The organism is Paraburkholderia sp. GAS33 (assembly GCF_050436645.1).
In the GTDB taxonomy this organism is placed as follows: Bacteria; Pseudomonadota; Gammaproteobacteria; order Burkholderiales; family Burkholderiaceae; genus Paraburkholderia; species Paraburkholderia phenazinium_B.
This window is the reverse complement of sequence record NZ_JBNDMP010000006.1, coordinates 56,653-287,338: the sequence shown is the minus strand read 5'-3', so window position 1 is coordinate 287,338 and position 230,686 is coordinate 56,653. Positions and strand designations below refer to the sequence as shown.

General features: G+C 61.6%; 201 protein-coding genes, 1 tRNA gene, 2 pseudogenes and 2 riboswitches (2 of these 206 running past the window's edge). Of the genes and pseudogenes, 83 read left to right on the top strand and 121 right to left on the bottom strand.

Annotation, left to right across the window (positions count from 1 at the left end; all coding sequences use genetic code 11):
- The 3 genes in view from P3T24_RS20735 to cobW are tightly spaced (at most 6 nt apart) and all read right to left on the bottom strand, a layout consistent with a single transcriptional unit that may run on beyond the window.
- Nucleotides 1–577, bottom strand: partial view of an ATP-binding protein gene (locus tag P3T24_RS20735; RefSeq protein WP_429437318.1) — the 5' portion only. Its footprint begins 545 nt before the window's first position; 577 of the gene's 1,122 nt are visible here — the first part of the coding sequence; its start codon is at nucleotides 575–577; its stop codon lies beyond the left edge, outside the window.
- On the bottom strand, nucleotides 574–4,395 hold the full coding sequence (gene cobN, locus P3T24_RS20730; RefSeq protein ID WP_429437316.1) for a cobaltochelatase subunit CobN: 3,822 nt from the start codon (nucleotides 4,393–4,395) through the stop codon (nucleotides 574–576). Before cobN ends, P3T24_RS20735 begins: the two co-directional genes overlap by 4 nt.
- A gap of 6 nt (nucleotides 4,396–4,401) precedes the next feature.
- On the bottom strand, nucleotides 4,402–5,481 hold the full coding sequence (gene cobW / locus P3T24_RS20725; protein ID WP_429437313.1) for a cobalamin biosynthesis protein CobW: 1,080 nt from the start codon (nucleotides 5,479–5,481) through the stop codon (nucleotides 4,402–4,404).
- Between the two features lie 177 nt (nucleotides 5,482–5,658).
- Nucleotides 5,659–5,921: riboswitch (cobalamin riboswitch) on the bottom strand.
- A gap of 130 nt (nucleotides 5,922–6,051) precedes the next feature.
- Here cobW and P3T24_RS20720 point away from each other — a divergent pair.
- The 4 genes from P3T24_RS20720 to P3T24_RS20705 all read left to right on the top strand — a co-directional run bounded on the left by P3T24_RS20720 (nucleotide 6,052) and on the right by P3T24_RS20705 (nucleotide 9,841).
- A complete protein-coding gene (locus tag P3T24_RS20720; RefSeq protein ID WP_429437310.1) occupies nucleotides 6,052–6,504 on the top strand; it encodes a cobalamin biosynthesis protein in 453 nt (150 codons plus the stop codon).
- A gap of 4 nt (nucleotides 6,505–6,508) precedes the next feature.
- Entirely contained in the window at nucleotides 6,509–7,111 is a 603-nt protein-coding gene (cobO, locus tag P3T24_RS20715; protein ID WP_429287925.1) for a cob(I)yrinic acid a,c-diamide adenosyltransferase, read from the top strand.
- Nucleotides 7,112–7,114: 3 nt separating this feature from the next.
- A complete protein-coding gene (locus P3T24_RS20710) occupies nucleotides 7,115–8,413 on the top strand; it encodes a cobyrinate a,c-diamide synthase (protein WP_429437307.1) in 1,299 nt (432 codons plus the stop codon).
- A gap of 80 nt (nucleotides 8,414–8,493) precedes the next feature.
- Nucleotides 8,494–8,688: riboswitch (cobalamin riboswitch) on the top strand.
- 94 nt (nucleotides 8,689–8,782) lie between these two features.
- A complete protein-coding gene (locus P3T24_RS20705) occupies nucleotides 8,783–9,841 on the top strand; it encodes a HoxN/HupN/NixA family nickel/cobalt transporter (protein WP_429437304.1) in 1,059 nt (352 codons plus the stop codon).
- A 28-nt stretch (nucleotides 9,842–9,869) separates the two neighbouring features.
- Here P3T24_RS20705 and P3T24_RS20700 read toward each other — a convergent pair whose 3' ends face one another.
- A complete protein-coding gene (locus P3T24_RS20700) occupies nucleotides 9,870–11,408 on the bottom strand; it encodes a cobyric acid synthase (protein ID WP_429437302.1) in 1,539 nt (512 codons plus the stop codon).
- Nucleotides 11,409–11,542: 134 nt separating this feature from the next.
- On the opposite strand from P3T24_RS20700, the gene cobD reads away from it, so the two are divergent.
- The 3 genes from cobD to P3T24_RS20685 are packed head-to-tail and all read left to right on the top strand — an operon-like array spanning nucleotide 11,543 to nucleotide 13,913.
- Nucleotides 11,543–12,631 carry a threonine-phosphate decarboxylase CobD gene (gene cobD, locus P3T24_RS20695; protein ID WP_429437300.1) on the top strand — a complete coding sequence of 363 codons (1,089 nt, stop codon included), beginning with the start codon at nucleotides 11,543–11,545 and terminating at the stop codon, nucleotides 12,629–12,631.
- Nucleotides 12,607–13,077, top strand: a complete 471-nt coding sequence (locus P3T24_RS20690; RefSeq protein ID WP_429437297.1) for a BON domain-containing protein — start codon at nucleotides 12,607–12,609, stop codon at nucleotides 13,075–13,077. Before cobD ends, P3T24_RS20690 begins: the two co-directional genes overlap by 25 nt.
- Nucleotides 13,002–13,913, top strand: coding sequence for a LysR family transcriptional regulator (locus P3T24_RS20685; protein WP_429437294.1), 912 nt, complete (start codon nucleotides 13,002–13,004; stop codon nucleotides 13,911–13,913). The genes P3T24_RS20690 and P3T24_RS20685 overlap by 76 nt, the downstream gene beginning before the upstream one ends.
- Nucleotides 13,914–13,952: 39 nt before the next feature.
- Here P3T24_RS20685 and P3T24_RS20680 read toward each other — a convergent pair whose 3' ends face one another.
- The 9 genes from P3T24_RS20680 to P3T24_RS20640 form a co-directional block, all read right to left on the bottom strand.
- Nucleotides 13,953–15,344: an MFS transporter gene (locus P3T24_RS20680; protein ID WP_429437292.1), complete on the bottom strand. Its 1,392-nt coding sequence runs from the start codon at nucleotides 15,342–15,344 to the stop codon at nucleotides 13,953–13,955.
- 93 nt (nucleotides 15,345–15,437) lie between these two features.
- A complete protein-coding gene (locus P3T24_RS20675; protein ID WP_429437289.1) occupies nucleotides 15,438–17,171 on the bottom strand; it encodes a GMC family oxidoreductase in 1,734 nt (577 codons plus the stop codon).
- Between the two features lie 39 nt (nucleotides 17,172–17,210).
- The gene (locus P3T24_RS20670; protein WP_429437287.1) at nucleotides 17,211–18,017 is read right to left on the bottom strand and encodes an enoyl-CoA hydratase/isomerase family protein; all 807 of its coding nucleotides are present in this window, start codon (nucleotides 18,015–18,017) and stop codon (nucleotides 17,211–17,213) included.
- Nucleotides 18,014–19,588: an AMP-binding protein gene (locus P3T24_RS20665; RefSeq protein ID WP_429437284.1), complete on the bottom strand. Its 1,575-nt coding sequence runs from the start codon at nucleotides 19,586–19,588 to the stop codon at nucleotides 18,014–18,016. Before P3T24_RS20665 ends, P3T24_RS20670 begins: the two co-directional genes overlap by 4 nt.
- Nucleotides 19,581–20,117, bottom strand: a complete 537-nt coding sequence (locus P3T24_RS20660; RefSeq protein ID WP_429437282.1) for a (2Fe-2S)-binding protein — start codon at nucleotides 20,115–20,117, stop codon at nucleotides 19,581–19,583. Before P3T24_RS20660 ends, P3T24_RS20665 begins: the two co-directional genes overlap by 8 nt.
- The gene (locus P3T24_RS20655) at nucleotides 20,114–20,935 is read right to left on the bottom strand and encodes an FAD binding domain-containing protein (protein ID WP_429437280.1); all 822 of its coding nucleotides are present in this window, start codon (nucleotides 20,933–20,935) and stop codon (nucleotides 20,114–20,116) included. Before P3T24_RS20655 ends, P3T24_RS20660 begins: the two co-directional genes overlap by 4 nt.
- Entirely contained in the window at nucleotides 20,932–23,979 is a 3,048-nt protein-coding gene (locus P3T24_RS20650) for a xanthine dehydrogenase family protein molybdopterin-binding subunit (RefSeq protein ID WP_429437278.1), read from the bottom strand. Before P3T24_RS20650 ends, P3T24_RS20655 begins: the two co-directional genes overlap by 4 nt.
- Nucleotides 23,976–24,596: a UbiX family flavin prenyltransferase gene (locus P3T24_RS20645; RefSeq protein ID WP_074267785.1), complete on the bottom strand. Its 621-nt coding sequence runs from the start codon at nucleotides 24,594–24,596 to the stop codon at nucleotides 23,976–23,978. Before P3T24_RS20645 ends, P3T24_RS20650 begins: the two co-directional genes overlap by 4 nt.
- Nucleotides 24,589–26,085 carry a UbiD family decarboxylase gene (locus tag P3T24_RS20640; protein ID WP_429437275.1) on the bottom strand — a complete coding sequence of 499 codons (1,497 nt, stop codon included), beginning with the start codon at nucleotides 26,083–26,085 and terminating at the stop codon, nucleotides 24,589–24,591. The genes P3T24_RS20645 and P3T24_RS20640 overlap by 8 nt, the downstream gene beginning before the upstream one ends.
- A gap of 326 nt (nucleotides 26,086–26,411) precedes the next feature.
- On the opposite strand from P3T24_RS20640, the gene P3T24_RS20635 reads away from it, so the two are divergent.
- Nucleotides 26,412–27,338, top strand: coding sequence for a LysR family transcriptional regulator (locus P3T24_RS20635; RefSeq protein ID WP_429287960.1), 927 nt, complete (start codon nucleotides 26,412–26,414; stop codon nucleotides 27,336–27,338).
- A gap of 35 nt (nucleotides 27,339–27,373) precedes the next feature.
- On the opposite strand, the gene P3T24_RS20630 is transcribed toward P3T24_RS20635, so the two are convergent.
- Together P3T24_RS20630 and P3T24_RS20625 are read right to left on the bottom strand one after the other, a co-directional pair.
- Complete coding sequence (locus tag P3T24_RS20630) at nucleotides 27,374–27,751, bottom strand: EAL domain-containing protein (protein WP_429437272.1); 378 nt, start codon at nucleotides 27,749–27,751, stop codon at nucleotides 27,374–27,376.
- A gap of 227 nt (nucleotides 27,752–27,978) precedes the next feature.
- Complete coding sequence (locus tag P3T24_RS20625; protein ID WP_429437270.1) at nucleotides 27,979–28,950, bottom strand: LysR family transcriptional regulator; 972 nt, start codon at nucleotides 28,948–28,950, stop codon at nucleotides 27,979–27,981.
- A 169-nt stretch (nucleotides 28,951–29,119) separates the two neighbouring features.
- On the opposite strand from P3T24_RS20625, the gene P3T24_RS20620 reads away from it, so the two are divergent.
- Nucleotides 29,120–30,103: an aldo/keto reductase gene (locus P3T24_RS20620; protein WP_429437267.1), complete on the top strand. Its 984-nt coding sequence runs from the start codon at nucleotides 29,120–29,122 to the stop codon at nucleotides 30,101–30,103.
- A gap of 138 nt (nucleotides 30,104–30,241) precedes the next feature.
- Here P3T24_RS20620 and P3T24_RS20615 read toward each other — a convergent pair.
- Together P3T24_RS20615 and P3T24_RS20610 are read right to left on the bottom strand one after the other, a co-directional pair.
- Nucleotides 30,242–30,457 (bottom strand): annotated as a pseudogene (locus P3T24_RS20615) (alpha/beta fold hydrolase); the annotation flags it as partial.
- 267 nt (nucleotides 30,458–30,724) lie between these two features.
- Nucleotides 30,725–31,210 (bottom strand): GNAT family N-acetyltransferase, encoded by a 486-nt coding sequence (locus tag P3T24_RS20610; protein WP_429437265.1) that lies wholly within the window; start codon nucleotides 31,208–31,210, stop codon nucleotides 30,725–30,727.
- Between the two features lie 287 nt (nucleotides 31,211–31,497).
- On the opposite strand from P3T24_RS20610, the gene P3T24_RS20605 reads away from it, so the two are divergent.
- Complete coding sequence (locus P3T24_RS20605; RefSeq protein WP_429437263.1) at nucleotides 31,498–31,905, top strand: NUDIX domain-containing protein; 408 nt, start codon at nucleotides 31,498–31,500, stop codon at nucleotides 31,903–31,905.
- Nucleotides 31,906–32,100: 195 nt separating this feature from the next.
- Here the strand turns inward: P3T24_RS20605 and P3T24_RS20600 are convergent, their stop codons facing one another.
- From P3T24_RS20600 to P3T24_RS20590, 3 genes are all read right to left on the bottom strand, one after another.
- Complete coding sequence (locus P3T24_RS20600; RefSeq protein WP_429437261.1) at nucleotides 32,101–32,793, bottom strand: M24 family metallopeptidase; 693 nt, start codon at nucleotides 32,791–32,793, stop codon at nucleotides 32,101–32,103.
- A gap of 248 nt (nucleotides 32,794–33,041) precedes the next feature.
- Nucleotides 33,042–33,488 carry an NUDIX hydrolase gene (locus P3T24_RS20595; protein ID WP_429437258.1) on the bottom strand — a complete coding sequence of 149 codons (447 nt, stop codon included), beginning with the start codon at nucleotides 33,486–33,488 and terminating at the stop codon, nucleotides 33,042–33,044.
- 170 nt (nucleotides 33,489–33,658) lie between these two features.
- Nucleotides 33,659–34,153, bottom strand: coding sequence for an AAA family ATPase (locus tag P3T24_RS20590; RefSeq protein WP_429437255.1), 495 nt, complete (start codon nucleotides 34,151–34,153; stop codon nucleotides 33,659–33,661).
- A gap of 242 nt (nucleotides 34,154–34,395) precedes the next feature.
- Here P3T24_RS20590 and P3T24_RS20585 point away from each other — a divergent pair, with 242 nt between their 5' ends.
- Nucleotides 34,396–34,971 (top strand): hypothetical protein, encoded by a 576-nt coding sequence (locus tag P3T24_RS20585; RefSeq protein ID WP_429437253.1) that lies wholly within the window; start codon nucleotides 34,396–34,398, stop codon nucleotides 34,969–34,971.
- 486 nt (nucleotides 34,972–35,457) lie between these two features.
- Here P3T24_RS20585 and P3T24_RS20580 read toward each other — a convergent pair whose 3' ends face one another.
- Entirely contained in the window at nucleotides 35,458–36,000 is a 543-nt protein-coding gene (locus P3T24_RS20580) for a GNAT family N-acetyltransferase (protein WP_429437250.1), read from the bottom strand.
- A 359-nt stretch (nucleotides 36,001–36,359) separates the two neighbouring features.
- Between P3T24_RS20580 and P3T24_RS20575 the strand changes: the two genes are divergently transcribed.
- The 4 genes from P3T24_RS20575 (at nucleotide 36,360) to P3T24_RS20560 (ending at nucleotide 40,163) form a co-directional block, all read left to right on the top strand.
- Nucleotides 36,360–37,034 carry a peroxiredoxin-like family protein gene (locus P3T24_RS20575; protein WP_429408979.1) on the top strand — a complete coding sequence of 225 codons (675 nt, stop codon included), beginning with the start codon at nucleotides 36,360–36,362 and terminating at the stop codon, nucleotides 37,032–37,034.
- Nucleotides 37,035–37,113: 79 nt separating this feature from the next.
- Complete coding sequence (locus P3T24_RS20570) at nucleotides 37,114–37,836, top strand: SDR family oxidoreductase (RefSeq protein WP_429437248.1); 723 nt, start codon at nucleotides 37,114–37,116, stop codon at nucleotides 37,834–37,836.
- 219 nt (nucleotides 37,837–38,055) lie between these two features.
- On the top strand, nucleotides 38,056–39,159 hold the full coding sequence (locus tag P3T24_RS20565) for an alkene reductase (RefSeq protein ID WP_429437245.1): 1,104 nt from the start codon (nucleotides 38,056–38,058) through the stop codon (nucleotides 39,157–39,159).
- A 170-nt stretch (nucleotides 39,160–39,329) separates the two neighbouring features.
- Nucleotides 39,330–40,163 carry a hypothetical protein gene (locus P3T24_RS20560; protein WP_429437243.1) on the top strand — a complete coding sequence of 278 codons (834 nt, stop codon included), beginning with the start codon at nucleotides 39,330–39,332 and terminating at the stop codon, nucleotides 40,161–40,163.
- A gap of 343 nt (nucleotides 40,164–40,506) precedes the next feature.
- Here the strand turns inward: P3T24_RS20560 and P3T24_RS20555 are convergent, their stop codons facing one another.
- Nucleotides 40,507–41,046 (bottom strand): cytochrome b, encoded by a 540-nt coding sequence (locus tag P3T24_RS20555; protein ID WP_429408985.1) that lies wholly within the window; start codon nucleotides 41,044–41,046, stop codon nucleotides 40,507–40,509.
- 641 nt (nucleotides 41,047–41,687) lie between these two features.
- Here P3T24_RS20555 and P3T24_RS20550 point away from each other — a divergent pair.
- Genes P3T24_RS20550 through chrA form a run of 3 tightly spaced genes read left to right on the top strand, consistent with a single transcriptional unit; the run spans nucleotide 41,688 to nucleotide 45,025 of the window.
- Nucleotides 41,688–42,347, top strand: a complete 660-nt coding sequence (locus P3T24_RS20550) for a response regulator transcription factor (protein ID WP_074267775.1) — start codon at nucleotides 41,688–41,690, stop codon at nucleotides 42,345–42,347.
- Complete coding sequence (locus tag P3T24_RS20545) at nucleotides 42,344–43,762, top strand: ATP-binding protein (RefSeq protein WP_429437240.1); 1,419 nt, start codon at nucleotides 42,344–42,346, stop codon at nucleotides 43,760–43,762. Before P3T24_RS20550 ends, P3T24_RS20545 begins: the two co-directional genes overlap by 4 nt.
- A 27-nt stretch (nucleotides 43,763–43,789) precedes the next feature.
- Nucleotides 43,790–45,025: a chromate efflux transporter gene (gene chrA / locus P3T24_RS20540; RefSeq protein ID WP_429437239.1), complete on the top strand. Its 1,236-nt coding sequence runs from the start codon at nucleotides 43,790–43,792 to the stop codon at nucleotides 45,023–45,025.
- A gap of 137 nt (nucleotides 45,026–45,162) precedes the next feature.
- Here the strand turns inward: chrA and P3T24_RS20535 are convergent, their stop codons facing one another.
- Nucleotides 45,163–45,897, bottom strand: coding sequence for an SDR family NAD(P)-dependent oxidoreductase (locus P3T24_RS20535; protein ID WP_429437568.1), 735 nt, complete (start codon nucleotides 45,895–45,897; stop codon nucleotides 45,163–45,165).
- Between the two features lie 109 nt (nucleotides 45,898–46,006).
- Here P3T24_RS20535 and P3T24_RS20530 point away from each other — a divergent pair, with 109 nt between their 5' ends.
- The 4 genes from P3T24_RS20530 to P3T24_RS20515 all read left to right on the top strand — a co-directional run bounded on the left by P3T24_RS20530 (nucleotide 46,007) and on the right by P3T24_RS20515 (nucleotide 50,228).
- Nucleotides 46,007–46,375, top strand: coding sequence for a winged helix-turn-helix transcriptional regulator (locus tag P3T24_RS20530; RefSeq protein WP_074267772.1), 369 nt, complete (start codon nucleotides 46,007–46,009; stop codon nucleotides 46,373–46,375).
- A gap of 506 nt (nucleotides 46,376–46,881) precedes the next feature.
- Nucleotides 46,882–47,748: a glucose 1-dehydrogenase gene (locus P3T24_RS20525; protein WP_429437236.1), complete on the top strand. Its 867-nt coding sequence runs from the start codon at nucleotides 46,882–46,884 to the stop codon at nucleotides 47,746–47,748.
- Nucleotides 47,749–47,830: 82 nt separating this feature from the next.
- Nucleotides 47,831–49,627: a thiamine pyrophosphate-requiring protein gene (locus tag P3T24_RS20520; RefSeq protein WP_429437233.1), complete on the top strand. Its 1,797-nt coding sequence runs from the start codon at nucleotides 47,831–47,833 to the stop codon at nucleotides 49,625–49,627.
- A gap of 418 nt (nucleotides 49,628–50,045) precedes the next feature.
- On the top strand, nucleotides 50,046–50,228 hold the full coding sequence (locus P3T24_RS20515) for a hypothetical protein (protein ID WP_429437230.1): 183 nt from the start codon (nucleotides 50,046–50,048) through the stop codon (nucleotides 50,226–50,228).
- Nucleotides 50,229–50,375: 147 nt separating this feature from the next.
- Here the strand turns inward: P3T24_RS20515 and P3T24_RS20510 are convergent, their stop codons facing one another.
- Genes P3T24_RS20510 through P3T24_RS20500 form a run of 3 tightly spaced genes read right to left on the bottom strand, consistent with a single transcriptional unit; the run spans nucleotide 50,376 to nucleotide 54,219 of the window.
- Entirely contained in the window at nucleotides 50,376–52,610 is a 2,235-nt protein-coding gene (locus P3T24_RS20510) for a xanthine dehydrogenase family protein molybdopterin-binding subunit (RefSeq protein ID WP_429437227.1), read from the bottom strand.
- Nucleotides 52,611–52,640: 30 nt separating this feature from the next.
- Nucleotides 52,641–53,645: an FAD binding domain-containing protein gene (locus P3T24_RS20505; RefSeq protein WP_429437225.1), complete on the bottom strand. Its 1,005-nt coding sequence runs from the start codon at nucleotides 53,643–53,645 to the stop codon at nucleotides 52,641–52,643.
- 10 nt (nucleotides 53,646–53,655) lie between these two features.
- Nucleotides 53,656–54,219 carry a (2Fe-2S)-binding protein gene (locus P3T24_RS20500; RefSeq protein ID WP_429437222.1) on the bottom strand — a complete coding sequence of 188 codons (564 nt, stop codon included), beginning with the start codon at nucleotides 54,217–54,219 and terminating at the stop codon, nucleotides 53,656–53,658.
- Nucleotides 54,220–55,123: 904 nt separating this feature from the next.
- Here P3T24_RS20500 and P3T24_RS20495 point away from each other — a divergent pair.
- The 3 genes from P3T24_RS20495 (at nucleotide 55,124) to P3T24_RS20485 (ending at nucleotide 56,993) form a co-directional block, all read left to right on the top strand.
- A complete protein-coding gene (locus P3T24_RS20495; protein WP_429408993.1) occupies nucleotides 55,124–55,375 on the top strand; it encodes a pentapeptide MXKDX repeat protein in 252 nt (83 codons plus the stop codon).
- 199 nt (nucleotides 55,376–55,574) lie between these two features.
- A complete protein-coding gene (locus tag P3T24_RS20490; RefSeq protein ID WP_074267767.1) occupies nucleotides 55,575–56,201 on the top strand; it encodes a cytochrome b/b6 domain-containing protein in 627 nt (208 codons plus the stop codon).
- Nucleotides 56,202–56,216: 15 nt separating this feature from the next.
- The gene (locus P3T24_RS20485) at nucleotides 56,217–56,993 is read left to right on the top strand and encodes a molybdopterin-dependent oxidoreductase (RefSeq protein WP_429437219.1); all 777 of its coding nucleotides are present in this window, start codon (nucleotides 56,217–56,219) and stop codon (nucleotides 56,991–56,993) included.
- Nucleotides 56,994–57,148: 155 nt separating this feature from the next.
- On the opposite strand, the gene P3T24_RS20480 is transcribed toward P3T24_RS20485, so the two are convergent.
- Together P3T24_RS20480 and P3T24_RS20475 are read right to left on the bottom strand one after the other, a co-directional pair.
- A complete protein-coding gene (locus P3T24_RS20480; protein ID WP_429437217.1) occupies nucleotides 57,149–57,877 on the bottom strand; it encodes a cytochrome c biogenesis CcdA family protein in 729 nt (242 codons plus the stop codon).
- A complete protein-coding gene (locus P3T24_RS20475; protein WP_429437214.1) occupies nucleotides 57,877–58,266 on the bottom strand; it encodes a thioredoxin family protein in 390 nt (129 codons plus the stop codon). Before P3T24_RS20475 ends, P3T24_RS20480 begins: the two co-directional genes overlap by 1 nt.
- 286 nt (nucleotides 58,267–58,552) lie before the next feature.
- Here P3T24_RS20475 and P3T24_RS20470 point away from each other — a divergent pair, with 286 nt between their 5' ends.
- A complete protein-coding gene (locus tag P3T24_RS20470; RefSeq protein ID WP_429437211.1) occupies nucleotides 58,553–59,323 on the top strand; it encodes a YkgJ family cysteine cluster protein in 771 nt (256 codons plus the stop codon).
- 373 nt (nucleotides 59,324–59,696) lie between these two features.
- The gene (locus tag P3T24_RS20465; protein ID WP_074267763.1) at nucleotides 59,697–59,999 is read left to right on the top strand and encodes a putative quinol monooxygenase; all 303 of its coding nucleotides are present in this window, start codon (nucleotides 59,697–59,699) and stop codon (nucleotides 59,997–59,999) included.
- Nucleotides 60,000–60,117: 118 nt separating this feature from the next.
- On the opposite strand, the gene P3T24_RS20460 is transcribed toward P3T24_RS20465, so the two are convergent.
- Nucleotides 60,118–60,267, bottom strand: coding sequence for a hypothetical protein (locus P3T24_RS20460; protein WP_429408998.1), 150 nt, complete (start codon nucleotides 60,265–60,267; stop codon nucleotides 60,118–60,120).
- Between the two features lie 280 nt (nucleotides 60,268–60,547).
- Between P3T24_RS20460 and P3T24_RS20455 the strand changes: the two genes are divergently transcribed.
- Nucleotides 60,548–60,979: a MarR family winged helix-turn-helix transcriptional regulator gene (locus P3T24_RS20455; protein ID WP_429437209.1), complete on the top strand. Its 432-nt coding sequence runs from the start codon at nucleotides 60,548–60,550 to the stop codon at nucleotides 60,977–60,979.
- A gap of 36 nt (nucleotides 60,980–61,015) precedes the next feature.
- Here P3T24_RS20455 and P3T24_RS20450 read toward each other — a convergent pair whose 3' ends face one another.
- Nucleotides 61,016–61,231, bottom strand: coding sequence for a hypothetical protein (locus P3T24_RS20450; RefSeq protein ID WP_429437206.1), 216 nt, complete (start codon nucleotides 61,229–61,231; stop codon nucleotides 61,016–61,018).
- Between the two features lie 472 nt (nucleotides 61,232–61,703).
- On the opposite strand from P3T24_RS20450, the gene P3T24_RS20445 reads away from it, so the two are divergent.
- A complete protein-coding gene (locus P3T24_RS20445; protein ID WP_429437204.1) occupies nucleotides 61,704–61,988 on the top strand; it encodes a hypothetical protein in 285 nt (94 codons plus the stop codon).
- A 112-nt stretch (nucleotides 61,989–62,100) separates the two neighbouring features.
- A complete protein-coding gene (locus P3T24_RS20440; protein ID WP_429437566.1) occupies nucleotides 62,101–62,535 on the top strand; it encodes a universal stress protein in 435 nt (144 codons plus the stop codon).
- A gap of 167 nt (nucleotides 62,536–62,702) precedes the next feature.
- Here P3T24_RS20440 and P3T24_RS20435 read toward each other — a convergent pair whose 3' ends face one another.
- The 3 genes from P3T24_RS20435 to P3T24_RS20425 form a co-directional block, all read right to left on the bottom strand.
- Nucleotides 62,703–63,593, bottom strand: a complete 891-nt coding sequence (locus tag P3T24_RS20435; RefSeq protein ID WP_429437201.1) for a sensor histidine kinase — start codon at nucleotides 63,591–63,593, stop codon at nucleotides 62,703–62,705.
- Between the two features lie 719 nt (nucleotides 63,594–64,312).
- The gene (gene pal, locus P3T24_RS20430; protein WP_429437198.1) at nucleotides 64,313–64,816 is read right to left on the bottom strand and encodes a peptidoglycan-associated lipoprotein Pal; all 504 of its coding nucleotides are present in this window, start codon (nucleotides 64,814–64,816) and stop codon (nucleotides 64,313–64,315) included.
- A 197-nt stretch (nucleotides 64,817–65,013) separates the two neighbouring features.
- Nucleotides 65,014–66,423, bottom strand: coding sequence for a chloride channel protein (locus P3T24_RS20425; RefSeq protein ID WP_429437196.1), 1,410 nt, complete (start codon nucleotides 66,421–66,423; stop codon nucleotides 65,014–65,016).
- Nucleotides 66,424–66,764: 341 nt separating this feature from the next.
- On the opposite strand from P3T24_RS20425, the gene P3T24_RS20420 reads away from it, so the two are divergent.
- Complete coding sequence (locus P3T24_RS20420) at nucleotides 66,765–67,421, top strand: TetR family transcriptional regulator (RefSeq protein WP_429437194.1); 657 nt, start codon at nucleotides 66,765–66,767, stop codon at nucleotides 67,419–67,421.
- A gap of 119 nt (nucleotides 67,422–67,540) precedes the next feature.
- On the opposite strand, the gene P3T24_RS20415 is transcribed toward P3T24_RS20420, so the two are convergent.
- The 3 genes from P3T24_RS20415 to P3T24_RS20405 are packed head-to-tail and all read right to left on the bottom strand — an operon-like array spanning nucleotide 67,541 to nucleotide 73,425.
- A complete protein-coding gene (locus P3T24_RS20415; protein ID WP_429437191.1) occupies nucleotides 67,541–68,959 on the bottom strand; it encodes an efflux transporter outer membrane subunit in 1,419 nt (472 codons plus the stop codon).
- The gene (locus P3T24_RS20410; RefSeq protein ID WP_429437188.1) at nucleotides 68,956–72,162 is read right to left on the bottom strand and encodes an efflux RND transporter permease subunit; all 3,207 of its coding nucleotides are present in this window, start codon (nucleotides 72,160–72,162) and stop codon (nucleotides 68,956–68,958) included. Before P3T24_RS20410 ends, P3T24_RS20415 begins: the two co-directional genes overlap by 4 nt.
- 12 nt (nucleotides 72,163–72,174) lie before the next feature.
- A complete protein-coding gene (locus tag P3T24_RS20405) occupies nucleotides 72,175–73,425 on the bottom strand; it encodes an efflux RND transporter periplasmic adaptor subunit (protein WP_429437186.1) in 1,251 nt (416 codons plus the stop codon).
- A 469-nt stretch (nucleotides 73,426–73,894) separates the two neighbouring features.
- Here P3T24_RS20405 and P3T24_RS20400 point away from each other — a divergent pair, with 469 nt between their 5' ends.
- Nucleotides 73,895–74,629 (top strand): response regulator, encoded by a 735-nt coding sequence (locus P3T24_RS20400; protein ID WP_429437183.1) that lies wholly within the window; start codon nucleotides 73,895–73,897, stop codon nucleotides 74,627–74,629.
- Complete coding sequence (locus P3T24_RS20395; RefSeq protein WP_074267751.1) at nucleotides 74,613–75,887, top strand: ATP-binding protein; 1,275 nt, start codon at nucleotides 74,613–74,615, stop codon at nucleotides 75,885–75,887. Before P3T24_RS20400 ends, P3T24_RS20395 begins: the two co-directional genes overlap by 17 nt.
- Nucleotides 75,888–76,406: 519 nt before the next feature.
- Here P3T24_RS20395 and P3T24_RS20390 read toward each other — a convergent pair.
- From P3T24_RS20390 to fdnG, 7 genes are all read right to left on the bottom strand, one after another.
- A tRNA-Sec gene (locus tag P3T24_RS20390) sits at nucleotides 76,407–76,499 on the bottom strand.
- A 47-nt stretch (nucleotides 76,500–76,546) separates the two neighbouring features.
- A complete protein-coding gene (gene selB / locus P3T24_RS20385; RefSeq protein ID WP_429437179.1) occupies nucleotides 76,547–78,469 on the bottom strand; it encodes a selenocysteine-specific translation elongation factor in 1,923 nt (640 codons plus the stop codon).
- Nucleotides 78,466–79,983 carry an L-seryl-tRNA(Sec) selenium transferase gene (gene selA, locus P3T24_RS20380; RefSeq protein ID WP_429437177.1) on the bottom strand — a complete coding sequence of 506 codons (1,518 nt, stop codon included), beginning with the start codon at nucleotides 79,981–79,983 and terminating at the stop codon, nucleotides 78,466–78,468. Before selA ends, selB begins: the two co-directional genes overlap by 4 nt.
- Before the next feature lie 16 nt (nucleotides 79,984–79,999).
- Complete coding sequence (fdhE, locus tag P3T24_RS20375) at nucleotides 80,000–80,932, bottom strand: formate dehydrogenase accessory protein FdhE (protein ID WP_429437174.1); 933 nt, start codon at nucleotides 80,930–80,932, stop codon at nucleotides 80,000–80,002.
- A gap of 76 nt (nucleotides 80,933–81,008) precedes the next feature.
- A complete protein-coding gene (locus P3T24_RS20370) occupies nucleotides 81,009–81,635 on the bottom strand; it encodes a formate dehydrogenase subunit gamma (protein ID WP_429437171.1) in 627 nt (208 codons plus the stop codon).
- A complete protein-coding gene (gene fdxH, locus P3T24_RS20365; RefSeq protein WP_429288020.1) occupies nucleotides 81,622–82,557 on the bottom strand; it encodes a formate dehydrogenase subunit beta in 936 nt (311 codons plus the stop codon). Before fdxH ends, P3T24_RS20370 begins: the two co-directional genes overlap by 14 nt.
- A 15-nt stretch (nucleotides 82,558–82,572) precedes the next feature.
- Nucleotides 82,573–85,644, bottom strand: a complete 3,072-nt coding sequence (fdnG, locus tag P3T24_RS20360) for a formate dehydrogenase-N subunit alpha (protein WP_143787671.1) — start codon at nucleotides 85,642–85,644, stop codon at nucleotides 82,573–82,575.
- A gap of 220 nt (nucleotides 85,645–85,864) precedes the next feature.
- On the opposite strand from fdnG, the gene P3T24_RS20355 reads away from it, so the two are divergent.
- Complete coding sequence (locus P3T24_RS20355; RefSeq protein WP_429437169.1) at nucleotides 85,865–87,238, top strand: YhjD/YihY/BrkB family envelope integrity protein; 1,374 nt, start codon at nucleotides 85,865–85,867, stop codon at nucleotides 87,236–87,238.
- A 383-nt stretch (nucleotides 87,239–87,621) separates the two neighbouring features.
- On the top strand, nucleotides 87,622–88,770 hold the full coding sequence (locus P3T24_RS20350; RefSeq protein ID WP_429437166.1) for a porin: 1,149 nt from the start codon (nucleotides 87,622–87,624) through the stop codon (nucleotides 88,768–88,770).
- Nucleotides 88,771–88,908: 138 nt separating this feature from the next.
- On the opposite strand, the gene P3T24_RS20345 is transcribed toward P3T24_RS20350, so the two are convergent.
- The 6 genes from P3T24_RS20345 to P3T24_RS20320 form a co-directional block, all read right to left on the bottom strand.
- Nucleotides 88,909–89,787, bottom strand: a complete 879-nt coding sequence (locus tag P3T24_RS20345) for a peptidase (protein ID WP_429437163.1) — start codon at nucleotides 89,785–89,787, stop codon at nucleotides 88,909–88,911.
- A 73-nt stretch (nucleotides 89,788–89,860) separates the two neighbouring features.
- On the bottom strand, nucleotides 89,861–90,658 hold the full coding sequence (locus tag P3T24_RS20340) for a transglutaminase family protein (RefSeq protein ID WP_429288023.1): 798 nt from the start codon (nucleotides 90,656–90,658) through the stop codon (nucleotides 89,861–89,863).
- A gap of 13 nt (nucleotides 90,659–90,671) precedes the next feature.
- Complete coding sequence (locus P3T24_RS20335) at nucleotides 90,672–91,622, bottom strand: alpha-E domain-containing protein (RefSeq protein WP_074267739.1); 951 nt, start codon at nucleotides 91,620–91,622, stop codon at nucleotides 90,672–90,674.
- A gap of 160 nt (nucleotides 91,623–91,782) precedes the next feature.
- A complete protein-coding gene (locus P3T24_RS20330) occupies nucleotides 91,783–93,192 on the bottom strand; it encodes a circularly permuted type 2 ATP-grasp protein (RefSeq protein ID WP_074269340.1) in 1,410 nt (469 codons plus the stop codon).
- 398 nt (nucleotides 93,193–93,590) lie between these two features.
- Nucleotides 93,591–94,043 carry an HU family DNA-binding protein gene (locus tag P3T24_RS20325; protein WP_074267738.1) on the bottom strand — a complete coding sequence of 151 codons (453 nt, stop codon included), beginning with the start codon at nucleotides 94,041–94,043 and terminating at the stop codon, nucleotides 93,591–93,593.
- Nucleotides 94,044–94,256: 213 nt separating this feature from the next.
- Nucleotides 94,257–95,729, bottom strand: coding sequence for a PLP-dependent aminotransferase family protein (locus tag P3T24_RS20320; RefSeq protein ID WP_429437160.1), 1,473 nt, complete (start codon nucleotides 95,727–95,729; stop codon nucleotides 94,257–94,259).
- Between the two features lie 111 nt (nucleotides 95,730–95,840).
- Between P3T24_RS20320 and P3T24_RS20315 the strand changes: the two genes are divergently transcribed.
- Nucleotides 95,841–96,278 (top strand): carboxymuconolactone decarboxylase family protein, encoded by a 438-nt coding sequence (locus tag P3T24_RS20315; protein WP_429437157.1) that lies wholly within the window; start codon nucleotides 95,841–95,843, stop codon nucleotides 96,276–96,278.
- Between the two features lie 128 nt (nucleotides 96,279–96,406).
- Here P3T24_RS20315 and P3T24_RS20310 read toward each other — a convergent pair whose 3' ends face one another.
- Nucleotides 96,407–97,930, bottom strand: coding sequence for a peptide MFS transporter (locus tag P3T24_RS20310; RefSeq protein ID WP_429288026.1), 1,524 nt, complete (start codon nucleotides 97,928–97,930; stop codon nucleotides 96,407–96,409).
- 503 nt (nucleotides 97,931–98,433) lie between these two features.
- On the opposite strand from P3T24_RS20310, the gene P3T24_RS20305 reads away from it, so the two are divergent.
- On the top strand, nucleotides 98,434–99,006 hold the full coding sequence (locus P3T24_RS20305) for a helix-turn-helix domain-containing protein (RefSeq protein ID WP_074267734.1): 573 nt from the start codon (nucleotides 98,434–98,436) through the stop codon (nucleotides 99,004–99,006).
- Nucleotides 99,007–99,029: 23 nt separating this feature from the next.
- On the opposite strand, the gene P3T24_RS20300 is transcribed toward P3T24_RS20305, so the two are convergent.
- A complete protein-coding gene (locus P3T24_RS20300) occupies nucleotides 99,030–99,908 on the bottom strand; it encodes an IclR family transcriptional regulator (protein ID WP_429409069.1) in 879 nt (292 codons plus the stop codon).
- Between the two features lie 302 nt (nucleotides 99,909–100,210).
- Between P3T24_RS20300 and P3T24_RS20295 the strand changes: the two genes are divergently transcribed.
- The 7 genes and pseudogenes from P3T24_RS20295 to P3T24_RS20265 all read left to right on the top strand — a co-directional run bounded on the left by P3T24_RS20295 (nucleotide 100,211) and on the right by P3T24_RS20265 (nucleotide 107,203).
- The gene (locus P3T24_RS20295; RefSeq protein ID WP_429437154.1) at nucleotides 100,211–101,302 is read left to right on the top strand and encodes an ABC transporter ATP-binding protein; all 1,092 of its coding nucleotides are present in this window, start codon (nucleotides 100,211–100,213) and stop codon (nucleotides 101,300–101,302) included.
- The gene (locus P3T24_RS20290; protein ID WP_429437152.1) at nucleotides 101,295–102,272 is read left to right on the top strand and encodes an ABC transporter permease; all 978 of its coding nucleotides are present in this window, start codon (nucleotides 101,295–101,297) and stop codon (nucleotides 102,270–102,272) included. Before P3T24_RS20295 ends, P3T24_RS20290 begins: the two co-directional genes overlap by 8 nt.
- Nucleotides 102,273–102,294: 22 nt before the next feature.
- Nucleotides 102,295–103,089 (top strand): ABC transporter permease, encoded by a 795-nt coding sequence (locus tag P3T24_RS20285; protein ID WP_429437150.1) that lies wholly within the window; start codon nucleotides 102,295–102,297, stop codon nucleotides 103,087–103,089.
- Between the two features lie 23 nt (nucleotides 103,090–103,112).
- A pseudogene (locus P3T24_RS20280) lies at nucleotides 103,113–103,490 on the top strand ((2Fe-2S)-binding protein); the annotation flags it as partial.
- Nucleotides 103,491–103,582: 92 nt separating this feature from the next.
- A complete protein-coding gene (locus P3T24_RS20275) occupies nucleotides 103,583–105,016 on the top strand; it encodes an FAD-dependent oxidoreductase (RefSeq protein WP_429437148.1) in 1,434 nt (477 codons plus the stop codon).
- Complete coding sequence (locus P3T24_RS20270) at nucleotides 105,009–106,136, top strand: NAD(P)/FAD-dependent oxidoreductase (RefSeq protein WP_429409074.1); 1,128 nt, start codon at nucleotides 105,009–105,011, stop codon at nucleotides 106,134–106,136. Before P3T24_RS20275 ends, P3T24_RS20270 begins: the two co-directional genes overlap by 8 nt.
- 20 nt (nucleotides 106,137–106,156) lie before the next feature.
- Nucleotides 106,157–107,203: an ABC transporter substrate-binding protein gene (locus P3T24_RS20265; protein ID WP_074267727.1), complete on the top strand. Its 1,047-nt coding sequence runs from the start codon at nucleotides 106,157–106,159 to the stop codon at nucleotides 107,201–107,203.
- Nucleotides 107,204–107,256: 53 nt separating this feature from the next.
- Here the strand turns inward: P3T24_RS20265 and P3T24_RS20260 are convergent, their stop codons facing one another.
- The 8 genes from P3T24_RS20260 to P3T24_RS20225 form a co-directional block, all read right to left on the bottom strand.
- Nucleotides 107,257–107,562 carry a hypothetical protein gene (locus tag P3T24_RS20260; RefSeq protein WP_074267726.1) on the bottom strand — a complete coding sequence of 102 codons (306 nt, stop codon included), beginning with the start codon at nucleotides 107,560–107,562 and terminating at the stop codon, nucleotides 107,257–107,259.
- A gap of 141 nt (nucleotides 107,563–107,703) precedes the next feature.
- Nucleotides 107,704–108,642, bottom strand: a complete 939-nt coding sequence (gene panE / locus P3T24_RS20255; protein ID WP_429288034.1) for a 2-dehydropantoate 2-reductase — start codon at nucleotides 108,640–108,642, stop codon at nucleotides 107,704–107,706.
- 198 nt (nucleotides 108,643–108,840) lie between these two features.
- Nucleotides 108,841–110,025: a thiolase family protein gene (locus tag P3T24_RS20250; protein WP_429409076.1), complete on the bottom strand. Its 1,185-nt coding sequence runs from the start codon at nucleotides 110,023–110,025 to the stop codon at nucleotides 108,841–108,843.
- A gap of 61 nt (nucleotides 110,026–110,086) precedes the next feature.
- A complete protein-coding gene (locus tag P3T24_RS20245; RefSeq protein WP_429409077.1) occupies nucleotides 110,087–111,508 on the bottom strand; it encodes an efflux transporter outer membrane subunit in 1,422 nt (473 codons plus the stop codon).
- 20 nt (nucleotides 111,509–111,528) lie between these two features.
- The gene (locus P3T24_RS20240; protein WP_429437146.1) at nucleotides 111,529–113,097 is read right to left on the bottom strand and encodes a DHA2 family efflux MFS transporter permease subunit; all 1,569 of its coding nucleotides are present in this window, start codon (nucleotides 113,095–113,097) and stop codon (nucleotides 111,529–111,531) included.
- 61 nt (nucleotides 113,098–113,158) lie between these two features.
- Nucleotides 113,159–114,262 carry an HlyD family secretion protein gene (locus P3T24_RS20235; RefSeq protein WP_174567549.1) on the bottom strand — a complete coding sequence of 368 codons (1,104 nt, stop codon included), beginning with the start codon at nucleotides 114,260–114,262 and terminating at the stop codon, nucleotides 113,159–113,161.
- A gap of 74 nt (nucleotides 114,263–114,336) precedes the next feature.
- The gene (locus P3T24_RS20230) at nucleotides 114,337–114,753 is read right to left on the bottom strand and encodes a MarR family winged helix-turn-helix transcriptional regulator (RefSeq protein WP_429409079.1); all 417 of its coding nucleotides are present in this window, start codon (nucleotides 114,751–114,753) and stop codon (nucleotides 114,337–114,339) included.
- Nucleotides 114,754–114,854: 101 nt separating this feature from the next.
- Nucleotides 114,855–115,280: a MarR family winged helix-turn-helix transcriptional regulator gene (locus P3T24_RS20225; protein WP_429437143.1), complete on the bottom strand. Its 426-nt coding sequence runs from the start codon at nucleotides 115,278–115,280 to the stop codon at nucleotides 114,855–114,857.
- Nucleotides 115,281–115,475: 195 nt separating this feature from the next.
- Here P3T24_RS20225 and fliD point away from each other — a divergent pair, with 195 nt between their 5' ends.
- Nucleotides 115,476–116,963: a flagellar filament capping protein FliD gene (gene fliD, locus P3T24_RS20220; protein WP_429437140.1), complete on the top strand. Its 1,488-nt coding sequence runs from the start codon at nucleotides 115,476–115,478 to the stop codon at nucleotides 116,961–116,963.
- A gap of 17 nt (nucleotides 116,964–116,980) precedes the next feature.
- Here the strand turns inward: fliD and P3T24_RS20215 are convergent, their stop codons facing one another.
- The 6 genes from P3T24_RS20215 to P3T24_RS20190 form a co-directional block, all read right to left on the bottom strand.
- Nucleotides 116,981–117,748 (bottom strand): amino acid ABC transporter ATP-binding protein, encoded by a 768-nt coding sequence (locus P3T24_RS20215; RefSeq protein WP_429437138.1) that lies wholly within the window; start codon nucleotides 117,746–117,748, stop codon nucleotides 116,981–116,983.
- A complete protein-coding gene (locus P3T24_RS20210; RefSeq protein WP_074267717.1) occupies nucleotides 117,745–118,413 on the bottom strand; it encodes an amino acid ABC transporter permease in 669 nt (222 codons plus the stop codon). Before P3T24_RS20210 ends, P3T24_RS20215 begins: the two co-directional genes overlap by 4 nt.
- 17 nt (nucleotides 118,414–118,430) lie before the next feature.
- Nucleotides 118,431–119,186, bottom strand: coding sequence for a transporter substrate-binding domain-containing protein (locus P3T24_RS20205; RefSeq protein WP_429437136.1), 756 nt, complete (start codon nucleotides 119,184–119,186; stop codon nucleotides 118,431–118,433).
- Nucleotides 119,187–119,247: 61 nt separating this feature from the next.
- On the bottom strand, nucleotides 119,248–120,141 hold the full coding sequence (locus tag P3T24_RS20200) for a transglutaminase family protein (RefSeq protein ID WP_429437133.1): 894 nt from the start codon (nucleotides 120,139–120,141) through the stop codon (nucleotides 119,248–119,250).
- Nucleotides 120,138–122,771, bottom strand: coding sequence for a circularly permuted type 2 ATP-grasp protein (locus P3T24_RS20195; RefSeq protein WP_429437132.1), 2,634 nt, complete (start codon nucleotides 122,769–122,771; stop codon nucleotides 120,138–120,140). Before P3T24_RS20195 ends, P3T24_RS20200 begins: the two co-directional genes overlap by 4 nt.
- 27 nt (nucleotides 122,772–122,798) lie before the next feature.
- A complete protein-coding gene (locus tag P3T24_RS20190) occupies nucleotides 122,799–126,344 on the bottom strand; it encodes a DUF2126 domain-containing protein (protein WP_429437130.1) in 3,546 nt (1,181 codons plus the stop codon).
- Between the two features lie 362 nt (nucleotides 126,345–126,706).
- On the opposite strand from P3T24_RS20190, the gene P3T24_RS20185 reads away from it, so the two are divergent.
- Nucleotides 126,707–127,981, top strand: coding sequence for a zinc-binding metallopeptidase family protein (locus tag P3T24_RS20185; protein ID WP_429437127.1), 1,275 nt, complete (start codon nucleotides 126,707–126,709; stop codon nucleotides 127,979–127,981).
- 133 nt (nucleotides 127,982–128,114) lie between these two features.
- Nucleotides 128,115–130,487 carry a tetratricopeptide repeat protein gene (locus tag P3T24_RS20180; protein WP_429437124.1) on the top strand — a complete coding sequence of 791 codons (2,373 nt, stop codon included), beginning with the start codon at nucleotides 128,115–128,117 and terminating at the stop codon, nucleotides 130,485–130,487.
- Here P3T24_RS20180 and P3T24_RS20175 read toward each other — a convergent pair.
- Nucleotides 130,484–131,752, bottom strand: a complete 1,269-nt coding sequence (locus tag P3T24_RS20175) for a DUF3443 domain-containing protein (protein WP_429437122.1) — start codon at nucleotides 131,750–131,752, stop codon at nucleotides 130,484–130,486. The two genes, P3T24_RS20180 and P3T24_RS20175, sit on opposite strands and share 4 nt — an antisense overlap.
- A 10-nt stretch (nucleotides 131,753–131,762) precedes the next feature.
- Entirely contained in the window at nucleotides 131,763–132,212 is a 450-nt protein-coding gene (locus tag P3T24_RS20170) for a DUF2844 domain-containing protein (protein WP_429437563.1), read from the bottom strand.
- Between P3T24_RS20170 and P3T24_RS20165 the strand changes: the two genes are divergently transcribed.
- On the top strand, nucleotides 132,204–132,683 hold the full coding sequence (locus tag P3T24_RS20165; protein WP_429288048.1) for a hypothetical protein: 480 nt from the start codon (nucleotides 132,204–132,206) through the stop codon (nucleotides 132,681–132,683). The genes P3T24_RS20170 and P3T24_RS20165 overlap by 9 nt on opposite strands.
- Nucleotides 132,684–132,836: 153 nt before the next feature.
- Here P3T24_RS20165 and phaP read toward each other — a convergent pair whose 3' ends face one another.
- Nucleotides 132,837–133,256, bottom strand: a complete 420-nt coding sequence (gene phaP / locus P3T24_RS20160; protein ID WP_074267708.1) for a phasin family protein — start codon at nucleotides 133,254–133,256, stop codon at nucleotides 132,837–132,839.
- A 412-nt stretch (nucleotides 133,257–133,668) separates the two neighbouring features.
- Between phaP and P3T24_RS20155 the strand changes: the two genes are divergently transcribed.
- The 7 genes from P3T24_RS20155 (at nucleotide 133,669) to P3T24_RS20125 (ending at nucleotide 140,929) form a co-directional block, all read left to right on the top strand.
- Nucleotides 133,669–135,378: a methyl-accepting chemotaxis protein gene (locus P3T24_RS20155; RefSeq protein ID WP_429437119.1), complete on the top strand. Its 1,710-nt coding sequence runs from the start codon at nucleotides 133,669–133,671 to the stop codon at nucleotides 135,376–135,378.
- A 317-nt stretch (nucleotides 135,379–135,695) separates the two neighbouring features.
- Nucleotides 135,696–136,151 (top strand): hypothetical protein, encoded by a 456-nt coding sequence (locus P3T24_RS20150; protein ID WP_074267706.1) that lies wholly within the window; start codon nucleotides 135,696–135,698, stop codon nucleotides 136,149–136,151.
- A gap of 141 nt (nucleotides 136,152–136,292) precedes the next feature.
- Nucleotides 136,293–137,885, top strand: a complete 1,593-nt coding sequence (locus tag P3T24_RS20145) for an SH3 domain-containing protein (protein WP_429437117.1) — start codon at nucleotides 136,293–136,295, stop codon at nucleotides 137,883–137,885.
- Between the two features lie 113 nt (nucleotides 137,886–137,998).
- Nucleotides 137,999–138,154: a DUF3309 family protein gene (locus tag P3T24_RS20140; protein WP_074267705.1), complete on the top strand. Its 156-nt coding sequence runs from the start codon at nucleotides 137,999–138,001 to the stop codon at nucleotides 138,152–138,154.
- A 378-nt stretch (nucleotides 138,155–138,532) separates the two neighbouring features.
- Nucleotides 138,533–138,913, top strand: coding sequence for a hypothetical protein (locus P3T24_RS20135; protein ID WP_074267704.1), 381 nt, complete (start codon nucleotides 138,533–138,535; stop codon nucleotides 138,911–138,913).
- Between the two features lie 151 nt (nucleotides 138,914–139,064).
- Nucleotides 139,065–140,621, top strand: a complete 1,557-nt coding sequence (locus tag P3T24_RS20130) for an FAD-dependent oxidoreductase (RefSeq protein ID WP_429437114.1) — start codon at nucleotides 139,065–139,067, stop codon at nucleotides 140,619–140,621.
- A gap of 44 nt (nucleotides 140,622–140,665) precedes the next feature.
- On the top strand, nucleotides 140,666–140,929 hold the full coding sequence (locus P3T24_RS20125) for a hypothetical protein (RefSeq protein WP_074267702.1): 264 nt from the start codon (nucleotides 140,666–140,668) through the stop codon (nucleotides 140,927–140,929).
- 14 nt (nucleotides 140,930–140,943) lie between these two features.
- On the opposite strand, the gene P3T24_RS20120 is transcribed toward P3T24_RS20125, so the two are convergent.
- Nucleotides 140,944–141,831 (bottom strand): glycosyltransferase family 9 protein, encoded by an 888-nt coding sequence (locus P3T24_RS20120; RefSeq protein WP_429437113.1) that lies wholly within the window; start codon nucleotides 141,829–141,831, stop codon nucleotides 140,944–140,946.
- Nucleotides 141,832–141,870: 39 nt separating this feature from the next.
- Complete coding sequence (locus tag P3T24_RS20115; protein ID WP_429437111.1) at nucleotides 141,871–142,830, bottom strand: glycosyltransferase family 9 protein; 960 nt, start codon at nucleotides 142,828–142,830, stop codon at nucleotides 141,871–141,873.
- Between the two features lie 443 nt (nucleotides 142,831–143,273).
- On the opposite strand from P3T24_RS20115, the gene P3T24_RS20110 reads away from it, so the two are divergent.
- The 3 genes from P3T24_RS20110 to P3T24_RS20100 all read left to right on the top strand — a co-directional run bounded on the left by P3T24_RS20110 (nucleotide 143,274) and on the right by P3T24_RS20100 (nucleotide 145,039).
- Nucleotides 143,274–144,146, top strand: coding sequence for a hypothetical protein (locus P3T24_RS20110; RefSeq protein ID WP_429437108.1), 873 nt, complete (start codon nucleotides 143,274–143,276; stop codon nucleotides 144,144–144,146).
- 90 nt (nucleotides 144,147–144,236) lie between these two features.
- Nucleotides 144,237–144,653 (top strand): MarR family winged helix-turn-helix transcriptional regulator, encoded by a 417-nt coding sequence (locus P3T24_RS20105; protein ID WP_074267699.1) that lies wholly within the window; start codon nucleotides 144,237–144,239, stop codon nucleotides 144,651–144,653.
- 101 nt (nucleotides 144,654–144,754) lie between these two features.
- On the top strand, nucleotides 144,755–145,039 hold the full coding sequence (locus tag P3T24_RS20100; protein ID WP_429437105.1) for a hypothetical protein: 285 nt from the start codon (nucleotides 144,755–144,757) through the stop codon (nucleotides 145,037–145,039).
- 110 nt (nucleotides 145,040–145,149) lie between these two features.
- Here the strand turns inward: P3T24_RS20100 and P3T24_RS20095 are convergent, their stop codons facing one another.
- Nucleotides 145,150–146,694 carry an MFS transporter gene (locus tag P3T24_RS20095; protein WP_429437103.1) on the bottom strand — a complete coding sequence of 515 codons (1,545 nt, stop codon included), beginning with the start codon at nucleotides 146,692–146,694 and terminating at the stop codon, nucleotides 145,150–145,152.
- A gap of 124 nt (nucleotides 146,695–146,818) precedes the next feature.
- On the opposite strand from P3T24_RS20095, the gene P3T24_RS20090 reads away from it, so the two are divergent.
- Complete coding sequence (locus tag P3T24_RS20090; RefSeq protein ID WP_074267696.1) at nucleotides 146,819–147,724, top strand: LysR family transcriptional regulator; 906 nt, start codon at nucleotides 146,819–146,821, stop codon at nucleotides 147,722–147,724.
- 4 nt (nucleotides 147,725–147,728) lie between these two features.
- Here P3T24_RS20090 and dhaK read toward each other — a convergent pair whose 3' ends face one another.
- Entirely contained in the window at nucleotides 147,729–149,435 is a 1,707-nt protein-coding gene (gene dhaK / locus P3T24_RS20085; RefSeq protein ID WP_429437100.1) for a dihydroxyacetone kinase subunit DhaK, read from the bottom strand.
- Between the two features lie 216 nt (nucleotides 149,436–149,651).
- A complete protein-coding gene (locus tag P3T24_RS20080) occupies nucleotides 149,652–150,776 on the bottom strand; it encodes a branched-chain amino acid ABC transporter substrate-binding protein (RefSeq protein ID WP_074269337.1) in 1,125 nt (374 codons plus the stop codon).
- A 334-nt stretch (nucleotides 150,777–151,110) separates the two neighbouring features.
- Between P3T24_RS20080 and P3T24_RS20075 the strand changes: the two genes are divergently transcribed.
- Both P3T24_RS20075 and P3T24_RS20070 read left to right on the top strand, forming a co-directional pair.
- Nucleotides 151,111–152,205, top strand: coding sequence for a GlxA family transcriptional regulator (locus P3T24_RS20075; protein WP_429437098.1), 1,095 nt, complete (start codon nucleotides 151,111–151,113; stop codon nucleotides 152,203–152,205).
- Between the two features lie 88 nt (nucleotides 152,206–152,293).
- A complete protein-coding gene (locus tag P3T24_RS20070) occupies nucleotides 152,294–153,289 on the top strand; it encodes an asparaginase (RefSeq protein ID WP_429437095.1) in 996 nt (331 codons plus the stop codon).
- A gap of 37 nt (nucleotides 153,290–153,326) precedes the next feature.
- On the opposite strand, the gene P3T24_RS20065 is transcribed toward P3T24_RS20070, so the two are convergent.
- On the bottom strand, nucleotides 153,327–154,319 hold the full coding sequence (locus P3T24_RS20065; protein WP_429437092.1) for a hypothetical protein: 993 nt from the start codon (nucleotides 154,317–154,319) through the stop codon (nucleotides 153,327–153,329).
- A 387-nt stretch (nucleotides 154,320–154,706) separates the two neighbouring features.
- On the opposite strand from P3T24_RS20065, the gene P3T24_RS20060 reads away from it, so the two are divergent.
- On the top strand, nucleotides 154,707–155,369 hold the full coding sequence (locus P3T24_RS20060; RefSeq protein ID WP_429437089.1) for a hypothetical protein: 663 nt from the start codon (nucleotides 154,707–154,709) through the stop codon (nucleotides 155,367–155,369).
- 10 nt (nucleotides 155,370–155,379) lie between these two features.
- Here P3T24_RS20060 and P3T24_RS20055 read toward each other — a convergent pair whose 3' ends face one another.
- A complete protein-coding gene (locus P3T24_RS20055) occupies nucleotides 155,380–157,185 on the bottom strand; it encodes an ABC transporter transmembrane domain-containing protein (protein ID WP_074269335.1) in 1,806 nt (601 codons plus the stop codon).
- 180 nt (nucleotides 157,186–157,365) lie between these two features.
- Here P3T24_RS20055 and P3T24_RS20050 point away from each other — a divergent pair, with 180 nt between their 5' ends.
- A complete protein-coding gene (locus P3T24_RS20050) occupies nucleotides 157,366–157,581 on the top strand; it encodes a hypothetical protein (protein WP_074267691.1) in 216 nt (71 codons plus the stop codon).
- Between the two features lie 118 nt (nucleotides 157,582–157,699).
- On the opposite strand, the gene P3T24_RS20045 is transcribed toward P3T24_RS20050, so the two are convergent.
- The 3 genes from P3T24_RS20045 to P3T24_RS20035 form a co-directional block, all read right to left on the bottom strand.
- Nucleotides 157,700–158,890 (bottom strand): porin, encoded by a 1,191-nt coding sequence (locus P3T24_RS20045; RefSeq protein ID WP_429437560.1) that lies wholly within the window; start codon nucleotides 158,888–158,890, stop codon nucleotides 157,700–157,702.
- 406 nt (nucleotides 158,891–159,296) lie between these two features.
- A complete protein-coding gene (locus P3T24_RS20040; RefSeq protein ID WP_429437086.1) occupies nucleotides 159,297–160,622 on the bottom strand; it encodes a dicarboxylate/amino acid:cation symporter in 1,326 nt (441 codons plus the stop codon).
- Between the two features lie 78 nt (nucleotides 160,623–160,700).
- Nucleotides 160,701–161,867, bottom strand: a complete 1,167-nt coding sequence (locus P3T24_RS20035; RefSeq protein ID WP_074267689.1) for a mandelate racemase/muconate lactonizing enzyme family protein — start codon at nucleotides 161,865–161,867, stop codon at nucleotides 160,701–160,703.
- A 115-nt stretch (nucleotides 161,868–161,982) separates the two neighbouring features.
- Between P3T24_RS20035 and P3T24_RS20030 the strand changes: the two genes are divergently transcribed.
- Complete coding sequence (locus tag P3T24_RS20030; protein WP_429409102.1) at nucleotides 161,983–162,894, top strand: LysR substrate-binding domain-containing protein; 912 nt, start codon at nucleotides 161,983–161,985, stop codon at nucleotides 162,892–162,894.
- 213 nt (nucleotides 162,895–163,107) lie between these two features.
- The gene (locus P3T24_RS20025; protein ID WP_074267687.1) at nucleotides 163,108–164,205 is read left to right on the top strand and encodes a hybrid sensor histidine kinase/response regulator; all 1,098 of its coding nucleotides are present in this window, start codon (nucleotides 163,108–163,110) and stop codon (nucleotides 164,203–164,205) included.
- A 122-nt stretch (nucleotides 164,206–164,327) separates the two neighbouring features.
- On the opposite strand, the gene P3T24_RS20020 is transcribed toward P3T24_RS20025, so the two are convergent.
- From P3T24_RS20020 to P3T24_RS20010, 3 genes are all read right to left on the bottom strand, one after another.
- The gene (locus P3T24_RS20020) at nucleotides 164,328–164,582 is read right to left on the bottom strand and encodes a hypothetical protein (protein ID WP_074267686.1); all 255 of its coding nucleotides are present in this window, start codon (nucleotides 164,580–164,582) and stop codon (nucleotides 164,328–164,330) included.
- Between the two features lie 497 nt (nucleotides 164,583–165,079).
- On the bottom strand, nucleotides 165,080–165,991 hold the full coding sequence (locus P3T24_RS20015; protein ID WP_429437083.1) for an amidohydrolase family protein: 912 nt from the start codon (nucleotides 165,989–165,991) through the stop codon (nucleotides 165,080–165,082).
- A gap of 94 nt (nucleotides 165,992–166,085) precedes the next feature.
- Entirely contained in the window at nucleotides 166,086–167,384 is a 1,299-nt protein-coding gene (locus P3T24_RS20010) for an MFS transporter (RefSeq protein ID WP_429437080.1), read from the bottom strand.
- Between the two features lie 290 nt (nucleotides 167,385–167,674).
- Between P3T24_RS20010 and P3T24_RS20005 the strand changes: the two genes are divergently transcribed.
- Nucleotides 167,675–168,529 carry an SDR family NAD(P)-dependent oxidoreductase gene (locus tag P3T24_RS20005; protein ID WP_074267684.1) on the top strand — a complete coding sequence of 285 codons (855 nt, stop codon included), beginning with the start codon at nucleotides 167,675–167,677 and terminating at the stop codon, nucleotides 168,527–168,529.
- A gap of 55 nt (nucleotides 168,530–168,584) precedes the next feature.
- Here the strand turns inward: P3T24_RS20005 and P3T24_RS20000 are convergent, their stop codons facing one another.
- On the bottom strand, nucleotides 168,585–168,809 hold the full coding sequence (locus tag P3T24_RS20000) for a hypothetical protein (RefSeq protein ID WP_429437077.1): 225 nt from the start codon (nucleotides 168,807–168,809) through the stop codon (nucleotides 168,585–168,587).
- 291 nt (nucleotides 168,810–169,100) lie between these two features.
- On the opposite strand from P3T24_RS20000, the gene P3T24_RS19995 reads away from it, so the two are divergent.
- The gene (locus P3T24_RS19995; protein ID WP_083611642.1) at nucleotides 169,101–170,006 is read left to right on the top strand and encodes a DMT family transporter; all 906 of its coding nucleotides are present in this window, start codon (nucleotides 169,101–169,103) and stop codon (nucleotides 170,004–170,006) included.
- 8 nt (nucleotides 170,007–170,014) lie between these two features.
- On the opposite strand, the gene P3T24_RS19990 is transcribed toward P3T24_RS19995, so the two are convergent.
- Nucleotides 170,015–170,797: an alpha/beta hydrolase gene (locus tag P3T24_RS19990; RefSeq protein WP_074267682.1), complete on the bottom strand. Its 783-nt coding sequence runs from the start codon at nucleotides 170,795–170,797 to the stop codon at nucleotides 170,015–170,017.
- 318 nt (nucleotides 170,798–171,115) lie between these two features.
- Here P3T24_RS19990 and P3T24_RS19985 point away from each other — a divergent pair, with 318 nt between their 5' ends.
- Nucleotides 171,116–171,994: a LysR family transcriptional regulator gene (locus P3T24_RS19985; protein ID WP_429437074.1), complete on the top strand. Its 879-nt coding sequence runs from the start codon at nucleotides 171,116–171,118 to the stop codon at nucleotides 171,992–171,994.
- 81 nt (nucleotides 171,995–172,075) lie between these two features.
- Here P3T24_RS19985 and P3T24_RS19980 read toward each other — a convergent pair whose 3' ends face one another.
- Complete coding sequence (locus P3T24_RS19980; protein ID WP_429437071.1) at nucleotides 172,076–172,864, bottom strand: phytanoyl-CoA dioxygenase family protein; 789 nt, start codon at nucleotides 172,862–172,864, stop codon at nucleotides 172,076–172,078.
- 226 nt (nucleotides 172,865–173,090) lie between these two features.
- Here P3T24_RS19980 and P3T24_RS19975 point away from each other — a divergent pair, with 226 nt between their 5' ends.
- The 3 genes from P3T24_RS19975 to P3T24_RS19965 all read left to right on the top strand — a co-directional run bounded on the left by P3T24_RS19975 (nucleotide 173,091) and on the right by P3T24_RS19965 (nucleotide 177,288).
- Nucleotides 173,091–175,535 (top strand): glucose/quinate/shikimate family membrane-bound PQQ-dependent dehydrogenase, encoded by a 2,445-nt coding sequence (locus tag P3T24_RS19975; RefSeq protein WP_429437068.1) that lies wholly within the window; start codon nucleotides 173,091–173,093, stop codon nucleotides 175,533–175,535.
- 38 nt (nucleotides 175,536–175,573) lie between these two features.
- Nucleotides 175,574–176,560 (top strand): porin, encoded by a 987-nt coding sequence (locus tag P3T24_RS19970; protein WP_429437557.1) that lies wholly within the window; start codon nucleotides 175,574–175,576, stop codon nucleotides 176,558–176,560.
- A gap of 113 nt (nucleotides 176,561–176,673) precedes the next feature.
- Nucleotides 176,674–177,288 (top strand): LysE family translocator, encoded by a 615-nt coding sequence (locus P3T24_RS19965; RefSeq protein WP_429437065.1) that lies wholly within the window; start codon nucleotides 176,674–176,676, stop codon nucleotides 177,286–177,288.
- Between the two features lie 9 nt (nucleotides 177,289–177,297).
- On the opposite strand, the gene P3T24_RS19960 is transcribed toward P3T24_RS19965, so the two are convergent.
- A complete protein-coding gene (locus P3T24_RS19960) occupies nucleotides 177,298–178,716 on the bottom strand; it encodes a PLP-dependent aminotransferase family protein (protein ID WP_429437063.1) in 1,419 nt (472 codons plus the stop codon).
- 245 nt (nucleotides 178,717–178,961) lie between these two features.
- Between P3T24_RS19960 and P3T24_RS19955 the strand changes: the two genes are divergently transcribed.
- Nucleotides 178,962–180,290 (top strand): aspartate aminotransferase family protein, encoded by a 1,329-nt coding sequence (locus P3T24_RS19955; RefSeq protein WP_429437060.1) that lies wholly within the window; start codon nucleotides 178,962–178,964, stop codon nucleotides 180,288–180,290.
- A 74-nt stretch (nucleotides 180,291–180,364) separates the two neighbouring features.
- Here P3T24_RS19955 and P3T24_RS19950 read toward each other — a convergent pair whose 3' ends face one another.
- The 5 genes from P3T24_RS19950 to P3T24_RS19930 form a co-directional block, all read right to left on the bottom strand.
- The gene (locus tag P3T24_RS19950; protein WP_429437057.1) at nucleotides 180,365–181,339 is read right to left on the bottom strand and encodes a nucleoside hydrolase; all 975 of its coding nucleotides are present in this window, start codon (nucleotides 181,337–181,339) and stop codon (nucleotides 180,365–180,367) included.
- 77 nt (nucleotides 181,340–181,416) lie between these two features.
- The gene (locus P3T24_RS19945) at nucleotides 181,417–181,833 is read right to left on the bottom strand and encodes a cytidine deaminase (protein ID WP_429409114.1); all 417 of its coding nucleotides are present in this window, start codon (nucleotides 181,831–181,833) and stop codon (nucleotides 181,417–181,419) included.
- Between the two features lie 43 nt (nucleotides 181,834–181,876).
- Nucleotides 181,877–183,196 (bottom strand): thymidine phosphorylase, encoded by a 1,320-nt coding sequence (gene deoA, locus P3T24_RS19940; RefSeq protein WP_429437054.1) that lies wholly within the window; start codon nucleotides 183,194–183,196, stop codon nucleotides 181,877–181,879.
- 54 nt (nucleotides 183,197–183,250) lie between these two features.
- Entirely contained in the window at nucleotides 183,251–184,525 is a 1,275-nt protein-coding gene (locus tag P3T24_RS19935; RefSeq protein WP_429288086.1) for a NupC/NupG family nucleoside CNT transporter, read from the bottom strand.
- A gap of 532 nt (nucleotides 184,526–185,057) precedes the next feature.
- Nucleotides 185,058–185,579 carry a DUF6496 domain-containing protein gene (locus tag P3T24_RS19930; protein ID WP_429437052.1) on the bottom strand — a complete coding sequence of 174 codons (522 nt, stop codon included), beginning with the start codon at nucleotides 185,577–185,579 and terminating at the stop codon, nucleotides 185,058–185,060.
- Between the two features lie 153 nt (nucleotides 185,580–185,732).
- Here P3T24_RS19930 and P3T24_RS19925 point away from each other — a divergent pair, with 153 nt between their 5' ends.
- Nucleotides 185,733–185,984 carry a hypothetical protein gene (locus tag P3T24_RS19925; RefSeq protein ID WP_074267669.1) on the top strand — a complete coding sequence of 84 codons (252 nt, stop codon included), beginning with the start codon at nucleotides 185,733–185,735 and terminating at the stop codon, nucleotides 185,982–185,984.
- Nucleotides 185,985–186,044: 60 nt separating this feature from the next.
- Here the strand turns inward: P3T24_RS19925 and P3T24_RS19920 are convergent, their stop codons facing one another.
- The 11 genes from P3T24_RS19920 to P3T24_RS19870 form a co-directional block, all read right to left on the bottom strand.
- The gene (locus tag P3T24_RS19920) at nucleotides 186,045–187,253 is read right to left on the bottom strand and encodes an ABC transporter substrate-binding protein (RefSeq protein WP_429437049.1); all 1,209 of its coding nucleotides are present in this window, start codon (nucleotides 187,251–187,253) and stop codon (nucleotides 186,045–186,047) included.
- Nucleotides 187,254–187,307: 54 nt separating this feature from the next.
- Nucleotides 187,308–190,928: a molybdopterin cofactor-binding domain-containing protein gene (locus P3T24_RS19915; RefSeq protein WP_429437047.1), complete on the bottom strand. Its 3,621-nt coding sequence runs from the start codon at nucleotides 190,926–190,928 to the stop codon at nucleotides 187,308–187,310.
- The gene (locus P3T24_RS19910; RefSeq protein WP_429437044.1) at nucleotides 190,925–191,440 is read right to left on the bottom strand and encodes a (2Fe-2S)-binding protein; all 516 of its coding nucleotides are present in this window, start codon (nucleotides 191,438–191,440) and stop codon (nucleotides 190,925–190,927) included. The genes P3T24_RS19915 and P3T24_RS19910 overlap by 4 nt, the downstream gene beginning before the upstream one ends.
- A gap of 31 nt (nucleotides 191,441–191,471) precedes the next feature.
- Nucleotides 191,472–192,671: an amidohydrolase family protein gene (locus tag P3T24_RS19905; protein WP_074267665.1), complete on the bottom strand. Its 1,200-nt coding sequence runs from the start codon at nucleotides 192,669–192,671 to the stop codon at nucleotides 191,472–191,474.
- Between the two features lie 79 nt (nucleotides 192,672–192,750).
- On the bottom strand, nucleotides 192,751–193,464 hold the full coding sequence (locus tag P3T24_RS19900) for an ABC transporter ATP-binding protein (RefSeq protein ID WP_429437042.1): 714 nt from the start codon (nucleotides 193,462–193,464) through the stop codon (nucleotides 192,751–192,753).
- Nucleotides 193,461–194,273, bottom strand: a complete 813-nt coding sequence (locus P3T24_RS19895; protein ID WP_074267663.1) for an ABC transporter ATP-binding protein — start codon at nucleotides 194,271–194,273, stop codon at nucleotides 193,461–193,463. The genes P3T24_RS19900 and P3T24_RS19895 overlap by 4 nt, the downstream gene beginning before the upstream one ends.
- Nucleotides 194,270–196,255: an ABC transporter permease gene (locus P3T24_RS19890; protein WP_429437039.1), complete on the bottom strand. Its 1,986-nt coding sequence runs from the start codon at nucleotides 196,253–196,255 to the stop codon at nucleotides 194,270–194,272. Before P3T24_RS19890 ends, P3T24_RS19895 begins: the two co-directional genes overlap by 4 nt.
- A gap of 84 nt (nucleotides 196,256–196,339) precedes the next feature.
- The gene (locus tag P3T24_RS19885) at nucleotides 196,340–196,924 is read right to left on the bottom strand and encodes an amino acid synthesis family protein (protein ID WP_074267661.1); all 585 of its coding nucleotides are present in this window, start codon (nucleotides 196,922–196,924) and stop codon (nucleotides 196,340–196,342) included.
- Nucleotides 196,925–197,028: 104 nt separating this feature from the next.
- Nucleotides 197,029–197,619, bottom strand: a complete 591-nt coding sequence (locus P3T24_RS19880; protein ID WP_429437036.1) for an amino acid synthesis family protein — start codon at nucleotides 197,617–197,619, stop codon at nucleotides 197,029–197,031.
- Nucleotides 197,595–198,575: a UPF0280 family protein gene (locus P3T24_RS19875; RefSeq protein ID WP_429437034.1), complete on the bottom strand. Its 981-nt coding sequence runs from the start codon at nucleotides 198,573–198,575 to the stop codon at nucleotides 197,595–197,597. Before P3T24_RS19875 ends, P3T24_RS19880 begins: the two co-directional genes overlap by 25 nt.
- Before the next feature lie 5 nt (nucleotides 198,576–198,580).
- The gene (locus P3T24_RS19870; protein WP_429437032.1) at nucleotides 198,581–200,200 is read right to left on the bottom strand and encodes a 6-hydroxynicotinate reductase; all 1,620 of its coding nucleotides are present in this window, start codon (nucleotides 200,198–200,200) and stop codon (nucleotides 198,581–198,583) included.
- 266 nt (nucleotides 200,201–200,466) lie between these two features.
- On the opposite strand from P3T24_RS19870, the gene fdxA reads away from it, so the two are divergent.
- The 3 genes from fdxA to P3T24_RS19855 all read left to right on the top strand — a co-directional run bounded on the left by fdxA (nucleotide 200,467) and on the right by P3T24_RS19855 (nucleotide 202,871).
- Complete coding sequence (gene fdxA / locus P3T24_RS19865) at nucleotides 200,467–200,790, top strand: ferredoxin FdxA (protein ID WP_429288090.1); 324 nt, start codon at nucleotides 200,467–200,469, stop codon at nucleotides 200,788–200,790.
- A gap of 177 nt (nucleotides 200,791–200,967) precedes the next feature.
- On the top strand, nucleotides 200,968–202,032 hold the full coding sequence (locus P3T24_RS19860) for an NAD(P)/FAD-dependent oxidoreductase (protein ID WP_429437554.1): 1,065 nt from the start codon (nucleotides 200,968–200,970) through the stop codon (nucleotides 202,030–202,032).
- Nucleotides 202,033–202,166: 134 nt separating this feature from the next.
- On the top strand, nucleotides 202,167–202,871 hold the full coding sequence (locus tag P3T24_RS19855) for a TetR family transcriptional regulator (RefSeq protein WP_429437030.1): 705 nt from the start codon (nucleotides 202,167–202,169) through the stop codon (nucleotides 202,869–202,871).
- 29 nt (nucleotides 202,872–202,900) lie between these two features.
- On the opposite strand, the gene pcaC is transcribed toward P3T24_RS19855, so the two are convergent.
- The 5 genes from pcaC to P3T24_RS19830 form a co-directional block, all read right to left on the bottom strand.
- Nucleotides 202,901–203,290 (bottom strand): 4-carboxymuconolactone decarboxylase, encoded by a 390-nt coding sequence (pcaC, locus tag P3T24_RS19850; RefSeq protein WP_429437028.1) that lies wholly within the window; start codon nucleotides 203,288–203,290, stop codon nucleotides 202,901–202,903.
- The gene (gene pcaD / locus P3T24_RS19845) at nucleotides 203,287–204,078 is read right to left on the bottom strand and encodes a 3-oxoadipate enol-lactonase (protein WP_429437026.1); all 792 of its coding nucleotides are present in this window, start codon (nucleotides 204,076–204,078) and stop codon (nucleotides 203,287–203,289) included. The genes pcaC and pcaD overlap by 4 nt, the downstream gene beginning before the upstream one ends.
- A gap of 4 nt (nucleotides 204,079–204,082) precedes the next feature.
- Nucleotides 204,083–205,462, bottom strand: a complete 1,380-nt coding sequence (locus P3T24_RS19840; RefSeq protein ID WP_429437552.1) for a 3-carboxy-cis,cis-muconate cycloisomerase — start codon at nucleotides 205,460–205,462, stop codon at nucleotides 204,083–204,085.
- A 132-nt stretch (nucleotides 205,463–205,594) separates the two neighbouring features.
- Nucleotides 205,595–206,254, bottom strand: coding sequence for a 3-oxoacid CoA-transferase subunit B (locus P3T24_RS19835; protein WP_074267652.1), 660 nt, complete (start codon nucleotides 206,252–206,254; stop codon nucleotides 205,595–205,597).
- Nucleotides 206,255–206,265: 11 nt separating this feature from the next.
- Nucleotides 206,266–206,970 (bottom strand): 3-oxoacid CoA-transferase subunit A, encoded by a 705-nt coding sequence (locus tag P3T24_RS19830; protein ID WP_074267651.1) that lies wholly within the window; start codon nucleotides 206,968–206,970, stop codon nucleotides 206,266–206,268.
- Between the two features lie 503 nt (nucleotides 206,971–207,473).
- Here P3T24_RS19830 and P3T24_RS19825 point away from each other — a divergent pair.
- From P3T24_RS19825 to folE, 3 genes are all read left to right on the top strand, one after another.
- Nucleotides 207,474–209,330: a tetratricopeptide repeat protein gene (locus P3T24_RS19825; RefSeq protein ID WP_429437023.1), complete on the top strand. Its 1,857-nt coding sequence runs from the start codon at nucleotides 207,474–207,476 to the stop codon at nucleotides 209,328–209,330.
- 46 nt (nucleotides 209,331–209,376) lie between these two features.
- Entirely contained in the window at nucleotides 209,377–210,300 is a 924-nt protein-coding gene (locus tag P3T24_RS19820) for a LysR family transcriptional regulator (protein ID WP_429409131.1), read from the top strand.
- A gap of 133 nt (nucleotides 210,301–210,433) precedes the next feature.
- Nucleotides 210,434–211,069: a GTP cyclohydrolase I FolE gene (gene folE, locus P3T24_RS19815; protein ID WP_074267648.1), complete on the top strand. Its 636-nt coding sequence runs from the start codon at nucleotides 210,434–210,436 to the stop codon at nucleotides 211,067–211,069.
- Nucleotides 211,070–211,151: 82 nt separating this feature from the next.
- Here the strand turns inward: folE and P3T24_RS19810 are convergent, their stop codons facing one another.
- From P3T24_RS19810 to P3T24_RS19795, 4 genes are all read right to left on the bottom strand, one after another.
- Nucleotides 211,152–212,060 (bottom strand): DMT family transporter, encoded by a 909-nt coding sequence (locus tag P3T24_RS19810; RefSeq protein WP_429437020.1) that lies wholly within the window; start codon nucleotides 212,058–212,060, stop codon nucleotides 211,152–211,154.
- Nucleotides 212,061–212,246: 186 nt separating this feature from the next.
- Nucleotides 212,247–213,059, bottom strand: a complete 813-nt coding sequence (locus tag P3T24_RS19805) for an AraC family transcriptional regulator (protein WP_429437549.1) — start codon at nucleotides 213,057–213,059, stop codon at nucleotides 212,247–212,249.
- A 55-nt stretch (nucleotides 213,060–213,114) separates the two neighbouring features.
- Nucleotides 213,115–214,041 carry a serine O-acetyltransferase EpsC gene (gene epsC, locus P3T24_RS19800; RefSeq protein WP_429437018.1) on the bottom strand — a complete coding sequence of 309 codons (927 nt, stop codon included), beginning with the start codon at nucleotides 214,039–214,041 and terminating at the stop codon, nucleotides 213,115–213,117.
- A gap of 105 nt (nucleotides 214,042–214,146) precedes the next feature.
- Nucleotides 214,147–214,380 (bottom strand): hypothetical protein, encoded by a 234-nt coding sequence (locus P3T24_RS19795; protein ID WP_074267645.1) that lies wholly within the window; start codon nucleotides 214,378–214,380, stop codon nucleotides 214,147–214,149.
- 278 nt (nucleotides 214,381–214,658) lie between these two features.
- Here P3T24_RS19795 and P3T24_RS19790 point away from each other — a divergent pair, with 278 nt between their 5' ends.
- Nucleotides 214,659–215,108 (top strand): DUF3005 domain-containing protein, encoded by a 450-nt coding sequence (locus tag P3T24_RS19790; RefSeq protein ID WP_429288098.1) that lies wholly within the window; start codon nucleotides 214,659–214,661, stop codon nucleotides 215,106–215,108.
- Between the two features lie 253 nt (nucleotides 215,109–215,361).
- On the top strand, nucleotides 215,362–215,967 hold the full coding sequence (locus P3T24_RS19785; protein WP_074267643.1) for a short chain dehydrogenase: 606 nt from the start codon (nucleotides 215,362–215,364) through the stop codon (nucleotides 215,965–215,967).
- A gap of 102 nt (nucleotides 215,968–216,069) precedes the next feature.
- On the opposite strand, the gene araD is transcribed toward P3T24_RS19785, so the two are convergent.
- From araD to P3T24_RS19745, 8 genes are all read right to left on the bottom strand, one after another.
- Complete coding sequence (gene araD / locus P3T24_RS19780; protein ID WP_429437015.1) at nucleotides 216,070–217,806, bottom strand: L-arabinonate dehydratase; 1,737 nt, start codon at nucleotides 217,804–217,806, stop codon at nucleotides 216,070–216,072.
- 100 nt (nucleotides 217,807–217,906) lie between these two features.
- On the bottom strand, nucleotides 217,907–218,866 hold the full coding sequence (locus tag P3T24_RS19775) for an ABC transporter permease (protein WP_074267641.1): 960 nt from the start codon (nucleotides 218,864–218,866) through the stop codon (nucleotides 217,907–217,909).
- On the bottom strand, nucleotides 218,866–219,744 hold the full coding sequence (locus tag P3T24_RS19770) for an ABC transporter permease (RefSeq protein ID WP_429437012.1): 879 nt from the start codon (nucleotides 219,742–219,744) through the stop codon (nucleotides 218,866–218,868). Before P3T24_RS19770 ends, P3T24_RS19775 begins: the two co-directional genes overlap by 1 nt.
- The gene (locus tag P3T24_RS19765) at nucleotides 219,741–220,820 is read right to left on the bottom strand and encodes an ABC transporter ATP-binding protein (RefSeq protein WP_429288102.1); all 1,080 of its coding nucleotides are present in this window, start codon (nucleotides 220,818–220,820) and stop codon (nucleotides 219,741–219,743) included. Before P3T24_RS19765 ends, P3T24_RS19770 begins: the two co-directional genes overlap by 4 nt.
- Nucleotides 220,821–220,874: 54 nt before the next feature.
- A complete protein-coding gene (locus tag P3T24_RS19760) occupies nucleotides 220,875–222,053 on the bottom strand; it encodes an extracellular solute-binding protein (RefSeq protein ID WP_074267638.1) in 1,179 nt (392 codons plus the stop codon).
- Nucleotides 222,054–222,220: 167 nt separating this feature from the next.
- Nucleotides 222,221–223,153: an SMP-30/gluconolactonase/LRE family protein gene (locus P3T24_RS19755; protein WP_429409136.1), complete on the bottom strand. Its 933-nt coding sequence runs from the start codon at nucleotides 223,151–223,153 to the stop codon at nucleotides 222,221–222,223.
- 100 nt (nucleotides 223,154–223,253) lie between these two features.
- A complete protein-coding gene (locus tag P3T24_RS19750) occupies nucleotides 223,254–224,834 on the bottom strand; it encodes an aldehyde dehydrogenase (NADP(+)) (protein WP_429437010.1) in 1,581 nt (526 codons plus the stop codon).
- A gap of 12 nt (nucleotides 224,835–224,846) precedes the next feature.
- Nucleotides 224,847–225,788: a dihydrodipicolinate synthase family protein gene (locus P3T24_RS19745; RefSeq protein ID WP_429288105.1), complete on the bottom strand. Its 942-nt coding sequence runs from the start codon at nucleotides 225,786–225,788 to the stop codon at nucleotides 224,847–224,849.
- A gap of 888 nt (nucleotides 225,789–226,676) precedes the next feature.
- Between P3T24_RS19745 and P3T24_RS19740 the strand changes: the two genes are divergently transcribed.
- A complete protein-coding gene (locus P3T24_RS19740) occupies nucleotides 226,677–227,381 on the top strand; it encodes a helix-turn-helix transcriptional regulator (protein WP_074267634.1) in 705 nt (234 codons plus the stop codon).
- Here the strand turns inward: P3T24_RS19740 and P3T24_RS19735 are convergent.
- The 3 genes from P3T24_RS19735 to P3T24_RS19725 all read right to left on the bottom strand — a co-directional run bounded on the left by P3T24_RS19735 (nucleotide 227,365) and on the right by P3T24_RS19725 (nucleotide 230,279).
- Nucleotides 227,365–227,697 carry a hypothetical protein gene (locus P3T24_RS19735; protein WP_074267633.1) on the bottom strand — a complete coding sequence of 111 codons (333 nt, stop codon included), beginning with the start codon at nucleotides 227,695–227,697 and terminating at the stop codon, nucleotides 227,365–227,367. The two genes, P3T24_RS19740 and P3T24_RS19735, sit on opposite strands and share 17 nt — an antisense overlap.
- Nucleotides 227,698–227,917: 220 nt before the next feature.
- A complete protein-coding gene (locus P3T24_RS19730; RefSeq protein ID WP_429288135.1) occupies nucleotides 227,918–229,432 on the bottom strand; it encodes an MFS transporter in 1,515 nt (504 codons plus the stop codon).
- Between the two features lie 157 nt (nucleotides 229,433–229,589).
- Nucleotides 229,590–230,279 carry a FadR/GntR family transcriptional regulator gene (locus tag P3T24_RS19725; protein ID WP_074269329.1) on the bottom strand — a complete coding sequence of 230 codons (690 nt, stop codon included), beginning with the start codon at nucleotides 230,277–230,279 and terminating at the stop codon, nucleotides 229,590–229,592.
- A gap of 275 nt (nucleotides 230,280–230,554) precedes the next feature.
- Between P3T24_RS19725 and P3T24_RS19720 the strand changes: the two genes are divergently transcribed.
- A protein-coding gene (locus P3T24_RS19720) for a universal stress protein (RefSeq protein ID WP_074267631.1) crosses the window boundary here: on the top strand, nucleotides 230,555–230,686 show its 5' portion. It continues 342 nt past the right edge of the window; 132 of the gene's 474 nt are visible here — the first part of the coding sequence; its start codon is at nucleotides 230,555–230,557; its stop codon lies beyond the right edge, outside the window.

The window sequence follows — 230,686 nt, the reverse complement described above, 5'->3', positions numbered from 1 at the left end:
GCAGCGCCGGCTCAAAGCAGTTTTCTAGCTCAACCATCAAACCAAACCGGTCGAGCAATTGCGGCCGCAACTCCCCTTCTTCGGGATTCATCGTGCCCAGCAGGACGAAACGCGCCTCATGGCTGTGCGAAATGCCATCGCGCTCGACCGTATTGACGCTGCTCGCTGCCACGTCGAGCAGCAGATCGACCAGTGAATCGGGCAGCAGGTTGATCTCATCCACATACAGTACGCCGCCATGCGCCTTTGCCAGCAGTCCGGGAGAAAAACGCACGGCGTTGTCGCGCAACACCGTTTCGAGATCGAGCGTGCCGACGAGGTGCTCTTCGCTTGCGCCGAGCGGCAACGTCACCAGCTGACCATCTGGCAGCAGGTCGGCAAGCGCGCGCGCAGCCGTCGATTTGGCTGTGCCGCGCGGACCACTGATGAGTACGCCGCCAATGCCCGGATCGATCGCAGCGAGCAGCAGCGCCTGTTGCAAGGGCGCCTGCCCAAGCAGCGCCGCAAACGGGAAAACCGTACGCGTGGCGCCGGGCGTACCGAAGACGAGCGTCCTGGGCGAGTCGATTTTTGTCATGAACGTCCTTCGAGATGCTGTTCCACCGCCAGCAGTTGCTGTTCGACCTGGCTTCGGTACGTGCCGGGATGCTGCCACAAGCCGCGCTGCATGGCCTCTAGCAGCCGCTCGCAGATGCCGTGCAACGCACGCGGGTTATAGCGCTGCAAAAACGCCCGCGTATCCGCGTCGTTCAGGTACGCGTCCGTGACCAGCGCGTATTGATGGTCGGCAACCACGCGTGCGGTGGCGTCGTAGCCATAGAGATAATCGACCGTCGCAGCGATTTCGGCAGCGCCTTTATAGCCGTGCCGCTTGATGCCTTCGAGCCATTTCGGATTCACCACGCGCGAGCGGATTACCCGTGCGATCTCCTCGCGTAACGGCCGGATGCGCGGCGTCTCCGGGTTGCTGTGGTCGGCATGGTAAAGCTGCGGTTGCGCGCCGCTCAGGTGCCGCACGGCTGCGGCCATGCCGCCCTGGAACTGGTAGTAGTCGTTCGAATCGAGCAGATCGTGTTCGCGGCTGTCCTGGTTCTGCAGCACCACGTCGATCGCAGCGAGGCGCATGCCGAAAGCATCGTGGGCGGCCTCGCCCGAACGTTGCTGGGTGTAGGCGTAACCGCCCCACTGCTGATACGCATGCGCAAGATCGGCGTCGCTTTGCCACTGGCTGGTGTCGATCAATTCCTGCAAGCCTGCGCCATAGGAACCAGGGCGTGCGCCGAAGATACGCCAGCCCGCGCGGCGGCGAGCCTCGCCAGCCTCCAGACCGCCGGCGATCAACTGATCGCGCTCGCGCAGCACGCGCGCGCGGATCGGATTCAGCTCAACAGGCTCGTCGTCGAGCTCGGCCACCGCCTGCACCGCCGCGTCGAACAGGTGCATGAGGTTCGGAAACGCATCGCGGAAAAATCCCGATACGCGCAGCGTGACGTCGATGCGCGGCCGATCGAACGTTGCGATCGGCAGAATCTCGAAATCGGTCACGCGATGACTGCCGGCTGCCCATTTCGGCCGTACGCCGAGCAGCGCAAGTGCCTGCGCGATATCATCGCCGCCCGTGCGCATGGTCGCCGTGCCCCACACCGACAGTCCGACCGCGCGCGGGTAATCGCCCTGCTCCTGCAAATGTCGCTCGATCAGTTGCTGTGCCGATTTGAGTCCGAGCGCCCAGGCGGCCTGGGTGGGCAGTGCGCGCGTGTCGACCGAATAGAAGTTGCGCCCCGTCGGCAGCACATCGGGGCGCCCCCGCGAGGGCGAGCCGCTCGGCCCCGGCGGCACGAAACAACCGGCCAGGCCTCGCCGCAACTGCCGCAATTCTTCGCCACCGCATGCGTCGAGGCGCGGCAGCACGTCATCGCGCAAACGCTCGAGAACCTGCTCGGCATGCGGCAGACTGCCCGGCGCCGGCAGACCGTGTGCAGGCCCAGATTCAGTATTGGCACTGGACAAACCGCACAGGTCAGCAAGCAATTCCGCGGCGAGCAGTTCGAGCCGCTCGCGCGTATCGCCCTTATGCCGCCAGGGCGCATCGCTCACCTGCTGCAACAGTGCCGGGCGAGGACCGTCCCATGGCGCCGACCAGTCGGGCGCCAGCGGATCGAACAGGCGGGCGATGTCGAGATCCCGTGCAAGCGCATCGATCAGCCCCGCGTTCGCCTCCCGCCCGTTGCCCACCGGAAAACGCGCCAGCGCCTGCAAGGTGTCGCGCCGCTGCACGCCCTGCGGCGAGTGCCCGAAGATATGCAGACCATCGCGAATCTGCGCCTCTTTCAACTCACATAGCCACGCATCGACCTGGGTCAGCAGCGCATCCTCGGCATCGGGACTGCTGGGTGCGGCCAGACTCAGTTCCTCATGCAGCCGATGCTCGACGATCGTCTTCAGGATCGTGCCGCGCAGCAACCTGGCACGCCGCGGATCGACCATCAAGGCGTCGTAGTATTCGTCGACCTGGCGTTCGAGATCCTGCAGCGGACCGTAATTCTCGGCACGCGTGAGCGGCGGCATCAGATGGTCGATGATCACGGCCTGCGCGCGCCGCTTGGCCTGGCTGCCCTCGCCCGGGTCGTTCACAATGAACGGATAAAGATGCGGCAGCGGCCCAAGAATCAGATCGGGCCAGCACTGGCCGCTCAATGCGACGCTCTTGCCCGGCAGCCATTCGAGATTGCCGTGTTTGCCGACGTGCACCACGGCATCGATTTCGAAGCGGTGCCGCAGCCAGAAATAGAACGCCAGATAGGCATGCGGCGGCACCAGTTCGGCGTCGTGATAACTCGCGTAGTCGCTGGCGTCACGGGAACGCGTGGGCTGAATCCCGACGAACACCTGGCCGCAGCGCCAGCCGGCGATCATGAAGCGCCCCTGGCGGATCGTCGGATCGAGTTCCGGCGCACCCCAACGCGCATTGAGCGCGGCTTGCACCTCGGCAGGCAGACGCTCGAAATAGCGGCGATAGTCGGCCAACGCCAGGCTTTGCAAGGCAGGACGCAAGTCGCGCACAACCGGGTCGTTGGTGACACCCTGAGTCAGCGTGCGCAGCAGGGCGTCGCCATCGGCCGGCAACGGATCGAGCCGGTAACCCTCGTCACGCAACATGGCGAGGATCGTAAGGACGGAGGCCGGCGTATCGAGTCCGACACCGTTGCCGATCCGCCCTTCGCTGACGGGGTAATTCGCGAGGATCAGCGCGAGCCGCTTGTCGGCATTCTCAAGCGTGCGCAACCGGCACCAGCGCCGGCTCAGCTCGGCCACGAACGCGATGCGCTCGAGATCGGGCTGATAGCGCACCACGTCGACCTCGGTATGCGGGCAGCGGTAGTCGAGTCCCTTGAAACTGATCGCTCGCGTAATCACGCGGCCGTCGACCTCGGGCAGCACCACATGCATCGCGATATCGCGCGCATTGAGGCCATGATTGTCCTTGAGCCACGTCTCGCGGTTCCCGCCGCTCAGGATCACCTGCAGCACCGGTGCATCGCCCGCGAGGGCAAAGGCATCCGGGGCATCGATCGAAGAGACCGCAAACGCGGTGGTATTCAGCACCAGCGCGACCCGATGCTCGACGCTCAACTGCTGCAATACAGCGAGGCTCACTCGATCCTTCAGCGAAGTCACGGCGAGCGGCAAGGGGTTCACGCCTTGCGCCTCGAGCGCCTCGATCAGCGCATCGAACACGCGCGTATTGGCCGCCTGCAAATGCGCCTTGTAGAACAGGATCAGTGCCACCGGCGCACCGGGGCGCCAGCGCGCCTGCCAGTCGGCGATGCTCGGCGTATCGTGCTTTGGATGATAAAGCGCGGCAGCGGGCAACACGCGCGGCGCGGCCGGTTCGCTGCCCCAGCCGAGCGCGCGATACGCGATGCAGCGCAGGAAGGCTTCGGCATTGAGCGGGCCGCCCTCGCGCAGATAGCGCCAGAGCTGATGGCACAAGGCGGGATCGGCGGTACTGCGCGCGAGCAGGTGCGGGTCTTCCTGAAGGTCGCCCGAGAACATCACCAGCACCTGCTTCCTGCGTTCGGCCAGTTCGACCAGCTGCTCGATACCGTAAGGCCAGTAGGCTTCGCCGCCCAGATGGTCGACGACCACCACACGCGCATGCTGGAGCACATCGTCGACGTAAAAATCGACCGATGCAGGCTGCCGCAAAAAGCTGACATTGGTGAGCCGGATCTCCGGGAAGCCGGCGCCGAGCCTCGGCACCACGCTCGCCAACAGCGCCAGCGTCGTGTCGGCCGAACTCAGCACCACGATCTCAGCCGGTCGCTGATCGATCCGGATGACGCCTTCGGTATCGTCGACAAAACCGCCCGGAACGGTGCGTAGCAGATGCATAACGGATCAGGACTGCTGGGCCTGGGCAGCCAACGCGGTGCTCAGCGCGCGCTGCAGCACAGGTTGATCGAGATCTTCGCCGATCAGCACGAACCGGTTGGCCCGTGCTTCGTCTTCGCGCCAGCGCCGGTCGAAATAGCTGTCGAAGCGCCGGCCCACGCCCTGGATCACGAGGCGCATTGGTGTGCCCGGCAGCGCTGCAAAACCCTTGACGCGGTAGATCGTGTGCTGCTCCGTCAAACCCTGCAGCGCCGCGATGATCGTTTCGCGCGATGCAGCGGGCGCTTCAACGATCACGGAATCGAATTCGTCGTGGTGATGATCGGGATCGTCGGCCGAGCCATGATGATCGTGGCGCAGATGAATCGTGGTTTCGGACGCCGCCTGCAAACCCAGCAGGCCGTGCAGATCCAGCTGCCCTCGCTGGGCGCGCACGATCTTGACCTGGGGCGGCAACTCCTCGCGAATCTCCGCTTCCACGGCAGCCTGCTGTGCCTCGTCGAGCAGGTCGGTCTTGTTCAGGATCACGAGATCGGCCGAGCCGAGCTGGTCTTCGAACAGCTCGTGCAACGGCGATTCGTGATCGAGATTGGGATCGGCTCGGCGCTGCTCATCCACGGCCTGCGGGTCGTCGGCGAACTGTCCGCTTGCTGCGGCAGGGCCGTCCACCACGGTCACCACCGCGTCGACGGTGAAGCTGTTGCGGATCGAAGGCCAATTGAACGCCTGGACCAGCGGTTTCGGCAGCGCCAGCCCCGAGGTTTCGATCAGAACGTGGTCAATTTCGCCACGGCGTTCGACCAGTTGCTCCATCACCGGGAAAAACTCTTCCTGCACGGTGCAGCACAGACAGCCGTTGGCGAGCTCATAGAGCTGGCCAGCCTGTTCGCGGCCTTCTTCGTCGCAGCCGATTCCGCAACCACGCAGAATTTCGCCGTCGATGCCGAGCTCGCCGAACTCATTGACGATGACAGCAATCCGCAAATTGTTCGCGTTTTGAAGAATATGGCGCAGCAAGGTGGTTTTGCCACTCCCAAGAAAGCCCGTGACGACAGTCACAGGGATCTTGCGCATGGGGTTCTGCATGATCACTCCGTTATTAAACAAGCAAACGAGCCAGCTCGTCGGGCACTCGCTCCAGACCAGACGCGAGCGGTAGCGTCTGGCGCAGGACGTAAACAGGACGTGGGGACGATACGGAACGTTGCGGTCGCAACAGAGGAACGCGATAAAGGCGTGGATGGCCAGCTGCATCCCCGCAGCGCCAACACCTCTTCTCTGGCCGGTATCCGGGCTGGCGAACGCACCGCTCCACCTTCCCACGCGAATCTTTCGCGCAGTGGTTGATTGCCCGCGATCCTGGTCGCGGACATGGAGCCGGCTTCGCATCGCCTAAGCGACGCTTTCGCTGAACCGTTGCGGGGGCAGCACAGGTTGGGCTCGCGCTAGTGCGGCAAGCCTCCTGTTTCCCGTTTAACTGCCGGCGCGATAACGCGTCGGCGGGCACCAGAGTGGGACGAGTTTAGGCTGGGCCGCGAGGCAGCGTCAAGAAGCGACGCTGGCGAGCGACCGCCAACGCGTGTATTGTAGCGCGCCAGATATCTGCAAACCGACACGCCATATGCCTACGGCCCGCGCGGACGGTTACGACACAACATGAAGCAATTCAGCATCGGCATTGGCTGTCGGCAGCAAGTTTCGGCCGAGGCGATCGAGGCCGTCGTGCTCGCGACGCTTGGCAAACTGGGCGTGCAAGGGGCCAAGGCGATTGAATCGATCGCCTCGATCTCGACCATCGATTCAAAGGCGCGAGAACCCGGCCTCCTGACATTCTGTGCCCGCCATGCGCTAATGTTGCATAGCTTCAGCCGTGAAGCGATCGCCGCCTGCCCGGGCGGCATGCTTCGCGCAACGGCCTCGAAAGCGGTACAGGCCCGCTTCGGCGTCGACGGCATCTGCGAACCTTGCGCGCTGCTGGGAGCGCCCGGCGGCAGCCTCGTTGCCGGCAAAACGGCTTCGCCTGGCGTCACCGTGGCAATTGCCTGCCTGGCCGAATTCTGTACGCAGGCGCCCGGGGCGCGCCGATTGAACCCAACCACCAGGACCTGACTGCATGAAAACCGATACGGAATCGCATCTGCGCATGACCCAACGCCGCCGCGAAGGACATGAAAAGAAACAGGCGCAGGCCACCATCGAAAAAGGACTGTTGATCGTCAATACGGGCACGGGCAAGGGCAAAAGCACAGCCGCTTTCGGCATGGCCGTGCGCGTGCTCGGACACGGCATGCGCCTCGGTGTCGTGCAGTTCATCAAGGGGGCACTGCATACCTCCGAGCGCGATTTCCTGGGCAGTCTGCCAAACTGCGATTTCGTCACGATGGGCGACGGCTATACCTGGAACACGCAGGACCGGGAAGCCGACATTGCGACGGCACGCAAAGGCTGGAGCGAAGCCTGCCGGATGATCGAAAGCGGCGAATATCAGATGGTGATTCTCGACGAACTCAATACCGTACTCAAGTACGAGTATCTGCCGCTCGACGAAGTGCTGGACGTCTTTAGCAAGCGTCCGGACATGCTCCATGTGGTGGTCACCGGACGGCATGCGCCTGACGGACTGATCGAGGCCGCAGACCTCGTCACCGAGATGCGCATCGTCAAACACCCATACCGCGAGCAACACGTCAAAGCGCAGCGCGGCGTCGAGTTCTAAGCCATGGCCGCCTGTCCAGCGCTGTTCATCAGCGCCCCGGCTTCGGGTCAGGGCAAGACCACCGTCACGGCAGGGTTGGCCCGCTACCACAGCCGCCTCGGACGGCGTGTGCGCGTGTTCAAGACCGGTCCGGACTTTATCGATCCAACTATCCTCGCGCACGCGAGCGGTGCGGCGGTGTTTTCGCTCGACCTCTGGATGGTCGGCGAAGCCGGCTGCCGTACACTGCTGGCCGAAGCGTCAGGCGACGCCGATCTGATGCTGGTCGAAGGGGTCATGGGGCTGTACGACGGCCGGCCCAGCAGTGCCGATCTGGCGAGCGCCTTCGGCATACCCGTATTGGCGGTGATCGCAGCGAAATCCATGGCCCAGACTTTTGGCGCATTGGCCTTCGGTCTCGCTCAATTCCAGCCGCGGGTGCCTTTTTACGGTGTGCTCGCGAACCGGGTCGGCTCGCCCTATCATGCGAAACTTCTTGAAGAGGCATTACCGGCCTCGCTGCGCTGGTGCGGCCATCTGAACAGCAACGACTCGATCGAATTGCCGGACCGGCACCTCGGCTTGCACCAGGCCGCAGAGATCGCGGATCTCGATGCACGCCTCAACCAGGTTGCCGATGCGCTCGCCACAACGCCGCTGGCCGAACTGCCGCCGGCCATCGACTTCGAGGCGCCACCGCGTAACAGCCTGCCACGCCTGCTCGACGGCAGGCTGATCGCAATTGCAAAGGACGCGGCCTTTTCCTTTATCTACCCAGCCAATCTCGCACTGCTCGAAGCACTCGGCGCCAGACTCGCGTATTTCTCGCCGCTCGCCAATGAACCGGTACCTCAGGCTGCCGACGCCCTCTATCTTCCCGGCGGTTACCCGGAACTCCATGCCCGGACCCTGACGGACCGGAAATGCAGTGCCGACTCGATTCGCGCACACGCCGCAGCCGGCAAACCGTTGATCGCCGAATGTGGCGGCATGCTCTATCTGCTAGACCGACTGATCGACGTGCACGGTGCCTCTACCCCGATGCTCGGCCTGCTGCCTGGCGAGGCCAGCATGCAGACCCGCTTCGCGGCACTGGCCATGCAACAGATCGAAGGACGACACGGCGTCATGACCGGACACACGTTCCACTATTCGAAGCTGAACACGCCGCTCGCACCGGTTACGACCGCGGTTCGGCCGCAAAGCGCAACCAGCGGGGAAGCCCTCTATCGGCACGGTGCAATCGTCGCAACCTACATGCACGCTTACTGGCCGTCGAATCCGGTATTCGCCGCCGCCTTGTTCCGCGGCGAGGCGTTCTGAACAAAAATCGTTGGAAAGGGAAAGATTCCTCCGTCCGAACCGCTATTCAAGCGGAGATTGACGCCCTCCGGCAGCCTTCTGTACTCTTGCGCCTTGATGGTTCCCCTCACCGGGATTAAACGGGAACGCAGTGAGAGCGCTCGGCTCAAGTCTGCGACTGCCCCCGCAACTGTAAGCGCCGAGTCCACACCATGCTTGACCACTGGGCAACCGGGAAGGTCGGTGCCGGATCGTGACGTGCGAGTCAGGAGACCTGCCATCGACCGAGGTCTGCTCAGCCGGATCGGACGGGGATGTCCGAGTCGCCAAGTATCCGTTTGCGCGAATGGATACCTGCTGTAAGGACAGCCCGAACCTCAGGATTCTTGCATGTCCATCACGTACTCAAGGTCAGTTCCAACTGACGCATTGCGCTATCGGCTGATTGCCATCTACAGCGTCCTCGCTTTATTCAACGTCGGCAGCTGGATCTGGGCCTTCATAGCCTTCCACGGTCACCCGCTGTTACTGGGCACCGGCCTGGTCGCCTACGGCTTCGGTTTGCGCCATGCAGTCGATGCCGATCACATCGCCGCCATCGATAACGTCACACGCAAACTGATGCAGGATGGCCGGCGGCCCGTCACGGTCGGTTTCTTCTTTGCCATCGGTCACTCGGCCGTGGTTTTGCTGGTAGCGGCAGCGGTTGCCGCTACGGCCTCTGCGCTCGAAAGCCGGTTCGAATCCTGGCAAAACGTCGGCGGCATGATCTCGACCAGCGTCTCAGCGATCTTCCTGTTTTTGATCGCGGCCATGAACCTGATCATCCTACGCGGCGTGTGGCGGGCGTTCAAGAAAGTAAAGCGTGGTGAGCCGTACGATCAGGACGATCTCGACCTCTTACTCAACAGTCGCGGCTTGCTCGCACGGATGTTCCGGCCGCTGTTCAAGCTTGTATCGAACTCATTGTGGATGTTGCCGCTCGGCTTTCTGTTCGGCCTGGGTTTCGATACCGCGACCGAAGTCAGCCTGCTCGGCATCTCGGCACACCAGGCATCTCAAGGGTTGTCGATCTGGATCGTGCTGGTGTTTCCGGTACTCTTCGCCGCAGGCATGACACTGATCGACACCACCGACGGGATCCTGATGCTTGGTGCCTATGAATGGGCGTTCGTGCGACCGATCCGCAAGCTTTACTACAACCTCACGATTACGCTGGTCTCTGTGCTCGTCGCGGTCGTGATAGGCGGTATCGAGGCGCTGGGGATGATTGCCGACCAGATCAGGCAGAAGGGCCTGTTCTGGCAGACCGTCGATACGTTGAACGAGAATTTCAACAACCTCGGCTTCGTCATCATTGGCATCTTCATCGTCTCCTGGGTCCTGTCGTTCCTGATTTACCGGATCAAGGGCTACGACAAACTCGAAGCGCATCTGCATGCGCAATAAGCGCTCAGTTGAGCTGGGTCGGCTGGAGTCAGGGTGACGCGTCCGCACGCTTGCCGATAGCGGCGAACACCCGAGCCAGGTCGAGGTGCTCCTCGAGCGTATCGGCGAGCCGGTCGAGCGACGCGTCCCGCAACGCCGGATAATCAAATGCTTGCGAACCGGCCAGCCCCGCCCACGCGAGCAAGGCACTGCAGGAGGCCGACGTGTCGAACAGCCCGTGCACATAAGTGGCGAGAATCTGCCCGTCAGCCGACATTGCACCATCGGGACGTGTACCGTTCCCGTCCGACTGATCCGCTACGAGGTACAAAGCCGGCGCAGCAAGCGCGGGGCCGTGGGTTTCGCCCATGTGAATCTCGTAGCCGCAAACGTCCGGCGAACCGTTCAACGTCAGGGCGCCCGTGACGTTCCTGAGTATCTTCTCGCGTGTGATGACGGTCTCGTAATCGAGCCAGCCGAGACCCTTCGTGGTACCCGGCTGGCCCTCCACGCCGTGCGGGTCGCTCAGCGATTGGCCGAGCATCTGCATGCCTCCGCAGATACCGATCACCCGGCCGCCATAACGCAAATGCCGACGCAGCACTTCTTCCCAACCGTTGTCGCGCAGCCAGGCCAGATCTCCACGCACATTCTTGGAGCCGGGCAAAATCACCAGATCCGCGGGCGGCGGCGGAATACCCGCAAGCGCATAGCTGAAATCGACCTGCGGGTGCGCGCGGAGCGCATCGAAATCCGTGTGATTGCTGATATGCGGCAATGCCGGCACGACCACCCGCAGAGACTGCACGGCATCGGCCGCACCGCTATGCGCCAGACGCGGCAGCATGTCTTCGGCGTCGAGCGCCAATCCGTGCAGATACGGCACCACCCCCAGTACCGGCTTGCCTGTACGTGCCTCCAGCCAGTCAAGCCCAGGCTTCAGCAGACCTGGATCGCCTCGAAACCGGTTGATGACGAAACCGCAGACCCTTGCGCGTTCGGATTCGGACAGGCATTCGAGCGTACCGAGCAGATGCGCGAACACACCGCCGCGATCGATATCGGCCACCAACAGCACCGGGCAATCGACCGCTTCAGCAAAGCCCATGTTGGCGATGTCGTTCGCACGCAGATTGATCTCCGCCGGGCTGCCCGCCCCTTCCACCAGAATCGTGTCGTACTGCTTCTGCAGGCGCGCGTAAGATTCGAGCACGGCCTTGAAGGCCAGCGGTTTATAGTCGTGATAGGCGCGCGCATCAAGATTCATTCGTGCTTTGCCATGCACGATCACCTGCGCACCACGATCGCTGGTCGGCTTGAGGAGCACCGGGTTCAGGTCAGTATGCGCGGGAATGCCGGCCGCAATCGCCTGCAGCGCCTGTGCGCGGCCAATCTCGCCCCCATCGATCGTGACTGCGCTGTTGAGCGCCATGTTCTGTGGCTTGAACGGCGCTACCCGTCCGCCGCGGCGCGACACCAGCCGGCACAGACCGGCGACCAGCGTGCTCTTGCCTGCATCGGAGGTTGTACCCTGGATCATCAGCGTGCCGCCAGGCACAGCCGGTGCGAAATCGTTCGGAACAGTCATCAGGAAACTGAGGCTCGATCAAAAATGGATGAGTTGGGGCACACAACGCAATTTGCAGAGGTGCGAGAGACATCACACGGTTTACGATTATCCCATTGCCACCGTTGCGTCACCCCTGTCGATACAATCACGACATGATTTCACCCAACCCTACACTCGTCCCCGGCGTAATCGTGCATGGTGGCAATCTGCGCGAAGCCGTGCGGCGCTACGGTATCAGTTTTGACGCGTGGCTCGATCTGTCGACCGGTATCAATCCGCACGCCTATCCGGTGCCCCCCATTCCTGCCGAGATATGGCGCCGCCTGCCCGACGATGGCGATGGCCTGCTCGCCGATGCCGCGCGGTACTATGGCGCGCCGAGTTCCGACCATATAACGTCAGTGGCGGGTAGCCAGGCAGCCATCCGGGCGCTGCCCGAACTGCTTCGGCGCGGAGTCGCCGCGGTTGCTCCGCTAACCTATGGCGAATATGCCCCTGCGTTCGAGCGCGCGGGCCACACCGTCGTGCCACTCGACATCGACGACGATGTGTTGCCCTGCGGCGTCAACCACGCGGTCGTCGTCACGCCCAACAATCCGACAACGAAGCAAGTGGACCCGCACCGTCTGTTGCAGTGGCATGCGCAACTTTCGGCGGTCGGCGGCACGCTGATCGTGGATGAAACGTTCGGTGACGCACTGCCTGCGGAGACATGCTCGTCGATGGCAGCGTATGTCGATCGCGAGGGACTCGTGGTCCTGCGCTCACCGGGAAAATTCTTCGGACTCGCCGGAGCGCGTTGCGGCTTCGCGCTGGGCCGGCCCGAGTTACTTGCAGCGCTACGCCTCCATCTCGGCGCCTGGACCGTCAACGGACCCGCCCGCCATGCAGTGGCACACGCGTTCCGCGACCATGCGTGGCAACATCAGATGCGTATGCTACTTGCGTCTGAAAGCGCACGGCTTGTAGCGTTGCTGCAGGCTCACGGCCTGGTCGCACTGAGCACTCCCCTGTTTGCCTGGTTGCCGGATCCACGTGCAGAGGCACTGCACCAGGGGCTCGCCCGGCAAGGGATCTGGACGCGCTATTTTTCGGCTATCCCCAGCGTGCGCTTCGGGCTACCCGGGTTGGAGCAAGAGTGGGCACGGCTCGAGCTGGCTCTTGCCCGGACCATGGACGAACTCTCGAAGTCAACAAACGGCCCGATCCGGAAATCGTGCGCGAGATCATTGCCGGACTGAAGGCCGAGCTGCCTTATGCGGCGGACGACATCAAGGCGGTCGTCAGGGACGGACACGTGACGCTGAAGGGTGAAGTCGAATGGGACTACCAGCGCTGCCGAACGGCCGACCACACCGAGGGATTCACGTTTGCTGTCGCGCTGATACAGCCTGCTCCACCCAGTTCGATCGCTTCAGGAAGAAAGGTTTCGCTTGCCGGGCAAACGTCGAAATTGTTGTCGCTGAATGTCGTGAGCATTGCCCAGTGGACACATCCTGCGCCGTTTGCTCGAGACACCCTGTACGTTCAATGCATCGCCTGCCACGTATCTGCGGGCACGCAAGCGATTACACTCGAAGCTTCAACCCTACACGCTGCGCTTCCTGGCTTATGGATCTCAAGCAAATCCAATATTTCATCGCCCTTTTCGAGGACGGCTCGGTCACGCGCGCGGCAAAGCGGCTGAACATGGTGCAGCCCGCGCTCAGCATGCAGATCTCGAAGATTGAAGCGGAACTGAACCAGAAGCTCTTCGAACGCGGCCCGCACGGCATGACGCCCACTGACGCGGCGCGTCTCATGTATCGCCTGTATACGCCGATCATGCGCGACATCGACCATGCACGCGAGCAATTGAGCCAGCGCGATGTGATCGTCACCGGCCGGGTCTCGCTTGGCATGGTCGCGTCCGAGGCGCAAAGCGTTTTGCCTGAATCGCTCGCGAAGTTCAACGCGCTGTTTCCGCAAGTGGAAGTCTCGGTGGCTGACGGGTTCAGCGCGCAGTTGATCGACGCCGTTGAAGCGGGCCGGCTGGATGCGGCCATCATCAACAAACCGCGCGGGCGCCTCTCACTCGATGTGGTGCCGCTGCTCGACGAAGAGATGGTGTTCGTGACGAGTGCCACGCACGGCGTCGAATTGCCCGCGGAAATCGACCTCGCCCATCTACCTGCCGTCGAACTGGTGCTGCCGACGCGGCGCAACGGCCTGCGCGGCGTGCTCGATGCGGAATTGATGGCGGCCGATATCGTCATCAAGCCGACGTTCGAAATCGACCTGTTGAGCACGATTGTGCAGTTCGTCGAGCAGAGTCAGGTGGCGACGATCCTGCCGCGTGTTGTCGTGCAGCGCGAGGTCGACGAAGGCCTGCTGCGCGCCTATCCCATCGTCTCGCCGCCGATCGTGCGGCACATCATTCGCGTGAGCCATCCGAAGCGGCCTATCGGTCCGGCAGCGCACGCGCTGATCGAAATCATCACAGACGAGATTCGCCGAGTGACGACCGGTGTGTCTGTGCGCTGACGTACTTCATGGGCGCTCGCCCAACGCCCTCAGCATGCCTTAAACCGCTTCGCGGGAAGCAGTTTTGTCGAGCTTGCCGCGCGTCTCAGGCACGACAAACGCGCCGGCGAGGAAGATCACGCTGATCACGCCCACGAAGATCGCCAGCGTCAGCGGCAACTCGCTTGCGTCTTTGGCCACAAGCGACACGGCGGTCGGCATCATGCCGCCAATGGCAAAGCCAATGTTCCAGGAGAGGCCCGTGCCGGTCGCGCGAATCGCCGTCGGAAACCGTTCGTTCAGGAAGATCAGGATCGGCGCATAGCCCGCGCTACCGAGCGCGCTCAACACTACCGCATAGACGCCGATCATCGTAATGCTCTGCGCGGTAGGCAGCAGCAGGCACAGTGCGGGCAACGCAAACAGCCGGATCAGGCCAATCCATATGAATGTGCTCTTGCGGCCGATGAAGGTGCTGAGATGTCCAGCCGCGACTGACGCAATCACGACGCCGATGCTGGAGATCATCAGGATCGCAGCCGCCGAGCCATTCGGCACGTGGCTGACCACCTTCAGCACGGTCGGCAGATAGCCTGAGGTCAGGTAGTAGCCGCTGCCACCGCCGATGGTCAGCAACAGGTTCACGAACAGGATCGAGCGATAGTCCCTGGAAAATAGCGTGCGCAGCGGCGAGCGCACAACCTCGGCGGGCGCGTTGCTGATGCCGCCGCGTGAAGCAATCGCAGCCGCTTTGGCGGCCTTCTCGGCCGCGAGTTTTTTCCACAGCGGCGACTCTTCGAGACTGTTGAAGACAAAGAGTCCGAGCATCGAACTGATGATTCCGGTGAAAAACATGCAGCGCCACCCCCACACATCGAACTGCTCACCCGGGAACAACGCCGACATCGCAAGGAAGGTGAGCGAAGCCAGCAACGCGCCTAGTCCCGCTCCGCCACCGCCAATCAGACCCGACACCGCGCCGCGATACCTCGGCGCCACGGACTCAGTGCCGATGGTATGCGTCGAGGCGACCACGCCGCCCACGAACACACCCTGCACGAGACGCAGGACGACAAACAGCAGTGGCGCAACCATCCCCACCTGGGCGACGGTCGGCAGCAGGCCGAAGGCCGCGGTCGACAGCCCGACGCCGACGACTGCAAAGATCATTGCCCCTTTGCGACCATGCCGGTCAGCGTACGAGCCGAACCACGCCGAGCCGAGCGGCCGCATGAACAGCGTCACCGCGAACGACGCATAGACCGCGGCAAGCGACAACATTGCATGTTCGGACGGAAAGAACAGTCGCCCCACGACCGGGGCCACATAGAGCAGCACGAACAGGTCGAACAAGTCGAGCGCCCATCCCAGACACGAGGCAAACACTGCGCCCATCACCTGTTTCTGGTCGACTGCGGGTAAGGCGGCTCCATTTTGTGCGGCTACGGACATCTCCATCTCCTTGAAGGTTACCGGCTTCTCTTTTGAGCGGACCGGTGTCAGGCACGCTTGATATGCGTGCTCTTGTTGCGTGAAGGAAATCAGTCAGCAAGGCGACGCCGCAGTCGGGACCGTATCCCGCTCTCCGCGCTGGCATCGCTTCATGACCATCGCGTCGGCAATCTTCTCGGCGATCATGATGGTCGGAATGTTCGTATTGGCCGACGGCAGGCGCGGCATCAGCGACGCATCGACGACGCGTAATCGTTGCGCGCCGTGTACACGGCCTTCGGTGTCGGTGACGGCGCTCCGTTCGCCGGCCTCGCCCATGCGGCAGGTGCCGCTTGCGTGCCACACGCCGAACACGTTGGCGCGAATGAAATCGTGCAGCATGTGCTCGTCGGCGAGCAGCGCGGCCATCTGCTGGCCACGGGAAAAGAAGCGTTCAATCAGCACACGGCGGATCGGTGCAGGTGTGTCGAGCAACAGGCCGGCGAGCGAGGTCAGCATGGCGTTGCTTTTGCCGACGCGGCTCAATGCCTTCACACGCGGCGAAAAAGTAGCGGGGAAAAAGTCGCGCTGATCCTGACTCAGTCCCGACGCTGCGACCACTTTCGCCAGCATGCGCACCCCCGCGGCGAGCCGTTTGAGATCGCGCTCGTCATCGAGCAGATTGAGCTCGACGTGCGGCGCGACTGCCGGATCGGGCGACACCAGTTGAACATGACCGCGCGAATGCGGACGATTGCACCACAGGAAAAACAGGCCGAGCCGGTTACCCAATGCATGCCACGCGGCACGCGTCGCGCTCGACAGATACAGGTCGGAGGCCTCGCAATCCACCACGCCCGAGGTAAAGCGGGCCGCCGTCATACTCGCCCGGCGTCTCGCGAGCGGCATGCGGAAGCCGCGCTCGAGAAAATGGCAAAAGGTCAACGACGGATGATCCTGCAGATTGCGGCCGACGCCAGGCAGATTGACCACGCATTCAATGCCGAGCGAAGCAAGCGCGCCCTGCTCGCCGATTCCGGCACGCATCAACAGCGCGGGCGATTGCAATGCCCCGGCGCACAACACAACCTCACCGGCATCGAAGCGCAGGCGTTCGCCGTTCTCTGCCACCGCGATCACTCCTTGCGCCGCTGCCCCATCCATCACGATGCGTTCGACGCGTAACTGCGCATAGATGCTCAGATTGGGCCGCTTGCGCGTTGGCGCGTCGAGATAGCCCGCCGCCGCAGACACGCGCTTGTCGTGCCGGTTCGAAAAGGCGCCCGGGAACAGTCCATCGCCGAACTCGCCGTTCTGATCCTGCAAGGTGGCGAAGCCATTGGCACGCAGGCCATCGGCAAACGCATGACAGAACGGCGGCCAATCCTCCGGCATGATGCGGCGAATCGCTATCGGACCCTCGCCGCCATGCAAGGCACTTTGCGGAAAATTCTCGTCGCATTCGAGCTTGCAGAAATACGGCAGGACGTCCCGCCAGGCCCAGCCCGGCGCACCGTTCGCAGCCCAGTCGTCGTAATCGCGCGGCAGCCCGCGGTTGGCCGATTGCACATTGATGCTCGAACCGCCGCCCATTACACGGCCCTGTTCATAGACGCGTGGCGCGGCTTGCCGGGTGGCACGCGCTTTCAGATCGGGCCAGATATACGTATCGCCGCAGAAAACCGGCATCGGATAACTGTCGAGAATCTCCGCGGGCTCGGTGCCCGGCAGCGTATCCACGCCCGCCTCGATCAACGCGACCCGAACCGACGACACGGCCGAGAGCCGATGCGCGAGCACGCATCCGGCCGAGCCGCCGCCGACGATCACGTAATCGAAACGCTCCATGCCTCGCTCCTCCGCTATGTCTTTTTTTGATCGTGGTCCTTAGCTTCCGCGAAACACCGGCTTGCGCTTGCCATGAAACGCTTCAACGCCCTCGCGGAAATCGTTGGAGGTGCGCAGACGGCTATAGCAATGCCCTTCCAGTTCGATTGCGATGGACAGCGGCGCGTCTTCGGTGTCGTTCAGGAGCTTCTTCGCGGTACGTTGTGCCAGCGGCGAGAAAGCGCGCAGCTCATCGACGAGTGCGTCGGTTGCCGCTTCGAGTTGTGCATCGGGCACGCACTCCACGGCGATACCCCACTCGTAAGCTTGCTTGCCAGGAATGCGACGCGAGCGCATCACGATGTCTTTGGTGCGGCCAATGCCGACCATCTGCTGCAGACGCGCGGAGCCACCCGAGCCCGGAATCTGGCCGAGCTTCTGCTCCGGCAGCGCGTAGAACGTCGTATCCGTGGCGATACGGAAATCGCAAGCCAGCGACAATTCGAAGCCCACACCAAAGCAGAAACCGCGGTTCGCTGCGATCACAGGTTTTGAGCACCGGGCAGGCGCTGCGATATTCCATGCCAATTTCGACACATGTTCCGGCGATGCTTCGAGAAAGCCCTTGATATCGCCGCCACTAGAGAAGTGTTCGCCAATGGCGCGTACGACGATCACCCGCACGCGCTCGTCTTCATCGAGCGCTTCGAACGCGGCGCGCAACTGGTCGCGGGCATGCATTGAAATGACGTTGAACGGCGGGCGATGCAGGATGATGTCGGCGCGCTCACGTGCGGCATCGATCTCGATCGAGAAGCCATCGAGCTCCTGAAGCAGCGTCTGGCCGCGATGGGTCAAGTCAGTCATTTCGGATACTCCTTGGTGGTATGAACAGGTTGTGCAACGGGCTCGCGGTCGTCGAGCACGTACTCGCCGGCAGAGAGCTTGCGGCGCAGAATCTTGCCTACCGGCGACTTCGGAATGTCGTCGACAAACACGTAGTCGCGCGGCCGTTTGAAATTGACCAGATCAGAGGTTCGGCAGTAGGCGTCGAGCGTTTGCGCGTCGACGTATTCGCGGCGCTTGATGAAAGCCACCACACGCTGACCCCAGCGTTCGTCCTTGATGCCGGTCACGGCGACTTCGTCGACGGCCGGATGCAGCGACAGCACCGACTCGATATCGACCGGCGAGATGTTTTCGCCGCCGCTGATGATCATGTCGTCGACGCGGCCCGTGACGAACAGCTCGCCGTCGGCGTCGAAATAGCCCGTGTCACCGGTGAAATACCAACCGTCGTGGAGCGACTTCGCGTTGGCGTCGGGGCGGTTCCAATAGCCCTCAAAGGCTTCGTCGCCGAGCAGGTCCGCGACGATCTGGCCTTCTTCGTGGACTTGCGCGAGCTGGTCCGGCGAGCGTGCGTCGAGTTTCACGACCCGCAAGCGCGTGTTGATACCGGCGCGTCCTGCGCAGCCCGGTTTCCTGGTGGCGTCCTGTTCGATGCTGAACGTGTACACCTCCGACGAGCCGTAGTGATTGACGAACAGCTCGGGCTTGAACGCCTGCTGCAGACGCTTGAGCAGGCCGTCGCTCATCGGCGCGCCAGCGAAACCGAGCTTCGTCACCGTGGACGTGCCGGTGCTGGCGAAGCCCGGATCGGCGAGCAGATCGTGATAAAGCGTCGGCACGAGATACAGACACGAGAGCCGGTACGCGGCGATCGAATCGAGCGCGAGCCGCGCGTTCCAGCGGCGCACGCAGACGAACAGGCCATCGACCAGCGCCATCGCCAGCAGCGAGCGCACGCCCATCGTGTGGTAAAGCGGCATCACGCCGAGCGTGCGTTCGCCATGCCGATAGAGGTTCTGCGCAACGTGCGCAAGCGCCGCGGCACGCTCATGCCGGTGGCGGCGCGGCACGCCTTTTGCCTTGCCGGTCGTGCCGGAGGTATAGAGGATCAGCGAGTAGTCGTCGGCGGTGGCATGGACCGCTTCGCCGGTATGTGCGCGCTCGACGAGCAGCGCGTCGAATGTGGCCGTGCAGCCGGGCACCCCGTCGAGTCCGATGCGCGGCAGCCTCTGCGCGGCGGGACTCTGGCTCACAGCGTCAGCGCATACCGGTTCGTAGACGATAGCCTTGACGCCCGCGTCGGTCACGCAGTAATCGAGTTCTTCGGGCTTGGCGCGCCAGTTCAGCGGCACGATGACGATGCCCGCGAACTGGCAGGCCCAGTGCAGCGTCGCCATTTCCCAGCGGTTTTGCAGCACCGCCAGCAAACGATCCCCACGTGCGAGACCGAACTCGCGCAAACCGTCGGCCACGTTGAGAATGACGCGATGCCACGCTGCGTACGTTAGCTCCAGTTCGCCATCCACGAGCGCCAGCGCATTCGGACTGCGTTCAACGCATTGCAGAAACGTTCGGCCGAGATCAAGCATGGACGGCCTCCGGGCTTTCGTTGCGCTGCTTGCGGCGCGCAGCTACGTCCAGCACGGCCGCGACGATCGGCGTATAGCCCGTACAGCGGCACAGATGACCTGAGAGCATCTCGCGCACCTGTTCCTCAGTCGGATCCGGCACACGTTGCAGATAGTCCGCGCACGACATCAGAATGCCCGCCGTGCAAAACCCGCACTGTAACGCGTGATGCCGCTGGAAGGCCTGCTGCAGATCGCCGAGCGTCTGATCGGGCGCGAGGCCCTCCACGGTATCGACACGCCGCCCTTGCACCTGCACGGCCAGCATCAGGCACGAACGCGCCGCGACACCGTCGATATGTACCGTACACGCGCCGCACACCCCATGTTCGCAGCCGACGTGGGTGCCGGTCGCACCCAGTTCGTGGCGGATGAAATCCGACAGCAGGTCGCGCGTCTCGCACAGACCGCTGCGTGCGCGGCCATTGAGCGTCAGCGCGACGCGCTGCGTTTCGCCCTGCCGCATGGTATTGCTTGATGCCTTGCTCACTTCGCCTCCTCGATCACGCGCCATCCGAGTTGCCGGACCAGATGCCGGCGGTATTTCGCGCTGATATGCGCGTCGTCCTGCGCGCCCAGCTTCCAGCTCAAATCGTTCAATGCGCCGCGCAGATCATCGCCCTGCAGGTGCGGCCAGCGTTCGACGACCGGCCGGTCCGCCACACCGCCCACCGCGAGGCTGATGGAGTCAGGCGTCACGACTGCTGCGCAGGCCACCATGGCGAAGTCACCGTGCCGTGCCGAGAACTCCGTAAAGCCATAGCGTTCGCCCGGCTTTTTAAGCGGGAAGCGGACCGATTCGACCAGTTCGTCCGGCGCGCGTGCCGTCATCAACATGCCCTGAAAGAAATCCTTGGCGGCCAGTACACGCTTTTTCTTCTTCGAGCGCAGCACCACCTCGCCGCCCAGCGCAGTAAGCACCAGCGGCAATTCCGCGCTCGGATCGGCGTGCGCAATCGAGCCGCAGACCGTGCCGCGGTTGCGAATCTGAAAATGCGAGATGTACGGGAAGGCCATCATCAGCAAGGGCGTTTCGTTCACCAGCCACTCGCGCCACTCGACGCTGCCCTGTGTCGCCGCCGCCCCCACCACCAGATAGCCCGCCTCGTTGTCGACGCGTACCGTGTTCAGTTCCTCGGTGCGCGAAATGTCGATCAGGAGACGCGGTTGCGCGAGCCGCATGTTGAGCACGGCCATCAGCGACTGGCCGCCTGCGAGGACGCGCGCGTCCTCGCCGGTCTCGGCCAGCGCATCGAGCGCATCCTGCGTCGTCATGGCGCGCAGATAATCGAATGGCGCCGGTTTCATGTCGTTCTCCTGAAGATCGCCAACAGGCGCGACCGCCACGATCCGCTCATTTTCAGAGGCTTGCCCGACGCCTGACGTCCAAGCGATTCGAACAATTGGCGTAACACGACCTTCGCCGCGCCCTCGAGCATGCGGCCGCCGACCGCTGCGACCTTCCCCGACACCTGCGCTTCGTAGTCGTACGAAAGCCGCGTGCCTTGCTCGGTCGCCGTCAGTTCGATCAGGCCGTTGCCGCGTGCGCTGCCTAGCGGCGAGATTCCCGCGCCGGCCAGTGTCAGCCGATGCGGCGGATCGAGATCCGATAGCCCGATTTGCGCCTCGAAGCGTGCCTTGATCATGCCCACCCCAACAGTGACATCCGCGCGGTACTGGTTGGTGTCCGTCGACTCCAGCGCATGGCAGCCCGGGATCACCTTGGCGAGCGCGTTCGGATCCATCAGCACCGCGAAGATTGCCTCGGGCGTAGCGGGTAGATCTACCGTGCCTTGCGCGGTCAGCGCCTTGCCGCCACCCGGCACGGCCGGTTTCGCGGCAGGCGCCTCACGGAGCTCCGGTCGCGATGGTTCGGGATCGTCGATGCCGATCAACGCCATCACTTTCGATGGCGTGAGCGGCAAACGGATGTCCTCCACACCGAGCGCATCGGCTACCGCGTTGGCAATGCACGGCGGCGTGCTCATGTTGTTGCCTTCGCCGAGCCCTTTCGCGCCAAGCGGCGTGAACGGCGACGGCGTTTCCAGATGCACGATGACCGGATCTGGCACCTCGCAGGTGGTTGGCATCAGATAATCGGCGAGCGTGCCCGACTGGAAGCTGCCGTCTGCACCATAACGAAACTCCTCCATCAGCGCCGCGCCCAGCCCTTGAGCGAACGCGCCGCGAATCTGGCCGTCGGCGAGCGCGGGGTTGAGCAGCTTGCCGGCGTCGTGCGCCGTCACGTAACGGTCGATGCGGATCCGGCCGGTGGCGCTATCGATTTCGACGCCGCACAAATCAAAGGCAAAACCATAGGCTGCCGAAGTATTGATGCGATCGTTTTCGTCGGGCGCGTCCATGTTTTCCGGCGTCCAGAACACGGTTTCGCGCAGTCCCGGCTCCTCGCCTTCCGGCAATAGAGCGGGCGCCCAATGCGGCGCATTGCTGGCGACACGGCCGAACGGCATCGCCTTGTCTTCGGCGCCTTTCACATAGATACGTCCGCCTTCGAAACACACTTCATCGGTCGTGCAGCCGTACTGGTTGGCGACGATCCGCGCCAGCTTGTCGCGCACCCTCACGGCAGCAAGATGAACCGTACCGGCCACCGCGCCCGCAAAACGGCTCGAATAATTGCCCGCTGCAACCGACCAGGCATCCTTGTACGTATCGAACTCGACGTTGACAACGATGTCTTGCGGCTCGATGCCGAGCACGTCCGCGACGACCTGCGCGCAGACCGTCATATGCCCTTGCCCCGCCGGAGTGGACGCCACGGTAACCACCACACCGCCCAGCAGATCGACGCTCACCGTCGCGCTCGCAATCGCGCCGCTCTTCGGCCCCGCCTTCTTGCGGGCCTCGGCGGGCATCACTGTGGTGATGTATCCCATGTTCGACACTGACGGCTCGACGATCGCCGCAAAGCCGATGCCGTAGAGGCGGCCCTCCTTGCGGGCTGCTTCACGGCGCGCAACGAGCTCGTCGTAGCCGCCCTCCGACAACGCGCGACGTAGCGCCTCCTGATAGTTGCCCGAGTCGAGCAGCGCACCGGCTGCAGCGCGATAAGGGAACGCATCCGCCGCGACAAAATTGCGCCGGTAGACCTCCAGCACATCGAGTTTCAACGTGAGCGCAATCCGTTGTATCAACCGCTCCAGCGCAAAATACACCTGCGGGCCGCCGAAGCCGCGCACGAGCCCCGTAGGTGTCTTGTTGGTTAGCACGACACGATTGCGCACCAGCAGGTTCGGGATCGCGTAGGCGCCGGTCAGGCAACCGTGCATCCGGTAGAACGTCGCGGGTTCCGGCGCGCGCAGATAGGCGCCGCAGTCTTCAAGCTGGTCGTAGGAGAGAGCGATGATCCTGCCGTCGTTTTCCACGGCGGCTTCGAGTGTCGAAAAGCGCGCCGTCGCCGAGGTGGCCGCGCTCAGATGTTCGAGCCGGTCCTCGACCCACTTCACCGGCGCGCCGGCCTTGCGCGAGGCGAGGCACATCAGGACTACATAGGGAAACACCGCCTGCTTCACGCCGAAGCTGCCGCCCGAGTCGCGCGGCGCTTTGTGACGCAGCCGGTTCGCCGGCACGTTCAGCGCCATCGCCATGACCGCGTGCAGTGAGAACGGTCCCATGAAATTCGATGTGACGTCGTAGCCTTCGTCGCCTGACAGGAACTCGGCAATCACCACACCGCATTCAATCGGCGCGCAACTGTTGCGTGGATAATGCGCCTCCAGCTTCACCCGGTGCGGCGCCTTCTCGAACGCGGCCTCGGGGTCGCCATAGCGGAAGTGGCGATCGCTGATCACATTGGTATCGACGCGCTCGTGCAGAATGGGAGCGCCGTCGCTGGCCGCCTGTTCGATTGACGTCACCGGATCGAGCAGCGTGTAGTCGACCCTGATCAGGTCGAGTGCGTCTTCCGCCAGCGCACGCGATTCCGCCAGCACGACGGCCACCGGTTCGCCGACGTAACGCACGCGGTCCATCGCCAGCGACCATTGCTCCATGGGCGACTTCACGCCGACGACGAACGGCCGCGACCATGCGCGCAGATCATCGCGGGTCAGCACAGCTCGCACGCCCGGGTGCTTCAATGCGTCTTCGGTGCGGATTGCAGCAAGTTCGGCATGCGCATGCGGCGAACGCAAGATCGCGGCATGCAGGGTGCCAGGCTTCACGCCGATGTCGTCGCCATAACGGCCGCGGCCTGTCAGGATCGCGGGGTCCTCGAGGCGCTGCATCGGGCGGCCGACGTGCCGCCGTGGTGCTGCGCCCGGAGCCGCTTCTTTCGCTTCGGCCGGAGTCCGCGGCTTGATTTCGGCGAACGCCGTATCGCGCTGGTTCATCGGTCTGTGCCCTCATCGCGGCCTGCAAATTCGTCGGCGAGGCCGCTCCAGCGGTGTGCGATCTCACGATGCTCGATGCCGAACAGATCCAGAATCCGCCCCACCGTGTGATCGACCACATCATCGATAGTCTGCGGGTGCGCGTAGAACGCCGGGACCGGCGGCATCACGATCGCGCCCATCTCGGTGGCGAGTGTCATGTTGCGCAGATGGGCCAGGTTCAACGGCGTTTCCCGCGCCACCAGCACGAGGCGGCGGCGTTCCTTGAGCATGACATCGGCGGCACGCGTCAGCAGGTTGTCGGCGAAGCCGTTCGCGACGCTCGCGAGCGTTTTCATCGAACACGGTGCAATCACCATGCCGGAGGTGAGGAACGAACCGCTCGCAACCGAGGCGCCAATATCGCGCACGTTATGGACCACGTCGGCCATGCCGTCGAGGTCGCTACGGCTGAGACCTAACTCCTGCGCGGCCGTCACCGCGCCCGAGGCCGACACGATGAGATGGGTCTCATGCGTGCCAAGCCGGCGCAGCGCGGCGAGCAAGCGCACGCCGATGACCGCGCCGCTGGCCCCGGAGAGGCCAACGACAATGCGCTCGCGCTGACGCTCAGTCATGGTGCTTGCCCACGTCAGCACCCAGATAAGCAGCGAAGCTGGCGTTGTCCGCCGCAACCAGCGCATCGAGATCGACCTTGTCCTCGCCGGGAATCCGCACGCGGGTGAACACGTGCGCCGGATACACGACCGGCCGCGTGGCGTCGAGCCCCATCTTCGCGCTCACGCCTTGCAGATGAAGCGGCGCATCCTCGGGCTGGCCGACCGTGGTGGACGGATCGAGCGGCGAGCCTTGTGCGCCCTCGATCACCACCAGATCGCGATCCGCCTGAAAACGCGTCGCCACCGCCCATTCGATTTCCGCCGGATCGTGCAGGTCCACATCGGTATCGACGACCACCACCTGCTTGATGTCGTAATGCGCGCCGAACGCGCAGAGGATCACATTCTTCGCCTCTCCTTCCCGCTTCTTGTCGAACTGGATCCACAGGTGATAGCGGCACACTCCGCCTACCGAAAGGTGCACGTCCTTCACGCCCGGATGGCTGCGCTGCAGGTGAGCGAGCAGCGTCGCCTCACGCGGAATCGCGCCGAGCAGCAGATGCTCCATTTCCGCCGGCACAATCGTATGAAAAATCGGCTTCTCGCGATGCGTGAGCGCAGTGACTTCGATCACTTCACGCGCTTCCCGTGCGCTGTAGTACTTAGGAAATTCGCCAAACGGACCTTCCGGCTCACGCACGTTGGGCAGAATGCGGCCCTCGATCACGATCTCTGCAAACGCGGGCACATGCACGCCGTTCGTCACGCATTGGACGACCGGCAACGGCATGCCGTGCAGCGCGCCGGCGATTTCCAGCTCGTCGTGATCGATCGGAGTAATTGCTTGCGAAGCGAGCATAGTCAGCGGGTCGACGCCAATGGCGACTGCCACGTCGAGCGCATCGCCCGCTTCTTCCGCGGCCTTTTGAAACGCGTACAAATGACGCGGCAGCAGCAGGATCGCCATGCGGTCCGGGCCATGCACCTGGATGCGGTTGATCGACACGTTCTGCACGCCGGTGCGCGGATTGCGCGCGATCACGAGACCCGCCGTGATATACGGGCCGTTGTCATGTTCGCTGTGCGTGGGAATGGGGAGCAACGCGCGCAGATCGATATCCTTCGTCAGCACCACCTGCTGGCACGGCGCAGCGTCGCGCGGCAAGACTTGCGACGCAACCGGCTGCCCGGCCGCTTCGCGAAATCGCGTCAGCAGTTGAGACTCAGCCACGCCCATAGCTTCAGCAATCCAGGCGCGCTTTGACATGAAGCCGCTCACGACCGGAATGTCATGGCCAGCCGGCTTCGTGAAAAACGCGGCCTGCTCGCCGTCGAGACGTTTGGCAATGGCGGCGAGTTCATGTTCGAGCGCGACGGGCTTGTCGATCGTCGCCAGACGATCCGTTCTTGCGAGATGCGCGAGCCAGTCGCGCAACGTCAGCACGCCGGATTGCGGGGCCCACGGCAAGGAAGAGGTGCCGTTCGTGACGGCATCGCGTGTGTTCATCTACGTCTCCATCAATGCCTCGCTTTGCGCCGGGGAACGGTCGCTGCGAGATATGCAATGAAGCGTAGCGAGATCGCTGTATAAGTTCTAATACTGTTTTTTGATGTTTTTAATCACTAATGCTGATATCCGTGTTAGCCCCAATGACACCCGGCTTACAAAACGATATCCATAGAACTTCCGTGTCAGGCAGGCTGGAGCGGCACCATCCGGAACATCCATTGGTGCGCTTTTCGGCGCAGACCTGATAATGTGGACGGAGCTCATTAGCTACGTTGATGGTCCCCGGATTGACGCACCCGGGTTGATGTCCCATTCAGATCGCTATGGACCTCAAGCAAATCCAGTATTTCATCGCGCTGTTCGAAGACGGTTCCGTCACGCGTGCCGCAAAGCGCCTGAACATCGTGCAGCCCGCATTGAGCATGCAGATTGCCAGGCTCGAAGACGAACTGCACCAGCAACTCTTCGAACGCGGTGCGCACGGCATGGCCCCGACCGCGGCGGGGCGGCTGATGTACCGCCTGTTCCTGCCGATCGTGCGCGATCTCGCCCATGCCCGGCAGCAACTCGTGCAGCGCGACGAAGTTGTGACCGGTCACGTCGCGATTGGACTGATCGCCTCGGTGACGGAGAGCGTCCTCGCGGATTCGCTGTCGCGCTTTCATACGCGTTATCCGCACGTCGAAGTGACCGTGGCGGACGGTTATAGCGCCACTTTCATCGATTGGGTGGCGGGCGGCCAGCTCGACGCTGCGCTGATCAACAAGCCCCGCTCGCGGCTGTCGCTCGACGCGCAGCCGCTTCTCGATGAGGAGATGGTGCTGGTCACCAGCGCCACCCACGGCCCCGATCTGCCGCACGCGATCGAACTGGCGCAGTTGCCCGAACTGGAGCTCGTGTTGCCGACCAAACGTCATGGTCTGCGCGGCGTGCTCGATACAGCCGCGCAGCATGAAGACATCCTGCTTGCGCCGCGCTTCGAAATCGATGTGCTCTCCACCATCGTCAAGCTCGTGGAGAGCACGCGTTTTGCCACGATCCTGCCGCGCATCGCCGTCGAACGTGCCGTGCGGCAAGGCACGTTGCGCGCCTATCCGATCCTCGCGCCGCGCATCGTGCGCCATATCGTCTGTGTGAGCCACCCGCGCCGGCCGCTGAGTGCGGCGGCTGACGCGTTGATCTCGATCATCGCTGACGAACTGCGTCAAGTGTCGATTGGGCCGGATATGAACGCCCCCGCTGCCACATGAGCGGACCTCGATGGTTCGCCGCCCATCGTCCTGATTCAAGTGGTCGTCGCGCCAGTGGGCTGATGTAGCGTCGTCATAAACCAGCAAACCTGTACCGGATGCTGACGCAACGCCTCCGCTAACGCGCCGAGCACGGTTGCAGCTCCCGCCGGCTTTGAGGAAGGGGCATTGGCGGTCTGGAGAAATGCTTTCAGCTGGCTGGCACCGAGCGTACGGCTATAGAAGAAACCTTGACCGAATTCGGCCCGGCTTGCCCGCGCGACGTTGTGATGCGCCGCGGTCTCAATTCCTTCGACCACGACCACGGCGCCCATCTCATGGCCCATGCTTGTCAACGCACTGATCGTTCTGGAGCGCTCATCGGGCTCCATTCCCAGCACGTCCCTGTCGATCTTCACCATCTCAAAGGTCATGTCTGCCGGCAGTTCAAATCCGACGTCAGCGGGACGCACGCCAACGACAGGTTGATACTCAACATGGAACCGGCGCCCACTCGAACAACTGCAGATGGCCGAGACCGGGCCGATGGCGACCGCACCAAGTCGACTTCGCTCGACGCCGGCGGATGATCGCTTCGCAGCCGAATTCGGTCGATCAGTCGGTAGGTGAACGATCCGAACCGAACCGCGTGCTGGGTGCGCTACCGCGCCCGGATGGCTCGCCTCAATCGCGAATTGAACTGCGCTAGCTCTTTGTCAGCGAGCACGTAGTCGCCGCAATCGTGCAAGCGGGCAATGGCGAGATCCAGGAACGCTCGGACTCTCTTGGGTTGAGCAGTTCGGCTTCCGTAGTAAACGTGCAAACTAAAGTACGTGCTCATATGCGGCAAGAGAACGGGAACCAGTCGTCCCGCGCGGATATGGCACGCAGCCGAGAGACTCGAGAGCTGCCCCATGACTTGCCCCGCGAGCACTGCTTGCACTTCCAGCTCTGAATCGTCCGTCGCGAACGCAGGGGACACCTGCCGATGTTCGAGCTTGCCATCCACCGTCAAGTACCAGGGCGCTACCTTGCCGGTGTCCGGATGCCGGAATACGCTGCAGCGGTGCGCCGCCAGGTCATCGACTGTCGATGGCGCTCCGTGCGCCTTGAGATAGTCGGGCGCAGCGCATACGATCATCTGGATCGGGAAAAGCTGCCGACCGATCACGCCCTCACCGGCCGACGCCCCGATCCTGAAACCGACATCGACGCGATCCAGTACCCAATTGCCGATACCGTCATCGAGCTGGACGTCCGGCTGGATACCGGGGTGCGCGCGGCAGAACTCGTCGAGCAGTGGCATGAGGAGCGCGGCGAACGACGATTTCGGTCCAACGATGCGCAGCGGGCCCGCGATTTCATCCTTGGACTCCCGTGCTTGGGCCACGGCCCTGTCCAATGCCGCCAGAGCGGGCTGGGTATTTTCCAGAAATCGTTGGCCCTCCTCGGTCAGAGCGAGGCTACGCGTCGTCCGATGCAACAGACGAACTCCCAGATGCAGTTCCAGTTGTGCGATGGTCTGACTGGCTGCCTGGGGTGTGACGCCTTGAGCCAGTGCAGCCTGCCGGATGCTGCCGAGTTCCACGGCTTTGGCGAACATCGCGATGGCCTTAAAGTCATTGACAGACATGGTCAATTCTTCTGATGGAGGGCGAATAGAATGGTCTGACACAGCGCCCAGTATCAAGCTGAAGTTGATACTGATACAAGATTTATTCTACTAGTCACTTGAAACCGAGACTTCTAAAGTTGAGGACATCGGGCCACTTGCCCACGTCGTCAACTGCAAGGAGCGCATCATGGATAAGCGGCAACTCGGCCGTTCTGGACTTGAGGTTTCAGCGCTTGGCCTTGGGTGCATGGGGTTGAGCTTCGGTTTCGGCCCGGCCATCAGTCGATCAAAGGCTGTGGAGTTAATCCGGGCCGCCTTCGATCGGGGCGTGACCTTTTTCGATACCGCCGAGGTCTATGGGCCGTATCTCAACGAAGAGGTCGTTGGCGAAGCACTGGCGCCCGTCCGCGATCACGTAGTCATCGCGACCAAGTTCGGCTTCACCTTCGGCGATGACGGAAAACAGCAAGTTTTGAGCAGCCGGCCGGACCATATCCGGTCGGCGGTCGAAGGGATGCTCAAGCGTCTCAAAACCGACGTCATCGACCTGCTTTACCAGCACCGCGTGGACCCAGAGGTGCCTATCGAGGACGTCGCCGGCACGGTGAAGGAACTCATCCAGGCAGGCAAGGTAAAGCACTTCGGCCTCTCAGAGGCTGGAGAGCAGACCATCCGGCGCGCGCATGCTGTGCAGCCCCTGGCGGCGCTTCAGAGTGAGTATTCAATGTGGTGGCGCGAGCCCGAGGAAAGGATCCTGCCTACGCTGGAGGAACTCGGCATCGGCTTCGTGCCGTTCAGCCCCCTCGGCAAGGGTTTTCTCACGGGCGCAATCGCCCAAAACGCGGTCTTTGGCAGCGACGACTTTCGAAGCAAGGTACCGCGCTTCACGCCCGAGGCACTTCAGGCAAATCAGCCACTTGTTGACGCGCTCGGGGCCATAGCCAGGAGCAAAGGTGCGACGCTAGCTCAGGTTGCACTCGCATGGCTGCTCGCCCAGAAGCCCTGGATCGTACCGATTCCCGGCACGACGAAGTTGCATCGCCTGGAGGAAAACCTTGGGTCGGCTGAAGTGGAACTGACCGGGACCGAGCTTCAGCACATCGACCAGGCGCTCGCGAACGTCGAGATTCACGGCGATCGTTACCCGGCCGCCCTGAAGGCTACCGCCTGATTCGACGAGCTGTCTGATGATGACATGATGGTCGTCGCAACGCTGGAGACGGGCACCAGCAGCTGCTTCTCGCATCGCGATCCGGGCGATCGTGAAGTGGATGACAATACCTTGTATGTCGGGATGCGCTCTTGCATAAAGAGTGGCGATGGTACCGCCTAGTGAGTGCCCGACGATAATCGCGTCCTTTGCATCAAAGTGTGTCAGCACTGCCTCTACATCATCCAGTACTGCGTCCCAATTCCAAGACCCTGAGCCAGAGTGCCCATGATTTCGAAGATCCATGCAAATGACTTCATGGGACTTTGAGAGATGGGGAATAACTGTTGCCCACGTTAGCAGTGTTCCGCCCATCCCGTGAAGCAATAGCAAAGGGTGGCCCGGCGTCAAGGACTGGGCTTGTGTGATGTGGAGTTCGCTCGTCGATTTTCAGCGATCTAGCGAGAAGTGTCCAACGTCTCGAACTGGCCGTGCCCGGTCCGACGCAGACCTCAATCGAACGCTTATCGCAGCAGATATGGGAAAGGCATAACCCTGAACGGTCAGATGCCTCTCCCAAAAGCCGCCACTCGGGTGCTGCAACACGCCTCCCGTTAAGGTTAAGCATGCGGCTAGTACGACTTACCTGGGACACGATGTCACTCTGACAGCTGCGCGTCGAACTGCTGGCTTCGTGGTCAATTCACGTATTCCAATCAAAAACTCGAACGCTTTGTCGTTCTCACGCGTCACTTGAAATCCGAGCTTGCGATGGAAAGCGATAGACAATCGGTTGGTCTTGTAGACATGACTTTTAAGCTCACCGATCCCTCGTTCACTCGCCAGCGTCGCCATCTTCGCAAGCAACTCAGTTATAACGGCGTACGTTCGATGCAAAGGATGTGTACCAAATGCGCCAACGAACCAGCAGGCCCCTGATTCCGGTCTAAGCGTCGCGTAGGCAACGAGTTTGCCTTCCCGTCGCACTGAGCACACCTCGTTGACCTCCAGGGACTTTCGCAACTGTACTCGGTGCTCTTCTACGTCGAAGGCGTCACCAGCCCGCTCCGTGTGTTCGCGTAAGGTCAGCGCATCAAGCGCGAGGAGTTCCTCGACAGACGGCAGCATATCAGGGGATCAGGACGATATAGAGACAATCCGCAAGGGTACTTCGAATCAGAATTTTCGCCAATTCACATCGCCGCACTGGCTGCCCGTTCTTGGCCCGCGCGCCTTCAGATGCGGTTGGCATACTTTTGCCCCACCGTTCCCGTGGACAGCCAACGGAAAGCGATTCACGCAGATTGCTTATTTTTTCCAAAGCGGTGTGTCAGCCGCTGGGGCCTAGTAACATTGGCTCGCGACGACTGATTTGCTGACCATCGCCATGCGTCATCATCTTTAACGGGAGTGGCATGAAATACGTGAGTGTCGTGTTGGGTTTGATCACCCACGGTGACTACATCCTTGTTGGCAAGAAAGTAGATCGCGATCATCCTGCAGGTCTCGGCGGCCTTTGGGTATTGCCCGGTGGTCGAGTCGAGGAAGGCGAGTCTCTTGAACAGGCCCTTGTGCGCGAGATATATGAGGAGACCGGCCTCGCGGTCCGTATTGTGCAGAAGTTGGGCGAGTATCTGCAGCGCCTCGCCGATACGACCGTAACTCTGAACTACTTTCGTTGCCACGCGACTTCGAACGTCGCGCGGCCGGGGGATGACCTGGAATTGGTCTCATGGCTAAAAGCGCCTGAGGCATACGCGCGCCTCGCTCCGCCCGTCAGGGAAGCCTTTTCCTCAGAACTGGTCAAGTGGTTTCGCGACTAAGCGTCTATCACTGGGGGAACATCGCATCCGCGACGTTCATAAAAGCAATGCCTCAACAGATGGTCGACGATCTACACAGCTGTCCCGGCCGTCCGAACCGGGACGACCATGGTCCGACACGCTCCTCATTCAACCGACCGCGATGCTCGGAACGCCATCAGGAATATATCGACGGCCGATTCGCCCGCGAGCATTTTAGAGTTCTATCACAGCGCCCGAATTATCGAAGTAGTAGATGTTTTCGTGCTTGAAACCCCAGCGGCCACCGTGCTGGCTTATGTGAGGTTCAAAGGTGAAGCATGCTACCTCGCCGAGATGGCAATGATTCCCAGCCTCGATATACTGCCGATCGTCTCTATGTTGGCAGATGCTGTGGCCAACGTTACCTCGAAGGTCGAGGTTTTCAAATCCTTCCTCACTGATCTGCGAATTGGCGAACTCATACAGATCGTGGAAAGAAGTATCGGGGCGAACGAACGCACGCATCTTCTGATGCAGACGGCTTTCCGCCTCATATCCGGACACGAACTCCGGAGTGGTCGGCTCTATGCGTGCAACGCCTTCTTCGATGTAGAACGACCGCGCACAGTCGCCCCAGATATCTCCACTTCGCGGACTAAGATCTACCGTCACAAGGTTTCTCAAGCCGACAGGTTCCGTACTTGGCTGGTACATCCGCCCCGACAATGCAGCCTTACTGCGAGAACCCAGTAAAACAAACGCCGGACAGTTGTAGTACCACGTGTCTGGATAACCGCGTTCAGCAAGCATAGCCGCCGCTGCGGTCGCGATCGAAGTCTCCGTGGACTCGGGTGTTATATGTCCAACCAACCGTTGCAATACATCTTTGGCCGCAGTCTGAACGATTTTATTCAATGGGATCGGCAAGACGAGCTCCGTGGTTTCGACGTATGTATTCGCGCAGGTTCGACCATCGATTGTCGGCGATCTAAGTCTCCGTGTCGAAGGTCCGTTCCTGGCCGATCACTGTCTTATGCGCGCGGCATGGACTGGCTGAATCTCACACGGCCGCGATCGACAGCACGCGACCCACTACAGACCTTCAGCTCGACACAAAGCGGACGCTCGGGGGTCGCGGACCCGTGACGTCACCCAAAGTGGCCGTCAACCAACCTTCACGGCCAGCCGTAGCTTGAGTAGGTGACTCCATCTCGAATGCAGCTTATGGCTTGGCGGACATAAGGGATCGTATTGATTGGCAGATTCGATTTATCTTTCCATGCCAGTAAATCATGTTTATCGGTCTCGATCAGTACGGGTTCGCCTTCTGGCTTGCATGTCGCGAAGAAGAAACCGAGCCATTCAGCCCCGTCAGGATTGCGAACGTGAATGGTGTGGACAAGTTGGAACGATTCCGGTGAAACAGTAAGGCCGGTCTCCTCCGCGAGTTCCCGAGCGGCCGCCACTTCCAGTCGCTCTTTGCCGTCCAGCGCACCTGCCGGAAGGCTGAAATCGCCGTCGTGCCACCCGGTATTCGAGCGACGTAGCATTAACACCGCGTTATCGAATTCGACGTAAGCAAAAACGCTAGCGCTGAGCGCGAACCGTTCGCGACTACCCATATGATTCGTTCCTCACGAGATTCCCCTCCGAACAAGCTCGATGAGGAAGCCGAGATTCTAATATCTGTCGGACCGTGGAATAAAGTTAACCGCTGCGGGCGTGAGCGGTTGCTTTGAGGTGCATACGTCGGGCTTCGCCTTTTGGCCGCACTGAGCCCATGACCACCACCTCAGGATCGCTTGGAGGCGTCAACGGGTGAGGCCGCACCCACGTCCTCGCCCACGACAATCACTTCTTGAAATCCTTCGCGAAGCGTTGGCGGCTCGAAGATTCTGAACACGTTTTCCACAGCGTCATCAGGAACGACTTCATCGGCAGGACGTCCCCTGTTCCGGTGCAGCGCGGTCTCTAATGAAACCTTCACCCACACCGCGGAAACCTCAACTCCAGCTGTTTTCGCAATCTCAATGACCCGTGAGCGGCGAGTCACGGTTGCGAACGTCGAATCAACATAGATGGCATCGCCGGGCTCCGACGTCCATTTCCTGGTCCAGGTGGATTTCCCTGCCCCTTGGACCCCAACGACCATCACGACACGTCGCGGGCGCTCCTTGAGTTCCGTGGACAAATCCGCATACAGCCGCGCCCAAGCTGCGGCGTTACGTTCGGCCGTGAAAATTCGACCGGCATCGGTCTGCATGTAGTTATCTGGATTGAGATGCATACGCTAAGCCCTAAGCGATGCTCCATTGTTAGCTATCGATGCGCGGATGTCGAATCTCTCAAATTGGCCGCGCACTGCTTCATGCAAACCCATATCGGCGGCCCGCCCCCCTTCGGTGCCGATCGACAAAGCAAGACCCTGAAGAGACGGTCGCGGAAACCCAATGCGGACATTCGCGTGGATCATCGACCGCCGGTCCACGTATGACACAATCGACGTATTTGGGCTGACGGCGACACCGTATGACAAACACGCAAGCTGCGGGCAGCGCTGTTCAAACCAGCCCATTGGCGGCGGCCTTTCCTGCAGAGCTTCGCTCCGAAGTGACCGTCGTCGCGGATTTGATTCGACCCAACACGGCGACTCATCCCGGATCGTCAGTCGTTGTTCGAGGCGAATCACTCAATATTCCGTATCGAATTCACCATGATTGCGACGACATGCTATTCCCTCGGCTGAACGAGGTTCAGGCGGCGATCTATGCGTGTGTGCTGACTAGGCACCACGACGGACACGTACGCCAACGCCATATCGAGCGGCTGATTACTTCGTCCGAACCTTGGGTTGCGCCGTTCGTCGTGCACCTCTGCGGTGAGTACGTCGTCGAAATTCTCGCCGTGATCGAAGCGAACTTGTCGTCAATGGATCAGTGCGTCTACGGGGTGTTCTTCCGGGAAAACGCGACGTTCTTGAAACGGACACACGATCGGATGGTGAGTTATTGGGACTGCTATTATCGCTGGCTATACAAGCGAAAACTCGACTACGTTGGATTTCGAATATTTGAGCGATTCCGCGAATGGCGTGCTTCCGCCTAACGGGCGCGATCGCCCTGGCCGCGCGTCTCACGCAAGAAGCATAAGTCGCGTCCGAATGGGCCGGTGAAAACTTGCCGCGTAGCACCCGACATACACTATCAATTCCCATGAAAAAAACGGTTTGGCTTCTTCTCGTGCTCGCCATACTCTCGTGGGGGATTTGCTATGCGTACGTATCCAGCTCCATTCACTTTGGCTGGTTTGGAACCTTCCTCGCATCAGTCGCAGGAATACTCGCGACAAAATCTGCTTACCAGACAGAAGAGAAGGCACATACTCGCGGCGGCGTAGTATACAAGTCCGAATCGCCCATCCAGTTTCTCCTCGCGCACCTCTTGCTGGGTTTGTTCCTGACGGCAATTGCGCTCTTTAGCGTAGTGGGTTGCCTTGGATACGCGCATGGCTCGTAGGAATCTACATGCCTAAATTGTTACCGATCGGTGGGCGCTGTCGACCGGCCGTTGTTGGCCGAAGCTCGCCGCAACACTACATCTTTCGCTCCTGGTCGAGCGCTGATTGGTTAGGTATTTGGTAGATCACGGACGTGTATTTCGGTGTCCCGCGCCGCTCCACGATGACACCGCCAAGAGATTCGGCGATGCGGCGGCTCGAATAGTTTTGTTCGGCTACCGGGTAAGTGAAGCTCTCGACGCCAAGCGCCAAGCTTGCCCACCTCGCAACAAGACCTACAGCTTCACGACCAAAGCGTTGCTTGTGAAAGTCTTCCCGAATCCAAATGCCCAATTCCGCGCTCGCGTTCCGAACACGATGGAGTCCGGCCAATCCAAGGAAATTCCCATCATCCCGTTGACGGATTGCAAACACAAAGTCCGTCCCCTCGGCTATTGTCGGCAACCAACTCAGCCAGATGCGATCGAAGTCGTCTCTGTTGGCGGGTGGCTCCCACGACATGAAACGAGTTAGTGAAGGCGTAATGCAGCGAAAGCTGGCATCAGCATCGTCAGCCGAGAACGGCCGAATCGAAAGCCGCTCTGATTCAATGTGGATTTCTTCCGAACGTAGCGGCATTTTTTCCCCTGTGTGCCTGCCGGTGTCGTCGGATTGTCGACGATCTACGTCTCTCTGTCGAATGTCCCTTCCTGGCCGCACTGGGCCCAATCGTGATTGGCTCACCTCGACCCGAGCGGCCGATAGCATCTCAAGGTCCAATGTCTGCTGATACCCGCAGACCGGACGTCGCCCAGGTCACGCGCGTTGACGAGCGCCGCGCGGCCACTTGCCCACGCCGCCGCTCTGTTCTTTTGGTCATCCCCCATGCCCAGCAGGAATGACAGTTATGCATGCATGCTGTCTTCTCCGCGGGTTTGCATTGACTGACCATTCCTACCACGCAATGTGCGTTAAACCTCATCAGGAAAGGAATTGTCATGTCACTTCAAGCCAGGCTCGACGCATTCAAGACCGATTTCAAAGGCGGAAAGGCCCCGTACTTTGCACCGCCGGAAATCCATCCGATCATGGAACGTGCGACAGCCGAACTCGCGGCGTCCGGTCAGGCTGCACGCGCTCTGAAAGCAGGCGACGTCGCGCCGGAATTTACCCTCAATGATCCGGATGGCAAACCCGTGTCGTCTGTCGAACTGCTGAAGCAGGGACCGATCGTGATCAGTTTCTACCGTGGCGTATGGTGCCCATATTGCAATCTTGAACTGACGGCCCTTGAAGAAGCGCTACCATCATTCAAGGCCGAAGGCGCCAGCCTGATCGCGATCTCGCCGCAGAATGCCGTGAACAGCCGCAAGTCCATCCGTACCAACAAGCTGAGCTTCCCGATCCTGAGCGACACGCACAACGATGTGGCAGCCGCATTCGGCATCCGCTTTGCTTTGCCCGACTATCTCGTGGATCTGTACAAGAATCTCAAGAACGATCTACCGGCGTTCAACGGCGACGATAGTTGGACGTTGCCAATGCCGGCGCGCTACGTGGTCGGGCAAGACGGAACGATCGTGTACTCCGAAGTCAACCCGGACTATACGCGCCGTCCGGAGCCTCAGGATATGTTGCCGGTTCTCCGCAAGAAGCTTGATTCGGTATCCTGAATCGGTCCTGCTTCGTTCCCGGCCGTAAGCCGCCGGGAACGATTGAACAGGCAAACCGTTACATCAACATCGAGGCAAGATGAAATCACGCACTTTTCTTGTAACCGGTGCCAGCAAAGGCATCGGCAGAGCCGTCGCAGCGCGGCTGAACGCAGACGGGCACCGGGTAGTGGGACTGGCGCGTCAGGCAGACGACCCTGCCTTCCCAGGAACACTCGTGTCTGTCGACCTCTCCGACCGCGTGAAAACGCAGGATGTGCTCGATAGTCTTGTGGCGAAATACAAGTTCGACGGCCTGGTCAATAACGTTGGCCTCGTCAAACCGCAGAGGCTGGGCGCCATCGATCTGCACACGCTTGACTCCGTCATGTCGCTCAATCTGCATCCAGCTATACAGGCGGCGCAAGCTCTGCTGCCCCATATGAGCGCCCAAGGCTGGGGCCGAATCGTCAACATAACGAGCCTCACTGTCCTTGGCATCGTGGAACGTACGGCTTATGCGGCCGCCAAGTCCGCCCTGGTTAGTTTTGCGCGCTCCTGGGCGCTTGAGCTGGCGACCACCGGCATCACGGTCAATTCCGTCGCACCCGGCCCCACGGAAACCGAACTGTTTAGAGCCAACAACGCGCCAGGAAGCGAAGGAGAGCAGCGGTATCTTGCTGCCGTCCCAATGAAACGCTTCGGCAAGCCAGACGAGATTGCCGCAGCCATCACTTTTTTGCTGTCCGACGATGCTGCTTTCATTACGGGTCAAACGTTGTTTGTCGACGGCGGCGCCTCGATCGGCAAGGCCTCAATCTGAGGGCCGAATATCTCCTCGGTCCAGGCGACGAAAGCGCGCACCTTTGCACTGACCATGCACCCACTGGGCAAAACCGCTGTCTGGCGAACCGCTACCAGGAGAGGTCTGACCGACAGCAAATCGCCATTGTGGCTCGCTGCCGCAGTTGCAAGAGCCATCGAACGTGTTACCGCACTCGTGCCGCAAGCCGGTGCTAACTGATCCGCAAGGAGTAACTTCATGAGCAAGTTGTTTTCAGCCGTCAAAGTAGGTCCTTACACGCTTTCCCATCGCGTCGCGATGGCGCCATTGACACGCATGCGTTCGGAGCCCGGCGATGTGCCAGGCGATCTGATGGTTGAGTACTACACGCAGCGCGCAACCGAAGGTGGTCTCATCGTCACGGAGGCAACCCCCGTTTCGGTTCAAGGCTACGGCTACGCAATGGCCCCGGGAATCTACTCCGACGATCAGATTGCAGGGTGGCGCCGCATCACGGATGCCGTGCACGCCAAAGGCGCGCGCATCTTCCTCCAGTTGTGGCACGTAGGCCGTCAGTCTCACCCCGATCTTCAGCCAGGTGGCGCGTCGCCCGTTGCTCCGTCCGCGCTGAAAGCCGAAGGCCATGCGTATTCGGTGAACGGCGAAGTCGAATTCGCGATGCCCCGCGCGCTTGAATTGAACGAAATCCCCGCCATTGTCGAGGACTTCCGCAGGGGTGCCGAGCGGGCACTGCGCGCGGGCTTCGACGGTGTGGAACTGCACGGCGCAAACGGCTACCTGCCGGACCAGTTTCTCCAGGACGGTTCGAATACACGCACCGACGAGTACGGCGGACCGATTGAAAATCGCGCCCGTTTCCTCCTCGAAGTGACGGACGCACTGATTTCGGTGTGGGGAGCGGATCGGGTTGGCGTGCGCATTGCACCAAGTGGCACCTATGGTTCGATGCATGACAGCGACCCAGAAACCACCTTCGGTTACGTGACGGAGCAGTTGGACAAGCGCGGCATCGGCTATCTCCACGTGGTCGAGCCACGTATCAAGGGCACGGAAACGATCGGCGAAGTTCACGATCCGGTCGCGGCGCGCCATCTGCGCCCGAAGTTCACCGGCACGCTAATCGCTGCAGGCGGCTTCACGAAAGAGACTGCGGACGCGATCATCGAAGCGGGCCACGCAGACATCGTCGCGTTTGGCCGCCAATTCATCGCCAATCCCGATCTGCCCGAGCGCCTGCGGTTGAATCTGCCGCTCAACCGGTACGACCGGAGTACTTTTTATGGCGGAAACGCACGCGGTTACACCGACTACCCGTTCCATGCTGAAACGCAGGCGGCGTAATTCTGCACCCCGCCATCCAGACCCGGAAGAGCGGATTCCGGTGCTTGACTCCCGTCACATAAGCACGCCCTGAACGACGCAGCGACCTGCGCCAACGTAGCGCCAGTCGTTGCATTGGCCACTACGGCACGGCAGGGCGAGAGTTTCCCACCTGTCTCGCAGGACTCGATATGAGCATTCTGGTTACCAGCGCTTCTGGTTCGAACGGCGATGGATACGGGGCGCTCCTGTCGTTCCGACTCGACGGTACTTTCATTGGTTCGTTCAGCGACGACCCTCGCATCGTCGATCCTCGCGGCATGAGCGTCAGTCCGGATCGGCAGCATCTTTATGTCAATAGCGGAAACGACCGCATCCTTACACTCGACACCAAAGGGACGGTGGTACGCGACACAGGTGCCGTTCCAGGACTGAATGCCGGAGGTGGCCACCTAGGACCCGATGGCCGCTATTACGTTGGACTGCGTAGCGCGCGGACAATTGCCGCGTTCCCCCCCTATCTCGACGGCGCCGCGCAATCCGTACTGCCCGCCGGTGTGGTTCCGTACCCTCGCGGATTCGCCTTCGGCACGGATGGCAAGCTTTTCCTTGCGTCCGGCATCGGTCCGGACGGTGAGGGTGAAAACAACATCGTCGTGTTTGATCAGGACGGTGAACTGCATGCTTCCCGCTTCATTACGGACGACGCAGTGAGTCCACTGGATCTCACGATCGGGCCGAACGGAAACGTGCTTGTGTCCAGCGAGTTTCCCTTCGGAAAACCGGACGCGGTATGTACCGTCCGCGAGTACGACAGTTCAACCGGTAGCCTTGTCCGCGTGTTCCGGGTGGATCGGAAGACGAACTTTCATCGTCCTCGGGGTCTGCGCTTCGACTCCGAGGGATATTTGTTTTGCGTCGCTCAGGACACCGTCATTGCGTTCGACTTCGCCGACGGGCGCTGCCTGGGTCCGATTGTCGATAAGCCAAAGTTGAACGGCCAGGCGATCGCTTTCTTTGCTTGACACACCGATTCGACACGGACGCTATTCATATTCACCGATGTGGCTTTTCGATCACGAACTGGCGAGCGGCGAGGTTCATTAACTCCTGCCGGACTGGACGCCGCCCGCCATCCCCATCGTTCTCTCCCTCGCTGGCTTGGACGGTTTGTGGCCGCAATGAGCCCGGCGGCGATCGACTCAGAACGACCCACAGGGGATGGTTGACCGAAATTCACGAGTCGCGATCGCGGCGGCCGGATTCGGAGTTATGTATTCGGGCCTGTACGATGTATCGGCTGCATCGGGCCAAACGCTGAGCCCTATTGGCCAAGGCATTTTTCCGATTGCGCCGGAATTGCTAACATTACGGCAACATCCGATGCATGACCTGATCGCGAAGCACAAAGCGGTGAAACAACGCCGCAGCAACATGTACCGCGATCAGTGCAAACAGCACCCACGCCAGGACTCCATGGACGTCCCCCATCGCGTGTCCGAATGCGGAACCTGTCGGGGTCAAGCCGGGGAATGGCACGACGCCTAAAAAATTTACGGTCCAGCCACGTGAAGATGCGTTGATCCATCCCAACACCGGCACGATAATCAGCGCGGCGTAGAGAAGCAGATGGGTGATCCGGGAAGCGGCACTCAATATTGGCGACAATGCGTCGGGCGGAGGCCGATGCGTGAGTCGCCAGATGATTCTTAGCGCCATAGCGGCAACCAGCGTCGCACCGACGCCGAGATGCCACGCGATCAGTCCAACCGGCTTTGTATCGTGATGAACATCAGGCATCGTCCAGCCAATCACGAACTGAATGGTGATCAACACTACGATTGACCAGTGAAGGAGACGCGCTACGCCGTCATAACGTGCTTCAGCCGATCGTCGAAAATCCGCCATGGAGTGGTCGCCTGGTTTGATTGCGTTCATTGCTCGCCCGTGGATTCAACGGAACCCGCGAACATCAGTTTCGAAGATGCTACCGCTAACACCCGGCCGACTCGAAAGCTTTGCGATTGAACCGGAGATGAAGAACCACAGGCATCCGGACAGAACCGAAGCAATCGCGGGCGCGCAAGTCGTCTTGTGACCAGCGGCATGCACGCAATCGCCACCTCCGTTGCTGCGCGAAAGGTCATCGATGTAAGCACGTCTTCGGAAACACGGAACGGGCCGATAGCCAGAAGTGCCGCGGCCTCTATCGCGGTGGCAGCAGTTAACGCTGTCAGGAGACAGGCTCGTAGCATGTCGATCGTGGATGATGTCATGGCGCAACTCGCCGATGCGGATGAACGTAGATATCGAAGGCACTTTCATTTTCCTTGTAGCGATCGATCAACCGATGGACCTCGGCTGGTTCCAGGTGACAACTGTGCATCCATGCGCGGTTAGCTGATACTAATGGCCGAACCTGAAGGAAATCTTAAGCAGGTCGGCATCATGCGCTTTCATTGCCCCAACGTGGTTACACTGGCAAATATGGCCAGGCGCGTTGCCGCGTCGATGACAGTTTTGTCGAATGCTTCTCTGGGCGCACTTGTATGCGAATACTTCTTGTCGAAGATGACGATCTGATTGGTAGTGGTGTCGAAGCAGGACTTCGTCACGCAAATTTTGCGGTCGACTGGACGCAGGACGGTCGCAACGCGCAACTGGCTCTCGAAACCACCGACTATGCGCTGGTCGTGCTCGATCTCGGACTGCCCCGAATGTCGGGCCTCGAACTCCTGGGATGGTTGCGGGGCTGTGGGAAGAATGTGCCAGTGCTTGTGCTCACCGCAAAAGGGACGGTTGCCGACAAGGTGGGCGGCCTCGAGGCGGGTGCGGACGACTACCTCGGCAAGCCTTTTGACCTGACGGAACTCATTGCACGCTGTCGTGCGCTTTTAAGGCGCTCGCAGGGGCGCGGCGTCGAAGTCCTCCGATATCGCGCTCTGACTGTCGATCCGGCCGCCAAGACCGTGTTGCGCGACGATGTCCGCATTCCGCTGACTGCTCGCGAATGGGCCGTGCTGCATCAGTTGCTGACGCACCAGGGCGTGCCGCAATCCAAATCTCGTCTTGAAGAAAGCTTGTACGGATGGCACGAAGAAGTCGAAAGCAACACGATTGAAGTACATATATCCAACTTGCGTAAAAAGCTTGGGGCGGATTTGATCAAAACCGTCCGGGGTATCGGGTACGTGATGGAGCAGGCATGATGCCAGGATCGATACGCGGTCGACTCGCGCTGCTAGTGCTCGCGAGCATTATCCTGGTGTGGGCTATCGCCCTCGGCTGGAGTTACCGTGAGGCGACGCGCGAGGTGGGAGAATGGGACGACGCGCGCCTTGTTCAACTCGCGCAGTTCATCGTTCTGCTCGATCAGAACGACCTCTCGGTCCTGTCCAGGACGCGTATCGACGCGCGTACCGAATACGGCCGCGGTCCCGGCCACACAAACGGCAACGATGGCGACAAGTCGCCGCGCGAAGCGCTCTTCCAGGTGCGCGATGCGCAGGGACGCGTCCTGGCCAGCAGCGCGCAGCTCGAGTCCCTGGATGCGTTCGAGGTACCAGCCGACGCCACAGCAAGCGCGCGAAGGGTAACACTTGGCGGCCAGCCGTGGCATACCTATATGCTTCACGATGGTGTGTCAGGTCGTACGGTACGAGTGCTAGAGTCAACCAATCAGCGCAGTGACCTGACCACCGGGGTAGCACTTCGTATTGCGAAGCCGATCGCTCTGGCGTTGCCAGTTCTCGCATTGCTGGTCTGGATCAGTATTGGTCACAGTCTGGCGCCTCTTGAGGCGCTCTCGAAGGCGATCCGGACAAGAGATGCCAGCAAACTCGAGCCGATCAGGATCGGGCCGACGCCGGTCGAAGTCCGTCCACTTGTCGATGCAATCAATCAACTGTTGTCACGACTAGGACTTTCAATCAACCGCGAACGAGCATTCACCGCTGACGCCGCGCACGAGCTGAAGACACCGCTGGCCGCGATCAAGGTTCAGGCACAAGTTGCGCTCGCGGCACAGGACGCCGCCCAGCAACAACTTGCCATGCAGCGGGTCGTACAGGGCGTGGATCGCAGCGCCCATCTTGCCGAACAGTTGCTTCTGCTGGCCCGGCTCGACGAACATCGCAAGGTACCTGCGCAACCTGTTGCACTTGCTGCGCTCGTCAAGGATGCCATTGCCACCAACGAGCCAGACGCTCGACGAAAAGGCATGACCGTCGCTCTGGTCGGCGACGCTAACTACATGGTCATGGCAGAGCCGGTTTTGATGGACATTGTGCTCGACAACCTGATTGACAATGCGATCAAGTATTGCGATGAGGGCGGCCGAGTCGAGGTCTCTATCAGGCGCGACGCCGATGCGGTCGTGCTGACAGTCGGAGATAACGGCCCCGGCGTGGATACGGAGGACATCACGCGTCTGACCGATCGCTTCTTTCGCGTGACTGGCAATGGTGCGAACGGCAGCGGACTCGGCCTGTCAATCGTCGCCCGCATTGCGGAGTACTTTGGAGCAAGGTTGGACTTTGATACTGGCATCGGCGGCCGGGGGCTCGCAGTCCATGTTTCATTTCCCGGCGCCGATGCCAATCGCAATCTCAACGAGCCAAGATGACGGCGCGGTGGCACTTCACACCCACGTATGAAAACTGATATCGCATCACCGCACTCGAGTCGAGGAGGTGCCGTCGTGGAAGTTCTCGCGGTCTTCCTCAAGCTTGGACTGACGTGCTTCGGCGGTCCGATTGCTCATCTGGGATATTTTCGCCGCGAATTCGTCGAGCGGCTTCGCTGGCTTGATGACGAAACGTTCACAGATCTGGTCGGACTTTGTCAGTTCCTTCCAGGACCGTCCAGTAGCCAGGTGGGATTTTCGATCGGCCTTCTGCGAGCAGGGTGGCTCGGAGGACTCGCTGCCTGGTGTGGCTTCACGCTACCCTCGGTCCTGCTGTTACTCTGCTTCGCTGCCATCGCCCCGAACCTGGGTGGCCCGGTCGGTAGCGGCTTGATACACGGTCTGAAGCTTGTCGCTGTCGCCGTCGTCGCTCAGGCAGTTTGGGACATGGCGCGTCGCCTTTGTCCCGATCACCGCAGAGCGGCCATCGCGCTCATCGCTATAGCGGTGCTCAGCATTCTGACGACCGCTTATGCACAGCTCATCGTTATCGGCCTCGGTGCTGTGCTCGGATCTGCGTTGTGCCACACGACGGCATCGTCAGACGGCTGCCATGTACCACGACACACACACGAATTCCCTGTTTCCCGCACGGTGGGCGCCGCCGCGCTGATCCTGTTCTGTGTCTTGCTGTTCGGGCTTCCTGTCCTTGATGGACTTCGCGCGGGTCAGGCATTCAAGGTCTTCGAGGCATTCTATCGTTCCGGTGCCCTGGTGTTTGGCGGCGGTCACGTCGTGCTGCCGCTTCTGCAACAGCAAACTGTCGCAACCGGCTGGGTCACTTCGAACGATTTTCTGGCAGGCTACGGCGCCGCGCAGGCGGTCCCGGGCCCCTTGTTTACATTCGCGGCATTTCTTGGATGGATGATGATCAAAGCGCCGAATCACTGGACCGGCGCGTTGTTCGCTACAGTGGGAATATTTCTGCCAGGCCTTCTACTTGTGCTTGCAGCGCTACCTTATTGGCGAGCGCTGCGCGCTCGCCAATCGATGGCGGCAGTTCTTGCAGGAGTGAATGCTGCGGTCGTTGGACTCCTGGCCACCGCGCTGTACTCGCCGATCTGGACCAGTGCGATTCGCTCGGAACTCGACTTTGCCGTCGCGGCCATCGGCTTTTTCCTGCTGACGCGCTGGAAGATTCCACCGCTCGCCGTCGTTGTGGTCTGCGCGCTGGCCGGCATTGCCGAGGCGACCCTGCACTGAATCGACGATGCCCGCAGAAGCCCAGAGAGCATCCAGGGAGGAACTCGACGCTCACAGTGGACTACATCAATGCATGTCGCCTTGACCGCGATGGATAGCTCACGGCGCATCGAGTTGCTATACGTATATGCCTGGTGTCACAGTTGCGCCAGACCACCGTCGACGGCGACCTCGCTAGCGGTCATGAAGCTGCTGTCCTGCGACGCGAGAAAGGCCGCCACCGCTCCGATCTCCGCCGGATCGGCCATGCGTTGAAGTGGCGTCATCGAGGCATAGGCCTTCTGTCCTTCCTCGCCCAGCGCCTCCTTCGCGAGTTCCGTGGCCGTCGCGCCTGGCGACAGCACATTTACCCGGATGCCAGTGCCCTTGAGATCTTGCGCCCAGGTCCGCGCGAGGTTGCGCACGGCCGCCTTGCTCGCGCTATACGCGCTCATTCCTGGCGCGCCCGTGGTGCCCGCGCTCGATCCGGTCAGGATGATCGAACCGCCCTCGCTCATCAGCGGCAGCGCCCTCTGGATTGTGAAGATCGTACCCTTCACATTGGTGTCGAAGGTTTCGTCAATGTGCTCGGCGGTGATCTTGCCAAGCGGAAGCATGCTTCCCGCCCCGGCATTGGCAAAGACGATGTCGAGTGTTCCGCGCTCGGCTTGCACCGCCGCGTAGAGTCGGTCGAGGTCGGCCTCATCGGAGACCGAGCCTTTCACCGCGCGGACATTGGGCCCAAGTTCGGCGACAGCGGCGTCGAGCGCCCCCTGCCGGCGGCCGAAGATGAAAACGAAGGCACCTTCCTCGATGAAGCGTTTTGCTGCGGCCCGGCCGATGCCGGTAGCCCCACCGGTGATCACAGCGGTCTTTCCATTCAGTCTGGTCATCATGTGCATCCTTCCTTGGCGTGATTGGGAAGCAGCGAACTGCTTACTTGAGACCAGTATGCAGTTCTGATAACCTCAGTACAAGTATGCACCTTTTGGTAACTGTCAAATGAATGACTGCTCTGAAAAATGCGGTGGCCGGTACTCCTACGGGCTCGCCGCCACCCTCAGCATCATCGCGGGCAAGTGGAAACCGTTGATCCTTTACTTCCTGCTCGACGGCCCGAAGCGCTACGGCGAACTCAAACGCAATGTCCACGGTGTCAGCGCCAAGGTGCTGATCCAGCAATTGAAGGAACTGGAGGCCGATCGTGTGCTGGCGCGGACCGACTATAAGGAGGTGCCGCCACGCGTGGACTACGCGTTAACTCCGCTCGGTCGTAGTCTGGCCGATAAAATCGTCCCGCTATGCACTTGGGGAACCGAGAACATGGCAGAGATGGTGAACACTCTTGCCGAGCGCGACCGTTCGCTTTAGCAGAATATTCTGGAGAACCGCATGCGCCCCTTCGCGTTCCTGGGAAGGCGCCTGCGCGTCAGCGCCGCGAACGGACTCCAGATAGAGGTCGAAGTCGTGAGTTCTGATGCCATTCAAAGAGGACACATTCAGCTCGCTTGGAGAGAGATTCAGTTATCAAGGAGTGCTGCAACCAGGCTCGCCGTCGCCTTGGCCGATTGCGAATTCTGACCGGTCACGAGTACCGGAATATCGGGCGTAATGCACTCTTTTCAATCCGGTCGCAGAATTTTCATACGCGACATAGCGGTCCCCACTGGTTGATCGCTTCACTATCTATGCGGTGTGACGGTCATCTTTAGCGCAACACGGGACTCCGCCGCGGTTGCCGCAAAATTCTCTCCTCGACGATCGCATCGAATCGTACTGGTTGCATGCACTATCGGGATCGCCTCTTGCTGCGACCGATTGAGGACGCAGCACGTGACTTCACGTGGCTCGCGATGTTGAATTCGACGGAGAATGTCATGTCCCACGCCAATCGTCCCGCCCCTCCCTTTCCGGCACAGCAGCAAAGCGACGTGCCAGGCCATACCGCTCCGATGAATCCCGCACCGGATCACGGTGAGGAATCGTACAAAGGCTCAGGACGGCTCGCCGGCAAGGCGGCGATCGTGACCGGCGGCGACAGCGGCATTGGCCGTGCCGTGGCGATTGCCTTCGCGCGCGAAGGTGCCGATGTGCTGATCGCCTATCTCGACGAAGACGACGATGCCCACGAAACCGCGCGCTGGATCGAAAAAGCTGGCCAGCGGGCCATATTGTCACGTGGCGATGTGACGGAAGCTCACCATTGCAACGCCATCGTGCAGCAAGCGGTCGATGCCTTCGGCAAGCTCGACGTACTGGTCAACAACGCCGCATACCAGATGACGCATGCCTCGCTTGACGAGATCACCGACGAAGAGTGGCATCGTACTGTCGATACCAATATCGGCGCCATGTTCAGGATCACACGGGCTGCGGTACGGCATATGAAACCGGGCGCGTCGATCGTCAACACGGCGTCGATTAACGCCGATCATCCGAATCCGGCCTTGCTCGTCTACGCGACGACGAAAGGTGCGATCCAGAACTTCACGGGGGGACTTGCGCAACTGCTTGCCGGGAAAGGCATCCGTGAGAACTGCGTCGCGCCGGGACCGATCTGGACACCGTTGATTCCGGCAACGATGCCACCGGATAAGGTCGAAAAATTTGGCGCGCAGGTACCGATGAAGCGGCCCGGCCAGCCTGCCGAGCTGGCACCCGCGTACGTCATGCTGGCCTCCGACGAAGCGAGCTACATCTCCGGCGCGACCATCGCAGTGACGGGCGGCGCGCCCATCCTCTAGGCTTTCCAAAATCAGGTTCCTGCCACCCAGGCATGCGCCGGTGGCCGAGCCGTCGTCGTCATCTGTTTATTGGGAGATCGCAATGAGCCAGACCGTTGGTGACTTCATCGTCGAACGACTGCATGCCTGGGGCGTAAGGCGTATCTACGGCTACCCGGGAGACGGCATCAACGGCGTATTTGGCGCCCTCAACCGGGCGAAAGGAAAAATCGAGTTCGTGCAGGTGCGCCATGAGGAAATGGCGGCTTTCATGGCATCGGCCCATGCGAAGTTCACCGGCGAACTGGGTGTGTGCATCGCCACCTCGGGACCGGGTGCGTCGCACCTGGTCACGGGTCTGTACGACGCCCGCATGGATCACATGCCTGTGCTGGCCATCGCCGGCCAGCAAGCGCGGGCAGCAATGGGCGGCCACTATCAGCAGGAGCTCGATCTGGTCTCGATGTTCAAGGACGTCGCCGGCGCCTTCGTCGAACAGGCGAGCGTGCCTTCGCAGGTACGCCATCTCGTCGACCGCGCGGTGCGAACCGCACTCTCCGAGCGCAAAGTCACGGCGATCGTGCTTCCAAACGACCTGCAGGACCTGCCCTACGAAGCGCCGGGCCGCAAACACGGCACACTGCATTCGGGTATTGGTTACCGCGCACCGCGGGTCACGCCCTACCCGGATGACCTGCAACAGGCAGCGGACGTGCTCAATGCCGGCAAAAAAGTGGCCATCCTGGTCGGTGCCGGCGCACTGCACGCGACGGACGAAGTGATTGCTGTCGCAGAAAAACTCGGCGCGGGTGTCGCGAAGGCCCTGCTCGGTAAAGCGGTCTTGCCTGACGATCTCCCCTGGGTCACCGGGTCGATCGGCCTGCTCGGCACCAGGCCAAGCTACGACCTGATGACCGGGTGCGACACGCTGCTGATGATCGGCTCAGGGTTTCCGTATGCGGAGTTTTTACCGAAAGAAGGCGCTGCACGCGGTGTGCAGATCGATACGAAGGCCGACATGCTGAGCCTGCGCTATCCGATGGAAGTCAATCTCGTCGGCGACAGCGCGGAGACGCTGCGCGCGTTGCTGCCCTTGCTCGAACAGAAAGAGGACCGCGCGTGGCGCAAGAAAATCGAAGGCTGGACTGCTGACTGGTGGAATACGCTCGACAAACGCGCTCATGAACCCGGCAAAGACGGCATCAATCCACAGCGCAGCGTCTGGGAGCTGTCCCCGCGCGTGCCTTCCAATGCCATCGTCACGAGCGACTCTGGTTCGTGCGCGAACTGGTATGCGCGTGACCTCAAAGTGCAGCGCGGCATGATGTGCTCCCTGTCTGGCGGACTCGCGTCGATGGGTGCCGCGGTGCCCTATGCAATCGCGGCCAAATTCGCCTATCCGGAGCGTCCCGTGATTGCACTGGTCGGCGACGGCGCGATGCAGATGAATAACATGGCAGAACTGATTACCGTCGCAAAGTACTGGAAACAGTGGGCCAATCCACGCTGGATCTGCATGGTACTGAACAACAGCGACCTGAATCAGGTGACATGGGAACAACGCGCAATGGAGGGCGACCCGAAGTTCGAGGCATCACAGGATATCCCGTCGGTACCCTACCACCGCTTCGCTGAACTGATCGGGCTGCGAGGTATTTACGTGGACGACGCCGAGCGCATGGGCGCCGCCTGGGACGAGGCGCTCGCCGCCGACCGTCCAGTCGTGCTCGAAGTGAAAGCCGATCCGAACATCCCGCCGCTACCGCCGCACATCACGCTGGCGCAGGCCAAGGCTTTTGCGTCCACATTGATCCGGCGCGACCCGAACGAGGGCAACGTGATCGTCGAGACAGCGAAGCAGGTACTGGATGCGGTAATTCCCGGGCATCGCGACAAATGACGGCGACCGCGTTAGCCAGCAGATATCTTGCGCAAAGGCCGGATACTCTCCATTCAATCCATTCCTCGTGGCCGCTGCGGCATCATCGTAGTTCTGGGCAAGGTTTGCGTAACTGAGGGCGTCGCAGGTATTCAGGTTCACCGAGCCCGCGTACAGCTCTGGTGGAATGCCCTCCTTTGGAGAGCTTGCGCCGCTTTGGACAAAAGTGATGTTAAAGACCGTTAGCTTGCCCCGCCCGTTGCCGTCCTCAACAATCCGAAGGCTCGCATCGAAAGCGACCGTCCCTCTGTAAAACCATGACGTATCCGGGCGTATCGGGACGCTCGAACGGCTCACTACGCAACATTTAGTTATACCGAACAAATAGATATTTATAAAAGCATCGATATTTCGATGCGGATAAAAATGGAGATGCCGCATGAAAAGGTTGATTACTTTCGCATCCGGCCTAGTCTTGTCCTGCGTGTCCACCGCCACCGGCTTTATCCAGAACAGGAATCAGGCGGCCTACACGCTGGCCGGCACGGCATATTCGGGCCTGGCGATCACTCCCGGCACCGACACGCGCGGCATCGGGGTCGGCCTCGTACACAAATTCTGAGCCCACAGCAGAATTCCCGCCCGGCCCACTCGCAGCCGTTTAAAAAAATGCTTCAAGCGACAACCAATCGGGGCCGAAGCTGAAGCACGACCTCGACCTCGATCTGCAAGAGGTCCCAGCGCGGCGCCCGTTCGGGATGCGACACTCTCATCTCGCCGCAAGCAGATCCTCGATCATCACCGGCAGCTTGCGCACCCGCACGCCCGTTGCGTGGTACACCGCGCTTGTGATTGCTGGTGCGATCCCGGCGAGCCCGATTTCCGCGATACCCCGGGCGCCAAGCTCATTGAAGATCGTGTCGGGGTGGTGGAGGAAAGTGACGTCGAGTTCAGGCGTGTCGGCGTTCGTCGCGATGATGTAGTCGGCCAGATTGCTGTTGATCGGCGCGCCTGACTGCGAGTCGTAGCTCGTGTGCTCGAAGAGCGCCATGCCTACGCCCATCACCACGGCACCCTCGATCTGGTTGCGCCCCGCCTTCAAGTTAAGGATGCGGCCGGCATCGATCACTGTCACCACACGCGACACGCGCAGTTGCGCGATCTCCGGCTGCCACGTCACTTCAGCAAAGTGCGCACCATATGAGTGGAGCGAATATTTCTTCTTGAGCGGGTCGTCGAAACCGCCTTTCGCGCTGCCGCTACCGGAGGCCGAACGCATCTTCGCTGCGCACAGGATCTGCTGGTACGGCACGCCTTTCTCCGCCGGCTCGTGCTTGCGGTGTACTCGGCCATCGCTCATGCGCAGTTCGTCGGGGTTCATACCGGCAAAGGGAGAGTCGCTTAGCGTTCCGGCGCGCGTCAGCAAAACCTTTACCGCGGCGCGCGCTGCATCCGACACCGCCGGCACGAGTGACGCCGTTGCGGCCGAGCCTCCCGAGATCGGGCCAAGCGGCAATGCCGTATCGCCAAGACCGACTTCGATCCGGTCGAGCGGCAGGCCCGTCTGGGCAGCGACCAGCTGCGCGAGAATGGTATACGTGCCCGTGCCGATGTCTTGCGTACCCGAGACCACGCGAGCCGTACCATCGTCGCGCAAGTCCACAGTCGCCTCCGCCGAAAAGCGCAGGGCGGGCCAGCTGCACGCGCCCACGCCCCAGCCAATTACGACTCCGTCGTCGCGTTTCATCGAGCCGACGCCGGGCGTGCGTTGAGCCCAGCCGAACTTCTCGGCGCCGGTCCGAAGGCATTCGACGAGGTGCCGGGACGAAAAGGGCAAGCCGCTTGATTCATCCACCTCCGGCTCGTTGCGGATGCGCAGCTCAACTGGATCGATGCCGAGCTTGACCGCCAGTTCGTCCATGGCTGACTCAATGGCGAACAATCCTGGCACTGCGCCGGGCCCGCGCATGGCGGTGGGCGAGCCCACATTGCGCTTCACTGTCGTCGATGCAACCCGCAGGTTCGGTACGCTATAGAGGCCGGGAGTGAGTTCACCGCAGGTTTCGGCGTAGACATCGGCGATTGCTGTGTGATTCAGGTACTCATGCGCGAGCGAGCTCAGCTTCCCATCCTGGGACGCCGATAACCGCACGCGCTGCTGCGTGAGCGGCCGGTGACCGACGTTCTGAAACATCATCTTGCGGCTGACAACGAGCTTCACGGGGCGGCCCGTATGGCGTGCCGCAGCTGCGGCCAGTAGCGAATGTGGCCACATCCAGAGTTTGCCGCCAAAGCCAGAGCCGAGATAGCGCGACACTACGCGCACTTTTTCCTTCGGAAGGCCTAGCATTTGCATGAGCGTCCCTTGATGATTCGAGACAGCCTGCGACGTCTCATAGAAGGTGTACGCGTCTCCGTCCAGGCGCGCGACGGTTGCGTGCAGCTCGATCGGGTTGTGCGTCTCGACGGGCGTCACGTAGGTTTCGTCGAGGGTAACCAGCGCGCTGGCAAAGGCCGCGTCCGCGTCCCCGCGCTCGCTTTCCACCGTCAGTTCCTCGTCGGTGGAGAGCGCCGTGCTCACGTCGTGCGGCGCCGGTTCATAACTTACATGGACGGCCGCCGCGGCTGCGCTGGCCGCCTCGAAGGTCTCGGCGATAACGAGCGCCACGTACTGGCCGTAGTAGCGGATCACGTCGTCCTCAAAAGGCGGCCGCGCTTCGTCTACAAAGCCCGTATCCATGGAGTTGCCGGAAATGCGATAGAACTGGCCGATGTTGCCGCGATGCAGCACCGCATGCACCCCAGGCATCGCTTCGGCGGCGGCGAAATCGAGAGAGACGATTTTGCCCGCGGCTATCGCGCTGCAGACCGGCACGGCATGCAGCATGTCGGGGAAATGGATGTCGGAGGTATAGGTGGCTTCGCCGCTTACCTTCACGGGACCGTCGATGCGCGAATGCGCGCGGCCGATGACTTCGTGTACGGAATGGAGAACGTCGGACATGGTTGCTTCCTGTTTGGAGGACGGGCGGGATCAGGCCGGCGTCGTGACGAGCGTCAGCGCGTGCACGAGGCAGCGTTGCGTAAGCTCGACCTTGAAGCCGTTCTCCGATTGCGGCTGCGCATCAGCGAGGGCATCGGCTGCGGCGCGCTGGAACGCCTCCGCGCCCGGAGCGGCCCCTGTGAGCGCGGCTTCCGCCTCTCGTGAGCGCCATGGCTTCGTGCCCACGCCGCCTAGCGCCACACGCGCATGGCTTACCTTCCCGTCTACCACGGTGACTATTACCGCGGCGGAGGCGAGCGCGAACTCGTAAGACGCCCTGTCGCGCAGCTTGAGGTACAAGGAACGGCCGCCTGGCGCTGGCGGCGGCAGCGTTACGTGTGTGATCAGGTCACCGGGTTCGAGTACTGTCTCGCGTTCGGGAGTATCGCCCGGCAGCAGAAAAAACTCGTCAATGGGCACGCTGCGTTCGCCGCGCGCACCCTGGATGTGCACGGACGCCTCGAGAGCCATCAGCGCTACGTTCATATCCGATGGATTCGACGCAATGCAAGCATCGCTCACGCCGAGGATGGCCTGTGTACGGTTAAAGCCCGTCTTCGCGGCGCAACCCGAACCGGGGTTACGCTTATTGCACGGCATGGCCGTATCGCGGAAATAGACGCAGCGCGTGCGCTGCAGGAGATTGCCACCGGTCGTCGCCATGTTGCGCAACTGGGCGGAGGCACCCGAAAGCAGCGCTTGGGAGAGCACCGGATAGGCTCCACGGATCAGCGGATGATTGGCGAGATCGGCATTGCGCACGGTTGCGCCAATCTCCACGCCTCCAGCGGCCGTCGCTTCGATGGCGCCCAGCGGGAGGCGGCTGATGTCGATCACGCGGCCAGGCTTTTCGACATTGAGCTTCATCAGGTCGAGCAGCGTCGTGCCGCCCGCGAGGAAGCGCACTTCGGCGCCCTGTTGTGCGGTATGGGAGGTCGCGCCGACGCGGATGGCATCTTCGACATTGGAGGCGCGGGACAGTTGAAAGAGTTCCATGGCACGCTCCTCAGGCCTTGCCGCGCACGATCTGGATCGCGGCGACGATGTTCTGGTAGGCGCCGCAGCGGCACAGGTTGCCACTCATGGCTTCACGCACGTCGGCGTTGCTCGGGCCGACGGGCTCATCGAGCAACGCGACCGCCGACATGATCTGGCCCGAAGTGCAATATCCGCACTGATAGCCGTCGCATTCGACGAACGCGGCCTGCATGGCATGTAGCGACTGCGAATTGCCGATGCCTTCGATCGTCGTAATCTCGTCGCCTTCGTGATTTGCCGCGAAACACAGGCACGCGTTCACGCGTCGCCCATTGACGTGCACGGTGCATGCACCGCACTGGCCGTGGTCGCAGCCTTTCTTCGTGCCGGTAAGTAGCACGTGCTCGCGCAGCGCATCGAGCAGCGTGGTGCGCGGGTCGAGCGCGAGTTGGTACTGCTTGCCGTTTATCTTCAATTCAACGGGCATGGTCACCGGCTCGGTGGCACGCGTATGGCTTTGCGCCTGCGGGACCTCGGCCTTCGGCCCAACGGTCGGGTCGACGATACGGATGGGAGCGGACTGCTCGGTCATGACGGAACTCCTGACGGTTGGGACAAATCGCCCTGCTCGACGGCTGCCTCGAGGTAAGAACTTTGAGGTTTCTGCAAGCCAGTTGCCAAGCAAACCTCATTCCCGTGAGCGCTCATATTGGCGTGCACGGCTGGAATCCGCTTGGGATGCGCGCACGGCGCAGAAACTTACGCCTATTCCCGCCCGAAAAAACGTGCAAATTCGCTTCTGATTGCTCCTGACGTGCCGGCGCCGCGTCGCGGCGCTTTCATTCAGCCCGTTGTCGCAAACGGGACAGGCGTTCTGATTGGTGTCACGGGCACTCCCGAATAGTTGAAACTGCGACCTTGGCGGAGGCGGTGGAGATGGTAGCGAACACGCCTTGGGCTGTCGCACACGACGTTGTCGAGGTGTTGCCGGTCAAGCCGACACAATAGGTCCACTCACACACGGGCCACGTTCTCGCGCGTTATTGGCCCGCGCGTGTCGAATAAGAGGCTAATGGCCTATCGGCGTTGCGGGACGGGAAACATGATCCGGACGTCAGACGGAAGAGTAAGCACGTCGTTACCCACAAAGCGCTTTGAAATCAGCGACCTGGATGACGTCTACCGAAGATATTGGAATGCACGGAAAGCCCGAACTGGCGGAAGGCAGCCGATTCCAACGGTTGCCCGCAAAGCGCCGCCAGGTTTGACTCCCGCTCTGCCTTAACACGGACGCGCCGCGCGTCCCATTTTGATCCGCGTAAGAAAAAAATTTTTTGCCTGCTGTAACCGTATCGGGCCACGTGACGAACTACCTTACAGATGCGCGAGGATAACGCATCGGTAGTTGCTGGACAGCAGGTTCACCCGATACACACATGGGCCGCATACGCCGCATTGGCCGCACCGGCCCGGTCAACAACATCCAAGGAGTCGTCATGAAAAGTATTGCAATCGCAGCATTCGCCGCAGCGTTGCTCGTCAGCGGTGGTTCGGCGTTCGCACAGGCGAGCGGCGCCATGTCCAATGATTCGATGTCGAAAGACGCGATGAGCAAAGACTCGATGGCCAAAGGTTCGATGTCCAAAGACTCAATGGGCAAGGACGCAATGGCCAAAGATTCGATGAGCAAGGACGGCAGCACGATGAAACCCGACGCGATGAAGAAAGACGACGCGATGAGCAAATAAGTGCCCAAGGCGTTCCCGGCATGCCGGGAACGCACCGCCGGATACTCATACCGCTTCGCTTATCCAGCGGGAGTCAGTCATGCGGGTAACATCATTTCTGTCTGTCGCCGCGGCGTTGATTTCAGGGAACTCCCAGCGTGCACCATCATGAAGCAAACGAAGTTTTCTCCCGCGTCGACGCCAATCCCGGAGATTCGACATGAATGCAATCCTTAAGCCCCGTGCATCGCACGACGCGGCGCGCACGATTCAACCCGCGTGGGTACGGATCACGCACTGGCTCAACGCGCTGGCTGCGGTGCTAATGATGCTGTCGGGCTGGCGAATCTACGACGCGTCGCCCGTGTTTCAGAACTTTATGATTCCGCCCGGCATCACGCTCGGCGGCTGGCTTGGAGGTGCGCTGCAATGGCACTTCGCGGCGATGTGGCTGCTGTTCTTCAATGCCCTCTTCTATCTGGCCATGAACCTCGTCACCGGACGGTTCATGTCGAAGTTTTTCCCGCTTTCGCCTCGCGCGATCTTGCACGACCTCGGCGAAGCGCTGAAAGGTCGTCTGTCGCACGCCGACCCGAGCCATTACAACGCGGTGCAGAAGTTCGCGTACCTGTTCGTGATGCTCGACATCGCCGTCTTGATCGTATCCGGTCTCGCGATCTGGAAATCGGTGCAGTTTCCGTTGCTACGCGAATTGATGGGCGGATATGACCGCGCGCGCGTCGTTCACTTCTGCGCGATGTCACTGCTGGCCGGTTTTATCGTCGTCCATCTGACAATGGTCGCTCTTGTGCCGCGTTCGCTGCTTACGATGATTCGTGGCCACTAGCCGAGGTATTCCATTATGAAGCTATTCAAACCTTCCTCCTGGAGCGTCGATCACGAGTCGCTCAGTATCGACGTGCGTCGTAACCTCGATATGCCGTCACGGCGACTGTTCGGCAAGCGCATTATCACGCTCGGCGGCCTTGCGATGCTGACCGGATGCAGCCTGTCGGACGACAAGTCGGTTGAGACGTTTTTATCGCGCGTGTCGAGAATGAACGATAGCGTGCAGGGCTGGCTGTTTGATCCGAGCCGTCTCGCGCCGACCTACACCGAAGCACAGATCACACGCCCGTTCCCGTTCAATGCGTTCTATGGCATCGACGATGTGCCGCAGGTCGATGGCAGCGATTTCCGCCTGAAAGTGAGCGGTCTCGTGCAGGACAGGCGGGACTGGACTCTTGCCGATCTTTACGCACTGCCGAAGGCCGACCAGATCACGCGGCATATCTGCGTCGAAGGGTGGAGCGCCATCGGCCGATGGGGCGGCACGCCGTTCTCGGAATTTCTCAAGCGCGTCGGTGCGGACACATCGGCGAAATACATCGGCTTCAAATGCGCTGACGATTACTACGAAAGCATCGATATGCCAACGGCGCTTCATCCGCAGACGCTGTTGACCTTTACGTATGACGGTCAGCAATTGCCTGCAAAATACGGTTATCCGATGAAACTCAGAATGCCCACGAAACTCGGCTACAAGAATCCCAAGCACATCATGGAGATATTCGTAACCAACACGTTTCCGGGCGGCTATTGGGTCGATCAAGGCTATAACTGGTTTGGTGGATCGTGAGCCTCGCAAGCCCGCACGAAGACGGCCGTCCGCGCCGAGCAGCACGCGGCGGTGTTTCACCTGCAATGGCGATCAGGCTGCCAGCGTCAGATGCGATGACACCCTTAAGCGCCAGCTGAGTCTGCGTCCGCCTGCCGCCGATGCTGCCAACCCGATCATATCGATGTTGTCAGCGCGGTTAGCCACGCCGGACTGGCGGACAGGAGAAGGGTTTCCAGTTGACGGTCCAAGCCAGTGATGACGATCATCCCCATCACCACGAAGAGCGTACCGAGCGTCCAGCGGACCGTACTACCCCACGTGGCGAGTGCGCCTCGCATCTTCATAAGCGAAACTCTCGAGATCGTTCCGAGCAAAACCAGCGGCAATGCCGCACCCAAGCCAAACAGCGCCATCAGGATAGCGATGTGTCCGAGGTCCTGGCCTTGTGCCGCCAGCGAAGTCGCCGCACCCAGAGTTGGCCCGACACAGGGGGTCCAAACGACTCCGAGCAGCAATCCCACCATCATCTGCCCGAGCAGTCCGTTTCCTTTCACATCGTCGAGCGCCTGCTGGCCCTTCACACCGATGACGGCGCTCAGCCGGGAGAAAGCCCTTTGAAGGGTGCCCGATAACATGACGAGGCCGAAAAACACCATCACGCCCGCTGCGCCGCGTCGAAGAACCTCAGGGTCCAGCCCGGCTGACGCTCCTAGCGTGGCGAGAAATATGCCAACACCCGCAAACGAAATAGCCAGCCCCCCTGCTAACGCGACGATGCCGAAGCGGTGTTTAGCCAATGCTGACGTCGCGAGTATTGGCAGTAGCGGGAGCACACAGGGGGACAGTACCGATGCCGCCCCCGCGACGAAACCCAATCCGTACGTTGCGACGGCGAATTGCATCACAGCGCCTTTTCAAACACGGCCCGGATTGCAGCCTCCTGGGTTTGCCCTGTCGAACGCGCCACTTCGTGGCCGTTCTTGAAGACGACGAAGGTCGACTGCTGAGTCACCTTCAGTATTCTTTTCAGTTTAGTTTCCGAATCGAAGTCAGCTATGAAAACCGTCACCGCCTTCAGCTTGGGGTCGACAGAAAGACGGTCGACGATCGGCTTTTGAACCCGGCAAGTGGGACACCAACTCGCATGCAGGTACACGACGGCAGGCAGGCCCGCTGAGACTGTCTGATCGAAGCTTGCCTGAGTAAAGGCCACCTCGCCCGCGAATGCAGTGGCTGATACGGCCAGGAGCGCTGCGCCCACGATATGTTTAACGAATGGCAACCGGTTCATGATTAGGCCCCTTTGGTGGTTGGGAAGGAGGGAAAAAGTCGGTACCCCATCCTAGTTCGGATATTTGGCAACATCGGTTACAGCGCGGCTCAAATCTGTTGCCCCTGTTCGTAGATCTCGACGAACCCAGAAGCGTCCGGTGAAGCGGAGGCTATTTTCACGTTCGGATGTAACCGAAACGGGTTTCAGATCGAACTAGCAAAGGATCGATTGCAACCGCGGTTGGGCTGTCTTTCGTTTCCCTTTGTGTGTACCTGTACTTCGCGTTCTGAACCCCGAGATCGATATGGCCATGGATATAAGTTTCGCATGCACGATGTGCGGCGATTGTTGTCATAACCTTCGTCTGCCCCTCAGCGTTCACGAAGCCATACGCTGGCTAGAACGAGGGGGAGACGTCCAGGTGTTTTGCGAAGCGATGCCTTGGCCCGTTGAGCCATCGACGGATGATGGTCAGGTGAAACACAGGCGAATCCGCTCTTTTGCCGCCGAAAGCGGTGAACTTGCAATCCGCGTGCTGGTGACAGTCGTTGCCGCCTTCGATGGCGCCTGCCCGCACCTGCAACCGGATATGCGATGCGGCGGATACGAGGCAAGGCCAAATGTGTGCAGAATCTATCCGGCTGAAATCAATCCTTTCATTGAACTGATGCCAACACACAAGGCTTGCCCGCCGGAGGCCTGGGCCGCCGACAAGCCCTCATTTATCAAAGGCGGTCAAATTGTGGATTCCATCACGGCGGACCTGATCCGGAACTCGCGTGACGTAGCCATCCACGATGTTCCTGTGAAAGAGCGTCTGTGTGGCAACGCTGGTTTTCATACCGCATCTTTGGCCAATGAGGGATTTGTGACGTACACGCTCCCTCCTCGTGCAATGCTCGACGAGTTATACAGAGCGTTGGATCCGGCCTCACCTACACGAGCGGTGCCATGGCGCATCCTGTCAAATCGACGCTCGACAGTCGACACCCTCAATTCGGTGGGCGCACGTTCGGAAATGCACACTGCTCTATTGCCGACTGAGGGTTACATTCCGCTCCTTGAAGCGAACTAGCATATCAGTTCCGGACTCGGGCCACGGTCTTTGAAGGCCACGCCGATGAACCAAATCCGGCGGTGTGCGCCCAGACGCTGAGCCGGAAACGCTGGCGACTTGCTTCTTGCTGCAACATCACATGGATCGTATTGTTCGGAAGTCTTTGTACCGTCAGACTCCAGGCGCCCGGACAGGCCGGCCCCGAAACTATTAACGCCTGAAGCATGACCGAAGAGAATATTTTCCCATCGATGTAATCCGTTACAGCCGACCACCGAATTCACGTATAGACTGCCTCGTATGCTGGGGCATTGACCGGTACCACATTACGCAGACGTATCGGATTCCATCGCCGCACCGACGGCGCAAACGATTGATCAGGAGCATAGCTATGACAAATGTTGCGTTATTCGTGGAAATAAAAGCCAAGCCGGGCAAAGAGGACGTAGTGGCAGCTTTTCTCGCCAGTGCGCAGGCTCTGGTGCTACAGGAGCCGGCAACAACGGCATGGTTCGCCGTGCGGTTCGATACAGATACTTTTGGAATATTCGATGCCTTCGGCGACGAGGCCGGTCGGGAAGCGCATCTTAACGGTCGTGTTGCTGAGGCGTTGTTAGGACGCGCAGACGAACTGCTGACCAATCCTCCGTCGATACGGCGAGCCGACGTGCTGGCCGACAAGCTGCCTGGGTAAGCCTTAGAAATTCTAGTGTGCTAAGGGTTTGAGAGTCGAAACGCACGGTGTAGCCAGCGACCTGTTTGAACGCTGGCATACCGGTGTCTGTTAGATACAGAGAGTGCAAACGCACCGTTCAAAGGAATGGCCGGGTAGCGCTCTGCCCTGTCCATTTGACGGCGACCCCTTCGCCCGACGGCTGGCCGATCCATTTGACCTGGGTGGGGATGGCGGTGCCCGCCGCACCCATCAGACTGGCGTGGTTCGCACTCTCACTACCATTCATTACCATACTGCTCGTCGCCACGCTCATGGTGCCCGCGACCCGAGAACGCTATCGCTTGAAACTGATGCTAAGTACAACGTATAGAGTCACCACAACGAATATAATTCTGCTCGGTGATTCACGATCTATATCTGTAAAAATACGCTGATGCCGCCGTATTGTTATCAGCCATTTCGGCGCCCAGATCGCGGGGCGGTTGAAACGCGTGTGTGCATGCGCGGGGAGATCGTGGGTATGATGTCGGATCAACCAGCCCATTCCGATTACGGGAACCTACAGAATGGCGACACACAGGAAACCAGCAGATCCACAGAGTATGCCGGATAAGGAAGACCTCGAAGCGATGTCACTTTTCCGCTATCGATTGCGTCGATTTCTTCGCTTCTCGGAGGAGGTGACACATGCCGAAGGTGTCACGCCTCTGCAGTATCAACTGATGCTGCATGTCCGCGGTTTCCCGGGACGTGACTGGGCCACGGTCGGAGAACTGGCGGAGCGGCTTCAGGCAGCGCCGAATGGTACCGTCGCGCTCGTGTCGCGATGCGAGGCCAACGGGCTTGTATTGCGTCGTGCCAGCAGGGCAGACGGGCGTCAGGTTGAAGTACACCTGACGGCCAAAGGGGCACAGTGCCTCGCACGGCTCGCGTCTAAGCACAAACCGGAGATCGAAGCATTCGGTTGGGCGTTCAACCAGACGACTGGAGAAGACTGAAGATCCGCGGATCCGCACGCCGTCAATGTTGCCAGGCTAGCCATCGTCCCTCATCGATCCAAACCGCCTGATCAGTTCCGCGCCTTCCGACGTCAGCTTGAACTCGGCGGCATCAATCGTTGTTGTGACGATTTCGACCAGACGTTCCCGCTGAAGGCCTGCCACGTCGGGGTCCGAAAGTTCGACCGCGGTTGGCGAAGTGAGTAACACAAACAGCATCGCAATCTCGTGCGGACTGAGCAGTCTCTTCATTCCATACCTCGACAACTATCGTATAGACGGAGTTTGTTCGCATCGCTGCGGGGAAGGAGGAAGTCCGATGTCGAACACTCGTAAAACTCGGAATGGACGAACGGGACGGTGACGTGGAGGTGTGATTGTCGCGACGCGTCAGGCACCGTGTCACCCAGCATAAAAAAACGGATCCGGCCTTACGTCCGGATCCTCAAAGTCAGCCCCGGTACAGGGAATAGGGCTGTCTGGCCACCTCTAGCAGTCCAGTTGCAACGAGCACGCGAGGCCGTGCTCTCAAGGTTCAGTTCCCGCCCGCAAGCATATTCGGACTTGCCGCATTCGAATATCAAGGCACATAGGCTTCTTCGGACATACTGCCAGACGACGATGCCATGAGCCGTTACCACCTGCTCGAATCTAGGATGAAGGGCTTAAGCGAAACTTAAAGACGACGTAGGGACAAACCCGCGCGGTTGAGCCGGTGCGAAAAATGAGACTCGACAGTCTGAATTTGTGCCAGATCGCTCATGGAATCTTGCATGTGTCACAGCGTGACATAGAATTGAAGGGTGGATTTTGGGAGGACATCGTGTTCATTAACAGCGACTTCGGGATCAGCTATCTGATCGTGACTTTTGCACTTCTCGGAATCATTTTCACCGACAGCCTGCTTACAGCGCTGCGTATCGAACGATGGCATCCGAAGCTGCGGAGTGCGGCGCTAGGCACGCTATTAGGCCTGGCGCTGATCGAGGCGGTTACAGTCTTCGGCTAGCTCGCCCGGCGTGGGTAGGTGGTGGTCGCGAACGTACCGGCGATACCTGTGCGGTGACAACGGATCCGCATGGGTGACGATCTCCGGCGGGTCGTTGGAGGTGATCTGGATAATGGCTCCGTTTAACCGGATTCTTCTTTGTTATGACGGCACCCCCGAAGGGAGGCTGGCGCTACGCTGCGGCTCGGCCCTTGCGCGGCAACTGCAGGCCGAAACCCATTTGCTCGCGATTCTAAGTTTCTCGTGGTGTTCAGGTGGTTATGATTTCTTTTCTACGGTGAAGCCCGACATTGACGAAGGCACGGCAAAAGAGATACTCCAAGAAGGAATCGAGAAGCTTCATGCCTGGGGTGTCACGGCGACAGGGCATTTTGCTGTTGGGAGCGTCGTTGAAGAAATCGCATGTCTCGCGAACTCACTGAAAGTTGATCTGATCGTTATTGGTCACCATCCCGAAGGCTTCTTTGCACGCTGGTGGACCGGGGAGAACCATACTTCGTTGCTCAATCGTGTGTCCTGCGGCGTTCTGTTCGAAGTGTGCGATTAGCCGGAGGCATCCATCTACTCGTTCAAGGCTGGTCCAGAACGTCGCTATGGCAAAAGCCGGAGCCTCTTTCTGAAGAGGCCTCTTGAACCGGTATGGTTCTGTTTGTTCACTGCACGCTGAAGCACAATGAAAAAACGCGCTTGCGTCACGTTCAGTCCTGGCGTGCTCTACACATCGTCTTGATCTTCGCGGTCAGGTATTGCGGGAATTTCAATTCGTACTATCATGCCAGTCGCCCGGGGCGAACGGGTCTCCAGTTCGACTGTTCCACCATAGCGCCTGGCCAGGGCCCGCGCGATTGGAAGACCAAGTCCGCTCCCGTTGCCTCGGTGCGTTTCATCGCGCTGAAATCTTTCAAACACCTGATCAATTTGCTGCGCAGTCATGCCGTGCCCGTCGTCGATGACCAGAATGACCGCAACGTTGTCTATGCACGATACTGTGATATCGACGTGTGCACCTGCACCGCTGTAACGGATCGCGTTGTCGACGACGTTTCTCAGCAGGATCCTGAGATCTGCCTCTGACGCACGGACTTTCACCTCCTGTATTCGACCCGCGCCGAGGTCCACGTCGCGTTGAATGGCGAACGGGAAAAGGTTCGCGACGACGTCATGGACAACCCGGCTCAGCGCAACGTTGGTAACAATATCGCGGGGCGCTTCCCCATCCGCGTTCGCCAGATCGAGGAGTTGTGAGGCAAGTGACGTCAATCGCTCGACGCCTTGCTGCAACTCGGCCAGGCGCTCTTCATGCTGCCCGCTCGGCGCGTTGTTCAGATTGGCAACCTGAACGCTGACGGCCGCAATCGGAGTGCGCAGCAGGTGGGCCGCATTACGCGTAAATCGCCTGTCCACTTCGCTGCGCGATGAAAGCCGCATAGCCAAACCATTGATGGTATCGACGATGGGCTTTAACTCGAGTGGCGCATCTCCCGCTTCAAGCGGTTTTGGTCGTTCAGGATCAAGCGAAGTGACCAGGTGCTGCAACTGATCCAGCGGGCGCAGACATCGGCACACTATCAGGACATTTGCGAGCGCCAGGAGCAGCAGGGACATGGCAATTGGTGCGACGCAGTCCAGCGGCAGTCCACCGCCCTTCTCATTGTTTCCACTGCTTGCGATATCTGACCCGCGTGCTGTATCTACGACCTCTCCCGCGTTCTGCGGCGCAGCAGCCGCGGCGGATTGGCTGACGCTAGTTTCGAACTTGCGAGCAACCAGGACGGTTCCGGCTATTCCCGCACAACCGACGGTGAGCAATGTGCAGAGTAGCCAAAAGCAAAGACGCCGGCTTAGAGAATTCGCAGCGAATCTTCCATACATAGCGAACTCCTGTACCGGCGGTCCCGATCTGTCTCCATCGTGTTTTGCGACTACGGTTGCGACGCCTGGGCTGCAACCGCCATCTGAGCCTGGACCACAAAACTTAGAACAGAATTAGCAGTTGCAAAGGCGCTGAATGGTGCGAGACAGCGGTGACAGGTAGTTCGACAGCAAACGTGGACGTCTCTGCGGCAGATCGACAATGCGTAACAATCAAGCTGGGGACGGGGTTGATCCATCTGCGGCTGGCCGGGTTTAAACGGAGCTGGGCGGAACGGACCTGGCGAGTTGCAGGTCACCCGTTTGTTCAATGAACATCAACCGTTGTGTGCGGCAGAGTCTCGTGTCCTCACCGAGAACAAAGTCACGCTGCTGGCCACATTGGACGGTCACTTCGAATTCGCTAGCGGCGTTGACAACGGGACATCCAGCTTTCTTCGGGCCACGCGGTCTCACCGGTAGACGAGGTCTGCGCGCCGGTTCTGTGCCCACGATGCCTCATCGTGGCCCAAAGCGAGCGGCTTTTCTTTCCCCAGGCTAACCGCTTCCAGCTGTGAGTCGGGTACGCCAAGGGTCTCCAGATCATGGAGTACGGCTTCCGAGCGTTTTTCACCCAGCGCGAGATTGTATTCGCTCGTTCCGCGCTCATCGGTGTTGCCCTGAATCAGAACATGCCGGTTCGGGTGAGCCATCAGATATTTCGCGTGGGCCTCAAGCAGCGCTTGATAGTCGCTTTTGACGATATAGCTATCGAAATCGAAATAGATGCTTCGCTTCGCGAGTGGGCTATTAGGATTGTTGAGTTCATCGGCCGTTATGGGCGCCACGTTTGCCGGCTGGCTGGCGGTGGAGCTGCCCTGGGTGGCACCGCTTTGCGGCTCCACCCTGACACCCGAATGACACGCGGCGAGCGTGATCGCAATGAGCGTGGCAGCGAAAAATCCAGTCCTGGTCATGGTAGGTCTCCTCTGACCGAAGGCGCGATCGCGCCTACTTACGATTACCGTGATCGCTCCAGAGCGGAGGGTGGTTAACCTCGCGAACAGCGATGGGCGATTAATACAAATGACGGAGAGTCATGTTTTCAAATCCATTAGGGTGGCCGCACGGAGAGCTGGGCGCGCATTTCCGTCCTCCCAACCTCGGTGACCTGTCACAGGCGTTCCGCGGCTTGTGCCGTGCGCGGATCGTCAGTCGGATCCCCCTGCGATGAACTTTCCCCGGTAGCGCTGGGTGGTACGACATCCGGCGCTACATCGAGCCTGCTGTAACGTTCAGACAACGCTTCGTAAAGTGCAGGCGCAAACAGTTTCGATATCTGGCTGGCGATCAACGCCGTGGCCATGAGGGAGATGACAAGCGCATGGCCGTTGATCATCTCGATCACGATCACGAAAGCGGTAATGGGGCTTTGGGTAACCGCTGCCAGATAGCCCACCATGCCAAGGGCGATCAGCATGGGCAACTGCATCTGGCCAAACAGCAGGTGTAACGCATTGCCGATACCAGCGCCAATTGCGAGCGACGGCGCAAACAGGCCGCCGGGCGCGCCTGGCAGATACGATCCGACCATCGAAACCATTTTGACGACCGGATAAGCAGCGCTTAGTTGCGCACGTCCTTCCAGCATCGCGCGCGCTTCGGCGTAGCCGCCGCCGAACGTGTGGCCGCCAGATGCGACACCGATCACCGCGACCACGAGGCCGCATGCCGCTCCGAATGCCACCGGCCGGTTCGCGCGCCAGGTGACCACCGACGCAGGCATCCAGCGATTGGTATTCAGTAGTAGCCAGCAAAAGATGCCACCGGCAACGCCCGATACGGCGCCAATCAATACAACCGCCACTGCCAGCAGATCGGGGAAGCGACTGCCGATATCGATCGTTCCGAAATACGTGTAGTTGCCCTGCAGGCCCAGCGAGACGACCCCAGCAAAGATAATCGCAGTAATCAGCACGCCACTCGTGCGCTGCTCAAAGCTGCGGGTCAACTCTTCGATGGCAAACACGACTCCCGCGAGCGGCGCATTGAACGCCGCCGACAGACCTGCGGCGGCACCGGCGAGAGCCAGACGCCGCTCCAGTTCGATGCCCCGGATGGCCCGGAATCGCTGCGGATAAAAGCGTCTCAGGTTGAACATGAGCGCGGCACCCACATGGATCGTCGGCCCTTCGCGGCCGATCGTGAATCCCCCGAGTATCGAGAGGAACGACACCAGAATCTTGCCGATCAGGATCCTGATGCTCAGCAGACGTGGCGCAAGATCGCCGCTGTCATGGAGTGTGGCCATAACCTGAGGGATGCCGCTGCCTTCGGCGCCAGCAAAGTAGCGTCTGGTGAGCCACACACCCAGAGCGCCGATTGCCGGGGTGACGGGAAGCGGTAGCCACCAGTACCGCGTCGCGTAGCGAAGGAAGGTGTCATAGCCGACGTCGATCAGCTTCGCGTAGAAAACGGCCACCAGCCCGGTAGCGATGGCGCCCAACCAGAAGACACCGTAGTGCAGCCATAGTCGCCGGGCGTGTTGTAGCGCACGTTTGTCGATAAGTTCTGGAATATGCATGCGGCCACCGGAAACGCTTCAGCAAGTGAAATATAGCACAGTGTGCCATATTTGCCCGCCGACGACATTTTGCAAGGCAGTTGACCATGGTCCGCGCAAACTATATCTATGGCAGCTGGGTGCCTTGGCGGAAGCAGCAAGCATGCAGTTACCCACAACCCGCTTTAAAGTCAGCGACCTGGAGGACGTCTGCGGAAGAAAAGGAATTGGAATGGCCGGGTTAGTAAGATTCACTAATCAAACGCGCGCGACATCGCCGTAAGATTGACTGGTGATTAAATCAGCCGCATCACGGGTGCGTCTTTTCGAGCGACGATGTACTGAACGAATGAGCAAAAGGTATGAGCAGGGCTAGGCAACGCGCTTTCGATACGCGGGCGAAGATCATCGCCGCAGCGGAACGTATCTTTCTTCTGCGAGGCGCGACACGTACGTCGCTCGACGACATCGCGAAGGAGGCCGGCATGACGCGCGGCACGATGCACGGCCACTTCAAGAACAAACAGTCGGTGCTTCATGCGATGCTCGAAAGCTCCAGCCTGCCGCTCGACCCGTTCTCGATCGAACCATGCAGCAGCGACGGCGATCCGCTTGGATTGTTGCGCACCGATCTGCATCGGTGTCTGCGCGACGTGTTGCAGAACGCGCGGACGCGGAGTCTGTATGGCATTGTGTTCACCGCATGCGAGAGCGCATCGGAGACAGCGCAGTTGTGCGAACGCATTCACATGGCGGGTATCCACGCCGAAGCACAGATCGAGGCTGCGTTGAGCTGTGCGGTGGCGCTCGGCCAACTGTCCGCGGATTTCGACACGAGGCAGGCGGCCGCCTTCATCCATGGGACGTTGAGCGGGTCTCTTCGCAAGTGCCTGACGATGTCCCCGCGAACGAACATCGACGCGGAAATCGATCAGATCGCGGAGGCCGCGTTCCTGTGCATTGACGTGATAGACAACCACATCAGCAAGTCAATCAGTAGTGGACATGCAGCCGGATAAGTCAATGCTGGTCGTCTACTGACGCGTGAGCGCAGAATATCCGATCTGGCGGATGAGGCCAGTCGGAATTGCCGCAACGGAATCGCGCAAATCCGAACTAATGGTCGCAGCACCATTCACTACCATCCGCCTCCGAGCACTTTGTATAACGTGACGAGATTGGACTGGCGCGACAAGCTATCCGACGCCAGTTGCTGCTGCGCGGTGTAAAGCGTGCGTTGCGCGTCGAGGAACGTGAGGAAGCTATCCGTACCCGCCTTGTAACGCCCTTGAGCCAGCGTGTAGTAGCTCTCGGATGACGCCACATACTCGCGGTCCGCCTGCACCTGATCGACATACGTCGCCCGCGCCGCAAGCGCATTCGCCACTTCCTTGAACGCCGTCTGGATAGTGCTTTCGTAATCAGCGACGTCGATATTCTTTTCGATCTTGTCGACATCGAGCGTTGCCTTGTTGCTGCCGTAGTCGAAGATCGGCACGGAGATGCTCGGCGAGAATACCCACGCGCCACTGCCTGCCTTGAACAGACTGGAAAGCGTCGAACTCGACGCCCCGGCAGTAGCTGTCAGTTCGATCTTCGGAAAGAATGCCGCGCGGGCGGCGCCGATGTTCGCGTTTGCCGCCTTCAACGTATGCTCGGCTTCCACGATGTCCGGACGACGCGTGAGCAGCATCGACGGCACACCTGCGCCGATGTCGGCGAACATCGAACCGTCGTCGAACGCATCGTCCAGTTTGGGCTCGGGCGGCAGATCGTCCGGAAGCGGCGCGCCGAGCACCGCAACCAGGTTGTTGCGATCCTGCTCCACCGCACGCCGGTAAGACGCAAGGCTTGCCTTCGCGCTCGCCAGCGTGTTCTCCGCCTGCCGCACATCCAGCAGCGAAGAATTACCCAGTTGCTGGATGCGCTTCGTCACGTCGTAGGTGGCCTGATCCGCTTTGACCGTGTCCCCGGTCACCTTCAGGAGCCGCTCGTCGGACAACCACGTCAGGTAGTCGGTTGCCACCGTTGCGATCAGGCTGATCCGTGTGCTCTCGCGCGATGCGTCGGTGGCGAGATAGTTCTCCAGTGCCTGGCGCTTGAGGCTCCTCAGGCGGCCAAAGAAATCGATCTCCCACGACGTCGTGCCGACATTCAGTTCATTGTCACCCGTCGTGACGCCTTCGACGCCCTCACGCGTCAAGCTGCTGCTCGCGCTAATGGTCGGCGCGAGCGCAGCGCGGGTGATCCGGTATTGCGCCTCATACTCGGCCACGTTCAGCGCGGCTACGCGCAGGTCACGGTTATTGTCGAGGGCGATCTGGATCAGCCGCTGCAGACGGGGATCGCGAAAAAACTGATGCCAATCGGTATCGGTTGCAAGCGGCGCGTCGGCGATCGTCTTTTGCGCCGCGGTCGTACTCTGGTAGGCGTCGCCTTGCGGATAGGCGGCCGGAACCGGAGCAGCGGGCCGTTCGTAATGCGGATCGAGCGTGCAGCCCGTAAGCGAGGCAACCGCCAGTGCCACACTGCAGGCGGCCAGTTTGAGTTTCATCATTCATTACCTTCGTTTTTCGGGGTATGGCCGTGCTCGCCGAACAGCCGCCGTACGACGACGAAGAACACCGGCACGAAAAAGATCGCGAGCAAGGTCGCGGCGATCATGCCGCCCATCACGCCGGTGCCGATCGCATGCCGGCTAGCCGATCCCGCCCCCGTACTGATGACGAGCGGCAGCACGCCGAACACGAAGGCAAGCGAGGTCATCAGGATCGGTCGCAGGCGCAGGCGCGCGGCTTCGAGCGTGGCGTCGATCAGGCTGTGGCCCTGCGCCTGCAGGTCCTTGGCGAATTCGACGATCAGGATCGCGTTCTTGGTTGAGAGTCCAATGGTCGCGAGCAGGCCGACCTTGAAATAGATATCGTCCGAGAGGCCGCGGATATGCGCGCCGAGCACCGCCCCCAGCACGCCGAGCGGCACGACCAGAATCACGGCGATCGGGATGGACCAGCTTTCGTACAGGCCCGCGAGGCACAGGAACACCACGATCACCGAAATCGCGTACAGATAGATTGCCTGTGAGCCAGCCATACGCTCCTGATACGACTGCCCGGTCCAGTCGATGCCAAAGCCGGCCGGCAGCTTCTTCACGAGCGCGTCGACGGCGGCCATAGCCTGGCCGGTGCTCGCGTGCGGGCCGGTCTGCGCGGTGATCTCCATGGCCAGCGTGCGGTTAAAGCGCTCGATCTGCGGCGGCCCGAAGGTCCACTTGCCGGTGGCGAAAGCAGAAAACGGCACCATCTCACCGTCGTAGCTGGTCGTGGTCGTGCTGCTGGAATCGCCCGAGCTGCTGGCGCTGCTCGAACTACCGGAACTGGTCGTCGTGCTGGAACTGCTCGACCTCACGTACCAGCGCCCAATGTCCGACGGCATCATCCGGTACGGCGCGTCAGCCTGAACGTAGACCTTCTGGATACGCCCCGTATCGACGTAGTTGTTGACGTACGTGGAGCCGAACGCCGTTTGCAACGTGTCATTTACGTCGGCGATCGAAAGGCCGAGTGCACTCGCTTTCTCGCGGTCGATATTCACGTTGAACTGCGGCGTATCGTCAAGACCGCCCGGGCGCATACCGGACAACGCGCTGTCGTTAGCGGCCAGGGCAATCAGTTGCTGGCGCGCCGCCATCAGCTTGTCGTGACCTTGCCCTGCTCGATCTTCCAGTTCGAAGTCGAGCCCGCTCTGCGTACCGAGCTCCTGAATGGCCGGCGGATTGAGCGCGAAAATCTGCGCGTTGCGGGTGGCCGCGAAATGCATGTTGGCGCGCTGGATAATCGCCGCCGCTGAATTCATTTCACCACGCCGTACACTCCAGTCCTTCAGTCTGACGAAGGCGAGCGCGTTGTTCTGCCCCGAACCGTTGAAGCTGAAGCCCGTGATCGAGATGATCTTGTCCACCTGCGGCAGCCCGAGGTAATACGCTTCCACCTGCTTGATAGTGTCTAGCGTGACCGAAGCCGGCGTGCCGACGGGCGCCGAGATCGACGTGATAACGATGCCCTGATCCTCATCCGGCAAATATGAGGAAGGCAGTTTCATGAAGAGCAATGCCACCACACCCGCAATCAGCGCGTAAATCACCATATAGCGCAGAGGCCTGCCGATCACGCGTGCCACCGCCGCGTCGTACCGGTGAGTGCCGCGCATCAGCACGCGGTTGAACCACCCCAAGAGACCGCGCTTCTCGTGATGCTCGACATCCGAACGTTTGAGCAAGGTCGCGCACAGCGCCGGCGTAAGCGTCAGCGCAAGGAAGACGGATAGCAGCATGGCCGCGACAATCGTGATCGAGAACTGCCGGTAAATCGCGCCAGTCGAACCCGAGAAAAACGCCATCGGAATAAATACCGCAATCAGCACGGTAGTAATGCCCACCAGCGCGCCGGTGATCTGTTTCATCGCCTTGCGCGTCGCTTCAACTGGCGAAAGCCCCTCCTCTGCGATGAGCCGCTCCACGTTTTCCACGACCACGATGGCATCGTCCACCAGCAGCCCGATGGCCAGCACCAGCCCGAACATCGACAGCACGTTGATCGAAAAGCCGACCAACGACATGACACCAAAAGTGCCGAGTAACGCAACCGGTACGACGATGGTCGGAATCAGCGTGGCACGCAGATTTTGCAGGAACACGTACATCACGACGAACACCAGCATCACCGCTTCGATCAAGGTCTTGAAGACCTCTTCGATGGAGATGCGCACAAAGGGCGTCGTGTCATACGGGTAATCGACCACCACGTTCTGTGGCAGTTGCGCGCCCAGTTCGGTCAGTTTCGCGCGCACCGACTTGGCGACATTCATCGCGTTGGCGCCGCTCGCGAGCTTGATGGCGAGCGACGCCGCCGGCTTGCCGTTCAGACGCGAATCCGTGCTGTAGTCGTCGCCGCCCACTTCGACGCGCGCCACGTCCTTGAGCTGCACTTTCGAGCCGTCGCTATTCACCCGCAACAGGATGGCGCCGAACTGCGCGGGCGTCGTGAGGAGGCTCGAGGACGAAATGGTCGCGTTGATCGCCTGAGCCGTGGTGGACGGCTTGCCGCCGATTTCCCCGACCGAGAGTTGGACGTTCTGATTGGTGATGGCTGTCGTGACGTCGCTGGTCGTCAAGCCGACGGCCTGCAACTTCACCGGGTCGAGCCAGATGCGCATGGCGTGCTGCGCACCGAAAAGCGTCACGTCGCCGACGCCGTTGATCTGCGTAAGCGGGTCCTCGATCTGCGTGGCGATGATGTTGCCAAGGTCGATCGAGTTCACACTGCCGTCGCTCGAAGACAGCGAAACGATCATCAGAAACGCGTTGGCCGCCTTCGCGACCTGCACGCCTTGATCCTGTACCGTCTGGGGTAGCGACGAGGTTGCCTGCTCCACCTTGTTCTGCACCTGCACCTGGGCGATGTCCGCGTTGGTGCCTTGCTGGAACGTCAGCGTGATGGTGGCCTGTCCGGCTGAACTGCTGGTGGACGACATATACAGCAGATGATCGATACCGCTCAGCTTCTGTTCAATCACCTGCGTGACAGTGGTCGCGACGGTTTCAGCGGAGGCACCCGGATAGGTCGCCGTGATCTGCACGGAGACAGGCGCCACGCTCGGATACTGCTCGACCGGCAGTGTCGTCATGGCAGCCCCGCCTATCATCATGATGACGATGGCGATGACCCACGCGAGGATCGGTCGATTGATAAAAAATCCAGCCATGAGAGTCTCGCTTTAGCTACCGGTTGTCGGAAGTGCGGCCAGCGCTCCGGCGGCCGGCGCGCGGGTCGCTGCAGTGGCAGCGGTGTCCGCCGTGGCGGGACTCTCCACCGGCTTGACGAGAGCGCCCGTACGCGCTTTCTGCGAACCCGCGACGATCACCCGGTCGCCGGTTTTCAGCCCGCGGGTGACGATCCAGTCGGCGCCGTTGGCGGCATCTGCGGTGACGTGTCTCTGCTCCACCTTGTTGGCGGCATCGACCGTCAGCACGCTGGCCGAGCCGTCGGAGGCGCGCGAGACCGCAAGTTGCGGCACGGTGATCGCCTGCTGGTTTACGCCCTCTTCAAGCCGCGCACGCACGAACATGCCGGGCAGCAATACGCCATCGGGATTCGGGAACACGCAACGCAAGGTGACCGAACCGGTGGTCGAATCGACGGTGATATCGGAGAACAGCAGCTTGCCGGCCTGCGCATAGGGAGAGCCGTCTTCCATCACCAGATGAACCACCGCGCCATCCTTGCCGGCCTGCTGCAACTGACCGCTGGCGAACTCTTTCTGCAACCGCAGCCAGTCCGCCGACGAGCGAGTCACATCGAGATACATCTGGTCCGTGGCCTGAACCGTGGCCAGTGCGGTGGTCTGTTCCGCCGTGACGAGCGCACCTTCTGTCACGCTGGATTTGCCGATGCGTCCGGCGATCGGCGCGACCACCTTCGTGTAGCCAAGATTGATGGCTGCCGTCTTCAACGCGGCGCGGTCGGCGACCGCATCCGCTTGCGCTTCCTGCAACGACGAGATCGCGTCGTCATAGTCCTGCTGGCTGACGCCCTGGACCTTCCACAGCGCCGTGTAGCGCGTGGCTTTGGTTTGCGCCGCGGCGGCCGTGGCCACCGCTTTCGCGAGCGTGCCAACGGCCTGATCGTAAGCGGCCTGGTAACTATCGGGATCGATCTGATAAAGCACGCTGCCCGCCGCGACCACCGCGCCTTCCGTGAAGAGGCGCTTTCTCACGATGCCCTCTACCTGCGGCCTGACTTCGGCCACACGTATGGCGGAGAGCCTGCCGGACAGTTCCGTGCTGGCGACCACAGCGTGCGGCGCGATGGTTACCACGCCGACTTCGGGGACCATTTGGGGTGGCATCTGCGGCGCCTGTTGACCGCAACCCGCGAGGGCGAAGGCGGCGATCGCCGCCACGACGGCAAGCGGGCTTACTACCGTTGCACGCGGCGAACGTGCCGGCAAAATATGAACTCGTGTCATGCTCAGGGCATCCTTCGACTGGGTTCGACAAAGGGCCGCCTGGCATGCAATGACGCATGCGTCCTTCAAACGCGTAAGGAGAACGAGGATATGTCGCCTGCGAATGCGCCTGATTTCGCGCACAACGGAGCGCGGCGCCAGAAGCGGCGCCAGGCTCGAGGGAAACCGCGCAATGCCATGCCAGCGGCTATGGATGACCCAGATTAGCGGCCAGTCGATTACGGTGGCTTAGGGGTTGATTACAACGTGTAACCCAATGCCCACCCTCTGCTTTGCCGTCGCGTAATAAACTGTAAGCGCCGCTAAGAACCAGCAACCGGCGCGGCCCGGTATTTCGCTATATTTCGGTGTGCGACCGGCCAGCAACCGGCGCGACGGAATCTTCGCCCTCGTGCGCCTCGCCATGCTCCTGTGCGGATACACACCGCCGCTTCCAGCGTCAACAGCGCTCACCTCGTCAGGCCCAACCATGTCCGACACGCCAATCCAGGTCCTGCTGGTCGACGACGACGCCGATCTGCGCGATCTGCTGAGAACGTTTTTCCAGCAACGCGGCATCGAATTTTCGGTGCTGCACGATGCGAACCAACTGATGCGCCGCCTCGAACGCGAGCGCCCCTCCATCGTCGTGCTTGACCTGATGATGCCGGGCATCGACGGACTTACCGCGCTCAGACAACTCCGCACGAGCGGCAACACCATTCCTGTGATCATGCTGACGGCGCGCGCCGACGGCGTGGACCGCGTGATCGGTCTCGAACTCGGCGCCGACGACTATCTCGGCAAGCCGTTCATGCCGCAAGAACTGCTCGCGCGCATTCACGCCGTACTGCGCCGCCACGCGCAAGCTCCGTTAGCGGTCCAGGCGGAACGGCGGGAAGCGTTTCGCTTTGGGTGCTTTCGTCTCGACTTCGCGACGCGCACCCTGTATCGCGATGACGACCCACTCAAACTCACTGGTAGCGAATACGCGCTGCTCGAAGTGTTCGCGCTGCATCCCATGGAGGCGCTCTCGCGCACGAAGCTGGTTGACCTGCTGCACGGCCCCTACGCGGAAGTGACCGAACGCGGCATCGACGTACCGGTGTGGCGCCTGCGCCGCCTGCTCGAGGACGACCCCGCCAATCCACGCCGGATCCAGACATTGCGCGGCATCGGCTACATGTTCGTACCAGGCAACAGCGACGATGAAAAACCCGCTTAACACGCTGTTCGGCCGCCTCGCGCTGATGACGGTCGGGCTGATCGTGCTGGTTCACGTCACCTTGCTGATCATCGTCGACTCGGAGCGTGGTCAGCTCGATGCGACTCATATGCAGCACGCGGTACAGCTTGCCATGCAGGCTGAGCACGACGGCTCGCTCGCCGCCTCGAGCATCGCTGCGACGCTCGGCGTGACCTACGTGCCGGCGGACAAGGCGATCCAGTACGGCTGCCCCGCGCCTTGCACGAACACGAACACGCCGTTCGACCGCGACCTGCGCAGCAAGCTGCCACCGGGCAGTCAGGTCATATTCGATCCCGACAACGGCGCCGTGTGGGTGCGTTATGCCGGCAATGCGGACTGGGCGAAACTGCAAAACGCGGCGTTGCCCGGGCGGCGTTTCCTGAGCGCATCTTTATTGATGCTCGCGCTAGCCGTAATCATCGCGCTGCTCGGCGCATGGTATTTGCAGCGGCCGCTGCACAGGCTTGCGCGAGCCTCGCGCGAATTCCGTGTCGGCCACCGCGCGCCCGTGGTGCAGCCAGGTGGTCCGCGTGAAGTGAAAGAGTTGATCGGTGACTTCAATCAGATGGTGCATGAACTCGCGCAAGCCGAACAGGAGCGCGCAGTGATGCTGGCGGGCGTTGCGCATGACCTGCGTGCCCCGATCACGCGAATGCAGGTGCGCGCCGATCTCCTCCCCGACGAAGCGAACCGCAGCGGCTTTCTGCGTGACGCCGAATCGCTGTCGCGCATCGTGACGCAGTTCCTCGACTTCGCGCGTGAGACGGCCGATACGTCCCCGCACGCGGGCGTCGACGCACATTGCCACCGTCACTACGGCGACAGTCTCGCAGACGATGCGCTGGTGCGGCTTAACCTGCACGCCGGTGATGGTTTCAATTTGCCGCTGGTCGACCTCGACCGGATTCTCGCCAACCTGATCGAAAACGCGTTGACGTACGGAGAACCGCCAGTGGACATCTCAACCTTCAGGCGCAACGGCCAGTACGTGTTGAGCGTGCGCGATCATGGCGGCGGCATCCCTGCCGGGCAACTCGAGCGTGCCTTGCAACCCTTCGTGCGGCTCGACGAAGCTCGTGGAGGTAATGCCCATTGCGGACTGGGACTTGCAATCGTCCGACGCCTCGTGCGGTATAACGGCGGGGCATTTAGCGCGGAGAATGCGCCCGATGGGGGATTTGCAGTGTCGTTGACGTTTCCTGCTGCACACGGCGGCAATCGCGGCGGCGCGTGACACCACACGCTGGCAATAGAAAACGCCCTTCGCGCGATAGAAGCCCTGCCCCCTCCGGACCAATCACGGTTGTTCGCCGCAAACTTGAGGATGTCAACGGGTGACACACGAGCTTCCGGGAAGCGAGGAGGCATTGATGAAACGCGTGTGCGGCAAGAGTGGGAAAGATTTGGACGGAACGTCCGGGACCTGCTGGAACAGCGAATGGTGGGCCGGGTGGGAGTCGAACCCGCGGCGTCCCTTCGGCGAGGATTATGAGTCCGCAGCGCGAGCGGACTCGCGTGCGGAAAAGTACGAGTCATGCGTTGAACTGTGCGTATCGACCCGATCACGACTGGACCCTGGAATTCCGCTCCATTCCTGCCCACAAAACCCATACCGCCACCCATAATTCGTACGGAAATTGTGCGGGACTCTGGCGGAAGCAGCAAGCACGTCGTTACCCATAAACCGCTTTAAAATCAGCGACCTGGAGGACATCTGCGGAAGATGCTGGAATAGCCGGGAAGCCTTGCAGGGCGGAAGGCAGCCGGAGTCGAACCGACCAGGGAGTGTCTGACACCCCCTACTGGATTTGAAGTCCAGCCGCACCACCAGATGCGAATGCCTTCCTTCTCGGGAAGATGAATACCCCGGACACGGCGACGGCACGGACACGCTCAAAGCGTCTCGAGCAAACGACTGTCGCCGCGCACGAGTCGAAGATCGCGCTGGAAACGAGTATATCCAACGCGATCGAAGAACTCCAAAATCTGGATCGCTCGCTTGCGTCCCAAACCGCTCGCATCGCGAAATGCGGACGCGCCCAGCCCACCGCCGTGCTCCTGCGCGAGCGAACCCACCAGGCGCGCCAGTTCATACACCACGTCCGGGTGATAGAAAAGATCCCGCACCACCTGGTACACCCCGCCCTGCCGCGAAAGCTTGCGCAACAGTTGCCGCACCTTCTCTTCCGGCTCATAAATCTCACTTGCCAGATCGCGCACCCAGGGCGGATCGAAACGGCCTTGCGCGATCAAGGGCAACAGCTTCGCGGCCAAAGCTTCCTCGCTCGCGTCGAGCGCGACACGATGCTCCGGCAGATGCAGCCAGGCACCGCTTCTCACCACTGTCCCTTGCATTACTAGCGCGTCAACCAGCGCGCGCCACAACCCATCCGGCAACAGCGGCGCCGCGATACGACGCAAGCGCGCGGCGTCCGGGCCCTGCTCGTCGGGCATGCGCAGATGAAACTGCTCCAATGCACTCACGACCTGCGCGCCCAACTGTTCCCAATGACGACGCAGCACAACCACCGCATCGTCCGCGGTCTTTCCGTGCAGGGGAATAGTCAGTGTGGTCTCCGGCACGCTCAGCAGGTTTGCCGGCAACCCCGTTACATGCATGAGAGTCGAACGCAGCATGCCGTGCGGAGCCTGCTCGAGCAGCGGCTCGATCGTGCGCGCGTCGATCCATGCTCGCAGCGCATCGAGCCACGCGTGACGTTCAGGAGTGCGACGCTTGCGCGCGGGACCAAACGGATCGAGCACGCGGCCGCCGCCAACGGTCTTGCTAGCCTGCGCATTACGCACGATAAAGCGATCGCCGGCCAACGCACACACGGGCAAATCAAAAACGAGTTGCACTCGCGCCGATTCGCCAGCATGCAAGGTATCGCCATCCAGCAACGCTACGTGCGCGACCCGATGCGTCGTGCCGATATGCACATGCAGCGGCGTCCAGTGCTGCAATGCAATGCCGGCATCGGCTAACAGCGTCAGTTCGACATCGAGCCGTTCCGACGGCTCGGCCAATCGCGCATCGACGATCCAGTCGCCGCGCGCGATCGCTTCCTTTTCGATACCGGCGAGATTGAGCGCGCAGCGCTGTCCGGCATGGCCCGCCTCCGCTGCGCGATTCTGCGCATGAATGCTGCGTACGCGCACCGTCGTCGCGGCCGGCGCGAGCACTACCGTATCGCTGGTGGTCACGCGTCCGGCGAAAACGGTTCCCGTCACGATCGTGCCCTGCCCGGTCAAGGTGAACGCCCGATCGATCGCCAAGCGGAATAGCCCGTCATCGCAACGCGCTCGCCATGCGAGCGCGGTTTCGTGCAGATAGGCTTTGAGTTGCGCTACCCCGGCGTCGTCTGACTGCGTCGCGTTGGTTTCGAACACCGGCGCTCCAGCAAACGACGATGCAGCAAGCCACACATCAATTTCTGCACGCACTTGCGCAAGACGCGCCGCGTCGACACGGTCGGTCTTCGTCAGCGCCACTGCGCCGTGCGATACACCGAGCAGTTGCAAGATCGCCAGATGTTCCCGCGTTTGCGGCATCACGCCGTCATCCGCGGCGATCACCAGCAATGCAAAGTCGATGCCGCATGCACCCGCCGCCATCGTGTGAACGAGCTTCTCGTGGCCGGGCACATCGATCAAGCCCAATACGTCGCCGTTTTCTAGCGGCGTATAGGCATAACCGAGTTCGATCGAGATGCCACGCGCCTTTTCTTCCTTGAGCCTATCCGTATCGACGCCCGTCAGCGCGCGCACCAGCGTCGTCTTGCCGTGATCGATATGTCCAGCAGTCCCGGCGATCATGCGTGCAACGCCTCACACTGCGAGAGGAACGTGGCTTCATCGACGGCTTCGAGGCAGCGCAGGTCGAGCCGCAATGCATCGTCGGCAATGCGGCCAATGACCGGTCGCGGCAATGCGTGAAGCGCTTTCTCGAGTTTCATCAATGCTCGGCCGCTACGCTTGCCGGATGCAAGGCGCACCACCAGTCCGTAGCTAGGCAGCTGCTCGACGGGCAACGCGCCACTACCGATCTGGCTGAACATGGGCTCGGCGCTCACGATAAAACTCTCCCCGAGTGCGTGCTGCAAAAGCGGTAACGCGCGCTCGGCAAACGCCTGCATTTCCGCGGCTGGACGTGTCAGCAGACGCAGCGTTGTCAGGCGTTCACGCAGAAATTCAGGCGCCTGATAAAGGCGCAGGACAGGCTCGAGCGCCGCAAGCGTGAGCTTGCCCACACGCAGCGCACGTTTGAGCGGATGCTTTTTGATCTTGCGGATCAGATCGGCGCGTCCGACGATCAGGCCTGCTTGAGGACCGCCAAGCAGCTTGTCGCCGCTGAAGGTCACGAGGTCGGCCCCGGCGACTACGTTCTCGCGCACGGTTGGCTCATTCGGCAATCCCCACTGCGCGAGATCGACGAGCGTGCCGCTGCCCAGATCGACTGCAACCGGCAAACCATGCCGGCGCGCAAGGGGCGCGAGTTCATCGAGCTCGACGCTTTTCGTAAAGCCGCTGATCGCATAGTTGCTGCAATGGACTTTCATCAGCATCGCAGTGCGCGGACCGATAGCCTCTTCGTAGTCCTTCAGATGCGTGCGGTTGGTCGCCCCGACCTCGCGCAGCCTTGCGCCCGCGCGCGACATGATGTCGGGAATGCGGAACGCGCCACCAATCTCAACGAGTTCGCCACGCGACACGATCACTTCCTTCTTCGACGCAAGCGCCGATAGCGTCAAGAGCACGGCCGCAGCGTTGTTGTTCACTACCGTGGCCGCTTCAGCGCCGGTCAGCTCGCAGATAATGTCGTCGATCAGATCGTCGCGGTCGCCCCGGCTACCGGTTGCGAGATCGAACTCGAGATTCATCGGACGCGTGAGCGCTTCAACAACGGCGCGCACGGCCTCGTCGGGCAGCAGCGCACGGCCGAGATTGGTGTGCAGCACCGTACCGGTAAGATTGAAAACGGCGTGCAGACGGCTCTGCGCGCGCTGCGCCAGCAGAATGGCGGCCTGACGGACGACGTGAGATTCGTTGCACGCGGCGTCAAGTGACATGCCGCCCTGCAGAACGTCCGGACCGCCGTGAGACATCGCAGACGCTGTGGCGTGTCCATCATCCTGCCGCTCGGCGGCAAGCCCAGCGCCGGCCTGCAGATTCTGCCGCAGCCTGTCGAGCGCGGCACGCACGGCGGCGAGCACCTGGGTGCGGCCGTATTCGGCGAGCAAAGGCTGCACGGCTAAGGACGACATGACTCGCTCCACGGCGGGCACACGTGCCAGCAGCGCGTTTAACGGGTTTCCCTGCACTTCGCTCACGCGACGTTTCTCCTGCTTAGGCATCCGATGGCACTTCAGGCCACAGCAACGGATTGGGGCTACTGCGCCGATAGCCTGCTTCGTTCATCAACAGATCGAGCGTGAGGCTCGCGAGGTCATCTGCGAGCGGCTCGAACTCGAAGTCTTTCTCCTGATAGCCGATCTTGCGATACGTATGACATTCATCGCAGGATTCTGCCTTGAGGGCCTCGTTACCGCCCGCGATGCCATGATAGGCGATCCCTTTGGTCGAATCGCAATTCGAGCATTTGGTGCGGACCACATGCCATTCACTGGAGCATAGACCGCATTGCAGATAACGGTAGCCCTGATACTGACCGCCGACGCGCACGATGCTGGCAACTGGCAGAGCGCCGCAGACGGGACAGACGCCTGGCGTGTCGAGATAGGGAATATCACGCGGATCGAGACGGCTCGCAAGATCGGTCCAGACCACCTGGAGGGCTGCCATGATAAACGGGGCGGAGGCGGGATCGATTTCGTTATAGCGATGGGCCAGGACCGCGTCGGCCTGGGTATCGAGTTCTTCGAGGGTCTTTAGACGCAGGGTGTCGAGAACGTTGCCGAGTGCGGGGGTGATGGCGCCGGCGGCTTCGACTTTGTCCAGCAAGCGGTGGAGGACGGCGCGCCACTGCGGGTCTCGATCCGGTGAGAAGGCCGGGATTAGAGGCATGGAGTGGTGTTGAGCCTGGGTGATCGCTTCCCGCGATGGGAGGTTTAGGGTGATGGTTGTTAGCTGCAGGTGCTGGGCCGCGGCTACTGTTGACATCAGTCTGATGTAAGCGGAGATCGGATTGCCAGCGGCGAGGTTTTTTAGTCTCGCTGCGCGGGTTTCAAATACTGTCGCCCGCTCCGGCAGGCGGATGCGCGGGATCGCTGAGGGGTCCTGGGATGCTATTTGTGACGGGTCTAGGATTTTTTGGGGCATATCAACTGCGGCTCTTTCTTTGTTTGCTGCGCACGCTTTGGGGCGGGGTGTTCTGTTGCCTTGGCTGGTGGCCTTCCTATTTAACACTCTCCCGAAACCACTTAGGATGATGCTTCCTCGCCCACCCTAGAGTGACGGTACCACGCACCATAGCGCCGACGGACCCCTTGATCCAGATGGCAGCATAGATATGCACCACAATCCCAACAATGAGAACAAACGCGGCAAAAGCATGGACAAGGGCAGCAAGCCGAATCACCTCAATCGGAAAGTAAACCGAAAAATACCGCCGCCAGATAACAACCCCACTGCAAAGCAGTAAAACCAGACACCCCACCATAGTGAAAAACAAAAGCTTCTGCCCAGCGTTATACCGCCCAATCTCCGGCAAATTCTCCTCGCGATTCGCGAGTACATCATCAATCTGCCTTAACCACTGTACATCGTCACGGTCCAGATAGTTGTGATGCCAAAATCGCACCGCGAGAATCAGGAACGACACAAACATCACCAGACCCACAAACGGATGCAGGATCCGCGTCCACTGCCCTCCGCCAAACAACGCCGTTAGCCAGAACATCGACGGATGAAACAACGCTAACCCAGACAACGCCAGCATCACAAACGAAATCGCCGTGATCCAGTGATTCGTCCGCTCGTTCGCCGTGTAACGCACAATCAGATTCGGGTCATTTGACTTCATCGTTCTGCTCCTCGCGCTCGCCACGAATGCGCCTGGCCTCATCCCGCGCCGCCAGTTCGTCGTCTTCCGTCACCTCGTTCGGGCCAATCCGCGTGTAATGGAAGAAGCCGGACAGCGCCGCCAAAGCAATCCCCGCCACCGCCAGCGGCTTCGCAATGCCCTTCCACAAACGCACCATCGGACTGATCCGCGGATGATCCGGCAAGCCGTGGTACAGCGAAGGCTGGTCCGCGTGGTGCAGCACATACATCACGTGCGTCCCGCTCACGCCCGGTGGGTCGTACAGTCCCGCGTGCTCGAAGCCGCGCTCCTTGAGATCTTCGATGCGCTCCGCCGCGTGCTGCTTCATGTCCTCCTTGGTGCCGAACACAATCGCACCGGTCGGACACGTCTTCACGCACGCCGGCTCCTGACCCACCGCGACGCGGTCGGAACATAGCGTGCATTTGTATGCCCGATGGTCCGTCTTCGAAATACGCGGAATGTTGAACGGACAGCCCGTCACGCAATAGCCGCAGCCAATGCAGTTCTCCTCATGAAAATCGACGATGCCGTTCGTGTACTGCACAATCGCGCCCGGCGACGGACACGCCTTCAGGCAGCCCGGATCCTCGCAGTGCATGCAGCCGTCCTTGCGGATCAGCCATTCGAGGTTGCCGTCCGGATTCTCGTACTCGGAGAAACGCATCACCGTCCACGAATGCTCGGTGAGATCCAGCGGGTTGTCGTACACCCCGTGGTTGATTCCCACCTCGTCGCGCAGGTCGTTCCACTCCATGCACGCCGTCTGACACGCCTTGCAGCCAATGCATTTGCTGACGTCGATCAGCTTCGCCACGGTGCCGGTCACCGGCTCCCGTACCCCCGGGGGAGGAGTCGTGGTAGCGGACAGGCGTTTGATATCCAATGATTGCAGTGCCATTTTTTATCTCGCCCCCTATGCCTTCTCGACCTTCACGAGGAACGACTTGAATTCCGGTGTCTGCGAATTCGCGTCGCCTACCACCGGCGTCAACGTGTTGGTGATGTACCCCGGCTTCGTCTGCCCCTTGAAGCCCCAATGCAGCGGGACGCCAACGGTCTGCACCTTCTTGCCGTCGATCATCAGCGGCTTGATCCGCTTGGTCACCACCGCTACGGCAATCAGATAGCCGCGATTCGACGATACTTTCACGCGGTCGCCCGCCACCACGCCCACCTCTTTCGCCAGGTCTTCGCCAATTTCGACGAACTGCTGCGGCTGAATGATCGAATTCAGCCGCGCATGCTTGGTCCAGAAATGGAAATGCTCGGTCAGCCGATAGGTGGTCGCCGTATGCGGGAAGTCCGCTGCCTTGCCGAAGGCCGCCCGGTCCTCCGGGAACACGCGCGCGGCCGGGTTGTTGGTGGCCTGCGCGTTCTGCGGATGCAGCGGGTTATAGCCAAGCGGCGTTTCAAACGGCTCGTAGTGCTCGGGGAACGGTCCTTCGTTCATCGCGTCGCGCGCGAAGAAACGCGCTACGCCTTCAGGGTTCATGATGAACGGTCCCATGCCGTTTTCCGGGGGCTCGTCCACCTTGAAGTCGGGGATGTCCGCCCCGGTCCATGCGGAACCGTTCCAACCAATCAGCTTGCGGGTGGGGTCGAACGGCTTGCCGTTCAGATCGCACGATGCGCGGTTGTAGAGAATCCGCCGGTTCACCGGCCACGCCCACGCCCAGTTGAGGGTCTGGCCGATACCGGTCGGGTCGTCGTTGTCGCGCCGCCCCATCTGGTTGCCGGCCTGGGTCCATGAGCCGCAAAAAATCCAGCAGCCGCTTGCGGTCGAACCGTCGTCCTTCAATTGCGCAAAGCCCGATAGCTGCTCGCCCTTCTTCACCAGCACCTTGGTCGGGTCCTTCGCGTCGGTCAGATCGGTGACCGCGCGACCGCTGTACTCCATCGCCAGTTCTTCCGGCGTCGGGCTTTCCGGGTTCGCGTACGGCCATGCGAGCTTGACGATTGGATCCGGGAATTTGCCGCCCTGCTCCTGATACGCCTTGCGCATGCGCAGGAAAATCCCCGACATGATCTCCAGGTCGCTCTTCGATTCGCCTGGACCCTCTACGCCCTTCCAGTGCCACTGCAGCACACGGCTCGAACTCACCAGCGAACCGCGTTCCTCCGCGAACAGTGTTGTCGGCAACCGGAAGACTTCGGTCTGGATCTTCGACGCGTCGACGTCGTTGTAGTCGCCATAATTCTTCCAGAACTCGGCGGTTTCGATGGCGAGCGGGTCCATCACCACCAGCCATTTCAGCTTGCCCAGCGCGGAAGCGGTTTTGGCCTTGTTCGGCGAGGATGCGAGCACATTGAAGCCTTGCGCGATATAGCCGTTCATCTTGCCCTGATCCATCAGTTCGATGGCTTGCAGCAAGTCGTATAGCTTGTCGAGCTTGGGCAGATAGTCGTAGCCCCAGTTGTTATCGGCTGTAGCCGCGTCGCCCCACCACGACTTCATGAAGCTCACAAAAAACGCGCCGTAGTTCTTCCAGTAGCTAAGCTGGTTGGGCCGTAACTGCTGCGTAGCGCGCTTCTTGATGTAGTCGGCGTAGTTCTGCTCGCCTTCCGTCGGCAGCGTCATATAGCCCGGCAGCATGTTCGACATCAACCCGAGGTCCGTCAGCCCCTGGATGTTCGAGTGACCGCGCAGCGCGTTCATGCCGCCGCCGGCGATGCCGATATTGCCGAGCAGCAGTTGCACCATCGCGCCGGTACGGATCATCTGCGCACCGACCGAGTGATGGGTCCAGCCAAGCGCATACAGGATCGTCCCCGCACGCCCAGGCACGGCCGTCGTGGAAAGCATTTCGCAGACCTTCAGGAATTTTTCCTTCGGTGTGCCACAGGTCTTTTCGACCATCTCGGGCGTATAGCGCGAGTAATGCTGTTTGAGCAGGTTGTAAACGCAACGCGGATCCTGCAGCGTCATGTCGACCTTCACAAAGCCGTCGTCGCCACGCTCGTAATCCCACGAATCCTTGTCCGGATACGCGTGCTTGTCGGCGTCGTAGCCGGAATAGATGCCGTCTTTGAAGGCAAAATCCTGGCGCACGATGAACGCAAAGTCCGTGTAATTCTTTACGTACTCGTGCTGGATCTTGTCGTGTGTCAGCAGATAGTTGATCACCCCACCAAGGAACACAATGTCCGTGCCGGTACGAATCGGCGCGTAATAGTCCGCCACCGATGCGGTTCGCGTAAAGCGAGGGTCGACCACGATCAGGCGTGCCTTGCGGTTCGCCTTGGCTTCCGCTACCCACTTGAAGCCACACGGGTGCGCCTCGGCCGCATTGCCGCCCATCACCAAGATCACGTCCGCGTTCTTGATGTCGACCCAATGGTTCGTCATCGCTCCACGGCCAAACGTCGGGGCAAGACCTGCCACCGTCGGGCCGTGTCAGACACGCGCCTGGTTGTCGAACGCCAACATCCCCATGCTGCGCACGGCCTTGTGCGTCAGATACCCTACTTCGTTGCTTGCGGCCGATGCAGCGAGCATCCCCGTGGTCAGCCAGCGGTTGACCTTCTTGCCATCCTCGGTGGTTTCGACGAAGTTGGCGTCGCGGTCGGCCTTCATCAGTTTCGCGATGCGGTCGAGCGCGTCATCCCACGAAATGCGCTGCCACTGATCGGAGCCGGCCGCCCGATACTCGGGATACAAGAGGCGGCTCGGGCTATGGATGAAGTCGATCAGGCTCGCGCCCTTCGGACACAGCGTGCCGCGATTGACCGGATGATCCGGGTCGCCTTCTATATGGATGATGCTGGCCGTGGCGTTCTTCGCGCCGTCACCGAGGCCATACATGAGGATCCCGCAGCCCACCGAGCAATACGGGCAGGTGTTCCGGGTTTCAGTGGTGCGCGACAGTTTGTACTGACGGACTTCGGCGAGCGCGGGGTCCGGGGAGAAGCCCATCAGGGCCAAGCTCGATCCGGCCAGCGTGGATGCCGTCACCTTCAGGAACTGACGCCGGGACATTTGCAGCATGGTCGCCCTCGGCATGGATGTTGTGTGGGTAGTAAAAAGTATAAGACGTTTACTTATATGTGTACGTGTGACTGTGCATGACCCCAGCCGGCCATACCCTGCCGCGGGATCGTCCTTGTTATAGTGACAGGCATAGTGCTTGCAATACGTAAGGTCATACCCGCCGTGCCGCATCTGCACGTGAGCAACTTCCGGCGCCACGATCCCGTCAAGAGGCCGTATGGACATCGACACGCTATCCGCCGACAAATTGCAAAGCGCAGCGCGCCAGCAAGCCTCATGGGCAATCGGTGCGTTCAGGCAGTTCGCTGAAGACCGCTGTGCTGCCATGGCGGCAGCCATTGCGTTTTATGCGGCGTTCTCGCTGGCGCCCACGCTTGTCATGGTGATCGCCGTGGCAGGATGGTTCTTCGGCGCTCAGGCCGTGCGCGGCGAACTGTTCGCTCATATCCATGGGCTGCTCGGCGACGAAGCCGCCACCGGCGTGCAAACAATTGTCCAGAATGCCCGCCACGCGGGTAGCGCAGGCGGGATCGCGGCGATCATTTCGTTCGCGCTCCTCGCGATCGGCGCGTCGGCCACGTTCTCGTCGCTCAATAGCGCGCTCAACATCGTCTGGCCGCTCTCGGGACCGCGCTCGTCGAGCGTCATCGCGCTGGTGCGGGTCCGGCTCATTTCGTTTGGGCTCGTGCTCGGCGTGGCGTTTCTGTTGATCGTCTCGCTGGTGCTCGATACGGCCATTACGTTTATCGGTCAGTGGCTGTGGGGCAACTCGCCCTACGTCGTAATCGGCAACCTGATGCAGTTGGCAGTCGGCCTGCTGGTGCTGGCCTTCGCCTTCGCCGCCCTGCTGAAATTCCTGCCCGACGCCGTGGTCCGCTGGCGCGACGCCCTTGTGGGCGGTGCGGTGGCAGCCGTGCTGTTCTCGGCAGGCAAGAAACTCTTCGCTCTCTATCTGGCCCATGCGGGCATGGCCAATTCGTTCGGCGCGGCGGGTTCGCTGGCGGTGCTGTTGATGTGGCTGTACTTCTCGGCCGCCGTGCTGCTGCTCGGCGCGGAGTTCTCGGCGGCGCGCGGACGTCTGCACGATCCGCGTGGCGCATGGGGGCAACTGGACCACGCCCCGCCGGGCAGCCGCGCGAAGATGGCCTCGGTGTTCGCTGCTTCGACGATGTCCGGACGTACCGCAGGTCTCTCGCCCGCCGCCACGCTCGCGCAGGCGATGGCGCCGACAGAACGGCCAGACAGTTCGGACGCGCAGAGCACCGCTGCTAATGGGGCTCCGGCAGGCTCCGCGGCAAGCGAGCCGGAAACACAGGCGCAGCAGATTCAGCGGAGTCAACGCGGTCAGCAATCTCCAGCCCCGCGGGCCATGGACGTCCGCGCGGCCGCCAGCATTGGGCGCAAAGTCTTTCGGGCGGAGGGCCAGGCAACTCGCGCTGCCGCCTCGACTCTGCTGGAGGCTGGGCGCAAAGCTGCGGCGGCGGACCGCTATGTCAAACGGTATCCGTGGAGATCGATACTGCTGGCCGCCGGCGCCGGGTTCCTCGTGACCGCGGTGACCGGCCGCCGCCGCGACGATAACGCCGGCTGAGACCTTTTTCGCGTCCCATACCAGGGAGAACACTCACATTCGGGCGCAACTGTCTAGCACGCAAATCAATCCAGGGTTGATTTCAATGGAATTTGACGATCTCGCGTCGCCCCGCCCAAAGATACAAAAAGTTACATCCGTCCCGCCACGGACGCTTCTGTGACACATGCCAACGCCCTGACTATGAACGAAACAACAATAATGCGGATTTCGACATTCGGTGTTGCTGTATTAGCAACAATGTCCACTTTCCTTGATATATAAGCGTTTTCGGCCGGTGTCACGTTTACGAGACACTCATTTTTTTTCAGTATTACCCTTCAGACGGCCTGCGCTATTCTCCATCCCGCAACAACTAAACCAATCATCGCGTGGAGAAATGGATGAAAAAGTTCGCACTGTCTAGCCTCTCGCTGGCACTCTTGGGCGCAGCAGGCGCCGCTCATGCTCAAAGCAGCGTGACCCTGTACGGCGTGCTCGACGATTCGATCCAGTACGTTAATAACGTTAACGTTTCGGGCAGCAACAAGAGTTCCGTCGGCCTCGCCGCCGGCAACCTGCAGGGCAACCGCTGGGGCCTGAAGGGTACGGAAGATCTGGGCGGTGGCCTGAAGGCTGTGTTCCAGTTGGAAAACGGTTTCAGCCCGAACAACGGCTCTCTGGGCCAAGGCGGCAAGATGTTCGGCCGTCAGGCATTCGTCGGTCTGGCAAGCGATCAGTTCGGTACGGTCACGCTCGGCCGCCAGTATGACCCGGTCGTCGACCTGGTCCAGGCAGTCACGGCTGACAACTACTGGGGCTCCACGTTCACGACGCCGAGCGACGTTGACAACAACGACAACAGCTCGCGTACGAACAACGCAATCAAGTACACGTCGCAAACGTACGCTGGCTTCCAGTTCGAAGCGATGTACGCATTCGGCGGCGTCGCAGGTTCGACTGGCTCGGGTCAAACCTGGTCGGGCGCAGCTACGTACGCAAACGGTCCGTTCAGCGTTGCAGCCGGCTACATCCGCATGGACAACACCGGCGAAAGCAAGGCAGCTCGCGCAGCAGCCGGCTGGTCGGCCACGTCGGACGGCACGTTCAACTCGATCAACCTGCCGTACGAAACGGCCAAGTCGATCGGTATCGCTTCTATCGGCGCGCAATACGTTATCGGCCCGGTCACCGCCGGCCTCCGTTACAGCAACGCTCAGTACAAGCCGGACGCGTACTCGGTCGCAGGCTTCACCTCGACGGAACGTTACAACGTCGGCGCAGGTTTCGTGAACTACCAACTGACGCCGGCAGCATTGCTGGGTCTGGGCTACACGTTCACGCACGGTTCGGGCAACGGCGACTCGGCATCGTACAACCAGATCTCGCTGGGCGGCGACTACAACCTCTCGAAGCGCACGGACCTCTACCTGGTTGGCGCCTATCAACGCGCAACGGGCACGGGCGCAGTGGCATCGGTTGCTGACTACGACGAATTCTCGGCTTCGAACTCGCAAGCAATCGTCAGCCTCGGTATCCGTCACAAGTTCTAATCGACTTGACGGACAGCTGAAGCAGGACGCTGTCAAAAGCCAGCCACAGGCGATAAGCCGGTGGCTGGCTTTTTTCATTGCTGCGGGAATTGTTTGCGCGACCTTTGGCAAGCGCCGCGCACCCGTTCTACGGGTCTACTAGCGTTGCGCCTTGTGCTTCTCGGCTTGCGCCAGCGTCTGAGCCGGCTTCGCTTCGACCGCCTCGTCGCCACCTACCGGCGCGCGATGCATCACCAGGGCGCGCTCGGGGCGCTGCGTCGGCACGTTGGCCGACGTCTGCCAGTCGGGATCGGGAATCTCGGAGAACACCTGACGCAGGCGCTCGCCCCACGTGCGGTGGATCATTTCAAAGTACGTGTTGTCATGATCGACCGAGACGAAGCGCGTCACGCGCAGCGCGTCCTTTTCGTACACCAGCAGATCGAGCGGCAGGCCCACGGACAGATTCGAGCGCAGCGTCGAGTCCATCGAGATCAGCGCGCACTTGGCGGCCTCGTCGAGCGGGGTGGTCGGGGTCAGCACGCGGTCGATGATCGGCTTGCCGTATTTCGACTCGCCAATCTGGAAATAGGGGTTCACCGCCGACGATTCGATGAAGTTGCCCGCGGCGTAAATCATGAACAGATGCGGCCGGCTCGCACGCGCCTTGCCGCTGGCAGCAATCTGGCCACCCAGAATAAAGCTGCAATTGAAGTCGACGCCGAATTCCTGCAGCGCCTGGGCTTCGCGCTGATGCACGTCGCGCACTGCCTGGCCGATGACGCGTGCCGCGTCCGCCATGGTCGGCGCGCTCCACAGCGTAGGGCGCTCGGGGTCGGATGGCTCGCTCAGCTCCTGCAGCACCGCCTGGGTCAGCGACAGGTTGCCGGCGCCCAGCAGCACCAGCACACGCTCGCCGGGCTGCTCGAACACCGTCATCTTGCGCGCGGTGCTGATGTGATCGACGCCGGCGTTGGTGCGAGTATCGGACAAAAAGATGAGTCCGTCGTCCACGCACATCGCCACACAGTAAGTCATAGAAAATATCCAGAAGACCAGCAGACGCCGCTATTGTAATGCGACGCCGCCGCAGCCTTTGGTGCGATCCACCTTACTGTGGTAACTGTGCACTAACCGTCACCGAGACGTTCAGCTTTTCCTCGAGTCCGCCGATGCGCCGTCCGCGGATCGGCGCGGCCGCTTCGTAATCGCGCGCCGCTGCCAGCCGGCAGTAGATTTCGCTTGCAAACGCCGCGTTTGTTACGTCGACGGAAATCCATCCAGTGCCGAGCCAGACGTCAACCCAGGCGTGGCTCGCGCCATTCGGCACGTCGCCCGGCTCGATATAGCCACTCACGTAACGCGCCGGGATGCCGCGCAACCGGCAGCAGGCCAGCATCAGGTGCGCATGGTCCTGACACACGCCGTTGCCGAGCGCGAGCGCCTCGGAGGCCGTGCTGGTCACTTCCGTGGTGCCGGGCCGGTATTTCACGCGCTGTGCGATCTCCTCGGCCAGCTTGATCAGGCCGCGCGGCGAATCGAGCGCTGCCACCGACTGTGCCAGTTCGCGCACTGCCCCGTCGGCTTCGGTCAGCCGCGTGGCACAGGTGTAGTGCTCGAGCGGAATGGGACCAACCGCGTCGCGCAGCTGGCCGTCGACCAGCGCAATCGTGTCGACCTCCCCCGAAACATGCAGGCGGATCTCGCTATGCGGCTTGTTCAGCACCAGCGTATGCAGCACGTTGCCATAGGCGTCGAAGGTGGAATCGAGCTTGCCGGGGGCGTCGATACTCCAGCGCCGCACCGTCTGCGAGGCGCCGCTGGAAGGCGTGAGGCGCAGCTGCTGGATCGAATAATGAACCGTCGATTCGTAGCGATAGGCGGTGTCGTGGCGGATGGTCAGGTACATAAAAATAACTCCGTCAGGCCACTGGCAACATCAGATAGGTACGCGCAACGAGATTGCCCAGTTCGAACACCCGAGCCAGGAATTGCGTCAGATAAGCGTGCAGGCCGGCTTCGAAAATCTGCCGGATGTCGGAGTACACCAGCTCGGCGCGCAGCTTGCCGGCAAACCGCTCGCACTGGTTGGAGCCCGTGGTACGCAGCATCGCCAGGTTGTTGCAGACGCCATCCACGGAGGCGAGCAGCGAACGCGGCATCTGCTGGTTCAGGATCATCAGCTCGACCACGCGCGCCGGCGTGACGACATCGCGATACACCTTGCGATAGATCTCCAGCGCCGACACCGAACTGAGAATCGAAGTCCAGTAGTAGAAATCTTCGAGCTGACGTGCGGCATCGCGCGAATTCGGCTCGACGTCGGCAAAGCGCACGTCGAGAATCCGCGCGGTGTTGTCGGCCCGCTCCAGATAGGTACCGAGCTGCGTGAAGAAGAACGCATCGTCCTGCAGCGCGGTGCCGATCGTCACGCCGCGCGACAGGTGCGAGCGGAACTTGACCCATTCGAACAGACCATCCGGGCTCGTGGCGAGCTGCCCCGCCGCGATCCGCTCGGTGAACTGGAGCCAGGTGTCGTTGATCGTCTCCCACCATTCGGTGGTCAACGTGCCGCGCACGGCGCGAGCGTTTTCACGCGCGGCCTGCAGGCACGAATAAATGCTGGACGGGTTGGCAGCGTCCGCCACCATGAAATCCAGCACCTTCTCGCGCGTCGGTTCGTCGTAGCGTTGCGTGAAGGCCGACTCGAGTTCGGAGATGCGCAGCACCGAACGCTGTGCGCGGGCCTCCTGCTCCGGCGTCTGCGGCAGCAGCAGCGCCTTCAGATTGATATCCAGCATGCGCGCGGTATTCTCGGCGCGCTCCATGTAACGGGCCATCCAGAAGAGGTGGTCGGCAGTGCGGCTTAGCATGACGGCTTTCCATGATTGATGACGCTGGGCATTCCTGGCCCGCGCTGGTTACCCGTTCGCGCCGGCGCTTATACGATCTGATGCGAGCATCGCGCCGGCTTTCCTTGTCAGCGGGTGTGGCTGCCGCCGCTTTGGGACGGCGGCGAGACCCGCGACCCCTTCAGTCGACCATCCAGGTATCCTTGGTCCCGCCTCCCTGCGATGAATTGACCACCAGCGACCCTTCCTGCAGCGCCACACGGGTCAGCCCGCCTGCGCACATCGTCACGGTCTTGCCCGACAGCACAAACGGCCGCAGGTCGATATGGCGCGGCGCGATGCCCGCCTCCACGAAGGTCGGACAAGCCGACAACGCGAGCGTCGGCTGCGCGATATAGCCGGCCGGGCGCGCGATCAGACGTTTGCGAAAGTCTTCGATCTCGGCCGTGGTCGAAGCCGGTCCCACCAGCATTCCATAGCCGCCTGCGCCGTGCACTTCCTTCACCACCAGCTCAGGCAGATGCGCAAGCGTATAGGCGAGATCGTCCGGCTTGCGGCACTGGAACGTCGGCACGTTGTTGAGAATCGGCTTCTCGCCGAGATAGAACTCGATCATTTCCGGCACGTACGGATAGATCGATTTGTCGTCGGCAATGCCGGTGCCCATCGCGTTGGCGAGCGCCACGCGCCCAGCCCGATAAGCGGTCAGCAGACCCGGCACGCCGAGCGCCGAATCGGTACGGAACGCAAGCGGATCGAGAAAGTCGTCGTCCACCCGGCGATAGATCACGTCGACGCGCTTGGGTCCCTGGGTGGTGCGCATGAAGACATAGTTGTCGTCGACAAACAGATCTTTGCCTTCCACCAGTTCCACGCCCATCTGCTGAGCCAGGAACGTGTGCTCGAAGTACGCCGAGTTGTACATGCCCGGCGTGAGCACCACGACGACCGGATCGTCGACGCCTTCCGGCGCGACCGAACGCAACGTATCGAGCAGCAGATCAGGATAGTGCGCCACCGGCGCAATGCGGTTCTGTACGAACAGTTCCGGAAACAACCGCATCATCATCTTGCGGTTTTCCAGCATGTAGGACACACCGGACGGCACTCGCAGATTGTCTTCGAGCACGTAGAAAGCACCGTCGTCGCCGGCCCGCACCACGTCGACGCCGGCAATATGCGCGTACACGCCGAGCGGCACATTGACGCCCTGCATCTCCGGACGATACTGCGCATTGGTATAGACCTGCTCAGCGGGAACGATGCCGGCGCGCACGATATTGCGGTCGTGATAGACGTCGTGGATAAACAGATTGAGCGCCTGCACGCGCTGCCGCAGACCCGCTTCGAGAGACTGCCATTCGCCGCGCGGAATGATCCGCGGGATCAGATCGAACGGGATGAGCCGTTCGGTGCCGGACAGGTCGCCGTTAACCGCGAAGGTGATGCCCACACGGCGAAACAACAGGTCCGCCTCCGCGCGCTTGCGCGCGATTGCCTCATTGCCCTGCTTTACGAGCCAGCGCTCGAAGCGTGCGTAATGAGGCCGCACGACTTCATCGTGATGACGCATCTCGTCATAGCATCGCATGTCACGCCCCGCTCTTGTTGTCGGATAGAAGGCGAATGCGCTGCGCATTCGGGTGTTCGACAAGCATCAAAGCAAACGCTATGCCATTGGCTTTCCGCACACAAACCGGAGAAGGATGCACACGAACAGCGCATACGGCCCGCACGGCTTCGGCATCATCGTACTGCGGCGCCCCGCAATGCGCTACTCCGGTGCATCGGGCGCATCTCCATGGCGTATTGGCAGCCTCATGCGCCCAGCCCGTGCGTCGTTGCGCAACAAACCGCTGCGCCAATAAAAATCCCCGCGGATTCGTACCCGCGGGGATTTTGCACTGCCTGAACATTCAGCACATCAGCTCGGCGTGACGCCAACCGCTGTTATCGAACCGGCCATAACCAGCGGGACGTCCTGCACGATTACGCTGCTGCTGCGTCCTTCAGCTTCTTCAGCGGACGTGCCTTGATGCGCACGCTAGCCGGCTTGGCCGGGAACCAACGCTCTTCGCCCGTGAACGGGTCTTTGCCGAAGCGCTTCTTCTTCGCCGGCACAGCTTGCACGACGATCTTCAGAAGACCCGACAGCGTGAATTCGCCAGCACCCTTCTTGTGGACTGCGCCGAGGATCGTGTCTTCGAGCGCGGCCAGCACAGCCTTGGCAGCCTTCGGCTCAACAGCAGCCAGTTCTGCGACGTGTGCAGCCAGCGAGGCCTTCGTGAAGGTGTCCTTGATCGGCGACGGGGCGCCGCCAGACGCCTTCACGGCGACCTTCTTAGCTGCGACGACTTTCTTCGCAGGAACTTTCTTCGCAGCAACCTTTTTGGTCGGTACCGTAGCAGCCTTCTTGGCCACCTTTTTTGCGGAAGTCGGCATGTTTCTCCTACCTGTTGTTGGTCAGTGAATGCAAGAAGCGCCCGCGGTATGCGCACGCTTCAAGGCCGGATTCTACAAGCGCTATGGCGTTTTGCGCGACTCTTTTGTGTATTAGCGTTACGGTTTGTTGCGTCGCGCCGACTCCGCAACACTTTTTAACCCGTATTTCAGGGGGTAAACGTGAAACGGCGCATGAAAAATGAACCCTGGCGCTCAGCGTGCGAGACGGGGCATCAGCTTCGCAAGCGCCGTTAACGCAGCATCAATCTGTTCAACCGCGATGCCGCCGTAACCGAACATCAGACCAGGCTGCGGCCTCGCTCGACGATGAAATCGAGCGATTCCGTAGAGCCCGATCGACGCCGCGCGCGCCGCTGCGATCACCTTTTCCTCGGTAATCGTCCCTTTGAGGCGCGCGGCCAGATGGATGCCGGCGGTCGGCACCACGGCGTCAAACCATGGTTCGAGGCCGCCTTGCAGATGCTCGAGCAGACACACGCGACGCGCCGCATAAACCTTGTGCATGCGCCGCAAATGCTTGGCGAACTCGCCATCCAGCATGAAAGCCGCAAGCGCGGTCTGGGTCAGCGTGCAGCCGTGCAGGTCGGCAACCTGCCGCGCCGTGCAAAGCGGCCTGAGCAATGGAGCGGGCGGCACCACGTAGCCGACTCGCAGCTCCGGGAAGATCGTTTTCGAAAACGTGCCGATATAAGCGACCAGTCCGGCGCGATCGAGACTTTTCAACGGCTCCATAGGCCGGCCTTCGAAGCGATATTCGCTGTCGTAGTCGTCCTCGATGATCACTGCGCCGCGCTTTTGCGCCCATTCCAGCAACGCAACGCGACGCTCGAGACTCATCGGCATGCCGAGCGGAAACTGGTGCGAAGGCGTGACATAGACGAGCCGCGCATTGTCCGGAAGCTTGTGAACCATGAGGCCGTCCGCATCCACCGGCACGGCAACGACCTTCGCCCCGGCCGCCGCGAAGCAGGCACGCGCGGGCGGATAGCCGGGATCTTCGAGCGCCGCCACGTCACCCGGACGCAGCATGACACGCGCCATCAGGTCGAGCGCGTGCTGCGCGCCTTGCGTGACGAGTACCTCATCCGCGTTGCACACGACCGCGCGGTTAAACCCGAGATAGCGCGAAATCGCGAGACGCAACTCCGGCTCCCCGGCGGCGTCGCGATAAATACCTGGACTGCGCGACTGCGCTTGCACAGCCTGATTGATGCAGCGGCGCCAGACGTCGAAGGGGAACAGCGATTTGTCCGTCATGCCGCCGATGAATTCGTGCTCCAACACGAGCTTCGATGCCGGCAACGACAATCCGGCAGGCATGTGTTCCCAAAGCGGCTGTGCGCGCGCTTTCGAACGGGCTTTCGTCTGTGCACGCGCCGGTTCAACTGTCCGGACGTAGCCCGCATGTTGCACGGGTAGCCGCTGCAGACCTTCGGCAACGAACGTCCCTGCCCCTGTGCGCGCGCTCAGATAGCCCTCGGCAAGCAGCCGCTCGAACACATCAAGCGTCGTCTTGCGCGACACGCCGAGTTGCACCGCGAGATCGCGCGTGGAAGGCAAACGCGTGCCGCCCGCCAAACGTCCTTCGACGATGCCCGCGCGCAATTGCCGGTAGATCTGTCCCGCCAGGTCGCGGTGTCCAACGACTACGATGTGGATGTCCATCGAAGTGGTTACCTGAAATAGTCGATAAATGGCTATTTTATACGACCACTTTAAGGCCTAAGCTGACGTTCGTGGTCCCGTCTTGCGGACATTTTCAATCAGGAGCAAATCATGCAATCCCGTCTCGACTTCTACAAAGCGAGCCCCACCGGCACCCGCGCCATGATGGCGCTGGAAAAGGCCGTCAGCGAATGCGGTCTCGAGAAGCCGCTGATGGAACTGGTGCGACTGCGTGCCTCGCAGATCAACGGCTGCGCGTTCTGCGTCGACATGCATACCAACGATGCGCGCAAAGGCGGCGAAACGGAGCGGCGTCTGGCGTCCGTCGTTGTCTGGCGCGAAGCGCCATTCTTCAGCGCACGCGAACGCGCGGCGCTCGAATGGACGGAAGCGCTCACGCTGGTTGCCCAGACTCATGTGCCGGATGCAGTGTGGGACGCAGTAAGACCGCATTTCACCGATCAGGAACTGGCCGACCTGACGATGCTGGTAGTCGCGATCAACGGTTGGAACCGGATCTCGGTCGGCTTTCGCAAGATTCCGGAATGAATGAAGCCGCACAGCGCAGTGACAGGAAACGGCCATAAAACAAGGCCGTAAACGGAACAGGGCGCGCCGCAAAGGCGCGCCCTGTTCCGTTTATCGAGCGGGAAGCGGCATCCGTTCCCGTCTGATGCTTACTTCGCTACGGCAGACAGTTGCCCTTCAGCCTGCGCGTTCTCGCGCGCTTCGTTCGAACTGCGATGATGCTCGCGGGACAGGCGGTTCATCAGCGGCAACAGCAGAACGGCCACCAGCGCACCGAGCGCTGCGAGCCAGCCGAGGCCCATGAAAAGTTTCGTATAGAGCGGCAGCGACTGCAGCGGATCGAGATCGCCGGAAGGCATCTGCGCGAAGTTCGCCACCACGCTGCCGAGGTATTGCGACACACCGCTCGCCACGAAGTACGCGCCCATCAGAAAGCCGCTCATACGCGCCGGCACGTAGCGCGCGATCATCGCGAGACCCAGGCCGCTCACCAGCAGTTCGCCGAGCGAATACAGGCCGTAGCCCCCCACCATGAACCACGACGACACCCGGCCGTCCACCGCATAACGACCGCTCACTGCGTAGACAAAGAAGCCCGCCGCGACGACCGCGAAGCCAATCGCGTACTTCACCGCCACCGACACATCGTTGCCGCTCTTCGCCGCCCGCGTGTACATCACCGCGAGAATCGGGCTCAGCAGCATGATCCAGATCGGATTGAGCGCCTGGAACTGCGCCGCGCTCCAGGTGAAGAGCGAAGTGCCGAGCACGTAGAAATGCGGATCGACATTGCGAACCGCAAACAGCGTAAGCGACGTGGACATCTGCTGATAGAACACGAAAAACAGGATCGCCTGCAGTGTGAGCACCAGCGCAGCAATCAGACCGGCGCGTTCCGACTGTTCGCATTTCGCGAGCATGTAGCCGAAGATTGCCAGAATCGCGACACCTGCCGTGTAAACGCAGGCCACGGCGATCGCCTTATGCTGCAGCACGAACATGGTTGCGAGGCCGAGCGCGGCGCCACCGATTACCACCATGCCCACGCGATCCCAGCGGATCGGTTCGGAGTCCGGTGCAGAACCCACGTGCGCCAGCGTGCGGAACATGATGAAGTAATTCACCACGGCGAGCAGCATGCCGCCGCAGCACACGGCGAAGGCCGCATGCCAGCCCCAATGGTCCTTGATCCACGGCGTGGCGAGCATCGACACTGTCGAGCCGATGTTGACGGCCATGTAGTAGATCGTGAACGCGCTGTCGATACGCGCGTCGTCGCCTTCATAGATGCGGCGCACCAGATTCGCCGCATTGGCCTTGAAGAGGCCATTGCCCACGACGATCACGCCAAGCGAGCCATACATGTAGCCGAGCTGATCGTTCGGCATCGCCAGCATCAGATACCCGCAGCACAGCACCAGTGCGCCGAACACCATGGTGCGGCGGGCGCCGAGGATCTTGTCGCCGATCCAGCCGCCTACCGACGGCGCGGCATACACGAGCGCCGTAAACGCGCCCCAGGTGAGCGTGGCATGACTGTCGGTGAAGCCGAGCTTGTCGATCATGAACAGGACCAACAGCGCGGCCATTCCGTAGTAGCCGAAACGCTCCCACAGCTCGATCAGGAAGACGGTCGAAAACGATCGAGTCTGGGATACGGTTGAATTCATCATTAATCTCGTGTTCTTGGCAACGGCGCGCTTCGGTGAGCGCGCCGCCCGTATGTCCGCGCCCAGGATCGCCGTGCGCGGGATTTCAAGGAGCAAGCGAACCGAAAGCTTATGCCGCTTCGCGAGCGCTCGCGATTCTCCTGAGTGCCAACCTCCGCGTCACTCAGGGAATTCACTGATGCAGGTAACACCACGTAAGGGCAATCGAACATTTTTCCCGCGCCTGCCGCGCGATATCATCCATTACTCCAAACGCATCGCGTAATTTAAGCGCCAGATGCATGAATGGTGCGAATTCCAAATAGACGCTGTTATCCTCTGCTGCGCCTCCGGACGGCACCTGTCACTGAGCAAACTGCCGACCAGAATGGGCTTCTGGCACTATAGAGAGTTTATTTCGAAAAAAAACGCCCCCGGGCATACTCGCGCTAGTGCGATGGCCTACAAGGCTATCAAATTTTGTTTACTTAAATCAAACATATTTTGACGGGCTGATTCATCTCGCTATGGTCACGAAAACTGAAAACAAAAATCCGGCCCTCGAGCTGGGTAGCAAGATACGCGCGCTGCGCCAGCGGCTGAAGCGCACACTCGATGACACAGCCACAGCAGCACGCATTTCAAAACCCTTCCTCTCGCAGGTGGAACGCGGCCTCGCCACGCCTTCGCTGACGTCGCTAGCGGGGATCGCCAGCGCGCTCGGCGTCACCGTGCAGTATTTCGTCGACACGCCCAGCGAAGAACGCTCGGTCAGCCGCGGCAACCAGCTGAAGTTTTTCGGTTTCGCCGACTCTGCGAACCTGTTCGCGCGCCTGACCAACCTGACAGGCGGCCGTCAACTCGAAGCGATTCTGGTGAAGATGCCCCCAGGACAGAAACGCTCCGAGGTGAACACCCATGCAGGCGAAGAATTTCTGTATGTGATCAGCGGCAAGGTCTCGTTGACACTGGAAGGCAAGACATTTGCGCTACAGGCAGGCGATAGCGCGCACTACGAGTCGACCGTGCCGCATAGCTGGGCCAATACGGCGCGCGGCGAATCGCTGGTGGTTTGGGTCGGAACACCGAGATTGTTCTGATAAGGGCGCCCCGCCACCTTCGGTCAGGCCACCCGCTCGTTCGTCATGACACGTGAGAGGCCATGCATTGGCCGGCGCAATGCCACATCGAACGGGTTGGTCTGCGGTCCGAGTGCCTGAGCCTGGCGCCGCAATAATTCGACCACCATCGGCAGACGGTCGTCGCCGAGACGCGCGGCTAGCGTTCCGACGCTGAGCGCCGCCACCGCCACGCCGGTGCGGTCGAGAATCGGCACCGCCACGCCGGCCATGCCGTCCAGCACGCCGCTATTGCGGCCTGCGTACCCGAGTTGCCGCACCCGTTCGATTTCGGTACGCAAATAGACTTCGTCGAGCACGCCGTAGCCGCGAATGCGCGGCACATTGAAGCGAATGATTTCCTCCCGCTCGGCTTCCGGAAGAAACGCCAGAATCGCGAGACTCCCCTGCCCAACGCCAAGTGCCACGCGCCCGCCAATATCGCCGGTGAACGAGCGAATCGGGAACGGCCCTTCGCAGATGTCCAGACATACCGCGTCGAAACTGCTTTTGACCAGCAGGAAAATCGTGTCGCCAAGGCTCGCGCACAATCGCAACAACGCCGGCCGGCACAGCGTGCGCATGCCGCTCGGATTGCCCGCCTGAGCCGCGAGCGCAAAGAACTCGACGCTCAGGCGATACAGCTTCGAATTCTCGTCCTGCTCGACCATTCCCTCCGCGATCAGCGCGTGCAGGATGCGGTGTACCGTGCCCTGGGTCAGCCCCACCGCTTTCGCTAGCCGGGTGACGCGCCCGCCATCGGGTTGCGCATCGGCCAAGGCGCGGATGACGGCAAACGAGCGCTGCAGCATGCCCGTGCCGGGTGCGTCGGGGGCATCGGGCGTGTCGGCATGGGGGACCCCTCGCTTTGCGGCAGCATTCATAGTTTTTCCTCAAACTTATTCCACTGTACGGAACACTATAAAGATTTTTATTCGTCAATGGAATAGCCGACCGCTCCCCTCGCGCGCGCAATTTCTCCTGAATATTAGGGATTCCTCGCGCATCACAGAGCGGAATGATGCACCGCCATTCCGAACAATTCATTCCGATCAATGGAATTTTTTCCATTCTTATACCGCCAAACGGAATTTGCATTTGACGACGCATAATTTGGCTAGCTAGAGTCGGCTCCATCAGAAGCGTTGTCGATTCAGCCGGTGCCGAGCCACCGAAAGGCCAGATCATGTCGTTCCTCACACTCACGGACGTGACGAAAACGTTCGGCGACCTGCATGCCGTCGCCGACGTCAATTTGTCGGTGGAAAAGGGCGAATTCGTTTCGCTGCTCGGTCCTTCCGGTTGCGGCAAGACCACCACGCTGCAGATGATCGCGGGCTTCGTCGAGACCACACGCGGGCGCATCGTGCTCGATGGCCGCGACATCACACATACCAGGCCTAACCAGCGTGGACTCGGCATCGTGTTCCAGAGCTACGCGCTGTTTCCGCACATGAGCGTCGCGCAGAACGTCGCTTTCGGTCTGGAAATGCGCGGCATCGGCAAAACCGAACGCGCCGAACGGGTACGTGAAGCGCTGGCACTGGTGCGGCTCGACACGCTCGCACACCGCTTTCCACGCGAACTCTCCGGCGGCCAGCGGCAACGTGTGGCGCTGGCGCGCGCCATCGTCATCGCGCCGCCCGTGCTGCTGCTCGACGAACCGATGTCGAATCTCGACGCCAAGTTGCGCGAGGACATGCAGTTCGAACTGCGCGCGATCCAGCGCAAGATCGGCACGACCACCATCATGGTCACGCACGACCAGTCGGAAGCGCTGTCGATCAGCGACCGCGTCGTCGTGATGGAAGCGGGTCGCATCACGCAGGTCGATACGCCGTATCGCGCGTATGAGCGCCCCGAAAACCACTTCGTTTCGCAGTTCATCGGCAAGGCCAACATGCTGCCGGGCAAGATCGTCGCGCGCGATGGCAACGACATCCGCATCGACCTCGGCCACGATCTCGCCGAGACCGGCAATACCTCACAACTGCCGATGCGCGAGCGCGTCGTCAACATCGGCGATGCCGTCACCCTATGCATTCGCCCCGAAAAACTACGGCTCTGCGCAGCGGGCGCGGGACGTCTGCCCGCCACCGTCACCAGCCGCTTTTTCCTGGGCAGCCAATGGCTGTACCGGGTGGACTCGAAGCTCGGCGAAGTGCTGGTGTGTTGCCAGAACGAAGGTACGGAACCTTTAGCGGAAGGCGCCACGGTCGGCGTGGACTGGAATAGCGACGCGATCCGCTTCGTGCAGCGGGAGGCACGCCATGGCTAGCGCGCCGCCTCTTTCCTCTGATAACGCGGACAACGCCGATAGCACAGGCAACGCCAACGAGAGCGGCAACGGCAGCAACGGCGATAGTGGTCACCGCGCCGGAAGCACACGCCGCGCGCCATGGCATGCCTTTGTCCCGCTATGGCTGATGTGCGCACCCGCCTTCCTGCTCTTCGCAGCGCTGGTGCTGATCCCGCTCGCGATGACGCTCGTGCTGACCTTCTACCGCTTCGATCCTGCGAGTGGTCCGATTGCTGCATTCCAGTTCGGCAACTACGCGGAAGTGTTGACGTCGAGCTACTTCCACACGATCTTCCTGCGCACTTTCGGCATTGCATTCATCACCACCTTGTTGTGCGTGGTGATCGGCACACCCGAAGCGTACGTACTGTCGCGCATGCGCGATCCGTGGCGCTCGCTGTTCCTGCTGGTGATCCTGGCGCCGTTGCTGGTGTCGGTGGTGGTGCGGGCATTTGGCTGGAGCATGCTGCTCAATCCGGGCGGCCTGGTGAATCAGGCATTCGCCCTGGTGGGTCTCGGACCATACAAGCTCGAATACACGACCTTCGCGATCGTCATCGCTCTCGTGCACGTGATGCTGCCGTTCATGGTGATCCCCGTGTGGACAGCCCTGCAGAAGCTCGACCCGCAAACCGAAAACGCCGCACTGTCGCTGATGGCCTCGCCTGCCACGACGCTGCGGCGCATCGTGTTGCCGCAACTGACGCCGGGCATCCTGTCCGGCAGCCTGATGGTGTTCGGCCTGTCCGCGAGCGCCTTTGCGATTCCGGGCCTGCTCGGTGGACGACGCCTGAAGGTGGCCGCCACGGCTGTCTACGACGAATTCCTCAGCTCGCTGAACTGGCCGCTCGGCGCCACCATCGCCGTGCTGCTGCTGATCGCGAACCTGATCGTGATGTTGACCTACTACCGGCTGCTGGAACGCAGGTACGCCCGGAGCATGGGCTAATCCACCAGACGACGAGACTACGATGAGAAAAAACGGCCCTCTCGCGCTGATCTTTCATGCGCTCGTGATCCTGTTCGTGTTGGCCCCCCTCGTGATCGTGGTACTGGTCGCCTTCACGCCCGACGAGACGCTGACGTTGCCCACGCATGGTTTCTCGCTGCGCTGGTTCCGTGCGATCCTCGACTATCCCGACTTCATCTCGGCGTTTTTCAACAGTCTCAAGCTTGCCTTCGCGTCGGCCACGCTGTCGCTGATCGTCGCGCTGCCGGCTGCACTTGCCATCGGCCGGGCGCGCTTTCCTGGGCGCGGCTTTCTGAACGGTTTGCTGCTGTCGCCGCTGGTGATTCCCGGTCTCGTGCTGGGCATTGCGTTGCTGCGCTTTTTCGCGCTGATCGGTGCAACCGGCTCGTTCGCATGGCTCGTGCTGGCCCATATGATCATCATCACGCCGTTTGTGATGCGGCTCGTACTCGCCTCGGTCAGTGGCCTCGATCGCAGCGTCGAGCATGCGGCCGCGTCGCTCGGTGCGGATGCGTGGACCACGTTTCGCCGCATCACCTTTCCGATGATCCTGCCCGGCATCACCGGTGGATGGCTGCTCGCTTTCATCAACAGCTTCGATGAACTGACGATGTCGATCTTCGTCACCTCGCCGCAAACCGTCACGCTGCCGGTGCGCATGTACATGTATGCGACCGAATCGATCGATCCGATGATGGCCTCCGTCTCTGCGCTGGTGATCTTTATCACGGCCGGCGCGATGCTGCTGCTCGACCGCGTGTATGGGCTCAATCGCATTTTGATCGGGCAGCACTGATGACTTCTTCTGCTTCGCCTACCATGTCCGGCACGCTGCACGTACCTGAATCCTCCGCTGAACACCGCCCGCAATTCGTACGCGTCGCGGAGCTGCGGCGCGCGCCGCTCGCTTTCGTGCTTGATGGCAAGCCGGTCAGTGCCTTGAACGGCGACACTGTGCTGACTGCGATTCTGACGCAGCAGCGCGAGGTCCGTCGCAGCGAATTCAGTGGCGAACCACGTGCCGGCTTTTGCCTGATCGGCGCGTGCCAGGATTGCTGGGTGCGCAGCGAAGATGGTGTTCGTCTGCGGGCATGTTCCACTTTGCTCACGGAAGGCATGCGCATTGTTACGCACAGCGCTGCGCCGGTTGGCTGCGCGGTGAATGCCGCGAGTAGCGTTGGTGCTGCTGGGGACGCTGATGCTGCTGGTACTGCCGGTACTGCTGCGGTCGCCGGTAACGCCGGTAACGCGCGAGATGCTGGCAACCCAGCCGCCGACGGAGCCACGCCATGAAGCACGAACAACGCGTGGTGATCGTAGGCGCGGGACCAGCCGGCGTACGCGCCGCTGAAACGCTCGTTGCAGCGGGCGTGCGCCCCGTGGTGCTCGATGAAAATGCGCGCTGGGGCGGACAGATCTATCGCCAGCCGCCCGCCAATGCCGCATTCGAACGCACGAAGCAAACCCTCTACGGTTTCGAAGCCCGCAAGGCCGACGCCCTGCATACGACGATGGCGGCGCTGCTGCCGCATCTGGACTACCGGCCCGACACGCTGGCGTGGTCCTGCGGGCAAGGGCGCCTCGACACATTGCACGCAGGACGCGAAACCGGCGTGCCGTTCACGCATCTGATCATCGCCAGCGGCGCCACCGACCGCGTGCTACCCATACCCGGCTGGACCCTGCCGGGCGTCTATACGCTCGGCGGCGCGCAGGTCGCGCTGAAATCGCAGGGCTGCGCGATCGGCCAGCGCGTCGTGCTCGCGGGCACCGGTCCCTTGCTGTACCTCGTCGCGTATCAGTACGTGAAAGCCGGTGCGCGGGTCGTGGCCGTGCTCGACACCAGCGCGTTCTCGCAGCAGATCGCCGCTGCGCCGAAACTTGCACGCCAGCCCGTCACATTGGCGAAGGGGCTGTACTACGTGGGCTGGTTGCAAGCGCATGGCGTGCGGATCGAGCGCAATGTGACGCTCGTCGGCATCGGCGGCGGGCACCACGTCAAATCCATCGCCTGGCACGGTGCGGGCAACGGCGCAACTGAAGAGACCCTCGCCTGCGACGCAGTGGGCCTCGGCTTCGGCCTGCGTCCGGAGACCCAACTCGCCGATCTGGCCGGCTGCCGTTTCCGCTTCGACGCGCAGAATCGTTGCTGGCTACCCGAACTCGACGCCGCTGGACGCAGCTCGGTACCAGGCATTTACCTGGCCGGCGACGGCGCGGGCATCGCCGGCGCCGATGCCGCGGAACTCGCAGGACGCCGCACCGCCCTCGCCGTCCTCGACGATCTGGGTATTGCCCATCCCCGTGGCCCCAACATGCCCGGCGCAGCATCGCTCGAGCGCCGCTTGCAGCGCATCACCGTGTTCCGCCAGGGCCTCGAAGCCGCCTTCGCGCCGCCCGCCGGCATTGCATCCCAATGGCCTGACGAGATGACCGTGTGCCGTTGCGAAGAAGTGAACGCGGGCGCGCTGCGCGGCTGCATCCGCAGCGGTGGAGCAACCGAGATCAACCGCCTGAAAGCGCTGACCCGCGTCGGCATGGGCCGCTGCCAGGGACGCATGTGTGGCGAAGCCGCGCTTGCCCTGCTGAGCGCGGAAACCGGCAAGCCGCTGGAAGCGGTCGGCCGGCTGCGCAGCCAGCCGCCGGTCAAGCCGATTCCGCTCTCTCCCGCGCTGTATGCCGACGACGTCGCCGAGATACCCGAAGAGGCCCGCGATGAATAAGCCTCTGCACTACGACGTCGCGATTGCCGGCGGCGGCCTGGTCGGCGCCTCGGCTGCGCTTGCGCTCGCCAAAAGCGGCCTGCGCGTGGGCCTCTTCGAACGGCGCTTCTGTGGCGCCCAGGCGAGTGGCGTCAATTACGGGGGCGTGCGTTGCCAGGGACGGCCGGCCGAACAGATGCCGCTTGCCATGCGGGCACGGCGCGTCTGGGACCGCTTGCCTGAACTGATCGGCATCGATGGCGAGTTTGTAGTCTCCGGCCATTTGCGGCTCGCACGCAGCGAGTCCGATCTCGCCGCGCTCGAAACGTGGGCCCGGATGGCGCGCACGCACGGTCTCGATCCGCAAGTGATCGGCGGCAACGAATTCCGGCGCCGTTACCCGTGGCTGGGCGCTGCGGCCATCGGCGGCTCGCTGTGTGCCAGCGATGGGCACGCGAACCCGCGCCTCGTCTCGCCGGCCTTCGCTCGCGCTGCGCGTGCCGCAGGTGCGGATATCCGTGAGCAGACCGAACTGACCGAAGTTAGCCACGACGGCACGCACTTCCAGTTGCGCGCGGGCGATCAGCATTTCACTGCCGACTGGTTGATCAATTCCGCCGGCGCATGGGCCGACAAGATCGCCGCATCCTTTGGCGAAAGCGTGCCAATGAAGCCGATCTACCCGAACATGTGGGTCACCGAGCCACTGCCGCTCTTCATCACGCACAACCTGGGCGTGTATGGCGGCGGCATCTACGCGCGGCAAGTTGCACGCGGCAACTGCGTGGTCGGCGGCGGCCGTGGACACGGCGACGGCGAATACGGCCAGCCCTCCACCGACACCACCCGCGCCGTCATGCGCGATGCCTGCGCATTGTTGCCTGCGCTGCGCGACGCGCTGCTGATCCGCACATGGAGCGGCGTGGAAGGCGAGACGCCGGACAGCAACCCGATAATCGGCGCGAGCCGCACCGTGCCGCGCCTGCTGCACGCGTTCGGCTTCTCGGGCGGCGGCTTTCTGCTCGCGCCCGGGGTCGGCGAAGTGCTCGCCGATCTGATTACCCGCGGCGCGACCTCTACGCCGCTAGACGCATTTGCAATCGATCGTTTCACCTCCGTCCCTACCCTGCACGCTCTCTAGTCAAACCCAGGAGATCCATCATGAAACTATTCCGGACCATGGCGGCACTCGCCGCATTGTGTGCCTTCGGTGCTGCGACGCCGGCGTGGTCGCAGACCAAAACGATCTACATCGGCATGAACGGCGGCCCGATGGAGAAGGCCTATACGAGCCAGGTGTTCCCCGACTTCGAAAAAGCCAATGACGTGAAGGTAGTCGTGGTGCCGGGGACGTCGTCCGATATCCTCGCCAAGCTGCTCGCCAACAAGGCCAATCCGCAGATTCATGTGGTGTTTCTCGACGATGGCGTGATGGCGCGCGCGGTCAGCATGGGCGTCTGCAAAAAGCTCGACGACGCACCGGTGCTCAAGGAGTTGTACCCGTTCGCGCGCATGAAAGACGATATGGGCGCAGGCGTGCAACTCGGCATGACCGGCATTGCGTACAACAAGAAGCTGTTTGCCGAAAAGGGCTGGGCGCCGCCGACCTCATGGATGGATTTCGCCGATCCGAAGTACAAGGGCAAAGTGGTGTTCCAGTCGGAGTCGAGCAGCACGTTCGGCCTGCATGGCTTCCTCGCGATCAATCGTGTGATGGGCGGCAGCGAGCAGAACGTCGAACCCGCCTTTACGAAGTGGTCCACGACCGTCGGGCCGAACGTCGCGGAGTACATCCCCAACTCGGCCAAGATCTCGGAAATGGTGCAGACAGGCGAAGCCGCCCTGTTCCCGCTCACGCCGACCGGTGTCAGCGATCTGCAGGACAAGGGCATTCCGGTGGCTTACGCGAATCCGAAGGAAGGCGCGGTGCTACTGCTGGTCGACCTGTGCGTGGTGAACAACAACCCGGACCCCGCGCTCGCCCAGAAGCTCGCGCAATTCCTGCTGTCCGCTCCTGCGCAGACCAAGGCAGCCGACGCCGGCAAGCAGATTCCGACCAACCGCCTCGCGAAGATGCCGCCCGCGATGCAGCAAAGCCTCGGCAATGTCGAGGATCTGCTGCACAAGGTGACGGTGGTGGATTGGGATGCGATCAACGCGCATCGCGCGCAGTGGGATACGCGCTGGAACCGGCAGATCGAGCAGTAAGTACCTGCGGTGCGTGGTGCGTTGCAGCGTCGCTGCAGCGCACCGCGCTGCGCTTAAGCGGACATCATGACGGAAAGCGACACCGAGAACCAGATCGCGCACACGCCAGCCAAAAACAGACGCCGGGCCACGCGAATCCCGGCGTCGTTACTCTCCGACTCGACCGGGCGGGTTGCCATCCACGGCACCAGACCGAGGCAGGCGAAACCGCCCAGCGCGCACAGGACGACCAGCGCATCGGTGAATCTCCACGGCGCGGGCTCGTGGATCCCCCAGTAGCCGAGATAGACGATACCGATCGAAAACGTCGTCGCCGACGCCGAACTCAGCGCCACCACGGATCCCGTTGGACTCGGCATCATGCCCTCCTGTTGAACGACCGCCGCTGCGTTCGCGGCCTGATCGATTCTACTGCATGGCATGTTTCGTTCTAAGGCGTGCTGTGCGCCGTGCGCCGCAAAACCTCGCCAGCGGCGCCCCGACGCCCGGCTATTGCCCGACTATTCAGCCGTGCGTGCCTGACGAGCCTCGTAGGCCTTCAAATGGCTATACGCGATGCGCAACAGCGACAGCCCTGAATCGCGCTGTTGCGCCGATCCGCCGCGCTGGATCAGATCGCCGAGAATGTGGTCCGCTTCCGTGCGGGCGTGATTTTCGACATCGCGCAGCATGGAAGCCGTCAACGGCGAAGGAGTGAAGAGTGTCTGGTTGGCACGCGCGTCGAACTTCGGCCCCATCGAGAAGCCGTTGTGCTCCGCCACGGCGCGGCATTCGCCGAGCACGCCTTCAATCACGCGACGGCCATCCGGCGCACTCAGAATATCGGCCACTGCGCCACGGAACAGGCACGTGCTCGCCGCGAGCGTTGCAAGGAACACCCACTTTTCCCACATGCCCAGCAGAATATTGTCGCTCGTCGCGACGTCGAAACCTGCGCCGGACATGACCTCGCCAATTGCGCGCACGCGCTCCGACAGGCCGCCTTCCAGTTCGCCAAAAGAGATTGCCTGAGATTCGTTCAGGTGAACGATCTCGCGCTCGCGGTTGAGTGTCGCTGCGATAAAGCATTGACCACCGAGCACACGCGCAGCGCCGAACTTCTGCGTAAGGACATCGATGTGCCGCATGCCGTTGAGCAACGGCATGATCACCGTCGACGAGCCGACGAAAGGTTCGAACGACGCGATCGCATCGTCGAGGTTGTAGGCCTTGCAGCTCAGCACGACCAGATCGAACGGCTCGGCGGTATCGCCTGTCTGCACGGTCTTGACGTCACGCAGCGTGGCGTCGCCGTGCGCGCTCTTGATGACAAGGCCGGCACGCCGCAACTCTTCTGCCCGGCCGGCTCGCACGAGGAATGTCACGTCACGGCCAGCCTGAACCAGACGGCCGCCGAAGTAGCCGCCCACCGCACCTGCACCTACAACTAGAATTCGCATCGCTTTGTCTCTCGGGAGAATGTGTTGAGCCGTTCACGGGCACTGTGCCGCCCGCCGCCTGTAGGCCGCGGGACGCGAACCGGCGCATCTGCGTGAATGTAGCAAAAATTCCCGGTCCGCATCGACGCGGTGTGCATTGGGCAGCTCGCCTCCCTGCGCGCGCGCATTGGTGGCGACGCCGCTCCGCTTTCGCAAGGCTCAGAGAATTTCGAGCGCCAGCGCGATGCCCTGGCCGCCGCCGATGCACAACGTCACGATCCCGCGCTTGAGGCCATCGCGGCGCATCGAGTGGATCAGACGAGTGGTCAGCACGGCGCCCGTTGCACCGATCGGATGACCGTGTGCGATCGCCCCACCTTCGACATTGACGAGCGCTTCGTCGACGCCGAGCCTGCGCAACACGGCAATCGGCACAGCGGCAAAGGCCTCGTTGATCTCGACCCGCTCGACGTCCTTCAACTGCCAGCCGGCGCGCGCCAGCGCCATCTGTACGGCCGGCACCGGTCCAAGCCCGAACATACCGGGCTCGACCGCCGCCACGCCGTACGCGACGAGCCGCGCAAACGGCTCGATGCCGTGCGACTCAGCAAAGCCGCGCTCCGCAACCACCATCGCTGCCGCACCGCTGTTCAGACCCGGCGCGTTACCGGCGGTAATCGTGCCGTCGGGGCGGAACGCCGGACGCAGCCTGGCCAGCGTTTCCACCGTGGTGTCCGGACGAGGTTGCTCGTCGCGTGAGAATGGCTGCGGTCCCTTGCGTCCTTCGATCTGCACGCTCACTACCTCGGCATCGAACAGGCCGCGCTCCTGCGCCGCCGCGAAACGCTGTTGCGAACGTGCGGCCCAGCGGTCCTGCGCCTCGCGCGTGATGTCCATCAGCGTCACGAGGTCTTCGGTATGCCAGCCGGAATGCTCGCCGGAAAACGCATCCAGCAAACCATCGCGCAGCATGCTGTCGTGCACCTGAGCGTTGCCCATCCGATAGCCCCAGCGGCCTCCGTCGAGCAGATACGGTGCACGGTCCATATTTTCCATGCCGCCTGCCACCGCGGCGTCGCCCAGACCCAGCCAGATTTCATTTGCCGCCGATGCGATAGCCTGCGCGCCTGAACCGCAGACACGGTTCACGGTCAACGCCGGTACCGCGACCGGCACACCGCCGCCGATTGCCGCCTGGCGCGCCGGGTTCATCCGGTTGCCGGCCTGGATCACATTACCCAGCACCACCGAGCCCAGTCGTTCTGCCGCAAGACCGCTGCGACTCAGCGTCTCGCGCACCGCAACGGCACCGAGATCCGTCGCCGGCACCTCTTTTAGCGTCCCGTTGTAAGCGCCAATCGGCGTTCTCACCGGATTGCAGATCACTACATCTCGCTTGCTCATCATCATCTCCCGCTATGAAGTACCGCACGCCTACGCCCCGCATGCGCGAGGCAAGCGTGCCTCAATTGGCGGCCACCGCCGCCGGCGCATCCCATCCGCCGCCCAACGACCGGTACAACGCCACCGCCGCCAGCGCATGCTCGCGCTTCGCCTGATTCAATGCTTCGGAGTCCCGCAGATACGCTTCCTGCGCAGCCAGCACGTCGAGGAAGCTGGAAGCGCCGTCTTTATACAGTTCGGTAGACAGCCGCAGCGCATGACCGGATGCATCGAGTGCACCGCCCAGGCGCTCCACCTGCGTGGAATCGCTGACCAGATCGCTGCGCGTGTCTTCGACTTCCTTGAGCGCCTGCAGCATCGTCTGCTGCAAGCCGAGTTGCGATTCGCGCAGCTTGCTTTGGTGCTCGTCGATATTGGCGGTGATACGGCCCGCGTTGAAAATCGGGCTGGTCGCGTTCAAGGCGGCGCTAAACAGGTTGTCGGTCAGGGTTGGCAAGCCGAGATACGACGACGCCAGCAAACCATCCGCGAGATTCAGATTGAACTGCGGATAACGTTGCGCCTTCGACTGCCCCACTTCCGCTGCGCGTTGTTCGACGCTCGCATAGGCAGTCCGCACATCGGGACGGCGCAACAATGCTTCGGAGGGCAGAACTTGCGGCACGCTTTGCGCCGGCACGGGGATATCGCGCGCCGTCGTCAGCAACAGGTCATTGACGCTTTCCGGCGTACGTCCCGAGTAAACCGCGATCAGACTCAACTGATGCTGGATCGTCGACTGCACGTGCGGAATCTGCGCCTGCAGGTCCTGCAACTGGTTCTGCGCACGGGCGACGTCGAGCTGCGTCGACAGGCCATAGTGCAGCCGTTCTTGCGTCAGCTTCAACGCCCGGCTTCGAATCTGCTCGTTGTCGTTCAGGATCTGCAGCTCCGACTGCGCCCAACGCAGATCGATGTAGGCCGACGCAGTGTTGGCCGCGAGCGCGAGGCGCAGTTCGTCGAGCGCACCCTCACGGCCCGAAACCTGAGCCTCGGCAGCCAGCACCGCGAGCCGCTCGCCGCCGAAGACGTCGGGCGTCCAGCTCGCCGCTACGCCGAACCCAGCCTGACGTACGTAGCCGAGCGGTGGCGGCGCATTCTCCCGTTGGTCCGCGGCCGTCGCCGTAGCGTCGAGTTCGGGCAGCAACGTCGAGCGTTGTTGCGTGGTGACGGCCTGTGCCTGCTTGACACGCTCCACCGCAGCCTGCACATCCAGATTGCTGTTCAGCACCGACTCGACGAGTTGATGCATCACCGGGTCACCGAAGTGCGTCCACCAGGTATTTGCGTCCACCGTATCCTGCGGTGCGTCGACGCTCCACGCGGCGGGCGCCACAGCCTGAGCCGAGTGCGGCAGATCCGCGTGCGTCTCGGGCTGTACCGCACAGGCCGCGAGTCCCAGAAGCAGCGCACTCGCCATGCTATATGCTGCGATCGATTTCATATCGCTATCCTGATCAATATCTAATGAGCGTCGGGAGGCGGAACATTCAGGCCGAACGGACGCGAAAACGCCACGCTCACCAAAGCCACCACAAAACAAAGCGCCACCGCAAGATAGGCGTCGGAGAAGGTCAGCACCAGCGCTTCGCGCATCAGAAGCGTGTGCAGCAAGTCCAGTCCCGCATGGCCAGCATTGAGCGTGTCGCCGCCGATCGCGGCGAGCCGCGCAGCCTGCTGTTGCAGTAACCCTTCGACTATCGGACGCCCGGCTGTGACGTGCTCGTCGAGCCGCTCGTAGTGCAGGTTCAGGCGGTCGTTGAGCATCGTGCTGCTCACCGCAATGCCGATAGCACCGCCCAGGTTTCGCATCAGATTGAACAGCCCGCTTGCCGAGCGCAGCCGCGATTGCGGCAGCGAACCAAGCGCCATGGTGACTATTGGCGGCACGCAGAACTGCTGGCCGATACCGCGCAACGCCTGCGGCAACAGCAATTCCTGCCAGCCCCATTGGTTAGTCAACGGTACATACAGATAGCAGCCCAGACCAAAGCACGCGAGTCCGAAGACCATCAGCCAGCGCATGTTGATCACCCGTGCGAGCCGCGAATACGCCACCAGCGCGATCAATTGAAAACACCCCACGGACAGCAGCGCGATACCAATCTGCAGCGAATCGAAACCGCGCACGCGCCCGAGGAACACAGGTGTCAGAAACACCGTGCAAAAGAGGCCAATGCCCGTGATGAACGACAGCAGGCTGCCAATGCCGAAGTTGCGGATCGCCAGCGCACGCAAATCGACGATCGGCTCTTTGGCCGTGAACGCATGCACGAGGAACAGAAACCCGCTGATGGCGGAGACCCACGTACACAGCACGATCACGTCGTCGCCGAACCAGTTCTTGCGCGGCCCTTCTTCGAGCACGTATTCGAGGCAGCCAAGAAAAAGCGACATCAGCAGCATGCCGAGGTAGTCGCCTTTTTTTATCAGCGACAGCTCGACTTTATCGATGTGCACGAACTTCGGCACCAGCACCGTGACTAATACGCCCGGCACGAGGTTCAGGTAGAACAGCCAGTGCCATGACCACTGATCGGTGATCCAGCCGCCGATCACCGGGCCGATAGTCGGCGCAAGCGAAGCGAGCGCGCCGATGGTGGTGGACGCAATCAGCCGCTGTTTGCCGGGGAAAAGCACGAACGCGGTGGTGAACACAGTGGGAATCATCGCGGCGCCGAGTGCGCCTTGCAGGCCGCGAAACAGGATCATCGAGTTGATGTCCCACGCGAGGCCGCACAGCATGCTGGTGATCGTGAAGCCGAGGGAAGAGAACGCAAACAGCCAGCGCGTCGAAAAAACGCGCGTGAGCCAGCCCGACATCGGGATCACCATGATCTCCGCGATCAGGTACGAGGTCTGCACCCACGAGAGCTCGTCCTGGCTGGCGGACAGGCCGCCGCCAATATCCCGCAGCGAAGACGCGACGATCTGGATATCCAGCGTGGCCATGAAAAAACCGAGGCACATCAGCGCGAATGCAAACGCCTTGGTGCGGGTGGGCTGGTCGGCAGGGTTCAAGGGTTGGGTCATGGTCGGCAGGTCTCAGACGGACGTGGACGCGAGCGCAGAGCCGCGCGATTCGGCGCTGCGGTCACGAATGCGCCGGCGTGCTGCCGCCGCTGCCGACATGTACCTTCACCGTCGCAGACAAGCCGGGGCGCAGCACGCCCAGCATGTCTGGAGGCACCTCGAGGTGTATCCGCACCGGCACGCGCTGCACGATCTTCGTGAAGTTGCCGGTTGCGTTTTCTGCGGGCAGGACGCTAAAGGTCGCGCCAGTAGCAGGCGCCAGACTGTCGACCACGCCGTGCAGCGACTTGCTGGAAGCGTCGAGCGACACGTCGACCGCATCGCCCACGCGCATCTTCTTCAACTGGTCTTCCTTGAAGTTCGCGTCGACCCACAAACCTGTCGAAGGCACGACCGTCAGCAGCGAAACGCCGGTATTGGCGAGCAACCCCACCTGGGCCGTGCGATTACCAATGTAGCCATCCACCGGTGAGCGGATCGTGGTGTATTCGACGTTCAGCTCCGCGACGCGCTGTGCCGCCTGCGCCGTCGCCACGCGCGCCTGCGCCGCACCGATTTGCGCGTCGAGCACGCTGATCTGGCGCTGCGCGGCCAGCAGCGCCGCGCCGCTGCGATCCACCGCGGCATGCGCCTTGGTGAGATCCGCATCGGCGCGCTCGACGATCTGGTTCGACACGGCTTCGTCCTTGACGAGTTCGCGGTAACGGGTCTCGTCCTGGGCACTACGGGTCAACTCCGCGCCCGATGCCTTCACCTCGGCCGCCTGCTCGGCGATGGTCGCCAGTTGCAGCGACTTCCTGGCCTGCAACTCGGTGACCGCTGCCTGGGCGCTCTGGACGTCGGCGGTAGCTTGCGCGAGACGCGCATCGTAATCGCGCGAATCTAGCCGGATCAGTACCTGATTCACCTGCACGTGCTGATTGTCGTGGACCAGCAGATCGGTGACGAAACCGTTCACCTTCGGCGCCATCACCGTGACGTCGCCGCCGACGTAGGCATCGTCCGTGGTCTCGACAAAGCGGCCAATCACAAACCAGTACGACAGCGCCGCGGCCAGAACCACGGCCACGGCAATCACCGCGAGCAGCATCCACGGGGTACGTCGTGCCGGTTTTGCGAGGCCGGCGGCGCTGGGCGGAGCAATAGTCGAAGGTGTAGTGGACATGATGATGGTGTGTGTGTATGCACTAAATATTGGTCAAAGCGAGCGTGAAAACCACGCCACCCCTTACCTGATAATCAAGCCTTGGTCATATCGAACAGCTCGCGCCGCAGCGATGCCGCGCGTTGAGCGCCGAAACGGCGCTCGAAGTCGTCCTGCGCCGCGTGCCAGCAAACGCGCGCGGCCGCGAGTTTCGCCTCACCGGCCTCGGTCAGGCTAAGCGCCAGTTCCCTGCCCTTCGCTGCCGCGCTGCGACTCTGCAACAGGCCATCGCGCTGCAGCGGCTGGATCGCACGCACCAGCGTGGTCCGTTCCATCACCATCTGATCCGCCAATACCTTCATCGTCATCGACGCCGCGCGACTGATCCGGCTCAGGATCGAGAACTGCGTGATCGTCAAACCAACCTCGGTGAGATGCCGGTCATAAAGCTGCGACACGTAGCGAGCGGCCTGGCGAATTGCGAAACAATCGTCATCGGGGAACACCTGCATCTCGTCGATCCTGATTCCAAGTGCATACGCACTTACAAGCATAAAAGATGATCGCCAACCTTACAGCCTTGCAGCGCTAACGTGCGTGTCTGGCGGCCGCTTCACTCAGCGGTCATACCGAACAGTTCCGCCCGCAACGCCTTCGCCCTCGCGTGGCCGAACTTTCCTTCGAACTCGGCTTGTGCGTTGTGCCATGCCGCGGCGCCCTGCGCGAAGGTCGCCTTGCCCGCTTCCGACAAGCTGAGCAGATAGGTCCGCCCATCGTGCTCCGATGCTTCGCTAACCACCAAACCATCGCGCTGCAGCGGTTTGAGCGCTCGCACCAGCGTTGTGCGGTCCATCACCATCGAATCGGCCATCTCGACCATGGTGGCCGGTGCCCGCCGCGCCAGCTTCGCCAGAATCGTGAACTGCGCAGCCGTCAGCCCCACCTCGCCGAGATGGCGCTCGTAAAGCTGCGTCACATAGCGGGCGGCTTGCCGCAGCGCGAAGCAATTGCACTCGTCGTAAGAGATAGGTCGGGTCATGAGAGCGAGTCTATATGTGCGTACACACAGAGTCAAGAAGCAAGCAAATCGAAAACTTCTTGTAATCTCCCCGAATACGTTATTACAATATCTTACAAATCGATTCACCGGGGTTAGAACGGCTTGGGCACTTGTTTGAGCGCCCGCTTACCGCCGTTTCTATGTATCAAAAAAGACGCGAGGGGCTAACACGTCATGACAACGGTAACCAGCAACACCGCTTCCAGTTCAGCGAGCGCGGCACTCCAGGAAGCCGCGCAATCGATCATCAGCGGCTCGACCAACTCGACTACTGACGTGAACGCCCTCGTCACAGCGCTCGTCAATGCGAAAGTGGCCGGCAAAACGGCCATGCTCGCCAGCCAGGCGACGCGCGACAACAATCAGTTGACCGCACTCGGCACATTGAAGTCGGTCCTCTCGCTGATGCAAAGCGCCTTGACGCCGCTCGCAAACGGCACCGCCTTCTCGAGTTTCACGGCCACCACCAGCGGCAAGGGGCTCACCGCCACTGCCGGCAAAGGCGCTGTGGCTGGAAGCTACACGGTCGACGTCGACAACATTGCCTCCTCGCAGTCCATCACCTCGGGCGCGTTCAGCAGCAAAGAGGCGCTCGGCTCTGGCTCGCTGAAGATATCGTTGGGCGGCAACAGCACCACGATCAATATCGAACCGGGCAAGAGCACGCTTGCCGATATTGCCGCGGCTATCAACTCGGCATCCGGCAATCCGGGCGTGTCGGCCACGGTCGTCAACGGCGTGGACGGTACGCATCTGTTGCTGCACTCTGCCTCCACAGGGCTGGCTAACGGCATCAACGTGCAGGTCACCTCTAGCGACGCTGAACTCAACAAGCTAAGCGTCAAAACCAGCACCTCGACCACGACGCCTGCCACCACGGTAGTAGACGATTCGGGCAACTGGAAGCAAAGCGTTGCCGGCCAGGACGCGCATTTCAGTATTTCCGGCATGGCGATCGCGAGTGCGAGCAATACCGTCACCTCGGCGATCGACGGCTTGACGCTGAACCTCTCCGACGATGCCGTAGGCAACCCGCAGACGCTGACGATCGCGCAGGACGTCACCGATCAGAAGACCGCCATTGGCGCGTTCGTCACGGCGTACAACAACTTCGTCACCGCGGCGGCTTCGTTCACGGGTTTCGATGCAACGAAGGCGGCCGGTTCCCAGGGTAGCGTGCTGCTCGGCGACTCGACGCTCAACGCGATCCGCAACACGCTCTCCGGCGCGATGAGCGGCGGCGTGAAACAGGGCAGCGGCGCGGCGAATCTCGCAGGGATCGGCATCACGTTTCAGAAAGACGGCACGCTCAAGATCGACGATGCCAGACTGACTAGCGCGTTGAGCAACGACTCGACAGCGGTCTCAGCGCTCTTCAATTCGAAGACCGGTCTGGCTGCGTCGCTGGACACGTCGCTTACGTCGTTCCTGAAGACCGGCGGTTTGCTCGATACGCACTCCGCAGCGCTCACTACTGATCTGAAATCGCTGACCACCCAGCAGGACCAGCTCACCGATTACACGGACAAGCTCACCAAGCGGTATGAGGCGCAGTTCACGGCGCTCAATCAGTTGATGGCGCAGACCAGCCACAACGCAGACTATCTGACCGCGTTGTTTGGCGGGAAGAATAGTGATGGGGCGCTGGCGAATAACAAGTAGGTCGCCAACCGCACACCTCACCCCCGCGACAAGACAGCCTGCAAAAAAGCCTGTGTCCGCGGTTGAGTCGGCGCCGAGAAAATCTCCGAGGGCGGACCGGCTTCGACAATCACGCCGCCGTCCATTACTACGACGACGTCGGCGACTTCTCTCGCGAAGCCCATTTCGTGCGTGACGACTACCATCGTCATACCTTCGCTAGCCAGCAGTTTCATCACCTGTAGCACTTCCCCAACCAGTTCCGGGTCAAGCGCCGAGGTGGGCTCATCGAACAGCATCACACGCGGCTGCATGGCGAGAGCGCGCGCAATCGCGACACGTTGCTTCTGGCCACCCGAAAGACTGGCGGGCATCGCATCGGCCTTATGTGCAAGGCCAACCTTCTCAAGCAACGCCAGCGCCGCGGCGTCAGCATCGCCTTTGCTCAAACCGCGCAACATGCGCGGCCCCACCGTAATGTTATGCAGTACGGACAGATGCGGAAACAGATTGAACGACTGAAACACCATACCCACTTCAGCACGCAACGCATTGAGCGAGCGCTCCTTGAGCATGACGCCGTGATCCACCAGACGATGTCCGCAAATATCGACGGTACCCCCCTCGGCCTGCTCGAGCCCATTGCAGCAGCGCAGAAACGTGCTCTTGCCCGAGCCGCTCGGCCCGATCACGACCACCACTTGCTGCGGCTGAATGTCGAAGTCGATGCCGTCCAACACCACATGCGAGCCAAACGATTTGGTCAGTCCGCGAATCTGAACGATAGGTTGCGATGCGTCGTTCATTGCACCATGCCCCCTGCGCGCAGATGGCGTTCGACGCGATGCAGCGCGTAATGCGTCGCCTGGGTCAACACGAGATAGACCAGCGCAATGACGAGATACACCTCGAGCGAACGATACGACACGCTGATGATCTTCTGTCCTTCATGCATGAGATCGTCGATCGTCAGCAGCGAAACCAGCGCCGAGTTCTTGATCAGCGCAATGAACTCGTTGCCGAGCGGCGGGATCATCCGCACCACGGCCTGCGGGAGAATGATGGCGCGCATCGCCTGCCCCGACGACATGCCGATCGAGCGTGCCGCCTCCATTTGCCCGCGGTCCACGGATTGAATCGCCCCGCGTACGATCTCGGACACATACGCAGCCGAATACAGCCCAAGCCCAAGCACGCCGCACACGAACGCAGGCAACAGGATGCCGAACTGCGGCAAGCCGAAGAACAGCAAAAACAGTTGCACGAGCAACGGCGTACCGCGAAAGAACGTCAGATATGCGGTGCAAAACCCATACAGCACGCGGCGTTTCGGCGTAAGCCGGCCAATGCCGATAAGAAGTCCGAGCACACAACTCAGCGCGAGCGCCGCGGCAGTCACTTCCACCGTAACGAGCGCACCGTGTGCGATGTCGCTCCAGCCTGCGACGACCGGCGAGAAATCGAGTTCCATCTGGATGGCTTAGCCGTTTACTGTGCGTCGGCGCCGAACCATTTGTGGACAATCGCCGTGTAGGTGCCGTCCGCCTTGATCTTCGCAAGCGCGGTGTTCAACGCGGTCTTCAGTTCAGGCTCGTCCTTACGGACCGCAATGCCGTATTGCTCGGTGGTGAGCTGCTGGCTGATCACGCGAAAACCGCCGCGCGCTTTCGCCAGTTGATAAGCAGCGGGCTTGCCGGTGACGGCAGCGTCGACGCGGCCAATGCCGACCAGATCGAACATCTCCTGATTCTTCTCCACCTCGACGCGCTGCACTTGTGGGTAGTTGTCACGCAGGAAGTTGACCGACTTCGTGCCCACCTGCACCGAGATCTTCTTGCCGTTCAGGTCGGTGAGTGCCTTGATGGGCGAATCGGTTTTCACCAGCGCGACGAGACCACCTGCATAGTATGGCTCGGTGAAGTCGACCACTTTGGCGCGCTCGTCCGTGATGTAGATCGCCGAAATCGCAATGTCGAAGCGGTGCGCAATCAGACCCGGAATCAGGCCTTTGAAGTCGATATCGGTCCACTGCACGGTCTTGCCCATCACCTTCGCCAGCGCATTCATGATGTCGATATCGAAGCCGGTACGCGCGCCGTTTTCGGTGAACTCCATCGGCGGGAAGGTGGCGTCGGTGGCGACCTGCAGCACGTTGGCGCCTTGCGCGGAAGCGGTCCCGGAGAAACCGGCGAACGTGACGGCGAGCGCGAAACACGTGAGAGACAACAGGCGATGCAGCTTCAAGGCGGCGCTCCTTAAGAGGATCAATCAAAGGCTCGATGCAAGGATCAATGCGACGCTCGATTCACTCAAGCGGCAGCACGCTCACCCCCACTTCAACACGATGCGCCCCGCCACCGAGAATCATCCCGCGCAACAAGGATACATCGCTGTAATCGCGGCCAATGGCCAGCGTCACGTGATCCATATCGGCCAGCACGTCATTGGTAGGATCGAGATCGATCCAGCCGCTGCCGGGGCAATGCACCGACACCCACGCATGCGACGCATCCGCGCCAATCAGGCGCGGTTGTCCGGGCGGCGGATCGTTGCGCAGATAGCCGCTGACGTAGCGCGCCGGCAACCCAAGTGAGCGCAGACAGCCGATCATCACCTGCGCAAAATCCTGGCACACGCCGCTCTTGAGTTCGAAGGCGCGCTCGGCCGGCGTATCGAACATCGTCGCCGAAGGCTTGTAGTCGAAGTCCTCGTAAATGCGATGCATCAGGTCGATCGCTCCTGCTGCGATCGGCGTGCCGGGCGCGAAGCTCGGCAGCGCATAGGCACGCAATACGGGCCGCAGCGTGATATTCGGCGAAGCAAAACAGAACTCGACTTCGGGCCGGAATTCGCCGCCCACGCGAAAACGCAGCGCTTCGGCCACCTCGTCCCAGGCCGGCGTGGTGTCCGGATCGAGTTGCGTCCAGCGCGGCGTCAGTTCCACGGTCGTTTCGCTGATCATTTGCAACCGTTCGTGCGGCGCATCGAGCGTGAAGTACAGCACATCGTTGCCGAATGCGTCGACCCGGCTATGCAGATACGACGGCTGCGGTTCGATCGTCTCCTCGTGCGAGATGACACGCTGCCACTCGCACTCCAGCGGCCGGATCGTCGCCAGATGCTGGGCGGTCTCGACGAACGTCGAATAACGATAAGTGGTGCGATGCGAAACCGACAGGATGGTCTGCGCGGTCTTCATGACGATACCTGCGAAGCGAGCGTGTTGGCGTGGCTGAAATAGCGCGCGCTGATTTCATTGGCCGCCGCGGCGGCAAAGGTGCCGAGTTCGTCGCACACCTGGATCAGTGCGACATAGGCGCCGTTTTCATCCGTTTCGCACAGGCTTTCGAGCGATGGCAGCGTGCCGGGCGGCGGCATCAGATCGACAAACGAGCGACTCCGGGCGCTGCCCGCCGCAATCGAAATCTCGTCGAGCTTGCCGCACAGGCGCTCGTAGACCCCGTATAAACCACGCGGATTGGTCGGCTCGACCACCAGCAGATCGATTAGCGCCGGAACTTCGAGACGCCCCGGATAGAGCGAGCGATACGTGAGCGTGCTGTCGAAAAGCTGCAGCAGCAGATCGAATCCGGCGGGCGTCGCAAGCTGTCCTTTGTCGGCTACCACGCGCAGGATCGACGTCATCGCCGCGACCCGCTCGATATGCCGGCCGGCGAACAACAGACGCCACGCTTCGTCGCGCGTCATGCGGTCGCCTTGCGCGCCGCTGATCGCCGAGAGCTGGGTCGCGAGGTGTTCGAGCGCATCCATCAAGGTAACGCGGTCATAACGGTCATAGCGTCCGCTGCCGGCCGACGCGGCGACGCCGTTCGCACCATTGCCGCCCGTCTGCGGCACGCTCGCCGGCATAAGCCTCTGCAACGCGTCGCGGAAATCGTTGCGAGCGGCGAGAATCGTGCGCCAATGATCATTCGACAGGCGGCCACGAATCTCGCCACTCGCCCGCGCCTGCGCCGACAGCACCTGGCCGATGCTGGCCGCGCCATTGGCCTCGTGCAGATTGGCCACCAGCGTCCGCTCGAAGGCCTGCAGCGAATCCTCGGCGCGCACGTCGCCGGATTGCACCAGGCCGCAGTACAAGGCCAGTTCGACCAGCGTCTCGAACATCGCGTCCGCGTCGGCGCTTTCGAGCGAGCCGAGAATCAGGCGCAACAGCCGCACGTTGTTTTCAGCGCGCTCGCTATAGCGGCCGGCCCAGAACAGATTCTCCGCGGCACGGCTCGACACCGTACGATGCTTGCGCGCGAGATCGGCGGGCTGCATCGGCGATGGCAACAGCGTGAATGTGGAGATCGGCTGGCTCGATAGCACCCACGTGTCGACGCTGCTGCCGCCGAACTGCATCGAGACGGTAGCCTGCCGTTCCGCCGCGAGGCGCGTGAAGCCGCCAGGCATCACATGCCAGCCGCCGTCGAAATCCGCGATGGCATACACGCGCAGCACCGACGGCCGGCGGCCAAGCGTGCCGTCCTCGAAACGAGGCGTGCACGAATACGGCAACGGAAGCTGGATCGTGAAGTTATCGGGCAGCGCTTCAATACGGCTGCGCCACGCTTCGAGATTCTGTAGACCTTGCTCCAGTCCAGGTGGACTGTCGCGCCGCGCCGCGGGCCAGGTCGGCACGAGAAAGGCTTCATCCAGCCGCCTGAAGGCGTGCTCGCGAGCCGCTTCCTCGCCGCACCACCACGTCGGCACGCCCGGCAGCAGCAGATCTTCGCCCAGCAGCGCCTCGGCGATGCCCGGCAGAAAGCCGTGCAACGCGGGCGATTCGACGAAGCCCGAGCCCGGCACGTTCGAGACGATCACGTTACCTGCCCGCATCACCTGCAACAGGCCAGGCACACCGATGCTCGAATCCGCGCGTAGCTCGACCGGATCGCAAAACGCGTCGTCGAGGCGGCGCAGCACCACGTGCACGCGCTCGAGTCCTGCGAGCGTCTTCAGATACAGCTTGTCGTCGCGCACCGTGAGGTCTTTGCCCTCGACGAGCGTCACGCCCAGGTAGCGCGCCAGAAAAACATGTTCGAAATAGGTTTCGCTGAACGGCCCTGGCGTGAGCAGTGCGATATGCGGGGAACTGTCCGCGGCGTCACCATGCATCACGGCGCGCGCCGACTCCACCAGCGTGGCGATCAGTTGCGAATAGGTCGGCGCGAGCCGGTTCACATGCAGCGAGCGGAACGGCTCGGCAAACTGGCTCGAAACGATCAGCCGGTTTTCCAGCGCGTAGCCGAGGCCCGACGGCGCCTCGGTACGATGCGACATCACGGTCCAGTTGCCGTTAGACGCACGCGCCAGATCGACGGCGACAACGTGCAGATACTGGCCGCCCGGAGGCGTAAAGCCGCGCACGGAACGCAGATAACCCGGATGGCCGAACACCAGCGCCGGTGGCAACTGCCCATTCTGCAGCAGGGTCTGTGGGCCATAAACATCGGCCACCACCGCGTTCAGCAACTGCGCACGCTGCATCACGCCCTGCTCGATTTCGGCCCACTCGGCCTCGCCAATCAGTAACGGTAAAAGATCAAGCGCCCACGGCCGTGGCTCGCCCTTGTCCGCGTAGACGTTGTAGCTGATGTCGTTATCGCGGATCTGCTGCGCGACCGAGGCGGTGTTGTTTTCAAGCCTGGCGATACCGTCTTCGCCTAGCAGATCGAAAAACTGCCGCCACGGTTCGCGCAACGCCCCGGACGAATCGAGCAACTCGTCCCAGTGCCCATCGCGGACCGGCAGCACCCGCAGGAGCGACAGCGCATCCGCGTGAGCCGCGGTTGCCTCAAAGGGAAAAGTCGATTGAAAGGCCAAGGTCGTGTCAGGTTAATTGTTTTCAGATCACCAGTAGCGTAAGTCCAGCGTGAACGGGAATTCCAGGCTGCGTTGCGGCGCTTCGGCCACGAGCGGCCCAGGTGTATGACCCATCGTGAAGAAGCGCGCGCGCCGCCGGCTTTCGGCCTCGTACGCGTTGACCGGGAAGGTCTGGTAATTGCGCCCACCCGGATGAGCCACATGATACTGGCATCCGCCTATGGATCGCCCAGTCCAATTGTCAACAAGGTCAAAAACCAGCGGTGCGTCGACGCCAATCGTCGGATGCAAGGCCGACGGTTGCGACCACGCGCGATAGCGTACGCCGGCCACGTACTCGCTGACACGGCCCGTGGGCTGCAGCGGCAACGGCACGCCGTTGACCGTCACGACGTGGCGGTTCTCGTTCAGGCCCAGTACGCGCACTTCGAGCCGCTCCACCGACGAATCGACATAACGCACCGTACCGCCGGGCGCCCCCTCCTCGCCCATCACATGCCACGGTTCGAGCGCACTGCGGATGGACAGCGTCACGCCGCTGGTGGTGGTTTCGCCCACCAGCGGGAAACGGAACTCGAAATGCGGCGCGAACCACGAGCGGTCGAACGCGTAGCCAGCCTCGGCCAGGTCCGCGAGCACGCCGTCGAAATCCATCTGCACGAACGTGCCGAGCAGGAAACGGTCGTGCAGTTCCGTGCCCCAGCGCGTGAGCCGCGCGGTGTACGGCGTCTTCCAGAAGCGCGCCACCAGTGCGCGCAGCAGCAACTGCTGGACCAGGCTCATGCGCGCATGCGGCGGCATTTCGAAACCGCGCAGTTCGAGCAGACCGAGACGGCCGGTCGGGCCATCGGGCGAATAGAGCTTGTCGACGCAGAACTCGGCGCGGTGCGTGTTGCCGGTGACGTCGATCAGGATATTGCGCAGCGAGCGGTCGATCATCCACGACGGCAGTTGCCCGCCCTCGCGGCCGCCGAGCAGGTCGATCTGCCGCTGCAGTTCCCGGAACGCGATCTCCAGTTCGTAGACCTGGTCGTTGCGCGCCTCGTCGACGCGTGGCGCCTGGCTGGTCGGTCCGATAAACAGGCCCGAGAACAGATACGACAGCGAAGGATGGTTGATCCAGTACGCCACCAGGCTAGCAAGCAGATCCGGCCGGCGCAGGAACGGACTGTCCGCCGGCGTCGCGCCGCCGAGCACGAAGTGATTGCCGCCGCCGGTGCCGGTGTGGCGGCCGTCGGTCATGAACTTCTCGGTGCTCAGATAGGTTTCGTGCGCCGACTGATAGAGGTACTCGGTGTGATCGACCAGCTGATCCCAGCTCGAAGCCGGGTGGATGTTCACTTCGATCACGCCCGGGTCCGGCGTCACCTGCAGCAACTTCAGACGCTGATCGCGCGGCGGCGGATAGCCTTCGATGACGATCTTCATGCCCAGTTCGGCGGCGGTCGCTTCGACGGCGGCCAGCAGATCCAGGTAGTCGTCGAGTTCGGTCAGCGGCGGCATGAAGACGTGCAACATCTTGCGACCGCTGCCGAAGGTTTCGGTTTCGACCTTCGGACCGGCTGCGCGGGCCGGGTCGCGCGCTTCGACACACAGTGCGGTGCGGGTGATCCAGCTTGCCGATTCACCGCGTTCGGGCACGCGCAGGGAGGCGCGTGAGGCGTCTGAAGCGTCGGCGCCAATGCCGGTGCCCGTGCCCGTGCCTGTACCGCCAAGACCGCTGCCGGCTGTGCCCAACGCCGCAGCGCCGCTAACGCCACCATGGCCCGCTGCGCCCTGGCCGTCCGCCGCGTTAGCATCTGCGCCAGAAGCACCGCCCGCACGTCCCGCCCCACCCGTGCTGCCTTCATACTGCATGCGCAACTGCGCCGCGCTGCGCAGCGGCGCAGGCGGCGCGAACGGATCGTGCGCGTGCTGGTACGGATAGTCCGTCTCCGAGACCCACGGCAGCGCATCGAGCGGCAGGCGGTAGCCCATCGGCGAATCGCCGGGGATCAGATACATCCGGTCTCCGCGGAAATACCACGGCCCGGTGACCCAACGCGGCCCTTGCAGCGGTAGATCACGTTCGCGCGACAGCGGCAGCACATAGCCCGTCACCGACGCCAGCCCGCTGTCGTACACACGTCGCAGGCGCACGCGCTCCATCTCGTCGTCCAGACGCGATTCGAACGGATCGACGTTGACCGGCAGGCGACGCTCGCGCCACAGGTAGTACCAGGTGTCCTCGTAACCAGGCTTGATGAACTGCGTATCAAGCGCGAGCTTGCCCGTCAGGTGGGTCAGGAAACGCCTTGCATCCTCGGCGGTATAGCTGCCCGGCTCGCGCTCGTCGGCGAACAGCGTGTGGTCGTGCCAGCACGGCTCGCCATCTGCACGCCAGTACAGCGACAGCGCCCAGCGCGGCAGTTGCTCGCCCGGATACCACTTGCCCTGACCAATGTGCAGGAAGCCATTCGCGCCATACCGCGCGCGCAGCTTGTCCATCAACCCGACCGCGTAGCTGCGCTTGGTCGGCCCGAGCGCGTCTGTATTCCATTCCGCGGCGTCGCGGTCGCGCACCGCGACGAAGGTCGGCTCGCCGCCCATCGTCAGGCGCACGTCCATGGCCTCCAGTTCGCGGTCCACGTGCGCGCCCATCTGCAGCACGTCGGACCACACTTCCTCGGTGTACGGCTTGGTGACGCGCGGGGTTTCCAGCACCCGCTGAATCGACATCGTGTGCTCGAACTCGACTTCCGACTCGTCGACCGCGCCCGAAATCGGCGCGGCGCTGCCCGGTTCCGGCGTACAGGCGACGGGAATGTGTCCCTCGCCCGCCAGCAGACCCGAGGTCGGGTCGAGGCCGATCCAGCCCGCGCCCGGCAAATACACTTCACACCACGCGTGCAGGTCAGTGAAGTCGATTTCGGTGCCGCTCGGGCCGTCCAGCGACTTGGTATCCGGCGCCAGTTGCAGCAGATAGCCGGACACGAAGCGCGCCGCGAGCCCCAGTTGGCGCAGTGTCTCGACCAGCAGCCAGCCCGAGTCTCGGCACGAGCCGGCAGCCGTGGTGAGGGTCTCTTCGGGCGTCTGCACGCCAGGTTCCATGCGGATCAGGTAACGAATCTCGCGCTGCAACCGCTGGTTGATCTCGACCAGAAAATCCGCCGTGACCTTGGGCGAGCGGTCGATGCTCGCCACGAATTCGGCAAAGCGCGGGGTCGGCTCACGCTTGACCAGATACGGCGCCAGCTCGGCTGCGAGGCCAGGCGCGTACTCGAACGGGAATTTCTCGGCGGACGGCTCGAGGAAAAAGTCGAACGGGTTATAGACGGCCATTTCGGCCACCAGGTCTACCGTGATCTTGAACTCGCGGGTCTTCTCGGGAAACACCAGCCGCGCCTGGTAGTTGGCGAAGGCATCCTGCTGCCAGTTGATGAAATGCTCGGCCGGTTCGACGCGCATCGAATAAGACACGATCGGGGTACGGCAATGGGGCGCCGGACGCAGCCGCACGACTTGCGGCGACAGTCCGACGAGGCGGTCATAACGATAATGTGTGACATGGTTCAGCGCGACACGTATAGACACACCTGACTCCTGGGCGAAGAATGGCAGCCCGCCAAAAAGCAAGCTTCATGCCGTTGGTAGAAAAACTTTCCGGGTTCGGTCCTGATTCGACCCGGGTTTGGCCTGCCGGCCTAAAAACACACCCTGCACGCATCGCAGTGGACGTGGCAGCCTTCGCGAGCCCGCGCGCGAGCGTCGAACGCCCTTCGCCAGCCCGCCCCGCAACGGGCGTTGCCGACCGCGCGCACCAAAGCGGCGCACTCCACATGCCCCATCATGCACGTAATGTGCGTTAAACCAGTGACCTCTGGCAAATGCGGCATGAAGATTGCGGCATCCTCCGCGACAGTCACGCCTCCCCGTTCCTTACTAGAAGCCCCGCCATGCGAACCTTTCACTGCAACCGCTGCGAACAACTCGTGTTCTTCGAAAACGTCCGCTGCGAGCGCTGCGAGGCGCTGCTGGGCTACCTGCCCGATCTGGGCGAACTCAGCGCCTTCGAGGAAGCCGGCGACGGGCTGTGGCGCAGCCTGCATCCGAAGGCCGAAGGTGCGTTGTATCGCCAATGCCACAACTACGCGGTCGAAAACGTCTGCAACTGGATGATCCCGGCGGACCAGCCGGAGACGCTGTGCCGCTCCTGCCAGTTGACGCGCACCATCCCGAACCTCACCGCGCCGGACAACCGGCTCTACTGGTACCGCCTGGAAGTCGCCAAACGGCGCCTGCTCTATACGCTGGCGGCGTTGGGCATCAAGGTCGAGTCGCGCCATGAGAATCCGCAGACGGGGCTCGAGTTTGAGTTTCTCGAAGAGACAAGTCCCGGCGAGAAGGTCCTCACCGGCCATGACAATGGCCTGATCACGCTGAATATCGCGGAGGCCGACGACGCTTACCGGGAGCGCACCCGCACTGCCATGCACGAGCCGTACCGGACGCTGCTTGGGCATTTCCGGCATGAAACGGGTCACTACTTTTTCGACCGGCTGGTGGACGGCACACCCTGGCTGGAGCCGTTTCGCGCGCTGTTTGGCGACGAAAGCGTCGACTACGCCGCGGCGCTCGACACTTACTATCGCGACGGCGCGCCGGCCGACTGGTCGCAGTCGTACGTGAGCGCCTACGCGACGATGCATCCGTGGGAAGACTGGGCGGAAACCTGGGCGCATTACCTGTTGATCGTCGACGTGCTCGACACCGCCACCTCGTACGGCGTGGCGCTCATCCCGCTCGACCCGAGCGATCCGACGCTCACCGACCAGACGCCAGTTGAAGACGCCAGCTTCGATAATCTGATGAAGCGCTGGTTTCCGCTGACTTACGCGCTCAACAGTTTGAACCGCAGCCTCGGCATGCCGGATGGGTATCCGTTCACGCTTGCCGCACCGGTGGTGGAGAAGCTGCGGCTGGTGCACCGGGTGATTGCGGCGCAATCGGCGGCAGGGGTGGAACCTGCGCAGGCGGCCCAGGCGGCGCAGGCGCCGGGGCCGACGCCGGGGGCCCAGCCAGGTCAAACGGGGCAAGCGGGGCAGCCCGGTCAAACGGGCCAGCCGGGCCAAACCGCCTCAGCGGCTGAGCCCGCTCCGGCGCCGCAACCTGATCAACCACAACAAGCGCCGCAAGACACGCCGGCGCCGAATCCTGCAACCGCTCCGTAATATATTGTTACCAATAGTAAACCTTGGTAGTGAAACGCTCGTTATCCTGCCCGTTCTGGCGGAGAGGCACCGGCTGATCGGCCCCGGCTGACTCCGCCCAAATCGCCACCCCCAAGAACAAGGCAGGACTTCGATGCGGACCGACCAGTGTCTCGCGTTGGCCAAAGAGCGTCACCTCGCGGGCGATCTCAACGGCGCACGCACGCTCTACGAAACCGTCCTCGCCGACGAGCCCGCCAATGCCGACGTGATGTTTCGCCTGGGCGTGCTCGGCTTGCAATGCGCCGCCTACGACGACGCCCTCGCCTGGCTCGACCGGGCGATTGCGCTGGCGCCGCAGGAGTCCCGCTACCATTTCGCGCGCGGCCAGGTGCTCTCGACGATGGGACGTTTCGACGACGCCATCGATACCTATCGCGCCCTCCTCGCCTTCGACGCCACCTCCGCCGATCTCTGGTTCGCGCTCGCCAACGCGTTGCAATCGAGCGGCGACCTTCGCGCTGCGGCGTCGGCTTACGAGTCCGCCGCCTTGCTCGACCCGGCGCAGGTCGACGCGCTGAACAACCTGGGCAACTGCCATCGGCAACTTGGCGCGCCTGAGCGCGCGCAAGACGCTTATCGCCGCGCCCTCTCGGTTCAGCGCGATCACGCGAATGCTTTAACCAACCTCGGGACCCTGCTGCAGGCGAGCGGCCAGATCGACGCCGCCGTCGAACTGCTCAACGAGGCGCTGCGCGTCGCGCCCGATTCGCCGTCGTGCCTGCTCAATCTCGGCGTGGCTTTGTGCGAACGTCGCCAGTTCGACAAGGCGTCGGCACTGCTCATGCGCACGCTCGAACTCGAGCCGCGCTTCCCCAAAGCGGCCTATAACCTCGGTAACGCGCTGCACGCACTCGGCCGGCGCCGTGACGCGCAGACGCAGTATCGCAACGCGATCGCACTCGACCCGCACCACGCAGACGCCTACAACAATCTAGGCAACGTCAGCAAGGAACTGGGCGAATACAAAGCCGCCGCCGAAGCGTTCGACGCAGCGATCCGCGCACGTCCGGGGTTTGTGGCCGCGTATAACAACGCGGGCAATCTGATGCGCACGCTGCGCCGCACTGCTGATGCAGAGGCGCTCTTCACAGCCGCGCTCGGCTTTGATCCAAATCACTCGGCTTCGCACAACAACCTCGGCAACGTGCTGAAAGACTGTGGCGCGCTCGACGAAGGCATCGTCCACTACCGGCGTGCCGTGGAATGCGATCCGGGCAACGTCGTCGCACATAGCAATCTCGCCTATGCGCTGACGTTTCAGGCCGAGCATGGCGAAGCCGTGCTCGATGAGTGCCGCCGCTGGTCCGCGCAACATGAAGCGCCGCTGCGCGCCGCGCGCAAGCCGCATACAAACGACCGCACGCCCGGCCGCCGTCTGAAAATCGGCTACGTGGCGGCGGATTTCCGCGATCACTGCCAATCGCTCTTCACAGTACCGTTCTTCTCGCACCACGATCATGAACAGTTCGAGATCTACTGCTATGCGAGCGTCGAGCGGCCTGACGATCTGACGCGGCGTCTCGCCGGCTACGCCGACGTGTGGCGCGACGTGCGTGAACTGGACGATGAAGGCCTCTCGCAACAGGTCCGCGCGGATGGCATCGACATTCTCGTCGACCTGGCCATGCATATGGCCGACGGCCGGCCTTTGCTGTTTGCCCGCAAGCCGGCGCCCGTACAGGTGGCATGGCTCGCCTATCCGGGCACCACAGGCATCGAGGCGATCGACTACCGCCTGACGGATCCTCATCTCGACCCGCTCGACTCACACGGCACAGGCGCGAACGACGGCCACTACACCGAGCGCTCACTGCGCCTCGCGGACTCGTTCTGGTGCTACGACCCGCTGACGAACGAGCCGGGCGTGAACGCGTTGCCGGCGCTGACGACGAACCACATTACCTTCGGATGCCTTAACAATCCCTGCAAGCTGACCGATCGCACGCTCGCCATGTGGGGCGCCGTGTTGCGCGAAGTGCCCGATGCCCGTCTGCTCCTGATGGCGCCGGCCGGCAACGCGCACCGCAATCTCGCACAGCGCATGGAACAGCAGGGCATCGATACGCAGCGCGTCGGCTTCGTACCGTTCCAGCCGCGCGCCGATTATCTGCGCACGTATCACCAGATCGACCTCGGCCTCGACACGTTTCCGTACAACGGTCATACCACCAGCCTCGACTCGCTGTGGATGGGTGTGCCGGTCGTGACACGGGTCGGCGAGACGGCTGTGGGACGTGGCGGGCTGAGTCAACTGGCGAATCTGGGACTGACCGAACTGGCAGCATACTCAGACGATGCGTTTATACGCATCGCCGTCGAGCTTGCCGCGGACACGCCGCGTCTGGCTGCATTACGGCAAACCCTGCGGCCGCTCATGGACCAATCGCCACTGATGGACGGCGCGCGTTTCGCGCGCACCGTCGAGGCGGCGTATCGGGAGATGTGGCAGGCCTGGTGTGCCTAGTACGCGATATACGGTCCCGTGCCACCCGGTGTCGATTGCTGCTCGACTGCCGCGTAGACACTGCGGCCGTAGAAAAACGGCAGGCCCCAGTCGAATATCGTCGAAGTCACGAACGCCGGCCCCGCCAGCAGTGGCATCACCGCATCTCCACTGGAAGTCTGGGTTAGCGCCGTGGCGTTGCCTACATCGAACGACACCGCACTGTTGATGCCGTTCACGCCTTCGATCACTGCGCTTAACTGCTCGGTCGAGGCCGGACAGTAGTATGCGTTATTCGGGCTGGCGCAGACAGGCAATCCAGTGGTCTGGAAGAACAGGCCGGTCGAGCCGCTATCCATGATGCTGTTCGTGTAGGTCGTGCCGTTTTGCACAGTCGAGAAGGTGCCGTTGTTCGGATTGACGCCGATCACCTGCGCACTGCCAAGACCGTTGTTGGTCTCGGTGCCGATGCCGAACACCAGTTGTCCGGCAAGCGACGCGGCACCGCTCGAAGCGGCGGCGGGCAACATCAGGACAGAGCCGTTATTGTCGGTGCTGAAGTAAGGAATCGGATTGGCCACCTGCAGCGCTTCCGCGAGGGCGAGCGACGTGCAGGTGGTCCCCTGGCAACCGTAATAGGTCGCTGGCACCGCCTGCTGCACGCAGTTATAGCCGCAATCATGCTTGAACACGCCAATGCCGAGCACGCCATTGGCGGCAAGCGCGGTGGGCGTATTGCGCGACGCGCCGACGCTGCTGCAGTCCGACGGCACGGCGCTGTAGTTCGGATCGATCACCTGGATCGGCAGCGAAGCCGCCTTTTCACCGCCTATCTGCACATCGGCGATCCGCACGGAACCCCACGTATAGCCATCGAAGAACTGCATGCATTCGGCCAGCGGATTGGCGAGAGCATCCTGTTCCTGCGGCAACGCCACCGACGCCGGCAGTTGCGACGCGAACACCCGCAGACCCCACGAGCCGGTGTCGACCAGCACGTGATTGATGGTTTGACACTGCGTCGAACCGGGCGCACAGACCGTCACGCTGACGAAGGGCATGTTCGGCACGTCCGTCACGCCGGAGTCGACGGTCACCGTCGCGACGTTGGCGGCCAGCGCTTGGGCTGCAGGCGCGGTAGTGGTAGCGGTCTGCGTCGACGTGGAAGCATTCGACGCGCTGGTGCTCGCACTGCTGCCGCCACCGCCACCCCCGCCGCATGCGGCGAGCAACAGGGCAAAGACTGCAACGGCGAGCAGCTTAAGGAACGAATCAGATGGGCGCATGATCGCTCCGTTATTGAATGACGTTGACATCGACGCCCGCAGGCACCGCTTGCGGCAGGTACGCATGTCCCGCGAAGGCACGCAGATGACCGCCCGAAAACACCACGAGATCGCTGTTCGACACGGCCAGCGGCGTGGCGCGTCGTGTCGCGGTGGCTGCGACGTATTGGTCGAAAGCCGCGCCCAGCGTGGTCTTCAGATCCGGCAGAGTCGGCCCTTCCCATGCAACGCCGAACACCGTGCCATTGGGTGCGACGTACTCGCGCACCACCGTGCCGGAGGACAGCGTGATGAGATGCACCGTGTACGCGGATTGCGAAGTACTGCTATGCGATATGGCATGCATCACCGCCTGGTCACTGCTGATGCTGCTGACCTTCTGACCCAACGCGGCTTGTGCAGGCGAAGAAAGCGCACAGATTGCCCCGAGCATTGCGCAAGCAATGCCTGTATGAAGCATCGTTTTCAAGTGAATTCCTTCGAGGTGAAAGCGCTCGTGATCCTCATCGCGATCGCGAACGACGAATTAGGGGCGCACTTCTCGACCGGCGGGCACTGGTGCTGCAATCACGCCTGGAGAGGTTGCGTGAATGCGTCTACGGAGTGGCGGCGCGAAACTTTAGTGAAGGAAAACTGCTCTCGCAATCGTTTGGCGGGGAATCCAAACTTGCGTGGTGACAGAGGTTGTTTGACTTATGGAATCGGCGCCAACACCCGCGGTGCATACGCGTCGATTTCCGCTATGGCTCGCGTTTTAAGCGAACAGCATCTATGCGGGCAGGATTTGCAGCAAAAAAGTTATGACGCGCCGACGCTTGGTTTCGTTTTATTAAATGAACGCTACATAAATGCAGATCAAGCAGCTTTTCCTCATACTTTTCGTTCTGCGAACTTTATTTTCTTCGAGGAACCCGGCACCGGCTTCATGTGAATTCAGGTGGACCCGCGGCGGAAAGCTAACCGTAATCTCCTGCGTTCCGGCCTCCAAATGAAAATGCCGGCGATGACTGCGTACTTCCAGTCAGCACCGGCATCTGTTCGACCGCATCGGTTTGCTCTCGGGGCGAGAGCAAACGCCAGGCCGTTACTGCTTCGGTTGCAAGAGCGTCTTGAGTTCCTGCACGTTCTCTTCTACGCGCTTTGCGATCACCGCATACGACTCAGCCTGCGATTGATACGCGGCCTGCGCGAGCTGTTGCATATCGGCCAGGGCTTTATGCAAGGTTTGCTGGACCAGCTCGGCCGTTTGCGTGGGAGCGCCTCCCGTAGCGGAGAACTGACCCGCCAGGGTCTGCAACTCGCCCAGAGTCGAACGGAGCATGTCGGCCTGCTTTTGCGCGAGCGACTGCATGCCCTGCAACGCAGCCTGATTTGCCGTTACCAGCGCCTCGACGTCCTTACGTCGCGCTTCCATGATGGCGGGCACGTCGAAGCCAGGTAGTTTGAACTGCTCCAGCATTTTGGTGAATTCGCCAAAAGGATTGGCGGCGTCAAATCGTTCCATGCTATTTCCTCCAGAGCAGATAGTTACATGTCGTGCCAGCACACGACGTAATGATGCGCCTTCTGCCGCTATTGCGCCAGCTAAGGGACAGAACCGTGGGCCCGAACCGGGTTTGATCGTCCCGCGTTGCGCGATTCTTAGCGGCCCTTACTACGCTCGTTCATCCGCCGCACATTCACCACGCTTGTGCGCACTGTCAGCGCGTTTTGAAGCGAACGTAAACCGAATGAAATAAGCCTCACTGCATCTGCAAATCGATGTGCAATTCTGCGGCCCCATACCTCAAGAACTCATCCTGCAGGTCGTTTACACGGGTACGGCCCAGCGTCGCGCGATGGGGATTCCGGCGAAACAAACACGCGCGCATTCCCTCCGCAAAGATTGATTACACCATCGTCACAGGTATCCCCGCATGAACAAGTTGACCAATACCATCAGGTTCAAGATCATTCTCGCGCTCGGCGCGTGCATCGTCTTGATGATCGCTATCGGTTTGATGGGTGTTCGTGGGCTCTCGACCATGAGCTCCGACATGAACTCCATGTACACGAGCAGCACCGTGCCGATCGAAGACCTCGCTGCCACGCAAGCCGACGCGCTGAAGATTCGGCTGATGCTGAGCCGTCTGATGGGCATGCACGATGCGAACGACCAAAAGCAGGCCGTCGGGCAGGTTCGCGAACTGCAGAAAAAACTCAACACTTCGTGGACAGACTACTACCCAGGCAAGGTCTCCGATGATGACGAGCGCAAGGTCGCCGATCAGATCGCCGCGCAATCCGCCGACTTCAAATCGCAGGTCGACACCGTCCTCTCCGCCGTCGACGGCGGTACGTTCGACGCCAGCAGTACGTCCCTCGAAAAAATGCGCGACGTGGGCAACGCGCTGTCCGACACCATCGATCAGGACATCGATATCAACGCGGCCCAGGTCAAGCAGACCGCGGATCAGGGCGTGGACACGTTCCACACGCTGCTGTGGGTCGCCATCGGCACAATCGCGCTGGGCCTGATCGTCGCCATCGCTGCATCCATGTATCTGTTGAAGACGATCATGATTCCGCTCGGAGCGGCACTGAATGTCGCGCAGCGCATCGCGGAAGGACAGCTCGAAAACGAACTCAGCGTTCACTCGAAGGACGAATTCGGCCACCTGCTTGGCGCGCTCAAACAGATGGACACGCAACTCGCCAGCATCGTGCGCGGCATCAAGACTTCGAGCGAATCGATCATGGTCGCTTCGAGCGAAATTGCCGCCGGCAACATGGACCTGTCTTCGCGCACCGAAGAGCAGGCTGCTTCGCTGGAAGAAACCGCCGCCAGCATGGAGCAGCTCACCGCCACCGTCAAACAGAACTCCGAAAATGCCCGTCAGGCCACCACGCTGGCCGGCAATGCATCGGAGATCGCGGACAAGGGCAACACCGTTGTCGAACGCATGCTGGTGACGATGGGCGATATCACGGCGAGCTCGTCGAAGATTGCCGAGATCACCACGCTGATCGAGGGCATCGCGTTCCAGACCAACATTCTTGCGCTGAACGCCGCCGTGGAAGCGGCGCGTGCCGGTGAACAAGGGCGCGGTTTCGCGGTCGTGGCGGGTGAAGTGCGCAGTCTCGCGCAGCGCTCGTCCAGTGCTGCGAAAGAAATCAAGGACCTGATCCAGAGCTCGGTCGCGACGATTCACAGCGGCTCGACGCAGGCCGAAGAAGTGGGCCGCACGATGACTGAGGTACAGCAGGCCATCAAACGGGTCGCCGATATCAACGCGGAAATCTCTGCCGCTTCCGATGAGCAAAGCCGCGGTATCGAACAGGTGAACCAGGCCGTGAGCCAGATGGACGAAGTGACGCAACAGAACGCGGCGCTGGTCGAAGAGGCGTCGGCTGCAGCCCAGTCGCTGGAACAGCAGGCCGCGCAGCAAAAGCGGGCCGTCTCCGTGTTCAAGGTGGCCGAGAGCCATTCGGCCGCCGCGCCGCGTGCGCAGCGTGATGCGGCTGCTCCCGCCAAAAAGCGCGCTCCCATCATGCGCCCCGCAGTCAAACGCGAACCGCTTGCCGCAGCCGCTCAACCCGCCGTTGCATTGTCCGACGCCGGTTCGAACAACTGGGAGACGTTTTAACGCTTGACCCACCCACGGTGCGCGATCGCGGATCACAACAGATTGCGCACCGTTCGACACTTCTCCAGACAGGCCAAGGCCTCCGGATTTATCAAACCGATCTGCTGGAAAATTCTGTAAGACTTGGCCGATGTATTCGCAACGCTCCGGCTAACCGGCGTCCCCTCGCGACATTCACGGCGCAATGTTAGTGCCCGCCTGCAAGGTTGTGTAAGGTCCAGACGGACTTCCGTAACCCTACAATCGGCTATCTCCACTATCGTGTCCACATGGTCGGCGCACTGTCGTGCCGACGCTGATCCGATGGAATCGATAATATGAAAAAGGCCTTTGTGAGCACGGCGGTGGCCGCGCTGCTGATCACCGCTACGTTCTCTGCAACCGCACAGCAAGACACCTCGCCGCCACCTCAGATGGACGGCCTGATGGGTCATGGCCAACCCTCTCACGGCGAAGGCATGCCGCCGCCCCACGGTCCGGGCTTCGCCGTGATCAACGACCTGGAACAGTTACGCAGGCTTTACGCGATGACCGGACACGAAAGCGAAATCATCGGCGTCTATCACGATGTGCTTAACAAAACCCAAGACCCGATGTTGCGGCATTTCATTTATGAGTCGCTCGCGCGCGAACAACTGAAGCCGGCGAATCCGGATCAGGCCATCGCAACGCTGCGTACCAGCCTTGCCGAGGATATCGTCGAGGCCAACCGCGCGCCTCACGGCGAGCACGCAGGCGCCGACGTGCCGCACGCCTCGTCTCAGACGCAGTAATACGCTCGCCGAAGTTGGCTGAGTGATTGGCCAAGTGGTTCTCCGCACGACTCGCCGAATAACGCGCTGCGCGGTTCGCGCTGGTGGACGGCAGGCAGACCGTCGTATTATCTGCACCTTGGCCACCCACCGTCGAGCACCATGCCGTCTGCCGCAGCGCCCCGCATCGAGTCCGCCTCCCCGCTATTGCCTCGCATCGCCCCGCCACCTTCGTGGCGGGCTCGCTCCCGCACGTGGCTGTGCCTGCCCACCGCTGCGCTGTGCCTCGCGCTCGCGGCGTGCGCCACGCCGCCGTCTGCGCCCACTACGCAGGTGCGTATCGGTATCGATCCGGTCAGCGTGTTCCCGATGGACGCCTACGACCAGGACGTCGATCACTGGATCGACCCGGCCAGCCCTGGCTATGATCAACCGTTCCTGAGCGCTGCGGACCAGCAGACTCATTTCGAAGCGTTGCGCGCCCGCTACTTCGGCGCAGCAGAAGGCGATGCTTCACCTTGGAATCGCGCTTACGTCGACACACGCGTCTACCGCGATGGCGGAGCAGACATCGCCGCCCTGCAGCGCCGCCGTATTGCGGAGTTCGACAACACCGGCAAGGCTGCCGACGAACTCGGCTACGGCCAGAACTTCCGGCCTCACACAAAGGCCTGGATCGACGCCATCGAGCAGAACATGGATGTCGGCCAGTTCGAGCGAGCGCCAGGATACTCGGCTGCGCGCCGCGCCATTGCAACCGGCAACGTGCTGGTGCGTGAACTGCCGACCATCGACCCATCGTTCTACGATCACCGCCTCGCTGGCGAAGGCTATCCGTTCGACAATCTGCAAGTCTCGGCGGCCCGTCCCGGCACGCCGCTCTATGTGCTGGGCAGCAGTCTCGACGGCGGCTGGTACTACGTGCAGACGCCCGATGTGCAAGGCTGGGTGCGCAGCGACGAGGTGGGCCTCGTGAACGACGCGTTTATCGACATCTGGCGCAGCGCGGCACGCAACGGAATCGCCGCCGTCGTCGTGGCATCGGCGCCGGTGCGCGACAGCCAGGGCACCTTCCGTTTCGACGCACCCGCCGGTACCTTGCTGCCGGTCGCACCCGACGATAGCGCAAGCCAGCGCAGCGTGATGGTCCCCGCCCGCGACGCAAACGGTCATGCCTTGGCGCGCATCGCACAACTAAGCGATGCACAGGTGGCCACTGCGCCCCTCGCAGCCACGCCACGCCATCTGGCGATGCTGATCAAGGCGCTGATCGGGCGGCCATATGGCTGGGGCAATGCCGACTTCTACAACGATTGCTCGTCCGAAACGCAAAGCATTTTCGCCGCGTTCGGCGTATGGCTGCCGCGTCACTCGTCGACACAGATGAGCGCTGGGCGTATGACCGACCTGTCCGCCGACACGCCAGCGCAACGCATCGCTTACCTTGCCGAGCACGGCGTGCCGATGCGCACGCTCATCTATATCGGCGGCCACGTGATGCTGTATCTCGGCAACACCACGCGCGACGCTCAGGTGGTGCCCGTGGTCTATCAGGACGTGTGGGGCTTGCGCCCGGCGGACAACAGCCGCCGCGCGGTAATTGGCGGCTCGGTGATCTTTCCGCTGCTCGCGCATATCCCCGAGGACCCAAGCCTTCAATCGCTCGCGGCCACGCGCATCTTCCAGATCAGCATCATCGGCGCGCCTGGCGAAGGCACGCCCGTTCAACCCGACGACGACAATCCCGCCGGCTGAATACAGCTTCGCTTCCGGTTACTTCGACCCTGGCATGGCACTTGCAGCAGGTAGCTGCAAGCGCAGGGGCCTCAGGCCCCTGTCATGATCAACCACAAGTATCCGGAGGCGTTATGTTGGGAACCATTCTTCTGATCGTTCTGATCCTGCTGCTCATCGGCGCCTTTCCTGCATGGCCGCATAGCCGCTCATGGGGTTATGCGCCGACAGGCACGATCGGTATTGTCGTCATCGTCGTGATCGTTCTGGTCGTGATGGGGCAGATATAACCCAGATGTAGCGACACCGCGAAACGCGTAACCCGTCAGTTTTACCGTTTGATTTGTCAAACTGGCGGGCTACGCACCCAACCGACCATCCGCAGTTTCAACTACTGGCAATGCGCCGCCCGCACCGCGCAGTGATTCTTACACTGCCTTGGCAATCCGTGCATTGTTGTCTTGCGCATCTTCGATCCCTCCAGCACGTAACACCAGACCGGCATCGTCCACATCCAGCGCAGGCGTCAACTGCCCGCCCTTCTCTTCGTCTCGTCGCGATCTGCGCCTTGGCGCCGCGCCAACGTGAGGCACGCTGCTTGCGGCCCATCAAAGTGTGCAGATGGATATCTGTCTGCGTGACAACCCTACGTTCTGGAGGATCTGAAAATGAACAGCACAACGAAGAAAATTCTTGCATCGGCGCTCGTCATGGCCCTGTCTGGTGGTGTCTATGCAGCAGGTGGTGCCGGAGGCGCTGGCGCGGGTGCTGGTGGCGCCGGGGCTGGTGCTGGTGGGGGTGCCGGCGTAGGCGGAGCCAGCGGCAACGGCGGCGGGATTGGTACAGGCGGGACGGTTGCACCTAGCGGCCCCGGCAGCGTGAAAAGTCCGGCTGACACCAGCGGCTACGGTTCGCCGGGCACGACCGCTACCGGCGGCGGGATGGGTACAGGTTCAGGAGCATCGCCTAACTCGGCCACCAGCCCGCGTAACAACATGACCAGCCCGAACCAGATGGCCCCGAACGGCACGATGCAGAACGGCCAGTAACGTGGCCAGCAACTTGACGGCGCAAAGACGCGCCACATAAAGCGGCGGCGCGCGCGCCGCCGCTCCCTATTGCCTGGGTTGCAAGAGTACGTCTGCAGCCCACATGACTTCCACATGACTTGCCTGACTCGCGTTCTTTGAGGAATCCACCATGCCAACAGATGCCCGGCGCGTCATCAGCCTGACGCAACTCGCCACAGAGCACGCGACACGCGTCGAGGTAGACGGCGAGAAGATCCTGCTCGTACGCGATGGTGACACGGTGCGTGCTTTCAGCGCGGACTGCCCCCATGCGGGCGGTCCACTAGAAGAAGGCGCCCTTTGCAACGGCCATATCGTTTGCCCATGGCACAAGGGAACGTTCGACGCTACCAGCGGAGATGTCCTCGAACCGCCCGCACTCATGGGGCTGGACCGTTACCCGGTCGAAGTGCGCGATGGTGAAGTCATGGTTACGCCGCAAAAGCTGGAAAGACCGCGAGCGACGGAGTTCAGCGATACGCCGAAAATCGTCGTGATCGGCGCAGGCGCGGCAGGTGCGGCAGCCTGCTCCGAGTTGCGCAGAGTCGGCTTCAATGGGCGCATTACCCTGATCGGAGAAGAATCTCAGGAGCCATACGACCGGACCGCGCTGAGCAAATTCGTGCCGTCTGGGGAGATGGCCGTCAAGGATGTGCCGCCGCTGTTACCCGGGCACTGGCTGGAGAACGGGCAAATCGAGCGCATCACCGCGACGATCGTCGAGCTCGATGTTCCAAAGCGCCAGATTCGCCTCAAGGACGGGCGCGAACTGACGTACGACACCGCGCTACTGGCATCTGGAGGCACGCCCAAGGCTCCGCCCATCCCCGGCTGCGAGCTTGGATCCGTGCACATGCTGCGCAATCTGCAGGACGCCAGTGCCTTGTGCGATACGCTGAAATCCGCACAGCATGCCGTCATCGTCGGCAGCAGCTTTATCGCACTCGAGGTGGCGTCGGCGCTGCGCGAGCGTGGCACTCAGGTCACCATCGTGTCGCCTGAAAAAGTGCCCTTCGAGCGTCAATTCGGCGCCCGTCTCGGCACGCTGTTTCAGCGCCTGCACGAGAGCCATGGCGTCACATTCAGACTGAACGAGAAGGTGACGGAACTTACCGGCGATACGCGCGTGCGGGACGTCGTGCTCGAGAACGGCGCGCGCATCGCCGCGGACGCGGTTCTGCTTGCCACAGGTGTTGCGCCCGCCACCGGTTTCGTCAAAGGACTGCCGTTGCAAAAGGACGGCAGTGTGCTGGTCAACGCCGGCATGCAGGCAGCACCTGGTCTCTATGCCGCCGGAGATATCGCTGCGTTTCCGTTATACGAGGATCAGGAACCCGTACGCATCGAGCACTGGCGTCTCGCGCAGCAACACGGATTTATCGCCGCGCGAAACATGCACGGGGCGCGCAAGCCTTACGCAGGCGTGCCGTATTTCTGGACTTATCACTACGGCATGAACTTCGAATACCTGGGGCACGCCAGCGGTTGGGATACCGTAACAATCGACGGCGACCTCGAGCAGCACCGTTTCCTCGCCCTGTTTGTGAAGGCGAACATCGTCGTAGGAGCACTGGCCTGCGGGCGCGAAGCTGCAACCGCGCGCCTGATCGAATCGATGCAAATGGGAGTGTCGCCCTCCGAAGCGCTTCGACTAGCCAAGGAGCAGGAAAACGCCACCGCCGGGTGAGCGGCCATTCATCAAAACAATCCCGAAACCACAGCGAAAAAACAATGAACCACCGAGACGTGGAACAGGAACTCCGGCACCTCGAATATGTGTTCGGACACATCACGGCCGCCAATACGGTCCCATCGCTCACGTACTGGCGCGGCCGCCTCAATTCGCTGCGCCAGGCGTCGATCGCGCCGCAACAGCGCAACCGCATCAATCGTCTGGAGCAACAGCTACTGAAGCTTGAATTACCCGAGCGTGAGACCGCCGGGCCGGCGTCGCAAGAGACGCGCACCCATCCCCCTCAGCGTGCGCCGCGTTAACCCCGCGTTAACCGTCAGCGTGGATCCACTTCGAGGCGCAGGCGATCGAACGAGCGCAACACACGGCCATCGGTAAGCGCCGCTTTCCAGTAGCGTTCCTTGAGTGCGCCGCCGAGGAGCAGGTTGTAGGGCAGCACAATCGCCCCATGTCCCCAGTTAGGGCGCCAGGTGCGGGCGATGCCGCGTCGCATGAACAGCGACAAAGTCGGCACCCCCAGCGCGGACGCCAGATGCCCAAGACCGGAGTCGTTGCCGATAAACCATCCGGACTCGGCAATCCAGGCCGCCACATCCCCGAGACTGTCGAATGACTGGAGCCGTGGGGCCGCCTCATGGTCCATCAGCCAGGTGTGCCGTTCGCAGGGCGCAACCAGAAAGGTCGGTTGAAAATCGCGCTGCACGAGCTTGCGCACCAGCGCGAGAAACTTGTTGCGCGGCCACATTTTTTCCACGTGACTCCCGGTGGGATGAATCGCCACTCGCCGCTCGTGGATCCGAAAGCGAATCCAGTTCGGCACAGCAATACCATTGTGGCGTGTGACGTCGGCGAGGCCAAAGTTGTCACGCGCCACAGCAACGATCATGTCGATCATATGCCTCAGCGCCTGAAACGCTTCACAGCGGACGATTTCGCAGACTTCGCCATCTGCCGCGAGCGAGGCGCCCAATGGGGTCGCGCGCAGCTGGATCACCAGATCGAATTTTCCGCTCGCCTCCCGCTCGTGACGCACGTCGACGCCCGGGAACCAGTCGGCCAGATCCGCTATCACCCAGCTAAAGACGGTGAGGCGGTAACCATTCCTTATCAGGTTGTTGACGAGCACCATCATCAACAACGCATCGCCGATGGCCGTCGGCATTGCTACGGCGATCGACGCGGCACCTTCAAGCTTCGCCTTCATCTTCCACACATCCCCGTTGAACTTCTTATGTGCGCCTAACTAACCCGCCGCGCGAGAACGCAACCCGCTAAAGGCCTTGATCACGCGCCGGACGCTGATGCTCTCGCGCCACCAGCGCTCCTTGAGCCTCGCCGTCGGCACCCACCATGACGGCAAAACAATGACTCCGGCCGTGAAGCCCGGACGCCAACGCTGCGCGACGCCGCGCCGGCGGAAGATAGTCAACGTCGGAATACCGAGCGCAGAAGCCAGATGTCCGACGCCAGAATCGTTGCCGATAAACCAGCCGGATTCGTAGAGCCATTCCGCCAGCTGCGCCGAGGAAGCAAACGAACGAAGCGGCGGTAGCGGGTCGGCACGTTGCTCCCAACGCGAACGCTCGCGCTCTGCGAGAATGAATTCCACCTGCATCCCGGTTGCCTGGAGACGGCGAAACAGGTCGAGGAAGCGCTCCGGCGACCAACGTTTGTCAGACGTGCTCGCCTCCGGATGAACCGCCACACGCGAGCCGTGTTTGCGAAATACCAGATCGGCCGGCGGCCGCATGCCATTCGAAATCACCACGTTTTGAAGATCGAATCGCGCTGCTGCGAAATCGGCGAAGCGCTTCGCCATGCAATGCGGGTTATCGGCGTATTCCACGTCGTGCAGGTCGATAAAGCCCGGATGCCAGTCTCCCACCTGAGCGAGCGGCCGGTCACGATGCATCTGGATGACATGCGCATAACCGGTGAGCACGTTGCGCACATCACCCGGCTCGAGCGCGGGGGCAACGCTCAGATTCGGGAACCACGCGGCAAGCGCATGGGCGTGGGCGCCAAACACGTCTACCCGCCAGCCGGCGAGCACAAGATTGTTCGCGACGATGAGCAGGTTCAGGGTGTCGCCCAAGGCGGGCGACATGACGAACGCGACGCTTTGCGGGTCGGGTTGCACGTCAGGCAAGCCGCTGCCGATCGAACCAGTGCGATCCGCCTGATGCGCCTTGTCATTCCCCATGCTGTCAATCCGGCCAAAGTCGATTCGCTCGAATGTTGCCACAAGAACGGCTAAATCATGGATTTCGGAGTCTTGCACCATATTTCGATTTTGAAAGCCTGACGAACCTGCGCGCGAAGCCAACCAGGTGGTCCGCTTTGGCGATTTGATTTCGAAGCATTTCTTGAGGTGCTTGCAGCGCCCAGCCAGCCGGCCCGTGCCGCGTACCGAAGCGCTAGCACCGGCGCGACTCTACCCTCTTCGAGCGGCGCGCGCGGCACGCGTTTTCTCGCGAAGCGCTGAAACTTTCGGTAAGACTCTTGAGTTCGTGACGCGGCGCGCTTCATGCACTATGCCGCTGGAATCGACCGGGCGGCGCAGCCATGTCCGCTTTCGATTTTGACTATGGGGATTCCCCTATGCATCACGCCGTCCGGCTCATTTTCTGACCGTCATTTCCAGCCATGCAAGTTGTCGTGTGCCTGACCTCGTTCAATCGCATCGATTGCGCGCGCATCTCCATGGAGATCATCAAGCTCAACTGGGCCTACAAATGGCCTGTGGTGCATGCCTGTTCGGATGACGGCTATACGCGTTATATCGAAGACGTCCTCGTCAAGCGCGAGCCGCGACCGCTGACCTCCGGCGCCGCCGATCTGCTGCTCGCCTCGGTCACGGCGGCCATCGACCGCTTTCAGGCCGATTACGTTATCCACCTCGAAGCCGACACCTGGATATTCGATCAGAACGTCATCAGGCGGTACCTCGATAAGCTCGCGGAAAAACCTCATGCGATGATCGCCGCCTCCTCCTGGAGCACCGATTGCATCCCGCAGTGGAAACGCTCGCCGTTGCTCGGAAGGCGGCTGCGCGCCGGGCTCGCTAGCGCCATCAGGCCGCTTGGATTCCGCTATGGGATTCGCGAGAGAAAGTCGCTCTCCACCCAGTTCTTCATCGCGAGGGCAACGCCCGCGTTCCTGGACATGCTGTCAGGGATGCGCGTGAAAGACGGCGACTTTCTGGAGAAGACACTGTATGCGGCAGTGGTCGAGCGCTTCGGGCGGCGCGCGATCATCAACATGCCGGAGCGCGAGCCGGTCCATCCGCACTTCCGGCACGCTTGCGAGCCGCTCAGTCTGTTCTGCCAGCATTGGCCGAGCGCGGAAGACGCTCCGACGGATCGAACCCATCCGGACCTTACGCAGGACGACCGGCTGCGTGGAAAGAAGGAATGCCTGGCGACGGCGCCTTTGATGCGCCGTGGTCCGTACATGGAGCAACTGCTCAACAGCAGCGATTTGCGCTATTACAACGGCAACGCCAAGCGGTCGGGCTAACGCGCTCAACAAATACCAGGGTGGATTAGCGTCGCCCTCGCCTGAAAACATTAGTTGCCAAGCTAATCATATTGCGCTTTAATACGCTCCATGTTCGATCATTGCCTTTACTTCAACTCCGTCGCCCTTGGCCGCCTGGTCGAGCGCGAATGGACTATTGCCTACGCCGGCTTTGGACTCACACCGGCGCAAGGGTTTGTGCTGCGTGTCGTGCTTGCAACCCCAGGTTGCTTGAGCAGTCAGGTGGCCGATCTACTGGGCATCGCTCGTCCCACCGCTACCCGTCTCATCGACAACCTTTGCGACAAGGAGTTGGTGGAGCGGCGTCAGGGTGAAGCGGACGGCAGGGAATGGGGCGTGTACCCCACCCGCTCGGGCAAGGCACTCGAGCGGCCCATTAACGAGGCGAGCGCGGACATTGCCAAAGCGTTGCGCCGGAAAATTGGGCCCGGCTTGTTCGAATCCGCTGTCTCTACCATGCACGACGTCCGCAAGGCACTCGATTAGCGCAGTCCGTTTGTTCGGTTGTCCATTTTCCTGCGCCAATCATTGTTCGCTCATTTTCCATCGCAAATGATTGCCTTGCTAATCAAATTGAGGGAGCCCGAATGAAAAAGCTTGCGGTACAGCGTCTGAATGTCTGTGAGGCTTCTCAGCGAGGCGCGCTCAAGGCGGAAGGAAAGCGGCACTGGACGGTTTGCATCACGATTACGCTAGCTGCGATTGCCTTGTTTGCGATCGCTGCTGTTTTAGCGGCTTCAAGCGTGCCCGCCAACAACGCCTTGTGTCTTCAGAAGGTTGCAAATGATGAGCACGTAAGCCTTGACGCGTTCTTTCAGAACCCCGCACAACAGGACGCGCTGGTGGAGGCCGCTACCCTATGTTCACGCTAAGCCGAAAGCGAACCGCAAAACCAGGCTGGCGGCGCGGAAAGCCCGGCGATGATCAACCGGCTTGGCGCGTCGCAACAGTCCGCCCGACAGGTTAGCGTTTTGGCGACCCGTTATGCGACATAGTTCGCTGCCCTGCGCTGCCGCACGCCAGGACCGAACGTCAAGGCGCTAAGCAGCGCTAAAGCCCAAACACCGAGACCACCATAGAGCATCACCAGACCAAACCCATGCACGAGCGCGGCATGAACGATCGCGCCATGCGAATCGATCGTCGCAAGTACCGCATCATGGTTTAGCAAACTCATGTCCCCTGCGGCTACTCTTTCGGCGAGCTGTTGCAATTGTCCTTCGTCGGCAATCGCCGCAAGCGCATGTTTCAGGTACGACAGCACACCTTCAAGAAGAATAAACCCCATCACGGCGATGTTGATCGCAAGCGTGATCAGCCGCGCACTCATGTCGATGCCAGAAGCCATCCCCGCGCGGTCCGCAGAGACTGCGCCGGTGGCCGTGTTCGTTACCGGCGTGTTGGTCAGACCCAGCCCGATCCCGGACAACAGGCAGCCGGGCAACATCGTGAGCCAGTCCGCATGCTCGGCACTACTGCCGAACTTCATCAGGATGAAGCCGAGGCCGATTGTGAACATGCCAAGCGGAATCACCCTGCGTGCCTCGTAGCGAAGCACGAGCCTCTCGGCTAGCGGCGGAACGACCAGTGTGGGCAAGGTATAGGCAAGCAGCGACAGCCCGGCGCTAACGCTCGCATAGCCCAGACCCCCATGAAAATAGATCGGCAGATAGATCATGAACGGCCAGAAACTGAAATTCATCCCCATCGAGCCGAACAGCGCGCCCGAAAAACTGCGGATGCGCAGCACCGAGAAATCGAACATCGGCCGCGGACTGCGCCGCTCCACCAACAGGAACACGATGAAACTCAGCACCGCCACGGCAATGATGCTGATTGCAGCGACGCTCCCGAAACCCAGATCCGGGCCTTGCGTAATGTAGTAAACGAGACCGGAGCACGCCACGGAAAGTGTGACGACGCCCGCCACATCCAGACGTTGCGCCTCCGGATCGCGCGACTCCTGCACGCCGGCGAAGACCAGGCCCAGTGCCACGAGCGAAACAAAAACGTGGATCAGAAAAACCCACTGCCAGTTCGATACCGCGACGATCACGCCGCCAATGATGGGACCGAATCCAAGTCCGATGCCAAGGATGATTCCCCAGGCTGCAAACGCCCTGCTGCGCTCGCGGCCTTCCTGAAACTGATGCGAAAGCACCGCCACCTGGCAGATCAGCATGGCGCCCCCGCCGATCCCTTGCAGAAACCGGCTCACGATCAAAGCCGACACGCTCTGCGCGATGCCGCAAAGCAACGACGTGATCGCAAACAGCACGATCGTGGCGGCGTACACGCGCTTTCGACCGAAGCGATCCGCGAGTGCGCCGGTTGCCATCAACACGGTTGTGCACGCAATCGTGTACGCATTCATGATCCATTGCATCGACTTGAAATCACCGTGCAGTACGGTCTGAAGCGTCGGGAGAATGGTTGGTACGCTGGAAATTTCGAGGCCGAACATCAATGAGGTCAGGCAAACCGCAGCCAGTGCGAGGGCGTTTCTCGGATTATGGGTGTGCGTCATGGGTACCGCCGGAGGTTGAGTAAGGTCCGATCGCGCTGGGCGCGAGTTCAGGATTAATATATCGGGACCACACTTCCCCATTGACGAGAGTTTTTCCCGTGAATTATTCCTGCAGGGACCCAATATGACGGACCGGCTCGATGGCGTAACGACCTTCGTACAGGTGGTCGACGCGGGCAGTTTCACGCTGGCGGCCGAGCGCATGCACCTCACGCGCTCAGCCGTCGGCAAGGTGATTACGCGGCTCGAGACCCGGCTCGGCGTGCGCCTCCTGAATCGCACGACGCGCAGCCAAACGCTGACTGAAGCCGGCCAAGCCTATTACGACCGCTGCGTGCGGGCGCTAGCCGAACTGGAAGCGGCAGAGGCCGACCTGGAGAGTGAGCGCACCGACCCGCAAGGCCGCTTACGTGTCAGCGTGCCGATTGCGTTCGGCCATCAATGCGTCGCGCCGGTGCTGTTCGAACTTGCACGCCAGCACGCGCAACTGCAGATCGATATGTCGTTTACGGACCGGGCCGTGGATCTCATCGAGGAAGGGTTTGATCTGGCGGTACGCATCGGCGATCTGCACGACAGCACGAGTCTGGCCGCGCGCCGTCTCGGTGTGCAGCACATGAGCATTGGCGCCTCGCCGTCGTATCTGAAGCAGTACGGCATGCCTGCGGACCTCGACGACCTCCACGGGCATGCCGGCATCGCCTATTCGCGCGGTGGAGTATCGGCGCCTTGGCGCGTGCTCGATAGCGACGGCCATCAACAGGAATTGCGCATCACACCGCAACTAAGCCTCGACGACGTCCAGGCAATCGCAGACGCCGGCATTGCCGGCTTCGGCCTCGTGCAATTGCCATGCTGGTTGCTGAAACGCCACGTGCAGACAGGTGAGCTCGCCGTCGTGAGAGAGCGCTGCGGCGTGCGGGCGCAGGACATCCACGCGGTGTGGCCAAAGACGCGTTATCTGCCGCTCAAGACCCGTTGCGCGATCGATGCACTCGTGGCTGAAATTCCGGACATGATTCGCGCCTGACGCACTAGCTACCCTGCAACGCTGTTCGTATTGCAGCAAGCCACAGTCCCACTGCGTGCGCACCAGGGTCGGCGAAACCGAGCGCGCGCTTGCCGACGTAACTGGAACGCCCTAGCCGCGGACGCATCGATGCCGTCTGCTCCGCACCAGCTTTGGCTGCATTGACCGCGGCCAGCAACGCAGCGTCGACATCAGCCGAATGCGCGAGCGCGCCTTGCAATGCTTCGGCAGCAGGCTGAAGCGCGTCTACCATCGTGCGATCGCCAGGATGCGCGCCGCCGAGTTCCATCAGCGCCGCGACGCCCGCGCTAAATGCGTCTGTCCAACGCTTTGCATCGGCCCCGGTGGATTGATCCAGCACACTGCCCGCGCGCAGCAACATGACGGCATAGAGCGGCCCCGAAGTCCCACCCACGACGCGCCGGACTGTTGCGGACACGGCCCGCAATACCGCACCTGACGCCGTCTCTGCCGGGTAGCTGCCGATTTCCTGAAGGATGCCACGCGCGCCGCGCGAGAGACTGATGCCCAGGTCGCCATCGCCCACGCGTTGATCCATCTCGGTCAGGACCGGTTCCGCATCGATCAGGCACGCGCAAACCGCTTCGATTACACGGCGCAACCGGGATTCGCGGGCGAGCCGCGCGTCGTGGTTCTCACGAGGCACGGTCGGCGCGTCTTTGATGGACGCCCGTGCAATACGGCCGCTTAAAGCGGGCCACGCCGACGTATGTGCAGGCGCGTCGAGCCACGCCAGCCGCTGATCGTCGAGACGTAATAAGGTAAGCGAAACACCGGCCATTTCTAGCGCGCTCAAGAAAGTGCCAGCCCACGCGCGCTCGACGTTGATGTGCCGCTCCCGAAGGTAGCGCAGCGCTGAAGCGGCCACAATGCTCAGCTCGCTCTGCGGCGTGCCACCGAGATTGTTCACCAGCAACGCGACCCGCTCGCCCACCTGCAGCGCAAGGTCGTCGACGATTTTCGTCAGCAGCCGCGCGACGATCGTATCAGCGGACTCCAGCGCGCCGCGTTCGACGCCTGGCTCGCCATGGATCCCTAGCCCCCACTCGATCTCGCCATCGGCCAGCGTAAAACCCGCCTTACCTGCCGCCGGCACAGTACACGGCGTCAACGCCACGCCCATGGTGCCGAGCTTGCTGGCGGCCTCGCGAGCCACCTGGGCCACTTCTGCCAGCGGACGTCCCTCAGCGGCAGCCGCGCCCGCAATCTTGTGAACCAGCACCGTGCCGGCCAGACCGCGCCGGCCGGCATGCTCACCGCTTGCTGCCAGCGCGACGTCATCCGCGACGATAACCATCTCGACCTTGGTACCTTCGGCGCGTGCGATCTCGGCGGCGAGGCCGAAATTGAAGCGGTCGCCCGTGTAGTTCTTGACGATCAGCAGCACGCCTGCGGGACCAGCGACAGCGCGGATTGCGTCGAGCACAGCATCCGTCGACGGCGACGTGAACACTTCACCTGCTACCGCTGCGCTGAGCATGCCCGCGCCGACATAACCCGCGTGTGCCGGTTCATGACCCGAGCCACCACCGGAAATCAGCGCGACCTCGCCGCGCCGGGCGGCCGCTTCTGCATCCGCACGCACGATGATCGTGCCGCCCTGCAGCAAGGAAAGGTTGGGGTTGAGCGCAGCGAGTCCGTCGAGCATGTCGGGGACTACCGCGGAAACATCGTTGATGAGCTTTTTCATATGCGCCAGCTTCCTTGTAGGCCGCGGGCCCTGTCTCCATCACGAGCCGGTCGCGGCTGGGGTTGCGAGTCTGTCGAGAAACAGTTGCAAACACATCACCGGAAACCGGACTTTACCGCGGCTTGGCGTATAGCGTTGAATTGCACGGCAATGCAGTAAACCAGGACCACGAAAAGAAGCTGGAAACGAAGTAGCGCCTAGCCCCCAACCAGACGCTCACATCTTCACCACCGTAAGCAGGGTCTGCTTGCCGCTCTTGTAGTCATAGAGCGAGATCGCACCCTGCTTCAGATCGCCATGCGCGTCGAACTGGGTACGGCCCAGTACGCCGACAAAATTTGCCGCCGGCATCGCCGCGAGAATGCTCGCGGGCTGCGTCGAATTCGCGCGCTTCATTGCATCGACGATGATGTACACGGCGTCGTAGGCAAACGGCGCATTCAGCTGCACATGTTGATGAAAACGTGCTTCGTAACGCTGCTCGAATGCAGGACCATCCGGCATCTTCTCGAGCGGCATGCCGGCAATCGAGCACACGACATTGTCGGCGGCGTCACCCGCCAGCTTCGCCAGTGAGTCGGCACACAGACCGTCGCCACCCAGCACCCGCGAAGTAATGGCAAGCGCACGCGCCTGCTTGGCAAACGGACCGCCAGTGGCATCCATACCGCCATACATGATGATGTCCGGATGCTCACCCTTGATCTTCGTAAGAATCGAACGGAAATCGACCGCCTTGTCGGTGGTCGCGTCGTGCGACAACACGTTGAGCCCATCTGCCTTCGCCTGTTTCTCGAACTCGTTGGCGAGGCCCTGGCCATAGGCGGTTGCGTCGTCAACGATCGCTACGGTTTTCGCCTTCAGGTCCTTCTGTGCGTAATTCGCCAGGGCCGGTCCCTGTTGCGCATCGGTCGCCACCACCCGGTACGCGGTCTTGAAGCCCTGTTGCGTGTACACCGGATTGGTCGCCGAGGGCGACACTTCGACGATGCCGGCATCGCTGTAAATCTTCGACGCCGGAATCGTGGTGCCCGAATTCATATGACCAACCACCGCGGCGACATGATCGTCGACCAGTTTTTGCGCCACCTGCGTGCCCTGACGCGGATCCGAAGCGTCATCCTGAGCGTCCAGTTCCAGGGTCACCTTGTGGCCGTCGATCACCAGTCCTTTCGCATTGATTTCTTCCACGGCGAGACGCGCGCCGTTTTCCGTGTCTTTACCCCACTCGGCGTTCGGACCGGTCAACGGTGCGACGTGACCGATCCTGACCACTTCGTCCGCACGGGCCAAACCTGTGCCCGCCGTAACCAGCCCACCCAGAATGCCGACCGTCGCCATACGACGAAACCCTGCGAACATGCTCATACCCCACCCGCCATAGTGTTGGTTCAATCAGGAACGCGCTGCGCGAAGCAACTGACAAACACCTGCAACGGGCCACGACGGCCTTGCGCGTTCACCTACCCCAGCCACGCTCGCCAGATGCGATATGGCTTAAGGGTTAGGGCGAATGTAGTCAGAACGAAAAGATCGGCATTGAACCGATCGGCCCGAAAACAGAAGAATTGCGGCAGCGCGGATTACCCTTATTGATGCGCCCAGCCAGCCTTATACTGGCCGTGTTCAATTGTTTGTTCTGCTCAAGTTCCGTTTCTTCGATCAGGAAATCGTCATGCGCCAAACCGACAATGCAATTCGCGGGGACGATTGCCCCGCGGGCCGTGAGCTGGTCGAGCATCTGGATCACGCCGCGGACATGCCGGAGCAGCGCGGCAACCGCTCCAGCTCTGCGGAGCTCAACGTGGGTTTTCTGCTTTGGCCGCGCTTCCCGCTGCTCTCGCTGGCCGGGCTGTGCGATGCGCTGCGTCACGCCGCCGATCTCGGCGACCAGAGCCGGCCCTTGCGCTGTTCATGGACCATCATCGGCGAACAGAACGAGGTAGTCGAGGCGAGTTGCGGCGTGACCGTAACGCCGCAGGCTGCATTTCCGCCAGTGGAGCAGTTCGATTACATCGTGGCAATTGGCGGCTTGCTGCCGCATCTCGACGACGCCCATCCACGCTATTGGGATTACCTCCGGCAAGCAGATCGAGCGGGGATTCCGCTAATCGGCATGTGCACAGGCAGCTTTGTGCTGGCGCGCGCGGGGCTAATGGAAGGCCACGTGGCCTGCGTACACAGCTTCCATCTTGAGGATTACCAGCAGATGTTCCCCGCGCTGCGCGTCATCACGCACAGCGACTACCTGATCGACGGTAATCGCATCACCTGCGCCGGCGGCATCTCCGTTATCGAACTGGCGACTCGTCTGATCAGCCTGCATTGTGGAGCCGACCGCGCGTCGAAGGTGATTCATCAGATGACAGTCAGCCGGCAAAGCGGTACCTCATTCGTCGAACGGCGTCGCGCGCTAGGCTATCTCTCCGTTGAAGACGTGACGGTGCGGCACGCGATCATCCTGATGGAGGAGAACCTCGAAGCACCGCTGAATATCGCCGTAATCGCCAAAATGAGCGGCACCAGCGTGCGGCAACTCGAACGCGCTTTCATGACAGCCATGAAAACGTCGCCTAACGAGTTTTATCGGCAGATGCGCCTGCGCTACGCACGCTGGATGTTGCTCAACACCGCCCGACGCGTCACCGACGTCGCGTACGAGTGCGGCTTCGCCGACTCCGCACACTTTATTCGCGTGTTCAAGGAAACTTACGGCGTGACGCCCGGCAAACTGCGCGCCTCCGTTGGGGCGCCCGCAACGGAGGCTTGACGGTAGCCCGCACCCCTGTCGCTTTTCTTCTATTTTTCTGCAGATTGGTGCAATCGCAGTGCCCGGCTTTACCCGTACATTGCCTGTCATGAAAGACAAGGCCCACATCGTTGTGATCGGTACAGGCGGCACCATCGCAGGACGCGGAGCATCGTCCGTCAACACGTCGGACTATGCGTGCTCTGTTCTATCGATCGACGAAGTGCTATCGGGTATCCCACAAGCGCACGCTATTGCGCGCGTAAGTGCGGAACAACTGATGCAGATCGGTTCGGAGAACTTCTCAACCACGCATCTGCTGACACTCGGCAAACGCATCGATACGCTGCTCAAGCAGGACGATATCGACGGCATCGTGGTGACGCATGGCACCGACACGATCGACGAGACCGCTTACTTTCTGCACCTGACGTTGAAGAGTTCAAAGCCCGTGGTGGTAGTCGGCTCGATGCGGCCACCGTCTTCGCTCAGCGCAGATGGCCCGTTGAACCTGTATAACGCGATTCTCGTCGCCGGCAGCGAAACCTCTCACGGCAAGGGCACGCTGGTCGTTGCGAACGATGAGATACATAGTGCGCGCGATGTCGTCAAGACCAGCACGTTCAAGCTCGAATCGTTCCGCTCACCCTATGGCCCGCTCGGATATGTCGTCGAAGGCAGCCCGCGCTATTACCGCACGCCGGCGCGCCGCCATACGCTCACTACCCAATGGTCGATCGATGCGATAGACGAGTTGCCGGAAGTCGGCATTGTCTATGCACACGGCGGCATCGATGCCGCCGTGATCGACGCCACCGCGCAATCCGGCGTACGAGGCCTGATTTACGCGGCTACCGGCAACGGCAATGTCGCGGCGCATGTCGTCGGCGCGCTGCAGCGGGCAAGACGCCGCGGCGTGCAGATCGTGCGAGCCTCTCGAACCGGCAGCGGCATCGTGATACGCAACGCCGCGCAACCGGACGACGAGTACGACTGGCTCGTCGTCGACGATCAGGTGCCGCAAAAAGCGCGGCTTCTGCTGATGCTCTCGCTTGGCAGCGAACAACGCAGCGCGGATCTGCAGGACGCGTTCTACCGCTACTGAAGCGCAACCAGCCGCTGCGGCCTGCACGGATTCCCGCTCAGCTTCCAGTCAGTTGCTCAAGACTGTCTACATTCTCCGAATACGTCCCCGTCTGGGTGCCCACGGTAACGACAACATTGACCGACGACGCCCCTGAAGCCGTAATCGTTTCAACCGCGCCGTCGTCCGTCAGCTGAATCACGCCGCCTTTCAGGTTGCCGTTGCTGATCGTAACCGCGGTAGGAGTGGTGACCCCGAAAGAAATCACTGCGTCGCTCGCCTGCACGCTGATCGCGCCGCTGGACGACAGCGTGTCGCTGGACGGATCTACGCCGTGCAGACGCGAGTAGGCAAGCGCAGTAATCGTGACGGTGCCGCTGACGTTTCCAGAGCTCGCCGTATGTGTGATGGCCAGCGTGACCGTCGGTGCACTTGCGGTCGTCGTGGTAGCGCCCGTGGCGGCGTCGTAGCTCATTGAAAACGTTACCGTACCGTTGACTGACGTGACACCGTCAGGCGAAGTCAAGGTCAGGTTGTTCGCAGTTTCAACGGCGGTGTACGACCAGTCCGCCGAATTGTTGCCCACCACACCCTGCGCGTTTTGCACCTGCACCGTCACCGAACCGCTGACCGACGCACTGCTCGATACGGCCGGAGCCTGCACCTGCCCCACGCACTGGTTGAAGGTAACTGTTGCCGTCTCCCCGCTTTGCAGACCGGATGCACCTGCGTTCTGCGTGGCGATGTCGATCGAGCCACTGCCAGGACACAACTTGGTAGTTGTGGCCGAGCTCGACGTGACACCGGTCACCAACGACTGCACGACTGACGAATAGATCGAGCCCACGCCGGGACCGGACAGAATTCCGAAGGCCGCCGCATAGCGGGCAACCGGTTCGCTCTGCACTGCCGTCGAGAGTTTTAGCTGGTTCGAAGCAGCGGTACTGCTGGCGCTACCCGACCCTCCGCCACCGCCGCATGCACCCAACAGGGCCGATGCCGCGATAAGCGCGACTGCAGCGAATGACCGTGACGCCTGATACAAAGACATGCTTGCTCCACTCAAAAATGCCGGCGTGCACACGGTCCCGCCACTCGCAAACTAAGGCGCTCGTGCGCCGCGTTTAATCAGACAAATCGGTTCGTCTGCATGTCCGTGTGTGCGAAACGGACGAACCAATGAACAGAGTGATTATCGAAGCGAGGCGTCGTCGTCAATCTCACGAACAGGCCTTAAAAAGCAGGTCTAATCTGCGCAGGCGAATCGATCATTTAGGATTCCGGCAATACTTACCCGCAGAAAATTCCGGTTGCGCGAAGTTCGACTTCACGAATCAGAACTGCTGTGTGATTTCCCCGTTGTTCATGCATTTGAACTCGCCGCTCGAACCGTAAAGTCTCTTCCACAAGACGGATTTCGTTTACGGGAGAAGGCGCGGTGAAACAGGTAAAGAATGCTGCTCTCACAGCAGCAACGGTAATACTCGCGACAAGCGCAGCAAGCACGGTAAGTGCGCAGGAAGTGTATGTTCAGGGTGGCACGCTGGGCGCCGGCGTCGGCGCTGCATTGCCGCTCAGTTCGTGGGCCGGTGTGCATGCCGAACTCGAAGGCTTCGGTCTCTCGCATTCGGTCACGGTGGACGGCAATGTTTACGATGGCCGTCTCACGCTGTTACAGGGTGGGCTGTACCTCGATCTGTTTCCGTTTTCGTCGAGCGGCTTTCGCGTGACGGCCGGCGCGCTGATCAACGATGACGAGTTGAAGGCGCACGCTGTCGCCAACTCGGACGGTAACTACAAGATCGGGAATAGTTACGTGCCCGCCGTCGGCGCTGCTCCATCCGCAACCGCCGAATTTCCGCACGTGATGCCGTATCTCGGCATCGGTTACGGGCACAAGCCGGTTTCGAAGGGCTTTGGGGTGACGTTCGATCTGGGCGTGGCCTATGGACGTCCACACGTCGACTACAGCGTGCCGCAGATCTACACACTGTTCACGACCCAGGCGAACATCGATCAGGAAGAGCAGAAGCTCAATAATGACGTAGCCCGTTACAGGTGGTACCCGGTCGCGCAGATCGGTGTGACTTACCGGTTCTGAGTTGCGCGCGTTAACCGAAGTCCGGTTGATGACTCCCAGCCGCCGCCGTCTGCGCCAGCGGCTCACCAAACTGCAACGCCGCTAGCTGGGCATAGAGCGGCGAGCTCAGAAGAAGTTCGGCATGACGTCCCTGCGCAATGATGCGTCCATGTTCCAGCACGATAATGCGGTCGGCCTGCTGAACGGTCGCTAGCCGGTGAGCGATGACCAGCGTGGTGCGGTTTTGCGCGGCATTGTCCAGCGCCTTCTGCACGAGACGTTCGCTGGCGGCATCGAGTGCGCTGGTGGCCTCGTCGAGCAGCAGGATGGGCGGATTCTTCAGGATCGCACGAGCAATCGCAATGCGTTGCCGCTGTCCGCCGGAAAGCCGCACACCGCGTTCACCGAGAAACGTGTCGTAGCCCTGCGGCAGTTCTTCGATAAAACCCGCCGCAGCGGCCATTTCCGCAGCGCGCTGAACTTGCGCGAGCGTGGCCTCGGGCGCGCCGTAGCGAATGTTATCAAGCACGCTACCCGAAAAGATCACCGATTCCTGTAGCACCACACCAATCTCACGGCGCAGTTCATCGAGCGGCACCTGTCCCGTAGGGACACCGTTGATCAGAATCGTGCCGCCCTGTGGGTCGTAAAAGCGCAGCAGCAATTGGAACAAGGTGGTCTTGCCGGCGCCGGACGGTCCCACTAGCGCAACATGCTCGCCCGCGCGCACGTGAAGCGAGAGCGCGGATAGCGCAGCGATGCCGGGGCGTGACGGATACGAGAAGCTCACGTTGTCAAAGCGGATGCCGTCCCCGCGCGCCGGCAATGTGATAGTGGACTCGGCTTGTACCACTGGCGAGCGCGCGGCCAGCAGCTGCAGCAACCGCTCAGTCGCGCCAGCCGCACGCTGCAGATCGCCCCACACTTCCGCGATCGCCCCTACCGCGCCAGCGGTGAACACCGCGTAAAGAATGAACTGGGACAATTGGCCGGCCGTCATGCGCCCGGCCAGCACCGCCTGCGCCCCGAGCCACAGCACGAAGACAATCGCGCTAAACACCAGCACGATCACCACGGCGGTCAGCCACGCGCGCGCCCGGATACGCGTGAGCGCAGTTTCGAAAGCCACTTCCACCGCGCCGCCAAACCGCTGCGCCTCGAAAGGCTCCTGCGTATAGGACTGCACAGTAGGCATGGCATTGAGCACCTCGCCCGCCAGTGCGCTCGTGTTCGCTATCTTGTCCTGACTGGCACGAGAAAGACGCCGCACGCGCCGTCCGAAGATGACGATAGGTGCGACCACTACGAGCAACGTAACGATGATGTAGCCCGACAGCACAGGACTGGTCACTACCAGCATCGCTACGCCGCCGGTCAGCATGAAGAAATTGCGCAAGCCCATGGAAAGGCTCGTGCCGACCACGGCCTGAATCAACGTGGTGTCAGCCGTAAGCCGCGACAGCACTTCTCCGGTCTGCGTGGTTTCGAAGAACTGTGGGCTCATCCCCAGCACGTGCTCGTAGACCGCGCGCCGCAAGTCCGCCGTTACGCGCTCCCCTAGCCATGACACCAGATAGAAGCGCAGCGCCGTCGCGGCAGCGAGAATCAGCGAAACGAAGAACATCGCCAGGAAATAACGATCGATGTGCACGCGTTCGCCGCTCGCAAAGCCACGGTCAATCAGGTATCTGAACGCCACCGGCAACACCAGCGTCGCACCGGCCGAAGTGATCAGAGCGAGGAACGCGAGCGCCCAGCGCCCGGCATACGGACGCAGGAAGGGAAACAGGGCAAACAGCGGCGCGATACGCCGTGAGGCCGGTGCAGGGTCTGGCATGAGGATTCCCAAGGGATCGAAGATCGCCTCGATTGTGCCAGTCCCTGCCGATTTGAAGTTGTTCCCCCGCGAAAAGACTGACGCCGCCCAGAAGATTGCCAGCACCCCGGCAGCGCCCGCTTGCTGTGAACGTCCAGAAGGATCAAGATCGGGGCGACACATTCCTCGCAAGTCATTCCCATGACAGACCTACCCGATCCTGATCCCGACGCCGATAGCGATCCCGACAAACTGAAAGGACCTGGCGGCATGTCGTTGCGCCAGATCCACGAACAGGTGCAAAAGAGCGTCGAACGCGATCGCGAAGCGCGCGCCGGCCATGATGCTCAGGCCATGCCGCGCAGCAGATGGCAGCGTTGGGTGCGGTACGTGTGGGGGCGTAGCGGTCGCCGCTGAGAGTTCAAGCTGCGCGCGGCCCTCATATCGGCCCGCGAGCGGAAGTCTGCAAAAAATACACGGCCCCGCAGCACGCCTCGCGGCGCACTGCAGGGCCGTACCTACACGCTAGCTACGATCAGAAGCGGTGCTTCAGACCAACCGCCACAACAACCTGCGAGTTATTCGACGACGGATCCAGACTGTAGACGCTGGCGTCAAACGCTGCATTGCCGTTGCCGCCGCCAACACGCTGATACACGCCTTCCAGATAGACATCCGTGCGAGCCGAAAGGAAGTAATCGGCCTGAGCCATCACCTGGTTCCAGTGCGGCGTGGCCGACGTAAAGCCCTTCGTCGCGCCGCCGAAGCCGCCCGTCGTGTACGTGTACGCTACGCCCAGGCTTAAGTCCGGCATCACGAAATAGCGGCCGTTGATTTCGAAGTTGTCGAACTTGATATAGCTGCCGCCGATCGCACCCGTAGACGTGCTGCCGCCCTGCCAGATGCCCGTCACGTTGTCGGTGATGGAATGCGTCCACACCGCGCCAACGGAGGACTTGCCGAACTTGTACTGGACACCGGCACCGTAGATCTGCTGGCTGCCGCCCGTCGTGAGCTGGTCGCCGTCGCCCGTGCTGACTGCACCCGTTGCGTTCGCCAGCGCGGACTGCGCCGTGCGATTGATCTGCAGGTATGCGGCCGCGACGTTGAACGGACCATACGTGTAGCTCGTACCCAGGCTGTATGCGCTGTTGTTGGCAAAATCACCCGCCTCGCCGGAGAACGCATACATCGCGCCTGCCTTGAAGCCGCCAAACGACGCACTGCTGAACTTGACCGAGTTGTTCAGACGCAAATCGTTGTTCAGGTTGTCGTTGTCGTACACGTGCGACGCAAGGTTGCCGCCGAAGCCCGAACCCGTCGCGCTCAAAGGTGCAACGTAGTCGACCATGAAGTCGTATTGACGACCGAGTGAGAGCGTGCCGTACTGTTCCGAACGCAGACCGACCCAGGCTTGCCGGCCGAACAGGTCGCCACCGTTCTTCAGGGCGCCGCTGTCAACGTTAAAACCGTTCTCGAGCCAGAAGACCGCGGCAAGCCCACCGCCAAGATCTTCCGAGCCGCGCAGACCCCAACGCGACGTGAAGACGTTGCCGCTTTGCATCGACCAGGAGCTGGCGCCCGGTGATGTGGCGCTCGATTCCGACACACGCGCGTTGTTCTGGTAAACGACGCCGGTATCAATGAGCCCGAAGAGCGTGACGCTGCTTTGCGCGTGTGCCGCTCCAGCCAGAAGCATGGCCGACGCAGCGGCCAGATATCGCATCTTGATCAAAACCTCACCCCATATTCAAGTTCGCGTTTCCCATCTGGCGATCGGCGACCGCCATGAAAACGGGTGGAGTATAGGGTTGAGCCCAATTGCATTGAATGCACAAATCGTGGAAATCAGCCTTCCTGTTTTTGAGGGCAAAAATTCATAAAACTTTAACGTTACTGAATTCAATGGCTATTGACGCGGCTACTCAAGGGACAACATTAAATGTGCATCTCTAAGGGAGAGATATCGCCAGTCGATGACCCGGGCAGCCGCTTCCCTCATGTCGCAATTTAGCTACAGGAAGCGCTGCATATTCTCATAAGACGTAACTGAACCAAAGGACGATCGTCATTTGAAATTTCAGCGTCGGCCAACTGAAATTTAGAAAATAAAGTCATTTATAAAATAAAATTTAATTTCTAAAAAAACTTTCATCTTTCAACGGTGGTGTCGAAGCCTCGATGTCAGTATCGGCATCGCGGTCGAGCACCGCTCGCGCCTTCGTCATATCGAGCGCGCCCTCCCATCGCGCCACCACGATAGTTGCCACACCGTTGCCTATCAGATTGGTCACGGCGCGCGCTTCGTTCAGGAAGCGATCGACGCCTAGCAACAGCACCAGGCCGGCCACAGGAACCTTGTGCATGGTCGACAGCGTGGCCGCGAGTGCGACGAATCCGGCGCCCGCGACACCGGCTGAGCCCTTGGAGGTCAGCAGAAGCACGCTCATCACCAGCAACTGATCCCAGATCGTCAGGTGGATGTTCATGGCTTGCGCAATGAAGAGGGTCGCCATCGTCAGGTAGATTGCCGTGCCATCTGCATTGAACGTGTAACCGGTCGGCAATACCATTCCGACGACGGGCCGCGAACAACCCAGCTTCTCCATTTTGATGAGCATCTGCGGCAGTACCGCTTCGGTGGAAGCCGTACCGAGCGTGATGAAGATTTCGTCCTTGATGTAACGGAGAAACTTCCACAAGGACAAACCACATAGCCGCATGACGGCGCCCAGCACGACGATCACGAAGACGATCGAAGTCAGGTAAAGGCAGAACATCAGTTGACCGAACGATGCGAGCGTGCCGATTCCGTACTTGCCGATCGTGAATGCCATGCCGCCGAACGCGCCGATCGGTGCGACATACATGACGATTCGAACCACGCCGAACATGCCCTGCAGGAACATATCGAGCATGTCGACCAGCGGCGCGGTACGTGGTCCCAGCTTGGCAAGGGCAATTGCGAACAACACTGAAAAGAAGATGATGGGCAGCATGTCCCCGTTAGCGAACGCGCCGACGATACTGTTCGGCACGATGCTCATCAGGAAATCGAGCGTGCCGTGCTGCTGCGCCGCGTGGGTGTAGCTTGCAATCGACGCGCTATCGATATGCGCCGGGTCGATGTTCATCCCGCTGCCAGGCTTGATGACGTTCACGACCAGCAGACCGATGGCGAGCGCGATGGTGGATGCGACTTCGAAGTAAAGAATGGCCTTGACGCCGACTCGCCCCGCCTCGTGAAGATCGCTCATGCGCGCAATGCCGACCACCACCGAAGCGAAGATGATGGGCGCAAGCGCCATCCGGATCAGCTTGATGAACAGGTCCCCTAACGGCTTGAGCTGATCGCCGGTCTCAGGATAGAAGTGTCCGACCAGAATGCCGGCGATGATGCCAATCAGGACCTGTACATAAAGCCTGGAAAGATATTTTCCAATCGTTGAAACCAGCATGTCTGTCTCCTGTCGTCCTTTTTGCTTTTTTGTGGACGCTGCGCCGGCGCTTTGAGCCGGCGCGGTTTCGCTAACGGCTTACGCGGAAAGCTTCTTCATCTCCGCAAAGAGATCGGCCTTGCCTTCAAAGCCGATACCCGGCAAGTCGGGCATGGTGATATGGCCGTTCTCGACCTTCACGCCATCCGGGAATCCACCATACGGCTGGAACAGATCCGGATACGACTCGTTGCCGCCAAGCCCCAGGCCAGCGGCGATATTCAACGACATCTGGTGACCGCCATGCGGGACGCAGCGGCTCGGCGACCAGCCATGCTGGCGAAGCATGTCGAGCGTGCGAAGGTATTCGACCAGCCCATAGCTCAACGCGCAGTCGAACTGCAGCCAGTCGCGGTCTGGGCGCATGCCGCCATAGCGGATGAGGTTGCGGGCGTCCTGCATCGAAAACAGGTCTTCGCCAGTCGCCATCGGATTGGCGTAGTAGTTTCGTAGCGTCGCTTGCAGTTCGAAGTCCAGCGGATCACCCGGTTCCTCGTACCAGAACAGGTCGTACTGCGACAACGCCTTCGCATATTGAATCGCGGTGTCGAGATCGAAGCGGCCGTTGGCATCGACTGCAAGCTTCTGGCCGTCACCCAGCACGCTCAGGATCGAATCGATGCGACGCAGGTCTTCGTCGAGCGATGCTCCGCCAATTTTCTTTTTCACCACCGTATAGCCCCGGTCGAGATAGCTGCGCATCTCGTCCTTGAGCTTTCCGTGGTCCTGGCCCGGGTAGTAGTAACCGCCCGCGGCGTAGACGAAGACCTTGCGATCGGGTTGACCGTTGCCGTAGCGGTCGGCTAGCAACTGGAAGAGCGGCTTGCCTTCGATCTTCGCGACGGCATCCCAGACCGCCATGTCGATTGTGCCGATGGCAACCGAACGCTCGCCGTGACCGCCCGGCTTCTCGTTCGAGAACATCGTGGCCCAGATTTTGTGGGGGTCGAGGTTATCCCCGGCGTCGTTGATAAGCGTGTCCGGAGCGGCTTCCAGCAGACGCGGAATGAAGCGCTCGCGCATCAATGTTCCCTGTCCGTAGCGGCCGTTGGAGTTGAAGCCGTAACCGACGACCGGCTTGCCGTCACGCACGACGTCGGTCACTACGGCGACCAGACTCAGCGTCATCTTGCTGAAGTCGATATAGGCGTTGCGGATCGGTGAGCTGATAGGGACGGTTTTTTCGCGGATTTCAACGATTTTCATGAGGGTCTCCTGGCGGCATCGCGCGTCGTCGATGCAACGGGCTGTAAGAGCCGCTAGGTTATGCCCTACAAGTAGCGTTATGATTCACTGAAAGTCACTTCTTTATTAACTTACGGTGAAGACTGACCTCGCCTCCCACCTGCAGTTTTTCGTCCTGCTCGCACGCCACGGAAATCTGACCGCGGCCGCACGCGAACTCGATCTGACGCCACCCGCAGCGACCAAGCGGTTAGCCCAACTGGAGGCGCGGCTTGGCGTACGACTGGTGAATCGCACCACGCGCAGCGTCAGCCTGACCGCTGAAGGTGAAACCTACCTGCACCACGCGACGCGAATTCTGGCCGAGGTGCGGGAGATGGAAGATGCCGTTTCATCCAGCCGGTCGATGCCGCGAGGACTGCTGCGTGTGAACGCGACGCTGGGGTTTGGCCGCACCACGATCGCGCCGCTTGTTTCCGAGTTCGCAAAACGTCATCCGCATGTGGAAGTACAGCTTGACGTCACCGACCGGCCGATCGATCTCGTAGACAGTGGTGTCGATCTGGCCATCCGCTTCGGTTCATTGCCCGACAAGCGACTCAACGCGCGGCGCGTCATGTCGAATCGCCGATTCCTCTGCGCATCGCCACGCTATCTGGAGCAGCACGGCACGCCTGCGACGCTTGCCGACCTTTCCGATCACCAGTGCATCGTGCACCGCCAGAACGACGACGCCTATGGAATCTGGCGCCTGGTGCACAAAGGACACCCCGAAGTGGTAAAGGTGCAAGGCATGCTGTCGAGCAACGACGGTGACATTGTGCTGGGTTGGGCACTCGACGGACACGGCATCCTGGTCCGCTCGGAATGGGACCTTGCGAAATACCTGGAGAGCGGACGACTGCGCATTGTTCTGCCAGAGTTTGTGCAGCCCTCGGCAGACCTCTTTGTTTACTATCCAAGCAAGCGCAATCAGTCCGCACGCGCACGAGCGTTCGTAGACTTTCTGGTCGAACGATTTAAAAAGCCAGTAATACCTGCTGTTTAGGCCGCTTCTCTCCGACACCGGCGGACCGCGCCATAACGGTATGGCATCAATTAACAATCCTTAACGAACCCGGCCTCCCGACTGCTGTTCGTTGCCTTTAAACTGGGCTCTCCGCCGCGAAATATAACCAGACTAGCCTGGACATCGACGCGTTCCCTTCCCGAACGTTCGATCTGGACCGCGCTCGGGTTCTTCCGATCGCCTATCGTCACCATGAATACACTTCAGACTCCAATCGTCCCTGTCGCAACCGTACTACTGGTCGACGATCAACCGATTGTTGGAGAGGTGATAAGACGCGCCCTCGAGAACGAGACCGGCATCCTTCTCCATGTCTGCACCGAGGGACGCGAAGCCCTCTCCACGGCGTGCCGGATAAAGCCCACGGTAATCCTTCAGGATCTCATCATGCCAGGCATAGATGGGCTGGATATCGTGCGCAGCTATCGCACTCATCCCGTCACGGCGAACGTCCCGGTTATCGTGCTGTCCTCGCGGGAACAGCCTACGGTAAAAAGCGCAGCATTCGTTGCCGGCGCTAATGATTACCTGGTCAAACTACCCGACTCAATCGAGCTGATCGCGCGAATCCGATATCATTCGGCATCCTATATTAGTCTGCGCCAGCGCGACGATGCGATGGATTTTCTCTCGCATGACATGCGCTCGCCGCAAACGTCCATTCTGGCCCTGCTCGAACTCTATCGCGCGGAACACGGGACGCTCACGCCGCTGCTCGAGCGTATTGCCACGCACGCCACCAATGCACTGGAACTGGCGGACGGCTTCCTTAATCTGGCGCGTGCACAGTCGGAATCGCGGCAATTCGAAATCGTCAACCTGAACGAGATACTGATCGTTGCCGTCGATCAGCTCTATGAAAAGGCTGTCGCTAAAGGATGCCGCATCTCCATCGAAGCGCCCGACACCTCGCTGGTGTGTCTTGCCGACAGCCTGCTATTGACCCGCCTCGTCACCAACCTGCTCGACAACGCATTGAAATACGGACCGCGTGACGCGACCGTGCGCTGCATCCTTGCGGATACGCGCGAGGGTCTGCTTATAGGCGTGGAGGATGAAGGCACGGGCATTCCGGCGAGGGAAACGGACCGCGTCGCGGAGCGCTTTGTCCGGCTGCCGTCTGGAGTGATCAATGAAGCGAGCGGCTTCGGTTTGGGGCTGGCATTTGTCAATTTCACCGCCACTAAACATAGAGGCCGCGTGATCATGAGCCGAACGGAGAGAGGCTTTATGATCGGCGCGCTCTTGCCTAAGGCCGAGCAGCTGCCGAGAAGTCTCGGTGCAAGGTAAAGTTGACCAGCGAATGATCTGATGTTTGCAGTATCAGGCTCTACATAGCAGCAATAACCGCAGGCGGGTTAGCCTCGCAAAGGCAAAGCTGACCACCCGCGGGATTTTCTTGCCGGGCAAGCTTACCGGGCCTGCGATTGACCCTGCTGAGCGGATTGCTGGTCTTGTCGGGCAGCGTCCTGCTTCGCCTTCTTCGCCGCCATATGATGGCCCACCGCGCATCCCCCTGCGGCGCCCACCGCTGCGTGGCCGTTGCCAACATAGTGGCCCGCAACGCCGCCAGCCGCGGCGCCTTTCAGGCATCCCGCAGCGTTCGCTTCGCCGGCCAGCGCCATTGAGACGATGCATGCGGTCAGTACGATAACTTTGGATTTCATCTGCTTTCTCCCTGTGAGTTCGGCTTGGCTTCATAGCCTTGCTTCCAACCAGGAGAGCGCAAGTTCCATTCCATCCATAGCGATTGGGGCAACGTGAAGCGCAAACGTCGCGGTTCGCGTCACGTACTCTTCGCACACTTTTAACTTTCGAAGTCTTTCGAAACCTAAAGCACTTACAAATTCTGGTCGATACGCGAGTGGTCAATGCAAGCTGCCCAAAGGACCAGGATGAACAGATCAGAATCACGTTCACACGCCAGGCGAACTGTATCGGCATCGCGCCTGCGTAGATTGCAATGGTATTTTCGGCCGCGGCTCGGCCTGCGCGACCTCGACGCGTTGCTTCGCCCAAAGCGCGGCGTGACAGGACAGCATGCCCGTCGATGACGGCGCCCGAAGCTGTTTGCGGTCTCCGTCCATGCGTGGGGCGTACGGCGCGAATACGCCGGGGCCCGCGGTAGACGCCGTGACGGCAAACGAGGCCAGGCCGCGGATTCTCAGGACCGTGTGAGGGTTGGCTCTCGAAAGCCGTATAGCCGGTGCGCGTTCTTCGTCAGAATCGCGGTGCGGGTCTGCTCATCTGGCGCCCACACGGCGAGCGTATCGAGCAACTGCCCGACTGTCGGCATGGCGCCCCACAAAGCGACGTGCGGCCAGTCGGAGCCCCATACGCAGCGATCCGGCGCCGTCGCGATCAGGGCGCGCGCGTAATCGGCGGTATCGGCGTACGCGGGCGCCTGGGTACTCAGCCGGTATGCACCGGAAAGCTTGACCCATGCGCCGTCGCGCACCAGTGCCAGCAGACCTTTAAAACCCGCGGACCCAACGCCGACTGCGGTCGGCATGTGGCCCATATGATCGATCACGATGGCCGAGCGCAGCTTGCCGAGCTGCGGCGCGAGTTCAGGCAAGCTCCGCGCGTCCAGCAAGAACTGGATATGCCAGCCCCAATCGCGCGCCAATGCGTCGTACTCGGCCAGTTGCGAAAAACCGATGCCGCCTCCGCCGAACAGCACGTTCAGGCGCAATCCAACCGCGCCGGCGTCCGTCATGTCCTGGTACTCAGCATCGCCTAATCCTAGTGACGGCACCACCACGCCGCGCAACCTGTCCGGATTCGCACGCAGCGTTTCCAGCAGCAGCGTGTTGTCCTGCCCATGCACGCTCACCTGGACCAGCACGCCATACTGCGAACCTGTGTCGTCGAGCATCTTCAGATAGGCTGCGGGGGTGGCCGCTGGCGGCGTGTACGAGCGATCGGGCATCCACGGATAACGCGGCGGCTCTCCGATCACGTGCGCGTGTGTATCCACGGCGCCGGGCGGCATGACGAAGGTGGACGGCCCCGATTGCACTGCAGCGGGCGGCGGACACAGCGGTGCATCATGATTTTCCGTTGAACCGGTCATTTAGGGATCCTTGCATGTTGGATTGCCCGGTCCGCGCGGCCATAATGCGTGCGGCTCCGAAGCAGGCTTAAAGACGAAGCATGCCCCGCGTGGCTCACGTCCCGTGCGGCAGAGACTTCTCGGAGGTCGATTCCGGCTGCTGGGCGGGGATCAGATGATCGGCATCGTCGAGCCGTCGTCCTCGCGTCTCAGGTAACGCCAACACCGTCACAAACACGGCCGCGTTGGCGATAACGGCGAGAATGCAAATGGCGTTTCCCAGTCCGGTCTTCGCACTCAGGAGGCCGACGAGGGCCGGAAACAAGGCGCCGATACCGCGGCCGAAATTGTAGGCAAATCCCTGGCCGTTCGCGCGAAGCGCAGCGGGAAACAGCTCCGTGAGATGCGCACCGACTCCGCCGAAGATTCCGGACGCACAAAATCCGAGCGGGAATCCAAGGTAGAGCATTTGTGAATTGCTGAAGTTGACCTTCGTATAGGCGATCGTGATGACCGCAGACAGGAATGCGAAAAGCAACATATTGCCGCGCCGGCCGATCCGGTCCGAGATATAGCCGCCGCTTGCGTAGCCGATAAACGATCCGGTAATCAGCACAGCCAGGTAGCCGCCGGTGCCGATCACCGACAGGTGCCTGTCCATCCGCAGAAAGGTGGGAATCCAGGTGGCGATCGCATAGTATCCGCCTTGCAGGCCGGAGCACATCAGCGACGAACATACCGTTGTGCGCAGGATCCCGGGTGCAAAGATCTGCAGAAACGAGGGGCGTCTCGCGCTCGAGCGCATGATCTGCTGCGCTTTATTGAAGCTCTCAGGTTCCGCCACATGCCTGCGGATATAAAACACCAGCAATGCCGGAGCAAGCCCCACCCAGAACATGCTGCGCCAGGCCAGCGCTTCGGGGAGGACAGAGAACGCCACCGTGTAGAGAATGGCGGCGAGGCCCCAGCCAATCGCCCAGCCGCTTTGCACCACGCCGACAGTTTTGCCGCGATGCTCCGGCCGAACGATCTCACCGATCAAGACGGCGCCTACAGCCCATTCGCCGCCAAATCCAAATCCCTGCAACGCTCGCAGGACAAACAGTTGCTCTACGTTCTGTGACCAGCCAATCAGGAAGGTGAACACCGAGAACCAGACGATGATCCATTGCAGCACCTTGACGCGGCCGAACCAGTCCGCAAGGATGCCGCCCACCCATCCTCCGGCGGCGGAGCAAAGCAGACTCACCGTGCTTAGCAAGCCGATCTCGCCCTTGCCGACGCCCCACAACGTCATCAGCGAGGTGACGACAAAGGTGAACACCATAAAGTCAAAAGCGTCGAGCACCCAGCCCGTGAAGGCGGAATGGAAGGTCGTGCGCTCCGCTTTGCTAAACGACGCGTACCAGTTCATCGCTTGTCTCCTTCATTGCAGCCTCGGTCTCGCGCCGCTGGCGAATGGAAAATTATTACAAGCTCACGACGGCACGGAAAGGATGTTTATGAAGATTCAGTAGATAAAAAAATTTGCGTCCCACCGGCTGAGCAACTTGCGATGCCTCGCGAGAATGGCTGTGCCTTGCGCCAGGCACGACGGCCACGCAAACCAATCGATCATGCTAGGATCATCAGCTCCCCTGTTCGAACCGATCGAAATCGCGGCCCTTGGTTGACGCCACGATTCCTGCACCAGCGAGGATTCCGATGACTCATTCTGCTCTCACTCCCGGCGCAGTCGCCGTGATCACTGGCGGCGCTGCCGGCATCGGCCTTGCTGCGGCCAAACGCTTCGCACAACTCGGCCTGCGTGTCTGTATCGCCGATCTCGGCGCTGAGCGCATCGCGCAAGCAGTGGAGGAAATCGCTGCGCTGAGCGCGAACGGCAAACAGGATGTCTTCGCGCTCGAAACCGACGTGAGCGTCGTCGCCGACGTGCAGCGCTTGCACGATGCCGTCGTCGAACGATTCGGCGGTGTGGACGTGTTGATGAACAACGCGGGTATTCAGCCGGGCAGCAAGATGTTCGGGCCCGCCGAAAACTGGGAGCGCGTGCTTGGCGTCAATCTGTGGGGCGTGATCCACGGCACCCAGGTGTTCGTACCGGAGATGATCAAACGTGGTCGCCCGGGTCTCGTGATCAATACCGGTTCGAAGCAAGGCATCACCACGCCGCCCGGCGATCCGGCCTACAACGTTGCGAAGGCTGGGCTGAAGGCGTTCACCGAGGCATTGCAGCACGAACTGCGCAATACCGCGGGCTGCCAGCTCAGCGCTCACCTGCTGATTCCTGGCTTCGTGTTCACGGAACTGACACGTCACGGCCGCGGCGAGAAACCGGCCGCCGCGTGGACGCCGGAGCAAACCGTCGAGTTCATGCTGGAGCGTCTGGAAGCCGGCGACTTTTACATTCTCTGCCCGGACAACGACGTGCCGCGAGCGCTCGACGAGCGGCGCATTCTTTGGGCGGCCGGCGATATCGTCGAGAACCGTCCTGCGCTGTCGCGGTGGCATCCTGACCACGCAGCGGCATTCGAGGCATTTATCAAGCAGCCTCGCTAGGCGCAGCTCTGGCCAACCGGCCCGATGCCAGGTTGGCTGAGCGGCCTGGGTGCTATCAGGCAGTCGTATTGATGTTGCCGCCCAGGATGCTGTTCACGGCGGTCGAGGTCGACGATCCGCTACTCGTGGACGACGTGCTCAACCCTGCGTCCGTCGCGACCTTATGGCCGTGGTGGCCGCCGCCATGTGTGCGCTTCGGTTCAGATGTCTGCTGTGCAGCTGGCTTGCTGCTGATGCTTTGCGCGGAGCTGACAGAGGAGGCAACGCTGGAAATGGACATGATGTTCCCCGTATATAGGTCGATGTTTTGATGTACGGCCGCGCAAGAAAGGGACCCATGCGCGCGCGCCATTTAACAACATCGCCAGCATGCGACGTTTACTGCGTCGTTTCAATGACGAAAACACATCATCGGGCGGCGCCCTGTTACCAGAAGTTACGGCGTGCGGACTTCGTCATTGTCCGGTAATCCCGGATTCTCTATCGCCGCCAGCCTCACTTATCACGCGCGACGCCGTCGCGGACAATTTGGGTAAGGGATTTCAGCCGAATTCCATTACCGGGAACCGCCATGAATACGTCCGCTTCACTGAGCATGCCGAGCACGCCGAATTCGATTCGGGCGGCTGCCGCCGTAGCTTTCACAATCCTGTCGTGGGCCGCGGCCTTTCCTTTCATCCGGCTTGGTCTGCAAGGGCTCACGCCGATGCAACTCGCGGCCGCGCGCTTCGCGACAGCAGCGGTGCTGGTCGTGGGATGGTTGATTTACGCGCGCCCGAAGCGACCGTCGCTGCGCGATTCACTGCTCTTTGTCCTGTCCGGCTTCCTCGGCATCGCAAGCTATAACGCGCTTCTGAACACCGCCGAACTGACCGTTGCGCCAGGCGCAGCGGCCTTCATCATGAGTACCTCGCCTATCTTCACCGCCATTCTGGCGACGGTTTTCCTGCGCGAAAAACTCAATCGATGGGGTTGGCTCGGCTCGGTGTTCAGCTTTGCAGGCATCGGTCTGATTGCATGTGGACAACCCGGCGGCCTCGCACCCGGCAGCGGCGCAACACTGATCCTGCTCGCTGCTTTGGCATCCTCAGCATATTTCGTGTTGCAGCGACGCCTGATTCCGATCTATGGGCCGCTCGCAAGCACTGCTTATACGCTGCTCGCCGGTGCATTGCTGCTATCTCCGTGGTTGCCGGGCGCCATGAGCGCACTTGCGGCACCTTCGGCATCGGCAGGAACCTTGGGTGCTGTGCTCGTGCTCGGCGTCTTCCCGGCCGCGCTCGGTTACGCGACGTGGACGATTGCCCTGGGCCACTTCGGTGCGGCGCGGGCGTCCAATTTCCTGTATCTGGTACCCGCGATCGCGATCGCGCTATCGATCTTTTTGACTGGCGAGCACCCCGCGCTGACGACCATCGCCGGTGGACTGATGGCGATTGCTGGTGTTGCCTTCGTTGCGTGGCGCGGACGGGGCTGACTACAACCTCACTTCTGCTGACCCGCCGCTTCGAGGATCAGGTTCGCCACTTCAGTCGGATGCGACAGCAGCGACACGTGGCTCGAATCGAGCTCGATCGTATGCGCATGCATCCGGTTCGCCATGAAGCGCTCCAGATCGGGGTTGATCGTCCGGTCTTCAGTCGACACCGCATACCAGGTGGGTTTGTCGTGCCACGCGGCGACCGTCGTCTTCGCCATCGTGATTGCCTTGCCAATCGGCTGCTGAACCGCGTAGTACGTCTCAGCTTCAACGGTAGGCAGATCGCCCGCAAAGTCGTGCACAAAGGCCTGCTCAGACAGCTTGCCGTAACCATCCGCCGACCACTGCAACCCCGCCGACGCCGGTGCGGCCGGGAATTTCTTCGTCAGCGCCGGATAGTCCTCCCCAGCGTCCGGCGCACGCGCGGCGATGTACACGAGGCCCGCCACCTTCGGATCGTCGCCGGCCTGGCTGATCACCATCCCACCGTATGAGTGCGCGACCAGCAAAGTCGGACCGTCCTGTTGCGCAAGCGCTCGCTTGACCGCATCGACATCCGCGTCGAGCGAGGTGGTCGGATTCTGCACCGCCGTCACGTGCAGGCCCTTCGCCTGCAGCAGCGGAATCACTTTCTGCCAGCTCGAACCATCTGCGAACAGACCGTGAACCAGCACGACATTCCTGATCGGTGCGGACGGGGCCGCAGCGCTGTCCTGCGCGAATGACGTCGTGGCGCTCACCAGCGTGGCGCAGGTCAGACCCGCGAGAACAAACGAACTCAACTTCATGAAACTTCTCCCAAGCATGTGTAGGACGAGATTCGCGGATTTCGTTCACCTCGTTGTGGTGACGCCATAGACGAACCATACCCAGGCAGTCATCATTTGGCCGATTCCTGACGGCCGCCGAACGAACGCTGCACTCTGGTGTACTTAGGAGCAAACACAGCGCTGGCGCAAACATTCCGCTCAGCGCAAAAATTTTTAGCGGCGTCGGCGCTGACTGCGCTGACTGTTGCGCAAGTTGCCATGCGAAAATGTCAGCCACTCGCCTCTTTCCAGCTGACAAGCGAATGACACGATCATGTTCACAAAAGGATTAACACTGTGAAACTCGAGTTACGCCACATTCGCTGCTTCATCGCGGTCGCGAGACACCTCCATTTCGCTCGCGCAGCCGAAGAGCTCGGCATCGCGCCCCCGTCCCTTACCAAGCAGATCCAGGAGACGGAGCGGCTGCTCCAGGTCCGTCTGTTCCACCGGACCAAGCGCTCTGTTGCATTGACAGCGGCGGGCGAAGCGTATTTGCCCGAAGCGACAGCCGCCCTCGCCTCGCTTCAGCGCGGTCAGGAACTCGCTGAACTGGCGGAACGAGGCGAACTAGGTCGCATCCAGATTGGCTTCATAGCCTCGGCGGCCTTTGCGGGGATCATGCAGAAGACCATAAGAGGCTTCCGGAAGCACCGTCCCAAAGTGGATGTCGTGCTCATCGAAGCACCGATGACCCAGATTCCGGGGATGCTTGCCGACGGCCGGCTCGACGTTGCGTACATACGGCCGCCGTTGGACTTTCCGGAGGAAATACGGGCTGTCAGCGTCTATCAGGACGAGTTCGTGCTGGCCCTTCCGGACGACTCACCGCTTGCAGATCTTGCGGTCATCAATCCGTCGCAACTGCGTGAGGCGTGCTTCGCGCTTCCAGAGCAGGAGTTCGGCACATTCGAGGTGGGCAGACGTGGACGCTTCCAGCCAAAACTGGGGCCGAGACCCGGCCCACTGGCTGCGGTACTCGCGTGCGTTTCGCTTGGAAGCTTTGTGGCCGTCGTGCCCCGCACATTGTGCGACTGCCTGAACTTACCGGGCGTGGTCTATCGACCGCTTGGCGGCAAACCTGTTGTCTCGGAGATAGCTCTTACCTTTCGGCGACATGAGCGTTCCTATGCTGTCCGCGAATTTATTAAGTATGCCGGAGCAAATACGCGCTAGGTTGAGCGCTTGCCGCTACTCCGCCGGTTCGGGTTGAAGCAACGCGGCTGCGGAGCATAAGTAAAGCCGGCGTGACGAACGTCAGTAGGCGAATTTGAGGTAACTTTCGGCACTCTGGAAGGCGCCGGCGTCGTCGACCTGGGGCATGTGCCGGAGCAATCGCTTTGCTTTCGGGCCAAGTTGTTGATAGACGTCGCGCGGAACGTCGATATGCACTTCCGGTCTGAAATACCAGCTTCGACTGTATCCAATGACGACCATTGGACGCGGGGCGTCCGTGTTGTTTGGCGTACCGCGATGCAACGCTCTGACGTCGCGAATCATGACGTCGCCGAGTTCCATCGGAATGGCATGCAACGGAATCTCCCCCGCCACATATGCCCGCATCGCGTCTTCCGAGTTCATTCGGTGCGTGCCGAGCGTCGTTTCGAACGGGCCGTTATCTGCGGTGACGTCGCAAAGCGGAAAATTTACAGCGAGTTGAAACGACGGCGTTTCCGGCTCGTTGTCGAACAGGGCAGGTGTGTCGCGATGAACGTCCTGATACGTCGACCCGCGTAGTGGCGTGTCGGTCGCGAGTTGGCACATGACCGGGTCTTCACCTGCAACGCGTTCGACAATAGCCAGTACGTCAGGGTCGCAGAATATGCTTTCATCCGCGAACACGCCCGCAAACGGCAACGTGATGTAGTGCCGGTTGGCTCCGCGCACAGCCGTTGCGTTCTCCTGCAATCTATGGGCAAGGATGCCGTCGAAGGCCTGTCGCCAGCCCGAGAGCGTTTTCTTTGGAAAGTGCTGCTTCAGGAGCACCATCCCATCGCGATCGAATGTCCGCGCGAGCACAACGTGTTCCTCGTTTGAGTAACGCATCAAAATGTCCCCGTGTAAGTTCCATAAGGCTAGCAAGCGGGCTCAGATAGATCAATCCTGGTGAATAGTGGTTTCGCCTTGAACGAACTCCCGCTTACACTGCTTACTGGCAGACGTACACCCGATACAAATTGATCTCGTCCCAAGGGTGGCACTTTTTTTGCGTCTGGCTTGGGTTGCTCTCCGGCGGTCTCATGTTCCTTTAGAAATCCAAGGGGTCTACATCATGCAGAAGCGGGCATCGTCAGGCGTAGTGCATCTCCTCAGCGTTCTGTTCGCAGCCCTCGCCGGCTTGTATCTGCTGATCGGCGGGGCGTGGCTCATCTCGATCGGCGGGTCGCCCTACTATGTCGTCGCCGGCCTGGTCATGCTGGTGACGGCCGCCCTGCTTTACCGCCGGAACGCGAGCGCGCTTGGCTTGTATGCGCTGCTGCTGCTGTGCACCATCGTATGGGCGGTGTGGGAAGCCGGCTTCGACTTCTGGGCCTTGACGCCACGACTCGATGTGCTGGTTGTGTTCGGCATCTGGCTGCTGCTGCCATTTGTCTATCGCACCCTCGACGCCCCTGCGAAGTCCGCGGCACTGGCGTTGGGCGCCACCTTGATTCTCAGCGGCATTGTGCTCGTGTACGCGTCCTTCAACGATCCGCAGGAAATCAACGGAACCCTGAGCGCCAGTGCAGCATCGTCCGCAACCCCGGCGGCGGGCGGCACCGATGCCGATTGGCCTGCCTACGGCCGCACGCAGCACGGCACGCGCTACTCGCCGCTCAAGCAGATTACCGCCGACAACGTGAAGAATCTGCAGGTTGCATGGACATTCCAGACCGGTGACACGAAGCGTGCGACCGACCCGGTCGAGACGACCAACGAAGTCACACCGATCAAGGTGGGCAACATGCTCTACCTGTGTTCGCCACACCAGATCCTGTTCGCGCTGGATGCTGCAACGGGCAAGCTCGCGTGGAAATTCGACCCTGGCCTGAAAACGGATCCGAGCTTCCAGCACGTGACATGTCGTGGCGTCTCTTACTACGACTCGACCGCGGCAAGTACCGATGACAGCGGTCAAACAACGGCCTCGACCGCTGCCAATACCGGTAACAACGGTCAAACGACGGCCTCGAGCGCCGCCCCAGCGGTTTGCGCGCGCCGCGTGCTTCTGCCGGTCAACGACGGCCACCTGTACGCGCTCGATGCGCAAACGGGTCAACGCTGCCCGGATTTCGCCAACCATGGCGACCTCGATCTCCAGCATGGCCAGCCGGTGACCACACCCGGTCAATATGAACCCACCTCTCCGCCTATCGTGACCGACAAGGTCATCGTCATCGCGGGTGCGGTGACAGATAACTATTCGACCCGCGAGCCTTCGGGTGTGATCCGCGGCTTCGATGTCAATACCGGCAAGCTGCTTTGGGCATTCGATCCGGGCAACAAGGATCCGAACGTCATTCCCGGCGAAGGGCAACATTACTCGTTGAATTCGCCGAATTCGTGGGCGCCCGCGGTCTACGACGCCAAACTCGATATCGTTTACCTGCCGATGGGCGTGACCACCCCGGATATCTGGGGCGGCAACCGTACGCCCGAGGAGGAGCGCTATGCAAGCGGCCTGCTCGCGCTGCACGCTTCGACCGGAAAGCTCGCCTGGTTCTACCAGACCGTGCATCACGATCTGTGGGACATGGACCTGCCGGCTCAGCCCACGCTGGCCGACATCACCGACAAGTCGGGCAACGTCGTGCCGGTGGTTTACGCACCCGCAAAGACAGGCAACATCTTTGTACTGGATCGCCGCACTGGCGCGCTGGTCGTCCCGGCTCCGGAACAGCCTGTCCCGCAAGGAGCCGCGCCTGGCGATCACGTCTCGCCGACCCAGCCGTTCTCCGAGCTGACGTTCCGGCCAAGCAGGAAATTGACGGGCGCAGACATGTGGGGCGCAACGATGTTCGATCAGATGGTGTGCCGCGTGATGTTCCACCGCCTGACCTATGACGGCACGTTCACGCCACCATCGGTAAACGGCACCCTGGTGTTCCCGGGCAATCTCGGCATGTTCGAGTGGGGCGGCATGGCTGTCGACACCGATCGTCAGATCGCGATTGCCAACCCGATTGCCCTGCCGTTCGTATCGAGGCTGATGCCGCGTGGTCCGGGCAATCCTATCGAGCCGGCCGCAAGCGATGCGGGCGGCAGCGGCACCGAATCCGGTATTCAGCCGCAGTACGGCGTACCGTTCGGCGTGACGCTGAACGCGTTCCTGTCGCCGCTCGGTTTGCCGTGCAAGCAGCCGGCCTGGGGTTATGTCTCGGCAATCGATCTGAAGACCAACCAGATCGTCTGGAAGAAGCGTATCGGCACCGTGCGCGACAGCTCACCACTACCTCTTCCGTTCAAGATGGGAATGCCAATGCTCGGCGGTCCAATGACAACTGCGGGCGATGTGTTCTTTATCGGCGCCACCGCGGACAACTATATCCGCGCCTTCAGCACCAACACGGGCGAGCAGTTGTGGCAGGCCCGTTTGCCTGCAGGCGGTCAGGCCACGCCGATGAGCTATGAAATCAATGGCAAGCAGTACGTAGTGATTGCCGCTGGGGGACATGGCTCGTTCGGCACGAAACTGGGCGACTATGTCATCGCCTACGCATTGCCTGACGGGAACTGATCCGCGTGCGTAAACACGCGGTCTGCTCGCTTGCCGTTCTGCTTGCACTGGGCGCTGGCGCCCGGTGCGCTTACGCGCAAAGTTCGGTGACGCTGTATGGTTTGATCGATACCAGCATCGAAATCACCAACCCCGGCTCTTCGTGGACACCACGAGTGGATTCGGGCGCATATCGTGGATCGCGGATAGGCTTGCGCGGCGAAGAGCAGATCGGCTCGGATACGCGCATCCTGTTCGATCTCGAGAACGGTTTCAATGCGGGCAACGGCGCACTGGCGACGGCAGGCACCCTGTTCAATCGCCAGGCGTGGATCGGCGTTGGTGCGCCATGGGGCGAAGTGCGGCTCGGTCGCCAGTACTCGCCGATCTACATTCCGTTCAAAGGACAACTCGACGCATTCGGCGCAGGCACGATTGCATCCGGACTGAACAACCTGTCGAAGATCACGCCGTATACGAACAACGGCCTCGCGTATCTGTCGCCCGATCTGCACGGCTTTACGACGACCTTGATGGTCGCACTGCCCCAAAGCGGCAACGGCAACGGTCTATCCGGCAACTACGAGACCTTCGATTACCGTAACGGGCCATTCCACATTTCGTATGCTCACCAGCAGACCTCAGGGGACACGGGACTGCGCGCGAATCTCGGCGGCGTGTCATACGTGATCGGCAAGACGACCGCTTTCGTGTCGTTCTTCAACGGCGACGGCGGATCGCCGCGTTATCACGACGACGGCATGTCGGTGTCGGCGCGCTACGCGGTCTCGACGCGCCTGCGGGCCTCACTGGGCTACACCTATATGCGAGACCGGTCGGGTGGCGACAACAACGCGGACCAGTTCAGCGCTGAATGCGAATACGACCTCTCGCCGAGGATGATGCTGTACGCGAGCGCCGGCATATTGCGCAATCGTGCTGACGCTGAGTTCACGCTGCGCGGTGTCGACGTGACCGGGCTCGCGCCGGCTTATCCGGGTGCGCCTGTGCGCGGTGTCCAGTTTGGGATGATCGACCGGTTCTAGAACCCGTGGCGAAGGACAATCTGTACCGGATACCATCATCGAATCTGTACCGTTACTGTACCGGCTCTGGCCGATAGACTGCGTAAAAGCGTATCGTCACCGGAGTCGCCCCCATGTCTTTCGAATCCCTCAGTGCGTTGCCCGCCGGCATCCTGTTCGCGCTGGTCACCAGCATCACGCCGGGGCCTAACAACACGATGCTGCTCACCTCGGGGGTCAACTTCGGCTTTCGCCGCACGCTCCCGCATGTGTTCGGCATTAGCGCCGGGGTCGTATTGCTGATGCTGTGCGTCGGTTTCGGGCTCGGCGAAGCATTCCACCGTTTCCCGGCGCTGTACTCGGTGCTGGAAATCGCCAGCGTCGCCTATCTGCTGTATCTCGCGTGGAAAATCGGTACGTCGGGCGAGGTGAAACTGCGCAACGGGGAGCGCCGCCCGATGAAATTTCACGAGGCCATTGCGTTTCAATGGGTCAATCCGAAGGCATGGATGATGGTGCTGACTGCCGTCACGACGATTCACGTGAGCGAAAACTTCGGCAGCAATGTAATGCTGATGGCAGTGGTGTTCTACGTCATCGGTCTGCCCTGCATCTGTCTGTGGGCCGGGTTCGGTACGGCCATGCGACAAGTGCTCACGGACCCGAAACGGCTGCGCATCTTCAACATAGCGATGGCCTTGTCGCTCGTGCTGACGCTGTATCCGATCGCGGCGCGCTTACTGGGTTAATCGACCGGGTTAATCGAGCTTCCCTTTACCCTTGCGCTCGATAAACCGCCACAACGCGTCCTCGGTCGAATACGGCGCGTTGAAGCGGAACCACGCGCTCGCCGCATCATCCGGCCGGAAATACGAGCCCGGCGCGAGCCAGATGCCATGAGCGAGCGCGGCCGTCGCCACCTCTCCTGCACGCTCCGGTTCAACCGGCAAACGCGCCCACAGAAAGAGTCCTGCACGCGGCCGGTGAAACACCTCCAACCCCAGCGCATCGAGCCGCTCTTCCACCACCGCATGGGCGGCCTTGAGCCGTTCGTTGACGTCCTCCACGTGACGCGCGTAGCGTCCTTCGAGCAGCACCTTGTCGACGATCCGCTCGATCGTTTCCGACGACGTCAGCCCCACCGCCATCTTGGTGCGTGCCAGTTCGCGCAGCACATCGCGCTCGGCCACCACATAGCCGCAGCGCAACCCAGGCGTCACCGTCTTCGAGAATCCACCCACATACAGCACCCGCTGCAAACCCTCCATCGCGGCAAACAGCGGCGCGCCCGGCGGTGCGAGCTCGCGGCTCACGTCATCCTCGATCACCCACATGCGCGCGCGTTCCGCAATCTGCAGCAGACGGAACGCCGCGGCCATCCCGAAGGTCGCGCCGGTTGGATTCTGCAGCGTCGTGTTGACGAAAATCGCCTTGGGCCGATGCGCGGCCACCAGGGTTTCGAGGACATCCGTATCGACACCCGCCGGCGTGCGCGGCACGCCGTACACGACCAGCCCCGCCAGCTTGAGAATCTGCAGCAGGTTGCAGTAGCCGGGATCTTCGACGATCACCACATCGCCCGCGCGCAGCAAGGTCCGCACGATCAGATCCAGTCCCTGGGTCGCACCTTGCGTCAGCAGCACATTCGAAACCTCGACCGGCAAGCCGTGGCGATCGAGTTGCCCGGCGATGCGCTCGCGCAGCGGCGCAAAGCCGTACGGATGACCATAATCGCCCATGCGTGGCCCCGGCACCCGGCTCATCGAGCGTAGCGCCTGCTGCAGGCCGCTTTCGTTGATCCATTCGTTCGGCAGCCACCCGCCGCCTGCCTTGATCGGCACCGAATGGTCGGCGAACACGTCGGACAGCAGCCACGTCGCGGTGAGGCTGGGCGGTTGCCAGTCGGTCGCGCTCACGCGCGCGGCCTGCGCGCGCGACGCCACCCGGTAGCCCGAACCCCGGCGCGCGACCACCAGACCCATCGAAACAAGACGGTTGTAGGCCTCCGTCACGGTAAAGGTGCTCAGCTCGTGGCTGGCCGCCAGGCGCCGCACCGACGGCAGCAACGCGCCGGCCCGCAACGACTGTCCTTCTATGGCGCTCGCAAACCCTTGCACCAGTTGCTCGACGAGGGTGGGCGCGGCGCGGCGGTCGCGTTCCAGTTGGAGTTCGATCATTGGGGCGAAAGCAAGGTTGCGAGCGGAGTCACGGCAAAAGGAGTGCAATATGGACAAGTGAGGCGAGTTGCAGGACGCCCAAAGGACGCCCAAGCAACCAGCACAGTTTCAGCAACTTGACCTACACAGTTAGCAGCGCAGTGCATCAACTGTTTATGTCCTCCATTTAACCGCGGACGCTACAGTTTCGCAACGGCAACGCCCCGAAGGAAATCTCCTCGGGGGACCACTTCGAGGAAAACACCATGACTTCGCGCCCCGTCATCGACGATCTGTCGTCTTTCTGGATGCCTTTTACCGCCAACCGCCAGTTCAAGGCCTCGCCGCGCCTGCTGGAATCGGCCAAGGGCATGTACTACCGCACGACGGACGGCCGCGAGGTGCTCGACGGCTGTGCCGGACTCTGGTGTGTGAACGCCGGCCATGGCCGCGATGAGATCGTCGCTGCAATCACCCAGCAGCTTTCCACGCTCGATTTCGCGCCGACCTTCCAGATGGGGCACCCGCTCGCGTTCGAAGCGGCAACGAAAGTCGCCGAACTGATGCCGGCCGGCCTCGACCGGATTTTCTTCACCAACTCGGGTTCCGAATCGGTGGATACGGCGCTGAAGATCGCGCTGGCGTATCACCGTGCGCGCGGCGAAGGTCAGCGCACGCGCCTGATCGGCCGTGAACGCGGTTATCACGGCGTGGGCTTCGGCGGCATTTCGGTCGGAGGCATTGCACCGAACCGCAAGACGTTCTCTGGCGCGCTGCTACCGGCGGTCGATCATCTGCCGCATACGCACAACCTCGAACACAACGCATTCACAAAGGGGCAGCCCGCCTGGGGCGCGCATCTGGCCGACGAACTCGAGCGCATCGTCACGCTGCACGACGCGTCGACGATTGCCGCGGTGATCGTCGAACCGGTGGCCGGCTCGACGGGCGTGCTGATTCCGCCGCAAGGCTATCTGCAGAAGCTGCGCGATATCTGCACGAAGCACGGCATCCTGCTGATTTTCGACGAGGTCATTACCGGCTTTGGGCGTCTGGGCAAAGCGACGGCCAGCGAATACTTCGGCGTCACGCCGGACCTGCTGACGATGGCCAAGGCCATTAATAACGCCTCGATTCCGATGGGCGCGGTGGCCGCCAGCCGAAACATCCACGACACGGTCGTCAATGCCGGCGCACAAGGTGCGATCGAGCTGTTCCACGGCTATACGTATTCGGCGCACCCGGTTGCGGCTGCGGCGGCCGTGGCGACGCTCGACCTGTACCGCCGCGACGGCCTGTTCGAACGTGCTGCTTCGCTGGCGCCCGCGTTCGAAGCCGCTGCGCACGCGCTGCGCGATGCGAAGCATGTGAAGGACATTCGCAATCTCGGCATGATCGCCGGGATCGAACTCGAACCGCGCGACGGCGCACCAGGCGCACGCGCCTATGAGGCTTTCGTCAAATGCTTCGAGGCCGGCGTGCTGATCCGCTTCACGGGCGATATTCTGGCGTTCTCGCCGCCGCTGATCATCAGCGAAGAGCAGATCCAGCACATCTTCAAGACCGTGCGTGACGTGCTCGCCACGGTGCAGTAAGAACTGCGGCAACACTTTGAGGTATCGGGCAGCGCCCGCGGCTACGTGCCGTCAGGCGCCGCTGCCCGATCTGTTTAGCCAGCCCTGCCGACGATCGTCTCGAAGTAGAGCTGCAGAAAGCCCTCTACGTCGACGTCGACACACACATCCTGCTTCGCCACGTCATCCCAGTCGGGCGCCGGCACGCCCATCGTCTCCGGCTTCTGAATGGTTTGCCCAATCGCGAGACCTTCCACCACCACGCGCACCGCGCCACGCCGGATCTGATAAAGCTCAGGCGCCACCAGATAGGCAACCGCGGACGAATCGTGCACGTAGATGCCCTGCACGCCCGAACTGTCGACGTGAAACTGCTCATATGAGCGCGACACGTCCCAGATAAACCGCCCCACCTCGCCGCCGTGCTGACGGATGCGCTCGAGATAAGCCGTGTTCATGATGGCCTTTTGCGTCACGTCTAACCCTGCCGCCGTGACTTTCCACGCAGCGGTGAAGACCTGATCGGCTGCGTCCGGGTCGGCAGAAATATTCGCTTCGGCACACGGCCTCACATTGCCTAACACGCCGTTGATGCCGAACGCGCCGCCCATGATGATCACCTGTTTAACCAGGTGCTGGATCTCCGGGTCCTCCTGCAGCGCGAGCGCGAGATTGGTGAGCGGCCCTACCGCGATCAGGTTGATCTCGTGCGGATGCTTGCGGATTTCGTCGATGATGAAACGATGCGCCGGGCGTGCGTCGAGGCGGGCACGGCCCTCGTCGGGCATATCGGGGAGTTCGATATCGCCGAGGCCGTTTTCCCCGTGGATATGCGGAATCGGCTCGGGTGCGGCCTTGCGCAGCGGCTTTGCTGCGCCGCGCGCCACGACGACGCCCGGGTCAGCGAAGCGTTCGACCAGATACACGGCATTGCGGGTCGTGGTTTCGATCGTCGCGTTGCCGAACACGGACGTCACGCCGATTAACTCGATCTGCGGATGACACGTCTGGAACACCAGCGCCATCGAGTCATCGACACCGGGATCGGTGTCGAAAATTACCTTGTGCATGATGGTTGGGCACTCATGTTGATTGCGTATGGGACCGCTTTAGCGTGCATGTGAAACGCACGTTGCCATGCCTGACGCTAAGCCGCAGACGCGCCGCCGTCCGGTTCGAGGTAGAACGCGCCTGGTAATAATGCGGCGGCGCTGGTCACTTCGACCTTGCCATCCAGATTGCTCAGTACGACTTCGAGTTTGGGCGAGCCCAGTTCGATCATCACCTGACGGCAAGCGCCACAGGGTGCAATCGGGCCGTCGGTTTGTCCAATCACAGCTAGGCTTTTGAACTGCCCCGGACGATAACCTGCTGCCACCGCGCTAAAAAACGCCGTACGTTCCGCGCAATTGCACAGGCCATACGAAGCGTTCTCGACATTGCAGCCGTGGAAAATCTTGCCGTCGTTTGTCTCAAGCGCAGCGCCAACCAGGAAGCGCGAGTAAGGCGCATACGCAAGCTCGCGGGCTTTGCGGGCTTCGTCAATCAAATGTTCGTGTGTCACTACTCCTCCGCATCGGGGTCAGGAATCCGCGTTGTTCGGTTACTCAGCTGATCAGTTCGTACACGGTGGCCGGAACGGGCGAAGCGGTCTCGGCGAGCGTGCACGCTGTCAGGATGTCACGGGCCGCCTGTTCGGCGGCAGGAAGATCGCTGGCATGAACAAGTGCCAACGGCGCTCCCGCTTCGACGTATTGTCCGAGTTCAACGACGTCTGTCAAACCGACCTGGTAGTTGATCGCATCATCAGGGCGGCGCCGGCCTCCACCGAGCCCGACTACCGCCAGTCCCAGCGCGCGGCAATCGATGTGTCTCACATACCCTGCACGCGGTGCAGTAACCGGCACGATCACCGCCGCCTGCCCCAGATGACGCTCGGGCGTACCGATAAGATCAGCGGGTCCGCCCAACGCTCGCACCATCCGCGCGAAGCGCTCCGCCGCGGCGCCGGAATCGAGCACCGCGTTCAACTTTGCACAGGCTTGCGCGGTATCGCTGGCGAGGCCACCCAGTACGAGCATCTGCGCGGCCAAGGCCAGCGTGACCTCATGCAAGCGCGCAGGACGACGATGCCCGGTCAGATAATCGATCGCACAGCGCACTTCCAGCGCGTTGCCTGCGCAGGGGGCCAGCGGCTGGTTCATATCGGTGAGCACGGCGGTCGTCTTCATGCCTGCACCGTTGCCGACCTCGACGATGCTGCGCGCCAGTTCCAGTGATTGCTCGTAGGTCGGCATGAAAGCGCCGGAGCCGACCTTGATGTCCATCGTCAGCCCTTCGAGCCCTGCCGCAAGCTTTTTCGACAGGATGGACGCCGTAATCATCGCGATCGATTCGACGGTCGCCGTTACGTCGCGGATCGCATAGATCCGTTTGTCGGCAGGCGCGAGCTGCGCCGTCTGACCGATGATCGCCACGCCGACTTCCCGCACGATCCGCTGAAACGTCCTCGCCTCAGGAACCAGGTTATAGCCGGGAATGGCCGCGAGCTTGTCGAGCGTCCCGCCGGTATGGCCGAGACCGCGCCCGGAGATCATCGGCACGAAACCGGCGCAGGCGGCCACCATCGGGCCGAGCAACAGCGAAGTCAGGTCGCCGACGCCGCCCGTCGAATGCTTGTCGATCAACGGACCCGGCAGATCGAACGCATCCCACGACAGCACCTGGCCCGAATCGCGTTGCTCCAGCGTCAGCGCAACGCGTTCGTCCACGCCCATGTCGTTGAAATACACCGCCATCGCGAACGCGGCGACCTGCTCGTTCGCGACGCTGCCGTCGACCACACCCCGTACGAATTCGCCGATCTCATCACGGCTCAGCGGCTGCCGGTCGCGTTTCTTGCGAATGATTTCCTGCGTCAACGACATAATGATCAGCTTAAGAAAAGGTAGGAGACCCTGGCGTTACGGTGACGGACAGACTCAATGAAACGACAGGAAAATCCCTGCAATGGCGGCGCTCATCAGGTTCGATAGCGTAGCAGCCGCTACGACACGCAATCCATAGCGCGCCACTTCCGCACGGCGTTCCGCGGCAACGGCACTAAAACCGCCCGTGAGAATCGCGATCGAAGAAAAATTGGCAAAGCCACACAGTGCAAACGACACGATCGCAAGCGTCTTCGGATCCAGCACCTGCAAGCCGGCCGCCGCGACCGACTGGGCGCCCTTCAGGTACGGCGACAGATCGACGTATGCGACGAACTCGTTGAGGATCAGCTTCTCACCGATAAAGTTGCCGGCGAGCGGTGCGTCGTGCCACGGTACGCCGATTAACCACGCGAGCGGTGCAAACACCCAGCCGAGGATGCTTTGCAGCGTGATCTGCGGATGGCCGAACAGACCCGCGATTCCGCTGACGGTCGAATTCAGCAACGCGATCAGGCCAATAAACGCAATCAGCATGGCGCCGACGTTGATGGCGATTCTCAGGCCAATCGAGGCGCCCGCTGCCGCCGCCTCGATCACGTTGGCCGATTTCCTTTCGTCGAAATGCAGCCCTTCCAGCACCACCCGGCTTGGCTCCGTGGTCGGGAAGATCAGCTTGGCGAACAGCAGGCCGCCCGGTATGGCCATGAACGACGCGGCCAGCAGATACTCCAGATTGACGCCGAGGCCCGCATAGCCGGCCAGCACCGAACCCGCCACCGAAGCCATTCCGCTCGACATGACCGCGAACAACTCCGCGCCCGTCATCTCGCGGACGAACGGCTTGACGAAAGCCGGCATCTCGCTCTGGCCGAGGAAGATCGTAGCTACCGCGGAACATGCCTCGACTCGGGTCACAGCCAGCAGCTTCTCGAACACGACACCGAGGCCGTTGATAATCCACTTCATCACGCCGATGTGGTACAGCACCGCAATCAGCGCGGTGACGAAGATGATCATGGGAAGCACACGCAGCGCGAAAACGAAGCCGCCACCGCCGAAGAGCTGGAACATCTTTGCGTCGACGAGGCCGCCGAACATGAACGACACGCCGCGGTCGCCCATCTGCAGCACATTGTTGACACCACGCGCGGCGGCCGCCAGCGCTGCACTGCCAAGCGGTACGAACAGCACTAGCGCACCGATCGACACCTGCGCGAGGAGCGCGGGAATCAGCGTGCGCAAACGGATACCACTTCGATTGGTCGACAACACATAAGCGATCAGCAACAGAAAAACAATGCCACACAGACTGCGTAAGATATCCACGTTGTGCTCGCTGTTTGGAAATTAGAATTGACGATGAGCGGATGGTCACAAAGCGGATTAAATTTTCCTTCGCATACCTATCTTCCTCCTGTCGTCTCTTTTGTCGATCTTATCCAGTGCGTCGCCGAAGCGTGCACCGTATAGTGCAGCGCAAAGACACGTACGTCCACCCTCGGCCGGCGAACGGTCCATTCACGTCGACATGCTGCAGCGCGATGAACCTCTACGTCGCGTCGTTAAGGGGAAGCCGCATCGATGCATCGCGCATCGTTGGTCTTTTCGAGCTTCAATCCTGTCCTGTCGGTCAGGTTATAGATGAACAAAAAAATAAAGTACAAGGGTTTTGTGAGGACGCAGGATTTTGATCGCCTGGCCGCGCGTCATGCAAGCGGCCCGACCGGAGCGCGAAATTACCCGGACTTACGTGGGGTAAGGGTTCTGCATTTATTACATTCGCCCATCCGCATTGCACGGAAGGCGAGATCAGGCGGCGGCGTGGTACCGCCGCCCTTCTACCGCTTTTGCGCCCAACTCAATGGTGCGAGCGCGCCGCTCTCGTATGAGCGGCTTTTTTCGCCGCGGCCGAACGGCCCACGGTGCCCTTGGTGGCGACCGCCTTTTTCGCCGCCGCCGAACGGCTCGCTGCGGGCCGGCGAGTCGCCGAACTCTTCGCCTGTTTCGACATCGCCGCACTCGACGCGCCGCGTCCGCTCTCGCGCTTTAGCGCTGTAGTGGCGGCACGCGCGCGTTTTGCCTTGGATTCAGTGCTGGTGCTTTTGGCTGCGGTCTTGTGCTGGCCCGCCGCGTTGTCTTTGGCGGCCTTCTTACGCGTCGCTTCGCTGGTCGTACCCTTCTTCGGCGCCTTCAGATCGACGCCGGCACGGCGCGCCTTCGACAGACCGATGGCGATGGCCTGCTTGGCCGATTTCACGCCGTGCTTGCCGGCGCGCACGCGGTCGACCTCTTCCTTGACGAACTCCCCGGCCTGGGTACTCGAGGCTTTGCCGGCGCGCTTGTCCGCGTGGGCACGGTGGATGGTTTTCTGTTCAGGCATGACAGTCCTCCAGATTGGCTGTTGGCCTGTATCACGCAGCAACCCCTGTGCCTTGGCAAAAACGTGCGGTATCCGCGCGGACGGCGTATGGTTATAACAAGGGGCGGCAGCTGCGCCGACTCTACGGTTTTCGGACCATCCGGGAGAAGCCGCATGAAGATACCCACCTTACGAGCAGGTGCCCACATCGAAGGCGTGCACTGGATTGCCGAATATGCCGAGGACGTCCACGAGATTCGCGTGTTTCGCGAGGGACAGGAAGTGGATGTGCATAACGCACCGTCGACGCTGTTCGGCGACGAGGAAAACGCCGGTTCGAAAAGCTGCGCCGATCATCGCGCCGCGGAAGCGGCTGTGCTTGCTTACCTGAAGCGTTTCGTCGCCGAGCACGACGCCGAAGAGTAGCGGACGCAGGCGCGGCGATTTTCACCGCACCCGCCACGCCTGGCCCGCTCTAACATGCAATCAGTCAGCCGGACGCAGTTTTTTCACTTCGGCGTCCGAAGGCTGCACGCTCGCGCCGTCGATATAGTGGAACGACGTCATCACGCCCTTGCCGTCCTTCACGCCCGTCACGCCGACAAAAGCGCCCATGGTCGACTGGTTGTCCTGCGCGCGATACGACACAGGACCAAACGGCGTGTCGACGCTCAAGCCCTTGAATGCGGCGGCCAGCTTGTCAGGATCGGTAGAACCGGCTTTCTTCAGCCCATCCGCAAGCGACATCAACGCGGAATATCCGACCACCGAACCGAGACGCGGATAGTCGTGATACTTCGCCTGATACGCATCGACAAACTTCTTGTTCGCAGCCGTATCGATCGAGTACCACGGGTAGCCGGTCACGATCCAGCCGGTCGGCGCTTCGGCGCCAAGCGGATCCAGATAATCCGGCTCGCCCGTCAGCAGCGAAACCACGCTGCGGTCCTTGAACAATCCCGTCGTATTGCCCTGACGGACGAACTTGCCGAGGTCAGCGCCAAACAGCACGTTAAAGATCGCATCGGGTTTCGCATCGGCGATGGCCTGGGTCACCGCGCCAGCGTCGAGATTGCCTAGCGGGCTCGCCTGATCGGACACGAACTCGATATCGGGTTGGGCAGCCTGCATCAGCTTCTTGAAAGTCGCCACCGCCGACTGACCGTACTCGTAGTTCGGATACACCAGCGCCCAGCGCTTTTTGTGCAGCTTGAGCGCTTCCGGCACCAGCATCGCGACCTGCATATAGGTGGAAGGACGCAGACGGTATGTATATTTGTTGCCGTCGGCCCAGACGATCTTGTCGGTCAGCGGTTCAGCCGCGAGGAAGAAAACATGCCGCTGCTTCGCGTAGTCGGCCAGCGCGAGGCCGGTATTCGACAGGAAGCCGCCGAACAGCACCTGCACGCCTTCGCCCGTCACCAGCTCCTGCGCGACGCGTACCGTATCGCCAGGGTTGGCGTTGTCGTCGCGCGAGACGACTTCGAGTTTCTTGCCGAGCACGCCACCCGAGGCGTTCACCTCGTCGAGCGCGAGATTCCAGCCGTTCTTGTAAGGACCGAGAAAGGCCGGCTGGGCCTTATAACTGTTGATTTCGCCGATCTTGATCGTCTCCTGGGCCACGGCCCCAAGCGCCGCCAGCGAGAGCGTCAACGAAACAGTCAGACGAGAGATCCATCCTGCGCGTGTGGTCATGCGTTTCTCCGTTATCAGTAGTGGGTGCGAGAAGGCGAATGCGGGTACAGCGAATCAATCGGCGCGCGATGTCGCGCGAATACGCGCCACGCTTGCCTCGACGTCTTGCCATGCGGGCTTGCCGCCCGCGAATTGCTGACGCAGGTACGACACGAGTTCGGCTACCTGGGCGTCGTTGAAACTGTCGCGGTAAGCCGGCATCGTACCGAGTTCGGGCCGTGCAGGCGAGTTGATGCCGTCCAGAATCACGCGAATCAGATTATCGGGCGCTGCGCTATGCAGATTCGTGTTAAGCGCGAGCGACGGATGCGCACCGAATAGCGTCGGTCCACTGCCGGTGTGATGGCACGCCGCGCAGGCGCCGTCGAACAGCCGTGCGCCCATGCTCGACGCCGTGGGCGTAGCCGCGCTGGCCTGCTCGTATTCGCGCGCCAGCGCTTCTGGATTCGCATTAGGACCCGCGGGGTTCAGCGAGGCAAGGTAATTCGCCATGGCGCGGATATCGCTGTCCGGCAAGGAAGACAGCTCGCTGACGACCGGTCCCATCGGGCCGGCCGCTACGCCATGCAGCGGCGCGTGCCCAAAGCGCAGATAGCTGAACAATTCGTCTTCGGTCCACGGCACCGGCGCATTCGAAAGTGTCGTCAAGGCGGGCGCTTCCCAGCCTTCCGCTATACCGCCGCCAAGAAAAGCCGCGCCGGTTTTCTCCGCGCCGAATGCGTTGCGCGGTGTATGACATGCGCTGCAATGGCCGAGGCCGTTGACCAGATAGGCGCCGCGATTCCATTGCGCGGTTTGCGTTGCGTCCTGCGTGAACGTATTGCGCTTCAGAAACACCGTGTTCCATGCGGCCATCAAAGGTCGCACGCTGAAGGGAAACGCCAGCTTCGTTTCAGGCGGACGTGAGCGTACCGGCGTTTGCGACATCAGGTAGGCATACAACGCCTGCAGGTCATCGTCCGATACGTTCTTGAACGACGTGTACGGGAAAGCGGGGTACAGGTGCCGTCCATCGCGATGGATGCCCTTGCGCATCGCCCGTGCAAACGCGTCGAACGACCAGTTGCCGATGCCCGTCTGCTCATCCGGCGTGATATTCGTGGTGTAGATCGTGCCGAACGGTGTATCCAGCGCGAGACCTCCCGCGTTCGGCACGCCGTTGTGTGCCGTGTGGCAGACGGCGCAGTCACCAAGCGAGGCGAGCAGTTTGCCGCGTGCGATCAACCCGGGTGCAAACGAAGTCGCTAGAGGCGGTGTGATCGGGGCAATCGGCTGAGGTGCAAACGAGGCCATGCTTAACCAGCCCGCGGTACCTGTAGCCAATGCGCCGAGGAAACCGAAGCGCCAGCGCCTTTTCCTGCGCGCGGTTGCGGCCGCGGCCGCTTGCGCCGGGCCGTCGGCGAGCGCGGCCCGAATCACCTCCGGCGTGAACGGCGGCCTGCGAAAACGCACACCAGTCGCATCGAACAGCGCGTTTGCAATCGCAGCCGCACCGGGCAGCGACGCCGATTCGCCCGTACCCATGGGCGGCTCGCCGTGGCGCGGCATCATCACCACCTCGATGACCGGCACCTCGCGGAACGTCAGGATCGGATACGCGCCCCACTCCTGGCTCGTCACTTCGTTCTTGCCGAAAGTCACGCGCTCTTTCAACGCGCGGCTCGTCGCCTGGATCACGTTGCCGTGAATCTGGTGACGGACACCATCTGGATTCACCATCGTTCCGGTGTCCTGACCGACTACCACACGCGTCACCGCCAGTTCGCCGCTCTTGCGATTCACCTCGACATCCGCGACCCACGCGGCCCATGCCGCGCCAAAGCCGGGGAATTTACTGTGCACGTAGCGGGCGTAAGCGAAGCCTCTGCCGCGTGCGATGTCGCCTTCCTCTTCCTCCGCGTCTTGCGCTTTGAGCGCGACGTTGCGGGGTTCCCAGCCAGCTTTCTCTGCAACGGCTTTGACGAGATCGATCGCGCGCGGATCCGTCAAATGCTGCAGACGGAACTCGACTGGATCGACACCCGCGTCGGCGGCCAGTTCGTCGATGAACGATTCGTGTGCAAACGTGTTGGGCAACGCCGACACGCCACGCAGCCACGAGGCGCGGACAATCGGCGGCGTGTCGTCGCAAACGATACGCATCGTGCGGTAGTCATAGGGCGGGACGGACGTGCGGTCGCCCATTTCGAACACCTGCGGCTGCGGCGAGATCGCGCCGGTCAACAGCAACGCAAGCGTGGGCGCATCGTTCGAGGGGTAACGCGTGGAGAAGTCGTAGCCCGTGAGCTGGCCATTCGCGTCCACAGCGCCACGCACGTCCATCAATTGCGCCGCGCCTTTCGGTTCCCACCGGTGTTCGTCTTCGCGAGACAGTTGCACGCGCACTGGACTGCCCACCGCGCGGGAGAGCAAAGCGGCATCCGCAGCTACGTCGTCGGCGCAATTGCGACCGTAGCAACCGGCAGCGTCCATGCGCACCACTTCAATCTGCGTTTCTTCCAGCGACATCAGCAACGCCAGATCCGCGCGCAGCGAATGCGGGTTCTGTGTACCGGACCAGACCTTAAGCACACCGTCGCGATAGTCGGCCACCGCACACGACGGTCCGATCGACGCATGCATCTGGAACGGCCAGACGTACGTGCGTTCGAGTGTGTTGTCCGCTTGCGCCAGCGCCGCGTCGACATCGCCTTCGATCAGCAGATCGCGGCGCGTCGAAGGATTCGCGCGCAAGGCGGCCTCGACCTCCTCGCTGGTTTCGAGCGCCGGCAGGCCTTCCACTGTTTTCCACTGCACGTCGAGCCGCTTTACCGCCTCCTGCGCGACCTCCTCGCGCACCGCGACGATGCCTACAAAATCGCGGATCACAACCACTTTGACGATACCCGGCAGATCGCGCACAGATTCTTCGTCGACATGCAGCAGGCTGTTGCCGATAAAGTCGCCTTGCGCGACGCCCGCATAGGGCGGCCGCACTACCCGGCCGTGCAACATGCCCGGCAGACGCACGTCATGCACGAACATCAGTTCGCCGATCGCCTTGGCCGGAATGTCGATGCGCGCAGTGCTTTTGCCGACGATCCGATACGCCTCAGGCGGCTTCAAAGGCGTATCCGCTGCTAGCGTCAGCTCGATACGCCGCCCAGCGATCAGTTCGCCATAACCGATTCCTTGCGCCCGGTCGTCGCCACGACGATGCACGATGCCATCGCGAACCTCCAGCGTCTGCGCGCCGACGCCAAAGCGCAACGCTGCTTGCCCGACCAGGTACTGCCGCGCCTGCGCCGCGGCCAGACGCAGCGGCACGGCGGAAATCTGGATCGTTGCGCTCGCAATGGTTGGCCCCTGATTTGGCGCCTCGGTGGTGTGACCGAGCACGATCGAGACACGCGTGAGCGGCACGTCGAGCTCTTCGGCGACGATTTGGGCGAGCGCCGTGCCGATGCCCGTCCCCAGGTCGACATGGCCGTTAAACGCCACCACGCTGCCGTCGCCACGCACGACGAGGAACACATCGGCCAACGTCGGCACAAATGACGAGCGCGATCCAGGTTGCCCGATCGCGGGTTTTACCGGCGCTTGCGGCGGCCGTACGACGACCAGCACGTTCTGCATGTCGTCGAGCTGCTGCCGCGACAGAGGCTGACGCTCGACGCTTACGTCCGGCCCCGTCATGCGCGCTCTCCTTCAAGCCCTTCATGCTCGCGACGGCGTGCTGCCAGCAATTCGGCGGCGCGATGCACTGCACGCAGAATCTCGACATGCGTACCGCAGCGGCACAGGTTGCGTGACAACTCGCGCCGGATGGTGGCGTCGCTGGGATGAGGATCGCGGTCGAGCAGCGCTTTCGCGGTCATGATCATGCCGTTGAGACAATAGCCGCACTGCGCGGCCTGTTCGTCGATGAACGCCTGCTGCACCGGATGCAGTGCCGCACGCGTGCCCAATCCTTCGAGCGTGGTGATCTCCCGTCCTTCCGCAACCCTCGCCGTCGTCACGCACGAGCGGGTCGGCATACCATCGAGCAGCACCGTGCATGCGCCGCACTCGCCCAGCCCGCAGCCGAACTTCGGACCGTTCAGCGCCAGGTCGTTACGCAGCAGATAGAGCAGCGGCGTGTCGGCGCTGGCACTGACGACATGCGTCGCCCCATTCACCCTAAGCGTGAGGTTCTCGGGACGGTTCATGGCCACCACGCCGGCAGGTCGCTGCGCGCGTTCAGACAACCACCGGCACTTCGGTCGCCGGCGGCGTATTACGGCTACGCCGGCAACGGATCAGGCCGTCGATCATCACCATGCCAACGCCCGGAATGTCGCCAAGCTGTACGCTTTCGAGCAACGTGCTGCCGGCCGTATGCTGCGCGCGGTCCATGAACACGAGATCCGCGGGGCGGCCCACTTCGATCAGCCCTTGCCGCAGATTGCGCTGCCGCGCCGTGTTGCCAGTCGCAAAGCAGAATGCGATTTCCGCCGGCACGTCAGCGAGGCTTGAGATCAGCGCGATCATCCGCAGAATGCCAAGCGGTTGCACGCCAGAGCCGGCCGGGCTGTCGGTGCCGAGAATGATGCGGTGCGGACACTTGAGTTCGATCGCATGACGCGCAGTCAGCAATGCAATGCGTTCATTGCCGTTGTGGACGATTTCCAGTGCGCGTGTGGATTGCTCGCACAGGTCGCAGACGTGACGATAAGACAAGGACGTGTGACCGCCATTGATGTGACCGATAACGTCCGCGTCAGCCGCGAGCACTACGTCCTTGTCGATCAGACCCGAGCCGGGGATCGACGGGCCGCCCGTGTGAATCGTGCTTTGAATCCCGTACTTGCGCGCCCAGGCGACCATCTGGCCCGCTTCCTCGCCGGCCTTTACGCTGCCGAGGCCCACTTCGCCGAGCAGCTTCACACCGGCTTCCGACAGTTCCTTGAAGTCTTCCTCGACCATGCCCTTTTCGATCACCGGCGCGCCGGCCAATACCTTGACGCCTCCGCCGACGCCCGCGCCGCGCATGCCTTCGAACGAGCGCTGCGCCGTAATCGCCAGCGCCTTCACGCCGATGATATCCTTAGGACGTCCTGGCAAGTGCACTTCGCCGGCGGAGATCATGGTCGTCACGCCGCCGTTCAGGTTCGACTCGATCCAGCCCATCTGGTTCTGGCGCGGCGTCCAGTCGCCGAAGACGGGGTGCACGTGCGAATCGATCAGGCCAGGCGCCACCGCCGTGCCTTTGCAATCGACCTTGGTGCGCGCGCCTTCGAGGTCGCAGTCTTTCTCCTTGCCAACCGCGACGATCACGCCATCGTCGATCACCAGCGTGTCGGCGTCGAGAATCGGCTGATCGATATCGCCCGATAACAGCAGGCCGATGTTCGTTACGACAACCTTCCCCGACAACCCTGTCAACGTCTCTGCTGCCATCTGCTTCTCCCTTTCGCAACGACTACCCGAGGCGACCACACGCGCGCATTGCGCGAGGCGTATGACCGCGTCGCAGGAATCAGACGCTCAAGTAAGCGCGCCTGACTGTTTCGTTCTTCGCGAGTTCGCCGATCGTGCCGCTAAAGCGGATCTGCCCTTTTTCAAGGACATACGCGCGGTCGCTGACCAGCTCGGCGAAGTGCAGGTTCTGTTCGGACAACAGAATCGACAGCCCTTCGCGCTTGAGTTCGAGAATCATGTTCGCCATCTGTTCGACGATCACGGGCGCCACGCCCTCCGACGGTTCGTCGAGCAGCACCAGATACGGATTGCCCATCAACGTGCGCGAGACGGTCAGCATCTGCTGCTCGCCGCCGCTCATCTGACCGCCGGGACGTCTTGGCATCTCGCCGAGATTGGGGAACAGGCGAAACAGCTTTTCCGGGGTCCACTGCGGCGCGCCCTCGCGTTGCGGTTGCCGACCGGTGTCGAGGTTTTCCAGCACCGTGAGATCGGAGAACACGCGACGGTCCTCGGGCACGAAGCCCATTCCCATGCGGGAAATCCGATACGGCGGTAGCGATCCAATGTCCGTGCCGCGGAAACGCACTTCGCCCTGGCGACGCGGCAACAGCCCCATCACCGCCTTCATCGTGGTCGATTTCCCCGCACCGTTGCGACCCATCAGCGCCACTACCTCGCCGCGCCCGACTTCGAGGCCAACGTCGAACAGGATGTGTGCGCGACCGTAGAACGCGTTGAGGCCGGAGACTTTCAGCATCGGCTCGCTCATTGCAAGGCCCCTTGGCGACCGCTTTGGTCGTCGTGATGGTCGTCCAGCGCCGCATGCGCCTGGAAGGTCTTGCCAGTGCCGAAATAGACTTCCTGCACGCGAGCGTCGTTGCGGATCGTCTCTGCGCTGCCTTCGGCAATCAGCTTGCCGCGCGCCAGCACGATCATGCGGTCAGCGTAGGCAAACACGACGTCCATGCTGTGTTCGGTGAACAGCACGCCGATCTTGTGTTCCGTGACCAGGCGCTTGGTCAGCGCCATCAGATCGTTGCGCTCCTTGGGCGCCATGCCGGCGGTCGGCTCGTCCATCAGGAGAAGCTTCGGGCGGTTCGCCATGGCGATAGCAAGTTCGACGCGTTTGACGTCGCCATAGGCCAGCACGCCGCAGGCGCGATGTGCGTCAGCGGCCATGCCTACCTGCTCGAGCAGGCCGAATGCTTCATCCGCATACCACGATCCGGCGGCCTTCCACAGGCCAAACAGTTTGCGTTCGCGAGACACCAATGCCATCTGCACGTTTTCGAGCACGGTCATCGAGTTGAAGGTTGCGGCAATCTGGAACGTGCGGCCCACGCCGAGTCGCCAGATATCGCGTGGCCGCATGCCGACGAGTTCGTGATCGTCGAGGCGGATCGAACCCGACGACGGCCGCAGTTGCCCGTTGACCATATTGAAGCAGGTCGATTTTCCAGCGCCATTCGGGCCGAGCAGCGCGAGCAGTTGACCGGCTTCGAGATCGAAGGAGACATCGTCGACCGCTTTAAGGCCACCGAATGATTTAGACAAGCCCGAGACGCGCAGGAGGCTCATAGACCCTCCTTCATCGCAGTGGCCTGCGATGGCGGGGTTGATGCTGGCCCGGCGGCAGCCCGCTCCGCGTCGGCCGATCCACCTGCGTGACCATTCTTCGTACCAGTATCGTCGTCGCCGAAGCGTTCACGGACGAAACCTACGATGCCTTGCGGGAAAGCGATCACCAGCAGCAGGATGGCGAAACCAAGGAGTGCTTGCCAGTAGTCGGTCTGACGCGCCACCGTATCCTGCAGCCAGGTAAACACCGCCGCACCGACGATCGGCCCGGCGAGGGTCTGCAGACCGCCTAGCAACACCATGACGAGTCCGTCGACGGAACGGCTCACGCTAATCACTTCAGGCGAAATCGTGCCCTTCGAAAACGCGTACAGGGAGCCCGCGAGACCACAAAACACCGATGCAATCACAAACGACGCCCATTGCACCCGCTTGACGTCAATGCCGATTGCCTCGGCGCGCAAGCCGGAATCGCGCGAAGCTCGCATGGCATAGCCAAGCGGTGAGAACAGCATGCGCCGCAGCAACCAGACGCAGATCACGACGCACACTAGCGTCAGGTAGTAATACGCAACCGGCGAGGACAACCAGTTCGACGGCCACAATCCGAGCACGCCGTTGCTGCCACCCGTCACATCGTCCCACTGAAACACGACTGACCACACGATCTGCGCAAACGCCAGCGTCAGCATGGCGAGGTACACGCCAGACAGTCGCACGCAGAACCAGCCGAACACCAGCGCTCCGGCGAGAGCGAGCAATGGCCCAAGCAGGAGCGCTGCTTCCATCGGCAAGTTGAGCACCTTGAGGAACAATGCAGCCCCATAAGCGCCGAGGCCAAAATACGCGGCGTGCCCGAACGAGTGCATGCCTCCCGGTCCCATGACGAAGTGCAGGCTAGTGGCAAACAACACCGCAATCATGATCTCGACCAGCAGGATGGGCATATACGGGAACGCCTTGGCCGCAAGCGGCGCGAGCACCAGCACGGCAAGCACCGCTACCGCCAGCCGCTTCAGACGTTTACCCGCGGGCCGCAGCGGCGCTTCCGGCGCAGCCATGCCGCGCACCGCGGCAGTTGCGCGGCCAAACAGACCCCAAGGCCGCACAACGAGCACGACGGCCATCACGACGAATTCCGCAACCAGTGTGAAGCGGCTTAGCGAAAAGTCGATCCCGCCAATCGACACATGTCCGATGCCAATACACAGCGCCTTGATCTCCGCAATCAGCAAGGCAGCGACGAACGCACCGGGAATGGATCCCATACCGCCCACCACCACGACCACAAATGCATTGCCGATCGTCTCGAGGTCAAGCGACAGATTCGCCGACATGCGCGGCCCTTGCAACGCGCCGCCCAGGCCTGCTAAAAATGCGCCAACGAAAAACACCCCGGTAAACAGCCAGGCCTGATTGATACCCAGCGCGCCGAGCATTTCACGGTCCTGTGTCGCCGCGCGCACCAGCGTGCCCCAGCGCGTGCGCGTAAGCGCATACCAGAGCAACAGCAACACGAGCGGGCCGATGATGATCAAGGCGATATCGTAGGTAGGCAGTGGGTGGCCGAGCAGATTGATGGCACCTCCCAGATGCGGCGAACGCGGCCCGAACAGATCTTCCGGACCCCACAGCCATAACGCGGCGTCACGGAAGATCAGCACCAGCGCGAAGGTCGCCAGCAAATGGAACAGCTCCGGCGCCTGGTAGATGCGCCGCAGTACGATCATTTCGACCAGCGCACCCAGTACCGCAACAACCAGCGCCGCCGCCAGCACCGAAAACCAGTAGCCGCCTACGGTGTGGCCGAAGCGGCTCGCAAAGGTATACGCGACATAAATGCCGAACATATAGAACGAGCCGTGCGCGAAGTTGACGATGCGCGTCACGCCGAAGATCAGCGACAGGCCCGCGGCGACGAGAAACAGCGTCGACGCATCGGCGAGTCCGTTGACCAGTTGTACCAGCAGATTCGAAAGCATCGTAATCCTTAGCGGCTTGCCATCCATCCCATGCGCGGCACGCTCATACGCACCTCACGGGCAGCACAGTACCAGCGAAACTATTCAACGCAAACCGTCTTCGCCCTTGATTTCGCTCGCCTGCAATCCGCCGATGCGCGGCAGCGGCCGGCCCGAGGCCGTCACCGCGACCGCCACCACGATTTCATTGGCGCGCGGCGCATCGGCAACGCGTGCTTCGATGGCGTCGAAATGGCTGCGCACGAAGGCGGCGTCTTTATGGCCAAGCGGTACGTCGATGGCAGTACCCAGCGTGCCCATTTTCTTCGCCGACGGCACCAGTGCCGCCCCCTTCTCCACTGCAACGCGCAGCGGCGCACCAAGCTTTGGATGCAGGATCGCCGCAGCGTGCTCCAACTCGCCCGCCTCGCCGACAATCGCCGCCTTACCGTAACTTTGCGCCTCGCCGGGTTCGATGCCCAGCGCTTCGACGCACTTCTTGCCGAGCAGCGCGCCAAGTTCTTCACCCGCCTCGATCAGTGCATCGAGTTTAGGTTCGAAGCGGCCCGCGTAGGGGTTTTCGATGACGGCGATGGCCACCGCGCGACGCGTCGGCGGATCGATCGTCTGGCCCATTTCAATGCGTGTTTCATCTACCTGAACTACCAGCTTGCGAAGCTTGATTGCCATTTCGCTCTCCGTGTATGGGTTCGCCGGGTTTGCGTGAGCCCGGTTTGCCTTGACCCTGCGTTGACCGTGTCTACGTGTCTGCCACTACGCTACGTCGCGGTGGCCTAGCACAGGCCGTCCTTCCCGACAATCGCCTCTTTCGCGAGACCGCCTACCCGCGCATGCACGCGCTGCCCCGTGCTCATGACGAGGATGTAGACCACTTCGTCCGCTGCCGGCGCTCCGGGCACGCAGACTTCGATCGCATCGAAATGACTGCGCACGTAGCTCGCGTTCACATGAGTCATCGGTACATCGAGCGCCGTGGAGGGTGCACCGACCTTCTTGGTCGACGGCACGATCGCGTTGGTCGGCACGCCGTTCTTCTCCAGCAGTTCACGCATGGCGTAGCCGCCCGGCACGTGCCATAGCGCACCGTGTTCCAGTTCACCCGCCGCGCCGACGATTGCTCCCTTGCCGTAGCTCTCGATTGCCGCATGCGGGACGGCCATCGCGGCAAGCAGACGCTGGGCCAGATCGATGCCGATCGGCTTGAGCGCTTCCATGGCGTGCTCGATCTTCGGCTCGTAGCGGCCCGCAAACGGATTCGTCATCACCGCGGCAATCGCGCCCTTGCGCAATGGTTGCGCAGGCGGCGGTCCGAACTCGTGAAAAATGTCTTCGACGTGCGTCAGCACGCGGCGGATTTCGAACACGGAGCCTCCGTTGGATATTGGGTGTTATGGGTCACGCGCAAGCCGCTGCCAGCGGTCAGCGACGCATGCAAACCCGTCATGCCGACGACACTCACGCGCCGCTGCAAAAACAGCGCGGCGCCTTCGATCAAACCTTGCTCGTGCAGACGTCTCGCTTCCTGCGCACCGCAGGCGAGCGCGAAATCGACCAGCGGTTGCGGCAACGGCGGCACGTCGACGGTGACCAGCAAGTCGCCGAGGTCGCTATCGTCTTTCAGCGACGAAGCCGGCTGGCGCACGATATCCGCGTGCTTCAGATCGACCGCGTTGGCGATCATCGTTGCAGCGGCATCAGCGGCGGCGGCGCTGCGAGCCAGCACGGTCACGCTATCCGCGATGCCGAGGCTGAAACTGCGGCCACGCCAGCCGCTCGTTGCAATACCGCGCACCGGCGACGCAGCGTCGAGCGTCAGGTTGGCGTCGAGCTTGAGGCCTTCATTCAAGCCGGCACCGGGACCATTGGCCAGGCTCGCGCCTTCAAATTCAGCCAGATCGGTGAACACGCCGATCCGGTAATGTTGGCCCTCGCCAAGATACAACGCAATATCGCCGCCGTTGTTGATGAACGCCCGCGATACGCCGGGCCGCGCGAATGCCGCGATCAGTTCATCGGCCACGCTGCCCGCGACTGCAGCCATCGGCGTGATATAGCGGGCCCGGTGCGGATAACAGGCGTCCCACATGCGGCGTGCGACCGCGCCTTCGCATGGCGCGCTCGACGCATCCTGCGGCACGGGCTGGCGTAACTTCGGCAACTCGGCCACCAGTTCGTCGAGGATCGCCGTGAAGCGCGCCCAGCACGCTTCATGCGCAGCCTGTACCGCCGCGGCGTCACCATCGGCGCCGATGATCAGATCGATCGGGCCGTGATGCAGGTGCCAGCGTGTGGCGTCGAGGGGCGCGCGGGTTGCGGTCATGGGCGTCATCCGAGCATCGGCGGTGTGCCGAGCGGCCATGGGTTGTCAGGGTGACGCACGAGGGTACGGCGCCCGAGCGGCGCTCCCTCGACATGATCTGGTCCGTGAGCGAGCACGCTTTCCAGCGAACGAACGGCTTCGAGGTGGCCGCCGAGATCGCGGTAAACGTCATAGCTCATGGTGAATTCGATCGGCGCCACGATAGCGGGTGTGGGCACCGTACCGAACGAACGGTCCGGCATGCGCGTCACGTCTACCATGACGGTGATACCACCACCAGGCCATACGTACGCAGGCGCCCCGCCGCAGGTCACGTTCACCAGACGCTGTTTGATCGCACGGGTCAGCAGAACGGGATTCTCAGTAGCGCCGGCGCGCAGGCTGCCGCCCGCGCCGCCCAGGAAAAGCACCGTAGCCAGCGATGGCTCGCAGTTTTCACCAATCCGCTCCACGGTCCGACGAACCGCTTCGGGCATCTCCATCACTCGCGGCACCAGATTCGCATCCAGTTCGTACCACTGCGCATGTTCGCCCGTGGTGGACACCATCAACAAACGCATCCCGGGCCGCGCTACAGCGGCATCAAAGCCCTCAACGATGGCAAGCGGGTCCGAGATGTCCGTGCCGCCCCATCCCGTGCCGGGGTTTGCCACCTGGAAATAACGGCCCGGTGTCGATTTGCGGCCGCGAATCTTCAGACCTGAACGCGTCATGCCGAGGCATCGCCCCGCCTGATGCTCGGTCAGCACGCCGGTAATGTGATCGTCGACCACCACTACTTCGTCGACATGTCCGAACCACTGCTTGGCAAATATGCCGATGGTGGCCGAGCCGCAACCCACACGCATGCGCTGCTCTTCGACGCCATCCACGATCGGCGCCGCGCCGGCGCGAATCACGAGACTCGCGCCGCCGTCGATGGTCAGCTCCACCGGCTGCTTGTTGCCGAGTTCGAGCATCATCTCGCAGGTCACGCGGCCCTCTTTCTTGCTGCCCCCGGTCAGATGGTGGACGCCGCCGAGGCTTAGCATCTGCGAACCGTATTCGGCCGTCGTCACGTGGCCGACGATCTCACCCTGGCAACGCACATTCGATTGCTCGGGGCCGAGAAAGCGGTCGGTATCGATTTTTACCTTGAAACTGCAGTAGCTGAAGATGCCCTCGGTGACGACCGTCACCATGTCGACATCGTCGAGCTTTGAAGAAACGATGAAGGGCGCCGGCTTGTAGTCAGGATAGGTAGACGACGCGCCTACGCCGGTTACAAACAGCGCCTGGTCCTGAGCCTGGAGTGCCGTCGGCGAAGCTCCGTTCACGCCGGCGGATGCACCAAATTCGATCACCGCTGCTTCGTCCGTGGGCTTGCCGGACGCAAGCGACGGCGCCATGAACACCACCGGATCAACGCGGATCAACCGCCCGTCCGCATTTGCATAGCGGTCGCACGCCCCGGTGCGGCCTTCGGAGATCTGGCACAGCACGGGACACGCATTGCATTCGATCTTGTTGCCCGCCATCCGCTCGCTGCGGGGCGCCGCTTTTTCGAGCACGGTGGGACCGGGCGTGGAAGCGGTTTCGCCATCCACACGGTCTGCACCGAAATCGACCTTCGTATGTTCGGTCATGTTGGGGTTCCCATACGACGACATTACAATCGGCCCTGCCCGGTTGACGAAATAGCCCTTGTTTCAAGGCATATTCGTGTGACCCGCACCGGCATGCTTTTTGAAAAATGTTGCGGTCACTAACCGTTCGTGTAGTATGCACTACATCAAACTTGATAGAAATCTACTCGATCAAAATAGACTGCGCAACGTCTTTTCCCTGGTCGTTGGTCATGTTGCGGCGCGCCATTGCCTGCGCCGCGACCCTATGCAGAAGGAGTTTCGCCGTGACACATGTCGTGACAGAAGCCTGCATCCGCTGCCGTTATACCGACTGCGTAGACGTCTGCCCGGTGGACTGCTTCCACGCCGGACCGAACATGCTGGTGATCGACCCGGACGAATGCATCGACTGCGCGGTCTGCGTAGCCGAGTGCCCCGTCAATGCAATTTACGCCGAAGAAGATCTGCCTGCAGCACAGCAGACGTTCACCGCGCTGAACGCCGAGTTGACCGGCGTGTTCCCGGTGCTAAGCAAGCGTGAAGACCCGTTGCCCGAGGCCGATGCATGGAAAGACGTCACGGAAAAATTGCATCTGCTCGAGCGCTGAGGTGTGCCATGCCGCGTCCCATGCGTTCCGCGCCGCCGCCGTTCAGCACCCTGATTTCGCCGCACCGCAGCCTCCCCGGCGTGCGTATCCGGCTCCTCGTTCCCCCGTTGTTTTTCCCTCAACCGATCGCAGGAGAAACCCATGAACGAAGTTGTTGACCACCCCGCCTCTCACGATATGCAGGACACCCATGCCGAACCGCCATCGCCCATCGAAACCGACGCATTGATCGTCGGTGCAGGGCCGGTCGGCCTCTTCCAGGTGTTCGAACTGGGGCTGCTTGAAATCAAGGCGCATGTCATCGATTCGCTGCCGGTAGTAGGCGGCCAGTGCGTCGAGTTGTACCCGGATAAACCGATTTACGACATTCCTGCGGTGCCGATCTGCACCGGTCAGGAGCTCGCCGATAATCTGTTGAAGCAGATCGAACCGTTCGGCGCAACGTTTCACCTCGGGCAGGAAGTGCAGATCGTCGAGCGTCTGGAAGACCGGCGCTTCTTCGTGCGCACCAGCAAAGGCACCGAGTTCGTGACTAAAACCATCTTTATTGCAGCGGGGGTGGGCTCGTTCCAGCCGCGCACGCTGAAAGTCGCGGGCATCGACAAATACCACGGGCGGCAACTGTTTTACCGCGTGCGCGATCCCGAACTGTTCCGCGACAAGGACATTGTGATCTGCGGCGGTGGCGATTCCGCGCTGGACTGGGCACTCAATCTCGTGGACGTCGCGCAAAGCGTGATCCTCGTGCACCGGCGCGATGACTTCCGTGCGGCGCCTGCATCAGTAGCAAAAATGCGCGCGCTCTGCGACGATCTTCGCATGCAATGTCTGGTCGGCCAGGTAAGCGGTTTCGAAGACAATCATGAAGCGCTTCATCGCATCAAGGTGACGGGCGGTGACGGCGTCACGCGCACGCTCGAACTCGATCATCTGCTGGTGTTCTTCGGACTCTCCCCGCAGCTTGGGCCGATCGCCCAGTGGGGACTGGATATTGAACGCAAACAGGTAGGCGTCGATACTGAGAAGTTCGAAACCAATGTGCCGGGCATCTTTGCGGTTGGAGATATCAACACCTACCCCGGCAAAAAGAAGCTGATTCTCTCGGGATTCCATGAAGCCGCGCTGGCAGCATTCGGTGCTGCGCCCTATATTTTCCCGGACAAGAAGATTCATATGCAGTACACAACAACCAGCACTAAACTGCACAAGGTGCTGGGTGTGGAGTCGCCGGTGTTCGATTAATGACGTGCTTGCCCGTTTGCATCCGGGCGGTATGATGACAACGGCCGGCGGCGGAAACCGCTGGCCCGCAGTTTTGTGCCTAGTTTTGTGAGTAGATGCATCAGAACCATCACCAGAGAGAACCGAGGCCGCCCATGAGTCCAACTGCCGCCCGCAAGACGGGCGCTACCGGCATCCGCGCGAAGCAGGCCCAGGATACGCGCGCAAAGATCCTGAAAGCAGCCATCAAGGTATTCGCGAAGCAAGGCTATGCAAGCGGCCGGGTCGAAAGCATTTCAAAAGCAGCGCGCTCGCACGACCGGATGATTTACTACTACTTCGGCAGCAAGGAGCAACTATTCGTCGAAGTGCTCGAGACGATCTACTCGCAGTTCAATGAAGCCGAAAGCCGGCTCGACCTGGATCTGGACAATCCCGTGCATGGCCTGCAACAGATGGTCGAATTTGTCTGGCAGTACTACCTCGATCACCCCGAGTTCGTCACGCTGCTGTCCAGCGAAAATCTGCATCAGGGTAAGCACTCGAAGAAATCGTCCAAGCTGCGTGAGATTTCCGGCTACGCGATTTCTGTGGTCCAGAAAGTGCTGGATGCGGGCAAGGACAAGGGTGTGTTTCGTAGCAGCATCGCAGCGCGCGATGTGTACATCATGATCGCGTCGTTAGGGTATTTTTATAATGCCAATCAGTACACGCTTGGCGCGTTTCTGGGCGAGTCGCTGATGGACAAGGCAGCGCTCGCGCATTGGCGCGAGGTCATCAAGGAGACGGTACTGCGAGCGGTGTTGGCAGAAGTGCCGGCCGAGGTGGCCAGCACAGAGAGCGAAAAAGCTTCGGTATAGGGCTGACCAGGGCTGACCAGGGCTGACGCTTAGGCCTTTGCCCCGTCTTCCTCGCGGAACAGCTTGTCGGCCAGATGAAACGCCGAGTTAGCCGCAGGCACGCCGCAATAGATTGCGGTCTGCAGCAGCACTTCCTTGATCTCGTCGCGGGTCACGCCGTTGTTCTTCGCGGCGCGCAGATGCAGCGCGAGTTCTTCGCTGCGATTGAGCGAAACCATCAACGCGATCGTCACGAGGCTGCGGGTATGACGCGGCAAACCTTCGCGCGTCCAGATCTCGCCCCATGCATAACGCGTGATGAAGTTCTGGAATTCCTCGGTGAGTTCGGTGCGGTTGGCCAAAGACCGCTCTACGTGCGCGTCGCCCAGCACGGCGCGGCGCACGTTCATTCCGGCTTCGTAACGTTCGTTGTCGTTCATTGCTGCTCCGTGAGGAAGTCGAGGATGGTCTTCGTGAAGGCGTCAGCTTGCTCGATGTTGGAGATATGCGAGGAATCGAGTTCGACATAGCGCGCGCCAGGAATCGACGCTGCGAGCTCCTTGCCTTGCGCGGGCGTCGCGGCCAGATCATGCGTACCGGAAATCACCAGCACCGGCAGCTTGATACCAGGCGCTTCGGGACGCAGGTCGGTGGCATCGATCGCTTCGCAATTGCTGGCGTAGCCTTCCTTGTCCGTGTGGACGAAAACATCGCGGATCACGGAGAAGATCAGCGGTTCGCGTGCGATGAACTCGGCGGTGAACCAGCGCGGCAAAACCGCTTCGGAAAGCGCCAGCATCCCTTCCTTGCGTGCCCGTTCGGCACGCGGCACCCAGACTTCCGGCGAACCGATGCGCGCTGCCGTATTGCACAGCACGACGCGTTCGAAGCGGTTCGCGTGACGGGCCGCGAGGCCGACGCCGGTCAGCCCGCCCATCGAGAGGCCGCAAAAATTCGCCTTGGCGATCCTCAGCGTATCCATCAGGCCGATCACGTCGCCCGTCAACTGTTCGATCGTGTACGGCCCCTTCGGCGCTTCCGAATGACCGTGGCCGCGCGTGTCGTAGCGCAACACGCGAAACGTCTTCGATAGCGCGGCGACTTGCGGCGCCCACATCGACATATCGCTGCCAAGCGAATTCGACAGCACGATCCACGGCGCGTGACCATGACGGTCGCCGTCGATCCGATAGTGAAGCTCGATGCCGTTGACTGCGGCGTAGGGCATTCCGTTACTCCTGGGAAGGTGCGCGGCCAGCGCGCTCGCTGTGAAGAGCCAGCACGGCGTCTATATAGGCGTGTGCCTGGCCGACGTATTGAGCCGGATCGAGCAGGCGCTGCAGTTGCTCGGCCGGAAGATGTTCGGTTACTGCGGCATCGGCGGCGAGCACGTCGAAGAGCGTTTGCCCCGATTGCACCGCTGTTTTCGAAGCCCGCTCTACCAGATGATGCGCGTCGAGCCGGCCGATGCGATCGCCCAGCGCAAGCATCACCGATTCGCCGAGGATCAGACCATGCGTAACTTCGAGATTGCTCGCGAGCCGTTCGACGTTGACGTCGAGACCGCTCACGATCTGTTCTATGTTGGCAAGCGCCCCACCTGCGAGCCGCGCGAGATCGGGCAACGCATCCCATTCGGCCTGCCAGCCGCCGAGGGCGCGCTCGTGTTCCTGCACCATGCCTGCAAGCACGGTAGCGACGAGCCCCGGCGCGCGCGTCGAGGCGGTGAGCACGGCCGCGCAGCCGACGGGATTGCGTTTATGCGGCATCGTCGACGAACCGCCCTTGCCCGCCGCGGCCGGTTCGGCCAGTTCGCCGAGTTCGGTTTGCATCTGCAGCGAGATGTCGCGAGCAATCTTGCCAAGCGTGCCGATCAGCATGCCGAGCCATGAGGCCGTTTCGGCGATACGGTCGCGCTGCGTGTGCCACGGCACCGCGGGCACGCTCAGGCCCAGCTCTTTGCCTAGCGCTTGCGTTACTTCCGGCGCTGCGTCGCGCAGACTCGCAAGCGTGCCGGCCGCGCCGCCGAATTGCAGTGCCAGCACGCGAGGGCGCAACGCATCGAGCCGTTCTTGATGACGCAGTAACGTATCGAGCCACTGCGCGAATTTCAGACCCAGCGTAATCGGCAAAGCCTGCTGCAACCAGGTCCTGCCGATCATCGGCGTCGCGCGATGGGTGCGGGCAAGCACAGCGAGCGCTGCGCAGGTAGATTGCAGATGCGGGCCAAGCAGATCGAAGGTGTCGCGCAGTTGCAGGACGGTCGCGGTATCGATGATGTCCTGGCTCGTCGCGCCCCAGTGGACATATTTCGACGCTTCCGCGTCCGCCGCCTTCACGCGCGCAGTCAGTTGCTTGACGAGCGGAATGGCCAGATTACCGCCGAGCGCCGCGTCGCGTGCGAGCGCGTCGGCATCCAGTTGATCGGCCTGGCAAGCCGCTTCGATCGCGGCCACCGCCGATTGCGGAATGACGTTGTGCTGCGCCGAGGCCCGCGCGAGCGCCGCTTCGACATCGAGCATTCTTTGCAGCGTGGCGCGGGGCGACCAGACATCGTTCATTGGCTGCGTGCCGCAGATGAGACCGGTCAGACGGGCGCTGGCTTCGAGCATGGTGAATTGAAAAAACGGAGAAAGGATATCGTCCGCGCGTCCGAATCTACGCGCAAGCGAAGCACGCGCGGCCTTCGGAAACATTGGACACGCCAGACACGTTACACCATAGTCGCCAATGCCGCGCTGAGGTCACGCAGCGCGTGCCGCCTGGGTGCCGTCGATCAGCGGCACGCCGGTCAGCTTGTGCAGCGCGTCGAAATCGATGTCCGAGAAAATCTCGCGCACCACGAGGCCGTCTGCGGTGACGTCGATCATCGCCAGGTCGGTGTAGATGCGATCCACGCAGGCCACGCCTGTGACCGGATAGGTGCACTCGGCAGCGATCTTGCTTTCGCCCTGCTTGGTCAGGTGCTCCATCATCACGTACACCTGCTTGGCGCCGATGGCCAGATCCATTGCGCCGCCGACTGCCGGAATCGCATCCGGCGCGCCGGTATGCCAGTTCGCGAGGTCGCCCTTGGCCGATACCTGGAATGCGCCGAGCACGCAGAAATCCAGGTGGCCGCCGCGCATCATCGCGAACGAGTCCGAATGGTGGAAGTACGCACCGCCCGTCAGCAACGTGACGTGCTGCTTGCCGGCGTTGATCAGTTCGTCGTCTTCCGCGCCAGCTGCCGGTGCCGGGCCCATGCCGAGCAGACCGTTTTCGCTGTGCAGGAAAATTTCCTTGTCTGCAGCGAGGTGGTTGGCCACCAGCGTCGGCACGCCGATACCGAGGTTCACATACGCGCCTTCAGGGATGTCCTGAGCGACGCGCTTCGCCATTTCATCGCGGGTCAGTTTTTTCATGTCGGGTCTCCTCAGGCTGCGGTCGCGGATGCGAGCTCTGCTTCATGCGTGGCTTGCGGCACTTCGATCACGCGTTGCACGAAAATGCCGGGGGTGACGATCACTTCCGGATCGAGTTCGCCGAGCGGCACCACTTTCGACACCTGCACAACCGCAGTTTTCGCCGCGCTCGCCATGATCGGGCCGAAGTTACGCGCCGTCTTGCGATACACCAGATTGCCCCAGCGGTCGCCCTTGAAGGCCTTGATCAGCGCGAAATCCGCATGCAGCGGCGACTCGAGCACGTAGTGCTTGCCGTCGATCAGGCGCGTTTCCTTGCCCTCCGCGAGTTTCGTGCCGTACGCGGTCGGAGTGAAGAAGCCGCCGATACCCGCACCTGCTGCGCGAATACGCTCGGCGAGATTGCCCTGCGGCACCAGTTCGAGTTCGATCTCACCGGCGCGGTAGAGCGCGTCGAACACATAGGAATCGGTCTGGCGCGGGAACGAGCAGATGATCTTGCGCACGCGCCTGGCCTTCAGCAATGCGGCCAGGCCGATGTCGCCGTTGCCGGCATTGTTGTTGACGATGGTGAGTTCGCGCGCGCCTTGCTCGATCAGCGCGTCGATCAGTTCGGACGGCATACCGGCCGTGCCGAAACCGCCGATCATGACGGTCGCGCCGTCGTGCACATCGGCGACCGCCGACTGAAGTGACTCGAAAATCTTGTTGATCATGTCGAATTCCCTAAGGGACGCGCCGTACCGTGCCGCTCGCGCCGTCACGGCACGCCTGCTCTGGCGAACCACGCGGAACGGTTTGCGGGACGGTCTCCACGTCCTGGTCATGGCGCGCCGACCGGATTCGATCAACACGCAGTTTGTTCGCGAATTTGTTCGATATGCGAACACTGATTCGTTTAGCGAACGCATTGGCGCATTATGAAAGCTGCTGCTTGCGCTTGTCAAGGCGGGGCTATCCATGATCCGCTTTTATCCCACCTGCCCGGTAAAAATTCTGACGAAAGAAAAGAAGTCCCCGCTTGTTTAACCTGTTCAGGATATTCAATATCTTGATCTGGCGATCTTCGATGTCCACGTGGTTTTGAGTTCCTGACGGTTGGGGTAAGTGATTCAGGACGCACGATCCGTATCTCACGTATCTCACTTCATCAGGATTCTTAACTAACCAAATTGAATGAGCCAGATCGAACCACAATTCATCATAGAGACAAAATATCTTGCAGCTCAACCATCCGCCTAACAACGACGTCGACGCAACCCTGGACGTGGAGGCGCTTGTCGCACTCGCCGACACTGACTTTGCCGCGCGGCGTTTCATCGAGGCGATGAATGGTTACCGCAAAGTGCTCGCCATCAGCCCGCGCCATGTGCACGCGCTGCATCTGATGGGACTCGCCTGCGTGCATGCGAACGACATGAACCAGGCGCGCGGCTATCTTGAACAGGCGCTGCAAGTCGCCCCTGACCGCGCCGATCTGTGGGAGCACGCCGGCCTGCTCGCGGCGTTGCAGGGAGACATCGTTTGCGCCGACGCGTTCTATCGTCGCGCGATCGCATTGGGCGGCAGCACCGCCAGCCTTCACAGGAACCTCGCTGACAGCCTGCGGTTGTCCGGCCGCTTTAGCGAGGCAATCACCCACTACAAAAAGTCCCTTGAAATCGAGCCAGCGTTGCATCATGCAATTCGTGCCTTGGCCCGAATCAGCGCGCAAATCGGCCACATCGATGACGCCGCCGATTACTGGTTGCGCGCATGGACGCTCGATGCATCCAGCCTGCAGGACGGCCTTGATCTGATTGCAGCACTGGCAAAGACAAACCGTACCAGTCAGCTCAACTTGGCGACCGCGCAGATCCGAACCCGCTTTGCCCGCGACGCCGAGGCGCTCAAATCGCTGTCGTTCGTATTGAACACCAACGATCATTTCAGCGACGCATACAGCGTCGCGACACAGGGACTCGCCATCGATCCACGCCATCCCTTACTGCACCACAACGCAGCGCGCGCACTCGGCATGCAGGGTGACCTCGCCGCAAGCCGGCCACACAGCATGGAGGCTGCGCGGCTTATGCCGGATAACCCATATATGCAATTTCAACTGGCCGGTGTGCAACTTGGATTGGGCGATTTCGAAGAAGGCTGGCAGCGATACGGATGGTTCTACAAAATCCCCGGCCGGGAGAAAGAAGTGGTCCGTCCACCGTTTCCTGAATGGCAGGGTGAATCGGTTGCGGGACGTCTATTCCTGCTGGTTGGTGAACAAGGACGTGGCGATGAAATCCAGTTCATCCGGTTTGCTGAATGGTTGCATCAACAACGAGCAATCGTCGACGTGCTGGTAAGCGAGCCCATAGCAGGGCTAGCTGCCAGCATGACGACCGTGCGAACCGTATGGACTACCGTACCTCCCGGACCTTACGACTACTGGAGTCATATGCTAAGGATTCCAGAGCGCATGAAACTCAGCTTGCCCATGCTCCCCATTGCGATGCCGTATCTCGCCACGACGCCTCACAAGTTTCGCTATTGGCAGGGCTACATTGATGCCCTGTCATCGCGAAAGATGAGCGAAGGAGGCAAACGTATCGCCGTGGTGTGGGCAGGCAGCGCGACCCACGCTCTCGACCGTTACCGGTCTATCCGGATCGAGGCGCTAAAGCCGCTCTTCAACCTCCCGCAGGTCAGCTGGTATTCCGTGCAGAAAGGCGAGCGCGAACGCGAGGCCGAACGTCTCGGCAATGACTTCGACGTGTACACGTTAGGCCCCGCAATCGAAGACTTCACCGATACGCTCGCGATACTTCAAACGCTCGATCTGCTCATTTCGGTAGACACCTCCGTTGCCCACCTTGCCGGAGCCGCGGGCTTGCCCGTGTGGACGCTTATACCCGCCTGCGCGGACTGGCGCTGGCTGACGGACAGAACAGATAGCCCCTGGTATCCATCAATGCGCCTGTTCCGGCAACGTCGGTTGGGAGAATGGGAGGCCGTCGTCGACGAGGTAAGGCATGCGCTACGCGAGTGGCAAACGGCCCCTTCGGCGCTTTCCCCAATATCCGCCAGCGCGATTTAAGGAGTAAGGTATATGCGTTAAACCGATACTCCCTTGTGCTGCCGGCATGCCCGAACTAGACCTCAACCTGATCCCCTACCTCGTTGCAATGGAGGAAACCCGCAACGTGAGCCGCGCCGCGGAGCGTCTGGGCGTCAGCCAGCCACGCGTAAGTACGGCGCTCGGCCGGCTGCGCGAGTATTTCGGCGATCAACTGTTCGTGCGCACTTCGCGCGGCATGGAGCCGACGCCGCGTGCTCTCGCGCTGATTCCCGCGGCGCGCGACGCGCTGCTGCGCATCGAGCAAGGCATGCTGGACGCGCAGGACTTCGAGCCGTCCACCACCACCCAGACATTTTCGATCGCTCTCTCCGACGTCGGCGAAATCGTCTTTCTGCCGCGTCTGCTGCAAATGTTCGCCGAACGAGCGCCACGCGCGAATCTACGCTCGGTCTCACTGCCGCCTTCGCAAATCGAGCGCGGTCTCGAATCAGGCGACGTGGATCTGGCGGTCGGCTACTTCCCGGACCTCTCGGGGAACAACTTCTTTCAGCAGCGCCTCTTCACGCATCGCTTCATTTGTCTGATGCGCAGCGATCATCCGCTCGCGCGCGAACCGTTGACGCTGTCGCAGTTCATCGGATGTGGACATGCTGTCGTGCGTGCCGAAGGACGCAGTCAGGAAGTCCTCGAGCAATTCCTCGAGAAAAAACGCATCCGGCGCCGCGCGGTGCTCGAAACTTCGCATTTCATGAGCTTGCCGTTCATTCTCGCGCGCACCGACCTGATCGCCACGGTGCCGCACGCAATCGGCTTTGCGTACGTCTCGGAACATGCCTCCATCATGCTCGTCGAACCGCCGCTCGAACTGCCGCGCTTCGATCTGAAGCAGCACTGGCATCGCAAGTTTCATAACGACCCGCGTGCGAGTTGGCTGCGTAGTGTCGTCGCCGAACTCTTTAACGACGCCATGGACGAGTGGCCGAAATAGCCGGCGCATTGCGGTGCCGCGGACCAGCGCTCACGGTTATAAAGCTGCAGCCTTACACACCGCATCGCAAAACATGGAACAATGACCGGTACCGGTCGGACCTGGTAGACGTGCGACCTCACAGGAGTGAAGGATGACCAGCAAGGCAAAGAAGACCAAACAAAGCGAAGCCCTTGGCCGCCCGACGCGTGAAGAGGCGGAAGATGCCGTACGCGTGTTGTTGCGCTGGGCCGGCGACGATCCGCAACGTGAAGGACTGCTCGATACGCCGGCGCGCGTCGTGCGCTCCTATGAAGAGTTCTTTGCGGGCTATTCGGTCGATCCGCGCGAACTGCTCGCTCGCACCTTCTCCGAGGTGGATGGCTACGACGAGATGATCGTGCTGAAAGACATCCGCTTCGAAAGCTATTGCGAGCATCACATGGTGCCGATCATCGGTCGTGCGCATGTCGCCTATTTACCGGGCCATCGCGTAGTGGGGATTTCGAAGCTGGCGCGACTCGTCGATGCGTTCGCCAAGCGTCTGCAGATCCAGGAGAAGATGACTGTGCAGATCGCCGATACGCTCAATGAAGTACTGCAACCGGCCGGGGTCGGCGTGATCCTCGAAGCGGCTCATCAATGCATGTCGACACGCGGCGTGCACAAGGCCGGCGTCACGATGGTCACCTCGCGCATGCTCGGCACATTTCGCACGGATCCGTCCACGCGTCGGGAATTCCTGTCGATCGTCGGCCATCCTGGTGTCGTGGCAGTGTCGAATACCTGAGCACGCACCCAGGTGCTCGCAAAGTTCCGTCGCGGGATCGGCGCTCAGACCCGCGATCAAAGCCGCAGCAAGGTACGCCGCGTCACGCTGTGCGACGCGGTGCGCGCTTCAGGTGCCCCATCGTCGCAAGCAAAACCGCGCCGAGCACACACACCACCCCGGTAAGCTGCGCACCCGTCACCGGCTCGCGTAGAAACGCCGCCGCCATCACTACGGCGCTGATAGGCACGAGCGCCGTCATGAGGCCAGCTTCCGCGCCGCTGATCCGGGCGGCCCCCGCATACCACAGCACGAACCCGCCAACCGTCGGCACCAGGGCGTAATAGACAACGCCAGCCAGCGCGGCTGCATCGAACGGCAGGCGCCATGCGTGCTCAAAGGCCGCTGGTACGATTGCCACCGCGAAGCCTATTCCACTCATCAATGCGGACAGCGGCAGCGCCGCCACCGGCGTGCGCAGTTTGCGGTTAAGCAGAATGAATAACGCTTCGCACACGATCGCGATAAACACCAGTGCATTCCCCGCTATCGAACTCGCTGCACGCGGGACGCCAAGGTCGCCCAGCCGCACGGTGCAAACCAGCACGCCTGATGTCGCAAGAATAATGGCGCCGACTAGCGAAGGCGCTGGACGCTCGCCGAGCGCCAGCATCGCCACGAGTGCCGACACGGCCGGAAGAGTGCCCGCAATCACGCCGGCATCCGCTGCCGAAGCGAGCTTCATGCCGCTGATCAGAAACACCGTGTAGCCGACGCTGCCCGCGCCTGCCTGCGCGATCAGCAGCAGCACGTCTCGCCACGCAAGGCGAGGCCAACGCACACCGCGCACGCGCATCACTAGCAGGAACACAGGAAACGCGATCGCAAAACGCAACGCAGTGGCCGAAAACGGCGGCAGCCCGGCCGCGATTGTCTTGCTGACCACGACCGTGCTGCCGACACCGATCATCGCCAGACCGCAAAACAGATAGCCGACGTAACGCGAATTCATTCTGCCGCCGTTCATGATTGAATGAGCGGCCAGCTTAGAAGTCGCGCAGCGGACGGTCTTGAACGAAATTGCAGCGTACCGCGTGTTGACGCGCGCAGATCGCCGTGCGCGCCGCCGCATGCAAAAGAAAGGAGAGAACGCTGCGAACACGGGCCACGCGGCCCACGCGAGACGCCGAACGGATCGCTAGCGGATCGCCGCGGCGTAGTTAGCCGGCGTCACACCGAGCAAACGCACGAATGCACGCGTCATATGACTCTGGTCCGCAAATCCCGCGGCAGCCGCCGTCTCGGCAAGCGCAGTGCCACGCGCAATCAGCTGACGAGCCAGCACAACGCGCCGCTGCATACGGTACGCATGCGGCGGCAGCCCTAGTGCTTGCGCGAAGTTGCGCAGCAACTGAAAGCGGCTCATGCCCGCCTCGGCGGCCAGCTCCGCGAGCGTAAGCTGTGCTGCGGGATCATCGTCGATGCGGGCTTTGGCGCGCGCAATCGGAGTCGCCACGTCGCGCGGCGAAACGTACCTCAATGTAGTGTGGCGCCGCGCGAGATGCCCGAGCATATGCAGTAGCGCCGTTTCGCGCGCCAGTGCATCGCCGGGGCCGGCTACCGTAACGGACACCAGGAACAGCCGATCGAACAGGGCGTTCAATACAGGATCGTGAGCGACCGGCTGCGTCAATTCAATCATCTGATGCGGCACGCCGGCTGGTCCCTGCGCTACCAGTTCACCCGTAACATCGCGCAGAAGTGCCGGCTCGAAGTAAAGCATGCGCCATGCGCGGCCACGCTCGTCCAGCGGACTGCCGTCGTGGACTTCCCCAGGGTTGACCATGATCGCGTCATTCATGCGCGCTTCCACCACGCCGCGCCCGCTCGCCGAGCGGTGTCCGCCTCGCACGATCACCCCAACGCCGAAGCGGTCGTGCGAGTGTCGTGGAAATGCATGTGCCGTTTCCGCAATCGTCGCCTCTACACCGGCGATCGCGCAGCGGGGCATATAGACGCGACCGCCAGTCACGGCGAGCTCCTCCAAGCGTGGAAGAGCGTCGGCATCAACGCCCCCCGTCGTCCTTGCGATCGCCTTCGCGGATCTTGCCCTGCGAGACGCTGCTGCCCGGCGGCACGCTGTGCGTCAACCAGACATTGCCGCCGATCACCGAGCCTCGCCCAATCGTCACACGTCCGAGAATCGTCGCGCCGGCGTAGATCACGACGTCATCTTCAACGACCGGATGGCGGGCATTGCCCTTGACCAGCGTGCCATCCACATCCGCCGCGAAGCTTTTCGCGCCGAGCGTCACGGCCTGATACACCCGCACGCGCTCGCCGATCACAGCGGTCTCGCCAATTACCACACCCGTGCCATGGTCAATGAAAAAACTCGGCCCGATCTGCGCGCCAGGGTGGATATCAATGCCAGTGGCCGAATGTGCGATCTCGTTGATAAAGCGTGCCAGCAACGGCACACCGAGCCGGTGCAGTGCGTGCGCGAGGCGGTGGTGCGTCATCGCCCATACGCCCGGATAGCAGAGCAGGATTTCGGTAATGTGCTGCGCAGCGGGGTCGCCCGTGAATGCGGCCTGAATGTCGCTGACCAGCAGCGCGCGGATACCAGGCAACTGCGTGCCGAATTCACGCGCCACCTCGAACGCGCGCTCGCCCAGCTCCGTCTCCGCTGTCTCGGCGTGTTCCGGCAGGAATCGCAAGGCGCGGCGAATCTGTTCGGCGAGCAGCCGCAAGGTGCTTTCGAGCGTGTGCCCAACGTAGTAGTCGACAGTCTCGTCAGTCAGGTCGGGCGCACCATAGTGGGTCGGAAAGAGCGCGGCGCGCAGGCCCGTGACGATACTGCCCACTGCCTCGCGTGAGGGCAGGTCGCGAATGCCGAGCGGGTGGCGGGTGCGGTGCAACTGCTCGCGCGACTCGCGCAGGTCTGCGACGATCTGCTCGAGGCCCCAGTTATGGGAAGGACGGTTTGACATGGTGAGGACGGCGCCCGTGCGGCGAGCACGGTTCAGAGTGAATTGTCCCCAGAGATTACCGCGTTTTGCCGCCGCTCGCGCGGCGCTGCATCCAGGCCAGCAGCGTCATATGGTGACGCTGCTGGCGTCGATCCAGCGCACCGCCCAGTCTCGCGCATGCGCGATCGCGGCGGCTTCATCGGTAAAGCGGAAATCGGTAGGGAAGAAACGGTTGGCCACCAGTTCGCCGTCGCTCGAACGGGAGATCACCACGTAAGGTTGCCACGTTCCATCTCCTGCGCGCGCCGGCTCGCAATTCAGCAAGTAGCCGCGATGTGTGAATGCAGCATCGAAGTGCATGTGTCACCGCCCCTGATTGCCTCGTATATAGTTGGCTCAAGCAGCGCCGTCTCTCTCTGGTCACGCTGAAACGGCTCGGTAAAAACCGTCGATTTAATAACCGCGCTGACTCGTCGGATTAAGATCATACTCTGTAGAAAATACGCGCTGGTCAAAAAAAAATCAAAAGAATGTCATACGCCCGCCCTGGTGCAAGCTGAACCGTGCAGCACCACTCAGGGAAGACCCGGAACAACTTTTGCTGCACTCACCTATGTTGTCTTCAAGGAGAAAGCATAATGAACAGCAATGTCACAGACACCACCCGTAAGCCCGGCACCGGCGGTCCGAGCAGCACAGAGCTGCACAACGACCGCACTCACGACAGCACCGTCGACACCGACGGCAAGAATCTCGAAGCTGCGCGTCTCGCGGGCCATAGCCCGATTGGACCGGACGAAGTCACAACCACCAACGCCACGCTGGTGAACAGTGTGCCGGAAGCAGGCGACGGTCTTGGCGGCTTCGACAGCCGCGTTGGCGGCAATCGCCTACTGCTCGCGTTAGAGCCGGGCTATACGGTGATCGACAAGGGCATGGTCGGGCCGCAGTCGGCCTACGATGAAGATCATCAGTTCGACGATCCGCGGCCGGTGGGGAGCCGTCAGGACCGTGGGCGCATTCATTACGCGCTGAACCATATGCGGCCGACGCGCGTCATCGAGCTGCAGCGCAGGACCAAGGACTGACCTTGCACCGCATGAGCTCACGAGACTCATGCGGCGCAGCGTTTACTTTCTTCCTCTTTCGCCCGGACCGGAGGGAATCCGCGTAGCGCGTACCGTTTGAATGACGACGTGGCGCTACGCGTCGCTGCATCGACACGCCGCTTCGCAAGACGATTCGAAACTGCAGGTTTAAGCACTTGCAAGCCGCACCCTCTTACTCCCGCTCCCTATCCCGTCGACAATCGAACCCACATTTAACATTCAGGGGTGGCAGATGAAAAAGATCGTCGTGATTGGCGCTACCGGCACACTCGGCCAGGCAGTGAGCGCCGAATTGAAGGCCCGCCATGAAGTAATCGAAGTGGGTGCGACGCGCGGCCAATATCGCGTCGACAGCACGGATCCTGCGAGCATCGAAAAGCTGTTCCGCGAAATCGGCAAGGTGGATGGCGTCGTCACCACCACGGGCAAGGTACATTTCGGCCCGCTGCCGGAGATGACGATCGAACAGTTCTGGGTCGGCTTACGCGACAAGCTGATGGGACAGATCAACGTGGTGCTCGCGGCGCAGCAGTACGTCAACGACGGCGGCTCGTTTACGCTGACCAGCGGCATCCTCGCCGAGGAGCCGATCCGGGAAGGCGCGAACGCGACTACCGTTAATCTCGCGCTGGAAGGTTTTGTGCGCGGAGCGGCGATCGAATTGCCGCGCGGTATCCGCATCAACCTGGTGAGCCCGACGGTGCTGACCGAATCGATGGGAGGCTACGCGCCGTATTTCCGCGGCTTCGAACCTGTGACGGCCCAGCGCGCTGCGCAGGGGTATCTGCGCAGCGTAGAAGGCGCGCAGACGGGACGCGTCTATCGCATCGGGTCTTGACGATGCGTTGACGCGCAATGACGTGTCAGTTGCCTGGCGGCGCCAGGCAACTGACGGCGGTGGGACGCGACCAAAAACGTCCCGCCGCCCCGAGCAAAACACTCAGTGAATTTCCGGCTCGCTGCCCGCCTCAGCCGCACCGTCGCGCTGCAGGAAGTCGAAGTCGCAACCCTTGTTGGCCTGCATCACGTGTACCTGATGCATCGCACCGTAACCGCGCGTAAAGCGCGGCGCCGGTTCGACCCACGCGGCCCTGCGGCGCGCCAGTTCCTCGTCCGATACCAGCACATTGAGTTTGCGTTGCGGCACGTCAAGTTCGATCATGTCGCCGTCCTGCACCAGCGCGAACGGTCCGCCGATAAACGATTCCGGCGCCACGTGCAGCACGCACGCACCGTAGCTCGTGCCGCTCATCCGTGCATCGGAGATGCGCAGCATGTCGCGCACGCCCTGTTGCAGCAGCTTCTTCGGAATCGGCAACTGGCCCCACTCCGGCATGCCCGGTGCGCCCACCGGACCCGCATGCTGCAGCACGATCACACAGGTCTCGTCGATATCGAGCGCGTCATCGTCGATGCGCGCCGCCATATCGTTGTAGTCCTTGAACACCACTGCGCGGCCGGTATGCACGTGCAGCTTCGGATCGGCCGCACCCGGCTTGATGACGGCTCCGTCCGGCGCAATATTGCCGCGCAATACGGCGAGACCATTGTTCGGCAACAGCGGCGCAGCGCGGCGGCGGATCACGTCGTCGTTGAAGATCTTCGCGCCTTCGAGGTTCTCACCGATCGTGCGGCCGTTCACAGTCTTCTGCGAGCGGTCGATCAGATCGCCGAGTTCGGCCAGCATCGCCTGCAGGCCACCCGCATAGTAGAAGTCTTCCATCAGATACGAACCGGTCGGGCGGACGTTCGCCAGCACCGGCGTCTGCCGCGAGATATCGTCGTAGCGGTTGAGCGTCAGGTCGATGCCGGCACGGCGTGCCAGCGCAATCATATGCACGATCGCATTGGTCGAACCGGAGAGCGCCAGACACGTGGTCACGGCGTTATCGATCGAACCCGCCGTGATGATATCCGACGGCTTCAGGTCTTCCCACACCATCTCGACAATCCGCATGCCGGTTTTCGCCGACAGTTGCGCGTGGCGCGAATCCGGCGCAGGCGTCGAGGCGAAGCCCGGCAGCGTGAAGCCCAGCGCTTCCGCTGCGCTCGTCATGGTCGAGGCCGTGCCCATCGTCATACAGTGGCCCGGCGAGCGCGCGATGCCGCCTTCCACGCCCTGCCAGTCCTGCTCGGTGATCTTGCCCGCGCGCAGGTCGGCCCAGTACTTCCAGGTGTCCGAACCGGAGCCGAGCGTCACGCCGTTCCAGTTGCCGTTCAGCATCGGACCGGCCGGCAGGAAGATGGTCGGCAGATCCATCGAGATCGCGCCCATCAGCAAGGCCGGCGTGGTCTTGTCGCAGCCGCCCATCAGCACCACGCCGTCTGCCGGATACGAGCGCAGTGTCTCTTCCGCTTCCATCGCAAGGAAGTTGCGGTAGAGCATCGTGGTGGGCTTCTGGAACGGCTCGGAGAGCGTCTGCACCGGCAGCTCGATCGGGAAGCCACCCGCCTGCCAGATACCCCGTTTAACTTCTTCCACACGCTGCTTGAAGTGCGTGTGGCACGGGTTCATCTCGCTCCACGTGTTGAGGATCGCGATTACCGGCTTGCCTGCATATTCCTCGCGGCTATAGCCCATCTGCGAGGTGCGCGAACGGTGGCCGAACGAGCGCAGGTCATTTACGCCATACCAGCGATGGCTGCGCAATTCTTCAGGGGTCTTTCTCTTGGTCACAACACTCTCCAACGACGTCTTGACTACAAAGCTCGTTAATAAAACACGCTGAGCACGCCTGCCGAACCGCCGCGTTACCTCGCGCGGCAGTTCGTTTGGCTCAGCGCTTCTGTTCCTTCACACGTGAGACGATCTGTGTCGGGCTCACGAATTGCAGCGCGATCAACACCCATACCAGCGTGATCGCCATATAGATCATCGCCATCGCATCGATCGATTGCGGCGCGCGCACCCCGGTCGAAAACACCGCGTAGTACAGCGCGACCACCAGCGTCTGCGTGCCGGGTCCGGCAGTAAAGAAGGTCAATTCGAACATGCCGATGGTGCGCACCAGTACGAGCAACCCCGCCGCCAGCATGCCGGGCACCAGCAGCGGCAGCAGCACGTAACGGAAATAGCGGAACGTATTCGCGCCGAAGATCCGCGCAGCCGCTTCGAGATTCGGGTCGATCTGCTCGATGAACGGCGTCATCACCAGAATCACGAACGGCAGCGCCGGCACGAGATTCGCGAGAATCACACCGGGCAATGTGCCGGCGAGACCGACCTTGTACATCACCGTCGCCATTGGAATGCCGTACGTGACCGGCGGCACCATCAATGGCAGCAGAAACACCAGCACTGCGAAGCGTTTGCCGGGGAACTGCACGCGTGCCAATGCATAGGCGGCCGGCACACCGAGCAATACCGACAGGATCACCACGGCGCCAACCACTTCCACTGTGACCCACAGCACGCTCGCCAACTGGAAGTCGCTCCATGCCTGCGCGTACCAATGCAGCGTGAAGCCTTGCGGAAGCAGCGTGCCGAACCAGCGCGTGCCCACCGAGTTGACAGCCACCGTCGCGATCAGCAGCAGGACGTTGAGGAGGAAAAACACCATCGCGCCCCACACCAGCACTTTCCAGATCCGCTCGGCAAGCGGCGTGCGCTGTTTGACGGCTTTGCCCGGCTGCACGCCGCGATTGCGGCCCGCGCTATCGTCTTCGGTCTGGCCGGCCTGGGTTTGCGGCTTGGCGGAGGCGGGCCACGCTTGCGTAGCGTGATGATCGGTTGTCATCAGCCCTTCCCTCCTGTCACCGGACCGCTATAGAAGAAGCGGCGCGCACCCAGCATTCCCGCGACCACCAGCAACTGCACGAAGCCCATCACCATCGCGATGGCCGACGCAAGCGAGTAATCGTAGTTTTCGAACGCGGCTTCGGCGGCGGCAATCGACATCACCCGCGTCGGTCCCGCCGGCGCGCCGAGCAGCACCGCCGAGGGGAACACCGAAAACGCCTGCACGAACGAGAGGCAAGCGGCCATCGTCAAACCGGGCACCAGCAGCGGCAGGTAAATGCGCAGAAACTGCTGCCACGGGCTCGCGCCGAGCGTGGCGGCGGCGCTGGCAAGCGTCGGATCGATCCCCGTCACGTACGACAGCGTCAGCAGAAACGCAAACGGAAAGCCCGACACGATCAGCGAAATCAGGACACCCCAATAATTGTGAGTGAGCCGTACTTCGTCGGTATACAGATGCAGGCCTTGCAGCGCCTGCGGAAACCAGCCGTTCGGCCCGAAATACGTGAGCATGCCGTCCGCAATCAACACCGTGCCGAGCGTGACCGGAATCACTAGCAGCGTCGTGACGAGCTTCTGATACGGCGAATTACGGCGCAACGCGAAGGCTACTGGAATCGACACGCCCACATTGATCAGCGTTGCAGGCACCGCGAGTTTCAACGTGACCAGGATGGTCGGCCACATCGACGTATCGGTGAAGAACGCGACGTAGTTCGCCCACAGGCCACCGCCGTTCATCGGCTGGAACGACAGCACCAGGCCGTAGGCGAATGGGTAGATAAACAGCGCAACGATAAAGATCAGCGCAGGCGCAACCAGCCAGCCCTTGGGATCGCGCGCAGCGACCGGCGGCGACAGCGTGCCGGCGTTCATAGCGCGTCGCCGTCGTAGACGAGTGTGCGTGAAGGCGGCACGCGCAACGTAATGCGCTCGCCCTCCGCGAAGTCACCCGCCACGCGTGCCCACAGATCGCCGAACGCCGATTTCACACGAATCAGCGAATCGCGGCCGCCGTATTCGACGGTCGTTACCTCGACGTCAAACGCGTTCTCGGCGCCGGGCGTGCTGCGTTCCAGATCTTCAGGACGCATGGCCACATTCACCCGCTTGCTGTTGAAGCCGTGCATCGGCATACCCAATAGACGGACACCGTTCGCGTTCACCGCAACCGCTTCTCCCTGCGTGCCTTCGAGCGTGAACTCCATCACGTTGCGATAACCCATAAAACGCGCGACGTGCAGGTTCTTCGGCCGTCCATACACTTCCTTCGGCGTCGCCACCTGCTGCACGACACCCTCCTTCATCACGACGATGCGGTCTGCCATCGAAAGCGCTTCGTCCTGATCATGCGTCACGTAGATCGTCGCGCGCTCGAGCTGACTATGGATGCGGCGAATCTCCGCGCGCATCTCGATGCGCAGCTTCGTATCGAGATTCGACAAAGGTTCATCCATCAGCACGAGTGGCGGCTCGATCACGATGGCCCGCGCGATTGCTACGCGCTGTTGCTGGCCGCCGGACAACTGACCCGGCAGCTTGCCTTCATGCCCGACCAGTTGCACGAGCTGCAAGGCTTCGCGCGCGCGGCGCACCGCCTCGCTTCTCGCGACGCCGCGCATCTTCAGTCCAAAGCCGACGTTGTCGAGTACGCTCATGTGTGGAAACAATGCGTAGTTCTGAAACACCATGCCGAAGCCGCGCTTTTCCGGCGGCAGGACGTCGATACGGGTGTCGTCGAGCCAGATGCCGCCGCCGGTGAGCGGTTGCAAGCCGGCGATGCAATTGAGCGCGGTCGACTTGCCGCACCCGGACGGCCCCAGCAACGCAATGAACTCGCCGCGCTGGATGTTCAGATCGAGGCCCTGCAACGCAGCCACAGGATGCCCTTCAGCATTCGTAAAACTGCGGCTCACCGAATCGAGACGCAACTGCTCAAAATGAGGCTTCATGGCGCTTACTCCCGTCCCATGCAAAGCGGAGGCGGGCCGTAGCCCGCGCTCCGGCTATTGGCTTTTCTGCGCGCCGATATCACGGTCCCACTTCTGGAACGCGGCGACCATCGCAGCAGCGTCTAGCGGCAGAACGTGCGGATGAGCGGCCAGCATTTGCGTATATTCCGGTCGGCCGTATTTCTTCAGGACTTCCTGGCTATGCGCCGGCGCCTGATCGACGGTCACGCCCTTGATAGCCGGTCCCGGGTAGAAGTAGCCATCGTCATAGGTCAACGCCTGCTGCGCCGGTTCCAGCATGAAGTTCATCAGCTTGTAGAGCACGTCGAGCTTCTCTTTCGGCACGCCCTTCGGAATCACCATGTAGTGCGCGTCGTCGACCCACGTCATGTTGTCGAAGTTCTGCACACGGAACTCCGCCGGTACGATCCCGAGCGCACGCGGGTTGATGTCCCAGCCGGTCACCGTCACCGTCATGTCGCGAGTGCCTTCGCCGAGTTCCTTCATCACCGCCGATGTGCCGCCAGGGTAATACGGAATGCAGTCGTTCAGCTGCTTGAGGAATGCCCAGGTCTTGTCCCAGCCGTGCACCGGATCGCGCGGGTCCTTGTCGCCAAGCACATACGGCAGCCCCATCAGGAACGTGCGGCCCGGGCCGGAGTTAGCCGGACGGGCGTAGATCAGCTTGTTCGGATGCGCCTTGCACCATTGCAGCAACTGATCGGGAGTCTTCGGCGGATCGGTGACCTTGGCCGGGTTGTATTCGAGCAGCGGTCCAGCCGGCATGTACGCCACTTCCAGCCCAAAGCCCTGCGCCAGGTCCTGCATCTTGCGTGGACCAGGCGCGTATTTGTCGAGCACGCCCGGGAAGGTGGCGGCCTGCTCCGGCAGCAGCTTGGTCCACAGGCTCTGTTCGATGCCTGCAGCGAGTGCGTCCGTGCCGGTCAGCACCAGATCGATATCGGAGCGGCCAGCCGCCTGCATCGCCTTGATCTTGCCGGGCAATTGCGGCGCCGGAGCGTTCGTATAGGTGATGTTCGCCACGAGGTTCGGGTACTTCGCCTTGAACGCCTCAAAGCCCTTTTGCGTCAACTGAAGATCGCCCGCTACATCGACGATATTGAGCGTGACGGGGTCTGCATAGGCCGGCGACGCGAAGGTCGCGCCCAACGCTGTTCCCACTGCCACGCAGATACTCGCTAACCTGACTGACAAGCTGCCAGAAAAAGTCATTACGTCTCCTCGCTTCTTGGTATGGAAGTCCGCCGGTCGGATTGCGGTGCCCGCGGTACGTGTCTCTCAATGCAACATAGCCAGCGCCCATTCATCACGTCAAGCAAATCGCAGGCTAAAGCGCGGGCAAGACGCCGTAGCCTGTTTCAGCAAAATCCTTTTGATGCTTAACCACCCTTCACACCCTGCGTGTTCACGTACAGCGAATACAAACCGTGGCTCGCCGCCATGAACAGGCGATTGCGATGCACGCCGCCAAAGCAGACGTTCGCGCAACGCTCGGGCAATGCAATATGGCCGATCGCCTCGCCTTGCGGCGTGAAGATGCGCACACCATCGAGTTCGTCGGTGCCCATACCCCAGCCGCACCACAGGTTGCCGTGAATATCCACGCGGAAGCCGTCCGGCGTGCCCGGGCCCGCATCGATGAGCACGCGGTTGTTCGAAAGCGTGTTGCCGCTGACGTCGAACGCGCGGATCTTGCGCGGCTCGCTACGCGACTCGACCACGTACAGAATCTTTTCATCCGGCGAGAACGCAAGCCCGTTCGGGCCAAGCACATCGTCGATCACCATCGTCACTTCGCCGCTCTGCCCGTCCACGCGGTACACGCAGGCCGGCAATTCAGACTCCTGGTGCTCGCCTTCGTAAAACCCGTCGATGCCGAAAGTGGGATCCGTAAACCAGATCGAGCCGTCCGACTTGACAACCACATCGTTAGGCGAATTGAGGCGCTTGCCGTTGTAACGATCCGCCAGCACGGTGATCGAACCGTCGTACTCGGTACGCGTGACGCGGCGTGTCAGATGCTCGCAACCGATGAGCCGCCCTTCACGGTCGCGCGTGTGACCGTTGGCGTTGTTCGACGGCTGGCGAAACGGCGTCACCGTACCGCTGTGTTCATCCCAACGCAGAATGCGGTTGTTCGGGATGTCGCTCCACAGCAGATAACGCCCGTCGCCAAACCATACCGGACCTTCCGACCAGCGCGCGCCCTGGTACAGGCATTCGACTGAAGCCGACGCAAGACGCAAGGCTTTGAAACGCGGATCGAGAATACGGACGGCGGGGTCGGGATAGCGTCGGTTTGTCTCGGTCATGCAATGTCCTTTGGATGCTTCGTTTGGTGCCTCTTACGGCGCCCATATGGCGCTTCTTCGCACGGCACCTCGTTCGGCGCCCGTGCGAAGCGATCGACGCTTACCCCTGCACAAGCTTGCCGTCGCGCAGGCGCCAGAGCTTGAGCGGATTATCGTCGTGCAACGCTTCGGGCAACAGTTCGGCCGGCAAGTCCTGATAGCAGACCGGGCGCAAGAAGCGCTCGATTGCGGTCGCACCCACTGAAGTCGCACGCCCGTCGGACGTAGCCGGGAACGGGCCGCCGTGAACCATCGCATGTGAAACTTCGACGCCCGTCGGGAAACCGTTCGCCAGAATCCGGCCTACCTTGCGCTCGAGTGTCGGCAACAGACGCCGCGCCAGTGCGTAATCGTCGGCTTCAAGTTGCAGGGTCGCCGTCAGCTGGCCTTCGAGATGGCCGGCCACCTTGAGCATTTCGTCGATGTCCGCACAGGTGACGATCAACGAAGTCGGCCCAAAGATTTCGTCTTCGAGTTGCGCTGTCGCGAGAAATTTCGCCGCCGTGGTTTCGAACAGGACCGGGATGGCGGCGCAAGTCGCTTCCGATGGCGTGCCCTGCGCCACGCTTTGTACGCCGCTCTGCTCCGCGCGTTGCTTGACGCCGTCCTTATAGGCAGCGGCGATGCCGGCGGTCAGCATCGTCTGCTCGCTTTTCTTGGCGAGCGCCTGCGCGGTGGCGTCGATGAAGCCGCGTGTATGCGGCCCTTCGAGCACCAGCACGAGGCCCGGGTTCGTGCAGAACTGGCCCACCCCAAGCGTGACCGAATCGACCAGCGCATTCGCCAGCGTTTCGGCGCGCTTCGCCAGCGCACCGGGGAACACGAAGAACGGATTGACGCTGCTCATCTCCGCGAACACGGGAATCGGCTCGCGACGCTTCGAGGCGATGTCGACCAGCGCCAGGCCGCCGCGCCGCGAACCGGTAAAGCCCACCGACTTGATGGCCGGATGCTTGACCAGCGCCTCGCCGATTTCATTACCCGCGCCGATGACGAGCGAGAACACGCCTTCCGGCAGACCGCTATCGGCCACGGCTTTCTGAATGGCCCGTCCGACCAGTTCGGAGGTGCCGAGGTGGGCCGGATGCGCCTTGACGACTACCGGGCAACCGGCGGCCAGCGCGGAGGCGGTATCGCCACCCGCCACGGAAAATGCGAGCGGGAAGTTGCTCGCGCCGAACACGGCAACCGGCCCGACCGGAATCTTCTGCAGACGCAAATCCGAGCGCGGCAACGGCTTACGCTCGGGCAGCGCTGAGTCGAGCGTAGCGGTTAGCCAGCGGCCTTCGCGCACGAGCGTTGCAAACAGCTTGAGCTGCCCGACCGTGCGTGCGCGCTCGCCTTCGAGGCGCGCTTTGGGCAGCGCCGATTCAACGTGAGCGCGCTCGATCAGCGCGTCGCCGAGCGCGACGATATTCTCGCCGATCGCTTCCAGAAAACGTGCGCGCGTCTCGAGCGGCGCATGACGGTAAGCGTCGAACGCCTGGGCCGCCAGCTCGCATGCGCGGTCGACATCCGCTGCGCCGCCGGCGCCGAACGCGGGTTCGATCTCCGCGTTACGCGCCGGATCGAACGCGCGCAATGTGCCTTTGGTCCCGCGTACTGCGGAACCACCCAAAAGCATGTCTCCTGTGATCTGCATCTTGCAATTCCCTTAACGTGCCGCGGAGGTTTCCGCAAATTGGCGTTCGAAAGCGAGCAGCGCCTGTGTCGCGCTGTCGATACTCGCATGATGCCCCACTGGGCTCGAACTCAACAGCGGCAGCATCGGTCCCATGTCCGCGATTTTCGAGAAAGTCACGGCGTCGTGCAGCACGCGGATCAGCGAAATATCGTCGCGCAAGGTTTCGAGCGGCATGAAAGCGTCATAAAGGCGTTGGGCCTCGTCCATCTGGCCGGCCTTGATGGCACGCAGCAACGCCATGACGGCATGCGAGGCGATGCAGCCGGAGCCCGTGGTCCATGCGGCGAGACCGAATTCACGCAGATGCACCAGCGCCGGACGTTCGCCCATGCCGGACACCAGTTTAGCGGCTGGCACGCTTTCGAGCAGACGGCGCAGATACACGTCGTCGGCCGGGTTCTCACGCACGATGGCGTACTTGACCGCGATCAGCGTGCCGCTGTCGACGAGGCGCGCAAGCGTGTCGACGTCCACGTAGTTTTCGCTCTTGACGTAGAGCGTGAGCGGGATTCCCGCGGCGTCGACGATCCGCTTGAGACCGGTTTCGACGCCTTCGGAAGTGGTAAAGCCGGCGAGCGGCAGGACCATCGCCGTGCGATACGAGGTCTGCGCGAGGATGCGGGCCTGGTCGAGCATCTTGCCGTAGTCGGCGCCGATGGCCGGAATCACCCGGGTGTCCGGACCCGCGCTTTCCGCGAGCATGTCGAGCAGTTCGCGGTATTCGCTCACGGCCACGTGATACAGGTTGGCGTTGCCGCCATACAGCAAGGTGCGCACGCCGCCGGCTTCGATGTGCCGGATCAGCTTCTGGTTTTCGGCGGCGTCGAGCGAATAATCGGCGCGGCGGGCCAGCGGCGGCACGGCCATCACGGTGGCGGCAAACTCGCTATCGAGGATGGGGGAGATTTTCATGGCGCCTCAGCACAGTATCGAAGAATTGATGCCAAGGTAGCACCGGGTCCGCAAGGTTGTCAAACAACATTTGCGAGACGCTCGGAGGATGTGCTCGCGCGCACGTACAAGCACGGTGACGAGAGCGACCTTTCGATTCCGGTCTTCAAGCCGGCCTGTCGGTGCTGTCAGAGACTTTTTTCTTAGGCCGGATCGGTGATTTAAATTTCGTATGACAACATTTAAACCGAAGGTCGTCGCGGAGCAGTCAAGATTCGTTAGTTCACGCTGGATAAGCGTCGATGGCCAGACGGCACCGGAATCGGCCAGGCGGAACAAACCAGAAAACGGTCAAACAGGCAGAACATAATCTTTCGCGCAGTTTTATCGCTCGAATAGGCACTCTATTTTTGGGCCTGGTTTTTATAAGTACCCGGCCATTAACCGTTGGGCGATTTGAACAGAATTCCGGCACGCCGGACAACCCATTCAACCCTGGCAGCTAAATTTTTGAAGATTATTGCCGATATCAAGTGTTTGAAACTATGATGCTGTTCCGCGCGCAAAAACCGGCCCGGGGCAATTGTTAAATCGTCCGGAAATCGTTTTCAGCCGGGCTGATTTGACAATTTTTTGAGGAATCCGCAGCAGCCGGGGCATTGGTCTTACAAGCGGTAACCAGTCCGGGCAAATTTTCGCCGAGCGAAGATAGTATTGGTTTATCCGCCGCGCGGAGAGATTCTGAAAGTCCGGAATATGGGTCCGGACTTCGTTTTTCGAGCCGCTCAGTAATAAACGGTGATAGATTGCTGCCCATTATCATGCCGGTCGCGAGTTCGCGCCGGCGAAGCCCGCAGCTGGGCCGCTGTGATTGAGGAATCGAAAGTGTCGCTACATTTTACTGAGCAAATGTCGCCACTCGTGGACGCTCCGGACGAAGCAACGTGGTTCAACGCGATTACCACTATTGCAGGCGGCTGGGGTTTCGACCGGGTTCTGATTGCAATGCTGCCGCGGCCCGGCATGCGTCTGGAAGATGCATATGTGCGCAGCACCTATTCGCAAAGCTGGCGCCGCAGTTATGAAGAGCAGGGATACATGCACATCGATCCCGTCGTCAGCCACTGCCTCACCCGCGCAACGCCGCTGGTCTGGTCACCCGAACTCTTTGCCACACGGGATCAGCGGGCGCTTTACGAACTCGCCTGCTCGCACGGCCTGCGCTCCGGCGTGTCGTTGCCGATTCATGGACCCAATCAGGAAGCCGGCATGCTGTGCGTCGCCAACAACTTCCACGGGACCGACACGTTCTGGACCCACATCGACGGCGTGCTGCCCAATCTCGTCCTGCTGCGCGATCTGGTAATCGACACCAGCCGCCGGCACCTCAACTCGCATGCGAAAAGTGTCCTGCCGCAATTGACGCCACGTGAACGGGAATGCCTGAACTGGACCGCGCGCGGTAAATCCACCTGGGAAATCTCACATATTCTTAGTTGCTCGGAAGCTGCAGTGAACTTCCACGTAAAGAATATCAGGGCGAAATTCGGGGTGAACTCACGGCGCGCGGCGGCCGTGATTGCCGCTCAACTCGGTCTTATTGACCCGGGCTAAGCAGCGCAGCGGCGTCGCGGCTGTAAATCACGCGTTCAGCACGCCCTAAATCGCTGTCGGAAACCGTTTTCAGGAAGTAAAGCCCCAGCAGGATTGAAACCGGCGGCGGAATTTCCGCGCCCGATTCGAACCGGCTGCCGCGCGACTGCGTCACGCCAAAGCGCGCCCAGAAACGGCGCTGGCTTTCCTTTTTCATTTTCCTGTAAGCAATGATGAGATGCCGATCCACTGCGGTGGCCGGAGTCTCTTCTGCAACGTCAACGGCCCGGTTTTGAATGGTGACGGGTGCTTTCCAGTGATTTTCGAGTAATTCCATTTTTTGAGTCTCTCAGGTGGATTAACCATTATTCGTCTGAATTTTGATGGACCCTGAAAAAGGACACACCTATCCAGGTAGGTAGGTGCAAATCCGACCCAACATGCATACCGCTTTTCACGCGTTTTTTATGCCCTACGGACGAGCCGATAAACACAGGAAATCAGGAATTATTTCCGGATAACTGATTATGGTGTTTGAAAAACGGTAAAAATGTGACTTAATTGGCGCTGCGTCTGAACGTGATATTCGAGATCCGGCGGACCACAAAAGCCGCCACCAGCGCGGCAACGCCCGTGAGCACCACGCCGATATGGATGGACTGAACAAGCACATGGCGTGCCGCTTCCACTAACGCCGGACCCGCGAGACCCGCCCGCCCCAGCTCGCCGAGCAAGGTATCGCGCAGGCTCGGATCGATCAGGATCCGCGGGTCAGACAACTTTGGCAACCAGGTGGAGGCCACCGGTTCGCCGAGCACCTGCAACGCGTCCGCGACGCCCGTCTCGTAGCGGCGGTTGATGATCGTGGCGACGATGCTGGTACCCAGCATGCCGCCCACCATCCGACTCGACTGCAACAACGCCGTCGTGATGCCGAAGCGCTCGCGGCCCGCGATCTCCTGGCCGAAGACGTTCAGATTGTTGAGAATGAAGCCGAGTCCGATGCCGACCGCGCCCATCGCCAGCTCGAGATAAAGATGCGGTGTGGCCGGCGTCGCCAGTGCGATCCCGACCGAAGCGATCACCAGCAGCATGAAACCGATCGAGAGGATCAGCGTCGGCTTCGGCAAATGAATCACGATCCGCGTGTTGATCAGACTGCCGAGCGCGATGCAGGCGGCGATCGGCGTCGCAAGCAGTCCGGCCTCCTGCGGAGTCAGCCCAAAGCCGCCCTGCAGCAGCAACGGCGCGAAGAAAATCAGCGAAAACATCACGAAACCGGACAGCAGCGAGAGGGTAAACAGCGTCACGAGCTGGGTGTCCCTGAACAGGTCGAGCGGAATGATGGGGTGCGTCGCCCGGCGCTCGCAAACCAGCAGCGCGCCGGTGCCAAGCACGACGAACGCCGCCAGCAGCAGATTGGCCGTTGTCAGCCCCGACTTGGGCACCGCCTCGATAAACGTCTGCAGGCCGCCCAGCACGAGCGCCACCAGCACCGCCCCGCTCCAGTCGATACGCACCTCGCCGGTCACGGCACGCCGGTAATTCGGCAGATGCGCCCAGATGAAATACAGCGCAAGCGCACCGACCGGCAGATTGACGAGGAAGGTAGAACGCCAGCCGAACTGCTGGCTCAGCCAGCCGCCGAGCGACGGCCCCGCCGCCGTGCCGATGCCGTAAGCCGCCGCCATGATGACCTGCCAGCGCACCCGCGCACGGGCGTCGGGGAACAGATCGGGAATCGAGGCGAACGCGGTGCCGACCATCATCCCGCCGCCTACGCCTTGCAGGCCGCGCGCCACCACGAGGAACGGCATGGTGGGCGCCACGCCGCACAGAAGCGAGGCGACCGTGAAGACGATCACCGCTGCGATCACAAAGCGCTTGCGGCCGAAATAGTCGCCAAGGCGCCCGAACACCGGCACCGTCACCACGGACGCCAGCAGGTAGGCGCTCGCGATCCACGCGTAAAACTCGAAACCGCGCAACTCGGAGACGATCGACGGCAGCGCGGTGCTGACCACGGTCTGGTCAAGGGCGACCAGCATGTTGACGAGGGCGATGCCGAGCATTGCCAGCAGCGCGTCACGGAAAGGCAGGGGGCGGGGAAGATTCACTTCGGCACGACGCGGCGTAGCGCGTAAAGGAGCATGAGGGAGCCAGACACGAGGCCGGACCGTTCAAAAAAAACGGGCCGCGTTCGACGCGGCCCGCGGAGACTGGGATAACTCAGGAACCGAACATCCGCTCGAGCGCATTTTCGAGGTGCGCGCGCATCGCCCGGCCGGCCCCGGGGCCGTCCTTGCGGCGGATTGCTTCGAGCACCGCGAGATGCTCGGCCTGCACCAGCCGCTGCCGCTCGACCGTCTTCACCAGCGACAGGTTGCGCGACAGGTTCATGCTGAACACGATCTGCTCTTCGATAAAGGACATCACGGTAATGAAGAATGGATTCTTCGACGCCCGCGCAACCGCCAGGTGAAACGAGAAGTCGTCCTTCGCGCCGATCCCTTGGGTTTCGACGATGCGCTCCAGCTCGTCCCACGCGAACTGGATCGCGTCGATGTCGTCCACTTCGGCTTTTTCCGCGGCGAGTTCGGCGGCCCCGCCCTCTGTGACAATGCGAAATTCGTAGCAGCGACGGATATCGGAGAGCGTTTCGAGCGGCGCAAAGCGGCGCACGTCCGGATCGGGGCGACGCGCGACCGTAGTGCCGGAGCCGTGCCGCGTAACGATGATGCCGTCGGCACGCAGACGGGCCAGCGCCTCGCGCACCGTGGGCCGCGAGGTCTCGAAGCGCTCGGCCAGCGCGTGTTCGGTGGGCAGCCGCTCGCCTTCCTTGTACTCGCCTTCGAGTATGCGATTGAGGATGTCGCCGTAGATCTTGTCGGGCAGGCCCGTCGATTTGCGCTCGTTCATCATCGATGAAGGTTTCAGCTTGTCAGAATAGGCCACAATTGTAAGGCAAACAGGGTGGATTGCCTGCTCAAAGATTGGTTAGGTGGACTGCACGCCCGCCGCAAAGGCTCACCGGACGGCGTTCCGCCTATATGACCCTACCTGCGGAAATTTGCCAAGTGTTTGATTTACATCTCGACAAAAAAACACAATCCCGCACATGATCTAAGCTGAAACCGGCAATCAGGCGGCAACAGGCGCAGCCGGTCCCGAACCCTTTCCACGCGGAGTCCAACATGTACAAACGTATCCTCGTAGCGGTCGACGGCAGCAATACCTCGCGCCGCGCATTTGAATCTGCGCTGAACCTGGCGGGTTCCATGGGCGCGGTACTCCAGCCGTTCTATGTCGTCGAAAACACGCCAATG

Coding starts and splice junctions, on each gene's coding strand:
- cobN (WP_429437316.1), bottom strand. CDS start 4,395: ATGCATCTGCTACGCACCGTTCCGGGCGGTTTTGTCGACGATACCGAA.
- cobW (WP_429437313.1), bottom strand. CDS start 5,481: ATGCAGAACCCCATGCGCAAGATCCCTGTGACTGTCGTCACGGGCTTT.
- P3T24_RS20720 (WP_429437310.1), top strand. CDS start 6,052: ATGAAGCAATTCAGCATCGGCATTGGCTGTCGGCAGCAAGTTTCGGCC.
- cobO (WP_429287925.1), top strand. CDS start 6,509: ATGAAAACCGATACGGAATCGCATCTGCGCATGACCCAACGCCGCCGC.
- P3T24_RS20710 (WP_429437307.1), top strand. CDS start 7,115: ATGGCCGCCTGTCCAGCGCTGTTCATCAGCGCCCCGGCTTCGGGTCAG.
- P3T24_RS20705 (WP_429437304.1), top strand. CDS start 8,783: ATGTCCATCACGTACTCAAGGTCAGTTCCAACTGACGCATTGCGCTAT.
- P3T24_RS20700 (WP_429437302.1), bottom strand. CDS start 11,408: ATGACTGTTCCGAACGATTTCGCACCGGCTGTGCCTGGCGGCACGCTG.
- cobD (WP_429437300.1), top strand. CDS start 11,543: ATGATTTCACCCAACCCTACACTCGTCCCCGGCGTAATCGTGCATGGT.
- P3T24_RS20685 (WP_429437294.1), top strand. CDS start 13,002: ATGGATCTCAAGCAAATCCAATATTTCATCGCCCTTTTCGAGGACGGC.
- P3T24_RS20680 (WP_429437292.1), bottom strand. CDS start 15,344: ATGTCCGTAGCCGCACAAAATGGAGCCGCCTTACCCGCAGTCGACCAG.
- P3T24_RS20675 (WP_429437289.1), bottom strand. CDS start 17,171: ATGGAGCGTTTCGATTACGTGATCGTCGGCGGCGGCTCGGCCGGATGC.
- P3T24_RS20670 (WP_429437287.1), bottom strand. CDS start 18,017: ATGACTGACTTGACCCATCGCGGCCAGACGCTGCTTCAGGAGCTCGAT.
- P3T24_RS20665 (WP_429437284.1), bottom strand. CDS start 19,588: ATGCTTGATCTCGGCCGAACGTTTCTGCAATGCGTTGAACGCAGTCCG.
- P3T24_RS20655 (WP_429437280.1), bottom strand. CDS start 20,935: ATGAAACCGGCGCCATTCGATTATCTGCGCGCCATGACGACGCAGGAT.
- P3T24_RS20650 (WP_429437278.1), bottom strand. CDS start 23,979: ATGAACCAGCGCGATACGGCGTTCGCCGAAATCAAGCCGCGGACTCCG.
- P3T24_RS20645 (WP_074267785.1), bottom strand. CDS start 24,596: ATGACTGAGCGTCAGCGCGAGCGCATTGTCGTTGGCCTCTCCGGGGCC.
- P3T24_RS20640 (WP_429437275.1), bottom strand. CDS start 26,085: ATGAACACACGCGATGCCGTCACGAACGGCACCTCTTCCTTGCCGTGG.
- P3T24_RS20635 (WP_429287960.1), top strand. CDS start 26,412: ATGGACCTCAAGCAAATCCAGTATTTCATCGCGCTGTTCGAAGACGGT.
- P3T24_RS20630 (WP_429437272.1), bottom strand. CDS start 27,751: ATGACCTTTGAGATGGTGAAGATCGACAGGGACGTGCTGGGAATGGAG.
- P3T24_RS20625 (WP_429437270.1), bottom strand. CDS start 28,950: ATGTCTGTCAATGACTTTAAGGCCATCGCGATGTTCGCCAAAGCCGTG.
- P3T24_RS20620 (WP_429437267.1), top strand. CDS start 29,120: ATGGATAAGCGGCAACTCGGCCGTTCTGGACTTGAGGTTTCAGCGCTT.
- P3T24_RS20610 (WP_429437265.1), bottom strand. CDS start 31,210: ATGCTGCCGTCTGTCGAGGAACTCCTCGCGCTTGATGCGCTGACCTTA.
- P3T24_RS20605 (WP_429437263.1), top strand. CDS start 31,498: ATGAAATACGTGAGTGTCGTGTTGGGTTTGATCACCCACGGTGACTAC.
- P3T24_RS20595 (WP_429437258.1), bottom strand. CDS start 33,488: ATGGGTAGTCGCGAACGGTTCGCGCTCAGCGCTAGCGTTTTTGCTTAC.
- P3T24_RS20590 (WP_429437255.1), bottom strand. CDS start 34,153: ATGCATCTCAATCCAGATAACTACATGCAGACCGATGCCGGTCGAATT.
- P3T24_RS20585 (WP_429437253.1), top strand. CDS start 34,396: ATGACAAACACGCAAGCTGCGGGCAGCGCTGTTCAAACCAGCCCATTG.
- P3T24_RS20580 (WP_429437250.1), bottom strand. CDS start 36,000: ATGCCGCTACGTTCGGAAGAAATCCACATTGAATCAGAGCGGCTTTCG.
- P3T24_RS20575 (WP_429408979.1), top strand. CDS start 36,360: ATGTCACTTCAAGCCAGGCTCGACGCATTCAAGACCGATTTCAAAGGC.
- P3T24_RS20570 (WP_429437248.1), top strand. CDS start 37,114: ATGAAATCACGCACTTTTCTTGTAACCGGTGCCAGCAAAGGCATCGGC.
- P3T24_RS20565 (WP_429437245.1), top strand. CDS start 38,056: ATGAGCAAGTTGTTTTCAGCCGTCAAAGTAGGTCCTTACACGCTTTCC.
- P3T24_RS20560 (WP_429437243.1), top strand. CDS start 39,330: ATGAGCATTCTGGTTACCAGCGCTTCTGGTTCGAACGGCGATGGATAC.
- P3T24_RS20555 (WP_429408985.1), bottom strand. CDS start 41,046: ATGGCGGATTTTCGACGATCGGCTGAAGCACGTTATGACGGCGTAGCG.
- P3T24_RS20550 (WP_074267775.1), top strand. CDS start 41,688: ATGCGAATACTTCTTGTCGAAGATGACGATCTGATTGGTAGTGGTGTC.
- P3T24_RS20545 (WP_429437240.1), top strand. CDS start 42,344: ATGATGCCAGGATCGATACGCGGTCGACTCGCGCTGCTAGTGCTCGCG.
- chrA (WP_429437239.1), top strand. CDS start 43,790: ATGAAAACTGATATCGCATCACCGCACTCGAGTCGAGGAGGTGCCGTC.
- P3T24_RS20535 (WP_429437568.1), bottom strand. CDS start 45,897: ATGACCAGACTGAATGGAAAGACCGCTGTGATCACCGGTGGGGCTACC.
- P3T24_RS20530 (WP_074267772.1), top strand. CDS start 46,007: ATGAATGACTGCTCTGAAAAATGCGGTGGCCGGTACTCCTACGGGCTC.
- P3T24_RS20525 (WP_429437236.1), top strand. CDS start 46,882: ATGTCCCACGCCAATCGTCCCGCCCCTCCCTTTCCGGCACAGCAGCAA.
- P3T24_RS20520 (WP_429437233.1), top strand. CDS start 47,831: ATGAGCCAGACCGTTGGTGACTTCATCGTCGAACGACTGCATGCCTGG.
- P3T24_RS20515 (WP_429437230.1), top strand. CDS start 50,046: ATGAAAAGGTTGATTACTTTCGCATCCGGCCTAGTCTTGTCCTGCGTG.
- P3T24_RS20510 (WP_429437227.1), bottom strand. CDS start 52,610: ATGTCCGACGTTCTCCATTCCGTACACGAAGTCATCGGCCGCGCGCAT.
- P3T24_RS20505 (WP_429437225.1), bottom strand. CDS start 53,645: ATGGAACTCTTTCAACTGTCCCGCGCCTCCAATGTCGAAGATGCCATC.
- P3T24_RS20500 (WP_429437222.1), bottom strand. CDS start 54,219: ATGACCGAGCAGTCCGCTCCCATCCGTATCGTCGACCCGACCGTTGGG.
- P3T24_RS20495 (WP_429408993.1), top strand. CDS start 55,124: ATGAAAAGTATTGCAATCGCAGCATTCGCCGCAGCGTTGCTCGTCAGC.
- P3T24_RS20490 (WP_074267767.1), top strand. CDS start 55,575: ATGAATGCAATCCTTAAGCCCCGTGCATCGCACGACGCGGCGCGCACG.
- P3T24_RS20485 (WP_429437219.1), top strand. CDS start 56,217: ATGAAGCTATTCAAACCTTCCTCCTGGAGCGTCGATCACGAGTCGCTC.
- P3T24_RS20480 (WP_429437217.1), bottom strand. CDS start 57,877: ATGCAATTCGCCGTCGCAACGTACGGATTGGGTTTCGTCGCGGGGGCG.
- P3T24_RS20475 (WP_429437214.1), bottom strand. CDS start 58,266: ATGAACCGGTTGCCATTCGTTAAACATATCGTGGGCGCAGCGCTCCTG.
- P3T24_RS20470 (WP_429437211.1), top strand. CDS start 58,553: ATGGCCATGGATATAAGTTTCGCATGCACGATGTGCGGCGATTGTTGT.
- P3T24_RS20465 (WP_074267763.1), top strand. CDS start 59,697: ATGACAAATGTTGCGTTATTCGTGGAAATAAAAGCCAAGCCGGGCAAA.
- P3T24_RS20460 (WP_429408998.1), bottom strand. CDS start 60,267: ATGAATGGTAGTGAGAGTGCGAACCACGCCAGTCTGATGGGTGCGGCG.
- P3T24_RS20455 (WP_429437209.1), top strand. CDS start 60,548: ATGGCGACACACAGGAAACCAGCAGATCCACAGAGTATGCCGGATAAG.
- P3T24_RS20450 (WP_429437206.1), bottom strand. CDS start 61,231: ATGAAGAGACTGCTCAGTCCGCACGAGATTGCGATGCTGTTTGTGTTA.
- P3T24_RS20445 (WP_429437204.1), top strand. CDS start 61,704: ATGAGACTCGACAGTCTGAATTTGTGCCAGATCGCTCATGGAATCTTG.
- P3T24_RS20440 (WP_429437566.1), top strand. CDS start 62,101: ATGGCTCCGTTTAACCGGATTCTTCTTTGTTATGACGGCACCCCCGAA.
- P3T24_RS20435 (WP_429437201.1), bottom strand. CDS start 63,593: ATGTCCCTGCTGCTCCTGGCGCTCGCAAATGTCCTGATAGTGTGCCGA.
- pal (WP_429437198.1), bottom strand. CDS start 64,816: ATGACCAGGACTGGATTTTTCGCTGCCACGCTCATTGCGATCACGCTC.
- P3T24_RS20425 (WP_429437196.1), bottom strand. CDS start 66,423: ATGCATATTCCAGAACTTATCGACAAACGTGCGCTACAACACGCCCGG.
- P3T24_RS20420 (WP_429437194.1), top strand. CDS start 66,765: ATGAGCAGGGCTAGGCAACGCGCTTTCGATACGCGGGCGAAGATCATC.
- P3T24_RS20415 (WP_429437191.1), bottom strand. CDS start 68,959: ATGATGAAACTCAAACTGGCCGCCTGCAGTGTGGCACTGGCGGTTGCC.
- P3T24_RS20410 (WP_429437188.1), bottom strand. CDS start 72,162: ATGGCTGGATTTTTTATCAATCGACCGATCCTCGCGTGGGTCATCGCC.
- P3T24_RS20405 (WP_429437186.1), bottom strand. CDS start 73,425: ATGACACGAGTTCATATTTTGCCGGCACGTTCGCCGCGTGCAACGGTA.
- P3T24_RS20400 (WP_429437183.1), top strand. CDS start 73,895: ATGTCCGACACGCCAATCCAGGTCCTGCTGGTCGACGACGACGCCGAT.
- P3T24_RS20395 (WP_074267751.1), top strand. CDS start 74,613: ATGAAAAACCCGCTTAACACGCTGTTCGGCCGCCTCGCGCTGATGACG.
- selB (WP_429437179.1), bottom strand. CDS start 78,469: ATGATCGCCGGGACTGCTGGACATATCGATCACGGCAAGACGACGCTG.
- fdhE (WP_429437174.1), bottom strand. CDS start 80,932: ATGCCCCAAAAAATCCTAGACCCGTCACAAATAGCATCCCAGGACCCC.
- P3T24_RS20370 (WP_429437171.1), bottom strand. CDS start 81,635: ATGAAGTCAAATGACCCGAATCTGATTGTGCGTTACACGGCGAACGAG.
- fdxH (WP_429288020.1), bottom strand. CDS start 82,557: ATGGCACTGCAATCATTGGATATCAAACGCCTGTCCGCTACCACGACT.
- P3T24_RS20355 (WP_429437169.1), top strand. CDS start 85,865: ATGGACATCGACACGCTATCCGCCGACAAATTGCAAAGCGCAGCGCGC.
- P3T24_RS20350 (WP_429437166.1), top strand. CDS start 87,622: ATGAAAAAGTTCGCACTGTCTAGCCTCTCGCTGGCACTCTTGGGCGCA.
- P3T24_RS20345 (WP_429437163.1), bottom strand. CDS start 89,787: ATGACTTACTGTGTGGCGATGTGCGTGGACGACGGACTCATCTTTTTG.
- P3T24_RS20340 (WP_429288023.1), bottom strand. CDS start 90,658: ATGTACCTGACCATCCGCCACGACACCGCCTATCGCTACGAATCGACG.
- P3T24_RS20335 (WP_074267739.1), bottom strand. CDS start 91,622: ATGCTAAGCCGCACTGCCGACCACCTCTTCTGGATGGCCCGTTACATG.
- P3T24_RS20330 (WP_074269340.1), bottom strand. CDS start 93,192: ATGCGATGCTATGACGAGATGCGTCATCACGATGAAGTCGTGCGGCCT.
- P3T24_RS20325 (WP_074267738.1), bottom strand. CDS start 94,043: ATGCCGACTTCCGCAAAAAAGGTGGCCAAGAAGGCTGCTACGGTACCG.
- P3T24_RS20320 (WP_429437160.1), bottom strand. CDS start 95,729: ATGGACATCCACATCGTAGTCGTTGGACACCGCGACCTGGCGGGACAG.
- P3T24_RS20315 (WP_429437157.1), top strand. CDS start 95,841: ATGCAATCCCGTCTCGACTTCTACAAAGCGAGCCCCACCGGCACCCGC.
- P3T24_RS20310 (WP_429288026.1), bottom strand. CDS start 97,930: ATGATGAATTCAACCGTATCCCAGACTCGATCGTTTTCGACCGTCTTC.
- P3T24_RS20305 (WP_074267734.1), top strand. CDS start 98,434: ATGGTCACGAAAACTGAAAACAAAAATCCGGCCCTCGAGCTGGGTAGC.
- P3T24_RS20300 (WP_429409069.1), bottom strand. CDS start 99,908: ATGAATGCTGCCGCAAAGCGAGGGGTCCCCCATGCCGACACGCCCGAT.
- P3T24_RS20295 (WP_429437154.1), top strand. CDS start 100,211: ATGTCGTTCCTCACACTCACGGACGTGACGAAAACGTTCGGCGACCTG.
- P3T24_RS20290 (WP_429437152.1), top strand. CDS start 101,295: ATGGCTAGCGCGCCGCCTCTTTCCTCTGATAACGCGGACAACGCCGAT.
- P3T24_RS20285 (WP_429437150.1), top strand. CDS start 102,295: ATGAGAAAAAACGGCCCTCTCGCGCTGATCTTTCATGCGCTCGTGATC.
- P3T24_RS20275 (WP_429437148.1), top strand. CDS start 103,583: ATGAAGCACGAACAACGCGTGGTGATCGTAGGCGCGGGACCAGCCGGC.
- P3T24_RS20270 (WP_429409074.1), top strand. CDS start 105,009: ATGAATAAGCCTCTGCACTACGACGTCGCGATTGCCGGCGGCGGCCTG.
- P3T24_RS20265 (WP_074267727.1), top strand. CDS start 106,157: ATGAAACTATTCCGGACCATGGCGGCACTCGCCGCATTGTGTGCCTTC.
- P3T24_RS20260 (WP_074267726.1), bottom strand. CDS start 107,562: ATGCCGAGTCCAACGGGATCCGTGGTGGCGCTGAGTTCGGCGTCGGCG.
- panE (WP_429288034.1), bottom strand. CDS start 108,642: ATGCGAATTCTAGTTGTAGGTGCAGGTGCGGTGGGCGGCTACTTCGGC.
- P3T24_RS20250 (WP_429409076.1), bottom strand. CDS start 110,025: ATGAGCAAGCGAGATGTAGTGATCTGCAATCCGGTGAGAACGCCGATT.
- P3T24_RS20245 (WP_429409077.1), bottom strand. CDS start 111,508: ATGAAATCGATCGCAGCATATAGCATGGCGAGTGCGCTGCTTCTGGGA.
- P3T24_RS20240 (WP_429437146.1), bottom strand. CDS start 113,097: ATGACCCAACCCTTGAACCCTGCCGACCAGCCCACCCGCACCAAGGCG.
- P3T24_RS20235 (WP_174567549.1), bottom strand. CDS start 114,262: ATGTCCACTACACCTTCGACTATTGCTCCGCCCAGCGCCGCCGGCCTC.
- P3T24_RS20230 (WP_429409079.1), bottom strand. CDS start 114,753: ATGCAGGTGTTCCCCGATGACGATTGTTTCGCAATTCGCCAGGCCGCT.
- P3T24_RS20225 (WP_429437143.1), bottom strand. CDS start 115,280: ATGACCCGACCTATCTCTTACGACGAGTGCAATTGCTTCGCGCTGCGG.
- fliD (WP_429437140.1), top strand. CDS start 115,476: ATGACAACGGTAACCAGCAACACCGCTTCCAGTTCAGCGAGCGCGGCA.
- P3T24_RS20215 (WP_429437138.1), bottom strand. CDS start 117,748: ATGAACGACGCATCGCAACCTATCGTTCAGATTCGCGGACTGACCAAA.
- P3T24_RS20210 (WP_074267717.1), bottom strand. CDS start 118,413: ATGGAACTCGATTTCTCGCCGGTCGTCGCAGGCTGGAGCGACATCGCA.
- P3T24_RS20200 (WP_429437133.1), bottom strand. CDS start 120,141: ATGAAGACCGCGCAGACCATCCTGTCGGTTTCGCATCGCACCACTTAT.
- P3T24_RS20185 (WP_429437127.1), top strand. CDS start 126,707: ATGCGAACCTTTCACTGCAACCGCTGCGAACAACTCGTGTTCTTCGAA.
- P3T24_RS20180 (WP_429437124.1), top strand. CDS start 128,115: ATGCGGACCGACCAGTGTCTCGCGTTGGCCAAAGAGCGTCACCTCGCG.
- P3T24_RS20175 (WP_429437122.1), bottom strand. CDS start 131,752: ATGCGCCCATCTGATTCGTTCCTTAAGCTGCTCGCCGTTGCAGTCTTT.
- P3T24_RS20165 (WP_429288048.1), top strand. CDS start 132,204: ATGAAGCATCGTTTTCAAGTGAATTCCTTCGAGGTGAAAGCGCTCGTG.
- P3T24_RS20170 (WP_429437563.1), bottom strand. CDS start 132,212: ATGCTTCATACAGGCATTGCTTGCGCAATGCTCGGGGCAATCTGTGCG.
- phaP (WP_074267708.1), bottom strand. CDS start 133,256: ATGGAACGATTTGACGCCGCCAATCCTTTTGGCGAATTCACCAAAATG.
- P3T24_RS20155 (WP_429437119.1), top strand. CDS start 133,669: ATGAACAAGTTGACCAATACCATCAGGTTCAAGATCATTCTCGCGCTC.
- P3T24_RS20150 (WP_074267706.1), top strand. CDS start 135,696: ATGAAAAAGGCCTTTGTGAGCACGGCGGTGGCCGCGCTGCTGATCACC.
- P3T24_RS20145 (WP_429437117.1), top strand. CDS start 136,293: ATGCCGTCTGCCGCAGCGCCCCGCATCGAGTCCGCCTCCCCGCTATTG.
- P3T24_RS20140 (WP_074267705.1), top strand. CDS start 137,999: ATGTTGGGAACCATTCTTCTGATCGTTCTGATCCTGCTGCTCATCGGC.
- P3T24_RS20135 (WP_074267704.1), top strand. CDS start 138,533: ATGAACAGCACAACGAAGAAAATTCTTGCATCGGCGCTCGTCATGGCC.
- P3T24_RS20130 (WP_429437114.1), top strand. CDS start 139,065: ATGCCAACAGATGCCCGGCGCGTCATCAGCCTGACGCAACTCGCCACA.
- P3T24_RS20125 (WP_074267702.1), top strand. CDS start 140,666: ATGAACCACCGAGACGTGGAACAGGAACTCCGGCACCTCGAATATGTG.
- P3T24_RS20120 (WP_429437113.1), bottom strand. CDS start 141,831: ATGAAGGCGAAGCTTGAAGGTGCCGCGTCGATCGCCGTAGCAATGCCG.
- P3T24_RS20115 (WP_429437111.1), bottom strand. CDS start 142,830: ATGGGGAATGACAAGGCGCATCAGGCGGATCGCACTGGTTCGATCGGC.
- P3T24_RS20110 (WP_429437108.1), top strand. CDS start 143,274: ATGCAAGTTGTCGTGTGCCTGACCTCGTTCAATCGCATCGATTGCGCG.
- P3T24_RS20105 (WP_074267699.1), top strand. CDS start 144,237: ATGTTCGATCATTGCCTTTACTTCAACTCCGTCGCCCTTGGCCGCCTG.
- P3T24_RS20100 (WP_429437105.1), top strand. CDS start 144,755: ATGAAAAAGCTTGCGGTACAGCGTCTGAATGTCTGTGAGGCTTCTCAG.
- P3T24_RS20095 (WP_429437103.1), bottom strand. CDS start 146,694: ATGACGCACACCCATAATCCGAGAAACGCCCTCGCACTGGCTGCGGTT.
- P3T24_RS20090 (WP_074267696.1), top strand. CDS start 146,819: ATGACGGACCGGCTCGATGGCGTAACGACCTTCGTACAGGTGGTCGAC.
- dhaK (WP_429437100.1), bottom strand. CDS start 149,435: ATGAAAAAGCTCATCAACGATGTTTCCGCGGTAGTCCCCGACATGCTC.
- P3T24_RS20080 (WP_074269337.1), bottom strand. CDS start 150,776: ATGGCGACGGTCGGCATTCTGGGTGGGCTGGTTACGGCGGGCACAGGT.
- P3T24_RS20075 (WP_429437098.1), top strand. CDS start 151,111: ATGCGCCAAACCGACAATGCAATTCGCGGGGACGATTGCCCCGCGGGC.
- P3T24_RS20070 (WP_429437095.1), top strand. CDS start 152,294: ATGAAAGACAAGGCCCACATCGTTGTGATCGGTACAGGCGGCACCATC.
- P3T24_RS20065 (WP_429437092.1), bottom strand. CDS start 154,319: ATGTCTTTGTATCAGGCGTCACGGTCATTCGCTGCAGTCGCGCTTATC.
- P3T24_RS20055 (WP_074269335.1), bottom strand. CDS start 157,185: ATGCCAGACCCTGCACCGGCCTCACGGCGTATCGCGCCGCTGTTTGCC.
- P3T24_RS20050 (WP_074267691.1), top strand. CDS start 157,366: ATGACAGACCTACCCGATCCTGATCCCGACGCCGATAGCGATCCCGAC.
- P3T24_RS20045 (WP_429437560.1), bottom strand. CDS start 158,890: ATGCGATATCTGGCCGCTGCGTCGGCCATGCTTCTGGCTGGAGCGGCA.
- P3T24_RS20040 (WP_429437086.1), bottom strand. CDS start 160,622: ATGCTGGTTTCAACGATTGGAAAATATCTTTCCAGGCTTTATGTACAG.
- P3T24_RS20035 (WP_074267689.1), bottom strand. CDS start 161,867: ATGAAAATCGTTGAAATCCGCGAAAAAACCGTCCCTATCAGCTCACCG.
- P3T24_RS20025 (WP_074267687.1), top strand. CDS start 163,108: ATGAATACACTTCAGACTCCAATCGTCCCTGTCGCAACCGTACTACTG.
- P3T24_RS20020 (WP_074267686.1), bottom strand. CDS start 164,582: ATGAAATCCAAAGTTATCGTACTGACCGCATGCATCGTCTCAATGGCG.
- P3T24_RS20015 (WP_429437083.1), bottom strand. CDS start 165,991: ATGACCGGTTCAACGGAAAATCATGATGCACCGCTGTGTCCGCCGCCC.
- P3T24_RS20010 (WP_429437080.1), bottom strand. CDS start 167,384: ATGAACTGGTACGCGTCGTTTAGCAAAGCGGAGCGCACGACCTTCCAT.
- P3T24_RS20005 (WP_074267684.1), top strand. CDS start 167,675: ATGACTCATTCTGCTCTCACTCCCGGCGCAGTCGCCGTGATCACTGGC.
- P3T24_RS20000 (WP_429437077.1), bottom strand. CDS start 168,809: ATGTCCATTTCCAGCGTTGCCTCCTCTGTCAGCTCCGCGCAAAGCATC.
- P3T24_RS19995 (WP_083611642.1), top strand. CDS start 169,101: ATGAATACGTCCGCTTCACTGAGCATGCCGAGCACGCCGAATTCGATT.
- P3T24_RS19990 (WP_074267682.1), bottom strand. CDS start 170,797: ATGAAGTTGAGTTCGTTTGTTCTCGCGGGTCTGACCTGCGCCACGCTG.
- P3T24_RS19980 (WP_429437071.1), bottom strand. CDS start 172,864: ATGCGTTACTCAAACGAGGAACACGTTGTGCTCGCGCGGACATTCGAT.
- P3T24_RS19975 (WP_429437068.1), top strand. CDS start 173,091: ATGCAGAAGCGGGCATCGTCAGGCGTAGTGCATCTCCTCAGCGTTCTG.
- P3T24_RS19965 (WP_429437065.1), top strand. CDS start 176,674: ATGTCTTTCGAATCCCTCAGTGCGTTGCCCGCCGGCATCCTGTTCGCG.
- P3T24_RS19960 (WP_429437063.1), bottom strand. CDS start 178,716: ATGATCGAACTCCAACTGGAACGCGACCGCCGCGCCGCGCCCACCCTC.
- P3T24_RS19955 (WP_429437060.1), top strand. CDS start 178,962: ATGACTTCGCGCCCCGTCATCGACGATCTGTCGTCTTTCTGGATGCCT.
- P3T24_RS19950 (WP_429437057.1), bottom strand. CDS start 181,339: ATGCACAAGGTAATTTTCGACACCGATCCCGGTGTCGATGACTCGATG.
- deoA (WP_429437054.1), bottom strand. CDS start 183,196: ATGTCGTTGACGCAGGAAATCATTCGCAAGAAACGCGACCGGCAGCCG.
- P3T24_RS19930 (WP_429437052.1), bottom strand. CDS start 185,579: ATGCCTGAACAGAAAACCATCCACCGTGCCCACGCGGACAAGCGCGCC.
- P3T24_RS19925 (WP_074267669.1), top strand. CDS start 185,733: ATGAAGATACCCACCTTACGAGCAGGTGCCCACATCGAAGGCGTGCAC.
- P3T24_RS19920 (WP_429437049.1), bottom strand. CDS start 187,253: ATGACCACACGCGCAGGATGGATCTCTCGTCTGACTGTTTCGTTGACG.
- P3T24_RS19915 (WP_429437047.1), bottom strand. CDS start 190,928: ATGACGGGGCCGGACGTAAGCGTCGAGCGTCAGCCTCTGTCGCGGCAG.
- P3T24_RS19910 (WP_429437044.1), bottom strand. CDS start 191,440: ATGAACCGTCCCGAGAACCTCACGCTTAGGGTGAATGGGGCGACGCAT.
- P3T24_RS19905 (WP_074267665.1), bottom strand. CDS start 192,671: ATGGCAGCAGAGACGTTGACAGGGTTGTCGGGGAAGGTTGTCGTAACG.
- P3T24_RS19900 (WP_429437042.1), bottom strand. CDS start 193,464: ATGAGCGAGCCGATGCTGAAAGTCTCCGGCCTCAACGCGTTCTACGGT.
- P3T24_RS19895 (WP_074267663.1), bottom strand. CDS start 194,273: ATGAGCCTCCTGCGCGTCTCGGGCTTGTCTAAATCATTCGGTGGCCTT.
- P3T24_RS19890 (WP_429437039.1), bottom strand. CDS start 196,255: ATGCTTTCGAATCTGCTGGTACAACTGGTCAACGGACTCGCCGATGCG.
- P3T24_RS19885 (WP_074267661.1), bottom strand. CDS start 196,924: ATGGCAATCAAGCTTCGCAAGCTGGTAGTTCAGGTAGATGAAACACGC.
- P3T24_RS19875 (WP_429437034.1), bottom strand. CDS start 198,575: ATGACCGCAACCCGCGCGCCCCTCGACGCCACACGCTGGCACCTGCAT.
- P3T24_RS19870 (WP_429437032.1), bottom strand. CDS start 200,200: ATGACCGAACATACGAAGGTCGATTTCGGTGCAGACCGTGTGGATGGC.
- P3T24_RS19860 (WP_429437554.1), top strand. CDS start 200,968: ATGCAGGACACCCATGCCGAACCGCCATCGCCCATCGAAACCGACGCA.
- P3T24_RS19855 (WP_429437030.1), top strand. CDS start 202,167: ATGAGTCCAACTGCCGCCCGCAAGACGGGCGCTACCGGCATCCGCGCG.
- pcaC (WP_429437028.1), bottom strand. CDS start 203,290: ATGAACGACAACGAACGTTACGAAGCCGGAATGAACGTGCGCCGCGCC.
- pcaD (WP_429437026.1), bottom strand. CDS start 204,078: ATGCCCTACGCCGCAGTCAACGGCATCGAGCTTCACTATCGGATCGAC.
- P3T24_RS19840 (WP_429437552.1), bottom strand. CDS start 205,462: ATGCTCGAAGCCAGCGCCCGTCTGACCGGTCTCATCTGCGGCACGCAG.
- P3T24_RS19835 (WP_074267652.1), bottom strand. CDS start 206,254: ATGAAAAAACTGACCCGCGATGAAATGGCGAAGCGCGTCGCTCAGGAC.
- P3T24_RS19830 (WP_074267651.1), bottom strand. CDS start 206,970: ATGATCAACAAGATTTTCGAGTCACTTCAGTCGGCGGTCGCCGATGTG.
- P3T24_RS19820 (WP_429409131.1), top strand. CDS start 209,377: ATGCCCGAACTAGACCTCAACCTGATCCCCTACCTCGTTGCAATGGAG.
- folE (WP_074267648.1), top strand. CDS start 210,434: ATGACCAGCAAGGCAAAGAAGACCAAACAAAGCGAAGCCCTTGGCCGC.
- P3T24_RS19810 (WP_429437020.1), bottom strand. CDS start 212,060: ATGAATTCGCGTTACGTCGGCTATCTGTTTTGCGGTCTGGCGATGATC.
- P3T24_RS19805 (WP_429437549.1), bottom strand. CDS start 213,059: ATGCCCCGCTGCGCGATCGCCGGTGTAGAGGCGACGATTGCGGAAACG.
- epsC (WP_429437018.1), bottom strand. CDS start 214,041: ATGTCAAACCGTCCTTCCCATAACTGGGGCCTCGAGCAGATCGTCGCA.
- P3T24_RS19795 (WP_074267645.1), bottom strand. CDS start 214,380: ATGCACTTCGATGCTGCATTCACACATCGCGGCTACTTGCTGAATTGC.
- P3T24_RS19790 (WP_429288098.1), top strand. CDS start 214,659: ATGAACAGCAATGTCACAGACACCACCCGTAAGCCCGGCACCGGCGGT.
- P3T24_RS19785 (WP_074267643.1), top strand. CDS start 215,362: ATGAAAAAGATCGTCGTGATTGGCGCTACCGGCACACTCGGCCAGGCA.
- P3T24_RS19775 (WP_074267641.1), bottom strand. CDS start 218,866: ATGACAACCGATCATCACGCTACGCAAGCGTGGCCCGCCTCCGCCAAG.
- P3T24_RS19770 (WP_429437012.1), bottom strand. CDS start 219,744: ATGAACGCCGGCACGCTGTCGCCGCCGGTCGCTGCGCGCGATCCCAAG.
- P3T24_RS19765 (WP_429288102.1), bottom strand. CDS start 220,820: ATGAAGCCTCATTTTGAGCAGTTGCGTCTCGATTCGGTGAGCCGCAGT.
- P3T24_RS19760 (WP_074267638.1), bottom strand. CDS start 222,053: ATGACTTTTTCTGGCAGCTTGTCAGTCAGGTTAGCGAGTATCTGCGTG.
- P3T24_RS19755 (WP_429409136.1), bottom strand. CDS start 223,153: ATGACCGAGACAAACCGACGCTATCCCGACCCCGCCGTCCGTATTCTC.
- P3T24_RS19750 (WP_429437010.1), bottom strand. CDS start 224,834: ATGCAGATCACAGGAGACATGCTTTTGGGTGGTTCCGCAGTACGCGGG.
- P3T24_RS19745 (WP_429288105.1), bottom strand. CDS start 225,788: ATGAAAATCTCCCCCATCCTCGATAGCGAGTTTGCCGCCACCGTGATG.
- P3T24_RS19740 (WP_074267634.1), top strand. CDS start 226,677: ATGTCGCCACTCGTGGACGCTCCGGACGAAGCAACGTGGTTCAACGCG.
- P3T24_RS19735 (WP_074267633.1), bottom strand. CDS start 227,697: ATGGAATTACTCGAAAATCACTGGAAAGCACCCGTCACCATTCAAAAC.
- P3T24_RS19730 (WP_429288135.1), bottom strand. CDS start 229,432: ATGCTCGGCATCGCCCTCGTCAACATGCTGGTCGCCCTTGACCAGACC.
- P3T24_RS19725 (WP_074269329.1), bottom strand. CDS start 230,279: ATGAACGAGCGCAAATCGACGGGCCTGCCCGACAAGATCTACGGCGAC.